This window comes from Mycobacterium sp. HM-7, assembly GCF_053852335.1.
The window spans coordinates 3904239-4134924 of the sequence record NZ_CM132657.1; the positions used below are offsets into that span (position 1 = coordinate 3904239).

At 65.0% G+C, this 230686-nt stretch carries 215 protein-coding genes and 1 pseudogene (2 of these 216 only partly in view); 112 read left to right on the forward strand and 104 right to left on the reverse strand.

Annotated elements, in window-relative coordinates; genetic code table 11:
- The 6 genes in view from ACWW1C_RS18860 to ACWW1C_RS18885 are tightly spaced (at most 18 nt apart) and all read left to right on the forward strand, a layout consistent with a single transcriptional unit that may run on beyond the window.
- Positions 1-894: the 3' portion of a CaiB/BaiF CoA transferase family protein gene (locus ACWW1C_RS18860; RefSeq protein WP_455979807.1), read on the forward strand. Its footprint begins 309 nt before the window's first position; 894 of the gene's 1203 nt are visible here — the last part of the coding sequence; its start codon lies off the left edge, out of view; the stop codon is at positions 892-894.
- The gene (locus ACWW1C_RS18865) at positions 891-1796 is read left to right on the forward strand and encodes a hydroxymethylglutaryl-CoA lyase (RefSeq protein WP_455979808.1); all 906 of its coding nucleotides are present in this window, start codon (positions 891-893) and stop codon (positions 1794-1796) included. The genes ACWW1C_RS18860 and ACWW1C_RS18865 overlap by 4 nt, the downstream gene beginning before the upstream one ends.
- A gap of 2 nt (positions 1797-1798) precedes the next feature.
- Positions 1799-2410 carry a TetR/AcrR family transcriptional regulator gene (locus ACWW1C_RS18870; RefSeq protein ID WP_455979809.1) on the forward strand — a complete coding sequence of 204 codons (612 nt, stop codon included), beginning with the start codon at positions 1799-1801 and terminating at the stop codon, positions 2408-2410.
- An 18-nt stretch (positions 2411-2428) separates the two neighbouring features.
- Complete coding sequence (locus tag ACWW1C_RS18875; protein ID WP_455979810.1) at positions 2429-3667, forward strand: acyl-CoA dehydrogenase family protein; 1239 nt, start codon at positions 2429-2431, stop codon at positions 3665-3667.
- Positions 3668-3681: 14 nt separating this feature from the next.
- On the forward strand, positions 3682-4635 hold the full coding sequence (locus tag ACWW1C_RS18880) for a phosphotransferase family protein (protein WP_455984352.1): 954 nt from the start codon (positions 3682-3684) through the stop codon (positions 4633-4635).
- Positions 4632-4949, forward strand: a complete 318-nt coding sequence (locus tag ACWW1C_RS18885; RefSeq protein WP_455979811.1) for a DUF6285 domain-containing protein — start codon at positions 4632-4634, stop codon at positions 4947-4949. The genes ACWW1C_RS18880 and ACWW1C_RS18885 overlap by 4 nt, the downstream gene beginning before the upstream one ends.
- Here ACWW1C_RS18885 and ACWW1C_RS18890 read toward each other — a convergent pair whose 3' ends face one another.
- Positions 4950-5618 carry a TetR/AcrR family transcriptional regulator gene (locus tag ACWW1C_RS18890; RefSeq protein WP_455979812.1) on the reverse strand — a complete coding sequence of 223 codons (669 nt, stop codon included), beginning with the start codon at positions 5616-5618 and terminating at the stop codon, positions 4950-4952.
- A 45-nt stretch (positions 5619-5663) separates the two neighbouring features.
- Between ACWW1C_RS18890 and ACWW1C_RS18895 the strand changes: the two genes are divergently transcribed.
- The 16 genes from ACWW1C_RS18895 to nuoN all read left to right on the forward strand — a co-directional run bounded on the left by ACWW1C_RS18895 (position 5664) and on the right by nuoN (position 22729).
- On the forward strand, positions 5664-7019 hold the full coding sequence (locus ACWW1C_RS18895) for a glycosyltransferase (RefSeq protein WP_455979814.1): 1356 nt from the start codon (positions 5664-5666) through the stop codon (positions 7017-7019).
- A 9-nt stretch (positions 7020-7028) separates the two neighbouring features.
- The gene (locus ACWW1C_RS18900) at positions 7029-7421 is read left to right on the forward strand and encodes an Rv3143 family two-component system response regulator (RefSeq protein ID WP_073695961.1); all 393 of its coding nucleotides are present in this window, start codon (positions 7029-7031) and stop codon (positions 7419-7421) included.
- A gap of 193 nt (positions 7422-7614) precedes the next feature.
- Positions 7615-7989 (forward strand): NADH-quinone oxidoreductase subunit A, encoded by a 375-nt coding sequence (locus tag ACWW1C_RS18905; RefSeq protein ID WP_043400785.1) that lies wholly within the window; start codon positions 7615-7617, stop codon positions 7987-7989.
- Positions 7990-8000: 11 nt separating this feature from the next.
- On the forward strand, positions 8001-8558 hold the full coding sequence (locus tag ACWW1C_RS18910; RefSeq protein WP_029119553.1) for a NuoB/complex I 20 kDa subunit family protein: 558 nt from the start codon (positions 8001-8003) through the stop codon (positions 8556-8558).
- A complete protein-coding gene (locus tag ACWW1C_RS18915; RefSeq protein ID WP_455979815.1) occupies positions 8555-9229 on the forward strand; it encodes an NADH-quinone oxidoreductase subunit C in 675 nt (224 codons plus the stop codon). Before ACWW1C_RS18910 ends, ACWW1C_RS18915 begins: the two co-directional genes overlap by 4 nt.
- Positions 9229-10557 (forward strand): NADH dehydrogenase (quinone) subunit D, encoded by a 1329-nt coding sequence (gene nuoD / locus ACWW1C_RS18920; protein WP_455979816.1) that lies wholly within the window; start codon positions 9229-9231, stop codon positions 10555-10557. The genes ACWW1C_RS18915 and nuoD overlap by 1 nt, the downstream gene beginning before the upstream one ends.
- Entirely contained in the window at positions 10554-11276 is a 723-nt protein-coding gene (nuoE, locus tag ACWW1C_RS18925; RefSeq protein ID WP_455979817.1) for an NADH-quinone oxidoreductase subunit NuoE, read from the forward strand. Before nuoD ends, nuoE begins: the two co-directional genes overlap by 4 nt.
- A complete protein-coding gene (nuoF, locus tag ACWW1C_RS18930) occupies positions 11273-12574 on the forward strand; it encodes an NADH-quinone oxidoreductase subunit NuoF (protein WP_455979818.1) in 1302 nt (433 codons plus the stop codon). The genes nuoE and nuoF overlap by 4 nt, the downstream gene beginning before the upstream one ends.
- Entirely contained in the window at positions 12571-14955 is a 2385-nt protein-coding gene (locus tag ACWW1C_RS18935) for an NADH-quinone oxidoreductase subunit G (RefSeq protein ID WP_455979819.1), read from the forward strand. The genes nuoF and ACWW1C_RS18935 overlap by 4 nt, the downstream gene beginning before the upstream one ends.
- Positions 14952-16181, forward strand: coding sequence for an NADH-quinone oxidoreductase subunit NuoH (gene nuoH, locus ACWW1C_RS18940; protein WP_455979820.1), 1230 nt, complete (start codon positions 14952-14954; stop codon positions 16179-16181). The genes ACWW1C_RS18935 and nuoH overlap by 4 nt, the downstream gene beginning before the upstream one ends.
- Positions 16171-16773 carry an NADH-quinone oxidoreductase subunit NuoI gene (nuoI, locus tag ACWW1C_RS18945; RefSeq protein ID WP_455979821.1) on the forward strand — a complete coding sequence of 201 codons (603 nt, stop codon included), beginning with the start codon at positions 16171-16173 and terminating at the stop codon, positions 16771-16773. The genes nuoH and nuoI overlap by 11 nt, the downstream gene beginning before the upstream one ends.
- Positions 16770-17480: an NADH-quinone oxidoreductase subunit J gene (locus tag ACWW1C_RS18950; RefSeq protein WP_455979822.1), complete on the forward strand. Its 711-nt coding sequence runs from the start codon at positions 16770-16772 to the stop codon at positions 17478-17480. Before nuoI ends, ACWW1C_RS18950 begins: the two co-directional genes overlap by 4 nt.
- Positions 17477-17776, forward strand: a complete 300-nt coding sequence (nuoK, locus tag ACWW1C_RS18955) for an NADH-quinone oxidoreductase subunit NuoK (RefSeq protein ID WP_455979823.1) — start codon at positions 17477-17479, stop codon at positions 17774-17776. Before ACWW1C_RS18950 ends, nuoK begins: the two co-directional genes overlap by 4 nt.
- A gap of 2 nt (positions 17777-17778) precedes the next feature.
- A complete protein-coding gene (nuoL, locus tag ACWW1C_RS18960) occupies positions 17779-19662 on the forward strand; it encodes an NADH-quinone oxidoreductase subunit L (RefSeq protein ID WP_455979824.1) in 1884 nt (627 codons plus the stop codon).
- Entirely contained in the window at positions 19656-21191 is a 1536-nt protein-coding gene (locus tag ACWW1C_RS18965; protein WP_455979825.1) for an NADH-quinone oxidoreductase subunit M, read from the forward strand. The genes nuoL and ACWW1C_RS18965 overlap by 7 nt, the downstream gene beginning before the upstream one ends.
- A gap of 44 nt (positions 21192-21235) precedes the next feature.
- Positions 21236-22729: an NADH-quinone oxidoreductase subunit NuoN gene (gene nuoN / locus ACWW1C_RS18970; protein WP_455984353.1), complete on the forward strand. Its 1494-nt coding sequence runs from the start codon at positions 21236-21238 to the stop codon at positions 22727-22729.
- A gap of 106 nt (positions 22730-22835) precedes the next feature.
- Here nuoN and ACWW1C_RS18975 read toward each other — a convergent pair whose 3' ends face one another.
- Positions 22836-24074 (reverse strand): DUF222 domain-containing protein, encoded by a 1239-nt coding sequence (locus ACWW1C_RS18975; RefSeq protein ID WP_455979826.1) that lies wholly within the window; start codon positions 24072-24074, stop codon positions 22836-22838.
- 221 nt (positions 24075-24295) lie between these two features.
- Between ACWW1C_RS18975 and ACWW1C_RS18980 the strand changes: the two genes are divergently transcribed.
- The 4 genes from ACWW1C_RS18980 to ACWW1C_RS18995 all read left to right on the forward strand — a co-directional run bounded on the left by ACWW1C_RS18980 (position 24296) and on the right by ACWW1C_RS18995 (position 27663).
- Positions 24296-24778, forward strand: a complete 483-nt coding sequence (locus tag ACWW1C_RS18980) for a hypothetical protein (RefSeq protein WP_455979827.1) — start codon at positions 24296-24298, stop codon at positions 24776-24778.
- Positions 24775-25269: a polyketide cyclase gene (locus ACWW1C_RS18985; protein ID WP_455979828.1), complete on the forward strand. Its 495-nt coding sequence runs from the start codon at positions 24775-24777 to the stop codon at positions 25267-25269. Before ACWW1C_RS18980 ends, ACWW1C_RS18985 begins: the two co-directional genes overlap by 4 nt.
- Before the next feature lie 101 nt (positions 25270-25370).
- The gene (gene qcrB, locus ACWW1C_RS18990; protein WP_455979829.1) at positions 25371-27038 is read left to right on the forward strand and encodes a cytochrome bc1 complex cytochrome b subunit; all 1668 of its coding nucleotides are present in this window, start codon (positions 25371-25373) and stop codon (positions 27036-27038) included.
- Between the two features lie 55 nt (positions 27039-27093).
- Complete coding sequence (locus ACWW1C_RS18995) at positions 27094-27663, forward strand: nitroreductase family protein (RefSeq protein ID WP_455979830.1); 570 nt, start codon at positions 27094-27096, stop codon at positions 27661-27663.
- 66 nt (positions 27664-27729) lie between these two features.
- Here the strand turns inward: ACWW1C_RS18995 and ACWW1C_RS19000 are convergent, their stop codons facing one another.
- A complete protein-coding gene (locus ACWW1C_RS19000; protein WP_455979831.1) occupies positions 27730-28299 on the reverse strand; it encodes a carboxymuconolactone decarboxylase family protein in 570 nt (189 codons plus the stop codon).
- Between the two features lie 174 nt (positions 28300-28473).
- Here ACWW1C_RS19000 and pdxR point away from each other — a divergent pair, with 174 nt between their 5' ends.
- From pdxR to ACWW1C_RS19050, 10 genes are all read left to right on the forward strand, one after another.
- Positions 28474-29844 (forward strand): MocR-like pyridoxine biosynthesis transcription factor PdxR, encoded by a 1371-nt coding sequence (gene pdxR, locus ACWW1C_RS19005; protein WP_455984354.1) that lies wholly within the window; start codon positions 28474-28476, stop codon positions 29842-29844.
- Between the two features lie 9 nt (positions 29845-29853).
- On the forward strand, positions 29854-30234 hold the full coding sequence (locus ACWW1C_RS19010; RefSeq protein ID WP_455979832.1) for a hypothetical protein: 381 nt from the start codon (positions 29854-29856) through the stop codon (positions 30232-30234).
- A gap of 336 nt (positions 30235-30570) precedes the next feature.
- On the forward strand, positions 30571-31341 hold the full coding sequence (locus ACWW1C_RS19015) for an MlaE family ABC transporter permease (protein WP_455979833.1): 771 nt from the start codon (positions 30571-30573) through the stop codon (positions 31339-31341).
- Positions 31338-32198: an ABC transporter permease gene (locus ACWW1C_RS19020; protein ID WP_455979834.1), complete on the forward strand. Its 861-nt coding sequence runs from the start codon at positions 31338-31340 to the stop codon at positions 32196-32198. The genes ACWW1C_RS19015 and ACWW1C_RS19020 overlap by 4 nt, the downstream gene beginning before the upstream one ends.
- A gap of 11 nt (positions 32199-32209) precedes the next feature.
- Positions 32210-33397, forward strand: a complete 1188-nt coding sequence (locus ACWW1C_RS19025; protein ID WP_455979835.1) for an MCE family protein — start codon at positions 32210-32212, stop codon at positions 33395-33397.
- Entirely contained in the window at positions 33394-34425 is a 1032-nt protein-coding gene (locus ACWW1C_RS19030; RefSeq protein ID WP_455979836.1) for an MCE family protein, read from the forward strand. The genes ACWW1C_RS19025 and ACWW1C_RS19030 overlap by 4 nt, the downstream gene beginning before the upstream one ends.
- Positions 34425-35504: an MCE family protein gene (locus ACWW1C_RS19035; protein ID WP_455979837.1), complete on the forward strand. Its 1080-nt coding sequence runs from the start codon at positions 34425-34427 to the stop codon at positions 35502-35504. Before ACWW1C_RS19030 ends, ACWW1C_RS19035 begins: the two co-directional genes overlap by 1 nt.
- The gene (locus ACWW1C_RS19040) at positions 35504-36970 is read left to right on the forward strand and encodes an MCE family protein (RefSeq protein ID WP_455979838.1); all 1467 of its coding nucleotides are present in this window, start codon (positions 35504-35506) and stop codon (positions 36968-36970) included. The genes ACWW1C_RS19035 and ACWW1C_RS19040 overlap by 1 nt, the downstream gene beginning before the upstream one ends.
- Entirely contained in the window at positions 36970-38151 is a 1182-nt protein-coding gene (locus tag ACWW1C_RS19045) for an MCE family protein (protein WP_455979839.1), read from the forward strand. Before ACWW1C_RS19040 ends, ACWW1C_RS19045 begins: the two co-directional genes overlap by 1 nt.
- Positions 38151-39701, forward strand: a complete 1551-nt coding sequence (locus tag ACWW1C_RS19050) for an MCE family protein (protein ID WP_455979840.1) — start codon at positions 38151-38153, stop codon at positions 39699-39701. The genes ACWW1C_RS19045 and ACWW1C_RS19050 overlap by 1 nt, the downstream gene beginning before the upstream one ends.
- Positions 39702-39766: 65 nt before the next feature.
- Here ACWW1C_RS19050 and ACWW1C_RS19055 read toward each other — a convergent pair whose 3' ends face one another.
- The gene (locus ACWW1C_RS19055) at positions 39767-40279 is read right to left on the reverse strand and encodes an Rv2253/PknI dimerization domain-containing protein (RefSeq protein ID WP_455979841.1); all 513 of its coding nucleotides are present in this window, start codon (positions 40277-40279) and stop codon (positions 39767-39769) included.
- 249 nt (positions 40280-40528) lie between these two features.
- Here ACWW1C_RS19055 and ACWW1C_RS19060 point away from each other — a divergent pair, with 249 nt between their 5' ends.
- The 3 genes from ACWW1C_RS19060 (at position 40529) to ACWW1C_RS19070 (ending at position 42487) form a co-directional block, all read left to right on the forward strand.
- Positions 40529-40957, forward strand: coding sequence for a hypothetical protein (locus ACWW1C_RS19060; protein ID WP_455979842.1), 429 nt, complete (start codon positions 40529-40531; stop codon positions 40955-40957).
- A 409-nt stretch (positions 40958-41366) separates the two neighbouring features.
- Positions 41367-41846 carry a hypothetical protein gene (locus ACWW1C_RS19065; protein ID WP_455979843.1) on the forward strand — a complete coding sequence of 160 codons (480 nt, stop codon included), beginning with the start codon at positions 41367-41369 and terminating at the stop codon, positions 41844-41846.
- Positions 41843-42487 carry a twin-arginine translocation pathway signal gene (locus ACWW1C_RS19070; protein ID WP_455979844.1) on the forward strand — a complete coding sequence of 215 codons (645 nt, stop codon included), beginning with the start codon at positions 41843-41845 and terminating at the stop codon, positions 42485-42487. Before ACWW1C_RS19065 ends, ACWW1C_RS19070 begins: the two co-directional genes overlap by 4 nt.
- 88 nt (positions 42488-42575) lie before the next feature.
- Here ACWW1C_RS19070 and ACWW1C_RS19075 read toward each other — a convergent pair whose 3' ends face one another.
- Positions 42576-43499, reverse strand: a complete 924-nt coding sequence (locus ACWW1C_RS19075) for an alpha/beta hydrolase (RefSeq protein ID WP_455979845.1) — start codon at positions 43497-43499, stop codon at positions 42576-42578.
- A complete protein-coding gene (locus tag ACWW1C_RS19080; RefSeq protein WP_455979846.1) occupies positions 43496-44335 on the reverse strand; it encodes an IclR family transcriptional regulator in 840 nt (279 codons plus the stop codon). The genes ACWW1C_RS19075 and ACWW1C_RS19080 overlap by 4 nt, the downstream gene beginning before the upstream one ends.
- Before the next feature lie 205 nt (positions 44336-44540).
- Between ACWW1C_RS19080 and ACWW1C_RS19085 the strand changes: the two genes are divergently transcribed.
- The gene (locus ACWW1C_RS19085; RefSeq protein ID WP_455979847.1) at positions 44541-44921 is read left to right on the forward strand and encodes a hypothetical protein; all 381 of its coding nucleotides are present in this window, start codon (positions 44541-44543) and stop codon (positions 44919-44921) included.
- 7 nt (positions 44922-44928) lie between these two features.
- Here the strand turns inward: ACWW1C_RS19085 and ACWW1C_RS19090 are convergent, their stop codons facing one another.
- The gene (locus tag ACWW1C_RS19090) at positions 44929-45363 is read right to left on the reverse strand and encodes a hypothetical protein (protein WP_455984355.1); all 435 of its coding nucleotides are present in this window, start codon (positions 45361-45363) and stop codon (positions 44929-44931) included.
- A gap of 320 nt (positions 45364-45683) precedes the next feature.
- On the opposite strand from ACWW1C_RS19090, the gene ACWW1C_RS19095 reads away from it, so the two are divergent.
- Positions 45684-46511 carry an IclR family transcriptional regulator gene (locus tag ACWW1C_RS19095; protein WP_455984356.1) on the forward strand — a complete coding sequence of 276 codons (828 nt, stop codon included), beginning with the start codon at positions 45684-45686 and terminating at the stop codon, positions 46509-46511.
- A gap of 19 nt (positions 46512-46530) precedes the next feature.
- On the opposite strand, the gene ACWW1C_RS19100 is transcribed toward ACWW1C_RS19095, so the two are convergent.
- On the reverse strand, positions 46531-47754 hold the full coding sequence (locus ACWW1C_RS19100) for an NADH:flavin oxidoreductase (RefSeq protein WP_455979848.1): 1224 nt from the start codon (positions 47752-47754) through the stop codon (positions 46531-46533).
- Positions 47755-48237: 483 nt separating this feature from the next.
- On the opposite strand from ACWW1C_RS19100, the gene ACWW1C_RS19105 reads away from it, so the two are divergent.
- The gene (locus tag ACWW1C_RS19105) at positions 48238-48843 is read left to right on the forward strand and encodes a Dabb family protein (RefSeq protein WP_455984357.1); all 606 of its coding nucleotides are present in this window, start codon (positions 48238-48240) and stop codon (positions 48841-48843) included.
- A gap of 6 nt (positions 48844-48849) precedes the next feature.
- Here ACWW1C_RS19105 and ACWW1C_RS19110 read toward each other — a convergent pair whose 3' ends face one another.
- Together ACWW1C_RS19110 and ACWW1C_RS19115 are read right to left on the reverse strand one after the other, a co-directional pair.
- Positions 48850-49737, reverse strand: coding sequence for an SDR family NAD(P)-dependent oxidoreductase (locus tag ACWW1C_RS19110; RefSeq protein ID WP_455979849.1), 888 nt, complete (start codon positions 49735-49737; stop codon positions 48850-48852).
- Complete coding sequence (locus ACWW1C_RS19115; protein ID WP_455979850.1) at positions 49734-51656, reverse strand: flavin-containing monooxygenase; 1923 nt, start codon at positions 51654-51656, stop codon at positions 49734-49736. Before ACWW1C_RS19115 ends, ACWW1C_RS19110 begins: the two co-directional genes overlap by 4 nt.
- A gap of 103 nt (positions 51657-51759) precedes the next feature.
- Between ACWW1C_RS19115 and ACWW1C_RS19120 the strand changes: the two genes are divergently transcribed.
- From ACWW1C_RS19120 to ACWW1C_RS19170, 11 genes are all read left to right on the forward strand, one after another.
- Positions 51760-53346 carry a fatty acyl-CoA synthetase gene (locus ACWW1C_RS19120; RefSeq protein WP_455979851.1) on the forward strand — a complete coding sequence of 529 codons (1587 nt, stop codon included), beginning with the start codon at positions 51760-51762 and terminating at the stop codon, positions 53344-53346.
- Between the two features lie 13 nt (positions 53347-53359).
- Positions 53360-54466, forward strand: a complete 1107-nt coding sequence (locus tag ACWW1C_RS19125) for a zinc-binding dehydrogenase (RefSeq protein ID WP_455979852.1) — start codon at positions 53360-53362, stop codon at positions 54464-54466.
- 16 nt (positions 54467-54482) lie between these two features.
- Positions 54483-55907 carry an aldehyde dehydrogenase family protein gene (locus ACWW1C_RS19130; protein WP_455979853.1) on the forward strand — a complete coding sequence of 475 codons (1425 nt, stop codon included), beginning with the start codon at positions 54483-54485 and terminating at the stop codon, positions 55905-55907.
- Complete coding sequence (locus ACWW1C_RS19135) at positions 55904-56680, forward strand: crotonase/enoyl-CoA hydratase family protein (RefSeq protein ID WP_455979854.1); 777 nt, start codon at positions 55904-55906, stop codon at positions 56678-56680. The genes ACWW1C_RS19130 and ACWW1C_RS19135 overlap by 4 nt, the downstream gene beginning before the upstream one ends.
- Positions 56677-57834, forward strand: coding sequence for an acyl-CoA dehydrogenase family protein (locus ACWW1C_RS19140; protein ID WP_455979855.1), 1158 nt, complete (start codon positions 56677-56679; stop codon positions 57832-57834). The genes ACWW1C_RS19135 and ACWW1C_RS19140 overlap by 4 nt, the downstream gene beginning before the upstream one ends.
- 14 nt (positions 57835-57848) lie before the next feature.
- The gene (locus tag ACWW1C_RS19145) at positions 57849-58892 is read left to right on the forward strand and encodes an acyl-CoA dehydrogenase family protein (RefSeq protein WP_455984358.1); all 1044 of its coding nucleotides are present in this window, start codon (positions 57849-57851) and stop codon (positions 58890-58892) included.
- 149 nt (positions 58893-59041) lie between these two features.
- The gene (locus tag ACWW1C_RS19150) at positions 59042-59533 is read left to right on the forward strand and encodes a polyketide cyclase (RefSeq protein WP_455979856.1); all 492 of its coding nucleotides are present in this window, start codon (positions 59042-59044) and stop codon (positions 59531-59533) included.
- Entirely contained in the window at positions 59530-60393 is an 864-nt protein-coding gene (locus ACWW1C_RS19155; protein ID WP_455979857.1) for an SDR family NAD(P)-dependent oxidoreductase, read from the forward strand. The genes ACWW1C_RS19150 and ACWW1C_RS19155 overlap by 4 nt, the downstream gene beginning before the upstream one ends.
- 1 nt (position 60394) lies before the next feature.
- Positions 60395-61432, forward strand: a complete 1038-nt coding sequence (locus tag ACWW1C_RS19160) for an alpha/beta hydrolase (RefSeq protein ID WP_455979858.1) — start codon at positions 60395-60397, stop codon at positions 61430-61432.
- Positions 61419-62495, forward strand: coding sequence for a hypothetical protein (locus ACWW1C_RS19165; RefSeq protein WP_455979859.1), 1077 nt, complete (start codon positions 61419-61421; stop codon positions 62493-62495). Before ACWW1C_RS19160 ends, ACWW1C_RS19165 begins: the two co-directional genes overlap by 14 nt.
- A gap of 20 nt (positions 62496-62515) precedes the next feature.
- Positions 62516-63298 carry an SDR family NAD(P)-dependent oxidoreductase gene (locus ACWW1C_RS19170; RefSeq protein WP_455979860.1) on the forward strand — a complete coding sequence of 261 codons (783 nt, stop codon included), beginning with the start codon at positions 62516-62518 and terminating at the stop codon, positions 63296-63298.
- A gap of 88 nt (positions 63299-63386) precedes the next feature.
- Here ACWW1C_RS19170 and ACWW1C_RS19175 read toward each other — a convergent pair whose 3' ends face one another.
- Entirely contained in the window at positions 63387-64001 is a 615-nt protein-coding gene (locus ACWW1C_RS19175; protein ID WP_455979861.1) for a TetR/AcrR family transcriptional regulator, read from the reverse strand.
- A gap of 261 nt (positions 64002-64262) precedes the next feature.
- On the opposite strand from ACWW1C_RS19175, the gene ACWW1C_RS19180 reads away from it, so the two are divergent.
- Positions 64263-65195, forward strand: coding sequence for a hypothetical protein (locus ACWW1C_RS19180; RefSeq protein ID WP_455979862.1), 933 nt, complete (start codon positions 64263-64265; stop codon positions 65193-65195).
- Between the two features lie 108 nt (positions 65196-65303).
- Here the strand turns inward: ACWW1C_RS19180 and ACWW1C_RS19185 are convergent, their stop codons facing one another.
- Positions 65304-66452: a Rieske 2Fe-2S domain-containing protein gene (locus tag ACWW1C_RS19185; protein WP_455979863.1), complete on the reverse strand. Its 1149-nt coding sequence runs from the start codon at positions 66450-66452 to the stop codon at positions 65304-65306.
- A gap of 132 nt (positions 66453-66584) precedes the next feature.
- Between ACWW1C_RS19185 and ACWW1C_RS19190 the strand changes: the two genes are divergently transcribed.
- A complete protein-coding gene (locus ACWW1C_RS19190; protein WP_455979864.1) occupies positions 66585-68324 on the forward strand; it encodes a 3-ketosteroid-delta-1-dehydrogenase in 1740 nt (579 codons plus the stop codon).
- 12 nt (positions 68325-68336) lie between these two features.
- Here ACWW1C_RS19190 and ACWW1C_RS19195 read toward each other — a convergent pair whose 3' ends face one another.
- Positions 68337-69005: a helix-turn-helix transcriptional regulator gene (locus ACWW1C_RS19195; RefSeq protein ID WP_455979865.1), complete on the reverse strand. Its 669-nt coding sequence runs from the start codon at positions 69003-69005 to the stop codon at positions 68337-68339.
- A gap of 204 nt (positions 69006-69209) precedes the next feature.
- Here ACWW1C_RS19195 and ACWW1C_RS19200 point away from each other — a divergent pair, with 204 nt between their 5' ends.
- Entirely contained in the window at positions 69210-69812 is a 603-nt protein-coding gene (locus tag ACWW1C_RS19200; protein ID WP_455979866.1) for a PaaI family thioesterase, read from the forward strand.
- Between the two features lie 30 nt (positions 69813-69842).
- Here ACWW1C_RS19200 and ACWW1C_RS19205 read toward each other — a convergent pair whose 3' ends face one another.
- The 4 genes from ACWW1C_RS19205 to ACWW1C_RS19220 form a co-directional block, all read right to left on the reverse strand.
- Positions 69843-70331 (reverse strand): MBOE_33420 family protein, encoded by a 489-nt coding sequence (locus ACWW1C_RS19205; protein ID WP_455979867.1) that lies wholly within the window; start codon positions 70329-70331, stop codon positions 69843-69845.
- 60 nt (positions 70332-70391) lie between these two features.
- Positions 70392-70934 (reverse strand): hypothetical protein, encoded by a 543-nt coding sequence (locus ACWW1C_RS19210; RefSeq protein ID WP_455979868.1) that lies wholly within the window; start codon positions 70932-70934, stop codon positions 70392-70394.
- Positions 70935-71302: 368 nt separating this feature from the next.
- Positions 71303-71818, reverse strand: coding sequence for a hypothetical protein (locus ACWW1C_RS19215; protein ID WP_455979869.1), 516 nt, complete (start codon positions 71816-71818; stop codon positions 71303-71305).
- Positions 71811-72389 carry a hypothetical protein gene (locus ACWW1C_RS19220; protein WP_455979870.1) on the reverse strand — a complete coding sequence of 193 codons (579 nt, stop codon included), beginning with the start codon at positions 72387-72389 and terminating at the stop codon, positions 71811-71813. The genes ACWW1C_RS19215 and ACWW1C_RS19220 overlap by 8 nt, the downstream gene beginning before the upstream one ends.
- An 881-nt stretch (positions 72390-73270) precedes the next feature.
- Here ACWW1C_RS19220 and ACWW1C_RS19225 point away from each other — a divergent pair.
- Positions 73271-73705, forward strand: coding sequence for an XRE family transcriptional regulator (locus tag ACWW1C_RS19225; protein WP_455979871.1), 435 nt, complete (start codon positions 73271-73273; stop codon positions 73703-73705).
- Positions 73706-73808: 103 nt separating this feature from the next.
- Here ACWW1C_RS19225 and ACWW1C_RS19230 read toward each other — a convergent pair whose 3' ends face one another.
- Complete coding sequence (locus ACWW1C_RS19230) at positions 73809-74420, reverse strand: TetR/AcrR family transcriptional regulator (protein ID WP_455979872.1); 612 nt, start codon at positions 74418-74420, stop codon at positions 73809-73811.
- Between the two features lie 86 nt (positions 74421-74506).
- On the opposite strand from ACWW1C_RS19230, the gene ACWW1C_RS19235 reads away from it, so the two are divergent.
- Both ACWW1C_RS19235 and ACWW1C_RS19240 read left to right on the forward strand, forming a co-directional pair.
- Positions 74507-75613: a DmpA family aminopeptidase gene (locus tag ACWW1C_RS19235; RefSeq protein WP_455979873.1), complete on the forward strand. Its 1107-nt coding sequence runs from the start codon at positions 74507-74509 to the stop codon at positions 75611-75613.
- Positions 75610-77031, forward strand: coding sequence for an APC family permease (locus ACWW1C_RS19240; RefSeq protein ID WP_455979874.1), 1422 nt, complete (start codon positions 75610-75612; stop codon positions 77029-77031). Before ACWW1C_RS19235 ends, ACWW1C_RS19240 begins: the two co-directional genes overlap by 4 nt.
- Here ACWW1C_RS19240 and ACWW1C_RS19245 read toward each other — a convergent pair.
- Positions 77028-78113 carry an IS630 family transposase gene (locus ACWW1C_RS19245; protein ID WP_455979207.1) on the reverse strand — a complete coding sequence of 362 codons (1086 nt, stop codon included), beginning with the start codon at positions 78111-78113 and terminating at the stop codon, positions 77028-77030. The two genes, ACWW1C_RS19240 and ACWW1C_RS19245, sit on opposite strands and share 4 nt — an antisense overlap.
- Positions 78114-78189: 76 nt before the next feature.
- On the reverse strand, positions 78190-78861 hold the full coding sequence (locus ACWW1C_RS19250) for a Crp/Fnr family transcriptional regulator (RefSeq protein WP_455979875.1): 672 nt from the start codon (positions 78859-78861) through the stop codon (positions 78190-78192).
- Between the two features lie 284 nt (positions 78862-79145).
- Here ACWW1C_RS19250 and ACWW1C_RS19255 point away from each other — a divergent pair, with 284 nt between their 5' ends.
- The 4 genes from ACWW1C_RS19255 to ACWW1C_RS19270 all read left to right on the forward strand — a co-directional run bounded on the left by ACWW1C_RS19255 (position 79146) and on the right by ACWW1C_RS19270 (position 82669).
- Entirely contained in the window at positions 79146-79838 is a 693-nt protein-coding gene (locus ACWW1C_RS19255; RefSeq protein ID WP_455979876.1) for an MspA family porin, read from the forward strand.
- 83 nt (positions 79839-79921) lie between these two features.
- Complete coding sequence (locus ACWW1C_RS19260; RefSeq protein WP_455979877.1) at positions 79922-81076, forward strand: hypothetical protein; 1155 nt, start codon at positions 79922-79924, stop codon at positions 81074-81076.
- A 55-nt stretch (positions 81077-81131) separates the two neighbouring features.
- Positions 81132-82193 carry a hypothetical protein gene (locus tag ACWW1C_RS19265; RefSeq protein WP_455979878.1) on the forward strand — a complete coding sequence of 354 codons (1062 nt, stop codon included), beginning with the start codon at positions 81132-81134 and terminating at the stop codon, positions 82191-82193.
- Positions 82190-82669 (forward strand): hypothetical protein, encoded by a 480-nt coding sequence (locus tag ACWW1C_RS19270; RefSeq protein WP_455979879.1) that lies wholly within the window; start codon positions 82190-82192, stop codon positions 82667-82669. Before ACWW1C_RS19265 ends, ACWW1C_RS19270 begins: the two co-directional genes overlap by 4 nt.
- Positions 82670-82751: 82 nt before the next feature.
- Here the strand turns inward: ACWW1C_RS19270 and ACWW1C_RS19275 are convergent, their stop codons facing one another.
- Positions 82752-83360, reverse strand: coding sequence for a TetR/AcrR family transcriptional regulator (locus ACWW1C_RS19275; protein WP_455979880.1), 609 nt, complete (start codon positions 83358-83360; stop codon positions 82752-82754).
- 44 nt (positions 83361-83404) lie between these two features.
- On the opposite strand from ACWW1C_RS19275, the gene ACWW1C_RS19280 reads away from it, so the two are divergent.
- Together ACWW1C_RS19280 and ACWW1C_RS19285 are read left to right on the forward strand one after the other, a co-directional pair.
- A complete protein-coding gene (locus tag ACWW1C_RS19280; protein ID WP_455979882.1) occupies positions 83405-84562 on the forward strand; it encodes a phosphotransferase family protein in 1158 nt (385 codons plus the stop codon).
- The gene (locus ACWW1C_RS19285) at positions 84563-85678 is read left to right on the forward strand and encodes a hypothetical protein (RefSeq protein ID WP_455979883.1); all 1116 of its coding nucleotides are present in this window, start codon (positions 84563-84565) and stop codon (positions 85676-85678) included.
- 71 nt (positions 85679-85749) lie between these two features.
- On the opposite strand, the gene ACWW1C_RS19290 is transcribed toward ACWW1C_RS19285, so the two are convergent.
- From ACWW1C_RS19290 to ACWW1C_RS19300, 3 genes are all read right to left on the reverse strand, one after another.
- Positions 85750-86070, reverse strand: coding sequence for a DUF4345 family protein (locus ACWW1C_RS19290; RefSeq protein WP_455984359.1), 321 nt, complete (start codon positions 86068-86070; stop codon positions 85750-85752).
- Between the two features lie 126 nt (positions 86071-86196).
- Positions 86197-86379 (reverse strand): hypothetical protein, encoded by a 183-nt coding sequence (locus ACWW1C_RS19295; protein WP_455979884.1) that lies wholly within the window; start codon positions 86377-86379, stop codon positions 86197-86199.
- Positions 86380-86519: 140 nt separating this feature from the next.
- Complete coding sequence (locus ACWW1C_RS19300; protein WP_455979885.1) at positions 86520-87992, reverse strand: acetyl-CoA acetyltransferase; 1473 nt, start codon at positions 87990-87992, stop codon at positions 86520-86522.
- Positions 87993-88203: 211 nt separating this feature from the next.
- Here ACWW1C_RS19300 and ACWW1C_RS19305 point away from each other — a divergent pair, with 211 nt between their 5' ends.
- The 5 genes from ACWW1C_RS19305 (at position 88204) to ACWW1C_RS19325 (ending at position 94267) form a co-directional block, all read left to right on the forward strand.
- Positions 88204-89322, forward strand: a complete 1119-nt coding sequence (locus ACWW1C_RS19305) for an acyl-CoA dehydrogenase family protein (protein WP_455979886.1) — start codon at positions 88204-88206, stop codon at positions 89320-89322.
- Positions 89319-90512 carry an acyl-CoA dehydrogenase family protein gene (locus tag ACWW1C_RS19310; protein WP_455979887.1) on the forward strand — a complete coding sequence of 398 codons (1194 nt, stop codon included), beginning with the start codon at positions 89319-89321 and terminating at the stop codon, positions 90510-90512. The genes ACWW1C_RS19305 and ACWW1C_RS19310 overlap by 4 nt, the downstream gene beginning before the upstream one ends.
- The gene (locus tag ACWW1C_RS19315; protein WP_455979888.1) at positions 90512-92917 is read left to right on the forward strand and encodes a CoA transferase; all 2406 of its coding nucleotides are present in this window, start codon (positions 90512-90514) and stop codon (positions 92915-92917) included. Before ACWW1C_RS19310 ends, ACWW1C_RS19315 begins: the two co-directional genes overlap by 1 nt.
- 13 nt (positions 92918-92930) lie before the next feature.
- Positions 92931-93842, forward strand: coding sequence for a LysR family transcriptional regulator (locus ACWW1C_RS19320; protein WP_455979889.1), 912 nt, complete (start codon positions 92931-92933; stop codon positions 93840-93842).
- A gap of 86 nt (positions 93843-93928) precedes the next feature.
- A complete protein-coding gene (locus ACWW1C_RS19325) occupies positions 93929-94267 on the forward strand; it encodes an MmcQ/YjbR family DNA-binding protein (protein WP_455979890.1) in 339 nt (112 codons plus the stop codon).
- A gap of 11 nt (positions 94268-94278) precedes the next feature.
- Here ACWW1C_RS19325 and ACWW1C_RS19330 read toward each other — a convergent pair whose 3' ends face one another.
- The 3 genes from ACWW1C_RS19330 to ACWW1C_RS19340 are packed head-to-tail and all read right to left on the reverse strand — an operon-like array spanning position 94279 to position 97908.
- On the reverse strand, positions 94279-95745 hold the full coding sequence (locus ACWW1C_RS19330; RefSeq protein ID WP_455979891.1) for a flavin-containing monooxygenase: 1467 nt from the start codon (positions 95743-95745) through the stop codon (positions 94279-94281).
- A gap of 55 nt (positions 95746-95800) precedes the next feature.
- Complete coding sequence (locus ACWW1C_RS19335) at positions 95801-96757, reverse strand: alpha/beta fold hydrolase (protein ID WP_455979892.1); 957 nt, start codon at positions 96755-96757, stop codon at positions 95801-95803.
- 59 nt (positions 96758-96816) lie between these two features.
- Complete coding sequence (locus ACWW1C_RS19340) at positions 96817-97908, reverse strand: NAD(P)-dependent alcohol dehydrogenase (RefSeq protein WP_455979893.1); 1092 nt, start codon at positions 97906-97908, stop codon at positions 96817-96819.
- A gap of 69 nt (positions 97909-97977) precedes the next feature.
- Here ACWW1C_RS19340 and ACWW1C_RS19345 point away from each other — a divergent pair, with 69 nt between their 5' ends.
- Complete coding sequence (locus ACWW1C_RS19345; protein ID WP_455979894.1) at positions 97978-98832, forward strand: EamA family transporter; 855 nt, start codon at positions 97978-97980, stop codon at positions 98830-98832.
- Positions 98833-98887: 55 nt separating this feature from the next.
- On the forward strand, positions 98888-99859 hold the full coding sequence (locus ACWW1C_RS19350) for an NADPH:quinone oxidoreductase family protein (protein ID WP_455979895.1): 972 nt from the start codon (positions 98888-98890) through the stop codon (positions 99857-99859).
- Here the strand turns inward: ACWW1C_RS19350 and ACWW1C_RS19355 are convergent.
- From ACWW1C_RS19355 to ACWW1C_RS19370, 4 genes and pseudogenes are all read right to left on the reverse strand, one after another.
- Positions 99846-101459 carry a CocE/NonD family hydrolase gene (locus ACWW1C_RS19355; protein ID WP_455979896.1) on the reverse strand — a complete coding sequence of 538 codons (1614 nt, stop codon included), beginning with the start codon at positions 101457-101459 and terminating at the stop codon, positions 99846-99848. The genes ACWW1C_RS19350 and ACWW1C_RS19355 overlap by 14 nt on opposite strands.
- Positions 101460-101595: 136 nt before the next feature.
- Positions 101596-102792: an integrase core domain-containing protein gene (locus ACWW1C_RS19360; protein ID WP_455984156.1), complete on the reverse strand. Its 1197-nt coding sequence runs from the start codon at positions 102790-102792 to the stop codon at positions 101596-101598.
- A gap of 115 nt (positions 102793-102907) precedes the next feature.
- Positions 102908-104736: pseudogene (locus tag ACWW1C_RS19365) on the reverse strand (acyl-CoA dehydrogenase).
- A 121-nt stretch (positions 104737-104857) separates the two neighbouring features.
- Positions 104858-106312 carry an aldehyde dehydrogenase family protein gene (locus ACWW1C_RS19370; RefSeq protein WP_455979897.1) on the reverse strand — a complete coding sequence of 485 codons (1455 nt, stop codon included), beginning with the start codon at positions 106310-106312 and terminating at the stop codon, positions 104858-104860.
- 133 nt (positions 106313-106445) lie between these two features.
- Between ACWW1C_RS19370 and ACWW1C_RS19375 the strand changes: the two genes are divergently transcribed.
- Positions 106446-107105 carry a cysteine hydrolase family protein gene (locus ACWW1C_RS19375; protein ID WP_455979898.1) on the forward strand — a complete coding sequence of 220 codons (660 nt, stop codon included), beginning with the start codon at positions 106446-106448 and terminating at the stop codon, positions 107103-107105.
- Between the two features lie 172 nt (positions 107106-107277).
- A complete protein-coding gene (locus ACWW1C_RS19380; protein ID WP_455979899.1) occupies positions 107278-107901 on the forward strand; it encodes a sulfite exporter TauE/SafE family protein in 624 nt (207 codons plus the stop codon).
- Positions 107902-107904: 3 nt separating this feature from the next.
- On the opposite strand, the gene ACWW1C_RS19385 is transcribed toward ACWW1C_RS19380, so the two are convergent.
- On the reverse strand, positions 107905-108195 hold the full coding sequence (locus ACWW1C_RS19385) for a DoxX family protein (protein ID WP_455984360.1): 291 nt from the start codon (positions 108193-108195) through the stop codon (positions 107905-107907).
- Positions 108196-108260: 65 nt separating this feature from the next.
- Positions 108261-108878 (reverse strand): TetR/AcrR family transcriptional regulator, encoded by a 618-nt coding sequence (locus ACWW1C_RS19390; RefSeq protein WP_455979900.1) that lies wholly within the window; start codon positions 108876-108878, stop codon positions 108261-108263.
- A 218-nt stretch (positions 108879-109096) separates the two neighbouring features.
- On the opposite strand from ACWW1C_RS19390, the gene ACWW1C_RS19395 reads away from it, so the two are divergent.
- Positions 109097-109987, forward strand: a complete 891-nt coding sequence (locus tag ACWW1C_RS19395; RefSeq protein WP_455979901.1) for a cutinase family protein — start codon at positions 109097-109099, stop codon at positions 109985-109987.
- Positions 109988-109990: 3 nt separating this feature from the next.
- Here ACWW1C_RS19395 and ACWW1C_RS19400 read toward each other — a convergent pair whose 3' ends face one another.
- Complete coding sequence (locus ACWW1C_RS19400) at positions 109991-110740, reverse strand: hypothetical protein (RefSeq protein WP_455979902.1); 750 nt, start codon at positions 110738-110740, stop codon at positions 109991-109993.
- A 116-nt stretch (positions 110741-110856) separates the two neighbouring features.
- Between ACWW1C_RS19400 and ACWW1C_RS19405 the strand changes: the two genes are divergently transcribed.
- The 3 genes from ACWW1C_RS19405 to ACWW1C_RS19415 all read left to right on the forward strand — a co-directional run bounded on the left by ACWW1C_RS19405 (position 110857) and on the right by ACWW1C_RS19415 (position 114995).
- On the forward strand, positions 110857-112089 hold the full coding sequence (locus ACWW1C_RS19405) for a PucR family transcriptional regulator (RefSeq protein WP_455979903.1): 1233 nt from the start codon (positions 110857-110859) through the stop codon (positions 112087-112089).
- Positions 112090-112290: 201 nt separating this feature from the next.
- Positions 112291-114117, forward strand: a complete 1827-nt coding sequence (locus ACWW1C_RS19410) for an amino acid permease (protein ID WP_455979904.1) — start codon at positions 112291-112293, stop codon at positions 114115-114117.
- Entirely contained in the window at positions 114114-114995 is an 882-nt protein-coding gene (locus ACWW1C_RS19415; RefSeq protein ID WP_455979905.1) for a universal stress protein, read from the forward strand. The genes ACWW1C_RS19410 and ACWW1C_RS19415 overlap by 4 nt, the downstream gene beginning before the upstream one ends.
- A 77-nt stretch (positions 114996-115072) precedes the next feature.
- Here the strand turns inward: ACWW1C_RS19415 and ACWW1C_RS19420 are convergent, their stop codons facing one another.
- Positions 115073-115303: a hypothetical protein gene (locus ACWW1C_RS19420; protein WP_455979906.1), complete on the reverse strand. Its 231-nt coding sequence runs from the start codon at positions 115301-115303 to the stop codon at positions 115073-115075.
- A 341-nt stretch (positions 115304-115644) separates the two neighbouring features.
- Here ACWW1C_RS19420 and ACWW1C_RS19425 point away from each other — a divergent pair, with 341 nt between their 5' ends.
- Positions 115645-116652: a DNA topoisomerase IB gene (locus tag ACWW1C_RS19425; RefSeq protein ID WP_455979907.1), complete on the forward strand. Its 1008-nt coding sequence runs from the start codon at positions 115645-115647 to the stop codon at positions 116650-116652.
- Position 116653: 1 nt separating this feature from the next.
- Here the strand turns inward: ACWW1C_RS19425 and ACWW1C_RS19430 are convergent, their stop codons facing one another.
- On the reverse strand, positions 116654-118078 hold the full coding sequence (locus tag ACWW1C_RS19430) for a CYTH and CHAD domain-containing protein (protein ID WP_455979908.1): 1425 nt from the start codon (positions 118076-118078) through the stop codon (positions 116654-116656).
- Between the two features lie 87 nt (positions 118079-118165).
- Entirely contained in the window at positions 118166-118834 is a 669-nt protein-coding gene (locus ACWW1C_RS19435; protein ID WP_455979909.1) for a hypothetical protein, read from the reverse strand.
- Positions 118835-118849: 15 nt separating this feature from the next.
- Here ACWW1C_RS19435 and ACWW1C_RS19440 point away from each other — a divergent pair, with 15 nt between their 5' ends.
- Positions 118850-119161, forward strand: a complete 312-nt coding sequence (locus ACWW1C_RS19440) for a hypothetical protein (RefSeq protein WP_455979910.1) — start codon at positions 118850-118852, stop codon at positions 119159-119161.
- A gap of 101 nt (positions 119162-119262) precedes the next feature.
- Here ACWW1C_RS19440 and ACWW1C_RS19445 read toward each other — a convergent pair whose 3' ends face one another.
- The 4 genes from ACWW1C_RS19445 to ACWW1C_RS19460 all read right to left on the reverse strand — a co-directional run bounded on the left by ACWW1C_RS19445 (position 119263) and on the right by ACWW1C_RS19460 (position 124311).
- The gene (locus ACWW1C_RS19445) at positions 119263-120090 is read right to left on the reverse strand and encodes an ABC transporter permease (protein WP_455979911.1); all 828 of its coding nucleotides are present in this window, start codon (positions 120088-120090) and stop codon (positions 119263-119265) included.
- Between the two features lie 4 nt (positions 120091-120094).
- On the reverse strand, positions 120095-120832 hold the full coding sequence (locus ACWW1C_RS19450) for an ABC transporter ATP-binding protein (RefSeq protein WP_455984361.1): 738 nt from the start codon (positions 120830-120832) through the stop codon (positions 120095-120097).
- A gap of 68 nt (positions 120833-120900) precedes the next feature.
- Positions 120901-121929, reverse strand: coding sequence for an ABC transporter substrate-binding protein (locus ACWW1C_RS19455; RefSeq protein WP_455979912.1), 1029 nt, complete (start codon positions 121927-121929; stop codon positions 120901-120903).
- Between the two features lie 45 nt (positions 121930-121974).
- On the reverse strand, positions 121975-124311 hold the full coding sequence (locus ACWW1C_RS19460; RefSeq protein WP_455979913.1) for a hypothetical protein: 2337 nt from the start codon (positions 124309-124311) through the stop codon (positions 121975-121977).
- A 77-nt stretch (positions 124312-124388) separates the two neighbouring features.
- On the opposite strand from ACWW1C_RS19460, the gene ACWW1C_RS19465 reads away from it, so the two are divergent.
- Positions 124389-125285: a LysR family transcriptional regulator gene (locus ACWW1C_RS19465; protein ID WP_455979914.1), complete on the forward strand. Its 897-nt coding sequence runs from the start codon at positions 124389-124391 to the stop codon at positions 125283-125285.
- On the opposite strand, the gene ACWW1C_RS19470 is transcribed toward ACWW1C_RS19465, so the two are convergent.
- The 6 genes from ACWW1C_RS19470 to ACWW1C_RS19495 form a co-directional block, all read right to left on the reverse strand.
- Positions 125282-126511 (reverse strand): M20 family metallopeptidase, encoded by a 1230-nt coding sequence (locus ACWW1C_RS19470; RefSeq protein WP_455979915.1) that lies wholly within the window; start codon positions 126509-126511, stop codon positions 125282-125284. The two genes, ACWW1C_RS19465 and ACWW1C_RS19470, sit on opposite strands and share 4 nt — an antisense overlap.
- Complete coding sequence (locus ACWW1C_RS19475; RefSeq protein ID WP_455979916.1) at positions 126508-127464, reverse strand: asparaginase; 957 nt, start codon at positions 127462-127464, stop codon at positions 126508-126510. Before ACWW1C_RS19475 ends, ACWW1C_RS19470 begins: the two co-directional genes overlap by 4 nt.
- Positions 127461-128393, reverse strand: a complete 933-nt coding sequence (locus tag ACWW1C_RS19480; RefSeq protein ID WP_455979917.1) for an ABC transporter substrate-binding protein — start codon at positions 128391-128393, stop codon at positions 127461-127463. The genes ACWW1C_RS19475 and ACWW1C_RS19480 overlap by 4 nt, the downstream gene beginning before the upstream one ends.
- 35 nt (positions 128394-128428) lie before the next feature.
- Positions 128429-129217, reverse strand: coding sequence for an ABC transporter ATP-binding protein (locus ACWW1C_RS19485; protein WP_455979918.1), 789 nt, complete (start codon positions 129215-129217; stop codon positions 128429-128431).
- Positions 129214-130038, reverse strand: coding sequence for an ABC transporter permease (locus tag ACWW1C_RS19490; RefSeq protein WP_455979919.1), 825 nt, complete (start codon positions 130036-130038; stop codon positions 129214-129216). The genes ACWW1C_RS19485 and ACWW1C_RS19490 overlap by 4 nt, the downstream gene beginning before the upstream one ends.
- 245 nt (positions 130039-130283) lie before the next feature.
- Positions 130284-130886 carry a TetR/AcrR family transcriptional regulator gene (locus ACWW1C_RS19495; RefSeq protein ID WP_455979920.1) on the reverse strand — a complete coding sequence of 201 codons (603 nt, stop codon included), beginning with the start codon at positions 130884-130886 and terminating at the stop codon, positions 130284-130286.
- Between the two features lie 100 nt (positions 130887-130986).
- Here ACWW1C_RS19495 and ACWW1C_RS19500 point away from each other — a divergent pair, with 100 nt between their 5' ends.
- From ACWW1C_RS19500 to ACWW1C_RS19520, 5 genes are all read left to right on the forward strand, one after another.
- On the forward strand, positions 130987-131883 hold the full coding sequence (locus ACWW1C_RS19500) for a metal-dependent hydrolase (RefSeq protein ID WP_455979921.1): 897 nt from the start codon (positions 130987-130989) through the stop codon (positions 131881-131883).
- The gene (locus ACWW1C_RS19505; protein WP_455979922.1) at positions 131880-132965 is read left to right on the forward strand and encodes a PDR/VanB family oxidoreductase; all 1086 of its coding nucleotides are present in this window, start codon (positions 131880-131882) and stop codon (positions 132963-132965) included. The genes ACWW1C_RS19500 and ACWW1C_RS19505 overlap by 4 nt, the downstream gene beginning before the upstream one ends.
- A 30-nt stretch (positions 132966-132995) precedes the next feature.
- Positions 132996-134513 carry a flavin-containing monooxygenase gene (locus tag ACWW1C_RS19510; protein ID WP_455979923.1) on the forward strand — a complete coding sequence of 506 codons (1518 nt, stop codon included), beginning with the start codon at positions 132996-132998 and terminating at the stop codon, positions 134511-134513.
- Positions 134510-135349, forward strand: a complete 840-nt coding sequence (locus ACWW1C_RS19515; RefSeq protein WP_455979924.1) for a short-chain dehydrogenase/reductase — start codon at positions 134510-134512, stop codon at positions 135347-135349. The genes ACWW1C_RS19510 and ACWW1C_RS19515 overlap by 4 nt, the downstream gene beginning before the upstream one ends.
- A gap of 78 nt (positions 135350-135427) precedes the next feature.
- Positions 135428-135895: an Abi-alpha family protein gene (locus tag ACWW1C_RS19520; protein WP_455984362.1), complete on the forward strand. Its 468-nt coding sequence runs from the start codon at positions 135428-135430 to the stop codon at positions 135893-135895.
- A gap of 13 nt (positions 135896-135908) precedes the next feature.
- Here ACWW1C_RS19520 and ACWW1C_RS19525 read toward each other — a convergent pair whose 3' ends face one another.
- The gene (locus ACWW1C_RS19525) at positions 135909-136526 is read right to left on the reverse strand and encodes a TetR/AcrR family transcriptional regulator (protein ID WP_455979925.1); all 618 of its coding nucleotides are present in this window, start codon (positions 136524-136526) and stop codon (positions 135909-135911) included.
- 76 nt (positions 136527-136602) lie between these two features.
- Between ACWW1C_RS19525 and ACWW1C_RS19530 the strand changes: the two genes are divergently transcribed.
- From ACWW1C_RS19530 to ACWW1C_RS19540, 3 genes are all read left to right on the forward strand, one after another.
- Positions 136603-138558 (forward strand): AMP-dependent synthetase/ligase, encoded by a 1956-nt coding sequence (locus ACWW1C_RS19530; RefSeq protein WP_455979926.1) that lies wholly within the window; start codon positions 136603-136605, stop codon positions 138556-138558.
- Positions 138559-138575: 17 nt separating this feature from the next.
- Positions 138576-139715: an acyl-CoA dehydrogenase family protein gene (locus tag ACWW1C_RS19535; RefSeq protein ID WP_455979927.1), complete on the forward strand. Its 1140-nt coding sequence runs from the start codon at positions 138576-138578 to the stop codon at positions 139713-139715.
- Positions 139716-139803: 88 nt separating this feature from the next.
- Complete coding sequence (locus ACWW1C_RS19540) at positions 139804-141006, forward strand: BTAD domain-containing putative transcriptional regulator (protein ID WP_455979928.1); 1203 nt, start codon at positions 139804-139806, stop codon at positions 141004-141006.
- Positions 141007-141013: 7 nt separating this feature from the next.
- Here the strand turns inward: ACWW1C_RS19540 and ACWW1C_RS19545 are convergent, their stop codons facing one another.
- The 12 genes from ACWW1C_RS19545 to ACWW1C_RS19600 are packed head-to-tail and all read right to left on the reverse strand — an operon-like array spanning position 141014 to position 152642.
- The gene (locus ACWW1C_RS19545) at positions 141014-141811 is read right to left on the reverse strand and encodes a hypothetical protein (RefSeq protein ID WP_455979929.1); all 798 of its coding nucleotides are present in this window, start codon (positions 141809-141811) and stop codon (positions 141014-141016) included.
- The gene (locus tag ACWW1C_RS19550) at positions 141801-142424 is read right to left on the reverse strand and encodes an Mce protein (protein WP_455979930.1); all 624 of its coding nucleotides are present in this window, start codon (positions 142422-142424) and stop codon (positions 141801-141803) included. The genes ACWW1C_RS19545 and ACWW1C_RS19550 overlap by 11 nt, the downstream gene beginning before the upstream one ends.
- Positions 142421-143062, reverse strand: a complete 642-nt coding sequence (locus tag ACWW1C_RS19555) for an Mce protein (protein ID WP_455979931.1) — start codon at positions 143060-143062, stop codon at positions 142421-142423. The genes ACWW1C_RS19550 and ACWW1C_RS19555 overlap by 4 nt, the downstream gene beginning before the upstream one ends.
- A 25-nt stretch (positions 143063-143087) precedes the next feature.
- The gene (locus tag ACWW1C_RS19560) at positions 143088-144350 is read right to left on the reverse strand and encodes an MlaD family protein (RefSeq protein ID WP_455979932.1); all 1263 of its coding nucleotides are present in this window, start codon (positions 144348-144350) and stop codon (positions 143088-143090) included.
- On the reverse strand, positions 144347-145462 hold the full coding sequence (locus tag ACWW1C_RS19565; RefSeq protein ID WP_455979933.1) for an MlaD family protein: 1116 nt from the start codon (positions 145460-145462) through the stop codon (positions 144347-144349). The genes ACWW1C_RS19560 and ACWW1C_RS19565 overlap by 4 nt, the downstream gene beginning before the upstream one ends.
- Positions 145459-146655, reverse strand: coding sequence for an MCE family protein (locus tag ACWW1C_RS19570; protein WP_455979934.1), 1197 nt, complete (start codon positions 146653-146655; stop codon positions 145459-145461). Before ACWW1C_RS19570 ends, ACWW1C_RS19565 begins: the two co-directional genes overlap by 4 nt.
- A complete protein-coding gene (locus tag ACWW1C_RS19575) occupies positions 146652-147716 on the reverse strand; it encodes an MCE family protein (RefSeq protein WP_455979935.1) in 1065 nt (354 codons plus the stop codon). The genes ACWW1C_RS19570 and ACWW1C_RS19575 overlap by 4 nt, the downstream gene beginning before the upstream one ends.
- Positions 147713-148762 (reverse strand): MlaD family protein, encoded by a 1050-nt coding sequence (locus tag ACWW1C_RS19580; RefSeq protein ID WP_455979936.1) that lies wholly within the window; start codon positions 148760-148762, stop codon positions 147713-147715. The genes ACWW1C_RS19575 and ACWW1C_RS19580 overlap by 4 nt, the downstream gene beginning before the upstream one ends.
- Positions 148759-150276 (reverse strand): MlaD family protein, encoded by a 1518-nt coding sequence (locus ACWW1C_RS19585; RefSeq protein WP_455979937.1) that lies wholly within the window; start codon positions 150274-150276, stop codon positions 148759-148761. The genes ACWW1C_RS19580 and ACWW1C_RS19585 overlap by 4 nt, the downstream gene beginning before the upstream one ends.
- Positions 150276-151133 (reverse strand): MlaE family ABC transporter permease, encoded by an 858-nt coding sequence (locus tag ACWW1C_RS19590; RefSeq protein ID WP_455979938.1) that lies wholly within the window; start codon positions 151131-151133, stop codon positions 150276-150278. The genes ACWW1C_RS19585 and ACWW1C_RS19590 overlap by 1 nt, the downstream gene beginning before the upstream one ends.
- A 1-nt stretch (position 151134) precedes the next feature.
- Positions 151135-151998, reverse strand: coding sequence for an MlaE family ABC transporter permease (locus tag ACWW1C_RS19595; RefSeq protein WP_455979939.1), 864 nt, complete (start codon positions 151996-151998; stop codon positions 151135-151137).
- Positions 151995-152642 carry a TetR/AcrR family transcriptional regulator gene (locus ACWW1C_RS19600; protein WP_455984363.1) on the reverse strand — a complete coding sequence of 216 codons (648 nt, stop codon included), beginning with the start codon at positions 152640-152642 and terminating at the stop codon, positions 151995-151997. The genes ACWW1C_RS19595 and ACWW1C_RS19600 overlap by 4 nt, the downstream gene beginning before the upstream one ends.
- 264 nt (positions 152643-152906) lie before the next feature.
- Here ACWW1C_RS19600 and ACWW1C_RS19605 point away from each other — a divergent pair, with 264 nt between their 5' ends.
- Positions 152907-153701, forward strand: coding sequence for a crotonase/enoyl-CoA hydratase family protein (locus ACWW1C_RS19605; protein WP_455984364.1), 795 nt, complete (start codon positions 152907-152909; stop codon positions 153699-153701).
- On the opposite strand, the gene ACWW1C_RS19610 is transcribed toward ACWW1C_RS19605, so the two are convergent.
- From ACWW1C_RS19610 to ACWW1C_RS19630, 5 genes are read right to left on the reverse strand one after another with little or no spacing between them, the layout of a single operon-like run.
- Positions 153635-154762, reverse strand: a complete 1128-nt coding sequence (locus ACWW1C_RS19610) for a hypothetical protein (protein ID WP_455979940.1) — start codon at positions 154760-154762, stop codon at positions 153635-153637. The two genes, ACWW1C_RS19605 and ACWW1C_RS19610, sit on opposite strands and share 67 nt — an antisense overlap.
- Positions 154763-154817: 55 nt before the next feature.
- Entirely contained in the window at positions 154818-155282 is a 465-nt protein-coding gene (locus ACWW1C_RS19615) for an RrF2 family transcriptional regulator (RefSeq protein ID WP_455979941.1), read from the reverse strand.
- Between the two features lie 59 nt (positions 155283-155341).
- A complete protein-coding gene (locus ACWW1C_RS19620) occupies positions 155342-156562 on the reverse strand; it encodes an acyl-CoA dehydrogenase family protein (RefSeq protein WP_455979942.1) in 1221 nt (406 codons plus the stop codon).
- Between the two features lies 1 nt (position 156563).
- Entirely contained in the window at positions 156564-157592 is a 1029-nt protein-coding gene (locus ACWW1C_RS19625) for a phosphotransferase family protein (RefSeq protein ID WP_455979943.1), read from the reverse strand.
- The gene (locus ACWW1C_RS19630; protein ID WP_455979944.1) at positions 157592-158347 is read right to left on the reverse strand and encodes an SDR family oxidoreductase; all 756 of its coding nucleotides are present in this window, start codon (positions 158345-158347) and stop codon (positions 157592-157594) included. The genes ACWW1C_RS19625 and ACWW1C_RS19630 overlap by 1 nt, the downstream gene beginning before the upstream one ends.
- Before the next feature lie 105 nt (positions 158348-158452).
- Between ACWW1C_RS19630 and ACWW1C_RS19635 the strand changes: the two genes are divergently transcribed.
- Positions 158453-159085, forward strand: a complete 633-nt coding sequence (locus ACWW1C_RS19635; RefSeq protein ID WP_455979945.1) for a QsdR family transcriptional regulator — start codon at positions 158453-158455, stop codon at positions 159083-159085.
- 15 nt (positions 159086-159100) lie between these two features.
- On the opposite strand, the gene ACWW1C_RS19640 is transcribed toward ACWW1C_RS19635, so the two are convergent.
- Both ACWW1C_RS19640 and ACWW1C_RS19645 read right to left on the reverse strand, forming a co-directional pair.
- Entirely contained in the window at positions 159101-160240 is a 1140-nt protein-coding gene (locus ACWW1C_RS19640; protein WP_455979946.1) for a Rieske 2Fe-2S domain-containing protein, read from the reverse strand.
- A 20-nt stretch (positions 160241-160260) separates the two neighbouring features.
- On the reverse strand, positions 160261-160905 hold the full coding sequence (locus ACWW1C_RS19645; protein WP_455979947.1) for a TetR family transcriptional regulator: 645 nt from the start codon (positions 160903-160905) through the stop codon (positions 160261-160263).
- 121 nt (positions 160906-161026) lie between these two features.
- Between ACWW1C_RS19645 and ACWW1C_RS19650 the strand changes: the two genes are divergently transcribed.
- The 5 genes from ACWW1C_RS19650 (at position 161027) to ygiD (ending at position 165814) form a co-directional block, all read left to right on the forward strand.
- The gene (locus ACWW1C_RS19650; RefSeq protein WP_455979948.1) at positions 161027-161527 is read left to right on the forward strand and encodes a VOC family protein; all 501 of its coding nucleotides are present in this window, start codon (positions 161027-161029) and stop codon (positions 161525-161527) included.
- Positions 161527-162993 (forward strand): FAD-binding protein, encoded by a 1467-nt coding sequence (locus ACWW1C_RS19655; protein WP_455979949.1) that lies wholly within the window; start codon positions 161527-161529, stop codon positions 162991-162993. Before ACWW1C_RS19650 ends, ACWW1C_RS19655 begins: the two co-directional genes overlap by 1 nt.
- Positions 162986-164116: a Rieske 2Fe-2S domain-containing protein gene (locus ACWW1C_RS19660; RefSeq protein WP_455979950.1), complete on the forward strand. Its 1131-nt coding sequence runs from the start codon at positions 162986-162988 to the stop codon at positions 164114-164116. The genes ACWW1C_RS19655 and ACWW1C_RS19660 overlap by 8 nt, the downstream gene beginning before the upstream one ends.
- A 64-nt stretch (positions 164117-164180) precedes the next feature.
- Positions 164181-164978, forward strand: a complete 798-nt coding sequence (locus ACWW1C_RS19665; RefSeq protein WP_455979951.1) for an SDR family NAD(P)-dependent oxidoreductase — start codon at positions 164181-164183, stop codon at positions 164976-164978.
- A 71-nt stretch (positions 164979-165049) separates the two neighbouring features.
- Positions 165050-165814, forward strand: a complete 765-nt coding sequence (ygiD, locus tag ACWW1C_RS19670; protein ID WP_455984365.1) for a 4,5-DOPA-extradiol-dioxygenase — start codon at positions 165050-165052, stop codon at positions 165812-165814.
- Positions 165815-165821: 7 nt separating this feature from the next.
- Here the strand turns inward: ygiD and ACWW1C_RS19675 are convergent, their stop codons facing one another.
- Both ACWW1C_RS19675 and ACWW1C_RS19680 read right to left on the reverse strand, forming a co-directional pair.
- Complete coding sequence (locus ACWW1C_RS19675) at positions 165822-167204, reverse strand: NAD(P)/FAD-dependent oxidoreductase (protein WP_455979952.1); 1383 nt, start codon at positions 167202-167204, stop codon at positions 165822-165824.
- Positions 167205-167373: 169 nt separating this feature from the next.
- A complete protein-coding gene (locus ACWW1C_RS19680) occupies positions 167374-168930 on the reverse strand; it encodes a flavin-containing monooxygenase (RefSeq protein WP_455979953.1) in 1557 nt (518 codons plus the stop codon).
- Between the two features lie 100 nt (positions 168931-169030).
- Between ACWW1C_RS19680 and ACWW1C_RS19685 the strand changes: the two genes are divergently transcribed.
- Together ACWW1C_RS19685 and ACWW1C_RS19690 are read left to right on the forward strand one after the other, a co-directional pair.
- Positions 169031-169639: a TetR/AcrR family transcriptional regulator gene (locus ACWW1C_RS19685; protein WP_455979954.1), complete on the forward strand. Its 609-nt coding sequence runs from the start codon at positions 169031-169033 to the stop codon at positions 169637-169639.
- A 120-nt stretch (positions 169640-169759) separates the two neighbouring features.
- The gene (locus ACWW1C_RS19690; RefSeq protein WP_455979955.1) at positions 169760-170377 is read left to right on the forward strand and encodes a hypothetical protein; all 618 of its coding nucleotides are present in this window, start codon (positions 169760-169762) and stop codon (positions 170375-170377) included.
- 14 nt (positions 170378-170391) lie between these two features.
- On the opposite strand, the gene ACWW1C_RS19695 is transcribed toward ACWW1C_RS19690, so the two are convergent.
- The 5 genes from ACWW1C_RS19695 to ACWW1C_RS19715 all read right to left on the reverse strand — a co-directional run bounded on the left by ACWW1C_RS19695 (position 170392) and on the right by ACWW1C_RS19715 (position 177221).
- Positions 170392-171129 carry a hypothetical protein gene (locus ACWW1C_RS19695; protein ID WP_455979956.1) on the reverse strand — a complete coding sequence of 246 codons (738 nt, stop codon included), beginning with the start codon at positions 171127-171129 and terminating at the stop codon, positions 170392-170394.
- Positions 171130-171180: 51 nt separating this feature from the next.
- Positions 171181-173466: a transglycosylase family protein gene (locus ACWW1C_RS19700; RefSeq protein ID WP_455979957.1), complete on the reverse strand. Its 2286-nt coding sequence runs from the start codon at positions 173464-173466 to the stop codon at positions 171181-171183.
- A gap of 76 nt (positions 173467-173542) precedes the next feature.
- Entirely contained in the window at positions 173543-175231 is a 1689-nt protein-coding gene (locus tag ACWW1C_RS19705) for a dynamin family protein (protein WP_455979958.1), read from the reverse strand.
- A 121-nt stretch (positions 175232-175352) separates the two neighbouring features.
- Complete coding sequence (locus ACWW1C_RS19710) at positions 175353-176864, reverse strand: GTPase (protein ID WP_455979959.1); 1512 nt, start codon at positions 176862-176864, stop codon at positions 175353-175355.
- Between the two features lie 33 nt (positions 176865-176897).
- Positions 176898-177221 carry a lipoprotein LpqH gene (locus tag ACWW1C_RS19715; protein WP_455979960.1) on the reverse strand — a complete coding sequence of 108 codons (324 nt, stop codon included), beginning with the start codon at positions 177219-177221 and terminating at the stop codon, positions 176898-176900.
- Between the two features lie 37 nt (positions 177222-177258).
- Here ACWW1C_RS19715 and ACWW1C_RS19720 point away from each other — a divergent pair, with 37 nt between their 5' ends.
- On the forward strand, positions 177259-177756 hold the full coding sequence (locus ACWW1C_RS19720) for a hypothetical protein (protein WP_455979961.1): 498 nt from the start codon (positions 177259-177261) through the stop codon (positions 177754-177756).
- Between the two features lie 536 nt (positions 177757-178292).
- Entirely contained in the window at positions 178293-181013 is a 2721-nt protein-coding gene (locus ACWW1C_RS19725) for a BTAD domain-containing putative transcriptional regulator (RefSeq protein WP_455979962.1), read from the forward strand.
- Positions 181014-181028: 15 nt separating this feature from the next.
- Here ACWW1C_RS19725 and ACWW1C_RS19730 read toward each other — a convergent pair whose 3' ends face one another.
- The 8 genes from ACWW1C_RS19730 to ACWW1C_RS19765 are packed head-to-tail and all read right to left on the reverse strand — an operon-like array spanning position 181029 to position 188408.
- Entirely contained in the window at positions 181029-181589 is a 561-nt protein-coding gene (locus ACWW1C_RS19730) for a phage tail protein (RefSeq protein WP_455979963.1), read from the reverse strand.
- Complete coding sequence (locus ACWW1C_RS19735; RefSeq protein WP_455979964.1) at positions 181586-183544, reverse strand: putative baseplate assembly protein; 1959 nt, start codon at positions 183542-183544, stop codon at positions 181586-181588. Before ACWW1C_RS19735 ends, ACWW1C_RS19730 begins: the two co-directional genes overlap by 4 nt.
- A 1-nt stretch (position 183545) precedes the next feature.
- Positions 183546-183992 carry a GPW/gp25 family protein gene (locus tag ACWW1C_RS19740; RefSeq protein ID WP_455979965.1) on the reverse strand — a complete coding sequence of 149 codons (447 nt, stop codon included), beginning with the start codon at positions 183990-183992 and terminating at the stop codon, positions 183546-183548.
- A gap of 4 nt (positions 183993-183996) precedes the next feature.
- Positions 183997-184281, reverse strand: a complete 285-nt coding sequence (locus ACWW1C_RS19745) for a PAAR domain-containing protein (protein WP_455979966.1) — start codon at positions 184279-184281, stop codon at positions 183997-183999.
- 13 nt (positions 184282-184294) lie between these two features.
- Positions 184295-186109: a VgrG-related protein gene (locus tag ACWW1C_RS19750; protein ID WP_455979967.1), complete on the reverse strand. Its 1815-nt coding sequence runs from the start codon at positions 186107-186109 to the stop codon at positions 184295-184297.
- A gap of 14 nt (positions 186110-186123) precedes the next feature.
- A complete protein-coding gene (locus tag ACWW1C_RS19755; RefSeq protein WP_455979968.1) occupies positions 186124-186885 on the reverse strand; it encodes a CIS tube protein in 762 nt (253 codons plus the stop codon).
- A gap of 2 nt (positions 186886-186887) precedes the next feature.
- Positions 186888-187298 carry a phage tail protein gene (locus ACWW1C_RS19760; RefSeq protein WP_455979969.1) on the reverse strand — a complete coding sequence of 137 codons (411 nt, stop codon included), beginning with the start codon at positions 187296-187298 and terminating at the stop codon, positions 186888-186890.
- 33 nt (positions 187299-187331) lie between these two features.
- Entirely contained in the window at positions 187332-188408 is a 1077-nt protein-coding gene (locus ACWW1C_RS19765) for a hypothetical protein (protein ID WP_455979970.1), read from the reverse strand.
- 685 nt (positions 188409-189093) lie between these two features.
- On the opposite strand from ACWW1C_RS19765, the gene ACWW1C_RS19770 reads away from it, so the two are divergent.
- Entirely contained in the window at positions 189094-189660 is a 567-nt protein-coding gene (locus ACWW1C_RS19770; RefSeq protein ID WP_455979971.1) for a hypothetical protein, read from the forward strand.
- 46 nt (positions 189661-189706) lie between these two features.
- On the opposite strand, the gene ACWW1C_RS19775 is transcribed toward ACWW1C_RS19770, so the two are convergent.
- From ACWW1C_RS19775 to ACWW1C_RS19785, 3 genes are read right to left on the reverse strand one after another with little or no spacing between them, the layout of a single operon-like run.
- The gene (locus ACWW1C_RS19775) at positions 189707-190150 is read right to left on the reverse strand and encodes a phage tail assembly protein (RefSeq protein ID WP_455979972.1); all 444 of its coding nucleotides are present in this window, start codon (positions 190148-190150) and stop codon (positions 189707-189709) included.
- On the reverse strand, positions 190143-190592 hold the full coding sequence (locus ACWW1C_RS19780) for a phage tail protein (RefSeq protein ID WP_455979973.1): 450 nt from the start codon (positions 190590-190592) through the stop codon (positions 190143-190145). Before ACWW1C_RS19780 ends, ACWW1C_RS19775 begins: the two co-directional genes overlap by 8 nt.
- Before the next feature lie 31 nt (positions 190593-190623).
- The gene (locus tag ACWW1C_RS19785; RefSeq protein ID WP_455979974.1) at positions 190624-192165 is read right to left on the reverse strand and encodes a phage tail sheath family protein; all 1542 of its coding nucleotides are present in this window, start codon (positions 192163-192165) and stop codon (positions 190624-190626) included.
- A 534-nt stretch (positions 192166-192699) separates the two neighbouring features.
- On the opposite strand from ACWW1C_RS19785, the gene ACWW1C_RS19790 reads away from it, so the two are divergent.
- Complete coding sequence (locus ACWW1C_RS19790; protein WP_455979975.1) at positions 192700-193692, forward strand: hypothetical protein; 993 nt, start codon at positions 192700-192702, stop codon at positions 193690-193692.
- 31 nt (positions 193693-193723) lie between these two features.
- Here ACWW1C_RS19790 and ACWW1C_RS19795 read toward each other — a convergent pair whose 3' ends face one another.
- The 3 genes from ACWW1C_RS19795 to ACWW1C_RS19805 all read right to left on the reverse strand — a co-directional run bounded on the left by ACWW1C_RS19795 (position 193724) and on the right by ACWW1C_RS19805 (position 198621).
- A complete protein-coding gene (locus ACWW1C_RS19795) occupies positions 193724-195460 on the reverse strand; it encodes a hypothetical protein (protein ID WP_455979976.1) in 1737 nt (578 codons plus the stop codon).
- Between the two features lie 205 nt (positions 195461-195665).
- Entirely contained in the window at positions 195666-196277 is a 612-nt protein-coding gene (locus tag ACWW1C_RS19800) for a hypothetical protein (RefSeq protein WP_455979977.1), read from the reverse strand.
- 106 nt (positions 196278-196383) lie between these two features.
- Entirely contained in the window at positions 196384-198621 is a 2238-nt protein-coding gene (locus tag ACWW1C_RS19805) for an LpqN/LpqT family lipoprotein (protein ID WP_455979978.1), read from the reverse strand.
- A 443-nt stretch (positions 198622-199064) separates the two neighbouring features.
- Here ACWW1C_RS19805 and ACWW1C_RS19810 point away from each other — a divergent pair, with 443 nt between their 5' ends.
- Both ACWW1C_RS19810 and ACWW1C_RS19815 read left to right on the forward strand, forming a co-directional pair.
- Positions 199065-199790, forward strand: a complete 726-nt coding sequence (locus tag ACWW1C_RS19810) for an eCIS core domain-containing protein (RefSeq protein ID WP_455979979.1) — start codon at positions 199065-199067, stop codon at positions 199788-199790.
- A gap of 104 nt (positions 199791-199894) precedes the next feature.
- Positions 199895-201889, forward strand: coding sequence for a hypothetical protein (locus tag ACWW1C_RS19815; protein ID WP_455979980.1), 1995 nt, complete (start codon positions 199895-199897; stop codon positions 201887-201889).
- A gap of 4 nt (positions 201890-201893) precedes the next feature.
- On the opposite strand, the gene ACWW1C_RS19820 is transcribed toward ACWW1C_RS19815, so the two are convergent.
- The 7 genes from ACWW1C_RS19820 to ACWW1C_RS19850 all read right to left on the reverse strand — a co-directional run bounded on the left by ACWW1C_RS19820 (position 201894) and on the right by ACWW1C_RS19850 (position 212045).
- Positions 201894-202370 (reverse strand): hypothetical protein, encoded by a 477-nt coding sequence (locus ACWW1C_RS19820; RefSeq protein ID WP_455979981.1) that lies wholly within the window; start codon positions 202368-202370, stop codon positions 201894-201896.
- A gap of 279 nt (positions 202371-202649) precedes the next feature.
- Positions 202650-206675 (reverse strand): phage tail protein, encoded by a 4026-nt coding sequence (locus tag ACWW1C_RS19825; protein ID WP_455979982.1) that lies wholly within the window; start codon positions 206673-206675, stop codon positions 202650-202652.
- On the reverse strand, positions 206672-208708 hold the full coding sequence (locus ACWW1C_RS19830) for an ATP-binding protein (RefSeq protein WP_455979983.1): 2037 nt from the start codon (positions 208706-208708) through the stop codon (positions 206672-206674). The genes ACWW1C_RS19825 and ACWW1C_RS19830 overlap by 4 nt, the downstream gene beginning before the upstream one ends.
- Positions 208705-209445 carry a DUF4255 domain-containing protein gene (locus ACWW1C_RS19835; protein WP_455979984.1) on the reverse strand — a complete coding sequence of 247 codons (741 nt, stop codon included), beginning with the start codon at positions 209443-209445 and terminating at the stop codon, positions 208705-208707. Before ACWW1C_RS19835 ends, ACWW1C_RS19830 begins: the two co-directional genes overlap by 4 nt.
- Positions 209446-209538: 93 nt before the next feature.
- Complete coding sequence (locus tag ACWW1C_RS19840; protein ID WP_455979985.1) at positions 209539-210165, reverse strand: LuxR C-terminal-related transcriptional regulator; 627 nt, start codon at positions 210163-210165, stop codon at positions 209539-209541.
- 125 nt (positions 210166-210290) lie between these two features.
- Positions 210291-210779: a LuxR C-terminal-related transcriptional regulator gene (locus ACWW1C_RS19845; protein WP_455979986.1), complete on the reverse strand. Its 489-nt coding sequence runs from the start codon at positions 210777-210779 to the stop codon at positions 210291-210293.
- A 354-nt stretch (positions 210780-211133) separates the two neighbouring features.
- Complete coding sequence (locus ACWW1C_RS19850; protein ID WP_455979987.1) at positions 211134-212045, reverse strand: cutinase family protein; 912 nt, start codon at positions 212043-212045, stop codon at positions 211134-211136.
- A gap of 346 nt (positions 212046-212391) precedes the next feature.
- Here ACWW1C_RS19850 and ACWW1C_RS19855 point away from each other — a divergent pair, with 346 nt between their 5' ends.
- From ACWW1C_RS19855 to ACWW1C_RS19865, 3 genes are read left to right on the forward strand one after another with little or no spacing between them, the layout of a single operon-like run.
- Complete coding sequence (locus ACWW1C_RS19855) at positions 212392-213723, forward strand: MFS transporter (RefSeq protein WP_455979988.1); 1332 nt, start codon at positions 212392-212394, stop codon at positions 213721-213723.
- Positions 213720-215027 (forward strand): ABC transporter substrate-binding protein, encoded by a 1308-nt coding sequence (locus ACWW1C_RS19860; protein WP_455979989.1) that lies wholly within the window; start codon positions 213720-213722, stop codon positions 215025-215027. The genes ACWW1C_RS19855 and ACWW1C_RS19860 overlap by 4 nt, the downstream gene beginning before the upstream one ends.
- Positions 215028-215040: 13 nt before the next feature.
- A complete protein-coding gene (locus ACWW1C_RS19865) occupies positions 215041-216192 on the forward strand; it encodes an FAD-dependent oxidoreductase (protein ID WP_455979990.1) in 1152 nt (383 codons plus the stop codon).
- 12 nt (positions 216193-216204) lie between these two features.
- On the opposite strand, the gene ACWW1C_RS19870 is transcribed toward ACWW1C_RS19865, so the two are convergent.
- The 5 genes from ACWW1C_RS19870 to ACWW1C_RS19890 are packed head-to-tail and all read right to left on the reverse strand — an operon-like array spanning position 216205 to position 220336.
- Positions 216205-216672: a hypothetical protein gene (locus ACWW1C_RS19870; RefSeq protein WP_455979991.1), complete on the reverse strand. Its 468-nt coding sequence runs from the start codon at positions 216670-216672 to the stop codon at positions 216205-216207.
- 4 nt (positions 216673-216676) lie between these two features.
- A complete protein-coding gene (locus ACWW1C_RS19875; RefSeq protein WP_455979992.1) occupies positions 216677-217900 on the reverse strand; it encodes a DUF58 domain-containing protein in 1224 nt (407 codons plus the stop codon).
- Positions 217901-217929: 29 nt separating this feature from the next.
- Positions 217930-218898 carry an AAA family ATPase gene (locus ACWW1C_RS19880; RefSeq protein ID WP_455979993.1) on the reverse strand — a complete coding sequence of 323 codons (969 nt, stop codon included), beginning with the start codon at positions 218896-218898 and terminating at the stop codon, positions 217930-217932.
- The gene (locus ACWW1C_RS19885) at positions 218895-219377 is read right to left on the reverse strand and encodes a hypothetical protein (protein ID WP_455979994.1); all 483 of its coding nucleotides are present in this window, start codon (positions 219375-219377) and stop codon (positions 218895-218897) included. The genes ACWW1C_RS19880 and ACWW1C_RS19885 overlap by 4 nt, the downstream gene beginning before the upstream one ends.
- The gene (locus tag ACWW1C_RS19890) at positions 219374-220336 is read right to left on the reverse strand and encodes a DUF4129 domain-containing protein (protein WP_455979995.1); all 963 of its coding nucleotides are present in this window, start codon (positions 220334-220336) and stop codon (positions 219374-219376) included. The genes ACWW1C_RS19885 and ACWW1C_RS19890 overlap by 4 nt, the downstream gene beginning before the upstream one ends.
- Positions 220337-220520: 184 nt before the next feature.
- On the opposite strand from ACWW1C_RS19890, the gene ACWW1C_RS19895 reads away from it, so the two are divergent.
- From ACWW1C_RS19895 to ACWW1C_RS19910, 4 genes are read left to right on the forward strand one after another with little or no spacing between them, the layout of a single operon-like run.
- Positions 220521-222140, forward strand: coding sequence for a peptide ABC transporter substrate-binding protein (locus tag ACWW1C_RS19895; RefSeq protein WP_455979996.1), 1620 nt, complete (start codon positions 220521-220523; stop codon positions 222138-222140).
- Between the two features lie 3 nt (positions 222141-222143).
- Positions 222144-223070 (forward strand): ABC transporter permease, encoded by a 927-nt coding sequence (locus tag ACWW1C_RS19900; RefSeq protein ID WP_455979997.1) that lies wholly within the window; start codon positions 222144-222146, stop codon positions 223068-223070.
- Positions 223063-224022, forward strand: a complete 960-nt coding sequence (locus tag ACWW1C_RS19905) for an ABC transporter permease (protein WP_455979998.1) — start codon at positions 223063-223065, stop codon at positions 224020-224022. Before ACWW1C_RS19900 ends, ACWW1C_RS19905 begins: the two co-directional genes overlap by 8 nt.
- On the forward strand, positions 224022-225719 hold the full coding sequence (locus tag ACWW1C_RS19910) for a dipeptide ABC transporter ATP-binding protein (protein ID WP_455979999.1): 1698 nt from the start codon (positions 224022-224024) through the stop codon (positions 225717-225719). Before ACWW1C_RS19905 ends, ACWW1C_RS19910 begins: the two co-directional genes overlap by 1 nt.
- Positions 225720-225988: 269 nt before the next feature.
- On the opposite strand, the gene ACWW1C_RS19915 is transcribed toward ACWW1C_RS19910, so the two are convergent.
- From ACWW1C_RS19915 to ACWW1C_RS19925, 3 genes are all read right to left on the reverse strand, one after another.
- Positions 225989-226645, reverse strand: a complete 657-nt coding sequence (locus tag ACWW1C_RS19915; RefSeq protein ID WP_455980000.1) for a nuclear transport factor 2 family protein — start codon at positions 226643-226645, stop codon at positions 225989-225991.
- Positions 226646-226984: 339 nt separating this feature from the next.
- Positions 226985-227962 carry an NAD-dependent epimerase/dehydratase family protein gene (locus ACWW1C_RS19920; RefSeq protein ID WP_455984366.1) on the reverse strand — a complete coding sequence of 326 codons (978 nt, stop codon included), beginning with the start codon at positions 227960-227962 and terminating at the stop codon, positions 226985-226987.
- 163 nt (positions 227963-228125) lie between these two features.
- Positions 228126-228629 carry a nuclear transport factor 2 family protein gene (locus tag ACWW1C_RS19925; RefSeq protein WP_455984367.1) on the reverse strand — a complete coding sequence of 168 codons (504 nt, stop codon included), beginning with the start codon at positions 228627-228629 and terminating at the stop codon, positions 228126-228128.
- A 490-nt stretch (positions 228630-229119) separates the two neighbouring features.
- Here ACWW1C_RS19925 and ACWW1C_RS19930 point away from each other — a divergent pair, with 490 nt between their 5' ends.
- The gene (locus tag ACWW1C_RS19930; protein ID WP_455980001.1) at positions 229120-230403 is read left to right on the forward strand and encodes a nuclear transport factor 2 family protein; all 1284 of its coding nucleotides are present in this window, start codon (positions 229120-229122) and stop codon (positions 230401-230403) included.
- A 68-nt stretch (positions 230404-230471) separates the two neighbouring features.
- Here ACWW1C_RS19930 and ACWW1C_RS19935 read toward each other — a convergent pair whose 3' ends face one another.
- Positions 230472-230686, reverse strand: partial view of an IclR family transcriptional regulator gene (locus ACWW1C_RS19935; protein WP_455980002.1) — the 3' end only. The gene runs 622 nt beyond the window's last position; only the last 215 of its 837 coding nucleotides appear in the window; its start codon lies off the right edge, out of view; its stop codon occupies positions 230472-230474.

Consider the following 230686-nt stretch of genomic DNA (forward strand, 5'->3'; position numbering starts at 1 on the left):
GAGAAGTGGAACCTGGGTTATGACGTTCTGAGCGAACACAATCGGGGCATCATCCTGGTGCGGGTGTCCGGTTACGGGCAGACCGGCCCGGACGCCGGGAAGGCCGGCTACGCCTCGGTCGCCGAGGCGGCCAGCGGCCTACGGCACATGAACGGATTCCCCGGCGGCCCTCCCCCGCGGCTGGCGCTGTCGTTGGGCGACAGCCTCGCCGGGATGTTCGCCGCCCAAGGCGCGCTCGCCGCGCTGTACCGGCGCAGCGTCACCGGCGTTGGCCAGGTGGTCGACACCGCGCTGACCGAATCGTGTCTGGCCGTCCAGGAATCGACCATTCCCGACTACGACATCGGCGGCGTGGTGCGCGGCCCGTCGGGCACTCGGCTGGAAGGTATTGCGCCGTCGAACATCTACCAGAGCGCAAACGGCAGTTGGGTGGTGATCGCGGCCAACCAGGACACCGTGTTCCGGCGGCTGTGTCAGGCCATGGGCCGTCCCGAATTGGCAACGGACGAACGGTTCGTCGACCATCTGGCGCGGGGCCGCAACCAGGATGAGCTGGACAAACTGATCGGCGACTGGGCCGCCGAGCGCGAACCCGACGACATCATCGCCACGTTGTCGGAGGCGGGGGTGATCAGCGGACCCATCAACACCGTCGCCGAGGTGGTGCAGGACCCACAACTGCAAGCGCGCAACATGATTGCCGACCACTGGGACGAGCGCGTGCAGCGCAACGTGAAGGGGCCGGGTGTGGTCCCGGTGCTGTCCGAATCCCCGGGCACCATTCGCAACGGCGGGTCGGCGCGGCCGGGGCAGGACAACGACGAGGTGTACGGCCGCCTGCTCGGTCTCGACGCCGGACAATTGGCGGCACTGCGCGAGGAGGGCGTGTTGTGACCGATCTACCGACCCACGTCACCGTCCGTGAAGTCTGTCTGCGCGACGGCCTGCAACTCGAAGATCCGATCCCCTTGTCCGCCAAGATCGAACTGCTCGAGGCGATCGTCGCCACCGGGGTGCGGGAGGTCGAGGCGACCGCATTCGTGTCGCCGTCGAAGGTGCCCGCCCTCGCCGACGCCGCCGAGGTGGCCGCGGCGCTGGGCGCGTTTTCCGACGTGGAGTTCTCTGCACTCGTCGCTGGACCCGGCGGCGCGGGCCGCGCACTGGCGGCGGGCATGCGGTCGCTGGAATATGTGGTCTCGGCCGCTGACAGCCACAGCCAGGCGAATGTCGGGCGGTCGACGGCCGAGTCGACCGCGCTGATCGCCGACATCGTCGGACTGGCTCATGCTGCGGGTGCCAGCGCAGAAGTCATCATCGCCACCGCCTGGGACTGCCCCTTCGACGGACCGACCGACCCGAGCCGAGTGGTGGAGGTCGCCTCGGCAGCAAGGGAATTCGGGGCAGATCGAGTGGCCGTCGCCGACACCATCGGCACCGCCAGCCCGCGGCGCGTCACCGACCTGATCACCCGCGTCCGCCCGGCCATCGGGGACCTGCCGCTCGGCGCGCATTTCCACAACACCCGGGGCTCCGGCCTGGCCAGCGCCTACGCGGCAGCGCAGGCCGGTGTGACCCGGCTCGACGCCTCGGTCGGCGGATTGGGCGGCTGCCCGTTCGCGCCCGGCGCGACGGGCAACATCGCCACCGAAGATCTGGTCTACCTGTTGCGCGACAGCGGCATCGACACCGGCATCAACCTGGACCTGGTAATCGACGCGGCCATGGTGGCGCAGCGCGTCGTCGGCCACGAACTGCCCAGCGCGCTGCTGCGCGCCGGTGACCGGCTGCTGGGCTGAGCATGCCGGCCGACACGTTGACCGCCAAGGGCCGCCAAACCCGCGAGGCGATCGAACTCGCGGCACGGAAGCTGTTCGCCGAGAGGGGCTTTCATGGCACCACGCTGGCCGACATCACATCTGCCGCGGGCAAGTCGTCGGCGGCCTTCTACCGCTATTTCGACGACAAGGAAGACCTGCTGGCCGAGCTGGCCGAGTCTTTCCTGCACGACATCGTCACCCCCTCGGGGATGAGCGTGCCGCTGCCGGAATCCCCCGAAGACACCGACTACTTCACCACCGTCGTCACGGGGTACTGGAACCTCTTCAAGCAGAACATCGGCATCATGATCGCGGTCGCCCAGCTGGGCGCCACGCAGCCCCGATTCGCCAAGGTGCAAAACGAATTCCGCAGATTCGGGATGGACATGGTCGCCGACTCGGTGCGCCATGCCCAGGAACAAGGCCATGCGCAGGGGCTCAATCCCGAACACATCGCCGCCGCGATCTCGCTGCTGTTCGAGAACTTCACTGTCGTGGTGGTCGGCAACCCGGGATCCGGGCTGCAGATCAGCGATGAAGACGCCATCACCACCCTGTCGACCATCTGGAAGAAAACCCTGTACGGCTTCTGACCGAAAGAAGAGATCACTGTGGATTTCGCTCTACCGGAACACCTTCCGGGCCTGCTGGCCGAAATGGACGCGTTCATCGAGGAGAAGATCAAACCGCTGGAACGCGAGAACCTCCAGTACTTCGACCGGCGCCGCGAGTTCGCCCGCACCGATCTGGAGAACGGTGGCGTTCCCACCCGGGAATGGGAGGACCTGCTCGACGAGATGCGCCGCCGGGCCGATGCGGCCGGCTGGTTGCGGTACGGGCTGCCCAGCGAGTTCGGTGGTCGCGACGGCACCAACCTGGACATGGCCGTCATCCGGGAACACCTGGCGCACAAGGGACTCGGCCTGCACAACGACCTGCAGGACGAATCGTCGATCGTCGGAAACTTCCCGCAGGTCATCATGATGAGCCGGTTCGGCACCGCGGCGCAGCAAGCGGAATGGGTCGAAGCCATGATCACCGGCGAGCGGTCGATGGCGTTCGGGCTCACCGAACCAGACCACGGCAGCGACGCCACCTGGCTGGAGACCACCGCGGTCCGGGACGGCGACGGGTGGATCATCAACGGCCGCAAGCGCTGGAACACCGGCGTACACCGGGCCACCCACGACCTGATCTTCGCCCGTACGTCAGGTGAGCCCGGTCAGGCCGTGGGCATCACCGCGTTCCTGGTCCCGACCGACACCCCGGGTTTCACCGTCCCGTACTACTGGTGGACATTCAACATGCCGAGCGATCACGGCGAGGTCGAGCTGAAAGATGTTCGCGTGCCTGATGACGCCGTGCTCGGCGACGTGGACCACGGCTTGGAGGTCGGTCAGACATTCCTGCACGAGAACCGGATTCGTCAGGCCGCCAGCAGTCTGGGCGCCGCGCAGTACTGCATCGACCGGGCCGCGCAGTACGCCGGCGACCGCGTCGTGTTCGGCAAGCCGCTGTCGGTGAACCAGGCCGTGCAGTGGCCACTGGCCGAGTTGCAGACCGAGGCCCAGATGGTGCGGCTGCTGGTGTATTACGCCGCCTGGCACCTCGACCGGGATCACCATATGGAGGTCTCCGACAAGGTCTCGATGGCCAACTACCGCGCCAACAGATTGGTGTGTGAGGCTGCCGACCGCGCCATGCAGATTCACGGCGGCGTCGGATACAGCAGGCACGAACCGTTCGAACACATCTACCGGCACCACCGGCGCTACCGGATCACCGAAGGCGCCGAAGAGATTCAGATTCGTCGGGTGGCCCAGCGGATGCTGAAGTTCGGACGCAAGTGATCGACGCCGGTGACATGAGCCGGGCGCTGGTCCAGGTACTGGCACCTCGCCTCGGCGACGTCGAAGTCCAGAATCTGCGCGAACTGACCGGCGGCGCCAGCCGCACGACCTGGACGTTCACCGCGACCAGCGCAACCGATGTCCACCAATTGATCCTGCGCGTCGGGCCACCTGACGAGATCCACGCCGGCATGGAACTGGAGGCGGCCGCGCTGTCCCGGGCCGCGGCCACGGGTGCTCCGGTACCGCGAGTGCTGGCCGCCAGCAATTCGACTGAGGCCCTGGGCAATCCTTTCCTGGTATGCGATTTCGTGCCCGGCGAGACCATCGTGCGCAAGATCCAGCGGGCGCTCGACGACGGCGGCCGAGCCGGCCTTCTCGAACAGTGCGCTGACGCTCTCGCAGCCATCCACCGCGCCGATGCCACCGGCATCGGATTATCGAGTGACGATCAACTGGGTTCGTGGCGGCATGAGCTCGATGAGATCGGAGACACCACAGCCACTTTCGAATGGGCGTTCCGATGGTTGGAGCGGAATCAGCCGGCGGACTTCGGCGACCCGGTACTGGTGCACGGCGATTTCCGGATGGGCAACCTGATCGTCGAGGGAAGCCGGCTTGCCGCGGTGCTGGATTGGGAGCTCACGCATCTGGGCTCGCGCGCCGAGGACTTGGCCTGGTTCTGCATCCGGGCGTGGCGCTTCGGTGCGCCGCGCACGCTCGACGCCGGCGGCCTGGGTAGTATCGAGGACTTCTTGACCGCCTACGAGCGCTCCAGTGGAATCACGCTGGACCGCATAACCTTTCACTGGTGGCTGGTGTCCGCGACCCTGCGCTGGGGCATCATCTGCCGGTACCAGGCGCAGCGCCACCTCTCCGGCCAGACCAGGTCGGTGGAGTTGGCCACCATCGGCCGCCGGGTGTGCGAAACCGAGTGGGACCTGCTGAATCTGTTGGAGGTGCCATGAGCCACTACCGGCCCACAGCGGCCGAACTGGTCGCGGCGGTGGCCGAGTTCCTGGAGACCGAGGTGCGCGCGGCCACCGATGGCGCGGTGAATTTTCATGCCCGCGTCGCCGCGAACGCGCTGCGGATCGTCGAACGCGAGTTGCAGCAGGACAGTTCGGACCCCAGTCTGTTGGGATTCACCGACGAGCAGGGGCTCGCGGCAGCCATTCGCCTCGGCGACTTCGACGACCGCGGCCCCGAACTCGAATCCGCGCTGCGGAGCCTGGTACGCCACCGGCTCGATGTGGACCACCCGCGATACGAGCAGGAATAGCTAATTCACCTGCGGCACATTGAAAACCGTGCTCGCAAGCATCCGGCGCAGCCAACGCCGGTAGTGGTCCACACTCCGGCTGTCGCGATCGGTGACATGGAGATAGGTCTCGATACTGCACAGCACGGTACTGGTCTCAACCAGTTCGTCGAAGGGGACGTCATCGCGGAGCCACCCGCGTTCGCGGTAGATGTCGCTTATCCGGCGCGCTTGCGCGGTGATGCTGGCAAGCAGCTCCCCGAGGTACTCACGCAGCTTCGGCTCAGAGTTGGCCCCGCTGGTCAGGGCGAGGTACAGCGGCGCCGTCCGGCCATTGATGTCAGCGACCGCATCGACCAGATGATCCAGCATCGACGCCACGTCGTCTTGCGCGACGAGCAGGCGACCGTACTCGAGGTTGAAGACGTCCTCTTCGCCCACCACCCCGAAGGCGGTGTAGTCCAGCGCCGCGATCAGTAAGGCGGTCTTGGGTCCTTGTCCCTGAACGGTTTCGGCGGAGACCCCGGCCGCCGCCGCGATGCCCGCGAGTGTGGTGCGCGCGTAGCCGTCCGCGGCGAACAACTCGCCCGCTGCCTGGAGGATGCGATTCCTGGTCGCCTCGGCCTGCTCCCGTCGCAGCGCGGATTGATAGGTCCGCGCGGACTTCTTCGACATTGACTTGGGTGTCACAGTAATGAATACTACATGCACCAACCGGAAGCAGCAGGAGGCGTCATGTCCTCAATCCTCATCGCCGGATTACCCGCCGAAGGACACGTCGGACCGCTGCTGGCCATCGCCGAGCACCTCGTCGCCCGCGGCGATGCCGTGCGGTTCCTCACCGGAGCTCGATTCGCCGACAAAGTCCAGGCCACAGGCGCGACGTTCCTGAAGTTGCCGGCCGATGTAGAGGTGGACGAGGACATCACGCAGCTCACCGAGCGGCACCCTGAACGTGCCCGGCTCAAGGGCGCGAAAGCGGTGGCATTCGACATCGAACACGTCTTCGCAGGCCCCGCCAGGGCCGAGTACGACGCACTCAAGGCGGCCATCGCCATGCAGCCCGCCGATGTGGTGTTCGCGGACACCGGCTTCCTCGGTGCCTCACTGCTGCTCGGACATCCGCGCGTGGCACGCCCCGCGGTCGTGATGTGCAGTATCACTCCCCTGCCCCTCGAAAGCCCCGACGTCGCTCCTTTCGGCTTGGGCCTCCCACCGGCGCGAGTGCTGAACCGCCCGCGCAATAGGGCGCTGACCGCGCTCACCCGACGGGCCATGAGCGGCGCCCAGCAGATACTTGACCAACAACACCGCCTGCTGCACGGCAAACCGATACCGTTCACGCTCTTCAACTGGGGGCGCCAGGCCGACGCTCTCATTCACCTGACGGTGCCGTCGTTCGAATACCCGATGGCCGACGCGCCGGCGAACCTGCACTTCGTCGGCCCGCTGTGCGCCCACAGCTCGCCGCCGCCGCTGCCGGATTGGTGGTCCGAACTGGACGGGAGCCGCCCCGTCGTGCACGTCACACAGGGCACCGTCGCCAACGTCGACTACTCGCAAACCATCGGACCCACACTGCAGGCCCTGGCCGATGACGACGTCCTGATGGTGGTCGCCACCGGCGGACGGCCGCTCGATACATTGCCACCCTTGCCTGCCAACGCGCGTGCGGCGACCTTCCTGCCCTATGACGAATTACTGCCTCGCACATCGGTTTACGTAACCAACGGTGGCTACGGCGGCGTCCACTACGCGCTGCGACACGGCGTGCCGATCGTCGCCACCGGCGGCAAAGAAGACAAACCCGAGGTCGGCGCCCGAGTGGCCTGGTCGGGCGCCGGACGGCGGATCCGCAGCGAACATCCCAGCCCGCGCGACCTGCGTCGCGCCATCCACGCGGTTCTGAATGAGCCGCGCTACCGGGCAACGTCTGTGCGCATTGCCGCCGAGATCGCCGCCGCTCCCGGGTTCGCCGGTGTGGCCGCAATTGTCGATGCCGTCACGCAAACCCGTTGTACGCCAACCACTCCGACTCAGGCCCGCAAGCGGTCCCCGAAAATCGCCGCTCCCGGCGCAAATCGGCCGTAGCCTGGGCAGGTGGCCGACCCCGCGCTCAAGATCCTGGTGTACAGCGACAATCCGAACACCCGTGACCAGGTGCGCACCGCCCTGGGCCGGCGCATCCATCCGGACCTACCCGACCTGACGTACCTCGACGTGGCGACCGCCCCCGTCGTGGTGAGTTCTGTCGACGCCGGCGGGATCGACCTGGCGATCCTCGACGGCGAAGCCACACCCGCCGGCGGGATGGGGCTGGCCAAACAACTCAAGGACGAGGTCGCGAACTGCCCGCCGATCGTGGTGCTCACCGGCCGCCCGGACGACGCCTGGCTGGCATCCTGGTCGCGCGCGGAGGCGGCGGTGCCCCACCCGATCGATCCGATCCGGCTGGGCGAGGCGGTGGTGGCAGTGCTGTCTCCACAGCGGTGAAACCGTGCGTTAACCAGCACGAAATGGCCTGTGGCCGTTCACTCTTCGCGTCGACGCCGATGTGACGCGGGAACGTCAGGAACTGATCATGATCCTAGCCAAAATGCGGCGGCCGTTCCGTTAACCGAGCTAAGCTGTGGGCCAGCTCACATCGACAGCTCGACGAGGGAGCCGCACAGGGCATGACGAACGCATGAACGTCTACATCCCCATCCTGGTACTCGGCGCGATCGCGGCTGCGTTCGCGGTGGGTTCGGTCGGAATCGCGCTGGTCATCGGCCCGCGCCGCTACAACCGGGCCAAGCTGGAGGCCTACGAATGCGGTATCGAACCGATGGCGCCGGGTTCTCCGGGACATGAGACGACCGGCCAGCGGTTCCCGGTGAAGTACTACCTGACGGCCATGCTGTTCATCGTCTTCGACATCGAGATCGTCTTTCTGTACCCCTGGGCCGTCTCCTTCGAATCGCTGGGGGTGTTCGCGGTGGTGGAGATGCTGCTGTTCATGCTGACGGTGTTCGTCGCCTACGCATACATCTGGCGGCGCGGCGGACTGAGCTGGGACTGAGGACAGGACCCATGGGACTCGAAGAACGCCTGCCCGGCGGCATCCTGCTGTCCACTGTCGAGAAGGTCGCGGGGTACGTGCGCAAGGGGTCGCTGTGGCCCGCCACCTTCGGCCTGGCCTGCTGCGCCATCGAGATGATGGCCACCGCGGGTCCACGCTTCGACATCGCGCGCTTCGGCATGGAGCGGTTCTCCGCGACGCCGCGCCAGGCTGATCTGATGATCGTCGCGGGCCGCGTCAGCCAGAAGATGGCACCAGTACTGCGCCAGGTGTACGACCAGATGGCCGAGCCCAAATGGGTGCTGGCCATGGGCGTGTGCGCGTCCTCCGGCGGGATGTTCAACAACTACGCGGTGGTGCAGGGCGTCGACCACATCGTGCCCGTCGACATCTACCTGCCGGGTTGCCCACCCAGGCCCGAGATGCTGCTCAACGCAATTCTCAAGCTGCACGCCAAGATTCAGGAGATGCCGCTGGGGGTCAATCGGGCCGAGGCGATCGCCGCGGCCGAGGAAGCGGCCCTGCAGGCACGTCCCACCATCGAACTGAAGGGACTGCTGCGGTCATGACGGACGCGCCCGACCAGACGGGTCCCGAGGTGATCGGGACCCGGCGCGGCATGTTCGGTGTGCGCGGCAGCGGTGACACCTCGGGCTACGGCCGGTTGATCCGGGACGTGGTCCTGCCCGCCAGCTCACCCAGACCGTACGGCGGCTACTTCGACGACGTCGTCGACACGTTGGCAACGAGCCTGGGCCCCGACCGGTTCGGCGACGCGATCGAGCGCGTCGTGGTGTTCCGCGACGAACTGACTCTCGAAGTACGCCGTGACCATCTCGTGGCAGTGGCCCAGGCGCTGCGCGACGACCTGCGGTTCGAGTTGTGTCTGGGAGTGTCCGGGGTGCACTACCCCGACGACACGGATCGCGAGCTGCACGCCGTCTATCCGCTGATGTCCATCACCCACAACCGCCGGATTCGGGTCGAGGCGTGTGCCCCGGACTCCGATCCGCATGTGCCGTCGCTGTATTCGGTGTATCCGACGACCGACTGGCACGAGCGGGAGACCTACGACTTCTTCGGCATCGTCTTCGACGGCCATCCCGCACTGACCCGGATCGAGATGCCCGACGACTGGGTGGGACATCCGCAGCGCAAGGACTACCCGCTCGGCGGCATTCCCGTCGAGTACCACGGCGCGAAAATCCCGCCCCCGGACGAACGGCGGGCCTACAACTGATGACTCAGGACAACGAACCCGATGGCCGCGAACGTGTGGTCACCGTCGGCGGTCAGGACTGGGCCGACGTCGTGGCCGCGGCACGCGAGAGCGCTGTCGCCGGCGAGCGCATCGTGGTCAACATGGGGCCCCAGCATCCGTCCACCCACGGGGTGTTGCGGTTGATCCTGGAGATCGATGGCGAAACCATCACCGAGGCCCGGTGCGGAATCGGCTACCTGCACACCGGAATCGAGAAGAACCTCGAATACCGGACGTGGACGCAGGGGGTCACCTTCGTGACGCGCATGGACTACCTCTCGCCCTTCTTCAACGAGACGGCGTACTGCCTGGGCGTCGAGAAACTGCTGGGCGTCACCGACGATATTCCCGAGCGCGCCAACGTCATCCGGGTCATGCTCATGGAGCTCAACCGGATCTCGTCGCACCTGGTCGCGCTGGCGACCGGCGGCATGGAGCTCGGATCCATGTCGGCCATGTTCTTCGGCTTCCGCGAACGCGAACTGGTGCTGTCGATCTTCGAGACCATCACCGGGCTCCGGATGAACCACGCCTACATCCGCCCCGGCGGGCTGGCCGCCGACCTGCCCGACGACGCGTTGCCGCAGCTGCGGGAACTGCTGCAGCTGCTGCCGAAACGGTTGCGCGACATGGAGAACCTGCTCAACGAGAACTACATCTGGAAGGCGCGGACTCAGGGCGTCGGATACCTGGATCTGACCGGGTGCATGGCGCTGGGCATCACGGGCCCGATACTGCGGTCGACGGGACTGCCGCACGACCTGCGCAAGTCTCAGCCGTATTGCGGGTACGAGACCTATGAGTTCGACGTCATCACCGACGACCAGTGTGACGCCTACGGCCGCTACATCATTCGGGTTCGGGAGATGCGGGAGTCCATCAAGATCGTCGAGCAGTGCGTAGATCGACTGAGCAAGACCGGCCCAGGACCGGTGATGATCACCGACAAGAAGCTGGCCTGGCCGGCCGACCTGAAGGTCGGCCCCGACGGCCTGGGCAACTCGAAGGAACACATCGCCAAGATCATGGGCTCGTCGATGGAGGCGCTGATCCACCACTTCAAGCTGGTCACCGAAGGCATCCGGGTGCCGGCCGGGCAGGTGTACGTCGCGGTCGAGTCGCCGCGCGGCGAACTGGGCGTGCACATGGTGTCGGACGGCGGCACCCGGCCGTACCGGGTGCACTACCGCGATCCGTCGTTCACGAATCTGCAGGCGGTATCGGTCATGTGCGAGGGATCCATGGTCGCCGACGCCATCGCGGCGGTGGCGTCGATCGATCCGGTGATGGGAGGCGTGGACAGGTGACGGCCATCGAACTCCGCCTCGGACCGCGTCCCGACGAGCCGGGGCCGCCCATCGGCCGGGGGCCGCAATCCTATTCGGCAGACGTGCGCGAGCGGCTCGCGACCGACGCAGCGGCGATCGTCGCCCGCTACCCCAGTGCGCGGTCCGCGCTGTTGCCGCTGCTCCACCTTGTCCAGTCCGAGGACGGCTATCTCACACCGGCCGGAATCTCTTTCTGCGCTGGGCAATTGGACCTCAGCACGGCCGAGGTCACCGCGGTCGCGACCTTCTACTCGATGTACCGGCGCACGCCGACCGGCGAGTATCTCGTCGGGGTGTGCACCAACACGCTGTGCGCCATCATGGGCGGGGACGCCATCTTGGAGTCCCTGGAAGAACACCTGGGTCTCCATGCCGGTGGGACCACCGCGGACGGCCGAGTCACGCTGGAACACATCGAATGCAACGCCGCCTGCGACTACGCCCCGGTGGTGATGGTCAACTGGGAGTTCTTCGACAATCAGACCCCGAGTTCGGCACGTGATGTCGTCGACTCGCTACGGGCCGGTGAGCCGGCAACCCCGACGCGGGGCGCGCCCCTGTGCACCTTCAAACAGACCGCGCGCATCCTCGCCGGATTCCCCGACGAACGCCCCGGCTGCAACGACAGCGAACCCGGCGCGGCCACGCTGGCCGGGTTGCGTGCGGCCGGGGAGCGCGGGATGGAGGCGCCGCAATGACCCTGGCACCGGTGCTGAGTAGACATTGGGATCAGCCGCAATCATGGACGCTGCAGAGTTACGTCCGGCAGGGCGGCTACCAGGCGCTGCGCGCGGTGCTGCGGATGAAACCCGCTGATGTCATTGCCCTGGTGAAGGATTCGGGACTGCGTGGCCGCGGAGGCGCGGGTTTCCCCACCGGCACGAAATGGTCGTTCATCTCCCCCGACGACGGGCGTCCCCATTATCTCGTGGTGAACGCGGACGAATCCGAACCCGGCACGTGCAAGGACATTCCGCTGATGCTGGCGTCACCGCACACTCTGGTGGAAGGCGCGATCATCGCGTCGTACGCCATCGGTGCCCGGCACGCATTCATCTACGTGCGCGGCGAGGTGGTGCCGGTCCTGCGCCGACTGCAGGGCGCGGTGGCCGAGGCCTATGCCAACGGCTATCTCGGCACCAACATCGCCGGCAGCGGGTTCGATCTGGATCTGATCGTCCACGCCGGGGCGGGCGCCTACATCTGCGGTGAGGAGACCGCGCTGCTCGACTCGTTGGAGGGCAGACGTGGCCAGCCTCGGCTGCGTCCACCGTTTCCGGCGGTCGCCGGTTTGTACGCCTGCCCGACCGTGGTCAACAACGTCGAGTCGATCGCCAGCGTCCCGTCGGTGATCCGCGGCGGCGTCGACTGGTTCCGGTCCATGGGTTCGGAGAAGTCGCCTGGTTTCACGCTGTACTCCTTGTCCGGTCACGTCACCCGCCCCGGGCAATACGAGGCACCACTGGGCATCTCGCTACGTGAACTCCTCGAGTACGCCGGCGGGGTACGCGCCGGGCACGAGCTCAAGTTCTGGACGCCGGGCGGTTCGTCGACGCCGATGCTCACGCCCGAGCACCTGGATGTCCCGCTGGACTATGAAGGCATGGCCGGGGTCGGCTCGATGCTCGGCACGAAGGCACTGCAGATTTTCGACGAGACCACCTGCGTAGTGCGCGCGGTGCGGCGGTGGACCCAGTTCTACGCGCACGAATCCTGCGGCAAGTGCACACCGTGCCGCGAAGGCACGTACTGGCTGGCACAGATCTACGCCCGCTTGGAGAACGGGCAAGCCCACGCGGCCGATCTGGACAAGCTGCTCGACATCTCCGACGCCATCCTCGGGAAGTCGTTCTGCGCGCTCGGCGACGGTGCGGCCAGCCCGATCATGTCCTCGCTCAAGTATTTCCGCGACGAGTACGTCGCCCACCTGAACGGCGGTTGCCCCTTCGATCCGCACGCCGCCACGCTCTTCGCCACGGAAGGAGCGGGAGCATGACGGTCACCGAGCCGGCGAAGGACGCGACTGCGGTCGAGATGGTCTCGCTGACCATCGACGATCAGCAGATCAGTGTGCCCAAGGGCACCTTGGTGATTCGCGCGGCCGAGCTCATCGGGGTTCAGATTCCCCGGTTCTGCGACCACCCGCTGCTGGACCCGGTCGGTGCTTGTCGGCAGTGCCTCGTCGAGGTCGAAGGCCAGCGGAAACCGTTGGCGTCGTGCACCACCACCGTCAGTCCCGACATGGTTGTGCGGACGCAGGTGACGTCGGAGGCCGCCGACAAGGCGCAGCACGGCGTGATGGAACTGCTGCTGATCAATCACCCGTTGGACTGCCCCGTCTGCGACAAGGGCGGCGAATGCCCGCTGCAGAACCAGGCGATGTCCAACGGCCGCAGCGATTCTCGCTTCGAGGACGTCAAACGCACCTACCCCAAGCCCATCAATCTGTCGGCACAGGTCCTGCTCGACCGGGAGCGCTGCGTATTGTGTGCACGCTGCACCCGGTTCTCGGATCAGGTCGCGGGTGACCCGTTCATCGAACTCCTGGAACGTGGTGCGCTGCAGCAGGTCGGGATCGGCGCGGGACCCGACGGCGGCAAACCATTCGACTCGTACTTCTCCGGCAACACCGTGCAGATCTGTCCCGTCGGTGCGTTGACCGGAACCGCGTACCGGTTCCGGGCCCGGCCATTCGACCTGGTCTCCTCGCCCAGCGTGTGCGAACACTGCGCCTCGGGCTGCGCGCAGCGCACCGACCATCGACGCGGAACGGTGTTGCGCCGCTTGGCCGGTGATGATCCCGACGTCAACGAAGAGTGGAACTGCGACAAGGGCCGCTGGGCCTTCACCTACGCCACCCAGGGTGACCGGATCACCACTCCGCTGATCCGCGAGGCCGACGGCACCCAGCGCCCGGCGTCCTGGCCGGAGGCGGTCGCGGTGGCGGTGCGCGGCCTGTCAGCGGCCGGTGCCCGCACCGGGGTCCTCGTCGGCGGACGGCTCACCACCGAAGACGCCTACGCCTACGCCAAGTACGCACGGATTGTGCTGGGCACCAACGATATCGACTTCCGCAACCGGGTGCACAGCCACGAGGAAGCCCAATTCCTCGCGGCGACCATCGCGGGTCAACCGATGCGGGTGACTTACGCCGACCTGGAAAAGGCGCCCGTCGTGCTGCTCGTCGCGTTCGAGCCCGAAGACGAGTCGCCGATCGTCTACCTGCGGCTGCGCAAGGCATTCCGCAAGCGCGGCCTGAAAGTCGTTGCGGTGGCGCCGTTCGCGAGCCGGGGCCTGGAGAAGATGGGTGGCACCCTGATCGCCGCCGCACCGGGTCGCGAGCCCCGTGCTCTCGATGCCATCGAGGTGTTGCCACCCGGCTCGGTCATCCTCACCGGTGAACGGCTGGCCGGCGTGCCGGGCGGATTCTCCGCAGTGGCGCGGCTGGCCGAGCGGACGGGCGCCGACGTCGGCTGGGTCCCGCGGCGGGCCGGCGAACGCGGTGCGCTGGAAGCCGGCGCAGCCCCGAATCTGTTGCCCGGTGGGCGCTTGGTGACCGATCTGCCGTCGCGCACCGAGGTTGCCGTCGCCTGGCACGTCGACGAACTGCCCGACGTACCAGGCCGCGATACCACCGCTATCCTCACCGCCGCAGCCGCCGGCGACCTCGATGCCGTCCTGGTCGCCGGTGTCGAGCTGGCCGACCTGCCGGACCCGGAGCTGGCCCGGCAATCGCTCAGTGCGGCAAAGTTCGTCGTGAGTATGGAGGTACGCCGCAGCGCCGTCACCGATCTCGCACACGTGGTGTTCCCCGTGTCACCGGTGGTCGAGAAAACCGGCAGCTTCGTGAACTGGGAAGGACGCCAACGCACTTTCGGCGCGGCGCTGGCGCCTGCAACGCGAGCGGACATGGGTGTGCTCGCGGCCCTGGCCGACGAGCACTGCATCGATCTGGGTCTTCGCGATGTCGCGACGGTGCGCAATGAGATGAGCCGGTTGGGATGCTGGACCGGACCGCGGCCGGCCGCACCGGAGTTCACTGCTCCGCCGAACCCGGTGCCCGGGCCTGGACAGGCGATTCTCGCCGGCTGGCGGATGCTGCTGGATGCCGGCCGGCTGCAGGACGGCGAACCGAATCTGGCGGCGACCGCGCGTCCGGCGGTGGCCCGTTTGTCGCCTGAGACGGCCGCGGGTATCGGTGCGTCCGAGTCCCTCACGGTGAGCACCGATCTCGGCAGCATCACCCTGCCGCTCGAGATCACCGACATGCCGGCCGGTGTGGTGTGGCTGCCGCTGAACTCTCCGGGTTCGACCGTTCATGCCACGCTCGGCGTCGCCCCGGGCGCGGTTGTCTCGATCAGCGGGGCGGGCTCATGAACTATCCCGACCTCTCGTCGTTCGGCCTCGACCCGTGGTGGCTGGTCCTCGCCAAAGCGCTTGGCGTTTTTGTGTTCCTGGTCCTGACGGTCCTCGTCGCCATCCTGCTCGAGCGCCGGGTACTGAGTTGGATGCAGATGCGCATCGGACCGAACCGGGTGGGGCCGTTCGGGTTACTGCAGAGCCTGGCCGACGGTATCAAGCTCGCGCTGAAGGAGGGACTCGTCCCGGCCGGGGTGGACAAGCCGATCTACCTTCTGGCACCGATCATCTCGGTGATCCCGGCGATCATGGCGTTCGCCGTCATCCCGATGGGACCGCTCGTCCATGTCTTCGGGCACGAGACGCCGCTGCAGTTGACCGACCTGCCGGTCGCCGTGTTGTACGTCCTCGCGGTCACCTCGATCGGGGTGTACGGAATCGTGCTCGCCGGTTGGGCCTCCGGCTCCACCTATCCCCTGCTCGGCGGTCTGCGGTCCAGCGCACAGGTCATCTCCTACGAGATCGCGATGGCACTTTCGTTCGCCGCGGTGTTCCTGTACGCGGGCACCATGTCGACGTCCCAGATCGTCTCCGCTCAGCAAGGCCGCTGGTATGTCTTCCTGCTGCTGCCGTCGTTCCTGGTCTATGTGGTCGCCATGGTCGGCGAAACCAACCGGGCGCCGTTCGATCTGCCCGAAGCCGAGGGCGAACTCGTCGGCGGATTCCACACCGAGTACTCGTCGCTGAAGTTCGCGATGTTCATGCTCGCGGAGTACGTCAACATGACGACGGTCTCGGCGCTGGCGACAACCCTGTTCCTCGGTGGTTGGCAGGCCCCGTGGCCGCTGAGCCTCATCCCCGGCGCCAACACCGGGTGGTGGCCGCTGCTGTGGTTCGTCGGCAAGGTGTGGGCCTTCCTGTTCCTGTTCATGTGGCTGCGCGCCACGCTCCCCCGCCTGCGGTACGACCAGTTCATGGCGCTGGGCTGGAAGGTGCTCATTCCGATCTCGCTGGCCTGGATCATGATCGTCAGCATCGTGCGCACGTTACGACTGCAGGGTTACGACAGCTGGCCGGTCGTCCTGGCCTTCGCCGCCGCCATCGCCGTGGTCGCGATCGCCGGTGCGCTGTGGAATGCCATGCGGCGCAAGTCGGCTCGCATCCCATCGCCGGTCGCCGAACCGCAGCCCGGCGCGTTCCCGGTACCGCCCATCCCGGCCAAGGAGGTACACCATGCCCGGTAGGCCCAGGTTCATCGACGCGATCGCCGGCTTCGGCGTCACCTTCGGGACCATGTTCAAGAAGCCGGTCACCGAGCAGTATCCGGAGGAGCCCGGTCCGGTGGCGCCCCGCTATCACGGGCGACATCAGCTCAACCGGTACGACGACGGTCTCGAGAAGTGCATCGGCTGTGAACTGTGTGCGTGGGCGTGTCCCGCGGATGCCATCTTTGTCGAGGGCGCGGACAACACGGACGGGACGAGCGACGCGACGGGCGAAATAACACAGTCACAACGGTTCTCACCCGGTGAGCGGTACGGCCGCGTCTACCAGATCAACTATCTGCGGTGCATCGGGTGCGGGCTCTGCATCGAGGCCTGCCCGACCCGAGCCCTGACGATGACCAACGACTACGAGATGGCCGACGACAATCGGTCTGACCTGATCTACGGCAAAGACAAGCTCCTGGCGCCGCTGAAGCCCGACATGACCGCACCGCCCCACGCCATGGCCGAAGGCAGCACCGACGAGGACTACTACCGCGGCAACATCACGGCCTCAGGCCTGGCGCGGCCCGCCGCGGCCGGACTTCCCGGGCGCGAGGCGACCAAGTGACCGGAGAAACCGTCGCGTTCTGGGTGTTCGGTACCGTATCGGTGCTCGGCGCCGTCGCCATGGTGGCCGCACCCAAAGCGGTGTACTCGGCCATGTTCTTGGCCAGCACCATGATCAGCCTGGCGGTCCTCTACATCGCCCAGGACGCGGTGTTCCTCGGCGTGGTGCAGGTGGTGGTCTATACCGGCGCGGTGATGATGCTGTTCCTGTTCGTCCTCATGCTCATCGGCGTCGATTCGGCAGACTCGCTGATCGAAACAATTCGAGGACAACGCATTGCCGCTGTCGTGGCCGGCATCGGCTTCGGCATCGCGGTGATCGCCGGGATCGGCAGCTTCGGCACGTCGTTCGTCGGTTTGGAGTACGCGAACCGGGCCGGCAACGTCCAGGGCCTGGCGGCGCTGATCTTCACCCGCTACCTGTGGGCCTTCGAGACCACCAGCGCGCTGCTGATCACTGCCGCGCTGGGCGCGATGGTGCTCACGCACCGTGAACGGTTCGAGCGCCGAAAGACCCAGCGTGAGCTCGCAATCGAGCGGTTTGCCGCCGGCGGGCACCCCACGCCACGGCCCAATCCCGGGGTGTACGCACGGCACAACGCCGTCGACATCCCGGCGAAGCTGCCCGACGGCTCGGACGCCGACATGTCCGTCAGTGCCATCCTGCCCCGGCGCAGTGTGTCGATGAACGACGGGAACGCCTCATGAATCCCACGAACTACCTGTATCTCTCGGCGTTGCTGTTCACCATCGGCGCGGCCGGTGTTCTGTTGCGACGCAACGCCATCGTCATGTTCATGTGCGTCGAGTTGATGCTCAACGCCGCGAATCTCGCGTTCGTCACGTTTTCCCGGATGTACGGCGAGCTCGACGGCCAGGTGGTGGCGTTCTTCACCATGGTGGTGGCTGCGTGTGAGGTGGTGGTGGGGCTGGCGATCATCATGACCATATTCCGGACCCGGCGGTCGGCGTCGGTCGACGCCGCGAGCCTGCTGAAGCAGTGACCATGACGACATCACTGTGGCTTCTGATCGCGCTGCCGTTGGCCGGCGCGGCGGTTCTGCTGCTCGGCGGCAAGGCCACCGACGCGTGGGGACATCTCCTCGGCTGTGCCACGGTCGTCGGCTCGTTCCTGGTCGGCGCAACCCAGTTCGTGGCAATGGCCGGGCGCGACAACGACTCCCGGATGGTGCACCAGACGCTGTTCTCCTGGGTGCCGGTGGCGCAACTCCAGGTCGACTTCGGGTTGCGCCTGGACCAGTTGTCCGTGTGCTTCGTCCTGCTCATCACCGGTGTCGGCGCGCTGATCCACATCTATTCCATCGGATACATGGCGCACGACCCGGCCCGACGACGATTTTTCGCCTACCTCAACCTGTTCGTCGCGGCCATGCTGCTGCTGGTCCTGGCCGACAACTACCTGGGCCTGTACGTCGGATGGGAAGGCGTCGGTCTGGCGTCGTACCTGCTGATCGGGTTCTGGTCGCACAAACCGTCGGCGGCGACGGCCGCCAAGAAGGCGTTCGTCGTCAACCGCGTGGGTGACATCGGGCTGGCGCTGGCCCTGGCAGCCATGTTCGCGCACACCGGAACCCTCTCGTACACGGGTGTTTTCGCGCAGGCGCCCCACCTTGCCGCGGCGACCACCACCCTCATCGGTCTGTTGTTGCTGCTGGCGGCGTGCGGCAAGTCGGCCCAGGTACCGCTGCAGTCCTGGCTCGGGGACGCCATGGAGGGCCCGACGCCGGTGTCGGCGCTGATCCACGCGGCCACCATGGTCACCGCGGGCGTGTACCTCGTGGTGCGCTCGGCGCCGATCTTCAACCAATCCGCCGATGCCCGGCTGGCGGTCGCCGTCGTCGGAGCGGTCACGTTGTTGTTCGGCGCGGTGATCGGCTGCGCCAAGGACGACATCAAAAAAGCCCTCGCAGCATCGACCATGAGCCAGATCGGCTACATGATGCTGGCCGCGGGGCTGGGCCCCGCCGGCTACGCGCTCGCGATCCTGCATCTGCTGGCCCACGGCTTCTTCAAGGCCGGACTGTTCCTCGGCGCCGGTTCGGTGATGCATGCCATGGACGACGAGACCGACATGCGCCGCTACGGCGGACTGCGCACCGCCATGCCGGTCACGTTCGCCACGTTCGGCATGGGATATCTCGCGATCATCGGGGTACCGCCGCTTTCCGGGTTCTTCTCGAAAGACCCGATCATCGAGACCGCCTTCGCCGCCGGTGGGGTCAAAGGCCTGCTGTTCGGCGGCGCGGCCCTCCTGGGTGCGGGCATCACCGCGTTCTATATGACCCGCGTCATGCTCATGACGTTCTTCGGCGAGAAGCGTTGGCGTGCCGAAGCACATCCGCACGAATCACCGTCGGTCATGGGCTGGCCGATGGTGTTGCTGGCAGCCGGGTCCATCGGCGCCGGAGCTCTGTTCGCCGTCGGCGGGAAGTTGGAGCATTGGCTCGAGCCGATCGTCGGTCACCAGGAGCCCGAGCACGCCGCGCCGGCCTGGCTGCTCACCGTCGCCACGCTTGCGGTGGTCGGTGTCGGCGTCGCCGTCGCGTACCGGATGTATGCGCTGCACCCCATCCCGATCAGCGCACCGATCAACGTTTCCGGGTTGACCGTCGCCGCACGCAACGATCTGTACGGCGACGCGTTCAACGAACGGGCGCTGATGGCTCCCGGTCGGCGGCTCACCAAAGACCTGGTCGACTTCGACGACGTCGCGGTCGAAGGTGTCACCCGCGAGCTGGCGGCGCTGGTACGCAGTGGGTCGCAGGACCTTCGGCGCTGGCAGAACGGGTTCGCCCGGTCGTACGCACTGTCCATGTTGGCCGGAGCGGCATTGATTGCGGCCGCCATTCTCACGGTGAGGGTGTGGTGACCGGAATGTGGTGGCTGACGGCATTGTGGGCCGTCCCGATGGCCGGCGGCGCGGCGGTGATCTTGTTGCCTTCCACCGCACGCGCATTCGCGCGCTGGACCGCGCTCGCGGTGTCGCTGATGGTGCTCGTCATCGCACTGGTACTGGCACTACGGTTCGACCCGGCGGGGGCGCGCTACCAGTTCGTGGAGAACCATCCGTGGATACCGTCGTTCGGGACCGGATACATCCTCGGGGTGGACGGCGTGGCTCTGGTGTTGGTCGTGCTGACGACTGTCCTCGTGCCGTTGCTGATCGTCGCCGGCTGGAATGACGCGGGCGCGCAGGCCAAGTCGACGCATGCCTACTTCGCGTTGATCCTCGCCGTCGAGTCGATGGTGCTGATTTCTCTGGTGTCGCTGGACATCCTGCTGTTCTACGTGTTCTTCGAGGCCATGCTGATCCCGATGTACTTCCTCATCGGCGGCTTTGGCGCGGATCGTCCCGCGGCCTCGAAGGCAGCGGTGAAGTTCTTGTTGTACAACCTGTTCGGCGGGTTGATCATGCTGGCTGCGGTCATCGGGCTGTATGTGGTCACTGCCAACAGCCCGGTATTCGCCCACGGCACCTTCGATTTCCGCGCCGTGGCGGACGCGGCACGGTACGGCACGCTGAACATCAGCCCGGGGCTGGCCAATGCGCTGTTCGGCGGGTTCATGTTCGCCTTCGCGGTCAAGGCACCGCTGTGGCCGCTGCACCGTTGGCTGCCCGACGCGGCCGTGCACGCCACTCCGGCCACCGCCGTCCTGATGATGGCCGTCGTCGACAAGGTGGGCACGTTCGGCATGCTGCGGTACTGCCTGCAGCTGTTCCCCCAGTCGGCTGCGACGTTCCGGCCGTTGATCATCGCCCTGGCGGTCATCGGCATCGTCTACGGGGCCATCGTCGCCATCGGCCAGGCGGACATCATGCGGCTGATTTCGTATACCTCGATTTCGCACTTCGGCTTCATCATCCTCGGCATCTTCGCGATGACCGAGCAGGCGCAGTCCGGTGCCGCGCTGTACATGGTCAACCACGGCATCTCGACTGCCGCCCTGTTCCTGATCGCCGGGTTCCTGGTGTCCCGCCGCGGATCGCGAGCCATCGCTGATTACGGTGGCGTGCAAACCGTCGCTCCGATCCTCGCCGGCACCTTCCTGGTCGCGGGACTCGCCACGCTGTCGCTACCCGGCCTGGCGCCCTTCATCAGCGAATTCCTGGTCCTGGTCGGCACATTCATCCACTACCCGGCGGTCACTGCCGTTGCGGCCACCGCACTGGTGCTCTCCGCGCTCTACATCCTCTGGATGTACCAGCGGATGATGACCGGCCCCGTCGCCGACGGCAACGACAAGTTGCGAGACCTGGTGCCACGCGAACTGGCGGTGGTGGTGCCGTTGGTCGCCCTACTCTTCTTGCTCGGCATTTACCCCAAGCCCGCCCTGGACATCATCAATCCCGCTGTCGGACATACCTCGTCGGGCACCGCCCAGGGGGTCGCCCGGTGACGCCCATCCCCGCGCCATCCGTCGAGTACGGCCTGCTGTCGCCCATGCTGATCGTGTTCGGCATCGCGCTGGCCGGCGTGCTCGTGGAGGCCTTCGCGCCGCGCGCGGCGCGTTACCACGCCCAGGTCGCCCTGAGCATCGGCGGCCAGGCGGTGGCGCTGATCGCCGTGGTTACCCAAGCGCTGCACCTGGGTTCGGCGATCGGCCGGCCCGCGGTACTCGGGGCCATCGCCATCGACCGGCCGGCGCTGTTCCTGCAGGGCACGCTACTCGGAGTCAGCCTCTTGGCGACCTTGCTGATGGCTCAACGAGTTTCGGACGGTAGCGGCTTGGCTGCGTTCACGCCACAGGCAGCGACGGTGCCCGACAGTGCCGCCGAGCAGGTGGCGCTCAAAGCCGGTGTGGCCCAGACCGAGGTCTTCCCGCTGGCGATGTTCGCGCTCGGCGGCATGATGCTGTTCGGTGCGTCCGATGATCTCCTGACGATGTTCGTCGCACTCGAGGTGCTGTCGCTGCCGCTGTACCTGATGTGCGGGCTGGCCCGGCGAAATCGGCTGCTGTCCCAGGAAGCATCGCTGAAGTACTTTCTGCTGGGCGCCTTTTCGTCGGCGTTCTTCCTCTTCGGCGTTGCGATGCTCTACGGCTATTCGGGCAGCCTGAGCCTGTCGGGGGTGGCCGCCGGCCGCGGACCGGCCTCCCTCGGGCTCATCGGTATCGCGCTCCTCAGCGTGGGTCTCCTGTTCAAAGTCGGTGCGGTGCCGTTCCACTCGTGGGTGCCCGACGTGTATCAAGGGGCACCTACGCCGGTGACGGCGTTCATGGCCTCGGCCACCAAAATCGCCGCTTTCGGCGCCTTGCTGCGGGTCTGCTACGTGGCGCTACCGGCGCTCGCCAATGACTGGCGACCGGTGCTGTCGATCATCGCGGTGCTGTCCATGGCAGTGGGCACGGTGATAGCCATCGCGCAGAACGACGTCAAGCGCATGCTGGCGTACTCCTCGGTGGCACATACCGGTTTCATCCTCACCGGCGTGATCGCGCTCAACGACAACGGGCTGTCGGCGTCGTTGTTCTACCTGTTCGCCTACGGGTTCAGCACGCTCGGTGCGTTCGCGGTGGTGAGTGTGGTGCGCCGCGCCGACGGTGACGAGGAAGACGACCTACGCCGGTGGGCCGGGCTCGGGCGCCGGCATCCGTTCTTCGGTGTGGTCTTCGCGTTGTTCCTGTTGGCGTTCGCCGGCATTCCGCTGACGAGTGGATTCGTCAGCAAGTTTGCCGTCTTCAAGGCCGCGGCCGAAGGTGGCGCCGCATCCCTGGTTGTGATCGGCGTGATCGTCAGCGCCGTCGCCGCGTACTTCTACGTCCGGGTGATCGTGCTGATGTTCTTCACCGATCCTGTCGAGGATGGCCCAGAAGTGCAGTCGGGCACCCTCAGTACCGCGATGATCGGACTCACCGCCTTCGTGACGCTGGCGCTGGGTGCCGTCCCGCAACCGGTACTGGACCTGGCCAACCACGCGGGCCAGTTCCTGCGGTGAGCAGCTGACCAACCGCCGATCTGCGCAACCTGCAGACCGACACCCAGCTCCGTACACTGTTGAATTATCAAGGTGCACAGCAGGTTTGAGGACGCACCTGCGGTGGTTATGCAGCGTGGTCGAGTCGCATGGTGCGGCGGTTATAGGCGGGTATCGGTTGTCGGTGTGGATCGACGGTCGCGGGTGGGATGAGCCAGGGGTGTTTGTCCAGGCCCATGACGACGTCCCAGCCGTCGTGGTGGACGTTGGCGTGGCAGGCCGGGCACAGCAGGCATCCGTTGCCCAGTGATGTTTCGCCGTGGTGGGTCCAGTGCACGATGTGGTGGGCGTGGGTACGCCCGGGTGGGGCGCCGCATTTGATGCAGCACTGATCCCTCAGATACAGGGCTTTACGCAGAGGCGCCGGGAACAGGCGCTTGTCCCGGCCCATATCGAGGGGTACCTGTTCGCCGTCCACGATCACCGCCGTCACCGCGGTGTCGCAGGTGAGCCTCTCCAGGGTCATGGTGCTGATCGACCCCATGAACTCCAACTGAGCGAGGTCCGGGGTGTCGGCAGGCACCGTCACCAACAACTGGGTCCGCGGAGCGGAGGCGATGTCCCCGCCGCGGGCGGCGATATCCAACACGGTTTCGAGGGCATCGGCCCGCCGCCGGGAAGCCGACCTGGTGTCGGGGGTGCCGTCGGGTTCGGGGCGCGGCGCCGACAGCTCTTCGACCGCGGCCACCAACTTGGCGCCCACTTCGGCATCCAGATCCGCCCGCACCTGCAGGCGTCCATCGCTGGTGACGCGGTGATCGAGGGTGTTGATCGAGCGGTCCTCCGCCGCCGGCAACCCACCCTCGGCGGCCGCATGACGGTTCCCCAACCGCCGAGCCCGGTCACCGATCGCGGCCGGAGTAGCCCCCGAAAAGAACTGCCCCAACAAATCCGTCACCTGCGCGAACCGGGCCTCCTCATCCACCCGACCGGGTGCACGCGCCTGAATGTGGTTGATGCCCTTGACGATCGCATCGACATGCTCACCGGAGACCACCCCATCGCCGGCATGCGCCGCCAGTGTCGGCAACAACGGCAGCGCGCCACCGACCCGAACCAGCCTCTCGGCCACCGACGGCGCGCAGCCCAGCGACATCAACAGCTCCCGCAGCGTCCGCCCCTGTGAGGCGGCCACCCCACACCGGTCCAGCACCCCGGTAAGAATCACCGCCAGATGATCGACCACATTCCGCAGCCTGAACAGACACCGCGCTACCTCTAGTGCGTCGTCCCCGGCCATCTCGTCGGGAAGGACCACGTCACGTAGGTGGTCGAGGATAGGGCTGAGATTCGGTGCGATTCCCATAACACACTGTATCGAACATATGTTCGAACCGCAACCAGTTTCCGGCTCCCTGGGCGATCCGAGTCAGACACACACCGCATCATGAGCGACGACCGCGACCGTCGCGCCGTCCCAACGCTCGCTCAACTCACTTTCGGAGCGCGGTGCCCACCCGAGTGGTACCCGGTTCCGCCACGAAACTGGCCCTGACAAGCGGCCAATGAGTACCTAGCCTCGTAGTCATGGCGACGGAGTCGGCGGTTGGGCATGCCCGCCAGGTGAGCCTGGCAGATGTCCCTCTGCCTCCACACCTCCAACAGGCCGACTACCTCGACGTCTTCGAAGTCACGGTCGCCGAGTCCGACGTTCGCACACCTGAGATGTTGGCGCGGGAGGCGCTCGAACGGTCCGCACCACCTATCCGCGAGGGGATCCGGTTCGCACACAAGGCGTTCCTGCTGTTCCGGCTCGGGCCGGTGGATTCACCACAGCATGTCCTCGGGTGGCGCATCGCAGAGTCGACACCCGATGCAGTTCGCCTGGAGGCTAATTCGCCGGTGATGAACGGAACCTTGATCCTGCGGCGAGCGAATGCCTCGACAGGCCAACTCATCACCGCACTGCACTACAAACACCGGCGGGCTGCGGCGGTGGTCTGGCGGGCCATCGGCCCCATCCATCGTGCGGCCGCCCCGTACCTGATGGACAACGTGGTCATCCGATGATCGGTGACCGCTGGGGCGTCACCGACGCCGAGACCATGGCGCGCTACGGCTGCGACAACTACGTCGCCAGCCCCGCACTCGAGGCGTGGCGCGGAGTGTCCGTGAACACCACGCGAGATCGGTTGTGGCCGTGGGTTGTTCAAGTTCGCCTGGCGCCGTACTCGTACGACTGGATCGACAACCTCGGCCGGGAATCTCCGCGCGAGCTGTACAACCTGGACGATCCCCGACCCGGTGATCCGTTCACCGCGAGCGCCGGCCGACCACTGGGCAAGGTGCTCTCGGTGGAACATCAGGTTCAGTTGACGGCGCAGATCATCGGCGCTCACATGTCCTATCAACTCACCCCGATCGACGAACACAGCACTCGGCTGGTATTGAAAGTGACTGCGCCGCAATCCTGGCGGCTCGCCGCTCCCCTGCTCAGCGTGGGCGATCTCGTGATGGCGCGGCGGCAGCTGCTCAACTTGAAGCAGCTCGCCGAAAAGTAGCGGACGCCCGATTTGTGATACAGGTCACAGCGCGGACCTGTCACAAAATGCGCTCCAGATGCATCTCAAGGGTAGGGCGTTCATCGCAATAGGAGGCAGACATGGAAGCCGGCTCGGTCCTGCGAACTCAACGACAGACACCGGCGTCGAATCGCCTTGCCGCCCAGGGGAATGCGATCGACTCGCGGCACCACCCGTCGGGCGCGGTACGTCGGCAGCTGAACAAGGTCTTCCCGACGCACTGGTCGTTCCTGCTCGGTGAGATCGCGATGTACAGCTTCCTGGTGCTGCTGCTCACCGGTGTGTACCTGACGCTGTTCTTCGATCCGTCGATGACCGAGGTCATCTACAACGGCGTCTACCAGCCGCTGCGCGGCGTGCAGATGTCGCGGGCCTACGAGTCGGCCCTGGACATTTCGTTCGAGGTCCGCGGTGGCCTGTTCGTCCGCCAGATTCACCACTGGGCCGCGCTGATGTTCGCCGCGTCGATCATGGTGCACCTGGCGCGCATCTTCTTCACCGGCGCGTTCCGCCGCCCGCGTGAGGCCAACTGGGTGACGGGGGCGCTGCTGCTGATCCTGGCCATGTTCGAGGGCTACTTCGGCTACTCGCTGCCCGACGACCTGCTCTCGGGTATCGGTCTGCGTGCGGCGCTGTCGTCAATCACGCTGGGCATCCCGGTCGTGGGCACCTGGCTGCACTGGGCCCTGTTCGGCGGGGACTTTCCCGGCCAAACGATCATCCCACGGATGTACGCGCTGCACGTATTGATCATTCCCGCAGTCATTTTGGGCCTCATCGCGGTCCACCTGGTGTTGTTGTGGTTCGGCAAGCACACGCAATTCCCGGGTGCGGGCCGCACCGAGAGGAACGTCGTGGGTGTCCGTGTGTTGCCGGTATTCGCCGTCAAGTCCGGGGGATTTTTCGCCATGGTCACCGGCATCCTGGGCATCATGGGTGGTCTGCTGCAGATCAACCCGATCTGGGAGCTGGGCCCCTACAAGCCCTCGCAGGTGTCCGCCGGTAGCCAGCCAGACTTCTACATGATGTGGACCGAAGGCCTCGCCCGTATCTGGCCGGCGTGGGAGTTCTACCCCTTCGGCCACACCATCCCCGCCGTCATGGGCGTCGCCTTGCTCATGGGTGTGGTGTTCGGTCTGCTGATCGCGTGGCCGTTCCTGGAGAAGAAGTTCACCGGCGACGACGCTCACCACAACCTGCTGCAGCGTCCGCGTGACGTACCGGTCCGCACCGCCATCGGTGCCATGGCCATCGCGTTCTACATGGTGCTCACCCTCGCCGCGATGAACGACATCATCGCGCTGAAGTTCGACATCTCCCTCAACGCCACCACCTGGATCGGTCGTATCGGCATGGTGGTCCTGCCCGCCATCGTCTACTACCTCACCTACCGCTGGTGTGTGGGCCTGCAACGCAGCGACCGCGCCGTCCTCGAACACGGCATCGAGACCGGCATCATCAAGCGGCTACCGCACGGCGCCTACGTCGAACTGCACCAGCCGCTCGGCCCGGTCGACGACCACGGCCACCCCCTGCCGCTGGAATACCAGGGCGCCGCACTGCCCAAGCGCATGAACAAGCTCGGCTCCGCTGGCTCCCCCGGCACCGGCAGCTTCCTGTTCGCCGACTCCGCCGTCGAACAAGCCGCCCTCGCCGACGCCGAACACGCCGCCGAGCACAAGGCACTCACCGCCATCAAGGAATACCAGGACGAAATCTCGCCCAACGGCTCCAACGGGCACCACTAGTTTCCGGTGCGCCACATTGGTTGTGAAACAGGGTGTTTCCACTCATGATGCTGGTGTGACCGAGTGTGAGAATCCCACTGCCGATGGAGTCCACCCGCTCTTGGTGGAGCGGTTCAGTCCGGTGTCGTTCGATCGGGCCGCGTCCCTGAGTGATGCTCAGATCAACGTACTGCTCGAGGCCGCCCGGCTGACGCCATCGGCCGGGAACTCCCAGCCGTGGATGTTCATCGTGGGTCGCCGTGACGATCCGATCCACTCGCGGATCGCGAATCACCTGGCACTCAGCTCAGCACGATGGGCTCTCCACGCCGCGCTGCTGGTCGTGAATATGGCTCACGTACTCGTCGAGGACACGGACTGGGAGTTCTCCGAGTTCGCGCGATACGACCTCGGACAAGCCGTCGCCCACATGACGATTCAGGGCCTGGTCATGGGACTCGGTGCGCATCAATTCCGCGCGTTCGATCGCGATGCCGTCGCCCGCGAGTTCGACGTCCCGGCCGCGTGGGAGGTGACGTCGATGACGGCTTTCGGGCCGGCGGGCCGTCCGTCGGACGAGGAGACCGGACCTGCCCCGAGCCGGGCTCGATTGTCACGACGCGAAATCACCTGGGCCAGAGCGTGATCACATCAGCTGCGAACGGCAGTGGCTGCTCAACTTTCTGCTGGCGACGCCCACGAAACCACGGCATCATTCGACGGAATCACTTGCGCCACTTGGGGCCTCGAGCTGCGGGATCAGGCACACCGTTCCGCCCGCGGTGTCCATTGGCCGAATGCCCAGCCCTTGGTTCAGCCGGCCACGCTGATTCTCCCAGGCGATTTCAGCAGCGATCTCCGTCAACTGCGCCTTGCTGAGGTGTGTGAGCAGCTCCTCCCGCAGGCCTTCGGAGATGATCGCCGGCGTACGGGACATCTCTTCAGCGAATTGAATGCACAGCTTCTCGAGGTGCGTGAACTCATCGCTGTCGCGGTAGTTCACCAGGGCGATGAGCTTCTCCTCCGAGAACCCCTCACTGCGGCCGAGCGTGTCAGAGATGTCGATGCAGAATTCACAATGGGTCAACCTCGCCGCCTTGATTCCCGCGAGCAGCTTCAGTTCGGTGGGTGCCCGGCCGCTGAACAGCAACGCCATTTCGTAGAGCCCGTTCGCCACCGCGATGAGCGGGCGCCGGATCAGCCAACCCGGTAGGTCCCAACGATTTTGGCGGGACTTCGCCAGGACCACAAGGTGTACCCAGATGCGCTTCAGGATTCTCACGACGTGTTCTCCTCGATTCCGTTGCCAACGGACGGCGGCGGTATAGCCTCATGCTAGGTCGCCATTGGACACAGGTTAGGAACCAATATTTCGACTGAAACGGGTACCACTTCGGGTCCGGAGCTGCTCATCGAGCTGGACCGGACCAGTGGTGCCGACGCGCTGCATCGCCAGCTGGCCGACGGTCTGCGGGACGCGATCCGAACCGGCCGCCTCGCGCCGAAGACCCGACTGCCCTCCAGCCGCGTGCTCGCCGCTGACCTCCAGGTGTCGCGACGCCTCGTCGTCGACGCATACAGCCAACTCGTCGCCGAGGGTTTCCTGCAGAGCCAACAAGGTTCTGGCACCACGGTTACCGCCGTCGACACGACTGCCGGGAAGTCGCAACCATCGCGTCCAGACCGTCGAACATTCGACGTGGACTTCGCGCCCGGGGTGCCCGACCTTTCGAGTTTCCCCCGACACAGTTGGTTACGCGCGCTGCGCCAGGGGCTGTCCTCCATCGAATCCCAGTCTCTGGGATACGCCTCCCCCAAGGGCCTGCCCGACGCCCGCGCCGCGGTGTCGGACTACCTGCGACGCACCCGAGGTGTGCTGGCCGATCCACAGCGCGTCGTGTTGTGTTCCGGGGCGACGCAGGCCATCGCACTACTCGCTCACGTGCTGCGAAATCGCTCCGTTGCGATGGAGGATCCCGGATTCTGGTTGCACCGCATGGTTTTCCGTCACCACGGCATCGAGCCGCTCCCCATTCCGGTCGATGACGACGGGCTCGACGTGACGGCGCTCGCCAACACCACGACATCGACGGTGCTGACGACCCCCGCCCACCAATCCCCGACCGGCATCGTCCTGTCCCCTGCCCGTCGCACCGCGCTGCTCGAGTGGGCGCGGGCGGGCAACCTCGTCATCGAGGATGACTACGATGCCGAATATCGTTACGACCGGGCGCCTGTCGGCGCACTGCATGCCCTGGCGCCGGACCGTGTCATCTACCTCGGCTCTGTGAGCAAGACACTGGCCCCCGGCTTGCGGCTCGGTTGGATGGTTCTGCCCCCGGACCTTGTCAGGCCCGTGGTGTCGGCGAAAAGTCTCGCCGACACCGGCAGTTCGGTCATGGATCAGCTCGCCTTCGCGACCCTGCTCCGTTCCGGTGACTACGATCGACATCTGCGGCTCATGCGCCGCCGCTATCTGGCCCGGCGCAACTGCCTGCTGCAGGCACTGCGCGAGTACCTGCCAGAAGCCACGGTGCTCGGTGCCGCCGCCGGCGTCCATCTCACGGTGCGACTGCCCGACGACTGCGACATCGAAGACATCGTGCGCCGAGCCGCAAGCCGGCGTGTGCGGATCGATCCGCTGTCGTGGTGCTACGCCGAACCCGACTGTGCCCCGCCGGGATTGATACTCGGTTACGCCAATCTGACTGAGTCACAGATCGATACCGGCGTACGGGCAATCGCCGCCGCAGTCGGCCGCCCGGAGCAACTGGTACCCGATACCAGCTGCAAAGTGGCCCCTGACGCTGGGCCATTGCGCGCCTAGCCTCGGAGCATGACGACGCAGACCTCGTTGCGGATCGTGTTGGTCACCTGCGCGGCCCTCGGGCTGATAACACTGGTCCTGGGCGTCTGGGCCTTTGTCGCGCCGATGTCCTTCTTCCAGGTGCTCGCGCCCTTCGAGCCGTACAACCGACATTTTCTGCATGACGCGGGCGTCCTGCAGATCGGTGTCGGGGTGGCGATGTTGCTGGCCGCGGCTCGGCGTTCGCCCGTGGAAGTGGCACTCGGCGGCTTTATCGCGTTCGAAGCACTCCACGTCGTGTCACACGTGATCGACCGGGATCTCGGCGGCAGGCCGGCCTTCGACATCACGGCCCTGACAGTGCTGACCCTTGCCGGGGTGACCGCGTTGGTCGTGAGCCGGCGGAAATAGCTGCGCGCGCTCAGACAGCCGTGTCCTCTCCTCCCCCGCTTCGGCGCAAGAATACGTAAGTCACTGCGCAGCGGGTATTTTGGCGTTCCGTCGGCTCCAGCGCCCACGAGGTCTCGACCGGTTCGCACCGCGGTACGGCGCAGGGAAATGGCGAGTCTTCCGCAGGGATGGGTCAACCGTCTTTCCCACTCACCGAACGAAGCGGCGGGCCATCCCCGAAATCCCGGTAGGAGGGAATCGTGATGGCGGGCGACGAAGCGCGGCTGCCAGTCTTCCTCGGTGGGACGTGGCCCGGGTCACATCGACTCGCAGGTCCCGTAGAGAACGGAGTACGTCATGCCGCAGCGATCGTTCGCCGGTCCGTTGGAAGCGGTCGGAGGGTTGTTCGCCATGACGGCCGACGCGGCCAAATTCGCGTTCCGGCGGCCCGTGCAATGGCGCGAATTCCTTGACCAGTCATGGTTTGTCGCGCGCGTGTCTCTGGCACCCACGCTTCTTGTCGCGATCCCGTTCACCGTCTTGGTGTCCTTCACGCTCAACATCTTGCTCCGCGAGCTGGGCGCCGCCGATCTCTCCGGAGCGGGCGCCGCGTTCGGCGCTGTCACACAAGTCGGCCCCATGGTGACGGTGCTGATCGTGGCCGGTGCCGGCGCCACCGCGATGTGCGCGGACCTTGGATCGCGCACCATCCGGGAAGAGATCGACGCCATGGAGGTGCTCGGCATCAATCCGGTGCAGCGGTTGGTAACCCCCCGCATGCTGGCCTCCGGACTCGTGGCATTGCTTCTCAACAGCCTGGTGGTCATCATCGGCATCCTCGGCGGATACCTGTTTTCGGTGTTCGTCCAGGATGTCAACCCCGGCGCTTTCGCCGCGGGCATCACTCTGCTCACCGGTGTTCCCGAGGTCGTCATCTCGTGCGTCAAGGCGACGCTCTTCGGCCTCATCGCGGGCGTGGTGGCCTGTTACCGCGGACTCACCATCTCCGGGGGCGGCGCCAAAGCTGTCGGTAACGCCGTCAACGAGACCGTCGTGTACGCGTTCATGTCCCTGTTCGTGGTCAATGTGGTGGTCACCGCCATCGGTATCCAGATGACCACGCGATGACCCGCACCACAGCGCCGCTTCGGTCCGCGTACCCGCGGCTGACCCGCGCCGTCCACGCGCCCGCGAGGATCAGCGCCGGCGTCGGCGACCACATCCTGTTCTACGGTCGGGCAATTGCCGCCGTGCCCTACGCCGCCGCACACTACCGACGCGAAGTGATCCGGCTCATGGCTGAAATCAGTATGGGCGCAGGGACGTTGGCGATGATCGGCGGCACCGTCGTCATCGTCGGATTTCTCACCCTCGCCACGGGCGGCGTCCTGGCGATCCAGGGGTACAGCTCTCTGGGCAACATCGGCATCGAAGCCCTGACCGGATTCCTGGCCGCATTCATCAACGTCCGGATCTCGGCACCCATTGTCGCCGGGATCGGCCTGGCGGCCACCTTCGGTGCCGGCGTCACCGCCCAGTTGGGCGCGATGCGGATCAACGAAGAGATCGATGCACTCGAGTCGATGGGAATCCGATCTGTCGAATACCTCGTCAGCACACGTATCGCGGCAGGAATGCTCGCGATCACGCCGCTGTACGCCATCGCGGTGATCTTGTCCTTCGTGGCAAGCCAATTCACCACCGTGGTGCTACTGGGACAGTCCGGTGGTCTCTACAACCACTACTTCGACACCTTCCTCAATCCCATCGACCTGCTCTGGTCATTCCTGGAAGCGGTGTTGATGGCGCTGGCAATCCTGCTGTTGCACACGTACTACGGCTTCTTCGCCAGCGGAGGTCCAGCCGGGGTAGGCGTGGCAGTCGGTAACGCCGTCCGCACGTCGCTGATCGTTGTCGTATCCATCACGTTGCTCATCTCACTCGCCATCTACGGCTCCAACGGCAACTTCAATCTCTCCGGTTAAGCAGGCATCGAATGTCACGTGACTCAGTACGTTTGCTCACCGGCTTTGCTGCGATGGGCCTGGCCACCGCCCTCGTCGTCGGCGCCGTTGTGTTGTTCCGCGGTGGTGCGACAAGCACTGCATCCGTGACGGTGCTGTCGCCACGCGTGGGCCTGATCATGAATCCCGACGCCAAGGTGAAACTGCATGGCGCCCAAGTGGGCAAGGTAGCCGCCATCGACGATCTGCCAGACGGAAGCGCCGCCATCCATCTGGCGATGAATCCTGACTATTTGCAGCTGATTCCGGCGAATACCGGGGTGCAGATCGTGTCGAGCACGGTGTTCGGCGCAAAGTACGTCGACCTCGTCCCGCCGGAGGAACCAGCTGCCCAGCCGCTGCACGCGGGACAGGTGCTCGATGCCGGCCACGTCACCGTCGAGATCAACACCGTGTTCGAGCATCTGGTGGACGTGCTGTCCCAGGTCCAGCCAGAAAAGCTGAACGAAACACTCGGCGCCATGGCGCAGTCGCTGGGCGGCCGCGGCGACGAACTGGGCCAGACCATGGTCGATCTCGACGCCATGCTCACCAAGATCGATCCCAGCCTCCGGAACATGAGCCGGGAAATCGCCACGGCCCCAAAGGTACTCAACGCATACGCGGACGCCGGCCCCGATCTGATGAGCGCGGCGGGCAATGCATCCCAGCTCAGTGACACCATCGTCGAACGCCAACACGACCTCGACACAGTACTGCTGAGCGCTATCGGATTGGCAGACATCGGCAATGACGTCGTCAGCACCAACAGCAACGCGATCGTCGATGCCATGCACGTACTGGTGCCCACCACCAATCTGACAAATCAATACAACCAAGCGCTCACCTGCGCACTGAAGGGCATGGAGCCACTTGCCATGGGACCGCCCCAACCGTTGCCCGGAATCATGCTGCTGGACTCGTTCCTGCTCGGCACAGAGCGCTACCGCTACCCCGGCAATCTGCCGAAAGTCGCCGCGTCGGGCGGTCCCCAATGCATGGGCCTGCCCAACGTGGGTTTCGGGGAGCGGCCGCCGTTCGTGGTCACCGACATCAACGCCAACCCGGCACAGTACGGAAATCAAGGGATCCTGTTGAACTCCGACGCCCTCAAACAAGCCCTGTTCGGCCCGCTCGACGGACCGCCTCGCAACACTGCTCAGACAGGGCAACCCGGATGACGCGCCACAACTCGACCGCTCTGAAGTTCGGCGCCTTCGGCATCACGATGCTCCTGGTGACCGCAGCGCTGTTCGCGATCCTCGGCCAGTATCGAACAGGCTCGACAAACAGCTACTCAGCCGTGTTCACCGACGCCTCCAGCCTCAAAGTCGGTGACTCCGTACGAGTCGCGGGAATCCGGGTCGGAACGGTCGACGACATCGCGCTGCGGCCCGACAACACGGTGGTCGTAGGCTTCGACGCCGATCGCGACGTCGTACTGACCACCGGCACCAAAGTCGTTGTGCGCTACCTCGATCTGGTGGGCAATCGCTACCTGGAACTCGTGGGCAACCCTGGGTCGACGAAAATCCAGCAGGGTGGCACGCAGATTCCGGCCGACCGCACGGAACCCGCCTTGGACCTCGACCTGCTACTGGGCGGGCTGAAACCGGTCATCCAGGGACTCAACGCCCAGAACGTCAACGCGCTGACCAACTCCCTGATCCAGATTCTGCAGGGCCAGGGCGGAACCATGGAATCGCTCATGGCTCAAACGACTTCATTCACGACCGCACTGGCCGACAACGGGCAGACGGTTCAGCAGTTGGTCGACAATCTGAACTCCGTCGTAGCGACGGTCGCCAAGGACGGCGACAAATTCTCTGGCGCCGTCACGCGCCTGCAACAGCTGATCACCGGGCTGTCTCAGGAGCGTGATCCGATCGGGGAGGCAATCACCGCCCTGGACAACGGAACGGGTTCGCTGTCGCAACTCATGACCCAGGTCCGCCCACCTCTCGCCGGAACGGTGAACCAGCTCAACCGAATGGCGACATTGCTGGACAACGACAAAGACAAGGCCCGCATGGATCTCGCGCTGCAGAAAGCGCCCGCCAACTACCGGAAGCTTGTCCGTCTCGGTGCGTACGGCAGCTTCATCAACCAGTATCTGTGCGGCATGAACGTCCGTGTGACGGATCTGCAGGGCCGCACCGCGTACTTCCCGTGGATCATGCAGAACACCGGACGCTGCGGGGAGCCCTGATGCTGAAATATCGCGGATCACCACTGATGCGCACCGGGCTCATCGGTTTGGTGCTGATCATCCTCGTCATCGCCGTCGGCCTTCAGCCGCAGAAACTCTGGTCGTGGGCCACGTCCATCAGATACCACGCGGTGTTCGCCGACGCCGGCGGACTCTCCCCGGGGAACGACGTCAAGGTCTCTGGCGTGACCAAGGGCACCGTGAGCGCGGTCACCCTCAGCCACGGCAAAGCTCTCGTGACGTTCACTCTCGATGGCACAGTTGCTCTGGGCACACAGACCACCGCCCACATCAGGACCGGCACCGTCCTCGGTGCCCGGATGATGACGCTGGAACCCGCAGGGACCGGCAGCTTGCGCCCCGCGGACACCATCCCGCTCAACCGCACCGGGTCTCCGTACTCATTGACCGACGCCGTCAGCGACTTCACCAACAACACCGCCGGCACCGACACCGCGGCACTCACCCATTCGCTCGACACGCTTTCGGAAACCATCGACCGCATGGCCCCGCAGCTGGGACCGACATTCGATGGACTCACTCGCCTGTCGCGAACGCTCAACAGCCGCAACGAGTCCCTGGCCTCGCTGCTCAAGAACGCGGCCGACGTGACGGGCATTCTGGCGCAACGCAGCAACCAGGTGAACACGCTGCTGCTCGACGCCAACGCCCTGACCGGCGTGCTCGACCAACGACGCCACGCGATCGTCGATCTGCTGGCCAACACTTCTGCGCTTTCCCGGCAACTCTCTGGGCTCGTCCACGACAACGAAAAGGACCTCGCCCCGACCCTGCAGAAGGTCAACTCCGTCACCGCGATTCTGGAAAAGAACCGCGACAACATCGCCAAGGCCCTCGCCGGGCTGGCCAAATATCAAGTTACACAGGGCGAATCGGTGAACAACGGCTGGTACTACAACGCCTTCGTCGGCAACCTCATCCCCTCACAGACCATCCAACCGTTCCTCGACTACGCCTTCGGATTCCGTCGCGGCACCAACGCCGGCCAGCCCGCTGACAACGCCGGCCCGCGCGCCGAGTTCCCCTGGCCCCACAACGGTATTCCCGGAGGCCACTGATGATCACTCGCCATCGCGAACCCTTGACCCGCATCGCAGCGGCCGTACTGGTGGTCCTGGCGCTCGCCGCCGGAGTGCTTCTCGTGCGGCAGAACGTCTTCCGTCCCACCACCATCACCGCGTACTTCACGTCCGCAACAGCGATTTATCCCGGCGACGAAGTCCGCGTCGCCGGCGTCAAAGTGGGAACGATCACCAGCATCGAACCTGCCGGCAGCCAAGCCCGGCTGACGCTTGCGATCGATCACGGGGTGCCGATCCGAGCAGATGCGAAGGCCATCATCATGGCGCAGAACTTGGTGGCCGCCCGATATGTGCAGTTGGCGCCCGCGTACGAGGATGCCGGTCCGACAATGGCCGACGGTGGACAGCTGGGCGTTGACCGGACCGCGGTGCCCGTGGAATGGGACCAGGTCAAAGACCAACTCATGCGGTTGGCCACCGATTTGGGGCCGGTCAGTGGTTCCTCTGCCACGTCGCTGAGCCGTTTCATCGACAGCGCCGCAATCGCGATGGATGGCAATGGCGAGAAGCTCCACCAAGCGATCAGCCAACTTTCGGGGATCGGACGCATACTCGCGCACGGCAGCGGCAATGTCGTCGAGATCATCAAGAATCTGCAGACTTTCGTCACCGCACTGCGCGACAGCAACACCCAGATCGTCGAGTTCCAGAACCGCCTCGCGAGTGTCACGAGCGTCGTCGACGGCGCGCGGTCCGATCTCGACGCCGCGCTGACCAACCTGGCTTCGGCTGTCGGCGAGGTTCGGCGCTTCGTCGCGGGTACCCGCGATCAGACCGTCGAACAGCTGCAGCGGTTGGCGAACGTGACGCAGAACCTCGTCGACAACAAGCTCAAGCTGGAGAATGTGCTGCACGTGGCGCCCAACGCCATCGCCAACGGCTACAACATCTACAACCCTGATAGTGGTACGGCCGTCGGCGCTTTCGCAATGTCGAACTTCGCCGATCCGGTGTCGGTCGTGTGCTCGGCGATCGCGGCGGTCAAGAATGCCACCGCGGCAGAATCGTCGAAGTTGTGCGCGCAGTATCTCGGCCCGGCACTGTCTCTGATCAACTTCAATTATCTGCCGCTGCCGACGAATGTCTATCTGCGCAAGGCGCCGAGCCCGGAGAATCTGGTGTACACCGACCCCAAACTCGCTCCCGGAGGCGGCGGTCCAGGCACCGCGCCTCAACCTGAGCCCCCGGCGGTGTCGGCCTACACCGGTACCAACGACGTCACCCCTCCCGCCGGGTGGGGCGCACCGCCGGGCCCCCCGGGGGCCTACGTGCCCAACGGATTACCGGCAGATCCCGCACCCGCGTTGTTCCCCGGGGCGCCGATCCCCCAACCCTCGGCCGGCACTGTGTCCTCGCCACAGACACCCACTGTGCGGGACCTGCTCCTTCCGGCAGAAGCCGCACCGGCGGGCGCGGCACCGAACTCGGGAGGCACGCCGTGATGACCCGACGGGCCCTGACCCGCCTGGCCGCGATAGCAGCCTGTTCCCTGGTATCGGTCACCGGCTGTGCGTTCCACGGACTGAACTCGTTGCCGCTGCCCGGCACGGTGGGACGTGGCGCCGACGTCACGACTTATCATGTGGAGCTCGCCAATGTCGGCACGCTGGAGGCGAATTCGCCGGTCATGATCAGCGACGTCATCGTGGGCAGCGTGTCCAAGATGGCGGTGCGCAACATGCATGCCGACGTCGAGGTGTCGGTCAAACCTGGCACCGTCGTCCCCGCGAACGCGGTTGCCACGGTTGGGCAAACCAGCCTGCTCGGCTCCATGCACCTGGCGCTGGATCCACCACCGGGACAGGCGCCATCGGGACGACTCTCCCCAGGCACCACCCTGGAGCTGAACCGGACGTCGACATACCCATCAACGGAGCAGACGTTGTCCTCGCTATCGGTCCTCGTCAACGGCGGCGGGCTCGGCCGGATCGGCGAACTGGTCACCGAGACCAACAACGCGCTGAACGGTAGGCAAGGCCAGATCCGCGACCTGCTCACCCGACTCAACAACGTGGTCGGCATCTTCGCCGATCAGCGAGACGACATCAATGCCTCCATCACCGCGCTCACTCGGCTGGCCGGGACCATGGCAGGCCAGAGCGACGTAATCACCCAAGCCCTGCAACGAATCCCGCCCGCGCTGGATGTCCTGATCAAAGAACAGCCCCGCATCACAACAGCCATGGAGAAGTTCGGTGTGTTCAGCACTACCGCCACCAAGCTGATCAACGCCACTCAAGACGACTTGGTCACCAACCTGCGCAACCTGGAACCGACCCTCCGCGCCCTGGCCGACGTCGGGCCCAATCTGGGTACCGTCCTGGCGTTCGCGCCGACGTACCCCTACCCGCAGAACTTCATCGACCGCGGCATCCGCGGCGACTACCTCAACGAATTCATCACCTTCGATTTCACGATCCCCCGGCTCAAGCGAGGACTTCTACTGGGCACCCGCTGGGGACAGGAAGGAGCCCCGTTGGTTCCCGCTCCCGGCGACCCCTGGTACGCCAACTACACCAAGGATCCACTGGGCACGATGCTGACCGCGCCGCCGAAAGCCGTTGCAACGCTGCCGGCTCCGGCTCCCGCCGGGCCATCGAATCCGAACGGAGGCACCAACTGATGCTCACCCGTTTCGTACGCATCCAGCTCGCCCTCTTCGCGGCCGCCTCGATCATCGGCATGACAGTGATGGTCGTCGTCTACCTACAGGCGCCCACACTCCTGGGACTCGGGCGCATGACGGTCAGCCTGCAGCTGCCGGCCACCGGTGGGCTGTACCGGTTCTCCAATGTCACCTACCGCGGTGTGCAGATCGGCAAGGTGACCGACGTCCGACCCACGCGTGACGGTGCCGTCGCCACCCTGTCATTGGACCAAGCCTCCAAGATCCCCACAGACCTGCACGCTGCGGTCCTGAGCGTGTCCGCCGTCGGCGAGCAGTATGTCGACCTGCAACCCCATAGCGAAGTCGGACCGTACCTGCACGACGGCGCGGTCATCCCGGCGTCGAAAACGTCGATCCCCCAGGCCGTCGGACCAATGCTCGATCAAGCCAGCGCGCTCATCAACAGCATCCCGAAAGACAAGATCAGTCCGCTCCTCGACGAAACATTCAAGGCGTTCAACGGCTCTGGTTACGATGCCGGGTCCCTGTTGGATTCCTCATCGAAATTGATCGCCGACGCCAACAGCGTCAGCGATCAGTCTCGAGCACTCATCGACGACAGCAGGCCCTTGCTCGACGGCCAATCCCAATCCGTCGATGCCATCCGGACGTGGGCCCACAGCGTCGCGGGAATCACCCGGCAACTCGTACAGAACGACCCCCAAGTCAGGACGCTCCTCAAAGACGGGCCGGGCGCCGCGGACGAGGGCTCCCGCCTGTTCAACCAAGTAAAGCCCACTCTGCCGATGCTCTTGGCCAACCTGGCAAGCCTCGGCCAGGTGGCGGTGACCTACCACCCGTCGCTCGAACAACTGTTGGTGCTGCTGCCACCGACAGTGGCATCCACCCAGTCCTACGGCGCACCCAAGAACAACCCGACGGGCATGGCGATGGGTGATTTCACCCTGAACATCAGCGATCCGCCGGCCTGCACCGTCGGCTTCCTGCCACCGTCGTCGTGGCGCTCACCGGAAGACACCAGTGATATCGACACGCCCGACGGTTTGTACTGCAAGCTGCCGCAGGATTCGCCGATCGGTGTGCGTGGGGCACGAAACTATCCATGTATGGGGAACCCCGGAAAACGTGCTCCCACTGTTGAAATCTGCGACAGCGAGCAGCCTTTCGAGCCGCTGGCGATGCGTCAGCACGCCCTGGGTCCCTACCCGATCGACCCGAACCTGCTCGCCCAGGGGATCCCGCCGGATTCTCGGGTCGACCACGACAGCACCATCTACGGACCACTCAACGGAACGCCGAGGCCGGCAACCGGTCAGCCGCCGGCCGGCGAGCCCTCACCGGACACTCCCCCGGGTGATGCCACGCCCACGCCGGTGGCTCCGAGCGCCTTCGTCCCCGATACTTCGAAGGGACCGTCGGTCGCCATAGCCACGTATGACCCCGCCACCGGCCGCTACGCGGGTCCCGATGGAAAGGTCTACCGCCAGAAGGATCTGGCTCCGCAGAGCGGAGAGCGAACGTGGCGGGACCTGTTCACGGCTTGACGTGAATGACGTTGGGGCCGGCACATTCGCAGAATGTGCCGGCCCCCAAACAGTAGGCACCCGGGTCAGACGGCCTTGACCAGCTTGAAGGGCATGGTGATGAAGACGACCCTGCTGCTTCCGCATGAGCCACTGACGCCGGTGGTCGAGTCCTCACCCATCAGTGTCGACGACGCCGGATCTGCGGCGGCTCCATCAGCGGTGGCCGGGTAGAACCTGAACACCTGAAGTCCCGGACCCGCGCTGCCATCTGCGCACGGTTGCCAGTTGTCCACTGTCTTCTTGACGTACCACACACCGCTTTTCATGTAGATGGGCGCGGTCCATCCCCAATCGGTCGCCACGGTGCCGGTGCATTCGGTCGGGTAGCTGCACCTGGTCGTGATGGTCCACGTGCTGCGGATGCTCGCCTCGTCGTGATAGATGTCGTTGGTTTTCGCCCACTCACCGTTGGACGTCGCGACATAGGTGCCATTGAGACCCCAGCCGTTCGATGCGACGGCGACACCGCAATCCCACCCGGTCAGCAGCCCGACGGTCGCCGCCGTTGCAGCGATCGACGTTGTTGATATCTGCATGACCCGCTCCTTTTACATGAGCCCGTTTTGACGCGCGCTGGTGGACACCGGCGGCGCGAGTCCGACCACTTCGGTTTATCGAAAGATGCTGCCGCACAATCGGAACAGCTACCACTGTCCAACTTTCCCCGTTCGACGACAGGCAAAATCCCGCCAGGCGGTCATCGACCCCTGGGCGGGTCGGCGGTGTGTCACCGTTGAGTTCGGATCTTCGATCGATGATCGGCCACCGCGAGGAGGACATCTGCGATGCATCGAGCACCATGCCGGGCAGCGGCAGGCGCCGTATTGGCGATCTCCTTCGGTACAGCTACCGCTCCGTCCGCATCCGCAGACAACGACTCGGCGCCGCATCACGTGACGTACACCGTCACCGCCGATCTATCCACCGATGCAGGCATCTACTTCCGCGACGCCCAACCGCCCACTTGGGCCGAATACAGCCACAACCCTTATGAATTCAGCCCGAGAGACGACATCCATCTCGAACCGGGAAGACCGTGGGTTCACGAAGCCACCCTTGACGACCCCGACCGGTGGGCGATGGTCACCGTCACCACGGCGGGCCGGCCGTCACAACTCGGCCAGACGCTGCGCTGCACACTCACCGTCGATGGCCGGGTCGTCAGCCGCTCTGCGGGCCCCAGCGGTGCTCTGTGCTCACTGCGAAATTGGTGACTCATCGAGCAGCCACAGCCGTCAACCGCTGGGCGGGAATCCTGCACCATTCGAATCTCGGCGAGATTAGCGTCGAAAAAGATCATCGTCCGAACGGGAATGGCGCCAATGAGCAGCAGCACGCAAGACCAGCAGAAACCGGAGGTGGATCATGCGGTTACTCAGCCGCTCTGATGCCGCGACACAGGTGAACGCACCAGACACGGCTGAGGATGCCGACCGGGCGCGGGCTTTCGACCCGGCGCTGATCAACGAGGCGGAGGCCGAAGCGCTCGCCGCTGAGGAACTGGCCGCAGCAGCGCGCGCCCGAGTCGACGGGCTTCGCGCGCAGACAGCCGATCTAGCTGTCGCCGAAACCGGCGTCGCCCAAGAGCCTTCGTCGAAGCGAGGGCGGCTCCGTCGCCCAAAGTTGACCACGACGCTGGCCGCCGCCACCGCTGTCCTCGCAAGCGCCGCACTGCTTGCGGCGATCGGCTACATGCTCCACTATCACCGCCAGTTCGACAGCGAGCTGCAACGGAAAGCAGAGTACGCGGCCTCCGCATCGCAGGCTGTCGTCACACTGATGTCGATCGACGGCACCAAAGCAGAGGACAACGTCAAGCAGATCATCGCCAACTCCGCCGGACAATTCCGTGACGATTTCCAAGCCGATGCAAAGGATTTCGCCCAGGTCGCGCGCGAGTCCAAAGCGGCAACAAAGGCCACGGTCCGCAGCGCGGCCGTGGAATCGATGACGCCGGATTCTGCTGTGGTGCTGGTAACCGCCGCGACGACGGTGAGCAATACCGCGGGGACCAACCAACAGCCACGCAACTGGCGCTTGAGCGTCACCATGATCAGAGACGGAGCGCAGCTCAAGATGTCGAAAGTCGAGTTCGTGCCATGACCGCAGACACCGCAGCGCCCCCCAATCACGACGCCATCTCCGGGGACGTCGACAGTGATCAGCCCGGCGACGCGTGCTCGGTCGCTGACGAGGAACAGGCCGACGCATCGGAGCAAACCACGTCAAACCCCGTCCGCTCGACGCGACTGACCCGGCGGCTTACGGGCCGGTGGCGGCCCATCGCCGCCACGAGCCTCGTGCTGGCGTGCGCCGGCACCGCAGGCGCGATGTACTTCACCACATATCGCAGCGACCGCGCCAGCGCCGAGGCCGCAACCCAGGTTGCCAAAGCCGCGTCCGAAGGCGCCGTGGCGTTACTGTCCTATGCGCCTGCAACTTTGGATCACGACCTGGCTGCCGCGCGCTCGCATCTCACCGGCGGCTTCCTGACGTACTACAGCCAGTTCGCCGACCAGTTCGTCGCGCCTGCTGCCAAACAGAAAGACATTCACGCCGTCGCATCGGTCATCCGTGCCGCCACAATCGAGGCACATGCAGACAACGCACACGTGCTGATCTTCCTGAACCAAACCACCACCAGTCGCGAGAGCCCTGAGCCGACGCAGTCGGCCAGCAGCGTGAACGTCGGGCTCACCAAAATCGCTGGGGCGTGGCGGATTTCGTCATTTGACCCGCTCTAGTCGGCATCAGCAAGCGGAATAGCCGTTCAGAACGCACAGGCCCGGGCGCACCCATCAGGAGTGCGCCCGGTTCTGTGCGCTGACGTCGCTACTGATGAAGCAACTCGGCCAGCGCGCGGCTTGCCTGCCGGCGGGCGGCATGCGCGATATCGAACATGGGCATCGTCATGAAGCCATGTATGCCGCCGGCGAAGAACAATTGCTGAACGGTCGCACCCGCATCCCGCAACGCATCGGCATACGCCAGGCCCTCGTCTTTGAGTGGGTCACAACCGGCGACCACCATGACCGCCGGAGGCAAACCTTCGAGACGACCTGACAACGGCGACGCATACGGATTGCTGCGATCACTCGGCCCCGGAACGTATTGATCCCAATACCATTGCAGCGCTTCGCGCGGGTTGTAGTAGCCCGCCCCGAATCGATGGTAGGACTCGGTGTCGAATTTGGCGGCGATCACCGGGTACAGCAGCATCTGCGCGGCAATGGGCAGCTCGCCACGATCACGCGCCATCAATGCGGCCACGGCAGCCAGATTCCCACCCGCGCTGTCGCCCCCGATCGCAACTCGTTGCGCATCGGCACCGAAGTCACCCGCGTGTTCGGACACCCAGCGGGTCACCGCATACACATCCTCCGCAGCCGTGGGCCACCGGTGCTCCGGAGCCAGTCGGTATGCGACCGAAACAACGACCGCTGGAATGAGATTCGCCAGATTGCGGCACAGTCCGTCGTGGCTGTCCAGATCGCAGAAGACGAATCCCCCACCGTGCGCATACACCAGAACCGGCAGCAGTCCCGGCGCTTCCGGCCGGTATATCCGGATGTCCACGAGGCCGCCTTCGACGGACACCCGAGCGTCTCGGACGATGGCTACCGGCTCGGGATCCGGATTCGGCACGAATCGTGCTCGAATCGCGGCCCTGGCCTGCGCACCGGTCATCGTGGACACTTTGGGAAATCCGGTGTCGAGCGCCTCGATCAGGCTGGCCACTTGCGGGTCGAGGCTCATGCGGGCCGTATCGCCGAAGTGCGGAGCTGCACATTTTGCGCCGCAATACCGCCGCGCAGGGGGCGCAGGAGCGTAGGCCTCGCATGTTCCCGGACGCTTTCGGCATTGCGCCAGATGGCCGTCGCAGTCATCCGCACCGGCGTGACCAACCTCCGGTCGAACGTCATCCGCGTCATCGGACCGCACACCGATACCGCGGCGACGGCTTCGCCGACGGGCCCGATCGGTGCCGCGACGCAACCGAATCCACGAAGCGACTCTTCCCGCTCGGTGGCTACACCGTGGGCCCGGACTCGGTCCAGTTCACCGGCGAGCTGAGCACGCGTGGCCACTGAGTACCGCGTTCGCCGATTCGCAAGGTCAACGAGAGCAGAGTTGTGATAGGCCAGGATCGCCTTGCCGACGGCAGTACATTGCGCCGGTTGACGCCCGCCTACGCGCGTCGGGATCGCGGCCCCCACCTCGTCGCCGATCTTCTCCAGGTATACGACATCAGCGCCGTCGAGGATCGCGAGGTGCACCACAAGTCCGGTGACCCGGTGGAGGTCGCGCAAGAGCGGGATGGCAGCTTGGTGGATTCGATCCTGTTGAAGCGCAAGGTTTCCCAACTCGACCAGGCGCACGCCAAGCTCGTAATCGAACCCGTCGCGGCTCAGCCAGCGCAAGTTCACCAGGCGCTCGAGCATACGGTGCGCAGACGAACGCGGCAGCCCCGTACGACGAACGATCTGTGCCAAGGTGAGACTGCCCGACCCATCGAACGCTTCCAGTACCAGGGAAACCCGATCGATTACGTTACTCGGCGTCTCGGCGGCCACATCGGCGGTCAGCGTCATCGAAACCCTCCAGGCTCGTCACAGACGATAGTCATAATAGGAATAGTGCTTTTTTTACCATATGCTGTGGTCGCTGTCACATACGCTCTGCGGTCCGCTACCTCGCCGCCGCGGCAGGTTCCGCTCACCGGTCGGCCACGTATCGCCGGGTTCCCTGCACTCGGTAGAGCTGAATCCGACAATCATCAACGACCTCGGGAGCCCAATGCGCAAGCAACTGCTGCTGGCCATCGCCGTCGGCGCACTCACCTTTGACCCGGCGCCCGTGGCGGCCGCTGACGCTCCCGCCTCGTGCGAGGATGCCTACTGCACACCCGGTATCTCCGCCGGAGTCGTGCTGGGGGCCCCGTGCGACGACACCTCTCACTTCGTCTTCGGCACCACCTCATGGGGACGGCTCGTATTCTGCGGTTCTCCGCGGCGATATGAACCGCGCTATTTTCGTTCGCCGCCGATGCGGGGCATCAAGATCGAGGGCTCACGCTGCCCTCAATTCGTGAACGACGTAGCCCAAAGTCCCGACGGGGTGTTTCTGAGCTGCGTGGCCGTCGACGGCACCACCAGCTGGGTATCCGGTGACCAGTGACGGTCAACTACAGCTGAATGAGGTCGAACGGGTAGATCGAAGTCCCGGCGGGCGAGCCGTCGCAGCCGGTGGCGAACGATGACGACAGCGTCCCGGACATCGTGTTCACATCCCACGAGTAGGTGTCCCGGGTCGGAATCACCGGGCCGTAATAGATGTCCCCACAACGTAATCCATCCGGAACATCAACGGTGAGCGTGAAACGTCCGCCGTACATCTGCGCGTCGCCCTGGTAGGCAAATGCCTTTGCCACCGGTTGCGGAATCGCCTGGACATGGACACAATCGCCCCGGCAACTCGACAGTGCCCACAGCCAGGTGTGAAAGTCCGGCCGGCCAGACATTCTCAGTTCGAAGTTCCCGTGGCGGATATCCGCTTGCGCCAGCGGCATCGACACCAATGTGGTGGCGAGCAACGCAATGGCCGAGACGATTGATTTCATACCCACCCTCGCCGCCGTACCTGCCGGTTCGCCTGCCACCGCGAGCGCGACAACACCGCCCGAAGTAGCTGTGATCCGTTCACCAGCAAGAAGTTACGAGGCGCCGGCCCAAGGATGTGACGAATATCCGCTGAGCGGGCATTCCCGGCACCCATCCCTCGAGGCCGTGCAGACAGCGCTCGAGCCGGCCGGACGCTCACCGGCCCGGACACCCGCTCCGAAGCGACTACCGACCGCAAAACCATGGTGTGACAGCGCACACATCGTATGGTAACAATAGTCATAGTCCTTTTTTGACTATTGACCTTTGGGAGCGTCTCATGACAACGACAGTCGTGAACCACGGCGACACGCCGATCGCCGCCATTGATCGGATGTCGCTGGTGCTGGATGCCTTTGACGGCAAGACACCGCTGACGATGGTGCAGATCGTGCACCGCACCGGTCTTCCGCGCTCATCTGTGCACCGCATGCTCGAGCGACTCGTGCACCTGCGCTGGCTTCGGCGGGAAGGTTTCGACTACGAGCTGGGGACCCGCTTGGTCGAGCTGGGGTCGCTGGCCCTGCATCAGGGCCGCATTCATCAGGCCGCACTTCCTCTGCTGCGCAGTCTGCAGCGGGCCACAGGGTTGGTGGTACATCTGGCTGTCATCGACGGCTCCGACGTCATCTGTCTCGAGAGAATGGGCGATCAAATGTCCGACCTCGTCCATACCTCGGTCGGCAATCGGGTACCTGCGCACTGTACCGCGCTGGGGAAGGCGATTCTTGCCGAAAGCGACTGCACAGAAATCGATTTCAGTGCACGCCAAACTCGCTTTTCGATCACCGGCGCCCAGCAGTTGGCCGCCGAACTGACCAAGACCCGCGAACGTGGTGTGGCATTCGACCGGGAGGAATCACTGCTGGGGATCGGCTGTGTGGCGGCGGCCATCGGACTGCCGGGTCAGCCGCTCGCGGCCGTATCTGTGTGCGGCCCGATCGACCGGATCACGCTCGATCAGCGACTCGCCGCGCCGGTGCGGATCACCGCGTCTCGCATCTGGCGGAACATCGAATTCGGGCCGCATCAGGCCAGCTCGAAAGCGGTGGTCACCCACCGCACACTGCGCCGAGTTGGACCGCCGAGCTCCTGGCCGCGAGGGTAGGTGCGGTCCACGCGGCCCGTCAATTCGCGGCTGGTCGCCGGTCGTCAGCGAGCTTGAGGGCACTTCCGTAGCGTTGCTCCGGATCCAGGACGCAGTGGGTCCGCCCGAACACCGTCACCATGCACTTGTTGTTGTGGGTGCACCGGCTGTGTGAATCCGGCTCCGCGATCATGGTGTTCACGCGGTCCGGTTCCCGAAGCAGCGCTCGCCCCATGGCGAAGAAGTCAAACCCTTCTCGCATACCCGTCTCGATGTGTTCGCGGCTCGTAATGCCGCCCAACAGAACGAGTTTGGTGTTCTTCATGAGCGGGACGAATTGGCGGGCGGCGTCCAGCATGTACAAGTCCCGGTAGGGGTACATTCCCATCGCCTGCTTGCCGAACAGCCGGATCGCGGGACGCAGGGCCGCCGGCATCACTTTCGAAAATTCCTTGGCCGGCACATCGCCGCGGAACAGATACATCGGCTTGTACACCGAGGAACCCTGGGTCAGCTCGATGGCGTCGAGGGTGGCGTCGGCATCGAGGAGTTGTGCCGTGCGCAGCGCCTCGTCGATCCAGATGCTGCCGGGCAGACCGTCATCCATGTCGAGCTTGGCAATGACCGCGACCTGCCCGCCGACAACCTGCCGTACGTGTTGAGCGATCTCGCGAACCAGGCGAGACCGATTATCGATCGACCCACCGTAGCCATCTCTGCGGCGGTTGATGAGCGGACTCAGAAATGAGCTGGGCAGGTACAGGTGCCCGAAGTGAAGTTCGACCGCGTCGAATCCGGCCTCCACCGCGATTCGCGCGGCCATCCCGAATTGCTTGATGACTGCGCCGATTTCCTCGACACTGATGGCACGGCAGTAGGCGAAAGACGTCGGGTTGACGAATCTGCTCGGCGCCACCGCGGTGACACCGGTGAGCTTCTTGGGTGCCACCACTCCAGCGTGACCGAGCTGCGCTGAAATGGCCGCTCCGGCAGCATGCACGGCATCGGTCAACCGGCGCAGGCCCGGCAACGTGGCCGCGCTCATGACGATCTGTCCGGGTGCGCTGGCAGCTTCCGGAGCGACGCAACAGTAGGCGACGGTCGTCATACCCACGCCTCCGTCGGCGAAGGCACGGTGAAAGTCGATCAGGTCCTCGGTGACCGCGCCGTCGGGTGAGCGCCCCTCTGAGGTCGCCGCTTTGATGATTCGGTTCCGGAGTACCACCGGCCCCAGCTGCGCAGGTTCAAAAAGATTGTCGCCCATGGGATCACCATTGCCGACCACCACCGGTGAGCAAAGATCCGTTCCCGGTAACCGGGAACGGACCAACCGTGGACCGCCACCGGCGCATAGCCTCGACTCATGGACGAAGTGTTCGTCATCGACCGGGTCGTCACCGCGCCCGGATGTGCCCAGAAGTTCATCGACGCCTACCTCGCCGGCTACGCACCCGGCGCCATCGAACGCGGTATGACCATGTGGGACATCCTGGTCAGTCCACCGATCTGGTTCGACGACCGAACCAACGTCGTCACCATCACCTGGTCCCTGCCCAGCCCACAGGCGTGGTGGCAGATGACGTGGCAGGGCCGCGGGGATCCAGCACTGGCGCAGTGGTGGGACAGCATCGGCGGCCTCATCGTCGAACGCAACCGGAGTGTCGCCGCATCTCCTGAGAACGTCTCCCCCGCAGGTGATGTCGTGGAGCTCGAACCACAGCGACCCGAGGAGCGCACGACTGTTGGTGTGACCCGGTTGATCGACGTCGACGAATCCGACCGCGCACGCATCCTGGAGAACCTGCGCGCGGCAGCCCGCGACAGCGGCGCGTCTGCGTACGTGGTGGAACCGACGCTGCCGGGGTCACGCAATGGTGGCGACATCCTGGTCCATCTGCGTTTCGCAGACCAGACCTCGTGGCAACAAGCCAATTTCGACAGCACCCTGGCCGATCCCGCGATCACCCACGTCAACGGCGCGACCTACCGCGGCGCACCGACACGCACCGGCCGTGGCACCGTCTACCGCGCGCTACTGCTGCGCGTCGATCCCGACGTCGACGACAACACCGTTGCCGACTTCGAACGCGAATTGGCTTCGATGCCCCGGTATGTGTCGACCATCGCCGCGTGGCAGCTCAGTCGCGTCGACACCGCCATCGGTACCAGCCCGTGGACGCACGTGTTCGAGCAGGAATTCACCGACGTCGACGGTCTGATGGGGCCCTACTTGATGCACCCTATCCATTGGGCGGTCGTCGATCGCTGGTTCGACCCGGAAACCACCGACGTGATCATCCGAGATCGCTTGTGCCACAGCTTCTGTGAGCTGACCACGCCGGTGCTGCGCTGACAGAACCTAGACCCCGGCGGGCAGGACATTCGGATTCGCCGTTGCCGGCGGTTGCAGCGGCGGCAGAACCGTGCCGCCGTCCAGCGTGTGCACCGGCAACTGTTGAGACCACGGGTAGTGCAAACTGAACGCCACCAGACCCGTCCGCTCTGCGGCCGGGGCGTGGCACATCGCCAGCACCGTCTCCGCCAGATACTCGACCGGCTCGGTGGGGAACGATTCGGGGATGAGCGCAGCCGCGCCCGGGGTACGCACCGCTGTCGACGGACCCACACAGTTGACCGCGATGTTTGCATCGACCAACTCGGCTGCCACCCCTTGGGTGAACCGGTGCAGCGCCGCCTTGCACGATGCGTAGACAACGTCGCCGGCGGTCTTGTTGTAGTCACGGTACGGCCGCGCCGGCGCCACCCCGGTAACCGAGCCGATATTGACGATCCAGCCCGCACCCTGACTTCTCATGTGCGGCACAACAGCTTTCGTCAAGGCGAACGGGATGCGCAGGTAGTGATCGATTGTCCGGTCGAAGGTTGCCATCGGCATCTCCTCGACCACGGCATAGTCGGCGAAACCGGCATTGTTGACCAAGATGTCGACGCGACCCGTGCGTTGCAGAACCGCCCGGACGAGACCGTCACGAGCGTCGGGGTCTTCCAGGTCCGCCGGCACCCCGAAGGCCGAACCGCCGGCATCTTCGATGAGCCGCACGGTTTCCTGAATGCTGCCCGGGATCACCTCACTCACGCCGGCGCGCACCGATGCCGAGGGTCCATGTCCGCGCGCGGTGACCGCGACCGTGGCGCCTTCGGCGGCCAGCCTCTGCGCGATTGCCTGCCCTATCCCACGACTACTGCCCGTCACAAGTGCGGTCTTGCCGGCCAAGAGACCTGTCATTGCAGAATGAAGTCTTCCTCGATGGGAGCCCGGTGCTGACGCCACAAGTCCACGAGGCGATAAGGCGTGGCCACGACAACGCGACCTGAACCTGAGCGGTAGTAGGTGTGGGCGTTGGGCGTATGGCACCACACGGTGCCGCGCATCGCCTCATCAATGCCCTCGACGTAGTTGTCGTAAGCACTGCGCGTGACCTCCATGGACTGCACGCCACGCAGCGCCATCAGCTGTAGGCACTCGATGATGTAGTGCGCCATGACCTCCATCGAGAAGTTGGCCCCCGCGCCGTGCCCTGGGCTGTAGTTGGGTGCCGAATTGATGAACAGGTTGGGGAAACCCGGAACCGTACCGCCCCGGTAAGCGCGTGGGCTGTCGCCCCATTCAGCCGACAGTGCCTGGCCGTCGCGACCACGGATGTCGATCGTCGACAAGAAGTCGAGGTGGTAGCCCGTCGCGTAGATGATGACGTCGAGATCGATTTGTCGACCGTCGCCGGTGACAATGCCGTTGAGGTTCACAGCCGCCGGCTCGCTGGCTTCGACGTCGACGTGCGCACGCGTCAGCGCCGCGTAGTAGCCGCCGGGGTCACGGATGATCCGCTTACCGTAAGGGGCGAAATCGGGTGTGACTTTGCGTGCCAATTCTGTTCCGGCGCCGAACATCTGGTTGATGTAGTCCGTGCACATCTGCAACAGCACGTCGTTGGCAGGCGAGATCGACAGATGATTCTTCGACCACTCTGGGTCCTGCAGGATGACCGGGTAGTTGTTGTCGGCAGTAGCCCAATACGACTTGACCCGATGCCACTTTGCGTAGAACGGCAGCACGCGCCCCAGGTAGCGACGATGCTCGGGTACCTCGTCGGACACCCGCCTCCGTGGGGCGACCCAATGTGGCTGCCGCTGGAACACGGTGAGGTGCTCGACCTGGTCGACGCAGGCATCGACAATCTGCACCGCCGTGCAGCCGGCTCCGATGATCGCCACCTTCTTGCCGGTCAGGTCCAGCGACGGATCCCATCGGGCCGAGTGAATACTGATGCCGCCAAAACTGTCCCGCCCCTCGATGTCGGGAAAACGCGGACGATTCAGGTAGCCGGCCGCGGTCACGACGACGCCGGCGTGGTCGATCGTCGTGCTGCCGTCGCCACTGCGCGAATGAATCTGCCACTGTTGACGCTCTTCATCCCACCGCAACGACTCGACCTCGGTGCCGAACCGGATATGAGTGCGCAGTTCGTGTTTGTCCGCGAGCGCTACGAGATACTCCTGGTACTCGGCGCCCTGGGGGTAGTAGCTGGACCACTCCGGGTTCACTTCGCGAGACAGCGAGTAGTAGGCCGACGGCGTATCTACGCCGATGCCGGGATAAGTGGTGGTCAGCCAGGTACCCCCTACTTCCGTATTGCGTTCGAAAATCTGAAACTGCACGCCCTCTTCGGCGGCCGCCAATGCCACTGCGATGCCGGCCAAGCCGGCTCCGATGATGGCCATGGTGGTGGTCTGGGGAATGGGCACCGTACGCGGCAGGGTCGGTTGAGACGGGCGGAAACCACCCTGTTCGATCAGGAGGTCTACGTATTCGTCAGCTACTTGACCGCCCACCGCCAGCGGTAGCACCCGGGTGAACAAGACGCGGTCCACAACGGGCTCATCGCTCGGCCGGAAATGGTCGAGAGCGACGACGACCTCATCGATCAGCGTGCGCATCGTGTCGGGATCGGTTGTCCCCGCCCGCTCCGGCGGATCCGGAACGTGATCGATCTTGGGAGCGTACCGATCGACGACCGATGGATCGCCGGTCATCTGCGCGAGCACAGCGACCAGAACACCGGGATCTGCCTGCATCAGATGCGCACGCAGGGCATCGGGATCCGGGGCACTGTCTACGGGCGAGGACGATTCGGTCGCGGCGGTCATACAGTCGAGTATCGAAGGGATCGTCCTCGCGCCGCCGCTGCTTTGACCTCTGAGCGGGATACGATCCTGCGGGCAACCCTGTGCGCTACATACGTTTCAGCGCATGGATTCTGATGACCTGGACACCGTCATCGCCCGGGCCCGTAGCCACAGCCTCGCCGATATTCCACGACGGCCGGCACGCAGACAGCCGCACAAGACAGCAATCGTCGATGGCGAGGTGACGCTGAGTTTCGCCGAATTCGACCACCTGGTTGACCGCGCCGCTGCAGCATTGTGCGACAACGGCCTTCGGCCGGGAGACCGGCTGGCGTTGTTGTCGCGGAACTGCTGGCAGTACGCGGTACTGGCGTTCGCCACTGCCCGCGCCGGCGTGGTTCTGGTCCCGATCAATTTCATGCTCACCGCAGAAGAGATCGCCTACATCCTCAAGCACGGCAAAGCTGCCGCGCTCATCGTCGAAGCAGACCTGGCGCCGGTTGCCGAGGATGCGCTGCGCCACGGCACCGCTGTGCGCTCCACCGCGGCGCTGGTTCCGCCCGGGCAGCAATGCCCCTCTGGTTGGCCGGATTTCGCCGATTGGCTCGCCACCGCGAGCACTGCTCCGGACCATCTTCTCGGCGACGACGAGATCGTTCGGGTGATGTACACCAGTGGCACCGAGTCACGGCCGAAGGGGGTGATGCACAGCAGCCGCGGCCTGATGTGGCAGTACATCAGCACCATCGTCGCCGGCTCGATGTCCGGCGACGACGTCGTCATCCATTCCCTGCCGCTGTACCACTGTGCGCAGCTGGACAACTTCCTGGCCACCGCCATCTATCTCGGCGCGACAAGCATCATCGTGCCCCGTCCCGAGCCCGAACTGGTGCTGCGCGCCATCGAGCGCCACCGCGCCACCAGTTACTTTGCGCCGCCCACTGTTTGGATCAGTCTGCTGCGCAGCTCCGGATTCGACGACGTCGATCTGTCCAGCCTGTGCAAGGGGTACTACGGCGCATCACCGATGCCCACCGAGATCCTGCATGAGTTGCGCCGCCGGTTGCCGGGTCTGCGCCTGTGGAACTTCTACGGCCAAACCGAGATGGCACCTCTGGCCTCGGCCCTCGGACCGGCGGAACAGGACACCCACGCCGGATCAGCGGGCCGACCGGTGATCAATGTCGAAACCACCATCCTTGATGAGACCAACACCCCCGTATCACCGGGAACCGTCGGCGAGATCGCCCACCGCAGTTCACATTTGATGCTGGGTTACCTCGACGACGCGGACAAGACCGCGGAGGCGTTTGCCGGCGGCTGGTTCCATTCCGGCGATCTCGGCTTCTACGACGAGCACGGATTCTTGCACGTCGTCGACCGCAAGAAAGACATGATCAAGTCCGGTGGGGAGAACGTCGCCAGCCGCGAAGTCGAAGAAATCCTCTACCTGCACAACGGTATCGAGGAAGCCGCCGTGTTCGGGCTGGCGCACCCGCTGTGGGTGGAGGCTGTGGTCGCCGCCGTAGTCCCCCGCTCCGGTGTCACGCTGACCGAAGACGACGTCCTCGCGCACTGCCGTGATCATCTCGCCGGCTTCAAGACCCCCAAACGGGTGTTCTTCCTCGATTCCCTTCCGAAGAACCCCAGCGGCAAATTGCTCAAACGCCGACTGCGTGATGAATTCAGCCCCGAATTCGCGCAAAACTGAAGGAACACAACACATGTACAAAGGTCGCATCGCGCGGTTCGACGAGCCCGGTAAGCCATTTCAGCTCGAAACCGTCACTCTGCCAGAAGTAGGACCGGGCGAAATCCTGGTCCGCGTGACCCGCACCAACATCTGCGGGTCAGACGTGCACGCCTGGCACGGCACGTTCGCAACCCGCGGTCTCGGTGGGCACCTGCCGACGGTGCTCGGCCACGAGATGGTCGGGGCGGTCGAAGCTCTGGGTGACGGTATCGCCACCGACTCCAACGGCAAGCCGTTGCAGACCGGCACTCGAGTGGTGTTCCCCTACTTCTACAGCTGCCACAGCTGCCGTAATTGCCTGGCCGGGCGGCGAAACGCCTGCCTCAAGCTGAAGATGGCCATGCTGGGCCGTGCCGACGAGCCACCATATTTCGTCGGCGGCTACGGCGACTACTACCTGCTGCCGGCGGGCGCCGTCGTCTACACCGTTCCGGACAGCGTCGGCGACGACATCGCGGCAGGCGCCAACTGTGCCCTGTCCCAAGTGATGTACGGCCTCGAACGCGTCGACCTTCAACTCGGTGAACACGTCGTGGTGCAGGGGGCCGGAGCCCTGGGACTCTATGCGATCGCGGTCGCCAAAGCCCGCGGCGCCGCGAACGTGATCGCCATCGACGGCATCACCGAACGGCTGGAGTTGGCCGCCGCCTTCGGCGCCGACACCGTGCTCGATCTCAACCAGGTCGCGACCCCCAAGGACCGAGCCAAAGCCGTGCGCGCCCTGACCGACGGCCACGGCGCCGACGTCGTCGTCGAAGTCGTCGGGCACCCCTCGGCGATCGAAGAGGGCCTGCAGATGCTGGGGCAGTTCGGCCGCTACGTCGAGATCGGCAACATCAACGCGGGCCAGACATTCGCCTTCAACCCATCGCGATTCGTCTTCAGCAACAAGACCATGGTCGGCGTATCGCTGTACGACCCCGCCGTGCTCTCACGCGCTCTGACCTTCCTGGATCGTCACCAACACGCGCTGCCCTTCGACCGGCTCGCGGCGACGACCTACTCGCTCGACGACATCAATGGCGCCTTCGCCGCGGCGGACGGCAAGCGCGACATCCGTGCCAGCATCACCCCGTAGTTCGCAAAGGACGAATATGCACACTCATCAACGTTCCGAGCTGTTCATCGACGGCCGCTGGGTAGCGCCCTCCGGCAGCGGTGTCATCGACGTCGTCGACCCGGCCACCGAAGCGGTGATCGGCCATGTCCCGGCCGGCGATGAAGCCGATGTCGACGCGGCGGTCGCCGCAGCACGCCGCGCTTTCGACCCGGCGATCACCGCCCAAGACCGGCGACAACGGCTGCGCCGGGTGATCGACGCAATGGAAAAGCGCCTGCCGGAGATCGCCAACCTCATCACCGCCGAGATGGGTGCCCCGGTGCGGATCTCGCAGACGGTACAAACCCAGGTACCGCTCGCCGTTGCCAACGGTTTCGCCGATGTCCTGGACACCTTCGAATTCCAAGAGCGCGTGGGTAATTCGCTGGTGTTGCGCGAGCCGTACGGCGTCGTCGGCGCCATCACCCCGTGGAACTACCCGCTCTATCAGGTGGTCGCCAAGGTGCTTCCGGCCATCGCCGCGGGCTGCACCGTCGTGCTCAAACCGAGCAACGAGGCACCACTGTCGGTGTTCGCGTTCATCGAAGCCTGCGACGAAGCGGGCCTGCCTCCCGGGGTGATCAACCTCGTCTCCGGCCCTGGACGGGTGATCGGTGAGCGCCTCGCCAGTCACCCGGATGTCGACTTCGTGTCCTTCACCGGGTCCACCGGGGTGGGGTCCCGTGTCGGCGAGTTGGCGGGCCGGTCAGTCAAGAAGGTGGCCCTCGAGCTCGGCGGAAAATCGGCCAACGTCATCCTCGACGGCGCCGACCTGGCCACCGCGGTCAAAGTCGGCGTCGGCAACGCGTTCCTCAACGGCGGCCAGACCTGCATGGCGTGGACGAGAATGCTTGTGCCGCAGGCCCGCTACGGCGAAGCGCTCGAACTGATCGAATCGGCGGTGAGTCGCTATACCGTCGGCGATCCCTGGGACCCGGCCACCCGGATCGGCCCGTCCGCCTCGCGATCCCAGTTCGAGACCGTGCGTGGATTCATCGACCGCGCGCGACGTGATGGAGCGCGCCTGCTGACCGGCGGCTCCGAGCGGGTGCGTGACGTCGGGTTCTTCCTCGCCCCAACGGTATTCGCCGACGTCGACCCGGAATCTGAACTCGCACAGGAAGAGGTTTTCGGACCCGTGCTCGCCGTCATCCCCTACACCGACACCGACGACGCGCTGCGCATCGCCAACGGCACCCCCTACGGCCTGTCGGGCGCGGTATGGGCCGCTGACGACGACACCGCGATCGCATTCGCCCGTTCGATTCAGACCGGGCAGGTCGACATCAACGGCGGCCCCTACAACCCGATCGCGCCGTTCGGCGGCTACAAGAAGTCGGGAATCGGCCGTGAACTCGGGCGATTCGGGTTCGAGGAGTATCTGCAAACGAAGTCGCTTCAGCTCAGGGGCCTGTCGTGAAAGCGCCCGTCGACGTCAGCACCAGCGGCTCGATCCAGCTCTGGACGATCGATCTCCCGGAGGTAGGCAACGCCATATCCTCCCCGGATGTGATCGCGGCGATCGAGGCCAACATCGATGCGGCCAACCGCGACAGCGCAGTTCGGGCGATCGTCCTCACAGGTAGCGGCAAGATCTTCTCGGCCGGCGGCAACGTCAAGGAGATGGCCGACCGTCACGGCATGTTCGGCCTCGATCCCATCGACCAGCGTCGTGCCTACATCGATGGCATCCAACGCATCCCACGTGCGATGAGCCGGCTCGAAGTCCCCATCGTCGCCGCGGTCAACGGTGCCGCGATCGGCGCCGGCTGCGATCTGGCCATGATGTGTGACATCCGTATCGCCTCGGAGCGCGCATCGTTCGCGGAAAGCTTCGTGCAGCTCGGCTTGATCCCCGGCGACGGCGGGACCTGGTTTCTGCCGCGGGCCATCGGGTACTCCCGCGCCGCCGAGCTCACCTTCACCGGAGATCGCATCGATGCCGCAACCGCGCTGGAGTGGGGCCTGGTCAGCCGCGTCGTAGCCCATGACGATCTGCTCGCCGACGCGCACGGGCTGGCCGAACGCATCGCCGTCAATCCCCCGCATGCGCTCCGTATGGCCAAACGGCTGCTTCAGGAATCCAGCACCGGCACATTGGAATCGACCCTCAGTATGGCCGCAGCCATGCAGCCGCTGGCCCACCATGACCCGGCACACCACGAGCGCATTGCGAAGTGGAAGACGTCATGACGCCAACCCTGAAACGACTGGTGCCGCCGGCAAGCAGTTCGAACCCGGCCGCCGACGCATTGCGCGGCCAGGTCCGGGCGTTCCTGGCCGAGCAATTGGCCGCCGGCACCTTCACGCCGTCGGTCGACGCCTGGTTGTGCGGCTGGGACGAAACCTTCACCCGTTCACTGGCACGACAAGGCTGGTTGGGCATGACGGTTCCCGAACGCTATGGCGGGCACGGCCGTTCGTTTCACGACCGCTTCGTCGTCACCGAGGAATTGCTGGCCGCCGGCGCGCCGGTGGCTGCCCATTGGATCGCCGACCGCCAGATTGTGCCGTCGCTTCTCAAGTACGGCACCGAAGAGCAGAAGCACGAGTTCCTGCCACGCATCGTCCGCGGTGAGTGCTTCTTCGGCATCGGGATGAGTGAGCCAGACTCGGGATCGGATCTGGCGAGCGTGCGCACCCGCGCAGTTCGCGTCGACGGGGGCTGGGCGGTAACCGGGACCAAGGTATGGACCTCGGGCGCGCACCACGCGCACGCGTTCATCGTCCTGGCCCGCACCACGCCCGTGGACGCGGCGCACCGGCACGCGGGGCTCAGTCAGTTCATCGTCGATTTGGCCGCCGAGGGTGTGGACGTTCGGCCCATCATCTCGATGAACGGTGGGCATCACTTCAATGAGGTGATTCTCGACGAGGTGTTCGTGCCCGACTCGATGGTCTTCGGCGAACTCGGGCAGGGTTGGAGCCAGGTGACCTCCGAATTGAGTTTCGAGAGAAGTGGTCCTGAACGGTTCCTCTCGACCTTTCCGCTCCTGACCACCGCCCTCGAACTGGCAGCTCCGCAAGATGTTTCGTGCGATGTCGAGATGGGCCGATTGGTGGCACGTATCGCCGGGCTGCATCACACATCAACGGCGGTGGCAGACGCCTTACAACGCGACGAGGCCGCCGATGTCTCCGCGGCCGTGGTCAAGGTCCTCGGTACGACGGTCGAGGGCGATATCGCCGACTACGCCGATCTGCGCACCGGCGATGAGACCTCATGTGGCGCCGTGTGGACCGACCTGGTCTCCCGCGCTATCGATCAGCGCCCGGGATTCACCCTGCGCGGCGGAACCAACGAGGTGCTGCGCGGCGTCATCGCGCGGGGATTGGGCCTGCGATGAACGCGACCGGAGCGATGACAAGCACGCCGGCAGTCGACCGCGATCTGGTCGCCATGATGGACGCCGTCTTCGCCGATTACCGGCTGTCCCACGATCATGGGCCGGCGGAGGCACGAGTCGACTGTGACCGCGTCTTGTGGCAACGACTCGATGAGCTCGGGCTGGTGCGGCTGACCGGATCGGAACAATCCGGCGGCAGCGGCGCGAGCTGGCGCGAATCGACTGAATTACTCACCGCCGCCGTACGTCACGGGGTGCGGCTGCCGTTGGCCGAACATGATCTCTTGGCGTGCTGGCTGCTGGAGGCCGTCGGGCAGGAAGTCGATGACGCTGTCCGTACGATCCACCTGATGCCAGGCCCCGGCCGGCCCCCGACGCTGACGCCCTGGGCCGACTCGGCCGACCGGATCGTCACCGTCTGGCGCGGCGACGACGGCTACCGGGTCGCCGACGTCGACGCCTCGGAGATCACCATCGCCCTGGGCCGCAACCTGATCGGCGAACCGCGTGACACCGTCAGCGTCGAGGTGTCCGGCCGGTCCGGACACATGGTAGCGCCAGAGTTGATTGCCGAACTGCAGCGCAAGGCCGCGCTGGTGAGGGCAATTCAGGTGTGTGCCGCACTGGATTGCGCGATCGCGGCATCAGTTGACCACGTGATGTCGCGCATCCAGTTCGGCCGTCCCCTGGCCAAGTTCCAAGCGATCCAGAATCTGATCGCAGATGCCGCCGCCGAGGCAGCCGTCGCCCGCTCGGCGACCGAAGCGGCACTGCACACCGCACTCCAAACAGGCTGGCTGACAGACCATCTCGACTTCCAGATCGCAGTCGCGCGATCCTGCGCCGGCCATGCAGCATCGGTCGTGACCCGCAACGCTCACCAGGTGCACGGTGCGATCGGCACGACACGCGAACATCGTCTGCACGAGTGGACCCGCGCGGCCCTGGCGTGGCGCTCAGAATACGGTTCTGTGCACTTCTGGGACCGGAAGGTCGCCGCCGCGGCAGCGGAGGCGGGTGGCGCAGGCCTGTGGCCGTTGATCACCGGTACCGACTAGCCGCCCAACCGCTTCAAATCGCCTCAACGACAACGGAGAACGGTCTGCATGTCGCCTGTCGACACTTACCGCATTCGACCAGGTCGATTATTCCGGTGACCGGTCACGGGCAGTGTGACGAACAACTCCGACGAGTTGACTTGACCGGTATGAGCAACTCGATCAGCCTGTCTGAGGCCCAAGAATTCATTGCCGAGTTTTGGTTCAACTACGACCAGGGAAACTTCGCCGAAGTCGCCGCGCGTTTCGGCGACGAGATGGAGTACCTGAGTCGTTCGGATTCGGGTAGCTGCCCGTTCGAGCATCTGTTGGCAGCCGAATTGCACGGTGGCGCAGAGACTATGGCTTGGATGACCGCGCATCGTAATGAGAATCCCTACCCGTGCCGGCACCACGCGACCAACATCTTCCGTACCGGCACCGAGGGTGAGGCCACCATGGTGCGGTTCTACCTGTACGTCAACCAGATCACCAACAACGTCCCGTTCGCGGTGTCCAGCGGTGTCGTCGATGCCGGCATCCGCCGTGAAGGCGCCGGCCTGGTGTTCACCTCCATGAAGGTGGTGCTCGACGCCGAGGACTCGATCCCATTCGCCGAGCACACCGCGAAGACCGCGGCCGCGAACGGGCAGTCCGCGTGAACGCTGGCACGATCTTCGGCGGTGGCGTTGCCGTCATCACCGGCGCCGGTGCCGGCATCGGCGCCGGCCTGGCGCGTCATGCCAGTCTGCTGGGTATGACGGTGGTGTTGGCCGACATCGACGCTTCCGCCATTGCTGTCTTGCGTGACGAGATCTGCGCCGCGGGGGGAACCGCGGTCGATGCCGTCTGCGACGTTCGGGATGCCGCCGAGGTACAGCGACTGGCCGACAGGGTCTTTGACGAATTCGGTGCCGTGCGACTGCTGGTCAACAACGCCGGAGTCGAACAGTTCGGCTACCTGTGGGATACGCCGCTCGCCAACTGGCAGCGGCTCGTCGACGTCAACATCAACGGCGTATTCCACGGCATCCGCGCGTTTCTCCCGCGAATGATGTCCACCGACGCGCCCGCGTGGGTGTGGAATCTGTCGTCGATCGGCGGAGTCGCCGTGGTTCCCCTGCAGGCGCCGTACATCATGAGCAAGCATGCCGTCCTGGCACTGACCGAATGCCTGAATCTCGAGGTGCAGTCGGCAGGACACGCTCATCACATCCACGTCCAGGCCGTGCTGCCGGGAGCCGTCGTCTCCAACATCTTCGAATCCGCGGGCGGAGTCGACACCGGGAACACCGACGCCGCCGAGGGGCAACGCGCGGCCATGCTCGATATCAAAGCCGCCGCAATGGACCCGCTCGCCGCGGCACAGGTGGTCTTCGACCAAGCCGCCGAAGGCCGCTTCTACCTCATCACCCAGCCGGACTACGTGGGCGCGGCGATGACCGAACGCGCCCGAGTACTGACCAGCCAGCAGGCTCCTCAACTGCGCGAACATCGCCGGTTCGACCCCAGTCACAACTGAGATGCCCACACCACAACTCGATCACGATGCCGCCGCCCGGGTCGCATCGTTTGGAGACATCCCGCCGATGCGCGCCCGCGGCCTGCCGACCATCCGCGCCGGTATCGAATCCGCACCGCTGCCGGATATGCCGTCCATGGCGAGCACCGCGAGTCTCACCGCACTCGGCCCTGCCGGCCCTCTGCCAGTCCGGCTGTACCGGCCCAGCACCACGGAACGTCTCCCTGTCCTGGTCTACTTCCACGGCGGCGGACTCGTCATGGGCTCCAACCACTCGTTCGAGCCGCTGGCGCGAGAACTCGCTCGCGCCAGCGGAGCCGCCGTCGCAGCCGTCGAGTACCGCTTGGCTCCGGAGTCACCGCCACCCGCCCAGTTCGACGACGCCTATGCGGCAACCGAATGGATCGCGGCCAACGCCAATGATCTCGATCTCGACGCTGGACGGTTGGGGGTGGCCGGCGACAGCGCGGGCGGATCACTGGCCGCCGCAGTCGCTTTGGCGGCCCGGGACCACGCGGGGCCGCAGATATCCGTGCAGATCCTGCTCTACCCCGGCCTGGATCGCGACATGGGCGCGCCATCGATCACCTCTATGCCCGACGCACCGATGCTGCGCCACGACGACATCGTCTACATGCACGAACTGGTGGACCGCAGTGGCGACCGGCCCCATTCGCACTATCAGGTGCCGGCCTATGCGACCGATCTGAGCGGCCTGCCGCAGGCAATCGTGGTCACCGGCGAATGCGACCCCATCCGGGACTGGGGCGAGCGTTACGCCAATCGATTACGTGAGGCCGGCGTGCAGACCACCCTCACCCGTTATCCCGGGATGTACCACGGGTTCTTGATGCGATCGGATGTGACCGCACGCGGCCGGCTGGCCATGGCAGAGGTCGGTGCGCTGGTCCGCGCAAAGTTCGCCCATCCCTGCGCTGCCGACCCGTCCACCAACGGATCCACCGTCCAGAGCGCTTCTGTCCCAACGTCGACAGTCGACACACTCACCACCGAAGGAGAACACCATGCTGACCGATGAGCGTCGCCGCGAGCTGTCCGACGTCCTCCGTCCCGTCGCCCCACCGCGCGAGATCACCGACGTCTACACCCCCGATCAACGGCGGCGACTACTCGACGTCGTGCATGACCACGGTCCGTGGAAGCTGATCATCGCGCAGCACTTCGCCTCGGCGGACGAACTTTTGGCGACGATGAGCGGTTCGTTCCCAGAGGGTTTCACCCCGTCACTGGACCTCTTTCTCACTCCGACGTTCCGCGGCTATCTCGCCAACTACGGCGCCGTCCTGTATCCGGAACTGCACGACTGCTTCTACAGCAGCGCCTTCATCGAGCAGGCCAAGAGCTACTGGAACGCGCAATACGCCAAACCGCAGATGATGCTGTTCAACATCAACGGTCCGTGCGCCAACCGCGACCCCGGTCATCTCGACTCCCCGAGTTTCCGCGGCGTGCGCTACGAGAACGCGCCCACCTGGCTGTGCAGTGTGATGGGCAAATCGGGCTTGTTCACCGATTACCTGATCAAAATGGCGCAGGTCATCACCTGGTTCTCCCTCGACGCGCAATCGGGATTCACCTACTGGCCCGACGGGCCGCTCAAGGCGCCCGGACGGGTACTGCCACCGATCAACAACAGGGGGGTGGTCGTGCAGAACGAGATGATGATGCACCGCGGAGAAGCCAACGGCCCACTGGCGCAACAGGTTCCCGCCGGGCTGTCCTTCGACACCGTGTTCACCGGAGACCCCGACGACCGGGATCAATGGCTGCTGAAGAACGGTGAGGACGTCATCGGTCGTCATCACACCGACGAGCTGAGGTTCCTGGTGCACTGGTCCGCCGAGGTCTTCTCGGACTACGACGAACTCAAGAAGAACATGGACGGCTCCGACGACATCACCATCGAACGCGCGATCGGCATGATGGTCGACGACCTCAAGGGCAAGGGCATCAAACTCGATGTGCCCAGCGAGCCCCTCCACGACGCAGCGTTCATCGGTGCACTCAACGCGGCCTACGACTTGGGTGCCCCGACGACCTACCCGGACGACGCGTCTGTCAGCGCGTTCCAACTCGCATAGACCGCGAAAGGCACTGAAAAATGGATCGTTTCACCGACCGTAGTGTCATCGTGACAGGAGCCGGCTCGGGCATCGGCGCGGCCACCACCGCACGGCTGCTCGATGAGGGAGCCACCGTGGTGGCCTACGACATCTCAGCTGACGGACTGGCGACCACGGCTGCCGCCGCCGAAATCGCCGGCACGGCCAAGCGACTGACCACCGCAACACTCGACATCTCGAACGAGGACGCCGTCATCGCCGCTGTCGACAGCGCAGTAGCTGAGTTGGGGGGCCTCGACGTACTCGTCAACGTCGCGGCGATACAGACCTGTTCACATACCCACGAGACCACCCTGGCGGACTGGAACCGCACGCTCGCAGTCAATCTCACCGGCACCTTTCTGATGACGCGCCAGGCGTTACCGGCACTACTGGAGTCGGGCAGAGGCGTGGTGGTGAACTTCACCTCCACAGCGGCGACATTCGCGCACTCCTACATGGCTGCCTACGCCGCCAGTAAGGGCGCGGTCCTCAGCTTCACGCACTCGCTGGCTCTGGAGTACTCCAAACAGGGTCTGCGCGCGGTGAATATCCAGCCTGGCGGCGTCTCCACCGCTTTGGCCAACAGCACGCTCGAGAAGATGCCTGAAGGCTACGACTTGGGGTTGTGGAGCAAACAGACGCCGCTGCTGCACGGTCGCGACAACCCGATCCTCGGCGATCCGAGCGCTGTCGCCGCGGTGATCGCCATGGTCGCCTCCGATGACGGCGCATTCATCACCGGCACCGAAATCCGCGTCGACGGAGGCGCGCACGCGTAGTCGCTCTGAGCAACCCTCAGGCGCACCGGTTCTGTACAGCCTCCTGAGCAGAACCGGTGTGCCCGTCCGTGCCAACCGAACGAGTCCGTCACGATCCCGAGTCGGCACCCGGCAGGGCGCCCACAACCATCCCCACCCCGATCCGTAGCACCGAACGCAGGCGACCGAAGTCGCCGTGCTCGACCCACTGCACATACGCATGCCGGCACGCCTGAATGATCAACTGCGCCGGTAACTCCCGCGTCATCGGATCATCGTCCAAGCCGATCCGGGCATTGAGAAACTCGGTGATGGGCCCGACGAGTTCCTGACCCCAATCCAGCCAGCGCAACCGATACTGGGGTGCACCGACCACCAGCGACATGAATGTGCGGTCGAACTCGACCTGTCCACGTTTGGGCACCTCGGTGCTGAATGCCTCCACGAGGATGTCCACGACATCGCCGTCTGGCGGAGCGGTAGCCAAGACCTCGACGCTGAGCGTGCCGAACTGACGGAACAGCGGCATGACGACGTCTTCTTTGACCGGAAAATGCCGATGAAAAGTCCGCGGCGCGATACCGACGGCCTGACAGATGCGCTCCACCGTCGCCGACGTCGATCCCTCCGCGAGGAAGATGTCGCGCGCGGCAATGGCGATATCCAATCGGAGCTCTTCGGCTCGTCGCTCCGTCAGCGTCGCCGGCCTGCCCTCAGCCCGCATGCATCCTCCTGGTTTCGGCGTTGCGGTTCATCGTATTTCGTGTTCCGGACGATGCGTCGCGAGCACAGGAATCGGTATCCCGATGACAGGGAATCCGGTAGTGACGTACATCTCCCGAACACTACCGTTAAACGTGTCAGACTCTGCCATCCATGCTGAATCTGACAGCGGGATGCCGCCGCGCCGCCGGCTGCGAAACAGTTGGTCGCCACTCGTCCCGCGCCCACCGATGCTCACGCAGCAGCCCACCGAGGAGGAACCATGGCCACCGAATCCGGAGAAACCACCACGGAGACCGAGGAATTGAACTACGACGACTATACCCACGACTTCATGGGCAAGGTCGGCAACATCCAGGACTTCTCCCGCGACTTCCTGCTCGGTCTGGCACGCGTGTTCGAGGACGTTCTCAACTTCATGCCGTATGCGCACGTGACGATCTATTCGGAGAAGGTTGGTATCAACGCCGCGATGGACGTGACCGCCCAGGTCTCGCGGGCTGGGATGCGCCAGGTCATGCCCATGGGACGTTTCATCGCTCCGCCCGGTTGGGATTGGAAAGACGCCCAATACCAAGCGATTCCGTTCGACGTACAGACCGAGGACCTCACGAAGCCGGCTTTGATCCGCCTGATCAAGACCTACTGGGACCAGTACCTCAAGGGGCACAACTACCTCATCGACCAATGGACGAAGATCATTCCCGAAGAAGAGGTATGGCTCGGGCTACCCGATATGTACCAGCTCATCATCGACTACCAGTACCCGAAACTGGCGAAGGTCCTCAAGATCGAGCCGGTGCATGTGGTGGACTTCCTGAAACTGGCGGTGTTGAGCATCGATGGCACCCTCGGCTACGGCGGCGAATACATCGTCTACAACCCGGATCACGTCGTGCTCAACATGCGCCGCTGTGAGGTGCTGCAGAAATACACCGACGAGGGCCTCTATCCCCCGGCGCGCGCCTGGATGAACTGCACCTTCGAACAACGTATCTCGGCACCGTTCTTTCCCGGCTGCAAGCTGGCTATCAACTTGCCGCCCAAGGACTTCAAATTCGCCCAAGGTGAACCGTTCTGCGTGTGGACCTACACCCGAGGCGACGAGAACCACGAGGCCGCCGCGGCTGCGCCAGATCCGCGGGCTACCGCGATGGAACGGCTTCCGCTCATGGACGTGACGGTGTCCAAGTAGGAACCGACGGGCTGCGCCGTGACCGACGGCGCAGCCCATTTCATCCACAGTCCGAGCAGGTGCCGTCGACGGGCATGTCATCGAGGCGGTTGTCGTGCAGTGGTGTCATCACCCGACAGGGCCGGACGCCGCGGCGCGGGCGGCAAGATTCGCCTCGACCTCTCGCATCCAGGCCTCCCACGGTCGGGTCGTATCCAGCTCGTATTCGAACCGGTCAACCATGTCCGGCGTGACGTCGGCGGCGTCTACATAGAACTGCTCGTACCAACGGCGCAACTGGTACACCGGCCCGTCTTCTTCGACGAGAAGCGGATTGTCGATGCGGGTCTTGCTGCGCCAGATCTCCACGTCCTGCTCGAAGCCCATCTTGACGAAATCGCCCAGAGCGACGGCAGTTTCGACGGCGAGCTCGTCGGGCATCGACGGGTTCTTCTCCACGACGATGCCGTACTGCAGTGCGAAGGAGTTCTCGTCGATCGGATAGTGGCAGTTGATCAACACAGTGTGCTGATCGAAACCCTCGTAGTGGTACGTCAGCTCGTCGATCATGAACGACGGTCCGTGATAGGCAGCCAGGGACGTCGTCCCGAGGATCGTCACGCCCTCCTCGGGGTCGCCAAGATCGGGACGTCCAGCGCTCTTCATGTATTGGGTCGCGACGTGACCTTCGAAGATGTTCTTGAAGTGCGTGGGCAGCGAGCCGTGGATGTAGAAGAAATGCGCCATGTCGACCACGTTGTCGATGATCTCGCGGCAGTTGGTGTGCACGACCGTGGTGTACCAGTGCCAGTCGGTCCAGCTGTCGCTGGTGGCGCCCTCGATGCGAGGGATGGTCACATCCTGTGGTGGCTCTTTGTGCTCCGGGTCATTCCAGACGAACAGCATGCCGTCCTGCTGCAATGTCGGCCATGCTGCGGTTCGGGCCAGCCGCGGTGTGCGCTTGGCATAGGGAACCAGCTTGCACCGGCCATCCCCGCCCCAGCGCCAATCATGAAAGGGGCACGCGATCTCATTTCCTTTCACGGTGCCCTGCGATAGGTCGCCACCCATGTGACGGCAGTATCCGTCCAAGACGCTGATGGCGCCGTCCTCGCCGCTGAACACGACCAGCTTCTGCCCAAAAGCGTTGATCTGATGCGGTTTTCCGTCGGCGAAATCACGGACGAGCCCCAGGCAGTGCCAACCTCTGGCAAACCTGGTCGGCACCGAGCCAGCTTCGATCAACCGGACGTCGTCGGTTTCAGGTTGGGCTGTCATCTGTCGGTCCGTCCTTCAATTGGTGAAATCGCCATCGTGACAACATCATTGAACTGTGCGAACCACTCGCCGCGAGATCGGCGTTCCCGCTGACAGGAATTTCCCGGCGAGAGATGTGTCCCTGCAGCTTTAATGTCGTTGATCGTGACCGACTCGACGCACACGACAATCCCCGCTGGTCTGACCATCGCTGACACCGAAGTCGACCTTCTCGTCGTGGGGTCCGGCACCGGTCTGGGCGCCGCACTGGCCGCGCATGAGCAGGGCTTGTCGGTGCTCGTGATCGAAAAGTCGTCCTACGTGGGCGGTTCAACGGCCCGCTCCGGCGGCGCCCTGTGGCTGCCCGCGAGCCCAGTCATCGAAGAGTGCGGCGGCCTCGATACGGCGCAGCGGGCGAGCACCTACCTCGATGCGGTGGTTGGCGACTCTGCTCCGCGGGATCGTTCGACCGCTTATCTGCGCCACCTGCCGGCGGCGGTCGACATGCTGCGCCGGACCACTCCGATGAAGCTGTTCTGGGCCAAGGACTATTCCGACTACCACCCGGAGGCACCTGGCGGTTCAGCCGCCGGCCGTACGTGCGAATGCCGCCCCCTGAACACCGCGATTCTCGGTGAGTATCTGGCGGACCTGCGCCCCGGGGTGCTGGAAGTCGGCATTCCGATGCCGACGACCGGCGCGGACTACCGCTGGCTGAACCTGATGAGCAGAATTCCACGCAAAGGGCTACCCACTGTCATCAAGCGGCTCGCTCAAGGACTCGGCGGACTCGCACTGGGTCGCCGCTACGCCGCCGGCGGGCAGGCCTTGGCCGCCGGCCTGTTCGCCGGAGCAATTCGCGCAGGCATTCCCATCTGGTTGGACACCGCACTGACCGGCCTCATCACCGACGACGGCGGCCAGGTGACCGGCGCGACTGTCGTACGGGCAGATGCCGCTTTCACGATCACCGCGCGGCACGGCGTCGTACTCGCTGCGGGCGGATTCGACCACGACATGGGCATGCGACGGAAGTTCCAGTCCGAATCCCTCGGACGCAATCTCAGTTTGGGCGCGCGATCCAACACCGGCGACGCCATTCGAATAGGTCAGGAGGTCGGCGCCGGCATCGCCTTGATGGATCAATCGTGGTGGTTCCCCGCGGTGGCCCCACTGCCGGGAGCGGCCCCCGCGGTCATGCTGGCCGAACGCTCTCTGCCCGGATCATTCATCGTCGATCAGACCGGCCGCCGGTTCGCCAATGAATCGGCGGACTACATGAGCTTCGGTCAGCGGGTGCTGGAGCTGGAGGCTGCGGGCACCCCGGTCGAGTCCATGTGGATCGTGTTCGATCAGCAGTACCGCAACAATTACGTCTTCGCCGCGGAACTGTTTCCCCGGATGCCCATTCCCCAGCACTGGTATGACGCGGGAATCGCTTTCCGTGCAGACAATCTCACCGACCTCGCGACGCAAATACACGTTCCGGCCGGCAACTTCCGGACGACGGTGGACCGATTCAACGAGAACGCGTTCGCGGGCCAGGACCCCGATTTCGGGCGGGGACGGAGCGCCTATGACCGCAACTACGGTGACCCGACGATCACGCCGAACCCGAATCTTCGTCCACTGATCCAGGGTCCGTTCTATGGCGTGAAAATGGTGCTCAGCGATCTCGGCACCTGCGGCGGGCTGCTCGCCGACAGTCACGCGCGCGTCCTACGCGAGGACGGCACCGTTATCGGTGGCCTGTACGCGATCGGCAACACCGCCGCCAATGCCTTCGGCCGCACATATCCGGGTGCAGGCGCGACGATCGCACAAGGCCTGGTTTTCGGCCATATTGCCGCTCAGCACGCTGCGCAGAGCAGATTGGTGGCACAGGCGCGATGAGACGCCGGTAAGTCAGCCACCTACGTCTTCGGCAGCGGCCCTGCGTTCGATCTCGTACCAGTAGCTGAGATCGGGCCAAGCGATGGCAGCGCCCTTGCTCGTGTTCGGCAGGGTCGCCTCCGCTTCCTCCAGATCCTTGATCAAGTTCAGCGCAAGCTCCCGCTCCGACGTGTAGTAACGATCCGCCCAAATCAGCGCAAGTTTGGCGTACCCCCACGAAGGATCAGCGCCGGCCCACTTCGCTTCCGCGGCGGCTTCGCGCTGCAGCTGGTCGATCTGCGTAACGTGTTCGTGCAGAAGCTGTTTGAGCGCGACCGGATCACTCAGATGTCCCAACATCACGCGCAGGATCGCGGGATGCTTCAACGTTGGCAGCTCAATCGGCGCTTCCTTGGCCCACCGGGAAACCGCGTCCAACCCCTGGTCGGTGATTTTGTAGAGTCGCCGGTAACGAGCGCCTTTACCCTCGACGCGCGAACTCAGCAGCCCGAGCTTTTCGAGCTTCTTCAGCTCTGCGTAGATTTGGCTGTAGGCGGGGCTTCCGAAGAAGAAGCGCATGCTCCAGTGAATCCACTTGCGGATGTCGTAGCCCGACAGTTCCCGGTCGTACGACAGCATCCCCAGCAGGGCCCAATTGAGCGCGGGCAGCGATGGTATGTCTGACGTCTCGGGTTCTCCCACACCCTCAGGTTAACAATCGGGCCTGCCAAGACGCCGCACCTCGACCGCCAACCGGGATTTTGCCTTGCCCGACGATGACCGACCGCGTGACAGTGGTTCCGATGCCCGAAGTGGACGAAGGAGAAGCATGGGACTCGGTATCCAACGCCCGCAGGCGCGCTACGCCACCGGTGGTGCGCGTCTGAGCCACACGAGCGGGCCCGAATGATCGAGACCCATGCACCCCACGTCCCCGAAACGCTCTACAAATCCCTCACAGACTCAGTACGTCGACTGGTCGATTTCACCATTCGCAGCCAATGCGATGCCACGATCATCGAATCGGTCCGCGCCAAAGTCGACGCGGCCGCAGATGAACTCGGCCGCGCGCTGATTCCGGGGTCGTTTGGCGTCCAGCAGGAGATCAACGGATCGTTACTCGCTTGGGGCAACGCGGTTATCGGCTTACGGAACGCCCTCGCTCCCCCGTTGGACATTCATCATGATGACGACGGAACGGTGTGGGCCGAAACCACATTGGGTGCGGCGTACGAAGGGCCCGGTGGTCAGGTCCATGGGGGCGTGTGCGCCTTGCTGCTCGACCATGTCCTGGGCGCCACCGCGCACAAGCCCGGCCGGCCCGCAGTCACCGGAACGCTGACGATCCGCTATGAGAAGGGCACCGCACTGGGACCCATCAGGATCACAGCCCATATCGATCGTGTCGAGGGTGTGAAGACCTTTGCCGTGGGGCATATCGCGACGCCGGAAGGTATGACGGTCCGCGCGGAAGGTGTCTTCATCCACCCCCGCAGGCCCACCAGCTAAGGGGCCCTACCAGGGCGTCCACCCAGTCGACTACGTAGGCGTCAAGGTGAACGGCAGCCAGTAGGTACCGGCTCCGTCACCGGGGCAACCCGGCGCAGCCACGGTGAACGTGCGCTCGCCCGTGAAACTGCCGTCGCCGTTGGGCTTCAAGAAGTCGGAGCGGAACGCCGTCACCGCAGCGCCATCCGGACCGCAATGGAACGGGTAGTCCCCGGAGGACTCCCAGCGGTTGCCCGCCCACCGGTAGTCGAACAGTGCCGGCGCGTTCGGATTCTCTTTCAGCTCAGTCACTCTCAGCCAGTGCGCGATACAGCCGCCGGCGTCGCACACTGTCCGGAACAGGGCGGCCTGCGTCGACGGGTCCGAGGTGTCCGGACGGCCGTTGAAGGTCTGGCGCGAGTGATCGAGAAACGTGTCGTAATTTCCGTAGAGCGGCACGGGTTCGGCACGATCGGCGTGCGCCAAAGGAGCCGTCACCGTCAGCGCCAATGCCGGCAGCACACAAATTTTCGGCAACATGACTTTGAATAGCACACCGCCTGACGCCCTGGGGGTCGATCGGACTCAGATCGTCGCGGCCTACGGCACCATCGGCGCGCTCGCGGGCAGTCGCCACCGGGCCATCGTGTTGCGCAGTGTGAAGGTATGCCAGGAGTCTCCGTGCAGCAGCACGGTGACCTCGCTAGGACCTGACGTCGGATAGCTGACGCCGGAGTCGTCGAAACTGATGGCCTCGATGTCGTTACCCACGAAGACACTGACGGCGATCACGCCTGATGGGCCGACCAGCAATTGCCGGTCGGGGTTGCGGCGGGCGCCGATGCCCAACAGTCCGCTGGCGATGTTGAGGTGGCCATCGAATGCTCGATCACCGAGTCCGCCGGTGTCCGCACCAGAGAGCACGCGGACCCGAATCTGCCGGCCGACGACGTCGCACTCGTCGGCGCTCATGGTCTGCACCCACAGTGCGCGCTGTACCGTCGCGGGCTCGGGGTCGATGTCGGGGTGTACGTAGGTACCCGTAATTCCTTTCGTCCCAGCATCTTCAACGACTACGAAGCCGCCGTCGGGTGCGATCATGATGTCGCACAGCAGCTTGTTTGGTGCCGTTCGCACGGCCATGTCCCCTCTTTCCGCAGCCAAATATGGCGATTGCCCTGTGGACACACCGGCTCGGCAGCCCGCGACTGTCGACCCCCACTGGCGCGCACCTCATGCCGGGCGGTGGTCGACGCCGTTCAATCCGCCCATGGATCGTCGGCGAAGTACAGTCCAGAATCCTGTGGACTTCTCTCGTCAGCCGCCTTTCCTCCCGACTTACGAGCGGCAGCCGTGATCGTCCCCCAGAACAGCATTGGCATTGATGCGAGACACCGCAGAATCTGCGGCACACCACGAAACATTTTGTCCTCCTTGTTCATAGGTCCGGAAGCCACCGCAAGCTGCTCCGGACGAACGCGCCAGCGACTGCTTTCGTGAGTGAAGGCCGGTCACGCACTACTCGAAATCGACAGTGCGGCAGCAAATTCGAGAAGTCGTCTCATTTCGTCCTGACCATCGTCTGTGTTCTTGTCGAAGAGGTAGCACTCGACGTAGTGCTGACTGTCCTCGGGAGTGGTTCGGGTGGTGCTGTTGACTGTCGGCGTGTACAGCCGCAGGCGCACCGACACCAGCTCATGAGAACCGTCGGGCAGGACGTCGTAGTCCGTGTGGAGAGCCTGATCACTGAGCCGGGAGAGCAGAATTGTCCGGACCGAGGACTGGAACATCGGGTGCGGCAATCGAGTATCGTGACCAGCACATTCAGTCTCAGAGCCGTGCCACAAGACCAAACGCCGGCCGTCGGTGACCGCAACTTCTTGCCACGTCGGACGCTGCGTCAGCACGAACGAGTAGGCAGTGTCGAAGTTGATGAAAGCGCGCAAATTGTTCAGCGCCGCTTCGGGATTGCGTAGGCCGAGCATTACCGCCTGCTGAAGATGCCTGTGTGATGCCCAGTCAGCCATGTGCGGCGAGTGCCCTTCCGAATTGAATCAGCCGTTCCATCTGTGCTCGTCCGCCGTCGGTGACAGACTTCGTGAATAGCAGTTCTTCACTGAAGGACTCGGTCCTCGATGGGGTCTTGGCGAGGGTGTAGTCGGCCGTCGTGGTTACCAGCCGCAGCTCCACGCTGTGCAGTGATCGTCCGCCACTGTGGTCGATGCGATACCCGACCTTCAGATTGCGGTCGGTCAACGCGGACAACGGAATCGATCGCAGGGTGGATGTCAGCAAGGGTGCGCCGGGCTCAGGATCGGCGTCGTCGGTCAGTTCGTCGTCACCCATCCACAACAACAGTGTGCGGCCGTCGGTCACCGCGATCTCCTGGTACAACGAATCGCGCGAATCCTTCTCTTCGAGCTTGCGTTCCATGACGAATGCCTTGATCGCATTCGGATCCAAAACTCGGTACAGCGCCTCCAACGCGATGGCGGGATCACGCAGGTAGGCTTCCGCAGCTTGCGCCAAATCGGAGTAGGGTGCCCAATCGTGGTGCTCGTCCGGCCCTGCGGGTCGGCTAGGTGATGCTTCGGTCATCGACGTCAGCTCCTGGATGGTTCCATGTCCCGCGGAGCGGGCATCACCCTCGTCGGCGAGAAATCACCCATGACCACATCCCCCTGCCCAACAGACCGACCCGTTTACCCGTCAACGCTGACGAGCTTGTGCAAGGTGTAGTCGGGAATCAGCGGCAGATCCGAACGGTGATCTAGCCCACACCAAGGGACACCTGCGGGAATGCTCGACAGCTGCTGGTCCAAGCGCCTCAGGGTCTCGACCGCCGACGAAACCTCCTCAGCGACATCAGGTGTACGGTGCGCGACGGGTGACGCCGCGGTCGCATGGTGAGGTGGGGCCGAGACGGCTGCCTTGCAGCATTTCACGGAGTGCGTCTTATGTCGCCGACAAGTTCTTGATGCCGGCTCTCAGCGAACTAATGGCCACGGTCCCGAGCCGTTCGCCGGCCAGCAACCATTGACCCTGGCGCACGAACGGTAGCCAGAATCGGGCGCAGCGAACCGCACCGGCATTGACACAAGAGACCGCACACCGCACGGCGTGCTACGAAACATTGCCTCCCCCTTGCGAAAGCCCGCCCCAAGCCCCCCGGCTCGCTTGGCTCTCAAACTGATAGCCACGACAATTCCACGAACTGACCGACTCGTCAACTCATAGCGATGGGTAGCTGTCAACACCTTCGTTCGACTTTGAGTTAATGTTCATGCCTCGGACTTGCATGCCAAAGCAATATCGGTCTGCGATCAGCCATGTGAAGCCGCACCCCCCGGGCGGTCGTCACCGGGCGCTTGCGCGCCACACACCAGACCCTCCCGCCGAGCGGACGGGACGAAAGTTTCTGCACCACAATCGTATTCAGGGGGAAAGGCATGGTCGTCAGGAAACGCCGCAGAGTATCGGTGGATGCTGACGCGTTCACCGAACGATTGAATCGATTGTTCGCCGTTGTCTATCCGCCCGGGCGCGGCCCCTATCGCAATATCGAGGTGACGGAGGCACTGGCCGGCCGCGGTTACCAGCTGTCTGCGCCGTACCTGTCGCAACTGCGCAGCGGAGTTCGCAGTGGCCCGTCCACTCGGACCGTGGAGATGTTGGCCGAATTCTTCGGCGTTCGAGTCGAGTACTTCGACACCGACAGCAGCTATGCCCGCGCCGTCGATGCGGACCTCGACTGGCTGGACGTCGTCCACGACCAGAGCGTGCGCGAACTCACCAACGCACTCATGACATTGGCGCCCACAGTGCGCGACCAACTCATCGACTCGGCACTGCACGCCATGAGCCGCGACTCGACAGCGACCGACGGTCCCGCCGACACACGCGCCGGGCGTTGAGCAGGTGAAAATACCAGAACCGTTCAGCAGCAACCCCGATGATGACGATCACGACCGCAGACCACCGATGCTGCTGCCGGCCAAACACTAATCAGGCTGCAGCTCAGTCGATCTCGGGCAGCGGCACCCCGACAACCAGCTCCGCATACTGGCGCATCAGCCGCAGCGCGGTCTCCCGGCTCAGGTCCGGGTCGCGTGCGGCGATCCGGTAGCCGAAGTAGTCCTCCATCGACATCAACGTCATGGCGATGTCACGCGCCGTGTGCCGTAGCCGGAACACCCCGCTCCCCTCGCCGCCCGCCAGCAGATCGGCGTACAGACCGACCTGCCGGTGATAAATACCCTGCACGTCGCCGCGCTGGTCCAGTTCGAAGCCGGCCGACAGCACCGCCCGCCAGATCGCGCGCCACTCCGCGTCCTCGGGCCCGGTGGGCAGGCCGGCAGCCATCGTCATCACCAGCTGCTCGCGCACATCGGCCGATGAGCTCTGCAACTCAAGCCGCGCATCGTAGAACCGCACATCGGAACGCAGCGCCAACTCGGAGAGCAACTGCGTCATGTCTTTGAAGTAGTACCGCACCGCGTTGGTGGTCAGTCCCAGTTCCTCGGCGACATCGGCCAGCTTGAGAGTGGCGAGATCGTGTCGCTCGATCAGGGCGATCGCGGCGTCCATGATGTCGCGACGCCGCTCCTCCTGCTTGTTGGGCCGGGCCATGGCACCAATCTTGCCCGTTCTATTGCGAGAAGTAACGCGCGGGCGCATAGTTCTTTTCCAATTAGGAAAAGAACTATGGAGAAGCAATGCGTGCCAGAGATCTCGGCGTGGTCATCGGGGAACACCCCACCGGCCCGGCCAACGCCATCACCGACGTCGCGGGCGTGCGGGTCGGGCACACCACCCTGCAGGACGGCGGCATCAACACCGGCGTCACCGTCGTCGTTCCCCATGACCGCATCTGGACCGAGCCGGTGTTCGCCGGTTCGCACCGCCTCAACGGCAGCGGTGAACTCACCGGCCTGGAGTGGATCCGCGAATCCGGCGAGCTCACCAGCGCGATCGGGCTGACCAACACCCACAGCGTCGGCGTCGTGCGCGACGAACTGGTGGCCGCCCAGGTCCGCGCCCGCGGCGCTGGCCTCTACTGGTCGCTGCCGGTCGTCGGCGAAACCTACGATGGCCTGCTCAACGACATCAACGGCTTTCACGTCCGTCCCGAGCACGCCCGCCAAGCGCTAGAGGAAGCGTCCACGGCACCGCCCGCCGAGGGCAACGTGGGCGGCGGCACCGGGATGATCTGCCACGGCTTCAAAGGTGGCATCGGTACCGCATCGCGCAGCACCGAGACAGCCGTCGGGCAGTACACGGTCGGGGTGCTCGTCCAGGCCAATCACGGCCGGCGGGAACGACTCCGGATCAACGGCGTGCCGGTCGGCGAACTCATCGGAGCCAGCCAGGTGCCGCTGCCGGACCTGCCCAAGCAGTACGAGCCCGGATCAGGCTCCATCATCGTCATCATCGCCACCGATGCCCCGTTACTCCCCCATCAGTGCACCCGGTTGGCGCAGCGCTCGGCACTGGCGGTGGGCCGCCTCGGCGGCACCGGCGAGCAGTACAGCGGTGACCTGATGCTCGCGTTCTCGACAGGTAACCGCGGCATCCCGCCGTATGCGTGGGACGAGGACTCCTCCACCGCACACCCGGAAGTGCCCCTTCGGATGGTCGCACCGCAGCTGATGACCCGGCTGTTCGATCTCACGATCGAGGCCACCGAGGAAGCGATCGTCAACGCGATGGTCGCCGCCACCACCATGACGGGGCACAACGGTTTCACCGCCCACGCCATCGACCACGATCTGCTGCGTCACGCCGTGCACGCCAATACCTCTGCAACCGAGGAGATCTCATGACCACTGCACCGGCCGAGACGCAGGGGCGGCGCCTCTCCGGGCGCCTGGGCCCCGTCGGTATCGTCTTCATGGTGGTCGCGGCTGCCGCCCCGCTGACCGTGATCGGCGGCAACATGCCGTTGGCGATGGGCCTGGGCAACGGCGCCGGCGCCCCCGTGGGATTCGTGATCGCCGCCCTGGTACTGCTGGTCTTCAGCATCGGCTTCGTGACCATGACGCCACACGTCCCCGAAGCTGGGGCGTTTTTCTCGTATGTGACCGTCGGCCTGGGCGAACGCACGGGCAAGGGCATCGCGGTCGTCGCGCTGATCGCCTACACCGCCATCCAGATCGGCATCTACGGCTACATCGGATGGGCCATCTCCGACACTGTCGCCCACTACCACGGCCCGGTAATCCCGTGGCCTGTCTATTCATTCAGCGTGCTGGCGATTGTTGCCGTGCTCGGCTACCGGCACATCGAGCTGAGTGCCAAGGTCCTGGGCGTGGCGTTGGCCCTTGAGATCGGCATCGTGGTCGTGCTGGACGCGGTGATGGTCGCCAACCCCAGCCCGGCCGGTGTTACTTTCACCTCCTTCGCACCCACCACCTTCACTCAGGGCACCATCGGCATCGCCATCCTGTTCGCCCTCACCGGGTTCATCGGATTCGAGGCCACCGCCGTGTTCCGTGATGAAGCCCGCGATCCCGAGCAGACCATCCCCCGCGCCACCTACGCCGCGGTGATCATTATCGGCGCGTTCTACGCCATCACGGTGTGGGCATTCGTGGTGGCCGTCGGGCCGGATCAGGTGACCGCCGTAGCGAAGAAAACCCTTGCCGGAGAGGGCAATATGCTGCTGGACACCACTGGCGACATGCTGGGCACCGTCGGCCGCGACATCGTCAACGTCCTCCTGCTGAGCAGCCTGTTCGCCTGCGTGCTGTCCTTCCACAACGTCATCGCGCGCTATCAATTCGTGTTGGCCGGCAAGGGCCTGCTGCCCGCACGGCTGGCCAATGTGCACGACCAGCACGAATCGCCGTCGTTCTCCTCGCTGGTGCAAACCGCCACCGCCGCAAGCATTGTCGCCGTGCTGGCGATCCTGGGCATCGATCCGCTGGTCGGGGTGTTCGGCTCGATGGCCGGCGTCGCAACGGTCGGCATGGTCCTACTGATGCTGACCACTTCGGTGGCAGTGCTGGTGTTCTTCCTGCGTAACCGAGAGCTTGCGACGGGCCAGTCGTGGACGACGCGCATCGCTCCGGCGTTGGCGGTGCTCGGTCTGCTGGGCAGCCTGTGGCTGGTGCTTTCGAACTTCACCCTGGTCACCGGCGGCAGCGCGACGCTCAGCACGGTCCTGGCCGCGATCCCGTTCCTCGGACTCGTCATCGGATTTGCGGCCTGGCGACCGTCGCGGGCGCTGGCTGCCGACTAGTGTCCTGAGTCGTTAATTCGTCTGCAGTAGTTGGCGATGGATTCGATGATTTGGTCGGCGGTCTTGGTCCACACGTAGGGGCGGGGGTTGTCGTTCCAGGTGTCGATCCAGGCACGGATGTCGGTGTTGAGCTGACGTACTGAGGTGTGGGTGCCGCGGCGCAGTTTCTTGGTGGTCAGTTCGGCGAACCAGCGCTCGACGAGGTTGAGCCATGAGGAGCTGGTCGGGGTGAAGTGCAGCGTGAAACGTGGATGGGCCAGCAGCCAGCGTTTGACGGCCGGGGTTTTGTGGGTCGAGGCGTTGTCGAGCACGACGTGACAATCGAGGTCTGCCGGGACATTGGCATCGATCTTTTTCAGGAACGCCAGAAACTCCTGGGACCGGTGCCGGGCATGTAAGGACCCAATGACCTTGCCCGAGGCCAGATCTAGTGCCGCATACAGGCTTGAGGTGCCGTGGCGGACGTAATCGTGGCTGGCTCGCGCTGGGGTTCCCGGCAGCATCGGGAACACCGGCTGGGTGCGGTTGAGGGCTTGGATCTGGGTTTTCTCATCCACGCACAGCACCACCGCCCGTTCGGGCGGATCCAGGTACAGGCCCACCACGTCACGGACCTTTTCCACGAACAGCGGGTCCTTGGACAGCTTCCACGAGTCCTGCTTGTGCGGCGCCAGCCCGAATGCCCGCCACACCCGCGAGACCATCGATTGCGACAGTCCGAGATGCTCGGCCATCGACCGGGTCGACCAGTGCGTGGCCTGCGGCGGAGTGGTCTCCAGGGTCGTGGTGATCAACTCCTTGATCTGCTCGTCACCGACCACCCGTGGCCGACCTGGCCGGGGCTCATCGAGCAGCCCGTCCAAGCGCAGCTCGACAAACCTGTTGCGCCACTTACGGATCGTGCCCCGATCGAGCTCTAGGCGATCAGCCAACTCCACATTGGTGCCGCCGTCGGCAGCGGCCAGCACAATCCTGGCCCGAAGCGCCAGACCCGCGGCACTGGTGCGCCGACGCGTCCAGCCCACCAACTCCGCACGCTCGTCATCGGTCAACACAATCTCGACAGCGTGGGGCGAGGGCATGACCCACCCTAACAAGAGAAGGTGAATTAACGACTCAGGACACTAGATGGCAGAACGCGCTGCCGCTCACCCTGGATCATCTCGCGCGCTTGGCCAGGGCCGCCGGATCAACGATGCTGATCACCTTGCCCCGCACATGGATCCAGCCTCGATCGACAAACGAGGCCAGAGCCTTGTTGGCTGATTCGCGGGTAGAGCCGGCGAGCTGAGCAAGTTCATTCTGGTTGAGCTGATGGTCGATGCGCAGTGTCCCGTTGTGCGATTCGCCGAATCGGTTCGCCAGGTCCAGTAGCAGGGTGGCCAGGCGCCCGGGGACGTCGTTGAACGTCTGATCGCACAGCTTGTTGTTGGTTCGGCGCAGCCGCCGCGCCAACACACGAAGCATCTGTTCGGCGGCGTGGGGTTCCTGGCGTATCCAGGACAGCAGTGCTGGACGGGTCATTGTCGCCGCGCGCACCGCCGTGATTGTGGTGACGGTGGATGTGCGCGGACCCGGATCAAGAAGGGCGAGTTCACCGAAAACATCGGAGGGCCCGAGGACGGCGATCAGGCTGTCAGAGTGTCGCGTTGTGCAGGCGACTTTCACTCGACCGGCCGTGATGATGTACAGCCGGTCGCCGGCATCCCCTTCGCGAAACACGTTGTGCCGCTGCGGAAACGACACCCAGTCAAGTTGCGTAAGCGCGGCGGCGAAAGCACCCGGGCCGACGTCTTGGAAGATGCTGGCGCGCGCCAACTCTGCGTTCATCGCGGGCCCATCCGGACCGTTGACATCGCTCTGCCGCAGTACCTATCCATCATCTCCCCCATTTGCTGCCGATAGCACCGTTCGCAATTCCCTAGGTGGACTATCAGATTTGCTGACAATTGCTGACCAGCCTACGGGTTGACGAGCCAGCGCGTCTATGCGATTGTTCGCCATATTGAGTGAAAGACCTAGCGAGCCGGGGGGCTTGGTGCTGGTCTTCGCAGGGGGATTCATACATGGTCGAGTTTGGCTTGGTGTCCCTGCGCCTCAGCGCAGGGGCAATGATGTTCGCTGTATCCGCCGCATCGGGTATATCCGGCGCGAGTGCAGCTGCTGCTGATCCGCAGCCGATGCCCGATCGGTGGACGCAGTTCGTCACCGACGACGGCTGGGTGGTGGATGTGAACACCACCAACGAGGTGATCAACCACATCGACAACCTGGCCGGGGCGTCCAACTCCTGGCAGGCGCGGGTAACGCTGCGCTCCGAAGCCCGCATCACCGGCACCGGTGGCGCGGTGATTCAGGACGCCCAACTCGAATCCGGCTACTTCGTGGGATGCCGCACCGACTCCTCCCCCGGTGTCGAAGTCGGCGCCGATATCGGCATCACGCCCTACCAGCAGATCAACGGCCAGGTCTATGGCGGCGGCTACGGCCAGGGCCAGGGCGGCGCCGGCGGTGGAGGCGGCGGCGGAGGCGGATTCGGCGGGGCCTCGGCCGGGGCCACCCTCGGGGTGCAGGAACACCTCGGTGGCTACCTCCGAGTGCTCCTCAAACCCGGTGGGCTGGCGCAAGTTCCGATGGACCGCATCAGCCTGCGCAGCATGCACGCGGTGTCGAACCTGCGGGAGCAGAACATCGAAGCCGACGGGTGCGGTGGTCAGGTGAAAATCCAGTCCTACACCACGATCCGGGTGCGTACCGACAACGGCAACGACACCCAAACCCTCTACGGCGAACCGAAGGACCTGTGAGCGTGGCACCCGCATTGCGTACAGGAAGCCAGCGACCATCAGTTGCCCGACGGGCGGCGGTCACCGCGGCGGTGCTGCTCACCATGACCAGCGTCGGTGGTGTCGCCAACGTCGCCGGCACCGCCGGCGCGGACCCCGCGGCACCGGCACCGCCCCCCGTACCGGTGCCGGTGTCACGGCCCATGCCCGAAGATCCCGCACGGGTCAATCCGATTGGCGGAGCACGGGTTTCCTCCACCACCCCGCAAGGCGAAACCGCCGGCATGGAACGGCCGCTGGCCGCTCAGGTCGAACGCGGCGCGGCGACGGTGCCGATGTGGGCCAAGGACGGCATTTTCGCCCCGACCGCGCACCCCAACCGGCAGATCGCCATCCATCTACCGGGCGAAGTCACATTGGGTCCGGCAGCCTGGCTGCCCGGCGGCGGCGCCGTCTACGGCTCGAACGATGTTGACTACCAAGTTGTCCCATACGCCGGGGGCGGGGTCGACATCACCGTGACCCGCAGAACGGTGTTCTCTGCATCGACGGTCCCCTTCGGTGTGAAGATTCCGGCAGCGACGCATCTGAGGCAAGGCAACAACGTAGTGCTGGTGGAAACCGATGCCGCACCGGGCAATCCGGCACGGGTGATCGGCACTTTCAGCATCCCGACCGCCACCGACGCCAACCAAACCCTCGTCGGCGTCACCCCCACCCTGGGCCCGGGGTTCCCGCCAGGACAGTCCAACCTCACCGTTGACCTCGGCCCGACAAGCATTTTCGCGTTCCCCGTCACCATCACCCTGTCCTACCGGGCCTCCGACGCGGCAACCACGGGCGCACCAGCCACCAACTGGGCCGGCCTGCCGCCCGGAACACCTGCTGGTGCGGTGACCCCACCGAACCCCGCCGGATATGTAACCGACCCGACCGGCGCGCACCGCCCAGACGGTGTTGACACCACCACCTACGCCCAGCGCCACTCCGGGCACTGCCAAGGCGGCCCCGACACCTACGCCAGTAGCGACGGAAGGGCGGCGAACTTCGTGGCCGCGTGCCAAACCCAACAACTTTGTCTAGCAAGCACTCCCACGCGGACATCGGTGGACTCCTGCAACGACCGGCTGCTGGCCCACATGTCGATCCAATGCGTGACCGTGTTCGGCCAAACCGGCGACGACTACGACGCCTGCGTTCGCACCGCCTCCGACGAGGTCGCCTGGGTCAAGGCCAACATGACCGGCGGACCGGGCTGACCCTGCGCCGCAATCATTCGCGCACAGATCGATCGAGCTGGAGGGGAATTCGGCAATGACGCCAATGAAGCCGCGACCGCGGTTCCACAACACCCGCTATCGGCGCGTACTGGCCATCTTCTCGATCGTTGCGCTGATGTTGTCAGCCCTCATCGCGACCACCCGCGATGAGCACGGATCAACTATCGCAGCATTACCCGGGGCGACCGCCCAGCCCAGCGTCCCCGGCGGGGGATCAGGCGGTTCGGGTGGCAACGGAAGCGGACCACCGTTCCCGATACAGCCGCCGGCGATGCCCGATGCCCCGGGGTCGTACAACGGCGGGTCCTATCCGGCCCCGTACCAGGGCAACGGAATCGACATCAACAACCCGGCCGAGCAACCCGGCCAGGCTCCCCAACAACAAGCCAACTCCCAGCAGAACAACTCCCAACAGCTGCAACCCGCCAACGGCCAACAACCGCCCGACTACGACGCGCCACCGCAACAACCGCAACAACCGCAACAACCGCAACCCAACCGCCAAGCGCCGCAGTCAGGTTCCCCGCCGACACCACAAACTCAACCCAATCAGAACCAGCCTCGAGAGCAACCTCAGCAGCAGAACCGGCGGAGCGAGCGCATTCAGAAGGCCAGCTGTTTTGAGTCCGGTGATCTGAATCCTTTCGATTCGTGCGACGACGCCAACAAGAAAACCGATCTGTACCAAAAGATGACTTCGTGTTTGGGCGACCGCCCTGGCGATGTCGTGGCGGCTGCTAATGCAGTTGACTACGGTGGCGAGATCGAGCGTTGGACGTTGACTAATACGCGGACGCTCGAAAAAACGCAAATTGCATACAAGGTGCTCTGCACCCAGGCGAGCTTCATCCACCTTGCCGAGGATCACGATCCACGGAGTGACCCAACAAACTGGTTTGTGTGTGTATCTGCCGTGTTGAATGCAAATATTGAAGAGGCGGCGAGCAATCCTGCATTGGGTTCATTCCAGTATGATTATGGCCGAGGTACCGCCGTCGTTGTGTTCGATCCGGTCACGAAGATCATTGTGACCACATATACCAAAGGACCTCGAAACGACTGGGGTGGATGCGCACGAGGAGCTCTGGCAACATGATCGGCGTGTTTCCCCATAGAGCGTTGGGACGCGCGGCCACCCTCGCTGTCGCGGTCATGTGCTTAGGTGCCGCGTGTAACGCTCCACAGCAGACGGCCGAACAATCCGCGACTCGGCCAACTACTACACAATCGGTGGCAGGTGTGAACCAGCAAGATATAGAAACCGTCATAAAGAACTACTTTTCTGCATACAACAATGCAGATATCGACGGTATGTCGAGGGTGTCTTTTGGATATGTTTTGGCGGGGATTCAAGACAAAGGCGAGGCTTACCGGAACGACATTGTGGAGAACCTAGCCAAGAAAGGTAAGGTCACAATTCTAGGGTACAGCGAATTTTCGTCGCAAAAAGATATACGTGCCAGCATTGTGGTCTCCGCGCGTCGCGATAAGGTTCTCGCCAACTTTGAGTTGCGATTCAATATGGTCAGACTCAAAAACGATTGGCGTGTCAATCAGATTGAAGAGCTTTAACCCGAGCTCCCTCAAATTTGTGTTCTCTCGCGGCAACCCGCGAACCACGAAGCGGGGCAGTGCGATCGTGACTGCTCGCATGTCAAACCCCGCTGATCACACCGTGCGTCACGATGGCAGCCGTCTCGTCGACCCACAGCTCGTCGAGTTCACTCTCCGGATGCAGGAGCATCCGTAACATCGTTGCGCCACCGATGATTTCGATGAGCCGTTCGGGTTTGACATCGGCTTGGACTTCGCCGCGCTCGATGCCGTGCTCGAGTCGGACCCGCACCACGTCGAACAGCCCATGGAAACGCGCGACGACCCGGGCGTTGAGTTCTTCGTCCGCGCTCATGTCCGCCATCAACCCGGGTAGCGCCGCTCGCACCGCGGGGCTGGTGAACACGTCGCGAGCCGCGGCGATCATGGCGCGGATGTCGCCGACGATGTCCCCCTCTGGGGTGTCCAGTGCGGTCGGGGCCGTCGGGAACGCCGCTTCGTGCACCAACTCGGCCTTGCTCGACCAGCGGCGGTACAGCGCCGTCTTCGTGGTTCCCGCCCGTTCGGCGATCGCCGCCATCGTGAGATTGGCGTAGCCGACCTCGGGCAACAGTTCGGCGGCAGCGGTCAGCACTGCCGCGTCGATCCGCGGGTCACGAGGTCGTCCAGCGCCCGAGGGCTTGTCAACCGGTTGCAGGTCTGATTTCATAACGCTACGCATCGTATCGTAATTACCTCGGGAAGGAAGGTTCAGTGCCGAACCAACCGGCGGAAGGCTCCGTCACGGTCGAAACGAACGTCGACCATATTCAGCGCTCCAGCCGCGACGTGACAACAGTTCCGGACATCCTGTCACAGTGGCTGTCCACAGTGATGGAAGACGGCATAAAGCCCGAGATCACCGTCGAGAGCGGCGTTGACTCCAACGGAATGTCCTCCGAGACAATCATTCTCACGGGCCGCTGGACCGAGGGCGGCACGCCGGTGGAGCAGAAATGGGTCGCCCGGGTCGCGCCGACCACCGAGGACGTCCCCGTCTTCTCCTCCTACCGCCTGGACCACCAGTTCGATGTCATGCGCCTCGCCGGTGAACTCACCGACGTCCCGGTCCCCCGCGTCCGCTGGCTGGAGAACACCGGAGAGGTCCTCGGCTCGCCGTTCTTCCTGATGGACTGCGTCGACGGCGTGGTTCCACCGGACGTGATGCCGTACACCTTCGGCGGCAACTGGTTCGCCGACGCCACCTCTGAACAGCAGCGCACCCTGCAGGACAGCACCGTCGAGGCCATCGCCAAGCTGCACTCGATCCCCGATGCCGAGAAGACCTTCGGTTTTCTGCAAGAGATCGACCCGCCCGGCGATACCGCATTGCGCCGCCACTTCGGCTGGCTCAAGGACTGGTACCAGTTCGCGGCGTCGGGCCTGGGCCGCTCACCGCTCGTCGAGCGCGCCCTCGGCTGGCTGGAGGAGAACTTCCCCGAAGACGCCGCGGCATCCGAATCGGTTCTGGTGTGGGGTGATTCGCGCATCGGCAACGTGATGTACACGGACTTCCGGCCGTCCGCGGTCCTGGACTGGGAGATGGCCACCGTCGGCCCGCGTGAGTTCGATGTCTCGTGGATCATCTTCGCGCACAAAGTTTTCCAGGAGCTCTGCGGCCTGGCGGGGCTCCCCGGCCTGCCGGACGTGCTGCGCGAAGACGACGTGCGCGCCACCTACAAGAGGTTCACCGGCGTCGAGGTCGGTGACCTGCACTGGTTCTACATCTACTCCGCCGTCGTCTGGTGTTGCGTGTTCATGCGCACCGGCGCCCGCCGGGTGCACTTCGGCGAGATGGAACAGCCCGAGGACCTCGAGTCGCTCTTCTACCACAAGTCTCTGCTGGAGAAGCTCCTGGAAGGAACCGCGTAAATGCTCGGCCCCATGGACGAATACCCGATCCACCAGGTCCCGCAGCCCATCGCGTGGCCCGGGTCCAGCGACCGGAACTTCTACGACCGCTGCTACTTCAACGCCCACGACCGCACCGGCGACATCTTCGTCATCACCGGAATGGGCTATTACCCCAATCTCGGGGTCAAGGACGCCTACTTCCTGGTACGCCGCGGTGACACGCAGACCGCGGTCCACCTGTCCGATGCAATCGACCAGGACCGGCTGAACCAGCACGTCGGTGGCTACCGCATCGAGGTCACTGAACCGCTGCGCAAGGTGCGCATCGTGCTCGAGGAGACCGAGGGTATCGCCGCCGACCTGACGTGGAACGGTTTGTTCGACGTCGTGCAGGAGCAGCCGCACCTCATGCGGCAGGGCAACCGGGTCACCCTCAATGCCCAGCGCTTCGCCCAATTGGGTTCCTGGAGCGGCTCTCTCGCCATCGACGGCGAGGAAATCAAGGTCAGCCCCGACACCTGGATCGGCTCGCGCGACCGCTCCTGGGGCATCCGTCCAGTCGGCGAGGCCGAGCCCGCGGGCCGCCCGGCCGACCCGCCGTTCGAGGGCATGTGGTGGCTGTACGTGCCGCTCGCGTTCGAGGAGTTCTCGCTCGTGATGATCATCCAGGAGGCCCCCGACGGCTTCCGCTCGCTCAACGACTGCACCCGCGTCTGGAAGGACGGCCGGGTCGAACAGCTGGGCTGGCCGCGAGTGAAGATTCACTACGTCTCCGGTACCCGCATCCCCACCGGGGCCACCATCGAGGCGACCGCACTGGACGGCACACCGGTCCGCTTCGACGTGGAATCCAAACTGCCCGTGCCGATTCATGTGGGCGGCGGTTACGGCGGCGACGCCGACTGGCTGCACGGCACGTGGAAGGGCGAGAAATTCACCGAACGGCTCACCTACGACATGACGGACCCCGGCATCATCGCCCGCTCCGGTTTCGGCGTCATCGACCACGTTGGCCGTGCGGTGTGCCATGAAGGCGACAAGGCGCCGGCCGAAGGCTGGGGCCTGTTCGAGCACGGCGCACTCGGCCGGCACGATCCGTCGGGCTTTCCGGACTGGCTGACCATGGCCCCCTAGTTTTGCTCGTCACGAGCAATAGCGATGTCCCCGATACAACGGCGTATCGGGGACATTCGTCTTTGGTGACGCTAGCGGGCCCACCATAAGGATGCGGCGAGGATCACCTCGACCAGGCCGTAGAACCAGTTGGGGTAGAACGACGTTCGGTCGCCGGCAACCGCCGAACACACACGTCCGAAGGCCATGCCGACCAGCGCGGCGCTCACCGCGAATACGATGCCGGTACGCACCTGCTCCGGCGCGGCGATCGCGTATCCGAGGATCGCTGCCACAGCCATCCCGAAACCGCCGTAGACCGCACGCACCTCGGCCCGAGATGCTGCTTCGCCCAGGGTGATTCCGAATGGACGCAACATCTGCGCCGGAGCCGTCAGAGCTCGCACTCCCATGCCGGCAAAGAACACCGCATTGAAGCCGACGACCACGTTGGAAGCCACTGACACCGCTTACCCCCTGACGACGACAGACCGGCAATCAGCATGACTGACGCAAGTGATGCCGTCAGGCGAACACGCTCAGAGTCGCCACATTTCGCGCTCGGTGGCGGCCTGCTCGAATGCCTTGTGCCGAAAAGTCTCCGGTTGGCGCACTTTCGCGGCCAGGTGCATCCGGGTCACGAACGCGGTGGTCAGGTCCGACCACCAGTGCATCGCGGCCGCGGCGGGTTGGTAACCAACTGAAGCAGAGTTGGTAGCCATCGCGGTATCCCTTCACGAACTCCGACAATGCTTTTGAGATCGCACATCCTCGGTGACGGGCAACGTCGGCACTAGTGCTCACGTTCAGCGACCGAGGTGGCCGATCTATTCCCCGCAGTACGTCAGTGTTCGCTATGGGCTTATTCCAGCCCGGCGGTACCGTCCGGTTTGACGGTCACGGTCGCGCCGGCGAGATCCTCGCGGGTGCTGGCCGCGGCCTGCGAAGCATCGGTGATCACCGCCAACGCCCGGCTGCCGCTGGGCGTGCGGACGGCGACGAACACCTTCTCGGGCACGCCCTCACGCGTCACCGGCGTCGTCCACGTCTCGACGGTCCCGGTGCCCGACCAATCGGCCTCGGCCACCACCGTCGGCTCGGCGTCGACCTCCGATTGCACGTCTTCCCAACGGAATTCGTGCGCGGGCGGCTGCGTGCTGTAGACGCCGAAGCTGTGTTTGGTCAGGTACCCGCCGTTGGCGGTGATGAGGCCGACCTGGCCGGGTTGGGCCGTCAGCCGCTCGGCCATGGTGGCGATCGAATGCGAGACGTAGTTGTTCCACGGCCCGCCCGCGAACGTCAGACCACCCGTGACGGTCAGCGGCCGCGCCGGATCATCGAGACCCAGACCGAGCTCTCGCGCGGCCACCTGCACCGCCGACGGGAAGCACGAGTACACATCCACCGCATGAATGTCGTCGATGCCGAACCCGGTGAGTTCGAGTACCCGGCGACCGGCAATCCGGATGGCCGGCGAACCGGAGAAGCTCGCCCGCTCCCCGATCAGATAGGTGTCGTGAGCGTCGGTGCCGGCGTGCGGGAAAACCCAACGGTCCCTGGGAATCTGCAGCGCTTCGGCCTTGGCTACCGAGGTGAGAATCAGGGCGGCCCCCTGGTCGACCATGTTGTTGGAGTTCATCAGCTTGGTGTACGGCCAGCTGATCATCCGGTTGTCCGGTCCGGGTTGCCAGATCTGTTCGGCGGGCACTGCCTCGTGGCTCCAGGCGTGCGGATTGCTTGCGGCCACTTGACTGAATCGCGCCCACAGCTCGCCGATCCGGCGCCGGTGCTCATCGGGGGCCTCCCCTGCAGCGATCCGCAGCGCCTGCTCGAACATCGGATACACGTGCGACGGCGCCACCAGACCGATCCGGAGCTCGGCGGGCCCGGCCATGGTGAATTCGGGGTCGCTGGGAGCGAGCGGCACCGACTCGTCCTGCTCGGTTCCCGCCAGCCGCTCACCGCGCGCCTTCAACCGCGTCCGGGTCCGCCACGTTTCGCCACCGGCAATCAACACGACGTCATTGCGGCCCTGCTGAATGTCCAGGCACGCCTGGTTCACCAGCGACTGCGGCACATTGCCGCCGACCGGGGTGTACCGCGTGACGGCATCGGGCGCGCCGATGCGTTGAGCCAACAACAGACCCGGGTCCCGGTAACGCACCGACAGGAGGTTGACGATCCGGACAGCGTCCACCGCCTCCAGGACGCGCGCATCAGCGGCGGCACGTGCCGCCGCCTCCATCAGGTCGACCGGCTCGCCACCGGGATTCTCGTCATGCTGGCTGACCTGGCCGTAGCCGACGAGCACCGGGGTCCTGGGATCAAGAGGCATGCGTCTACCTTCGCGGCACCGGGCCTGCGCTGTAAACGTCCAGCACGGAAACCCATGCATGAGCGTTTGGGACATCCAATCGCCCTCGGAAGCCGCAGATGTCCCCGATGGAAACGTGTAGGTGTCGCACAATGCGATTTACAGGGCGGCGGCGACGACATTGCATGGACCTGGCACGGCGCACAGACCTGCCATGCAGAAGGGTGAACACATGACGATGAGCGTGGCCGATCGCGCCGAACTCGCCGCAGCCGTCAAAGACCTACTCCACGAGCATTGCACCGAAGCCGACGTGCGCCGGGTCATGGACTCGGATGACGGATTCGACCGCGACCTCTGGAACAAGCTGGCCGCCCAGGGCGTCGCTGGTCTGATCGTCGACCCCGACTACGGCGGCGTCGGGTTGGGCGCGCAGGAGTTGGAGGCGGTCGCCGAGGTCACCGGTGCGGCTCTGCTTCCCGCCCCGTTCCTCTCGAGCGCGGTCTTCACCACAGCACTGATTCAGGCTGCCGGTACCGATGAGGACAAGGCGCGGTTACTCCCGGCATTGGCTTCGGGAACCTCGATCGGAACCGTCGCGGTGACCGGTCCCCGTGGCACGTGGGCACCGGACGGTGTTGCGGTTCAGGCCGCGCAGCACGACGGCGAGTACCGCCTGACCGGCAGCGCGAACTATGTACTCGATGGGCAGATCGCCGACGTCATCATCGTCGTGGCGACGGCCGACGACGGCATCGCGATCTTCGAGGTCGCTCCGGATGCGCCCGGCTTCAACCGCACCGCCGCAGCGGTTTTCGATCCCACCGTCCGGCTGTCGACATACACCTTCAGTCAGTCCCCGGCCCGTCGCATCGGTACCGGCGGCTGGGCCGCCGTCGAACACGCGTTGTCTCTCACGGTCATTGCCCTCGCCGGGGAGCAGGTCGGCGGTGCCCGTCACCTTTTCGACATCACCGTCGAATACCTCAAGACCCGCATCCAATTCGGACGGCCCATCGGCAGCTTCCAGTCCATCAAGCACATGGCAGCCGATCTGCTGCTGGAAGTCGAATCCGCCACCTCGGCCGCACAGCATGCCGCCGCGCAGTTCGATGCCGATCCGATAGGTGCCGACGGTCCCATCGCGCTGGCCGGATTCGCTTGTGCGGAGGCCTATCACACGACAGCTATGCAATCGATCCAGATGCACGGCGGTATCGGCTTCACCTGGGAGCACCCCGCCCATCTGTTCCTGCGCCGGGCTCGCACCGGGCGCCAACTGTTCGGCAGTTCACGTGATCACCGTGAGCGCTACCTGGCAACAAAAAGCGCAGGAGGGCGCACACGATGAATCCCACCGCAACCAATGCCGACGAACTGCGCACCGAGGTGCGCGCCTGGCTGGCGCAGAACTGGACCGCATTGCCACCATCGGATGATCCGTGGGTCAGCTCGCCCGAGGAAATCGCCTGGCGCGAGAAGGTTCTCGACGCCCGCTATGCGGTTCCCACGTATCCGGCCGAATGGTTCGGCCGTGGCTATCCGAGCAAGCTCGCCGCCGTCATCCACCAAGAGTTCCGCGCAGTCAAAGCCTCGGGTGCCTGCCAGGACAAGCACAACATCCCCGCCAACACCCTGTTCGCATTCGGCTCCGACGAGCTGAAACATGAACTGCTGCGTGACTTTCTGACCGGAGCGGCCCGCACCTGCCTGCTCTACAGTGAACCCGGCGCCGGATCCGATCTGGCCGGGGTGAGCACCACCGCGGTGCGCGACGGCGACCGCTGGGTGGTCAACGGCCAGAAAGTCTGGACCTCCGGCGCGGCGACCTCCGAGTATGGCCTGCTGATCGCGCGCACCGACTGGGACGTGCCCAAGCACAAGGGCATGAGCTACTTCATCATCCCGATGCGGCAGCCCGGCATCGAGGTACGGCCGCTGGTCCAGATCACCGGCGAGGCGCACTTCAACGAGGTGTTCATCTCCGATGCCACCGTGCCGCACGCGAATCTCATTGGCGGAGAGGGCAATGGCTGGCGAGTGCTGCAGACCGCGCTCGCCTACGAACGCTCCATCATGGGTGATGGCGGACGCGGGTCACGCAACAAGTCCAAGGCCGACAGCTTGGTCGAACTCGCCCGCGAGCACGGGCGCCTCGACGACGCCGCGGTGCGGGAGAGGCTGGCGAATGTGCTGGCGCTGCGGGAACTCAACCGGCTCAACAACCTTCGCGCCAAGGCGTCCACCAGCCAGGGCACATCGAGTTCGATCATGTCACTGGGCAAGCTGGCGATGTCGCGAATCCTGCACTCGGAAGCCGCACTCAAGACCGACATCATCGGCACGGCATCACTGTTGGCGGGCCCCGGCAATCCCGAGGCCGACGACGTGAACTTCCTGTCCCTCAACGCATTCTTCACCTCGATCGGCGGGGGTACCGACCAGATTCAGCGCACCATCATCGGCGAGCGCGTACTCGGGCTCGCGAAGGAACCCGAGACAGACCGCGACATCCCGTTTCGCCAGGCGCGACGCAGCTGATGGACATGACCTTCGACCCACCCCTCGCCGGCATCAAGATTCTCGATCTCACCGCCGGACCGATCACGGCCGTCGGCCGGCTCCTGGCCGATCTCGGCGCGAACATCACATCGGTCCACCTGGCCGGCGTGACGGCAGCCGACACTGTCGGACCGACCATCAACGAGGTGCCGATCGGTACAGCCATCAACCGTCACGGCATCCCCGCCATCGCGATCAACCCGTCGACCACGACCGGACAGCGGACGTGGGCAGGGTTGTTGGCGACCGCCGACATCCTCATCGAGAACACACGGCCGGGATCGGCAGCCGAAGAGTTGTTGGCGGTCAAGCAGATTCACGCCGACCAGCCGTCGTTGGTCATCCTGTCCATCAGCGACTTCGGTCGCGATACCCGTTATCGCGACTGGCAGGCCACCACTCCCGTGCTGCACGCGCTGACCAGCGAACTGTCACGCTCCGGCGTCCCAGGCCAGGCACCGCTGGTGCCACCGAGCGTGGACCTGCCGTATCACGTTGCCGCGGCCCAGGCTGCCTTCTTCACCCTCTGCGTGTTCCTGGATCGGTTACGCACGGGCACAGGTGATCTCATCGATTTCTCGGTACTCGAGGGAGCGATGCAGACCCTCGACCCACCGTTCGGTACGGCGGGCAGTGCGGCGGCAGGCGTGCCCATCAGCGAACAGAAGCGGCATTGGGTTGCCGAGCAGCAGCGCTATCCGATCTTCAAATGCAAGGACGGCCACGTCCGTATGTGCGTACTGGCAAAACGCCAGTGGCAGGGCATGTTCGAGTGGATGGGGCGGCCGGAAGAATTCGCCGACCCGAAGTTCAACAGCATCCGCGAGCGTTTCGCGTCGGCAACGTTGTTCGGAGCCATCGAGGAGTTCTGTGCCGACAAGACCCGCGCGGAGCTGGAACTCGCGGGGCAACGCCACGGGGTACCGACGGCGGCGGTCCTCAGCCTGGCGGAGGCGTTGTCCACGGAACAGGTTGCCGCGCGCGGATTCTTCCGCGAGACGGAGCTCGCCCCCGGGATGACGGCACCGGTACCGGTCGGCGTCGTCGAGATCGACGGGTACCGAGCCAGCAGTCTGAACGCCCGCAGCTTGAACAGCGACGCACCGTCGTACCGCCCTCTCCGCGACGCTCCCACTCTCACCGCGCGTGACCGTGGTGGCCTCGGACTGCCCCTGGAGGGGCTGCGCGTACTGGACCTCGGCGTCATCGTCGTCGGCAGCGACACCGGCCGCCTGTTCGCCGACCTCGGTGCCGACGTGGTCAAGATCGAGAATTCCGCCTTCCCCGACGGCCTGCGCATCAGCCTCACCCGGATGACGCAGGCCTACGCCGCCGGTCACCGGAACAAGCGATCGATCGGAATCGACCTGCGGTCCGACGAAGGCCGGGCACTGGCGCACCAACTGGTCGCGCAGTCCGACGTCGTCCTGAGCAACTTCAAACCCGGTGTGGCAGCTGCGCTCGGCATGGATTTCGCAGCGCTTCAGCAGGTCAATCCAGGCATCGTCGTCATCGACAGCTCGGCCTACGGACCCACCGGACCGTGGGCGAAACGGCTCGGCTACGGACCGTTGGTTCGCGCGGCGGCGGGCTTCACCAAGCTGTGGACCTATCCCGATGATCCCGAAGCCTTCTGCGACACCGTCACGGTGTACCCCGATCACGTGGCTGCGCGGATCGGGGCGTTGAGTGCCGTCGCGCTGCTGCTGCGCCGTGAGCGTAGTGGTGGCGGCGGCTCGGCGAGCATCGCGCAATCCGAGGTGATGCTCAGCCACCTGGCCGACGACATCGCCGGCGAGGTACTCACTCGTCGCGGTCGTACGCACAGCGGTCAGCCGGCTCACGACGCGCCCTGGGGCCTGTTTCCCGGCGCGGGTGATGACGCGTGGGTCGCGGTGACCGTCCGCGATGACGCCGACTGGTCGGCGCTGTGCCAGGTGATCGACCGACCCGATCTCCTCACCGACGCAGGCCTGGGTTCCCGGGCCGGACGGGACCGCCAGCGGGCGCGGCTCGACGAAGCACTCAGCGCGTGGACGTCGCAGCACACACCCGCGGACGCGATGGCGCTGTTGCAGGCCGCAGGCGTCCCGGCGGGGGCCGTGCTGCACGCCGTCGAGGTGCCCACTTGGGATTACTACGTGGAACGGCGGGCATTCCGGGAGGAACTGCATCCACACGGGGCGGCACCGTTCATGATGGAGAACGTGCAAATCCATGCTGACCTCATCCCCGATCCCCCGCTGGGGCAGGCACCGCTGCTCGGCGAGCAGACCCGCGAGGTCGCGGCCGAATTACTCGCCTTGGATGACGCCGCGATCGACGACCTGATTGCCCGCGCCGTTCTCGAAGTGCCTGCGGCAGCAGAATATTCGGGACGGTAACCGACGCCACCCCATGGAGATCGATTTCACTCGGCTTCGCTACTTCGTCGCTGTCGCGGAAGAGCTGCACTTCAAGCGCGCCGCCGACCGGTTGATGATCACGCCGCCGCCGCTGAGCAAGCAGATCAAACTGTTGGAGCGTGAGTTGGGTGGGGACCTCTTCGAGCGGACGTACCACGAGGTGCGCCTGACGCCGCTGGGCATGCAACTGCTGGAGCCGGCACGCGACATCCTGCGGCGCGTCGAGGAACTGAAGGCCAACGCGTCACGAATCACGCAGGAGACCAACCCTATTCGCATCGGCGCGACCGCCTATGCACCATCGGATTTCCTGGCCAGATTCGAGCAGGCGGTCAACGGCCTCGCGACACCCACTGAGTTCAGCGTTCCCGGGTCAGCAGCGGAGGTCATCGCCAAACTCGTTTCCGGGCACATGGATCTCGGCCTGATCCACCTGCCCGCAGCCGACAAACGCATCCGTCACCGGGTGGTGGCCACCTATCCGGGCGCAGCAGCGGTGCGGTACGACGATCCGCTGGCAGCCAACGACATCATCGCCATCGAAGACCTGCGGGACCGCGATGTCGTGATCGACTTCGCGCGCCCCAATCCCGTGGTGCTGGCGCAGATGGCGCGCGGCCTCAACGAACGGGGCGTCACGCGCATCGTGCGGACCGTCGGTCAGCTGGGTGGCGAGCTCGAGATGGCCAGCCACGTGTTCAACCGATATCTCGTCGCGCTCGTCAGCTACGCGCCGGCATCGACGATGGGCCGCATCTTCTCGCCGCCCGAGTTCAAGCTGATCCCCATCGACGAAAGCACCTGGGCGCCGGCGAAAATCGCGCTGGCGTGGGCACCCGACCGGCTGCGTACTCCGGCGGAGATCGAGGCCGTGGTGGACCAGTTGGCCACCGCCCTCGCCTAACCCGCGCAAGCACAATTGGTGTCGGCGCACGACGGTAGGCTGCCTCGACGAACAAGGTCCCATCAACAACGTCCGGAAGGATTGCCGTGCTCGACGCCGATGATGTGCGCCGCATTGCGCTGTCCCTCCCCGAGACCACGGAAAAGGAGCGTTGGGGTCATCCGACGTTCGACGTGGCGCGCAAGATGTTCGTCACCGTGCCGGACGATGAGACCTCTTTTGCGGTGCGCTGCCCCAGGTTCGACCGCGAAGAACTGATCGCCGCCGAACCGCACAAGTTCTGGGTGCCGCGACACGAGGCGGCGTCGTCGTGGGTGCGGGTTCGGCTGGAAGCCCTCGATGACGAGCAGGAACTTACCGACATCCTCGTCGACTCCTGGCGGCTGGCAGCGCCGGCCAGGCTCACCGAGCAACCGGAATCCTGAGCCAGGACGGCTCAGACCCGCTGCCGCACCCGGCCGAAGACCATGGACTCTTCGATGCGGTCGAAACGGTGATCGATGACGTCGAGCACGTAGTTGTGCCGCACGTGCCACGGACGGTGGGTACCGGATTTGGGCAACGCGTGGGGATTGCGATTGATGTAGCCGGCGTCGAGGTCGAACGTCTTCTTCTCGTCCATCGGAACGTCACCCAAGTGCGGATAGGCGTGGGTGTAGCCGTGAGTGTCCATGTACTCCACCAGCTTCGCGAAGGCGCGCGCCGTCATGTCGGCACGCAGGGTCCACGATGCGTTCGTGTAGCCCAGGCACCACGCCATGTTCGGTACGTCCTCGAGCAGGAACTCCTTGTAGACGTATCGGTCGGACGGGGTGATCGCTTCTCCGTCGACCGACAACGAGATGCCGCCGAGGGCCTGCAACTCCAGTCCCGTCGCGGTCACGATGACGTCGGCATCAACGCGGGCACCGGATTTCAGCACGATGCCGTCCGCATCGACGTGGTCGATGTGGTCGGTGACGACCTCCGCGCGGCCGTCACCGATCGCGGTGAAGATGTCCCGGTCGAGCACGGCGCACAGGCGTTGATCCCACGGGTCGTACTTGGGGTTGAAGTGCACGTCCACGGGATAGCCGGGTGGCAGTGCCGCCACGGCCCGACTGCGGATGAGCCGACGGCCACCCTTGGGGAACTTGCGGAGCAGGTTGTAGCTGAGCACGCTGATGAGCACATTGCGGAACCACACGATGCGGTGAGCGATATTGCGCGGCAACAACTTCCGGATCAGGCTGACCATGGGGTCGATCTGCCATTGCGACATCAGGTAGGTCGGTGACCGCTGCAGCATCGTCACCTTCGCGGCAGTCTTCGCCATGGCGGGCACCAGGCTGACGGCCGTCGCGCCACTGCCGATCACCACGACCCTCTTGCCGGCGTAATCCAGTGACTCCGGCCAGAACTGCGGATGGACGACGTCACCGGCGAAGGTGTCGATGCCGGGGAAATCCGGGGTGTAACCCTGGTCGTAGTTGTAGTAGCCGGTGCCGCAGAACAGGAATCGGGCCCGGTAGGACTTGGCTTCACCGTCCTGCACGGTTTGCACGTTCCAGGTGTCGGTCGCCGAATCCCAGTCGGCCGACAGCACATGGGTGTTGAAGGTGATGTGACGGTCGACGCCGTGGGTATGCGCAGCCGTGGTCAGGTACTCACGGATGTGATCGCCGTCGGCGATGTTCTCCGGCCGCGTCCACGCCTGGTAGGGGAAGCTCAGCGTGAAGATATCGCTGTCCGATCGAATCCCCGGATAGCGGAACAGATCCCAGGTACCACCGATGCGCGTCCGCCGTTCCAGGACCCGATACGTCAACTGCGGGTTCCGCTGGTGCAGCCGGTACGCAGCGCCGATGCCCGAGATGCCGGCACCGATGATCAGCACATCGAAGAACTCGCCGTCGCCCGTCATGAATCTCCCTTGATCAAATCCGGTACCGCCGGTATCACCTTAGGGCATCACGATCCTAGCCAGTCGAGCTGTGGGCCGACCCGACGAGCAGCGCCCGCAAATGCTGATTCACCTGGTCGGGACGCTCCAGGTTCGCGCAGTGCCCGCCGCCCAATTCGACGAACGACCACAGATTCGGCACGTTCCTGGCGATCCGACGGGACGCCGCGATCGGGAGCAGCCGGTCCTTGGTGCTGCCGATGACCAGTGTCGGCACCGTCAGGTTGTCGAGGCTGATGTGATGAGCATCGAGGTTGTCCACCAGGGCATTGACCCACCCGCTTCGGCCGGCGGCGGAGGTGCCCATGAACAGCTCGTAGACGTAGTCGGCGACGGCGGGGTCGGCGTCACGACCGACCGCGATCATGGCGACGAACTGGCGAGCCGCTTTACGTGAACCCGGCACCAGCGGGGCCCCGCCGAAGGTCTTCAGGATGCGGCCGGCGGCATAGGCCCGGGACTTCGCCAAGGAGTTCGGGACCTGCGCCAGCTGGACCAACTTCAGCAGGTCGCCGGTCGTGGTGTTGATGAGGGCGACGGCGTGAGCGCACTCGGCGACACGCTGGGGATAGCGCTGCGCCCACGACGTGATGGCGATGCCGCCCATCGAGTGCCCGGCGATGAGGGCCCGCTCCCCTGGCCTCAGCGTCGCGCTCAGCACCGAGTCGAGGTCGGCCGCCAGGAAGTCCAGGTTGTACTTGTGGCGGCCTTTGGGTGCTGCGCTCTGTCCGTGTCCGCGGTGGTCGTAGGCGATGACCCGGTAGTCGGTCGCCAGGTCGGCGATCTGGTTGCCCCATACCCCGATGGCGCAGGTGATGCCGTGCGCGAACACGATGGGCTGTCCGTGCTCGGGGCCGAACACCTCGGCATGCAGTCGGGTGCCGTCGACCGCTGAGATCTCCAGGGCACGACCTGGTGGCAGGGCCGCGGGACGTCCGGGTTTGACCAGTTGGGACTGATTGAAGACGGTCATACTGCTCCGTTCGGGTTCGGCGACGTTGCCGGCGGGACATCCCGTACCAGCGAGCCTACCTAAATAACCAGCACGGGCTTGACGGCAAAACCGGCCGTGGCGTCCGACCAGGCCTCGGCGAAGCGGTCGAACGGGTACGTGCGTACCAGTTTGTCGACGGGCAACTCACCGCGGAGGACGTGTCCGGCCAGCCGCGGGATGAAGGTGTGCGGCTCACTGTCGCCTTCGATGACGCCTTGTACCCGCAGCCCGTTCGCCAGGATCAGTCCGACGGGCAGCTCCGCGGTGAGGGCGCCCAGCCCCACGAGCGCGAGCGTGCCGCACTTGCGCAGCAGGCTCAGCGCGGTGCTGATGACGTCGCCGCGCGCGGTGGTATCGACAGCCAGCGTCGCACCACCTCCGGTGAGATCCATGATCTCGGCCGGCAAGGTCTCCGATGCCGAGTCCACGGCTCCGGTCGCGCCCAATTCGATTGCCAGTGCACGTCGTTCGGCGATCGGATCGACGGCGATGATGGCGCGGCAGCCGGCGATGCGCGCACCCATGACGGCCGAGAGGCCCACTGCACCAGCGCCCCAGACCACCAGCGCGTCGTCGGGTCCCGCCGTCAAGGTGTTCAGCACCGCGCCGACTCCGGTCTGCACGCTGCAGGCCAGTGGCGCCGCCAGCTCGGCGTCGATGCCGTCGGGCAGGACCACGACATTGGACGCGTTGGCCAGCGCGTGGGTGGCGAAGCTGGACTGCCCGAAGAACCCACCGCGAACCGGCCGGCCGTCGAGCCGCAGGGCGCTGGTCTCGTCACCACGGTCGCCCGCCATGTTCAGGCGCGTGGCGTTGTCGCAGTACGCGGGCGTGTCGGACGAGCATGCGGCGCACTGCGCGCAGCTGGCGAACGTCAGAACTACCTGCCGGCCGACGTCGATCCGGGCGTCTGGACCGGCAGCCAGGACGGTGCCCGCGCCTTCGTGGCCGAAGACCATGGGCAGTCGTTTCTCCGGCCAGCGGGCTGCCGTGCTGATGTCGGTGTGGCAGATGCCGACCGCGCTGACGCCGACGAGCACCTCGTCGCGCTGCGGCTCGCGGATCTGGACGTCGGTCAGTTCCGGGGCCGAACCCGGGCGAAGCAATACCGCGGCACGTGCGTCGATCATCCACGGATGGTAGGTCGACGGTAATCTGCGCCGGGTGACCGGTGTCGACAACTGTCGGGCGTCGCGCGGATGACGCACCGTCAATTGCCGCGATGGTCGGTCCCCTTCGTCTTTGTCACCGGCGCCGCGTCGCAGTACCTCGGTGCCGCGATCGGTGTGTTCCTCTTCTCGACCACCCAGCCGGCCACGGTGGCGTGGCTGCGGGCCGCTGCCGGCGCGCTGGTGCTGGCGGCCTGGCGCCGGCCGTGGCGGATGCCATTGACGCGCCGTCGGCTCGCGATCGCGACCTTGTTCGGCCTGATCACCGTCGGCATGAACATCGCGTTCTACGAGGCGTTGGCGCGCATACCGCTGGGCACCGCAGTCGCAGTGGAGTTCATCGGGCCGACCCTGGTGGCGACGCTCGGATCACGCCGGCCACGCGACCTCCTCGCGGCGACTCTCGCCGCGGGCGGGGTGGCGCTGCTGGCCGGCATCGAATTCACCTCTGAGCTCGCCGGTGTGGTGTGGGCGCTCGCCGCGGCAGCTCTGTGGGCCGGGTACATCCTGGTGGGCAAACGGGTGGCTGACACCCACGGCGGCCTGGACACCCTCGCCCTCGGAATGTCCACCGCTGCAGTCATTTTGGGACCCGTCGTCATCGGCCTGCAGGCCCACACCAACGCTGCGGTGTTCCGCGACCCCCGCACCTGGCTGCTCGGTCTGGGCGTCGGATTGCTGTCGACGGCCATCCCGTACGCCCTGGATCAGATCGTCCTCCGCCAGGTCGGCCAGGCGAGGTTCGCGATCCTGTTGGCGTTGTTACCGGCTACCGCCGCCCTCATCGGTCTCACGGTGCTGGATCAGGTTCCGACGGTCGGCGAGGTCGTGGGCATCGGATTGGTGGTGGCCGGCCTTTTACTCGGTGCCCGGGGCGGCCCGTGACGATGACATGCGAAAGTGACAGTGACCACCGGCATGCCCAGAGGAGAAGAGCACCATGCGCGCCATTCAGATCGCCCGGTTGGACGGCCCCGAGGCTGCCGAGCTGAACGAGATTCCCGAACCTGACGGCACCGGTGCCGTGGTGATCGAGGTGCATGCCGCCGGGGTCGCGTTCCCCGACGCACTGCAGTCGCGGGGCCTCTATCAGCACAAGCCCGAGCTGCCGTACGTCCCCGGCGCCGAACTCGCGGGTGTCGTCCGGAGTGCACCCGAGGGCGCGCACGTGGCGGCCGGCGACCGGGTGGCGGCGCTGACCATGCTGTCCGGCGCGATGGCCGAAGTCGTTGCGCTGCCGGCCGACAGGGTCTTCAAACTGCCCGACACGGTGTCGTTCGAGGCCGGCGCCGGACTGCTGTTCAACGATTTGACGGTGCACTGCGCGCTGCGTACCCGTGGCCGGCTGACGCCCGGGGAGACGGTGCTGGTGCACGGCGCTGCCGGCGGCATCGGCACCTCCACGCTGCGGCTGGCAACCGCGTTCGGGGCCGCCCGCACCATCGCGGTGGTGAGCTCGGAGGACAAGGCCGAGATCGCCCGTGCTGCCGGCGCTTCCGATGTCGTGCTGGCCGACGGGTTCAAGGATTCGGTGCGTGAGCTGACCGGCGGCCGGGGCGTCGATCTGATCCTCGACCCGGTGGGCGGCGACCGATTCACCGATTCCCTGCGGTCGCTGGCACCCGGCGGCCGGCTCCTGGTGGTGGGATTCACCGGCGGCGATATCCCCACGGTCAAGGTGAACCGGCTACTGCTCAACAACGTCGACGCGGTGGGCGTCGGCTGGGGCGCGTGGGCGATGACCCACCCCGGCTATCTCGCCGAGCAATGGGAAGAGCTGGAGCCGCTGCTGGCGTCCGGCGCGGTGATCCCACCAGTGCCCGAGGTGTATCCGATGGAGCGGGCCGCCGACGCCATCGCGTCGTTGGAGAACCGTTCCGCCAAGGGCAAAGTCGTCGTCAGCGTGCGCTGACGGGCAATACCAGCCGCGACTGCCCGCCCTCGCCGTGCGCGATGGTGTGCACCGACGGCACCATCCGCGTCGCGGTCGCCAGCGGATCGCCGGTACCCAGATTGCGCGCGAACCGCGGAAAACAGCCACCGGCGATCAGCAGCCGGATGCGGTGGCCGGCCGCGAATCGGTATGCGGTCGCATCGAGTTCCAGACGCAAGTGCGCCTCGGGCGCGTCGGCTCCGGTGAGTCGCAGGTACCCGTCGGTGACGTTCGTCGAATGTCCATCGGGCGCAACGTCACTGATCCGCACGAACAGGTCGGCGTGCGGGTTGTCGGTGCGGTGGTCCAGTTCGACGTAGGGCGTTCCGATGACGTCGAGATCAGCGGGCAGCACGGGGCTGGTGAAGGACAGGACATCCGAGCGCTCGGCCAGCTCCGTGTCGTCGATGTAGCCGGACTTGCCGGAAACCAGAAGGCGCCCACCGACACTCGGCGTCGGGTCCGCCGGGTCGTAGATGAATGTCGACGGCGCCCCACTGTCCGGCGCGGTCTCGGCAAGCGCCGCGCCGGGGTGCAGGTGCCACACCTGTCCGGCGGTCGGTGGCGGCCACTCCTGCATGTCGAGCCAGTCACCGCCGGCGACGCAGATACGCACCGGAGCCGCGGCGCGGCGGGATCCGTCCAGCCACAGCACGGATTCCTTGATTGCCTCGGTGCCGCCGGACCCGTGCGTCCACGGGCCCACCGTCAAAGCCACCTCGACGCCGCGGGCCCGCAGCCGTCGGTACTGCTCGAGGGTCTGGTCCACGAACACGTCCTGCCAGCCGGTGATCAGCAACACCGGACCACGCAGGTTGTCCAGTGCCGCCGCCACACCGTTCTCCGCCCAGTACGGCGACGACGGGTCCGGTTGTTCGAGCCACGCGTTGAACCACGGGGTGCGGCCGCCCAGCAGTTCGGCTGCCGCCGGGTCGAGCGGCAGTGTCTCGAGCACCGGCTTCAGGGTTCGCGGTGTCGTCATACCGCGGAGCATCTGACGGATCCAGCCACCACGGTGCTGCCAAGCCACCTGATAGCTCCAGCCGAGGAAGTCCCCGAGCGCGAATGATCCTGTGCTCCAAACGGAATGGCCGAAATCGTGCGGCGCCATGGTGATCACCGAAGTGGTCAGATCGGCGGGCTGGTCAACCAGCAGCGCCAGCTGGGTGAAGCCGAGGTAGGAAGCCCCGACGGTGGCGAATTCCCCTGCATACCAAGGCTGTTCACGCAGCCATTCGACGGTGTCGGCACCGTCGTCGACCTCATGCCGACCGGGCTCGAACGCGCCGTCAGACCCGAAGGTGCCGCGCGTGCTCTGCAGCACGACATGGAAGCCCTGCCCCGCATACAGCCCGGCGAACACCCGGTTGGGCAGGCCGTCGCGGCCGTAGGGGCCCCGCATCAACAACGTGCCGACCGGCTTGCGGGTCCGCGGCGCGTAGTGATCGGCCAGCAGTACCGCGCCGTCGCGCATCGGCACCGGAAGCGACCGTTCCACCCGGAAGCTCTTGGCTCGCGGCAGACCCAGGCGGCGGGTCAGCGCGCGGGCACCGAGCCACGCCAGGGTGTCGCGTCGCACGTCGCAGTCTCCTCATCGGTCGTGGGGTCTGGGACCATTTTCCACGACTGGTGATTTGTGCACGATTTTCCGCGGCAGACGCGGTGTGGTGTCTCGGGACATCGCTGACACTTATGTCTCGGGACATCGCTGACAGTCAGTGTGCGGGTTTGGGTGCGCGGGTGCGGTATGTTCGCGTGGTTTTGTCGCCGGGCTGATAGCGGCGGGTTGGGTCGGCGGTGAGTTCGCGGATCAAGGTGGTGCCGCTGAAGATGGCGATGTGGTCGCCGTCGCGGATGCAGTCGCATTGGTGCCCAGCCCAATACCGGCCGACGTTGATGACGTAGGGCGGCACGAACACCCGACCGGTCGTGTCGTTAACGGTGCCGGTGGTGACAAACACCGGGGCCGGCAAGGGCCGGTCTGCGGGGCGGGCGCGTTCGGTGGCCGCGAAAACCTCTGCCGGAGTGGCTCCGCCGAGCGCTCGATGTGGTCGTTGGTGGTTGTAGCAGTGTCGGAACACCGCGAGCAGATCGTCGAGGTCAGCGACAGTGTCCGGGGTGGGGTGCGCGTGGAGCCACTTTTTGAGGGTCTGCCAGAACCGCTCGATCTTGCCGCACGTCTGCGGGTGATAGGGGGTCGAGTTGATCGTTTTCACTCCCAGGGCCCGCAGGTTCGCCTCGAACGTCGTTTCAAACCCGAGCCGCCGCCCGGTGTACATCAGGCCGTTGTCCGACAACGATATTGACGGAATCCCGCACTCGCTGATACCGGCCAGCATCACCGACCACACCAACTCGCCGGTGCCCGGCCCGGCTGCGGCGGCCAACCCGACCAGGTAGCGGGAATGATCATCCAGACAGCCCGCAATGGCCACCGCCGTGCCGTCCGCCAGTGCCCATTCGGTCCAGTCTGATTGCCAGCAACCGTTCGGGCGATCGAAGACAAACCGTTTGGTCGCTGACTTGGGCCGTTTACGCGGCTGCGGGGTGATCGCACCGTGGCGCGTCAAGATCCGCCAGATCGTGGCCGGTGCGGGCACACCAACATGGCCCTCACGCCGTAGCGCCCAGTGGATCGAGTGTGCGCCGTGGTCGCGGCCGGCTTCCAATAGCTCCTTGCGGCGGCGCAGCACCAGCTCCTCGACCGCGGCCGCGGTCTGCCCGGGACACGACACCGGCCGTCGTGATAGCTCTTCGAGTCCGGTCAGCCCTAGCTGCCCGAACCGCTTGCGCCACTTATAGAACGTCTGTCGACTGATCTGCTGATCCCGGCAGAACGCCGCCACATTCTCGACCTGCCCGGCCAACGCCGTCGCAGCACGAATATCCATCGCCGTCACCTTCTGGGCCATGAACCACGATGGGTCCACACCTCACTCAGGTGTCAGCGATGTCCCGAGACATACATGTGTCAGCGATGTCCCGAAACAAGACACCGCGGCAGACGCGGAAAATCGTGCACAAATCCTAGAAGGCGGAGTTCTCCAGCTCCATGACGTCGGTGTCGAGAGTCTCGATCACCTCGCGCACCGACGACAGCAGCGGCAGCATGTTCTTGGCGAAGAACTTCGCGACCGCGACCTTGCCGGTGTAGAACGCATGATCGCGCTCGGTGGCACCATCGAGCGCCGCCTGCGCGGTCTGGGCACCGAGGATCAATCGCCAACCGATCACCAGGTCACCCACCGCGAGCAGGAACCGCACCGAACCCAGGCCCACCTTGTACAGCTGCTCGGAGTCGCCTTGGGCGGCCATGAGATAACCGGTCAGCGCGGCGGCCATCGCCTGCACATCCGCCAGAGCTGTTGCCAGCCGGTCGGTTTCGGGCTTGAGGTCCGGGCCCGCAGCGTCGATGGTGGCCGTGATCTGGCCCGACACGTGCGCGAGCGCCGCGCCCTGGTCCCGGATGATCTTGCGGAAGAAGAAGTCCAACGACTGGATGGCAGTGGTGCCCTCGTAGAGCGCGTCGATCCGGGCGTCGCGGATGTACTGCTCGATCGGGTAGTCCTGAAGGAACCCCGAGCCGCCGAGCGTCTGCAGCGATTCGGAGAGCATCTCGTAGGCGCGCTCGGAGCCAACGCCCTTGACGATCGGCAGCAGCAGGTCGTTGACCCGATGCGCGAGGTCTGCATCGGCACCCGAAACCAGTTGCGCTACATCGTCATTCTGGTACGCCGCGGTGTACAGATAGACCGATCGCAGTCCCTCGGCATACGCCTTCTGCGTCATCAAGCTGCGTCGCACGTCGGGGTGTTCGATGATCGCCACCCGCGGCGCGGTCTTGTCCGCCATGTGCGTCAGATCCGCGCCCTGGATACGTTCCTTGGCGTAGGCCAGTGCATTGAGGTAGCCCGTGGACAACGTTCCGGCAGCCTTGACACCGACCGTCATTCGCGCGTTCTCGATGACTTTGAACATCTGGGCGATGCCGTTGTGCACGCCGCCGACCAGATAACCGATGGCGGGCTTGCCGTGGGCGCCGAACGTCAGCTCACAGGTGGGTGAGGACTTGATGCCCATCTTGTGTTCCAGGCCGGTGACGTACACGCCGTTGCGCTCACCCAGTTCGAGGGTTTCCGGGTCGAACAGGAAGTTGGGTACGAAGAACAGGCTGAGCCCCTTGGTGCCCGGACCCGCCCCTTCAGGCCGAGCCAGCACCAGGTGGAAGACGTTCTCTGCGGTGTCACCGACGTCGCCGCCGGAGATGAAGCGCTTCACGCCCTCGATGTGCCAGGTGCCGTCCTCCTGCGCGATGGCCTTCGCCCGGCCGGCGCCGACGTCGGAGCCGGCGTCGGGCTCGGTCAGCACCATGGTCCCCGCCCAGCCCTTGTCCATCGCCTTCTGCGCCCAGCGCTGCTGCTCCTCGGTGCCGACCTCGGCCAGCGTGTGCGCCATCGCGGGCCCGAGGCCGTAGAGGAAGGTCGCCGACGGGTTCGCGCTGATGAGCATCTCCTGGATCGCCCACACCAGCGCCGCCGGGGCCGGCGTCCCACCGGCCCGCTCGTCCAGGCCCAGACGCCACCACTCGGCTTCCTTGACCACCCGCACGGTCTTGGCCAGGTCCTCGGACACCGTGATCCGGTGCTCGTCGGGTAGGAACACCGGCGGGTTGCGGTCGGCTTCGACAAACGTCTCCGCGACAACACCTTCGGCAAGCTTCGAGACTTCGTCGAGCATCGAACGCGCCGTATCGCTATCGAGGTCGCCGTAGCCCCCGTGTCCAGGGCTGCGCCCACTGGCAGCACTTCGAACAGATTGAATTCGATATCGCGCAGGTTGGCGATGTAGTGGCTCACACACAAAGGATTGGCGCCGGTGAAAACGTACGCAACCGTAGGTTCTGCCAACCTACGGTTGCGTAGCCGAAGGGTCCGAGGTCACGGCATTACGTGACCTGCATCACAACGCGCGTGCGGGTCAGAGCTGGACGATGACGCTCTTGTTCTTCAGGTAGGCCTCGAGGCCTTCGCGGCCGAATTCCTGACCCCAGCCGGACTGCTTGTAGCCGCCGAAGGGCAGGTCATGGTCAAAGACCAACTGGCAGTTGACCTGAACACTGCCTGCCTGGAGGCGCTTGACGATGCGGTGCGCCCGGCTGACGTTGGTGGTCCATGCCGTGGCGGCCAGACCGTAGCTGGTGTCGTTGGCCATGGCGACGGCCTCGTCCTCGGTGTCGAACGGCAGGATGCTCACCACCGGCCCGAAGATCTCCTGCTGGTAGAGGCGCATGCCGGGGTCGACGTTGGTCAGCACGGTCGGGTGCACGAAGTAGCCCTTGCGATCCAGCCGGTAGCCACCGGCGACGATCTCGACGCCGTCGTTCCTGCCTTCATCGATGAAGCCCAGGACCCGGTTCAGCTGTTTGGCACTGATCAGCGGGCCGCTCATGACGCCCTCTTCCTCCGGCCCGCCGTACTTCATGAAGTTGGCGACGTTCGCGATGCCCTCGACCACCTGGTCGTAGACGCCGCGCTGCACGAAAATCCTTGAGCCGCAGACGCATCCCTGGCCGGAATGGATGAAGATGCCCATCGCCGCACCGAAGATGGCCTTGTCCAGGTCGGCGTCGTCGAAGATCAGCACCGGCGACTTGCCGCCGAGTTCCAGCATGACCTTCTTCAGGTTGCCCGCCGAGGCTTTGACGATCTCCTTGCCGACTTCGGTCGAACCCGTGAAGGCGACCTTCTCGACGTCGGGATGCGCGCTGATGGCGGCGCCCGCCGTGTGGCCGTACCCGGTGATCAGGTTGATGACGCCTTCGGGCACGCCGGCCTCGTGGATCAGCCGGTCCAGCAGCAGCGCCGAAAGGGGCGTCTCCTCAGCCGGTTTCACCAGGCTGCTGCAACCCGCGGCCAGTGCAGGGGCGATCTTGGCGCAGGCGTTGAAGATCGGTCCGTTCCACGGGAAGATCAGGCCGACGACGCCGTCGGGCTCACGCAGCGTGTAGCCGTGCTGATCGACATACGCGTCCGAGGCGATGCCGCTGGTGCGGATGTCATAGGCGGTCCCGTTGATCTTCGAACACCAGCCGGCGTAGTAGCGGAAGAACTCGGCACAGGTCGGAACCACCAGTTCGGACTGCATCTTCATCATTCCGGTGTTGGCCGAGTCGATCGCCGCGAACTCAGCCGCATGCTCGTCGATGAGGTCGGCGATGCGCCACAGGATCTTGGCACGCTCGCGCCCCGGCAGGCCGGACCAGACGCCGGACTCGAAGGATGACTTGGCCCGGGCGACGGCCTCGTCGACGAACTCAGGGCCGCAATCGGTGAACTCGCCGATCTGCTCCTCACTGACCGGATCGATGATCGGGATGAGCTCACCCGTGCCGGGGCGCTTCTGGATGTCCTCCAAAACGGACTGCAGCGTCATCGCGTGCCTCTCAAGGTTCATCAGCGCGCCCCGGGGTGGGCGTGCAACAAATGCTGTGCAGTTGCTTAGCATTGCTTTTGGCAGGTCGTCAAGAGTCGCTCGCGTCGGCGGTTTGTCTGGAAAGATCGGGATCGTGTCTGCCTACCACGACTACACCTCCCCTGACCTGGCACGCAGCGCCCTGGTGCTGATCGACGTGCAGAACGATTTCGTCGCGGGCCCGTCGACTGTCGACGGCACCGCCGAACGGCTGCCCGCGATGGCGCGATTACTCGACGCGTTCCGCACCGCGCACCGGCCGATCGTGCACATCGTGCGGCTGTATGTCCCCGGCGGCAGCGACGTCGACCCACCGCGCCGGGCCGCCATCGAGTCCGGCCGGCAGATCGCCGCACCCCACACCGACGGTGCCGCGGTGCCCACCGAGCTGCTGGCACATCCCCTGGACTACGACTCACTGCTCGCCGGCGGCGTCCAGCACGTCGCGGCCAACGAGGTCGTCATGTTCAAGCCACGGTGGTCGGCGTTCTACCGCACCTCGCTCGACGAGCACCTGCGCGACCTGGCGGCGAATACCGTCGTGGTGGCGGGCTGCAATCTGCCGAACTGTCCCCGCGCCACCCTGTTCGACGCCTCCGAGCGCGACTACCGCGCCGCGCTGGTCACCGACGCCACCTCCCAGGTGACTCCCGAGCGGCTCGCCGACCTGGCGCTCATCGGCGTCAAGACACTGACGACAGCCGAGGTCGAACAGTTCTTCCAGGCCACTGCAAGCCCACAGGAACCCCAGTGAAGAATTCACGGGGTGAGACCGCACAGTAAGACGCGCCCCTGACCGCCCTCGCGATCACCGCGGTGCTGCTGGCCGGCATGGCCGCGGGTGTGATCAATGCCGTGGTCGGCTCCGGCAGCCTGATCACCTTTCCCGTCCTGATGGCCGTCGGGTACCCCCGCTGGTCGCCAACATGTCCAACTCCGTCGGGCTGGTCCCGGGCAACTTCACCGGCGCCTACGGCTACCGGCACGAGCTCGGCGGCCAGGGTCCCCGCATCCTCCGCCTCGGCGTGGTCTCGCTGGCCGGAGCGATAGTCGGTGCGGTGCTGCTGCTCAAACTTCCGCCCGGCGCATTCACCGCGGTGGTGCCCTGGCTGATCCTGCTCGCCGGCGTGCTGGTGTTGGTACAGCCGTTGTTGCGCCGCGCACTGGATGCGCGGCGCGGCGCGCCGCGGTCCACCGACCACGCCGCGCCGCTGTACGCGGGAGTGTTCGGATGCGCGGTGTACGGCGGCTATTTCGGTGCGGCCCAAGGCATCATCATGATGGCCCTGTTCGGGTTGTTCGTGTCCGAAGATCTGCAACGCCTCAACGGCGTCAAGAACATCTCTGTGGGACTGGTCAATTCGGTTGCGGCCATCATCTTCATCGTTGTCGGCCAGGTGGCGTGGTTACCGGCGCTGCTACTGGCCGTCGGCTCGACGATCGGCGGCTACATCGGGGCGAAGATCGGACGTCGCCTGCCACCCAACGCCTTACGTGCCTGCATCGTCGTGGTCAGCGTCGTCGCGTTCACCGTCATGATGCTCCGGTAGCCGTCACACCACGTAGGACAGCACGAAGACGCCAACCGAGAGACCCAGCATACCAAGGCAATTGAGCCAGAATTCCTGCTTGAGAAAGTTCGCACGGTAATGCGCGTAGGCCGCGCACAGGAAGTAGACGATCACCCCGACATTGGCCGCCACCCCGATGCCGGGATACTTCAGCCCGGCCAGCAGGCCCGCCACAGCCAGCAGTTTGACGACGATCAGCACCCACCACCAATCCTCCGGAAGGCGCACGCCCCCAAGGCATCCGCGGATGAATTGCGGCGGACGGATCGACATCAAGGCATCGCCGAAAAGTACCGCCGCCAAGATCGCGGTGGGCCACCAGTAGTGCGGAATTCCGGTCACTGCTCTTCTCCTTGTGTTGAATCGTGGATGACGCAACGGACGACGTCGCGTAGTTGGTCGGGCACCGAAGCACCGCCCGCGGCGTGATTGCCACCGGTCATGACGATGCCGAGGTAGGCGAAGTAGACAACCCGGGCCGCACGCTCCGCGGCAACATCGGGCAGGCCGGCGCGCGCCAGCACATCCTGCAGTTCGGTGACGAGTGCGACGGCGAGGTCACGGAAGATCGCCGACTCATGGCTACCGCGGACGATGATCGACGAGTACTGCCGCGACAACGCAGGATCCTCGGCGAAGTACCGGAGAAACGGTGCGAGTAACCCGATCACGGCATCGACCGCGCCCCCGGGGGTCAACGAATCCCGTGATTCCCCGCCGGTTTGACGATCACGGTGCACGGCGGCGATCCACTCGTCGAACACCTCGATCAGCAGACCGTCCTTGTCCCCGACGCCCATCACCGTGCCGGTGCTGACACCGGCATCGGTGGCGATCTGACGGACGGTCGTCGCGGCGAAACCCTGTTGACGGAAAAGCCGTTCGGCCGACGACAACACTTTCGCTCGAGTCTCGTCTCGCGCCGCAGCCCGTGACTGAACGTGTTCAGTGAACATGTTCAAATGATGCGGTACGGCCACCTGGACGTCAAGTCGAGTCACGCAACGGCCGCGTGATCCGACGTGCGAATGGCGCCGAGACGCAACCAACACGGAACGCCATCGCCGAATTCGTTGCCGCAAACACGAAATAACCGACTTTTGGTATGTCACGATTTCAACGCGCCGAGCGCAGCTAACGGGCGGACGAGATGCCGGTGTGTCAGCATGGACCGGTGAGGCCAAGCACAAGCAGAAGCCGAATCAGAAGTCTGGCCGCAATCCTGGTGGTACCACCAGGATTGCTCTCCGCGGCCCTACTGCCGACAGCACACGCAGCCGATTGCCCCGACGCCCAAGTCATCTTCGCTCGAGGCACCGATGAGGCACCGGGACCCGGCGGGGTCGGGACGGCGTTCATCAATTCTCTACGCACCGCCATCAGCCCGAAAACCCTTGACGTGTATGCCGTCGACTACCCCGCGACCACCGATTTCCCCACTGCCGTCGACGGCATTCGTGACGCCCGCCGGCAGGTCGTGACGACCGCCGCGGCCTGTCCCCGGACCAAGATCGTGCTCGGCGGATTCTCGCAGGGCGCCGCGGTTGCGGGCTTCGTCACCGCGGGCACCATTCCCGACGGAATCTCCGCCGCCGAAGTGCCGGCTCCCATGCCACCGGACGTCGCGGATCACGTTGCGGCCGTTGCCTTGTTCGGCAAGCCCTCCCCACGGTTCATGCGCGCCATCGGCTCCCCCGCCGTCACGGTCGGCCCGGTGTACCAACCCAAAACCAACGACATCTGCGCCCCCAACGACCTGGTGTGCGACGCGCACGGCTCGAGCTTCGACGCCCACAACAGTTACGTGGACGGCGGATTGGTCACCCAGGGCGTCAACTTCGCGGTGAGCCAACTGCAGGCAGGGTGGGCGGCCGATGCACTGGCCGGCCCCGCACCGTGGTCATCGACGACGGTGCAGGCCGCCGATCAGGCCGGGCGCGGTCCGTCCGTGCCCGCGGGGACCCCGCCGAGCACCGCGGCGCCGGCCCACATGCCGGCAAGCGCGCCGTGGCTCCCGGGACCGGAGCAGCCGGCCACGGCACCGGAAGCAGCACCAGCTCCGTAGCCGTTACCGGAACTGCAGGCCCCGGCGCCGCACCCACCAATCGGCAAACACCGTCCCGGCTATCCACACGACGACCGCGATGCCAAGGTGCACAGCACTTTTGGTGTCACGCCCAAGGACGGGACCGAAGACGTGGGCCACGGCGGTCGGTAGCGCCCGCCACAGTTCACGGTGTTCGATGCCGCCGACCGGGTCGGCGACGAAATACAGGGCGTAAGGCAGCGCCAGCGACGACAGCCAGAGCGCGATACGGCGTCGGTCGTGGCGCTGGCCCCACCGCTGCACCAGTGGTACTTCAGCAACCGGCAGCAAGACCGACACCGCGTTGCCCACGCCCAGCCAGGATACGATCGGCACCGCGACATTCGGGATCGTCACACCGAGCCGGGCCGCACCCTCCAACCAGACGGTGAGCACGGCAGCGGCCGCAAGCGTCGGAAGTCCGACGAGAATCAGCAGCGCCAGGTTCTTGTGCAGCAATATCCGCCATGGCGCCACCGAATCGCCCAGCCTCTGCTGGACCCGATCATGGTCGGCGCCAAGCATATTGGTCGTCGTGGTATCCGCGAGCACGAACGAGGAGAAGTAGGTGCCGACGAGGATCACCCAATCGTGGTGATGCCGTCCCCCGGTGGTCAACGGCTGTACGGCGAGCCACAGCAGCGCGAGCACGACGTTGGCCGCCGCGCCCAGCAGCCAGCTGCGCGGCGGGGTGAACGCCCACCGCACTTCCGACCACACTGCCGGCAACATCGTCCATCTCCACCGTCAACGCCCCGTCCGCCGCGGAGTGCGTGCGACGATACCGGCACCACACGTTGCGGTTCCTGTGAGCGCAGTGCCGCCGACACAGATCCGAATGGGAGCGCATGGCGGAACCGCACGGCACCGATCCCAGTGCCCACATTCAGCTGATCGTCGACCTGCTGGCCCGATCACTGAATCGCGCGGTGCTGCTGGACGACACGGCGATGACGCCGATGACGTTCAGCCGCCAGCTGGGGACCGTCGACGACGTGCGGATGCACAGCCTCCTCGAGCGCGCGACGAAACCCGAAGTCATAGCCGAACTTCAGGCCCTCGGCATCGACGACGCCGACCCGGGCGTCGCGATCCCGCCGCTGCCCCGGTACGGCATGGTGGCGCGGTACTGCGTGCCGGTGCGGTCAGCCGCCGCGCACTTCGGCTACTTGTGGGTGATCGACCCGGAGCAGTCACTGAGCACAGCCGAGCGTGCCCTGGCGGACCAGGCCGGGGCCGATCTGGTGGCGATCCTGGACCGGCGCCACACCACCGAGCGTGCCGTCGAGTCCGCGCGTCAGGCCCTCCTGACCCGCCTGTTGTCGGCCGGTGTCGACGAGCCCCTCGACGCGGTGCTGCGCGAGTTCGGTGCCCACGACATGGCGCAGCCGGACAGCCTGCTCACCGTCTTCGCGTTCGTCCCGTCCGGGGACGCCGCGGAGACCGAGCAGCGCCTCATCGCACTGCGACTGCGGCTGTCCGCTGTCGAACGGACGCACACCTGGTTCGTCCTACCGGGCCATCCCGTGAGTGTCTTCGCCTTCTGCCCCGCACATGTACGGGTCCCGCCTCAGCGACTCGCCGAGACCGTGACCTCGTCGATCCAGGCCATCTTCGACGACGCGCCGGCCATCGGATGGTCCGGTACCCGGCTGCCCCTGGCCCAGGCCGCCCGAGCATTTCGGGACGCCCGGCTGGCCCGCGCCCTGGCCGCCGCGGGCGCTGGTCCGGCCGGGGCGGCGCTGGACTGGACCGCGGCCGGGTCGTGGCGTGCGGTCGCTCTGCTCGCCGACAGCCTCGCCGACGCTCCCCACCAACTCGACGCCCTGATTCATCCCGGCATCGCCGCACTCTTGGCCGAGGGTCGCGAAGACCTGATCCAGACGCTCGAGGCCTATTTGTCCTCGGGCGGCGATGCCCGGCGCGCGGCCGACACCATGCACCTGCATCGCTCGACGCTGTACTACCGGCTGGAGAAGATAACCCAGGCGCTCGGTGGCGACGTCGCCGACCTCACCGACGGTGAGGCCCGATTCGATCTCATGCTCAGCATTCGGCTGGCCCGGCTGCGTCGCCGCTGACATCGGGCGCCGACGGCCTTGCGACAGCTGTCGGAAGAACGGCCGGATGTTGCGACAAGCTCGCGCCCGTTCAGCCCACGCGTGCCCTGTCGCGCGGCTTAGTATTCGCACACGCCAAAACGTGGTGCAGCTCACATTCTTCGTGGGGCGTGGGCTGAAGACGCCCTGACACTGCCGTCAGGACAGCGCGAAGGAGACGACGTGAGTGGGACACCCACCCTCAACAAGGCGCTGAGTCAGCGCCAGCTGTCAATGATCGCGATCGGCGGCGTGATCGGTGCCGGACTGTTCGTCGGCTCAGGTGTGGTCATCAAGGACACCGGGCCGGGCACGTTCATCACCTATGCGCTGGCCGGCGTGCTGATCATCATGGTCATGCGCATGCTCGCCGAAATGGCGGTGGCCAACCCGTCAACCGGCTCGTTCGCCGACTATGCCCGCAACGCCTTGGGCAACTGGGCCGGCTTCTCAATCGGCTGGTTGTACTGGTACTTCTGGGTGATCGTGGTCGGCTTCGAGGCAATTGCCGGAGCCAAGATCATCAAATACTGGCTGCCCTCGGCGCCGATATGGCTGACCGCCCTTCTGCTGCTGCTCGCCATGACGGCGACGAATCTGTTCTCGGTGTCCTCGTTCGGCGAGTTCGAGTTCTGGTTCGCCAGCATCAAAGTCGCGGCGATCATCGTGTTCATCGGATTGGGCTCGTGCTTCGTGCTCGGTCTATGGCCGCACAAGTCCATGGATTTCTCCAACCTCACCGCCCACGGCGGGTTCTTCCCACTGGGCTCATCCGCGGTCACCGTCGGTGTCGTCACCGTGATCTTCTCCATGGTGGGTGCCGAGATCGCGACCATCGCCGCCGCCGAATCCACCGACCCCGAGCGCGCCGTCGCCAAGGCCGCCAACTCGGTCATCATGCGCATCGCGGTCTTCTTCGTCGGCTCGGCGTTCCTGCTGGTGACCATCCTGCCGTGGAACGGCAAGCAGCTCGCCGCGTCGCCGTTCGTGTCGGCCTTCACCGCGATGGGCATTCCCTACGCCGACCACATCATGAACGCGGTCGTCCTGACCGCCGTGCTGAGCTGCCTGAATTCGGGCATGTACACCGCTTCGCGCATGCTGTTCGTGCTGGCCGCCCGCCGTGAGGCGCCCGCCCAGCTCGTCTCCGTAACCCGCCGCGGCGTTCCGGCCGCCGCCATTCTCACGTCATCGGTCATCGGGTTCCTGGGCGTCATCGCCTCGGCCTTCTCGCCCGATTTCATCTTCAAGTTTTTGCTCGATTCCAGCGGTGCGGTCATTCTCTTCGTCTACCTGCTGATCGCGATTTCCCAGATCGTGCTGCGGTACCGCAATGGTGGCGACAAACTCAAAGTGAAAATGTGGCTGTTCCCCGTGTTGTCGATCATCACGGCCATCGCAATGACCGCGATCCTGGTACAGATGTTCGTCCAGGGCGGAGACAACAGAAGGGCCCTGACGCTGAGCCTGCTGTCCTGGGCAGTGGTGATCGGCCTGTTCCTGGCCAACCGCTGGTTCAACTCCCGCCGGCCCGTGCCGGAAGCCGTCACCGCGACCGAACGGCCGCACCGGGTATTGGTGCTGGCCAACGAAACCGTCGGTTCTCAGGAGCTGCTCGACGAACTGCGCTCGATCGGCGCCGACAATGCCACCATCTATCACGTCGTCGTACCCGCCAGCCCGATCGAGACCGGCGCTGCCGCGTCGCACAGCCCGCTGGATGTGTGGGAAGCCACGAAAGTCCTTGCCCAGCAACGCCTTGACCAGACGCTGGCCGCGTTGCACTCGGCGAATCTGGAGGCTGACGGCAAGCTGGGCGACTATCGACCGCTGCGTGCCTTGGCAAGCGCCGTCGCCGAATTCGAACCGGACCAGATCGTCATCGCTACGGAGCCGCCGGAGCAGTCGATCTGGCACCGCTTCGACGTGGTCGACCGCGCCCGGTCCGAATACCACGTCCCGGTGACCAATGTGATCGCGATGGCGCCCGCCGAGGAGCCCGTCGCGTGACGATCATCGCCGGGTTCAGTGCATCCCGGCACGGCAGCGCCCCGATCAACCTCGCCGTGCAGATCGCGAAGACCACGGGCGAGAAGGTCATCGCGGCAGCAGTTCTCGAGCGCTCGTGGCCGCCACGCAACGATCCCGTCGAGGATGAGTACCTACGACATGTGAAGGCGCAGACATCTCAGTCCTTGCAGGCCGTCGTCGACGGCTTGCCCGGACGCCCGGACGTCCCGACACTGGTCCACGAATCCGGCTCCATCCCAACGGGTTTGCTCGAGCTGGCGCAAGAGTTTCAGGCCCGCGCCGTGGTGCTCGGGTCGTCGTCGTCCGGCCTGCTGGGACGGGTGGCGCTCGGCAGCGTGACAGAGCGGCTGGTACACACCGCGCAGGTGCCGGTAGCGATCGCGCCGCGCGGATATGCCTTCAGCCACGAGCCGATCCGTCGGCTCACCGCGGCCTACGGCGGTGAGGCCGACACCAACGGTTTGATCCGGGCGGCCGCGGAGCTGTCCCAGGACTGGAATGCCCGGCTGCGGATCGTGGCGTTCACCGTGCGGCCCGCGTGGGCGTTCGGTGGGCCCTCACTCGAGGTGGGTGCCGAGGACATGGTGGTCGCGCAGTGGTCGAAGCGCACGGCCGACGAAGTCACCAAGCAGCTCAACAAGGTTCGTGAATGCCTGGCGGTACCCGACGTCGACATGGTCGTCAGCAGCGGGCGGGATTGGCAGCAGGCCGTGGAGAACACGGGCTGGGCATCCGGTGATGTGCTGCTGCTCGGATCGGGCGCGGCCGGACAGTCGGCGCGGGTGTTCCTCGGATCGGCAGCGGCGAAGATTCTGCGTCACTCACCGGTTCCGGTGATGATCATGCCCCGCGCCTGAGTTCGCCGGCCGAGCGACCAACTACTGCACTCGCTTCTCGAAAGCGACTGCAATAGTTGGCCTTTCAGCGTCGGCGCCTAACTCTTGCCGTAGGGAGCCGCCTTGACCACCGGGCTGGCCGAGGGCGTCATCGGCACGGTCGGCGGGGCCGTGGACGTCGTGGTGGCGCCCCCATCGATCCGCGGAGCCAGTGGCTGTTGTTCAGCGGCAGCAACGGCGGCGGCACCCATGGCGACCACGGCAGTGGCGCCGATCACGGCTGCTATGCGACGGACCTTGGCGGCGTTGTTCAGACGTGCAGGCGACATCAATTTCCTCAATGTGTTTGTTGCTGTGCTGGATTGGCGCCCGCGGCCACCAGCCACTGCACCGCCGATCGCCTTGTCCGCAGTCTGGGGCGACGCGGAGCGTGAGTGGCTCTGGCCAACAACAAGCAATCGGTTGACGGGAAATCTGCCGTGAAGCACCCGCGACGTCAACAGCCGGCCGAAATGTTGAGCAGACTGCTCAAAGTGTGATGCGGGTCACTGTGATCCACGCATCATTTTGACCGGTTACGCACCAGTACAGGATTGGAGTCGAGAGGTGTCGCCGATGCCGATCCGGGGTAAGGACCGACGGTGCGACACAGATACCGGGCAGGTTTGCCATGAGGTTGCGGCATAGCGACATCACGTCGCCCGGGATCACCCGGAAACGGCGCGGCACGGGATTCTCGTACTACGACCCCGCTGGCGTACGGGTCACCGACGCGGCCGCCCTGGAACGGATCCAACAACTGGTGATCCCCCCGGCATGGCGAAAAGTCTGGATCAGCCCGCACCGGAACGGGCATATCCAGGCGGTGGGCACGGATGCCGCCGGACGCCGGCAGTATCTCTATCACGCTGTGTGGCAACAGGAGCGTACCGAGGAGAAGTTCGACCGCGTCCTGCAGCTGTCGTCGCTGCTGCCCGAGTGGCGCCGCCAGATTGCCGCCGAGCTCTCCGGCCGCGGCCTCCACCGCGACCGCGTGCTCGCACTGGCCCTGCACCTGATCGACCGCGGGTTCTTTCGTGCCGGCGGCGAGGAGTACGCCCAGGACAACGCTTCCTGCGGACTGGCCACGCTGCGCTGCGAGCACATCGAGGTGCGGACCGGGACGGTGATATTCGACTATCCGGCCAAAAGTGGCGTGCGGCGCCATCTGGAACTGGCAGACCCACAGGTGGTCCGCGCGGTCCGCGCACTGCGCCGGGGTCAGGGGCCGAGCGAACGATTCTTGTGGTGCCGCACCGAGTCCGGTCGCGCAGAGCTGCATGCCGAAGACCTGAACGCCAGATTCAAGGAGCTCGTCGGTGCCGACTACAGCGTCAAGGATCTACGGACCTGGCACGGTACGGTGCTGGCCGCCATCGGATTCGCCGGCGCCGCAGCGCCGGACACGAAAACCGCCATCCGGCGGGCGCGGAGTTCGGTGTTCCGCGAAGTGGCCGACCAGCTCGGCAATACCCCGGCAGTGGCCCGTGGTTCGTATGTCGATCCTCGCGTGGTGACGGCGTACGAGAAGGGTTCCACCATCGCCGCGGCCGTCAGCCGGGCGGAGAAACAGCGCAACGACACTGCGGCTCAGGCGATCCTGGAAAAGGCCACTCGCGCACTCATCCGTCGCGCCTGATTCACAACAAGTTTCGCGCCTTCGCTCGACATTCGTCAGCTGTCCGTTGCTCGCGGTCGAACAGCAGACCGAACGTGAAGCCGTTCTCACCGGCGGTCGATGCGCTCGCCAAGGCCATGCGGTACAGCAAATCCGACGCGACCACGGTGTCCTGATGATCACCCAGGATCGATTGGAACCGCTTGTATTGCTTGGCTGTTCGTTTCGTCTGCTTCGATCCGCCGAGGTCCGTACAGAGCTCGGCGGCATATCGTGCCCGCTTCGCCGCCTTTCGCGCACGATGCAGCATCGTGTCGTCACGGCCGTCAGTGACAAGCGCCGCGGTCAGGCGCCGGTCGGCTTTCCGCTGCGCCTTGCGCGCCCGCTTGACCAGTTTGGTGGCGCTGGCCTCGGGCGCCACGGGAGGTGCAGTGCGCCAGGCCCGCAGCGCTGACATGATCGCCAGGTAGCGCGGCGAGTCCATGGCCTCGGTGACGCGGACTCGTGCGGGAAGCTCGATGGCTTGCAGGTCGTTGCGCACACGAGCCCGCACCGGACCCAGGACCAATTTCTCGGGCAACTGGTCGAGCGCCGTCGTCAACCTGCGCTGCTGGACCTGGCAATCGCGGACCTCACCGAGCAGCCCCGCGAACCAGCGCAGATCCTCGTCGAGCTGGCCAACGGCACGCTGGTCCAGCAGCTTTCCGAACACCCGCAGCGTGCTGCGTAGCCGCCTGATCGCCACGCGCGTGTCGTGGATGGGATCCCGTTCCCGCCGTAGCCCGATGTCCCCCAGGACGATCTGGTCGATCTGGGTGCTCAGATACCGATGCAACGCGCGCGTCGCAGGCGACACGGGCTCGGCCGTGGGCAGCAAGGGCAGGACGTGAGCGAGCTTCGACTGATGGCGAGAGGGCCGGGCACCTGCGGCCGTGAGCCGCTTGGCCAGACGCCGGGGCACAGCCGAGGTGTGGGGCCCCAGTTCGACCTCCACCTCGCGCCACGCCAGCAGTCGCTCGTTGGACCAGGCTCGCACCGAGTCATCGGCGATCTCCGCATAGAGTTCGCCGGCTCCGGTCGTCCGGATCCGGTAGCGGTTCCTGACGGTGTGGATCGTCGCGACACTCGACAGGCCCTTTCCCAGGCTCAACCCCGTGAGGAGCGCTCGCGCCGAGTCAGGCAGGTCATCCGTCGGCGGCCAGTGCAGTTCGATGCGGCCGTCGGCCGCCGGGACCTTCACCTGCCACCCCGTGTCATCGTCGCCGACACGGCGACGAAGCACCACACCGTGCGCTTGCAAGTCACGGTCCGCGGTGTCGTAGTAGTCGCTGGTCAGATCGACGGTGTCATGCTCAACCTCGGCGCCCGAGACGATGCCCTGGAGATCCGGCAGTTGAAACCGATCATCGACGTCCCACTTGCCTTCACGTTCGAGTACGTCGTGCATATGGGAGGCATTGCCCCACCGTCACGCGATCAAACCACCTGCATATCTGTCCCGTGCGGCTGAACCGGATGGCGGTAGCAGCGGACTTCAGTCCGTGCTGGGACCGGCCCACCGAAACGGCGTCTTGAGCGCAATCACTCGCTCTGCCTTGTCATACCAACCTTGCGGCGCGTGCTGGCCGGTGTGCAGATAGCACTGAACGCGGACTTCCGGGCTACCCGGGGTGAATGTCAGCAGTCGGCTCAGCGGCAGCGTCGTGATCGGCATGTGATGCCGGCTCAGTGAGGCCACATTGAGAAACCATGTCCCCCAGCGTTGTTCGATATGGCTCTTGCCGCCGAAATTGTCGTCGGGGTGAGTGTGCGTGTGCCCCGCGATCCACAGTTGTACCCGGCCGGGATGCTCAGCCAAAAACTGCTCGAATGCGCCGGAATCCGGCTGACTGTCCACCCAGTACAGATACGATGCACCTTGCGGCGTGCCCTCGGAAAACGGCCGGTGGTAGTGCTCGAGCAGGCGACCGTCCGCGTCGCGGCGGACGCCCTCCCACTCTCCAGAGGCCACCGTGGTGTCCTTGAGCACGTAGTGATGCACCGTGATGATGACCGAATCCGGATTGGCCAGCACCATGCGCTTCCACCATTCGAATGTCGCGCCGCTGACGACTCCCCCCGGGTTACCGCCCAACGTTCCGCGGCCCACGCTCTGCGTCGGTTCATTGCGGTCACTCAGCATGAGGAACAGCAGGTTGCCCACCCGGAACGAGTAGTGGTGCCAAGTCCCGTCTACCGGAAACGGTCGAAGCGCGGAATCAACACCGGAAAACTCGGTGTGCCGGCCGAGCGGGTCGATCCACTTCTGCCACCACCAGGCCTCGGGTTCATCCAGGCCGCTGCGGTCGTGGTTGCCGCACACGCTGTAGATGTCTTCGCGCCGGTGGCGACGCAGGCTTCCGAACTGCCGCCGCAGCTCGAGGCCCTCCGCGTCGTCCGGCAGGTGGTGATGGGCACCGGACATGTCTCCGACGTCGACCGCGATGTCCCAGTCGAATGCCGCTCCACCGTCGGACCCGCCGTACTCTGATTGCGAAATCGCCTCTGCCAGACTGGCTCTACCGAACCGCCGATCGGTACCCACATGCGCGTCGCCGAACGCCCAGAGGCGGAACGGGTGCACCCGATCGGTCACGCGAGGTCACCGTCGACCAGGCCCCAATACCGACGGATTTGGCGGTCCGCCGCACCGAACACCGAGTCGACGACGATGCCGATCACCAGAACGACAATCATCACCGAGATCGCCAGCGGCATGTCGCTCATGTTCTGCGCGTTCTCCAGTAGGACCCCGATCGATGCGGTCCCGGCGACCATCACCACCAGTTCCCCCGCCATGAGGCTGCGCCATGCGAACGCCCAGCCCTGCCGCAATCCACTGACGAAGGTCGGCAGCGACGCCGGCAGAATGACGTGCCGGTATAACGCAAACCGCCGCAATCCCATGGTCTTTGCCGCCCGCAACTGCAGTGGCGGAATGTGATCGGTTCCGGCGATGACCCCGAGGGCGACCGATGGCGCCGCGCCGATGACAATGACGAACAGGATGGCAGAGGTGTTCAAGCCGAAGAAGATGATCGCAAAGGGAAACCACGCGATCGCCGGCATGGTCTGCAGACCAGCGATCAGCGAACCGAAAGTACTGCGCAGCAGTTTGTTTCGAGACAGGATGCCACCGAGGAGGGTACCGATGAGCAGGGACAGCCCGAAACCGATGATCGCCCTCCCCATCGTCGTCGAAACCGCCTCCCACAACACCGCATCGTGCAGCTGACGCCACAGGGCGGCACCGACTTCCGCGGGGCCGGGAAAGACCACGGACGATTTCCAGCCGCTCAGATGAACCAGCTGCCACGCCCCCAAAACCACCAGCACTGCCAGTACTTTCGCCCACACCGACGCCAGCACCGGCCGCAGCCGAATTGCGTTCTCACGTGACGACCTGGATGGCGCGGTCACTCCGCTACTGACCACGATGACCGTTGCCTTCCTCGTGCAGCCGTGCGGTGACGTGTGCTGCCAACTCCGCGACGTCTGTGGTGTTGATCTGACGCGGCCGGGACACGGGCACGTAGAACTCTTCGGCGACGCGGCCCGGCCGAGCTCCCAAGAGAATCACCCGGTCAGCCAGCCGCACTGCCTCCCGTACGTTGTGGGTCACGAAAACAACTGTCAGTCCCCGTGATTCGACGATGCGCTCGAGTTCCTCGTGCAGCAGGTCACGGGTCAGCGCATCCAGCGCACCGAAGGGCTCGTCCATCAGCAGCACGTCGGCGTCCTGAGCGAGCGCGCGGGCCAGGGCAACCCGCTGTCGCATTCCGCCGGACAACTGATGCGGACGCTTGTCGGCGAACTCACTCAGTCCGACCGTCGCCAACAGCCGCGCCACGCGCTCGCGACGCACGCCACGCGGTACCGCGCGCGCCTTCAGCGCCAGCTCGACATTGGCTGCCGCGGTCAGCCAAGGGAACAGTGCCGGTTCCTGGAACATGAGTGCGACGCGGCGCCCGAAGCTGTCGATCGATCCCGTTGACGGTGCGTCCAGTCCGGCGATGATCGACAGCAACGTGCTCTTGCCGCAGCCGGAACTGCCCACCAGACAGACGAATTCACCTTCTGCGACGGTCACGTCGATGGGGTCCAGGGCGGCTACCGCGGCAGGGCCTTTTCCGTAGCGCTTGGTCACGCCGACCAGTTTCAATGCCGGCTGCGGTACCGGAGGTGACGTTGGCACGGTCACGACGAACTCTCCGGGCTGGGCGCAGCGGGTCACGCGGCGACCGCCGGCTTCCCCGAAGCGGAGAGCACCGCGTTGAGCGGGGCCGGATCGAACAGCCCGTTGATGTCGAGCGGTTTCAACAAGCCGATCGCCACGGCCTTGCTCACCTGGTCACGCAATGACGCGATCCCGGGATCGTTGGTGAACGTGGTCTCCTTGAACGACTCTGCCAGAACCTCCGGATCCAGCCCCTTGCCAAGGGCTTTCGCAAGAGCGGCGTTGGCGGACTGCGCGGCGGCCTTCGGGTCGGCGGAAATCTTGTCGTTGGCCTGAACCTGACCACGCAGTAGCCCCGATACCGCGTCGGGATGTGCGGCGAGGAAGTCCTGGCGCATGACCAGCACGGTGATGGTGTTCGGATCCGACCACAGCCGCACACCACCCGCCCTGATCATCTGCACATCGAATGGCGCGGAATCCAGGGCACCGGCGATCTGCTTGCTGACGAACTGTTGCACAATCGCCGATTCGGGGTTGGTCGGCTTGACCGAAACGTCGCCCCCACCTTGGGTATCGGTCTTCAATCCGTTCTTCGACAGCCAGTCTCGGAGACTGACGTCCTGCGTGCCGCCAAGCGCCGGGTCAGCCACCGTCTTGCCCCGGAGATCCTGCGCTGAGGTGATGTCCGGTTGCACCACAAACGACGTCCCGCCGCTGGCGGCGCCCGAAATGATCTTGATGGCGGTACCGTTCGATTTCTGCCAGGCGTTGAACGCGGGATTGGGTCCGACGTATGCGGCGTCGAGATGACCCGACAGCAGCGCTGTGATCTCCTCGGTTCCGGTGCTGAAGGGTTGCGCGGTGAGCGTGACCCCGGGCCCGAGTTGCTGGGCGAACAACCCGTCATTGACGCCGACGAGCGCCGGGGCGTGCGTGACGCGAGTCAGATAGCCGAGCCGCAACGGCACAGGTGAAGACGACGCGGGCGTGGTCGATGGCGCGCACCCGACCACCCCGGCGATGGCTGCGATCGCGGCGCCGGACGCGATCAGCTTGGTGAAATATCGATGAGAGAGCACGGTCTTGTTCCTTGGTGTCGGTCGAGCAGGGCGAGATGCGCAGAGTCAGGCCGGCTCGGGACATCGCGTCTGACTGCTCGAACGAGTCACGAACAAGGGACTGGTCCACACTTGGTGGCCATCCGACTGGGTGGCGCGCACGTACGCCGCGCTGGCGCCGTGCGGCAGATCGAGGACGAGGTCGCCGGTCACCGTCGTGGGCAGCGCGGAGAACTCCGCCACGCGTTCGGCACGCACTCGTAGGTTCAGGCCCCCCATGGTGGTTTCCAGAACGCCATCGTCGATCAGTTCGGAGCCCGAGAATTCCCGGTCGGCGCTGAGACCGTCCTCGTGCACCGCGACTTGGAGATGGAATCGGGCGGCCGCGAGATCGGCCAACCTGACGATGACGCCGATATCCGAGCCGTAGGTCGTGGTGCGCCAGCGCACCGTGTCGTGCTCCACATCGAAGTGCTGTTCCGGATGCGTTGCGGCCCAGGGTGTTACGTTCGATACTTCGGCACCGGTGACGCGCAACCGACCCGACCAGGTCGCCCACCGGTAGCGGTCGCGATGCCGTGCCCCACCCCACCGGATGCGGACGAGTTGGTCGGACAGCCCGCTCTCGACATGCAGATTGCGCTGCCAAACCTGCCCCGCACTGTCATAGACGGCAACCTCCTCCCAGCCGGTCGTGCCATAGAGCGCATAGTTGACGCTCAATTCAGCTGCTTCCGTGTCGATTTCGTCGCCCATCCAGGCGTCACCGCTGCGCAACAGCGCCACCGCGCGTGCCCCGGTGGTCGCCCAGGTACGTCTGGCGCGCAGACCGCGGCCCACCTCCGCTTTGGTGAGTGCCGGCGCGAGAACGCCGGTGAGGCCGCCGAATCCACCGAAGATGTTCGCTCCCGGCGCGCCGCCACCCGGGCGCCCACGGTGCTCATCACTGGCGGCGCTGGCGCCCAGGCGCAGCCCCCGGGCCAGCGCATCTGCCAAGAACCACGGGCTACTGCCCCAGCTCGAGTGCACCTCGATCAGCCGTTCCAGCTCGGGGTGGTGCCAGTCCAGGATCGCGCGCCGGCCACCCACGTGTGGAATCAGCAGGTATGAGTCCGGATCCTTTTCGTAGGCGGCGTAAAGCTCGGTGATGGGCCAGGTTTGGGGCGTCGGCACAGTGCTGGCCATACCCTGATGCCACTCCAGAGAACGTGCGAGCGTGGTGTCCTCTCCGAGAAAGACGACGTTGTGATCGCCGCCGACGCCCGCAGTGCCGCACCATTCGACGCCCGGAAAGCAGACGAGGGTGCCATCGTTCGAGATGTCCCGGCAGGCGGCGACCACGTCCAGCCACGCATCGTCAGTGATCTGAAAGTCGTTGCCGGTGTAGCCCACAACATCGAGTGCGCCGATATCGCGGGCATACCGCAGATTCCAGTCGGTGTCTTGCGTGCCGACGGTGTCGTTGGAATGTACGTGCAGGTCGGTGAAGAAGGCGCGTGGGGCGGGATAGTCGTCGACGACGTCGAGGATGGTCGCGCCGGGCCGCACCTCCGCTTGAGATTCGGCAACGACCTCGATCCGCGCGGCGCGCGCCGGCACCACCAGCGACACGCTTGCCCAACCGGCGGGCGGCGTGTGTGCCTCGGCCACAGCGGCGCCGTCGACGTGCGCACGCATCGTTGCGGCGATATCGGCGCAGGCATTGCCCCACCGGTCCTCCAGGTGAGCGCGGACTGTGACGGTGCCGGCGTCGCTGCGCACCAGCCGTGGGCCCTGGACGACCACCCGCTCCGGCGCGCCGGGGATCACGGCCAGCCGAGTGACGCCGGCGCGGGCCATGCGGGACGTCCCCAACGGGTCGACGAACAGATGCACCTCGAACTGGTCCTCGACGAAGGTCTGCACGCGGGTACCGGGACCACCGAATCGCCTGTCCCCCAGCCGAATCTCGATCACATCACCGGGCCGGAGGTAGCCGTCCACGGCGTGGATGAGCAGCGATTTCTGGAACGGCCGCTCCCCGCCCTTGACGTCATAACGGACGGCCAGCTGCTGCACGGTGGCCGCGCCGGCCGCGGAGGCGCGGCCCACCAGCGATCGGCTGACCAACTGCGCGCTGGCGTAGTCGCGTCCGGCGGGATCAGTGGTCTGCAGGTCCCAGTCGGAGTAGTAGCGGAAACACAATTTGAGCCAGCCGCTGTCGGCGATACCGGAGCGGCCGACCGTATAGGTGAAAACGATCTCTTCCACCGCTCCAGCGACCACCGACGTGTGTGAGCACGTCAGTTCGCCAAGGAATGGCACTGCGTCGAATTCCGCTGTGATGGCGTCCCGCGTGGCAGCCACCGAGCAGTCGTTGCTGCTCAACGGGCGCTGCGGACGGAGTGGAATGGCGCGGGACATCAATCCATCCTTTCCGCATCGCACCTAGGAGTCCAGTTAATAGATATGATGCGATTCATCATCGAAAGTGAAGAGTAATGAATCTGCAGCAGCTCCATTACGTGGTCGCCCTGGCCGAAGCCAAGAGCTTCACCAAAGCGGCCGAGACTTCCTTCGTCGTGCAGTCGGCGCTCAGCCAGCAGGTGCGGAAATTCGAGGAAGAGCTCGGCGTCACCCTCTTTGAGCGCACCACCCGGGCCGTCTCGCTCACTCCGGCCGGTGAGGCGCTCCTGCCGCTGTTGCACCAGGTGGTCGCCGGCATCGACCAGATCAAAGTCGACGCCCAGGCACTCAGCGGCACCGTCACCGGCCGTCTCACCGTCGGAATGATGGAGGTCCCGTCCGAAAGTCTCGACGTCGCAACGCTGATGGCGACCTTCCACTCCCGTTACCCCGACGTCAGCGTGACCCTGCGAAGCGGCGGAAGCGACGTGCTGCTGACCGCCACCCGCGACCGCAAGCTGGACGCGGCCATCGTCGGCTCCAACGTCTCCAGGGCCGCTGATCAGTTGAGCTTCACGCATTTGTTCACCGAGTCGCTGATCGCGATGATCCCCCACGCCCATCCGCTGGCCGGCCGCCGGTCGGTATCGGTCACCGAGCTCGCGGCATTGCCGTTCATCGACTTTCCGCCCGGATACGGCCTTCGCCACGAAACCGACCGTGGCTTCGCCGAGGTACCGCGCCGGGTCGCGTTCGAGGTCACCCGCGTCGACGAGGTCGTCCAGTTCGTTCGTCAGAACCTCGGGGTGGCACTGCTTCCCGAATCGGTGGCCCGCACGCGCGCCGACACCGACCCGACGCTCGCGCTGCGCCCCGTCACCGGCGTCGAGATGCAGCGCCAGGTCCATCTCGTGGCACCCCGAGCGCACCTGCGCTCGGCGGCATGCCAGGCGTTCATCGCCTGCGTCCATGACCATCTGGCATCGCACTAAGTGACGTTGGTGTCCGAAAGATATTCCCGCACCGCGGCTTCGAGAACCTCCACCGCCGTGACCATGGTGTCGATGCTGATGCTCTCGTCGTAGACCGCCCAGCCGTCGTCGCCGGGACCGAAGGTCACCGCCGGAATCCCGACGTGGCGAAAGCGGATGGTGTCGTTGAATGCCGGCTTGGTGTAGGTACGGACGTCGTCCCCGGTGACGCTGCGGTACGCGCCGGTGATCGCGGCGACGAGCCGGTCGTCACTCGCCAGCGGCACGGTGCCGGCGACGAACGTCGGGCCGGGCGCGAAATCAACGTCGACCTCGATGCCGGCCGGCGCGGCCGCCGTCAGCCGCCGGTGAAATTCTTCGAGCAGCCGGCCTGCGACGACGTCCGGACCGATGTTGACCGCTGCGAGGCGCGCGGTCGCCCGCAATGGCGTGAACTGCGCCATGCCGGCCTCCCCCGCGTTCAGCCCCACCACCGAAACAGGCCAGTCCCCAACCGGATTCGCCGTGATGCCGGCCAGGAACTCGGCCAGAAACAGCGCCGGGTTGACACCCGTGTCGGGGCGCCAGATGTGGCTGGACCGCCCGCGAGCGGTGATATCGAGGAGCGCGTGGCCGGTCTGGGCGACAGCCAGGGCGATGCCGCCCCGCCCGTCCCGCGTCCACGCGGTGGGTTCGACCGTGATGGACGCATCCGGCCGCAACCCATGCTCGTCGACCAGGTACTTGGAACCTTCGATGCCGTTGCGTTCCTCGTCGACGGTCAGGACCACCAGCAGTGTCCCGCGCTGTGGCGGGTCGTCGACGATGCGCTTGGCCGCAGTCAGGAGCGCCGCCAGGTTTGCGCGGGTGTCGGAGGTGCCGCGCGCGTAGATCCGGCCATCCAATTCGACTGCGGTATAAGGCTTCCCGCCGCAAACCCGCCAGCGACTCGGCGGACCGGACGGATACGTGTCCAGATGGTCGTTGAGCATGAGAGTGGGCCCGGCACCAAAGCGCTTGGTCGCCACCACGTTCGGCCGCTGCGGGGTACGCCCCACCAGCTCGACGGTGAAACCCCACTCGCGCAGCAGCTCGCCCACCGGGCGTGCGATCCGCTCCTCTTCCGGCGGCCGGCTCGGGCCGTCGAGGCTGTTCTCACACCACGGCTGTCCTACCGCCACCAGACGGGTGGTGAGTTCGACGAGTTCGCGACGGTCCACGGCGGAACCGACGACAGAGCCTGTCACGGTCGAATCTCGCTGTCGATCAGCGACCGCAGCCCCTCGTTGTCACGGCCCTGCGCCAGCCCGAGCGTCACCAGCAGCCGCGCGCGATGTGGCGAGATCCCGGCGGCCAGTTGCGCGCCGTACTCGACGAGACCGGCCACGCCGCCGGGATAGCCATAAACCGGAGCGGCGCGGCCGTCCGCTGCCCGCGTGGTGAGTACGACGAGCCGGCCGCCATCGATGAGTTCCTCCACTGCCGCAGCCTGTTTCGGCGGCAGATTGCCGGCGCCGTTCGCCGCGACCACCAGCGCCCGCTGCCCGTCCCCGGCGGCACGCACCAGTGAGCCATCATCGCCCAGCGCGGCCAGCACCACGGGCACGGGCCGGATCTGACCGGTCGGGTCGCCGTGGCTCTTGCGCCGCGCCAGGGACCGGTGCCAACGGACCTGACCGCCGACGACGTAGCCGATCGGCCCACGCCCCGGCGCGTCGAACGCGTCACGGACCACACCCGAAACCTTCACGGCCTCACGGCCATCGAAAATCTTGCCGGCGAAGACGACCACCGGGTCGACGTCCGCGCCGGACGACGCCACCGCCAGCGCGTCGGCCAGGTTGGCGCGCCCGTCACTGTCGGGTCGGGTTCCCAGGATCATCGAGCCGGTGACCACCACTGGCACCGACCAGTTTTCGCGATACGAGAGCCAGGCCGCGACCTCCTCGATGGAATCGGTGCCCGTGGTCACGACAATGCCGTCAGCTCCGTCGGCGACGAGCTCCCGTGCCCTGCCGACCAGGCGTTCCAGCAGGTCGAAGTCGACCTCGGATCCACCCACCAAGGCGAGGCTCTCGGCACCGGCAAAACCGGCAACCGTCTCCGAGAGCTCGACCGCGCCGGTGACCGGCACCGCGCCATGAGCAGTGTGGTGCATCGAAATGGTGCCGCCCAAGCCGAGAAGATATGCGCCGCTCATGAATTACTCTCCGTCACGAAAGATCCCGCGATGACGCTCTGGTAGTCCGGGATGCGCTGATCGGCGGGGATGCGACCGATGCTCTGCGCCCATCGGGCCCGGTCGGCGAGATCGCCTGCAAGCTCGGGGCCGAGGTGCGTTTGGTACACGAACTCCGAGGAGACCTGGTTGATCAGGTTGTTGTCCAGTCCGGTGGCTTTCGCGACCGCGGCGAGCGCCGCCGGATCCTTAACGGACAGCGGCGCATCCGCGTTTCGGATCGCTGCGACGAATTTGCCGATTGCCTGCTTCTTCGACGCGAGCACGTCGTCGTTGGCGAGATAGAGGCTGTGCTGGTTGTATTTCTGCTTGCCCTGCAACTCGATTGCGTCGGCACCCAGAGCCTGAACCGCTTTGGCCAGCGCCGGCTGGAAGACCGCGATGGCGTCGACGTTGTGATTGGTGATCGCGGTGACGATCTCCGCCGGCCCGGTCTGTACGAGGTCGGCCTTGACATCCGCTTCGGTGAGGAACCTGCTCGCGAAGTAGTGCGCGCTGCTGCCCAACGGGACGGCGATCTTGCGGCCGGCCAGGTCAGCGATCGTGTTGATGCCCGCCGACCGGCGCGCGACGAACCGGCCTTCCGGCCAAATCGCCCCGTCCGCGAACACGCGCAGGTGCGGATTCTTCAGTGCCGCAGCCGATGTGGGCACGTCGCCACCAGTGGCCACGTCCACGGCGCCGCCGGCCAGGGCCTCCAGCGCTGCTGCGCCGGTCGGGAACGGGACGATCTTGACGTTGACCCCATGCTGTTTGAAGTATCCGAGATCGTTGGCCACCGGTACCTGCGCCCACGACGGATCGACCACCCATGCCAGGGTGAGGGCGTCCGGACCGGCGTCCTTGCTACGCGAATTGCTGCAGCTGACCACCGCCAGAACTGCAAGCACGGCAACGACTATCGTCGCAATCTTCCGAGGTGTGTTCATCCGTGTTCTCCCGAGATAATGGCCGACTGCTGCCCGTGCAGCAGGTCGTGTAACCGACGGCGCAGTGCCGCGTATTCGTCGAACTCACCGAGACGGCTCGCGGGCCGAGGTCGCGGCAGAGGGTTGCTGAGGTGGTCGGCGATGGCGCCGGTCTGATCCATCACGACAATGGCGGATGCGATGCGGATCGCCTCGTCGACATCGTGGGTGACGAAGACGACCGTCGGCCGGGTGCGCTCCCACAGTTCGACCACCAGGTCCTGCATCTGCTGCCGGGTCAGGGCGTCGAGCGCGCCAAAAGGCTCGTCCATCAACAGCACTCGTGGACTGTTCGCCAGGGCACGGGCTATTCCGATGCGCTGCCGCATCCCTCCCGACAGTTCATACGGGCGCTTGGCGATGACTTCCGGCGCCAGCCCGACCGCGCTGACCAACTCGGCGATCCGGTCCCGCCGCGCTAGCCGCGGCACCTTGGCCGCGCGTAGTGCGAAGCCGATGTTGCTGCCGACCGAGGCCCAGGGAAACAGGACATCGCGCTGGAACACCACGCCACGCTCACGCCCCGGGCCCGTGACTCGTTCACCGCCGAAGGTCACGGAACCCGTTGTGGGCCGGACGAATCCGGCGATGACGTTGAGCAGGGTCGACTTGCCACAGCCCGACGGTCCGAGGACCGCCAGGAACGCCCCGGAGTCGATGGTGAGGTCAAGGCCGTCCACGACAGCGCGGTCCGAGCCGGGGTACCGCACGGTCAACGAACTGACCGCGATGTCGCCGGCCGTCACGACTGTTCCTTGGCCCAGCGGACGGCGCGGCGCGTCGCCTGGTGGAACAGCTGATCAGCGAGGGCACCGACGAGGCCCAAGGCGGCCAGGCACACGAACAGACGGTCGGGCTGACTGAACAGCCGCGCCTGGTCGAGCCGGAACCCGAGACCCTCTGTGACACCGGATTGCTCGGCCGCAACGATCAGTATCAGGGACGTCGCGATGCCCTGTCGCAGACCCGTCAGCACGGACGGCAACGCACCTGGCAGTACCACGGTGGTGAACGTCAACAACTTTGATGCACCCAAAGATGCCGCGACCCGTAAGTAGTCGTCGCGGGTGGCGGCGATGCCGGCGTGCGTGTTCACCCATACCGGGAAGAAGACGCCGAGGCTCGTGAGAAAGAGCTTGGATTCCTCGCCGATACCGAACCACAGAATCGCCAACGGCACCAACGCAATCGCGGGAATGGGCCGCACGATCTGGATCACCGGTTCCAGGATGCCCCGAGCGATACGCGATCTGCCCGTGAGGGTGCCCAGCACGACGGCGATCACCGATCCGACGACAAAACCCTGCAGCGCTCGCCGAAAGCTCGCGGCAGCATCAGCGAACAACGTTCCGTCGCTGTACATCTCAGCCGCCGCGTGCACCACCGCCGCGGGCGCGGGTAGCAGCCGGTCGGAATAGAGTTCCAGCCGCACCGCGGCGTCCCACCCGACCACCACGGCTGTCAGGCTCAGGACCGGCAATGCCGCCAATAGTGCGGTGCGGGAAATGTCGCGGCGGGGTCGTGCGGCGACCACCGAAGCCGGCAGCCGAGCTGCTGCTGTGGGCACGCCGCTCGAACGGAGCGCGCCAGAACCACGTGCGGGTGCCGATACCATCCATCTTCCCTTGCAGGCCTGCGTAACGGCCCGCAACGTAACACCGGCGTCGACGGGATCCGGTGCCCCGAAGGTGTGAAAGGGGCGTCGTCGCCACCGACGGATCGCCGGCCAAATCGGCTCCCAACTGCGGTAATTCGGCAGCTGTCACGCCGTCGGGGCGCGTTTCGATCCTTCTGATCCGATGGTTCGCGGCACTACGGTGTCGGCGTTGACGCAATCGGCAGGAGGTTCTGCCGGGCGAATTGTTCGATCTGCTCGTAGGTCTCCAGTGGTGCCAACACGGTCGGCGTGAGCAGGATCGAATGGGTGATGCGGACAAGGATTTCGGCTCGTGCCAGGAGTGCGGGTTCCGGGACCGCCGCAACATCCGGGCCGCGGAGCACTTCGGCGGTCGCCGCGACCGCCCCGGCCAGCAGCGGAGTGCCTTCGAGGGTCAGCCGAGGCAGCACCGTGTCGGGCTCGATGTCGAGCAGCCTGTTCCACACGGCATTCGTGCGCACGGTCTCGATCGTCGTGGCGAAACTGTGGACCACTCGATCGGGAAAATTGTCTGTGCGTGCCGCGGCTGCGCGCACCGCTTCGAACAGTTTCTGGGACTCGCGGATGAGTACGGCGGTGACAATCTCGCTCTTGCCGCCGACTCGTCGGTAGATCGTGACCCGGCCCAGACCCGCGCGTTGGGCGATTTCATCGACGGTCGCCCGCCGGATTCCGATCTTGGAGAAGACGTCCAACGCGGCGTCGAGGATCTCTTCGACGCCCTCGTCGCGCGAGGTGTCGAGAGCGAAGAGATCCATGTGCACGCACCTGACCATAGTCGACACTGCAACATTGAAACAATTGTATGTATTGTGTTTCACTGTAGCACGAAGGACTCAGAGTCGAGGAAGGCGTGTGATGGCGAGCAAAAAACCGGGACGAGTGGTGCGCGAGTACAACGACGAGGCACTGGCGATCAACGCCCGCCACGTCCACTTCGATTGGTCCGGCGTCCCGTTGGAGTACATCCCGGGCGAGGCGTACGCCACTCATTTCTGGAACGTGATGCACCTGGTCTTGCCGGAAGGCGAGCGGGCCATGGCCGATGTCTTCGGTCAGGCCCTGCCATACATCGATGACGAGCGCCTCAAAGAGGAAGTCATCGGATTCGTCGGACAGGAGGCGACGCATGCAGCTTCGCATGAGGGCTTTCGAAACTATCTGCGCGCACACGGTGTCGAGGTCGGCGTGGTGCTGCGTCGCATCGAGTTCGCGGTAGAGAAGATCTTCGGTGACCACGGGATCACCGGCCCCGCGCGCAAGGCGTGGTTGAGCGAGCGCCTCGGGGTTTACGCAGCGGCAGAGCATTTCACCGCTGTCATCGGTGAGTGGCTGTTGGACAACGAGGCCTTCGATCGGGCGGGCATCGACCCGACGATGCTCGACTTGCTGCGATGGCACGGCGCTGAGGAACTCGAACATCGCAATGTCGCGTTCGACGCCTACCAGTACGTCGACGGTGGCTACGCCCGCCGCGCACGCACGGCCATCATCGCGTGTTCGGGCCTTGCGCTCCTTTGGTTTTCGACGGCATCGTATCTCTACGGCAACGACTCAACGGTGCAACGTCGACGGCCGTGGCCCTTCGAGTACATCCGGGCCGCCCGCCATGGATTGGTGCCCGGAGTCTCCTTCTTGTTCTCGCAGATGTACTTCTATCTGCGCCCCGGGTTTCACCCGTCGGCGATGGGCGACATCAGCAAGGCGGTGCGTTACCTGGCGACATCGCCCGCGGCGCAGGCGGCGCACGCATGACCGAGCTCCTCGACGAGACCACAGCTGTCGACGACCCGACCCCCGCGCTCAAGGCCATGGCGCAGTTGGCCCGTGGCTATTCGCGGCTGTTCACCGAGAGCCGGATCGCAGACCGCTTGTCACCTGTCCGCCCGGTACGCCGGGCAGGATACGACGCGCGGCTCGAAGTTGTTGCTGTGGAACGCGTAGCTGACGACGTCGTCAGTCTGACCTTGAGCCGGCCCGACCGCACACCGCTCCCCCGATGGACGCCGGGCGCGCACATTGATGTGTTCACCCCGACCGGCCGGCAACGGCATTACTCACTGATGGGTGACCGATTCGATCCCGTCCACTATCGGATCGCCGTGCGGCAGATTCCCGAGGGCTCGGGTTCGGCCGAACTGCATCGCGTCCGGGTCGGCGAGACGCTTCGCGTGCGGGGTCCTCGCAACGCGTTCAGCCTTGCCCCCGCTGACGAGTACGTGTTCATCGCCGGTGGGATCGGCATCACACCGATCCTGCCGATGGTGCGTGAGGCAGCATCCGGCCCGTCCCCCTGGCGCCTCGTGTACACGGGACGTTCGCACTCGTCGATGCCGTTCATCGACGAGCTCACCGAACTCGGGCACGACCGGGTTCTGATCCGGCCCGACGACCAGTACGGCACACCAGATCTGGCTGAATTGTGCGCGGCCGCTTCGTCCCGTACGGCGTTCTATGTGTGTGGCCCTCCCGCCATGATCGAAAAGGCGCGAGGTGTCGCCACCGCCGCGGCCGAGGCCGGCGGCACCGCGGAATTCCACAGCGAACGCTTCAGTGCCGCACCGATCGTCGATGGCAGAGCATTCACAGTGCAGCTCACCGAATCGGGCGTCGCAGTCGACGTCGCCGCCGACGAGTCTGCGCTCGCTGCGATCCGTCGTGTCAAACCGGATGTGCAGTACTCGTGCCAGCAGGGTTTCTGCGGAGCATGCCGCGTGCGACTGGTGGACGGCGTTGTCGAGCACCGGGACCGGGTGCTGACTCCCGATCAGCACCGCGACTCGATGATGATCTGCGTCTCCCGCGCCCAGGGTGACTCGATCGCCGTCGCGCTCTAGTCATCCACCGGCACCCGACAAGGACACACCATGACCAACCCCACCCACACCCACGTCCACACGGTGATCATCGGCGCCGGATTCGGCGGGATCGGCGCAGCAATGCGACTGAAAGATTCCGGCGACAGCGACTTTCTCGTGTTCGAGCGGGCCACCGATATCGGCGGCACCTGGCAGGCAAACACCTACCCCGGTGCGCAATGCGATATCCCGTCGGTGCTGTATTCGTACTCCTTTGCGCCGAACCCTGACTGGACCCGCCTCTACCCGCTTCAGCGAGAACTGAAGTCGTACATCGAAAGATGCGTCGATGAGAGCGGCATCCGACCGCACATCCGGCTCGGGCACGAGGTGACCGACGCCTCGTGGGACGACCTGGCCCAGGTGTGGCAGATAGCCGCGGGCGGTCACCATTTCACCGCCACCGTTCTGGTCGTCGCCACCGGACCGTTCAGCGAGCCGTCGATACCCAACCTCCCAGGGCTGGAGAACTTCTCGGGCCCGGCATTCCACTCAGCGCAGTGGCGCCACGACGTCGACCTACGTGGAAAGGCCATCGGTGTCATCGGGACGGGCGCTTCGGCCGTGCAATTCATCCCACAGATTCAGCCTGACGCCGCCAAACTGGTTGTGTTCCAACGAACCCCCACCTGGATCCTCCCCCACCCAGATCGGCCGGTCGGGTCCGCTCTGCGGTCCGTGTTCCGGACGGCCCCACTCGTCCAGCGCGTAGCGCGCTCGGCAGTCAGCCTGGTCCAGGAAGCGATGGTGCCCGGTCTGGTCCACCTCCCCGCGCTGCTGCAGCCCATGGCGACCGTCGGGATGTGGCATCTCCGCCGACAGGTTCGCGACGAGATCCTCCGGAACAAACTGACACCGCAGTACGCGTTCGGATGCAAACGACCGACGTTCTCCAACACCTACTACCCCGCGCTCGCGGCGGACAACACCGTCGTGGAAACCTCGGCGATCTGGCGCGTCACCGCGGACGGGATCGAAACCGCCGAAGGGAACCACCATCGTCTCGACGCCATCGTTTTCGGAACCGGGTTCAAACTTGCCCACAACGAAGGCTTCACCCGGATCCGTGGCCGAGATGGTCGCAGCCTCGCCGAGGTGTGGGCCGGCGGAGAGATGAAGGCGCACTTGGGCACCGTCATTCCGGGCTTTCCGAATTTGTTCATGATTCTCGGCCCGAACTCGGTCGTCTACACGTCGCAGATCGTGACGATCGAAGCACAGCTCGACTTCGTGCTCGACGCGATCGCGCAGATGCGACGCCGCCAGATCCGCAGCATCGACGTGTCGGACCAAGCCCTCGACCACTTTGTCGAGCACGTCGACCGGCGTCTCGCCGACTCGGTGTGGAACTCCGGTGGTTGCCAGAGTTACTACTTGAGCCCGTCGGGCCGCAACTACACCTTCTGGCCCGGCTTCGTCTTCACATTCCGGAAACGAATGCGCCGAATCCGCCTCGCGGAGTTCGATATCCGGTATGCGACCGCACCAACCGAGTGCGCCGACGCCGAGTTGGTGGTCGGACGATGACCGCACGTCCAGCGATGAATCTATCTGGCGCAGTGGTTTTCATCACCGGCGCCGCCCAAGGCATCGGCTTTGAAGCAGCCTCGCGTTTCGTTGCCGCAGGATCGCGGGTTGCGCTCGTCGATATCGACAGAGAGCAACTCGCCGAGGCCCAGGCGCTTCTGGGAAACGACACCGTGGGGATCGTCGCCGACGTGCGCGATGCCGAAGCCTTGACCGCCGCGGCCGCCCAGGTCGTGCGCACCTGGGGACGCATTGACGTGGTGGTCGCCAACGCCGGCGTCACGCCGCCGCCGGCGACCATACGCACGATCGAACCCGATGCATTCCAACGGGTTATCGACATCAACCTGCTCGGTGCGGTGCACACGGTGCGCGCCACAACAGAACACGTCATCGCGAGCCGCGGACACATTCAGCTCATCGGGTCATGCGCCGCGTTCGCCCCGGGCATGGGCGGTGCGGCGTACATGATCAGCAAGGCCGGCGTCGAGCAGCTCGGGCGAGCGTTGCGGATCGAGCTCGCCACCCACCACGTCACGGTCGGAATCTCGTACTTCGGCATCGTCGACACCGCGCTGGCGCGGACCACACTCGATGACGACCCGGTGGGCCAACGAATCGGCGAACTGTTGCCCTGGCCGCTGAACAAACGTATCGACGCCGGGGACGCCGCCGCAGCCATTGTCGACGCCGTCAGCCGGCGCACAGCCAGTAGCACGGTGCCACGAGCATGGATTCCCTACGCCTGGCTTCGCGGTGTCATCAACGTGATTCTCGACCAGCAACTCGCGGCCAACCCGACGGTGGCCGGCATCATTCGACAACTGGAGCAATGACACAGAAACCCAACCGATAGAACCGCTTTCGAGAAGAAGGATGAAACGATGCAGTTGAATGCTGCCCTTCACACCAAGATGACCGGGCTGCTGGACCGCTCGCTTGAACAGAGCACGTGCCAGACCCGATTGGAGCTCTACAGTCGTATCGTGGACCAGCTTGTTGCCGACGAGGCACGGATTCTCCGTGCACTGTCAGACGGCACCCCGTCGCCGCTGATCAACGTCTATTCGCAGTCTCGGTGGTGGTCGTTGCCGCGAGCAGTTCTCACCAACACGTGTCTCGTCGGCCACACCGCGGGCGTGACGTTGCCGACCATGGTGCCAACCTATGTCGCAAACCTGTTGCAGCTCGGTTTGGTCGAAATCGGACCCCGCGCAGTCGAATCCGAACCCGGCTACGAGGTGCTCATGGCGGAACCGAACGTCCAGCGCGCCATTGCCGATGCACAGGAGGCGCGGCATTCAGCTCGGGTGGAACGGCTCAGCCTGCGCCTGTCCGTCCTGGGGCGCGAGCTGTGGGCGACAACGATGGGCGAGAGGTAAGGCACTCCTCCCGCTACGCGGGCCACAACGCGTTCCGCCAGAGGGCTGACACCGCGTCCGTAGCGCGCTCGAGTTGGTCAGATTGTCCGGCGCCGCGCCCGGGCGCACACCCGGTGACCGTCGCGGCGGTCAAGACCCGCACCAGCGCAGGCACATCGGCCGAGATCGGTTGGGCGCCTCGACGTACTTCGTCCGACACAATCGCCGTGATACGGCGGGCGATCGCCTCCTCGACGTCAGCGACGATGTCGGCGATCTCGGGTTCACACCCTGCAGATGCGCGAGACGACGCCCATACCGGATCGTCAGCCGCCAGGGCAGCACGGATACCTGCGATGACGCGTGCGATCAATGCCGGCGTGGATTCCCCGGCTATCCGCAACGCGAACAACTTATCGAGCATCGCGGCAGTGGTTCGTCCATGCAGTAGTTCCGCCAGGGCGGAGTACTTGGATTCGAAATAGAAATAGAACGCGGTTCGAGTGACGCCGGCCTGCCGAGTGATCGCCTGCACCGAAACCTCAGAAATCGGGTTCTGATCCAGCAGTACGCGCAACGCCGTCAAGATCGCCGTACGGGCATGATCACCCCGGTTGGTGGGGCGAGTGCCATCGGCAGCAGGCGCGCCCACCGGACAATATGCGCCGCTCGATTGACGTCGAGTCGTCAACATCACGGCTCTCTTTCTGTCGAGGAAGGCATTTCACGTGACACGGCGTGCGTCGAACGATGTTTTCGCGCGCGACCACGCCATCGATGCGATTGAAACAATCATACGCAATATGTTCTACTGTTTCAGTCTAGCCGTAGCGGCAGCACCGTCCATGCGCGGCGCACCGCAACGCAACGCCCGGCCCGCAAGCGGTCCGGACCCCATGGGCAGTGCTGCGAGAAGGGTTGTGATGAGCGAAAGTCTGTGCGCACATTTCCAACGGCGCGTTACCGAGCTCGGAGACGCCGCGGCGATTTGCCGCGCCGACGGTACGGTGGCTTTGACGTGGTCGCAGTACGGCGAACAGGTTCGGCTGGTGGCCGCGGGGCTGGCGGCGCGGGGTGTGCGGCGCGGTGATGTGGTTGCGATGATGCTCACCAACCGCACCGAGTTCCACGTCGTCGACGCGGCCGTGATGCACCTTGGCGCGGTTGGCTTTTCGGTGTACAACACCAGCGCCACGGCGCAGATCACGTACTTGTTCGAAAATGCCAGGCCGGCAGTCGTCATCACCGAAGCGCAATATCTGGAGAAGGTGCTCGCTGCCGCGTCAGGCACGGGTGTGCGCCTGGTCGTCTCGGTCGATGAATCACGCGACGGTGTGCCCACGCTCGACGCGGTAAGTGATGGTGGTGCTGATGATTTCGACTTCGACGCCACCTGGAAGGCGGTTCAGCGCGACGACATCGTCACCCTCATCTACACCAGCGGGACCACGGGACACCCCAAAGGCGTAGAACTGACACACGGCAACCTGCTGTACCAGCTCGAGGTGATTCCAAGTGTGGTCGGCAATCTGACCAGAGGTCGCGTGCTGTCCTATCTGCCGGATGCACACCTGATAAATCGATGGATCGGCCAGTACGCGCCGATGTACTTCGGCATCACGGTCACCGATGTCGATGACCCGAAGCAACTGATCGACGTGTTGGGCCGAGTGCACCCGACGTTCTTCGTCGCGGTACCGATGCTCTGGTACAAGATTCGGGCTCGAATCGAGGCACTCATCGCGGAGCAGACCGGACCTGCGGGCGCGCTCGCGCGGTGGGCTCTGGCCGCCGGCAAGAAGAAGGCGGCAGTCACGCTGGCCGGCGGTCGATTGGGGCTGTTGGACGAGGCGGCGGCCGTCGCGGCAGATGCGTTGGTGCTGTCGAAGATTCGCTCGCGCCTCGGGATGGATCAATTGACCGCCGCGGTGTCGGGCGCAGCGCCCATCGACGTCACCGTACTCGAGTTCATGCTGGCGATCGGCGTGCCGGTGCTGGAAGCGTGGGGCATGTCGGAGACGTCGGCGGTCACGACCGTGAACCCGAGGGACCGGCTCAAACTGGGCACGGTGGGTAAACCCATCCCGGGCACGCAGATCAGACTGGCTGCCGACGGCGAGATTCTGGTCCGCGGGTGCGGAGTGATGCGCGGATACCACCGCGATCCCACCCGCACTGCGGAGATTCTTGACGCCGATGGCTGGATCCACACGGGTGACATCGGCTCGATTGACGGCGAGGGATATCTGCGCGTCGTCGACCGGAAGAAGGAGTTGATCATCAACTCCGGTGGAAAGAACATGTCTCCCAGTAACATCGAGGGAGCATTGAAAGCGGCCAACCCCCTGATCGGCGCGGTGGCCGCGATCGGCGACAACCGTCCGCACATCGCAGCGCTGATCACACTCGACCCCGATGCGGCTGCGGAATTCGCTTCCCGACACGGATTCGGCGTCACCACTGTCGAGGAACTGGTCGATCACGAGGCGACACAGCAAGCCGTCTCTGATGCGGTGGCGTTGGCGAACACCCGCCTGTCCCGGGTGGAACAGATTCGCAGCTGGAAAGTACTGCCGCACTACTGGATTCCCGGCGGGGATGAGTTGACGCCGACGCTCAAGCTGCGCCGCGCACCCATCGCCGAAAAGTACGCAGCGCAGATCGACGCGCTGTACACGCGTTGAACGAGAGGAACAAGACGGTGACCCAAGCATCGACGACCGAACTGGCGGACCTGTCCGGTTTGGCCCGCGACTTCTTCACCAAAGAAGTCGCACCACGCCACGAGGAGTTCGCCGCCGCCGGAGAGCCTGACCGTGCGTTGTATCGACGTGCCGGCGACCTGGGGCTGCTACTGATGTCGATATCGGAGGAATTCGGCGGTGGTGGAGCAACTTTCGCGCACGAGGCAGTGCTCTTTCGGGAACAGGCCTACGCCGGTGATCTGTCCATGCAGTTGGGCGTGCACGCGGGCATCGTCCCGCATTACTTGAACGCCTACGCCAGCCCCGAACAGAAGCTGCGGTGGCTACCCAAACTCGCTGCCGGTGAATGGATCGGTGCGATCGCCATGACCGAGCCCGGTACCGGTTCGGATCTGCAGGCCATTTCGACACGGGCGGTCCGAGTGGGAGACGAATACGTGATCTCCGGCGCGAAGACGTTCATCTCGAACGGTGCGACATGCGACCTCATCATCATCGCAGCCAAGACCGATCCGCAGCAGGGTGCGGCCGGGTTGTCGCTGTTCGCCGCCGAGGTCGACGACGACACTCCAGGGTTCCAACGCGGGCGCAAGTTGAAGAAGATCGGCCAGAAAGGCCAGGACACCACAGAACTGTTCTTCGACGAACCGCGCATACCCGCCGAAAACCTGCTCGGTGGCGTCGAGGGCCGCGGCTTTGTCCAGCTCATGCAACAGTTGCCACAGGAACGGCTGATCGTCGGTGTCGCCGCGTTGGGAGCTGTCGAAGCCGCGTACGACCACACTCTGGCCTACGTCAAAGAGCGCCACGTCTTCGGTAAACCTCTTTTCGCTCTGCAGAACACGCGTTTCGAGCTGGCCGAGATCGTCACCGTGATCGACGTCATGCGTACGTTCGTCGACGACGCGATTCAACGTCATGTTCGCGGCGAGCTCGACGTCAAGCGCGCCGCGCAAGTCAAACTCTGGTGCTCCGACCAACAGACACAGATCGTCGACCGTTGCCTGCAACTACATGGCGGCTACGGATACATGGAGGAGTACCCCATCTCCCGCCTGTTCGTCGACAGCCGGATCTCACGGATCTACGCCGGCGCCAACGAAGTCATGAAAGACCTCATCGCCCGTCACCTCTAGCCCGGCTGATTCGGCCGCCCTGGACCAGCAGGGTATGGAACGCTCTACCCGTGCGATTGGGTAGCTTCGGCCAAGTGACGAGCAACTGATGGGTGGCAACGCACCGTCGCCGCCTGCGTCCCGGCGCGGCGGAGCCGAACCCGAAATCCAGTTCGGCGTGCTGGGTCCACTGCAGGTGACCATCGGGTCCACACCGATTCAGGTGGGTACGCCGAAACAGCGGGCGGTACTCGCCATGTTGATCACAAACGCCAACCGCGCGGTCAGTGCCGCTGACATGATCACGGCCATTTGGGAGGACGAACCGCCGGCCGCCGCGCGCATCTCGGTGAGTGCGTACGTATCGAATTTGCGACGCATCATCACCGAGGCGGGCGTCGACGCCCGCGCCCTCGTGTCGACCGCACCCCACGGCTACCGGCTCGAAATCACTCCCGTACAAAGTGATCTGGCCCGATTCGCCACCGAGCAGCAGGCCGGGATCAGCGCCGTGGCCGCCGGACGCTTCGAATCGGCCAGCACGCATCTCACCGCTGCACTGGGTCACTGGCGCGGCCCCGTCCTCGACGACCTTCGCGAGTTCGCTTTCGCCGATACGTTGCGCAACGAGTTGACCGAGGACAAAATTCTGGCGCACACGGCGCGTGCCCAGGCCGAAATCGCCTGTGGCCGGGCTCATACCGTCGTTCGGGAGCTCGAAACTCTGGTCGGTGAACATCCCTACCGCGAGCCGCTGTGGGCTCAACTGATCACGGCGTATTACCTCACCGACCGGCAATCCGATGCACTGGCTACCTATCACCGGCTCAAAACAGCGTTGTCAGACGACCTCGGCATCGACCCCGCGCCGGCACTGCGCACCTTGTATGAACAGGTCCTGCGCCAGGAACCGCTCGACATACAAAGAAATGCCCAGGCCGCCGCCCAAACGATCATCGCCTTCGAACCCGACGTGACCACCCTGTCAAGCGATGTCACCGCGGTGCTGCGGGACGGGCACGATCACGTTCATCGACTCAAGGGATCAGCCACCCGCATCGGGCGGCACCCCGACAACGACCTCGTCGTATCCGACGACAAGGTGAGCCGGCACCACGCCGTGATCAACAACGCCGACACCACGCACATCATCACCGACCTCGGTTCCGCCAACGGAGTTCACGTCAATGGCGAACGGGTCCGCGCCACAGCTGAGCTCCACGACGGCGACACCATTCGAATCGGCAGCCAGGTATTCATCTTCCAGACGTACCCGCCCGCGAAGGCCCCGGGCGACAGCCGGGGGAACTGACCTGGCCTCAGCCGCCGTACTGCGGCTTCAACTGACCCGCCAGCGCCGCCAGCGGAATGTTGGCGACGACAGTGCCGCCGTCCATGGACCAGACGCGCTGTCCCGGCGGCGTCGGGTCTTCGCGCATCATCGGCTGATCCGGCATGTACAGCCGCAGCGAGTCGCCGGTCAGCGCGAAGGCCCGGTAATTACCCGAGTAGCCCGGGCCCGCGCTGTCGGGCTGGAACTCCGGCACGGTGAACGGGTAGGTGCCCGGCGTGTGCGGCGGGGGCACCGCGTCGAGAATGGGCGGCAAGACCGTCGCCGCAGCGGCCGAAACTGCTTGATTGGCATTGACTCCCGGCCGGAACAGGTCGGGTAGGTAGAGCCTGCGTCCGGCGTTCATGTCGAACACGAACGATCGGTAGGCGTTGTTGGCCTGGATGCCGAACGGCTCGAAGATCTCATGCACCACCACCGACTGCACGCCGCCGGGGCCACCGATGATCTCGTAATCAGATCTGGCGCTGCTGTCCCGTGGCGTGGTGTTGCCGGTGCTCCGCCACCCGTTGAACAACCGGGTGTAGTAGTCACGCAGGACCGGCCCGGCCGTCGGGTTGTCGATCAGCTCAACCGGCACCCGCAGGGACAGCAGCATTTCCGCTTCGCGCTGGGACTTGACCACCGCGGTGCAGGCGCCACCGTCCCAGACCGCGCCGAGCTGGGCGCAGAAGCTGTCGACCGCTGCGTGGGCAGCCGGGATGCCGGTGAGGCAGCCCACCGTGGCGGCTGCGGCGGCGAGCGCCGCACGGACCTTAGTTGCCACGCTTACCGCCCGCTCCGGCGAGCATCACGTCGGCAGCGAGCCATCGATCCCCCACCTTTCGCATTGTCATGGACACGCTCACATAGTCGGTTTTCTTGTCTTTCACCGCAGCGCTGGTGACGTCCTGCTTCACCGTCAGCAGCACGTCCACGTCGTCGCCGCGGACCGCTTTGACCGCGGCATCGTCGACGGTGCCGGTGGTGGTGACCTTGTTGTCGATCAACATCTTTCGCATCGTCGCCGCGGCTTTGGCGTAGGTGTCCTTGAACGTGCCCGTGGCACCGCCGAGGACATCGGCGAAGTTCTTGTCGATGGTGGTCAAGTCGGTTGTGGTCAGGATGACGGCATAGCTGCGTGCCGCAGTCAGCGCCTCCGCGGCCTCGGCGTCGCGCTGATGCTGGCTGTACACCAGCGCCCACGCCGTGCCGGCCGCGGCCGACAGCGCAATGATCACGACGGCCACCGCCCAGCACAGGCTGCGCCGGACGGTATACGTCTTGGGTGCCTTGGGAACTGCCGGCACGGACGGCTCGACGTCGGCCGTCTCCGTTTCGTCGATGTCGACCTCGGTGACGTCGGTGACCTCGGCGATCTCAGTTTCCTTGTCGCTCACAGGATGTCGACCTTGCTCGCGAGCCAGCGGTCGCCGCTGCGCTCCATGGTCATGTCGATGCGATTGCGGTCGATGCGCGGGCTCGGGTTGTTCGCGTTGGTGATCGACTGGTCCACGAACAACAGCACCTCTACCTTGTCGGGCGTCGCCGACTTCACCGCCGCCGCCACGACGATGCCCGTCCCGGACGCCTTGTTGTCGATCAGCACCTGCCGCAACTGGTTCGCGCCCTGACTGTAGGCATCCTTGAACTCACCGGTGGCGCCGTCGAGCGACTTGCGGTAGTTCTCGTCGATGTTCTTGGCATCCAGCGTGGTCAGCACCACGGCATAGTCTTTGGCGGCCTGTAGCGCGGCGTCACTGGCCGCGTTGATGCGGTACTGCTCGTACTGCCGCCAGCCCAGAAACCCCAGCGCCGCAACCAACACCGCGAACAGCAACGCGCACACCGACGCAGCCAGGCCGACCCGCCGTTTCGATGTCGCGGCCGATTCCGTGGCCTCGGCGGCCGCGTCTGCCTCCGTCACCTCGGCGCCCTCGGCATCAGCCTCGACCGCCGAATCGGTCGCCTCGGCGGCATCAGTCTCCGTGTCCTGCACCTGCTCGAAGACGTCGGCATTGGCAGTTCGTTTACTCATCACTTCTCGCGTATCTCGTGGCCCGTCAGTTCGGCAGAGGCACCGGCATGACTGGACCGCCGTAGGGGGTGTCAATGGTGTAGCCCGGGTAGTGCGGGGTCTTGTCGGTCACCGCATGCGGGTCGTATCCCGGCGGCGGACCGGCCGTGTCGTCGCCCGGCGGCCGTGGCGCGTTGCGCGCACCACGAACCAACAGCGACGGATCCTGATCAGCACAGTACGTGTACTTGTACGGCTCGGGGAAACTTGCATCCGATGGCGGGTGCCGTGGCAGGTCGTAGTCGCAGCGGTACTTGGGGTAGATGTCACCGAGGGCCCAGATTCCACCGTCATGGACCATGGCGGAGAACCGGTCGATGAACGAGTCGCGGTCCGGCCGCCAGATGTATTGCAGCGCCGGAATGCGCTGATAGATGATCTGCGACACCGTGGTCAGGTTCCCGAGGATCTGCACCACGTTCTGCCGGTTGTCGGCGATCAGGTTGTCCAGCGTGGCCAACTGCGGCTCGCCGCGGTCGACCAGCGTGCGGAAGCCACCGTCCATCCTGTTCACGCCGCCGAGCACCGCTTCCAGGCTGTTGGTCGTCGCTTGCAGACCCGGTCGGACGTCGGCGACAGTGCCGAACACCACCCGCGTGCTGCGGATCATGCTGGTGGTCTCCGGCAGCACCGAGTCGACCGTGTTCGCGAGCAAGCTGGCACCGTCGAGAATCGCGGCGAGCTTGCGCGGGCCGTCCTTGGTCACGTGCAGCTCGTTGAACATCTTGCCGAGCTTGTCGGCATCCAGTTGCGCCAACGCACCGCGGCTGTGGTCGATGATGTGCGGCAAAGTCACCGGGATACTGGCCTGCTTGCCCGAAATGATCGCGCCGTCAGACAGATACGGTCCACCACCCTGGTCCGGCCGGAAGTCCAGGTACTGCTCGCCAGCCGCCGACAGGCCCGATACCCGCACCGGCGAGTCTTTCGGGATCCGGGCCGATTTGTCGATGGTGGCGACCGCCTCCACACCGTTGCCCGTGAGGTTGACGGCCGAGACGCGGCCGATCGGAATGCCGCGCAAGGTGACGTCCTGATTGGCCAGCAGCCCACCGGATTCCGGCAGCATGATCCGGATGGCCATGGTGCGGTGGAAGGGGTTGAACCGCAGGCCGTCGATGGCGATATAGGCAAAGGCCACCACCGCGGTGAGCGCCAGCCCAACCAGGGCGAGCAGCACCTTGCGGCTGGCCACCGCTTTGATGACGCGAATCACCAGCGCGAGAACGGAATTCAACATGCCGATCATGGGCGGTCAGCCCCGTTGACTCGACCGACAATCATGTTCCACTCGTACCGCAGGCTGCCGATCATCAGATGCCAGTCAGTGCCATCAGGTCCGTGGATGCCGGGGTCTCCCGCGTAGTTCTTGTCCGGCAGGGCTCCGATCGCGATCTTCTCGACGGATGCACGTCCATGCAGCGCAGCCGAATTCGTGGACTTGACCACAACGCCGATCAGTCGGTTGAACGCGGTCAACGTGATGTTCGGGTCCAACGCGATGTCATTGGAGACCTGCGACAACTTATTGATGTCGGCGATGAAGCTGCGAGTATCGGTGCCCTGCATCGACGGGAACTTCGCCAGCTGCCGGGTGATCCTGGCCACGTTGTCGACCACATCCATGATCTGCGTGGTGTTGTCGGAGATCACCGACAGCGCCGGCGCTCCGGCCGACAATGCCGAGTCGATGGTCTGCTGATGGACCGCCACTTCCGCGGCCATGTTCGAGGTGCTGCGCAATGTCGCGTCCAACTGCGCCGAGCGCGCCGACATCTTGCCCAGGAACTGGTTGGTCTCCGAGATCAACCCGGCCAGCTTCTCACCGCGTCCACCGACCACCCTGCCGGCACCGTTGACATCGGTGGTCAGCGCCCGAACGGCACCACCGTTGACCAACATCGCCAGTGAATTGAGGAGTTCTTCGACCGTCGGCGCCGACGCCGTGTCCGCCAGCGGGATCGTGTCACCGTTGTGCAGCACCGCCCCACCGTCCGCCTTGTCGCTGGGCGGCCGAATCTGCAGGAACACATCCCCCAACGGCGTGGCGGAACGCAGTTCAGCGGTACTTCCCACCGGCAGCGGCACATCCTTGCGGATCCGCATACCCACCTTCGCGGTGAAGTCATCGGCCTCGATCGACGTGACTTCACCGATATCCGCGCCGTACAAACGTACTTTCGCCTTCGACGGCAGATTCAGCGCATCGGTGAATACGGCATTCAACGAGTACGTCGGCCCACCCGATCCCGGGGAAGGCAACGGCACACTGTCGAGGCCCGCGGCGCAACCGGTCATCAGCAGAACACCGCTGAGGACACCGGCACACCGCATACCGCGCGGCACAAAAGTCAGGCTCATCGGGTCGGCCCTCCCTGCGCAGGCACTGCGGGCACCGGCTTGGGCGTCGCAGCTCCAGGTTTGGGCGGTTCGCCCTGACCAGACGGACCGATGCCGTTGCCCATCAGGTCCAACATCGCCCCCAAGCCATAATCGGGCCCATAGTCCTGCAATGTGCCTGTCGCACAACCCAGTTGCTTGAGGCCCATGAGATTGCAAATTTCCTTGTTCAGGTTGTTGTTCGCAATCACCTTGTCGGTCAAGAGATGGACGCGGATGCTACCGCCGACCGGGTCCAGCACGTTGTACAAGTTATCGAGCGTCAGTGGCAGCACATCAATGGTTTCCGTCAGCTCACGCTTGTTTTCGGCCAGCGATTTGGTCATCGTGTCCAGGTCACCGAATGCGCCCTTGAGCTGATCACGGTGCCGATTCAGCAGATCGCTCACCTGCTGCAGGATCTCGTTCGCCTTTGCGCCGGTGCGACCAGATCCCAAGTTCTGGTCCGCGAGGATGTCGCTGAGTTGGTGCACGTTCGCGCCGAATGTGCGAATGGCCGCATCGTTGTCGGCGGCCGACTGTGTCAAATCCGAGACACTGCGAATGATCTGCTGAAGGTTCTTCTGTGTCTGCGCACCACCGTCAGGGCCGACCTTGAGCGCCTCGGACAATTTGGTCAGCGTGGACTTGATCTGGGCGCTGTTGCCCGCCGAGATTTGGGAGCCCAGATTGACGAGATCACCCAGCGGGCCGCCACCATTCGCGTCACCGCGCAGGGCGGTCCCGAGCTTGTCGATCATGGCCAAGGTTCGGTCGAATTCGACGGGGGTCCTGGTGTTCCCCAACCCGATCAGGTCACCGTCGCGGAGCTTGGGCCCACCACGGTACGGCGGGGTCAACTCGACGTGACGGTCGGTGAGGATCGAGGCGGAAACGGTCGCTGCGACGACGTCGCTCGGTACGGGGACCTTCCGATCGATGTCCATGGTGACCTCGACATAGCCACCCTTGTTCTCCACCGTGTCGACCTTGCCGACCTGCATTCCCAGCACCGACACCGCGTTGCCGGGATACAGCCCAACGGCGTCCTCGAAGTGTGCCGTCACCCTGATGTCGCGGTGCCAGAATCGCGGCACCATGACAGCCGCCGTCGTCACCAACGCCACCACCGCGACAACGGCAACCGCGGCAATTATCAAGGTGCGCTTACTCATTTGCAGTCCTTGAAGTATTCGACGATGTTGAACTGCCGGGCCCGGCCGCTGATCGCGCACATCCAGGAATCCACCATGAGACCGCCGGACAGCTGGACGTCCGCGGCATTCCCGCTACCCAGGATGTTGGCGAAATCGCGCGCCGCCACAGGCGCGTTCTGCAGGATGTTGCGCACCAGCGCGTCGTGATCGGCCAGCATCTTGGCGAAGTCGTGCAGGCTGTTGATCAACGCGTCGAGTTGCGGCTCATCGGCCAGAATCGTGTGCGCCCGATCAGCCAGCAAGGTCACTCCGTCGAGCAGGCGCTGGACTGCCGCCCGCCGCGTCGTGATCTCGCCGAGAACCTGGTTGCCCTGCAGCACCAAGGCACCCAGGTCGGCCTTCTGCCGGTGCAACAGCGCCGTGATGGTGTCGGCGTTGGTGATCAGCGTGCCCAGCTGATCGCGACGCGACTGGATCACGCCGGCCAGCGAATTCAGGTTGGTCAGCGCCTGCGGCAGCGCGTCGGGCAGGCCCTGCAGGCTGGCGCTCATGACTCGCACCGACTCGGCGATCCGGTCGGCGTCGAGCGGAGCCAGGGTGCTGGTCGCGCCCTCCAGCGTCTTCTGCAGGTCATACGGCACTTCAGTGTGACTCAACTTTATTGTGTTGCTTCGCAATTCACCGGGGCCGGCGGGGGCGAGTTCCAGATATCGAGAACCGAGAATGGTGGTCAGCTTGATCGCCGCATGCGTCTCGGTACCCAGCCGCACGTTCTTGTCGGCCTTGAAGGTGACCACCACGTGGTCGCCGGCCAAGGCGACGTCCTGTACCTCGCCGACGTTGATACCCGCGATCGTCACCGCATTTCCCGACTTGATGGCTGCGGCCTGGGCGAACTCGGCGGTGTACTGCTTCCTGCCGAAGTCGAGCACGCTGATCAGCACAACCGTCAGAACCATCGCGACGATCACTGTCAGACCGATGACGCCGAGCCAGAACTTGTTGTAGTCCTCCAGAACTCGCTGCCGGCCGCCCGGGATGTTCGCCGGGCGGAGCGGGCCGCCGAACATGCCGCTCATCGGCACACCGCCGTGTGCCACACTTCGTTGCCATTACCCGGGGTGGCGGCGATGACGAAATTCTGGAACCACTGCTTCAGGCCGCGCCACAGCGCGAAGTCGACATCGCACGGGTACGCGTTCAGGTAGGTGCCGTCCTGTGTCATTCGGCTCAGCCCCTTCAAGAGCAAGGGCACGTTGGCCATCATGTAGCCGAACCGGGCCTTGCCATCCGTGGTGCTGTACTTCAAGAATCCGGGGTCGCGGGCGATGAACTCCTGCATGTTCGGAGTGATCGCATTGACGATGGTCGACAGCCGATTCACATTCGCGGTAATCGACCCCACCGAAGCGAGCAGCTCCTGGCGCCGGGCGTTGAACGACGCGATCGACGCCGACGTCTGGCTCAGCATGGTCTCCAGATTCGCGCTCTGGTGCGCCAGCGTTGTCATGAGCTTGTCGAGGTTGGCGATCAAATCTCCCAGTGCCGCATCCGGACCCGCGAGGGTCTGCGTCAACACCGAGGCCTGCGTGGTCAACGTCAGGAGCGATCCCTGGTTGCCCTGGAAAGCCTGGATGATGGCGCCCGTCAGGTTGTCCACCTGCTTCGGGTCCAACTCGGTGAACAGCGGCTCGAAACCGTTGAGCATGTAAGAGATATCGAAGGACGGATTGGTCCGATTCTCCGGAATCTGTGCGCCTGCCGGCAGTTTCCGCTTTTCTCCCTCGCCCTGGCTGAGGCCGACGTAGCGCTGCCCGATGATGTTCTGGTAGGTCACCGAGGCCAACGTGTTGGTGTAGAGGGTCTGGTTGCTGTGCACCTGGAAGGTGACCTTCGCCCGGTAGTCGGATGTCAGGTCGATCTTGTCGACGCGGCCCACCCGAACGCCTGCGACCCGGACGTCATCGCCCTCGGCCAGCCCCGAAACATCCTTGAACATGGCCGAGTAGGTCGTGGTCGGCCCGGCGATGTTGCGCTGCAAGGTGGCGAACACCATCCAGGTCACGGCGACCGAGAACACCAGGAACAAGGTGAGAAAGACGACGGTGCTGCGTTTCAGTTTCATCGCTGCCCCTCCGGAATCGGAGTGACCTGTATGTCTTGCCCGCGCGCAACCGGGCCCAGCAACAGCTGGGTGGCGGATGTGGCTGGGCCACCGACGATCTTGCTCAACTGATCCTTCTCGACATCGCTGCCAACCGGACCGACTGTTCCGCCGAACAGCGGCGCAGATTGCTGCTGAATCTGTGCTTGCGCACCGACTTCCGCGGGCAACGGTGGCCCCGCGGGTGCGGGCACGGCTTGCGGCCCGGGCGCGGGCGCGCCCTGGGGCGCCGGCGGCGCATCGGGGTCCGGCGGCCCGGGAAAGTCGGGCACGATCGGCACCGAGAACCGCGGCGGAGCGGTGTTGGGGTAGTTCTCGGGAACCCAGGCGGGCGGGGCCATACCCATGGACGCCAGCCCTGGTTTGAGGTCAGGTGCCGTCGGCGTTTCCGGCGCAGTTCGGCAGCTCGGCCCCTCCAGCGCGCCGTACCGCGGGCAGTCTGCCCGGGTGTACTGCCGGGACGGATTCATCGAGATGACCGCCTTCACGGTCAACATGTTGGTCTCCGGGTTCCACGCCTCGTCGTAAGCCTTGTTGGCCAGCGCCTGCAAGCGTGTCGAAATACCGTGGAACTCGCCGGCATGATCTGCGATGACACCCAGCCCTGGTGTCAGGCCGGTGCTGACCTGGATCATCCGGTCGGTCTGATGGTCGAACGCATCACCAAGGGTCCCAGTGGTATTCAATCCGCCGTTGAGGAAATTGGTCAGCTGCGAACGCTTTTCGGCAAAGGTCCGCATCGGCCGGACGGAGCTGTCCAGCGCGGCGAACAGATCCGGTGACACGGTCCGCAGGCTCTCGGAGGCGGCTTTGAGCGCCGACAACGTCGTCGGGCCGGTGTCGTCGGACTTCACCACCGAATTCAGTTGCCGCATGATCTCATTCACGTCGTGCCCGGCGTCGGTGAGCTTCTGCCCACGCCCGTGCGTGGCCTCCGAGATGGCGGCGAAGACACCGACGTTGTTGGCATCGGGTGACTGACCGACGGCCTTGAGCAGCTGCCGCAGCTTGGCCAATACGTTCTGGAACAGCACCGTGGGCAGGGTCTGGTCTTCCATGACGACGTCGCCGCTCCGGATGGGCCGCGCGCCGTTGCCGTTCTGCACGAGCTGCACGGCCGACACGGCAAAGAGGTTTGCCGGCACCACCCGGGCTGTCACGTTGTCGGGGATTTGTGGCGCGAACTGCGGCTGGATGTTGACGTGCACCACGTTCGGCGAACCATGCTGCGAGGGCGTCACGCCCGACACCATGCCAACAATCACGCCGCGGAACTTGACGTCGGAGCGCTCCGGCAAGCCGTCGCCGATGTTGACGAGCTTGAGGTCCACGCGGATGAAATCATCGAGCTTGCCTTGGGATTTGACCACCATCAGCACCGCGGCGATCGCGGCGATCACGCCGAAGCACAGACCGATGACGCCCAGCTTGCGGTTGCTCGAACCCCGCGGGTCATGATCGAACGAGTTGGCCATCAGCCACCGAACCTTGCGCCGCTGATGACGCCCCACAGCGCCATGGTGAGGAGCATGTTGACGATCATCACGACGGTGACGCTGCCGCGCATCGCCCGGCCCGCCGCGACGCCGACACCGGCCGGACCACCAGAAGCGAAGTAGCCGTAGTAGCACTGCATCGTCGAGGAGATGAACACGAACACCACCGCTTTGATGGTCGCGAACAACACGTCCCGGCCTTCGAGGAACAGGCCGAAGTAGTGCAGGTAGGTGCCCGTGGACTGACCGGCCACCACACTGACCAGCTGGCACGACAGATAAGCCAGTGCCAGCGACGCCAGGAAGAGCGGCACCACAGCGATGATCGAGGCCACCACCCGCGTTGCCACGAGATAGGCCACCGAGTTGATACCGAGGGTGTCCAGGGCGTCGATCTCATCGTTGATTCGCATGGCACCCAGCTGCGCGGTGAACCGGCAGCCGGCCTGGGCGATGAAGGCCATCGCGATCATCGCCGGCGCCAGTTCTCGGGTGGTGGCGAACGACGAGACCAGACCGGTGGCCGGCCCCAAACCCAACAGGTTCAACGCGTTGTAGCCCTCGATCGCGACTAGCGCGCCGGCGGTAACGCCCAGCACCCCAGCCACATTCAGGGTGCCGCCGCCGACCACGATCGAGCCGTTGCCCCACGTGATGTCGGACAGCAACCGCAGTAGTTCCTTGCGGTACCGCACCCACATCGTGGGCATGGCCAGCACGACCTTGCCGAAGAACTCGATCATGTGGCCGGTACGCCCGGCCGCCTTCAGCAGCCCGTTGCCGACCGCGGTGACCGGCCGCAGCAGCTGCGGGGTGAATGTTGAGGGAGCGGCCATGTCAGATCGACGTTTTCGGGAAGATGATCACGTACAGCTGGCTCATGACGACGTTGACGATCATCATCAGCAGCACCGACTCCACCACCGCGGCGTTGACCGAGTTGGCCACACCCGCCGGGCCACCGCGGGTGTCGAGCCCTTTGTGGCAGCTGATCACCGCCACGATGACACCGAAGACGACGGCCTTGACCATCGCCAATGCCAGGTCACCGACCGTCGAGAACGACGAGAACGTCGCGATGAACGAACCCGGGGTGCCGTTCTGCAGGTAGACGTTGAACATGTAGCTCGCCAGGTACCCCACGAAACTCGTGACGCCCGTGAGCAGCACACCGATGAGCACCAGTGCGACCAACCGTGGCACCACCATCCGCTGGATCGGGGACACGCCCATGACTTCCATCGCGGCGATCTCCTCGCGCATGGTGCGCGATCCGAGGTCCGCGCACACGGCCGACCCCACCGCCGTCGCCAGCAACAGCGAGGCGACCAGCGGGGCACCCTGCCGAATCACCACCAGGCCGGTGGCCGCACCCGACAGAGACGAGGCACCAACCTGGCCGGCGAGCAACGCGAACTGGATCGACAGCGTCACGCTGATCGGGATGGTCACCAGAACCGTTGGGGTGAAAGCGGTTCCGGCCATGAACGCCGCCTGGTCCAGGAACTCGCGCACCTGGAAGCGGCCCTTGACGATGTCGAAGAACAAGTACTCCAGCGTGCGTAACCCGAGCACGATCTGACCGCCGGCAGTGCTCAGCGACGCGATCGGATGGTTCTGCAGGTATCGGCGGACCCACCCGATGGCCTCGGCGATGGCGCCCCACTTCGCCACTCCCCTGGGTTGTGCCTGGTCGGTCATCGGGCCGCCGCTTCCTGGCCGGATACCGGCCACTCGGTGGCGATGCCACGGCACACCAGTTCGTTGCTTGCGAGGGTCTGTGCGATCAGCTCTTCCCGGCTCGGCTTCTGGCCATAGCGCAGCGCGATGCCGAACGGGATGGCGCAGATCGTCTGGGCAGTGGCACGAACGTCGATCTCGGGACGGATGTATCCCTGCTTGATGCCGTCGCGCAGCATCGTCGCGAGGACGCGGGCACCGTCATCGAAAAGTCGCTGAAATTCCTCGGTCATCTGCTGATCGACACCGGCCGCCTGTACCACGATCAACTGCATCAGCCGCGGTTCGTCGGCCAGGAGTTCGCTATAGGCCATGCCGATCCCCAGCAGGTGATCACGGAATTCGATGATGGACGTCAGCCGTCCGGGCGTCGAGTCACCGATGGCCGCGAGCACCCGACCGTTTACCTGACGCACTGCGTGGTCGACGATGTCGCGCTTGTTCTCGAAGTACCGGTAGAACATCGAATGCCCGGACCCGAGTCGCTTGGCGATGTGACTGATCGAGGTCTGGTGATAGCCGCGCTCAGCGAACTCCGCCAACGCCGCTTCGATGACTTCCTCGCGGACCAGCTCAGCGCGTTTTGCACGCTGGCGTTCCGCCATGGTCGCGCGCGCCTCGCCTGTCACGCGGATCACAGTAGCGCATCGATTCCGGTTTCGGACACACTCTTCGCGAAACGGAATGAATTGTCTCGCGTGTAAGCGTCACGCGCCGGAGGTTTGCTGAATATCGCACCAAGGGGATGCCGCAGCACAGTAGGGCGGCTCCCCCGGCCATGCGGCCGTTTGGATATTTTCCTCAAATACCCGCAGCTTCGGCCATCGCCGTGGTAAGTGGTCGGGCCGCACTATCCTGCCCCAATGGCAATGGATCGGATCACCGTCGAAGTTCGAGATGGCGTCGCCTACGCGACGCTCAACCGGGCAGACAAGATGAACAGCCTGGACCTGCCGATGCTGGAGGCGCTCGCCGCGATCCCCGGCCGGTTGGCTCGCGACCGTGCGGTGCGGGTCGTCATTCTGCGTGGCGACGGGCGCGCGTTCTGCACCGGGCTGGACTTCGCCGGAGCGAAACTGCAGGGGTTGAGCGCCGTGCGCAACTTCGGCAAGTTTCCGGGGCAGAAGACCAACCTGTTCCAGGAGGCATGCTGGGCTTGGCGCGAGCTGCCGGTACCGGTGATCGCCGCGTTGCACGGTCACTGCTATGGCGGCGGACTGCAGGTCGCCCTGGCCGCCGACTTCCGGATCGCCACGCCGGACTGCAAGCTCTCGGTCATGGAGGCCCGGTGGGGTCTGATCCCGGACATGACCGGGTCGGTGACGCTGCGCGAACTCCTGCCGATGGATGTGGCCAAGCGGCTGACCATGACTGCCGAGGTGTTTTCCGGGACCGAAGCCCTGGGGTACGGACTGGTGACGGAAGTCGCCGCCGATCCGGTGGCGGCGGCTGAAGCGTTGGCCGCACAGCTCATCGAGCGCTCCCCCGACGCATTGGCGGCGACCAAAAAACTGTTCGACTCGACGTGGACGTCGTCGCCGCGGTCGGCGTTCTGGACCGAATCGCTGCTGCAGCTCCGGCTCCTTCGCGGCCGCAATCACCGGTTGGCGCGCAAGGCCGGGCGCGAGGGCACTCCGGTCTGGGCGCCGCGATCGGTGGACTGAAGGCCGGACCTCCCGCCTGGCTTTGACTTGGGCGGCAGGACCTTCGTCAGGCCTTTCGTCAGCCCGGACAGTGGGTTGGCGAACGACGCGGGCGTCTGAGGCGGCGTCGTCAGCCCCGCCTTCTTCGGCTTCTTCGGTGGGGTCTGCGCGGCGTCGACCGCCGGTGTGTTGTTGGCAGATTTGGTCACCGCAGGCGTGGTGGCGGGCTTCGTCGCAGCCAACGGCGCAAAGGCGCCCGGCTGCATGGCCGCGGCGCGCACCTTGTTGACCTCGGTGACGATGGTGTTCGCGATGACAGTGCCTGCCGCGGTCACCACGCCGACAGCGGTTTGGACGCCCGCCATGGCCGCGGTCACCGGATTACCGCTCTTCGCCAGTTCCTGGGCGACGGCGTCGGGCACATGAAACGCGCCGGCGAGGACGTCGTTGAAGGCCGGGAAGATAACGGCGGCAACGACATTGATGACGCCGATCACCGCCACCTGCAACACACCGTGCGGCATGACGGTCGGCGCGGGGTTCGGGACGACGGGTGCGTTGAGGGCATCGAAGGTCTGCTGACGGAATTGCTGGAACGCCTGAAGGACCGCAGCCGGGCCGCCCAGAATGGCGGGCGGGATGTTCATGAGGCCGACGACGCCGACCTCGAAGGCGTTCAACGCGCGCTGCGCGGGAATGGCCGCGTCCGCCTCGATCGCCTTGTCCATGGCCGCAGCGGTCGGTCCCGTCATCGATGCGGCGGCCATGCCGAGCGCCTTGAGCGGACCATTCGCCGGCAGTGCCGCGAGGAAAACCCCGGGCTCCTGCAGCGTGGTCGTGATGCCCGTCGTGACGGTCTGCGCCAGCAGCGGACAGATGATCGAGCAGTAGATGCCCTGGTTCTTGATGAAACTCGCGATCAGCCCGCCCGGCGGAACCGTTGCAGCCAAACTGATTTCGCGCATCACGACCGGCGGCGATGGATGTTCCGCGGTCGGCGCGATCGGCGCCAGCGGTGCGACGACGGCCGCGGCAACGGCAGTCGCGGCGAGGGCGGTGGGCAGGCGTGCGGACAGTTGCATCGTGATCCCCTTGCGCAGCGGTGTACGGGTACCACGAACTGTCGAGCCATCTGGTTCAGTCGGCGCGGGAATCAATCTGCGCGGCCAGCGCACCGAGGCTGATGAGCAGGTTCCGGGTGGGCTGCTGCGCGAGATCGGCGACCGTGGTGGTGTTCAGCGACGCATAGAACGCCGCTTTGGCCTGCGCCAACGCCGAGCGCAGCCGGCATGCCGATTGCAGCGGACAATCCAGCCCGCTGCAATCGACCAGTTCGGTATCTCCGTCGTCCTCCAGCGACCGCACGACGTCGCCGAGGCGGGCGGTGCGGCCGGCCTCGGTGAGTGCCAGTCCGCCACCCCGACCACGGTCCGCGTCGAGCCATCCGGCCGCAGCCAGGTGCGCGCACGCCTTGGTCGCGTGCGTGTACGAGATCTGCATGTCCTCGGCGATCTGGCGCGTAGAAATCCGCTCCTGGCCGTCTTCAGCGGCGAGCCGGATCAAGATCCGCAGCCCGACGTCACTGAAACCGGTTAGCCGCACACCGACACGCTATTTGAATCCGCATTTCCGGTGCAAATAAACCGGACGCAGCCGGGCGGTCAACTTGCCATGTGCTTCTTCAGCTCCGTGCGCGCGAGGGCGTTCTTGTGCACCTCGTCGGGCCCATCGGCGAATCGCAACGTGCGGATGCCCGCGTACATGGCGGCGAGCGGGAAGTCCTGGGAGATGCCGCCGGCGCCGTGCACCTGGATGGCCTTGTCAAGAATCCACTGCACGGTGAGCGGCGTGGCGATCTTGATGGACTGAATCTCGGTGTGCGCGCCGCGGTTTCCTACGGTGTCCATCAACCAGGCGGTCTTGAGCACCAGCAGCCGCAGTTGTTCGACGCGAACACGAGACTCGGCGATCCAGTCGCGGATCACACCCTGCTCGGCCAGCGACTTACCGAACGCGACCCGGCTGGCGGCCCGCTGGCACATCATCTCGATGGCGCGCTCCGCGACGCCGATCGCGCGCATGCAGTGGTGGATACGGCCCGGCCCGAGGCGGGCCTGGGCGATCGCGAATCCGCCACCTTCTTCACCGATCAGGTTCGACACCGGAACCCGCACATCGGTGAAGCTCAGCTCGGCGTGCCCGCCGTGGTCGTTGTCGTCATACCCGAACACCTCCATGCCGCGCAGCACCTCGAGCCCAGGAGTGTCCCGGGGAACCAGGATCTGCGACTGCTGGCGATGACGTTCCGAACCCGGGTCGGTCTTGCCCATGACGATGAACACCTTGCAGTTCGGGTTCATCGCGCCGGTGATCCACCACTTACGACCGTTGATCACATACTCATCACCGTCACGCACGATGGACAGCTCGATGTTGGTGGCGTCGGAGCTCGCGACGTCGGGCTCGGTCATGGCGAACGCCGATCGGATCTCGCCGTCCAGCAGGGGTTCCAGCCACTTGCGCTGCTGTTCCTCAGTGCCGAACTCGTTGAGCACCTCCATGTTGCCGGTATCCGGGGCAGCGCAGTTGAACACCGCGGGCGCCAATTGAATACTGCGGCCGGTGATTTCGGCCAGCGGTGCGTACTGCAGGTTGGTCAGACCCGCGCCTTTCTGCCCGGGCAGGAACAGATTCCACAAGCCGCGCCGGCGCGCTTCGGAGCGCAGCTCGACCAGCACGGGCACGCTGTCCCAGGCCCATCGGTTGTCCAGAGCAGCAAGCTGCTCGTGGAACGTCTTCTCTGCGGGGTAGACGTGACTGTCCATGAATGCCGTCAGCTCGGCAATCATTTCCTTGGTCTTGGCGTCGTAGGCGAATTCCATGTCAGTGCTCCTTCAGTGCATTGAGTCCGAAGTCCAGCAGGGAGTGCACCGCGTCCCCGGCGAACGAGAAGCCGTCGCCAACGGTCTGGCCGTTGACATAGCGGTAGTGGATACCTTCGAAGATGCCAGCCATCTTGAAGAAGGCCAGGCCCAGGTAGAAGCCGAAATCGCCCAGACTGCGGCCAATCCCAGCGCGGTACCGGTCGATGATCTCCTGCTCGGAGAGGAAGCCCGGTGCTTCGCTGACGTCAGAGACCTCCGGGTTACCCGATGCGGCGAGCCGCCCGTACGCGACCATCAGCGAAAGATCGGTCAGCGAGTCGCCGATGGTGGCCAGCTCCCAATCGAGCACCGCCGCCGGCTGGTCGCGCGAGTCCATCAGTACGTTGTCCAGGCGGTAGTCGCCATGCACGATGCCGGGCGCCGAGTCAGCCGGAACCCGCGCCGCCAGCGCCTGATAGAGCTCTTCCATGGCGGGCAGATCCCGGGTGCGGGCCGCCGCGAACTGCTTGCGCCAACGCTCGACCTGACGCCCCAGAAAGGCTTGGGGCCGACCGAAATCGGCCAGACCCACCGAGGCCGGATCCACTGAATGCACGGTGATCAGCGTGTCGACAAGCCGCTCCGAGATCGCCCGGGTGCGCTCAACGCCGAGCGGCTCCAGTTCGGTCGCCCGGCGGTACGGGGACCCGTCGACCTCTGCCATGACATAGAACGGCGCACCGAGCACCGCGACGTCGTCGCAGAAGGCGTACATTGCGGGCACCGGGACCGCCGTGGGCGCCAGCGCCGACATCATCCGGTATTCGCGGCTCATGTCGTGCGCGGTAGCCAACAGCTTCCCGACGGGGGGCCGGCGGACGATCCACGATGAATTCCCGTCCGTGACACGGTAAGTCAGATTCGACTTGCCGCCGGCGATCAACTTCGCAGTCAGCTGGGCGCCGGCACCGGGCACAGCGGAGGACAGCCAGGCACCGAGCCGGGCCAAGTCCAGCCCGGGTAGATCGACGTGGGTGTCGAGGGCCATCAGACGCCGCCACCCAGAAGGACGCCACCGTCGATCGTCAACGTCTGCCCGGTCATCCACCCGGCGTCGGCCGACAGCAGGAACGCGACCACCGAACCGATATCTTCGGGCACGCCAAGGCGTTTCAGCGCGTAGTTCTTGCTGACCTCTTCCTCTCGCCCTTCGTACAGCGCGGTCGCGAACCGCGTCTTGACGACGGCCGGGGCCACGGCATTGACGCGGATGTTCGGACCGAGTTCGTAGGCCAGCTCCTCGGTCAGGTGGATCACCGCGGCCTTGGACACCCCATAGAGCGCAATTCCCGGGGCGGGCCGCAGGCCGGCGATCGACGCGACGTTGACGATCGCGCCGCCATGCTCGGCCTGCCAGGCCCGGTTGACCTTCTGCACCCACGACAGCGCCGACAGCACGTTGACTTCCAGAATCTTGCGCGCGGCATCCATGTCGATGTCCATGAGTGGCCCGTACACCGGGTTGATGCCGGTGTTGTTGACGAACAGGTCTGCGCCGCCGAAGGTTTCGATCGCCTTGGCCACCACGGCGTCCTGGTGCTCGGTGTCATCGGCCCGGCCGGCCACGGCTAGCGCGACGTCCGGGCCGCCGAGGGTCTCGACGGCGGCGTCGAGCGCCTCCTGCTTCCGGGCGGTGATCACCACCTTGGCGCCGTCGTCGACCAACCGCTGGGCGATGGCGAAGCCGATGCCACGACTGGCACCCGTGACGATCGCGGTCTTTCCTTGGAATCGCGTGCTCATGTCAACTTCCTTGTGGGGTTGGCGGTACACGGCCCCAACACGTGGGACACATAGCCAAAGTGTGCCACACTGGCACATAGCGGCGCAATGTTCCATAATGGGCAGATGTCCGGAGCAGAACCGACGACGCCCTCCCCGCGGCTGGGGACGGCGTTGAGCCGCCAGGCCGCGGTCGACGCGGCGACCCGGCTCTATCTGACGGGCGAACCGGTCGACATGTCAGCGCTGGCCACCGAACTCGGGATCGGCCGCTCAACCCTCTATCGACTCGTCGGCAATCGGGAAGACCTGCTCGCGACCGTGCTCGCCGACGCCACCGAGCGCACCTTCCGGCGTACCGTCGCGGACATGGCGGCCGAGGCCGGACCCGACGCCGAACCGCCCGGGGGCGCCGACTACATCCTGAAGGTCATGGACCGTTTTCTGAATGCGGTCGTCGACGCGAAACCGCTGCAGGCAGTGTCGCATCGCGAGCCATTGCTCATCGTGCGACTCATGCTGCTGCCCGGACTCGTGGAGCAGACCGCAGGACGGCTGGTCGGCGAACTCCTCGATGCCGAGGTGGCCGCCGGCAGGATGGAATTGCCGCTACCCACCGCCACTTTCGGCCTCGCGCTCATTCGCATGTGCGACGCACATCTCTATGCCCCACTCCTCGGGGGCGGAGCACCCGAGATCGGTACCGCGCTCGACCTGGTGGCCGCGCTCCTCGGCCACAGCCGGCCCGATGAAGGCTGAATCCTGTTGCGCCAGTTAGCTCGGAGCTGAGGCAGCCAGGTTGCCTGCCACTTCGGCTTCCCAGCTCTCGATGGAGTGCGTGGTGTCGATCTCGAACTCGAAGCGGTCCGTCATATCCGGCGTCACATCCTCGACGTCGACGTAGAACTGCTCGTACCAACGGCGCTGCTGGTACACCGGGCCGTCCTCCTCGGTGAGCAGTGGATTGTCGATCCGGGCCTTGTGCTTCCAGATTTCGACATCCTGCTCGAAGCCGGTCTGGACTCCATCGATGAAAGTCCTTGCCAGCTCAGCATTTTCCTCTTCGGTCAGGCTCGGGATTTTCTTGACGATGGCGCCGTACTGCAGCACGAAAGAGTTCGGGCTCACCGGATAGTGCGAGTTGATCAGGATGGTCTCGACGGTCATACCGTTGGACACGCTGCGGAGCCGGTCGATCATGTACGACGGCCCGAAATACGAAGCCTCCGAATAGAGAATGGACGTCGGATCGTGGAATGTACTGACGACCATGTCATCGCGGGGAGTCGAGTCCATCACCTGGGTCGCCACGTGACCCTCGAAGATGTTCTTGAAGTTCCGGGGAAATGCGTAGTGCACGTAGAAGAAATGCGCCATGTCCACGTTGTTGTCGACGATCTCGCGGCAGTGCGAACCTTCGATCAGCTGGATGTTCCAGGTCCAGTCGGTCCAAGCGTCCGTGCCGCACCCTTCGATCTCGGGGATGTCGACCTCCGGCGGCGGGGCGTTGCCTTGCGGGTCATTCCAGACGAACAGTTGTCCGTTGCGTTCGAGCGTCAGCCACGAGCGGGTGCGCGCCAGCCGCGGCGTCCGCTTGGCGTAAGGCACCAACGTGCACTTGCCGTCGCCACCCCAGCGCCAGTCGTGGAACGGGCACGCGATCGAGTCACCCTTGACGCTGCCGTATGCGAGGTTGCCGCCCATGTGGCGGCAGTACGCGTCGAGCACGTTGAGCCGGCCCTGACTGTCGGCGAAGACCACCAGTGACGTCCCGAACGCGTCGATCTGATGGGGCGCACCGTCGTTGAAGTCGCGGATCAGGCCGAGGCAGTGCCAGCCGCGGGCGAACCTGGTCGGATTCTCCCCCGACTCGATCTGCCGGATTGCCGCCAACTCCTGATCAGTGGCCGACATGCACTCCTCCATCGTTGTTTTCATCGGGACCGAACCAGTGCGGGCATCGGCGCGGTGAGCAGGCCGACGACCATCGCGACGATGTTGTCCCTCGCTTCAGCCTCACTCAAGGCACCGCGGGTTGCGTCGCGATGCTCATCGACATGACGTTCATGGTCGGCGAGCAAGGTGTACATGACCGACGCCATCGCCGCCATGCGTTGGCGGCGAAGCGCTTCCGGTAGGTAATCGAGTGCCCGCAGTAGCCGCGTGGTGAGGATTCGGGTGGCCGGCCACTGCTCCGATGTGAGCGTGAGCTCAGCCATGACGGGATGATTGCGGACGCGTTCGAGAAAACGGGCGTAGTGGCTCGACCCGTCGGAGTACGGAGTGTCGAACAGCGGCTCGATCAGGATCGTCACCAGAGTTGTGATGCTGCCGTCGGGCTCCCCGGCGCTTTCATGCTCGGCCAGCAGCGCCAGTCGCGCTTGCTCCAGCGGGGCTTGTCGATGACCAATGATGGCCTTGATCAAGCCATCTCGCGATCCGAAGTGATAGTGGACAGCCGAGTTGTTCCGCTGTCCGGCCGCCACCGCGACGTCGCGCAGCGAGACTTCCGGGCCGGATTCCGCGATCAGGCGTTCGCCGGCCAGGAGTAGCTGCGTACGCGCATCGGGCCGACTCACAGGCCTGAGTTTATCCCTCACACTGCAGAATGCAATCACCAACGCTTGACGTTTTAAGCGCGTGCGCTTATTTTTGACCGGTGCTCACTCCCGGCGCAACTCGCCTTCCGGAAGGAACCCTATGACCGTCTCGTACGGACCGATCTGCCAAATCGCCTGGGTCACCGATGACATCGAGGCAACCGAACAGCTGCTGAGCAAGCAGTTCGGCGTCGGTACGTGGTTCCGGTTGCCCGATATCGAGTTCGGGCCGGAGACCTGCCGCCTTCACGGTGAACCCGCGGATTTCACCGCTCACATCTCGATGTCCTATTCGGGCGACATGCAGCTCGAGCTCATCCAGCCAGTGCGCGGCGTCAGCATCTACACCGAATTCCTGGATCGCTGTGGACCGGGTCTGCACCATGTGTGCTTCGGGCCAGGTGATTTCGACGCGGCCGTGGCATCGGCGCGGGAGCAGGGGCTGGCCATCGTGCAGCAGGGCGAGATGTCCGGCGGATTGATGCGTTTCGCCTATATCGACGGAGCGTCGGCCGGAGTGCCGTACATCGAACTCGGCGAGTTCAGCCCTGAGATTCGCGCGATGTTCGAGCACATCAAGACCGCGACCACGGGCGCCTGATGATCCCGGAAACAGTCTCTGCACAAAGTGTTTCGTCGTTCTCCGATGAGGTCGACGTCCTGGTTGTCGGGCTCGGAATGGCGGGTGGATGCGCGGCGGTCGAAGCAGCCGCGTCGGGTGCGCGTGTGCTCGTACTCGAACGTGCCGCGGTGGCCGGCGGCACCACGGCGATGGCGGGTGGCCACTTCTATCTGGGCGGTGGCACCGAGGTGCAGAAGGCGACCGGTCAGGCTGACTCGCCGGCGGAGATGGCTGCCTATCTGACCGCGGTCTCGAAAGAGCCTGTGCCGGAGCTGATCAGCGCCTACAGCGAAGGCAGTGTCGAACATTTCCGGTGGCTGGAAGCGCTGGGGTTCGAGTTCGAGCGCAGCTATTACCCACACAAGGCCGTCATTCAGCCGGAGACCCAAGGCCTCATGTACACCGGTAACGAGCAGGTGTGGCCGTTCCGTGATCGCGCAGTGCCGGCGCCCCGCGGCCACAAGGTTCCGGTGCCGGGCGACACCGGCGGCGCGGGCATGGTCGTCAAACTTCTGGTCGAGCGCCTGGCGGAGTTGGGTGCGGAAATCCGTTATGAGACAGGCGTCTTTGCGCTCGTTGTCGAGGACGATCGGGTCGTCGGCGCAACCTGGAAGCACTTCGGTGAGGCCGGAGCCGTGCGGGCGAAGTCCGTCGTCCTGGGCACCGGCGGATTCGTGATGAACCCGGACATGCTGGCCGAGTACGTGCCACAACTCGGTGATGAGCGCGTCTTTGCCCTGGGTAGCAGCTATGACGACGGCATCGGGATCCGCATGGGCCAATCCGTTGGTGCCGCAACCAAATACCTGGATCAGGCGTTCATGACCGCCCCGGTGTATCCGCCCGCCAAACTTCTCACCGGCATCATCGTGAACCGTGCCGGAGACCGGTTCGTCGCAGAAGACTCGTATCACGCACGAACGTCCGCATTCGCCCTCGAACAACCCGGCAGCGTCGCCTATCTGGTCGTCGACTCCCGGCACGTCGAGATGCCGGCGATGCCGTTGGTTCAGTTGATCGACGGCTGGGAAGATGTCGCCGAGATGGAAACGGCCCTCGGCATCCCGGCCGGCCGCCTGCAGGCCTCGCTCGACAGGTACAACGCGAATGCGGCGCGCGGCGAGGACCCCGACTTCCACAAGGCCACCAAGTATCTCGAACCGCAAGATACGGGTCCATGGGCGGCATTCGATCTGAGCCTGGGCAAGGCGTTCTACAGCGGCTTCACCCTTGGCGGCCTGGCGATTTCGGCTGACGGTGAAGTGCTTCGCGACGACGGCCGCGCCATCGCCGGGCTGTACGCTGCCGGCGCCTGCGCCTCGACCATCGCCCAAGACGCCAAGGGGTACTCCAGCGGCACCCAGCTGGGTGCCGGTTCATTCTTCGGGCGACGAGCAGGACGCGCCGCCGCCAAGTCGAGCACTCAAGGGGCGCAACATGACTGATGCTGAGGTCCGGCATATCGATGCGGGTGTGGAGATGACGCGGTTTGCGCGTGGTTGGCACTGTATCGGGTTGGCCGAGTCGTTCCGTGACGGTGAGCCGCATGCGATCGAGGCGTTCGGCACCAAGTTGGTGGTGTTCGCCGACTCGCACGGGGCGCTGAAGGTGTTGGACGGCTACTGCCGGCACATGGGGGGTGACCTGTCGCAGGGCAGCGTCAAGGGGGATGCGGTGGCGTGCCCGTTCCATGACTGGCGCTGGGGTGGGGACGGCAAGTGCCAGCTGGTGCCCTATGCCAAGCGCACCCCGCGGCTGGCCCGCACCCGCGCGTGGCAGAGCACTGAGGTCAACGGGCAGCTGCTGATCTGGCACGATCCCGAAGGCTCCACTCCGGCACCGGAGCTGACCCCGCCGACCATCGACGGCTACGACGAGGGCCGGTGGTCGCCGTGGCAGTGGAACTCGCTGCTGATCGAAGGGTCGCACTGCCGCGAGATCGTCGACAACAACGTGGACATGGCGCATTTCTTCTACATCCACCATGCGTATCCGACGTATTTCAAGAACGTCATCGAGGGCCACACCGCGAGCCAGTTCATGGAGTCCAAACCGCGCCCGGATTACGCGACCCGGGAGCTGTGGGACGGCACCTATCTGCGGTCGGAGGCCACCTATTTCGGGCCGGCGTACATGATCAACTGGCTGCACAATGATCTGGCGCCGGGGTTCACGGTGGAGATCGCGTTGATCAACTGTCATTACCCGGTGACCCATGATTCGTTCGTGCTGCAGTGGGGGGTGGCGGTGCAGAACAACCCGGCGCTGCCGGCGGACAAGACCGCCAAGCTGGCGGCGTCGTTGAGCCGCAGTTTCGGGGACGGCTTCATGCAGGATGTGGAGATCTGGAAGAACAAGACCCGCATCGAGAACCCGCTGCTGACCGAGGAGGACGGCCCGGTGTATCAGCATCGCCGCTGGTACGAGCAGTTCTACGTCGACGTCGCCGACGTCAAACCGGACATGGTCGCCCGCTTCGAGCAGGAAGTGGACACCACCCACGCCAACGACCTCTGGCACGAAGAGGTCGCCAAGAACCTGGCCAACCGCACCCCGCTCGGCACCTAGACCAAACTGCCTGTGGCGCAGACCGACGCACAGTGAACCGCCGCAGCCCACGAGGGATGGACGGATGAACCGAAACAACTACCAGAACGCCACGGCAATCGTCACCGGAGCCGCATCAGGCATCGGGCGTGCACTGACGCTGAGGTTGGCCGAACGTGGTGCGACCGTGTACGCCGCTGACCGCGATACCGAACGCCTCAGCGGTTTGGCAGATTGCGGCGCTGGCGGCCAAATCCAGCTGGTGCCAATGGACGTCACCGATCGAGATGCGGTAACCGCTGCGGTGAATCGCGTCGTCACCGAATGCGGAAGTCTCGACTTGATATTCAACAACGCCGGCATTGTCGTCGGTGGCGACTTCGCTGACATGACGCCCAATGCCTGGCAACGCATCGTCGACATCAACTTCTGGGGGGTCGTTCACGGCACAGAGGCCGCGTATGCGCAGATGCGCATACAGGGCCACGGCCACATCGTCAACACCGCCAGCAGTGCCGGGGTAATGCCGGTGGTTCGATCGGCCGCCTACGCGGCGACCAAACACGCAGTCGTAGGGCTGAGCACTTCACTGCGGGCCGAGGCAGCCGATCACGGCGTCCATGTCAGTGTCGTCATACCCGGGCTGGTGGACACCAATATCTTCAGTGCTGCAACGAATCTCGCCGCATATGACTACGGCGCGGCAGTCGAGCGGGTACCGATGAAGAAGGTGACGCCGCAGCAAGCCGCCGACGCGATACTGCGCGGCGTCGCCCGCAATGACGAGTTCATCGTTTTCCCGCTGCTGAATCGGTTGGTGACTCAGCTCTACCGTACGTTGCCCACACTCATGGGTCCGATCGTCACCCGCGCCGGCATGTAGTCACCGCATCGGTGGGATCCACGGTAGCGTTGACGACCAAGATGACCGGACCAGCAGGTCTGCCCACCATCATGCCGGCAGCGTTCATCGGGCACGGCAGTCCGATGAATGCCGTAGAACGCAACCGTTATACGACGGCGTGGACGGAGTTCGGCCAGTCGGTACCGCGGCCCCGCGCGATCCTGGTGATCAGTGCCCACTGGTACATCAACGCCACCGCGGTCACCGCCATGGCGCACCCCCGCACCATCCACGACTTCTACGGTTTCCCACAAGAACTGTTCGACGTGCAGTACCCCGCGCCCGGACTACCCGAGCTGGCCGACGAGATCGCCGAGACCGTCAAACCCACGTGGGTCGGGTCGGATCGAGACAGCTGGGGTATCGACCACGGCGCCTGGTCCGTATTGGTGCACGCCTTTCCCGACGCCTCGATCCCGGTGGTGCAGTTGTCGATCAATGCCGAGAAGCCCCTGGAAGAACACGTTGCCCTCGGCGCGCAACTGGCCGAGCTACGCAGCCGGGGTGTACTGGTCGTCGGCAGCGGCAACATCGTGCACAACCTGCGGGCCATGAACGCGCGGCTTGCCGACAGCGGATTCGATTGGGCCACAAGGTTCGACGACGCGGCAGCCGGCCTGCTGACCGCGGCGCCGGCCGACATCCTGCGGCTGCGGGAGCATCCTGACTTCGCCGCCGCCGTGCCGACCCCTGATCACTTCATCCCCATGCTCTATATCGCCGGGCTGTGCGCTGCCGCCGACACCCCTGCGCACGTGCTCGTCGACGGCTATACCTACGGGTCGCTGTCGATGACGTCGTACACCGTGACGTGAAATCCGTTCAGCACGTGCTGCTGGCGTCAACCTCTGTCGCGCCGGCCGGTTTCAGCGCGTCTCGGGCCGGGATGTAGGCATGCCGGTGATTGAGGAACTGACGGTGCACGCTCTCGCCGACCAAGGACCGCACCTCATTCAGGACCGCGCGCCGGCCTTGGCGTTCGTGCCGCAGCAGCCGCCCCGCGGAGCCGAACAGTCGCGCCGGACTCAACACCTGAGACGGCTTCTCGCGATGCGTGAAGAGGCCGAGGAACCGTCCGATCTGCCCTTTTTCGTGTAGGTCCGCGACCATCTGCGGAAATACCGCCGGGACTCGACCCGCTTTGCCCAGATCGTTGGCGAACCAGTAGTGATCGGCGAACTCATGATCGCGCCAGCGGCCCCAGTGACCCAGCGCCGAGTCTTGCTCGTCCGGCGAACCATTGACCCCCCGAACGACTGCTGGAACCAGCGCGTCTACTTGGGCGAACGCGTCGCTGATCCCCCGCCCTGCCGACGGATCCTTGAAGTGGCCGGCATCGCCGACGAGCGCCCAACCCGGCCCGGACGGTTCCCGGAAGAAGCCGGTCCAATGCAACATGCCGAAGTACTTGCTCACCCGCTGGGCGCCGGCCAACGCCTCCGCGACGGGCTCGCAGCTCAGCGCGTCAGCCATGAAACAACCATCGAGGTCGTCGCGGAATCGCTGAAGTCGACTCAGCTCGGGGACGACGATCACCTGGTACAGACCATCATCGCAAGGTGCAGAGATCACGAATTTGTCGTCCCACCGGTGAAACACGTTGGACGGCTCGGCCGACATGTGCGCTCCGGTGAAAAACGCCCAGTACGCGAATCGCTGGCCGGCGACGACGTTGTACTTGCGGGCCGCAACGAAATTCCCGACCGTCGAATTGCGCCCGTCGGCGCCGATGACCAATCGGGCACGGAGCTCGTCCTCACGGCCGTGGGTCCTGACCCGCACACCCGTTACCCGGCTGCCGTCCTTCACCAATCCGGTGACCTCGGTCGCCATGCGTACCTGCGCCCCGGCATCCTCGGCGGCTTCGGCCAGAATCGGGTCGAGTACCGTCCGCCGGACGGACGCGCCACCGCCGACGTCACCGTCGCGCAGGGGCCACGGGGCATTGAACTGGAAGCCGTCGGCACGGGAATTGGACCGCCTGGTGAACGGCGCGCCAGTCGACCGTAGTTTGTCCGTCACGCCCAGGCGGTCGAGAAACGATAGGCCGTCGGTCTCGAAGATGTGTGTCGACAGAGTGTCTCGGGGAAATGTCGCCCGCTCTACGACCGCGACGTCGAGCCCCTTCCTGGCCAGCATCGCGGCCAGCGGTGATCCGGCACAGCGTGCGCCGACGACGATGACGTCAAATCCCTGGGCCAACATGGTTGCTCCCGACGTTCGCACTGCGCCGAGGCGGGCCGCACCCGGCGCAGCTGGAAAAAAGCGTACGCCGCGCATTGCGCGACGTACAGCAATTCTTCAGGACTTTGCCATGATTACCGCTAGCAGGCTCACGGCGGTTTTATCACCGGGGCGTCAATGCCAGGGTGCGCTAGACCCCTTGCTCCGCAGCAACTCTGGCGTGACCCCGGTTGCGCTCGGCGGGAGTGTACTCATAACTGTCGAGATCAAATGTCTTGCTGGCCAACCACATGGACAACCCCGACACCGGCCGCACGAACGGTGCGTCGCCGTGCCGGTCGAAGTAATAACTGTTCGCCTGCGCGCAGCTGGGTTGCACGAAAACCGTATGAGCGGCCTTCTTTCGCACAGAGCGCATGTACTTGTCGTGGGGTTCCTGCTTGATCGCCATCCGCATGGCTCCGCGGCGCCGCGCCTCGTCCAGGCATCGCACGATGTGGCGGCACCCCGCTTCGATGATCGAGAACCACGAGGCACCCGTAACCGACCACGGCCCGTTCATCAACCAGAAGTTCGGTGCGATCGGCGTCGAAATTCCCTCGTAGTTCTGATATCGATTCTCATCCCAGAACGCACCCAACTCCACTCCACCGAGCCCGACGACCGGGAACGCCGGCATGGCGCCGAGCTGAAGAATGTTGAAACCCGTTGCCAGCACCAGGGTATCGACGGCGTGCTCGGTCTCGCGCCGTTCGCCGGTCTGCACATCTCGCGCCTCGGTGACGATTCCGTGCTCGGTGATCCGAGTGATCGGGTCGGTGACCAGATCGACGTCGTCCCGGTTGAACGTGCTCAGGTAGTTGTTGGAGAACGACGGTCGCTTGCAGCCGAATGCATATGCCGGCGTGAGCTTTTCACGGAGTTCACGATCCTTCACCTGATTCGCGAGGTGGCGGCGGCAGACCTGCTCGATGCCGCGGACCAGGAACGGCAGCCGCGTGTGGTACACCACGCCTGCGGTGAAGATGAAGTCGGAAAGCACCGTCGTGACCATGCTGACCGCGTCCTGCGTGACCGGCACCACTCCGAACATCCCCTGCACCCATCCCGGAATGGCGCCGTCGAACTTCGGCACCACCCAGATGGGTGTGCGCTGGTAGACGTCCAGGTGCGCGGCACGCTCGGCAAGCTGCGGCACGAGTTGTAGGGCGGTGGCGCCGGTTCCGATGACCGCAACCCGCTTGCGGTCGATCCCGATGGTGTCGTCCCAACGGGCGGTGTGCACCAATTCGCCACGGAAATCGTCGATGCCCTTGATGTCCGGATTCTTCGGTTGATCGAGGGGCCCGACCGCACCGATCAGGAACCGCGCGACGATCAGTCCACGGTCGGTGTGGATGCGCCAGACGTTCTCGCCCTCGTCGAACACCGCGCGCTCGACCTTGGTGCGCAGCTGAATGTGCGGCTTCAACCCGTATTTGTCCACGCAGTGCTCGGCGTACCGCCGTAGCTCGGCTCCGGGCGCAAACAGGCGTGACCACGAAGGGTTGCTCTCGAACGAATACGAGTACGTGGTCGACGGAATGTCAACGGCAACACCGGGATATCGGTTGTGGTGCCAGACTCCCCCGATACCGTCGGCCGCATCCAGAATCCGGAAGTCCGCAAAACCGGCCTTCTTGAGCTGAATTCCCAGTCCGATGCCCGAGAACCCGGCGCCGACGACGACTATCTCGTGATCCACCATGACGGTCCTTCTCCCCTTGCGGCGACGGCGTAGTGGTACGTTTTCGTACCAGGTGGTGCGGTACACGAACGTACCACGGTCATGGGGAAAGGTGTCAAGAGTGCAAGATCGTCCCTCGCCGACCGCAGAGCCCGATGCCAAAGGACATCGTCAGCGCCTGCTCGACGCGATGGCCGACTGCATCGTGGAGACCGGTTTCGCCCGCGCCACCGTCGCCGACGTGGTCCGGGTCGCCGCCACCTCACGCCGGACCTTCTATCAGCACTTCACAGATATCGAAGACTGCCTGAAGGCGCTGTACTCGGAGAGCGTGCGGATCATCATCGACGCCATTCGTCACGCCGTCGACCCGGAAGCGTCGAGCCGGGACCAGGTCCGCGCCGCCGTCCATGCCTGGATCGGCGTGTGCGAGCAGCGACCGGCGCTGACGAGTGCGTTGACCCGGGAGTTCGCCGCGCTGGGCCCCAAGAGCTGGGCACTGCATTTTCAGTATGCCGAGGACTACCGCGTACTCATCCAGAACCTCACGGAGAGCGAGCAGCTACGCGAAACCGGTGCTGCCCAGATGTCGTTGCTCCGGGTCGTCATGCTGCTCGGCGCGCTGAACGAGCTACTGACCTTCGCGGTCCATCGGGCGATCCCGTTGCAGGAGATCGCCGACGAAGCCGTGAAAGTGGCACTGATGATGCTGGGCGACACCTCCCCCTGATTCTCTTCTGTAACAACGGCAATCGTGACAACCCGATTGTGGGAGGATTATTGGCAATCCGTCTGATGCGACGAGGGAGGGTTCGGAATGCGCCCCAAACGAACATTGAACTCACTCTGCTTGGCTACGGCGGCGGTATCGGTTGCCGCGACCGCCGGCTCAGCGCACGCCGACCCGCTCGGCGACGTCGACGACTACATCGGTCGGTCGGCGCAGACGGTGTGCAATCGCCTGTCGGCCGCAGCGGACAAGGACGGTGTGGCCGCCGAACTGACCGCAATCGTCGACGACAGCCGCACCAATGCCGCCCGACCGTTCAGTTACCACGAAGCCCAGTACGTCATGGCGAGCGCCGTCAGGAACAACTGCCCCGGTCTCGAACCATTGGTGCAATCCAACGGCGTCTACCAAGCGGCGGACGACTACGCGCGGGCTCAGCAGGCCGCGCGTCACGCCGGGGTGTCGACACCAGCCGACCTACCCGGCCTCGGCCACGCGACACGGGGCCAGTCCTGTACGAACACAATCACTTTCGTGTTTGCCCTGGCCCCTGACGGCCAGACACTGGCGTGCTTACCAAGCTCTGCCCCGTCGTACGGATTGAGCGCACCGGTGATCGGCGTGCGGACGCTCGGCTCGCCCTGTCCCGACACCGGCCAGCTCGCCCAGTCAACCGACGGTGAACCGATGATGTGTCTGGGCGCCCCCGCCGCCTGGGCTGTATATCGCGACCTGTGATCAGCGCGGCCGACTCAGTAGATATAGACGCGGGCGTTCTTGCCGCCGACGCACGTTATCCAGTCCTCATCGTTCTGGGCGGCGCATTTCATCACGAAGTCGTTGCCGGCGCATTCCGCGCCGGTCGATCGGCACGACACCGATCCCGCGGCAGTGATGCGCTTGGGATCCTTGGTCGGCATCCCGACCTGTTCCCAATAGGCTTCGAGAACCTTGCTCGCGAAGGCGCACGACGTCTCCCTTGATCCCCGGAACGAATGAGTACCGAATCCCTTGCGGCCCTTCACATGAAACCCTTCTGAGCACCGCTGCCCGGCGCCGTCGGGATCGGCCACGGCGGCCGGCGCTCCCGTTCTACCCGGGGAGGCCGACGTCGATGCCGATCCCGACGACGTCGACGAGGGTTGCGCGGACTTCGACGACGAAGCAAACGGGTCGCCGCCACTGTTGAGACCGGACGATGAGTCCTGCCGCATGAACGTCGCCCACACGATGGCGATGACCAGGACGATGCCGCCGGCGACCGCCAATCCGATCAGCAGCGTGGCATTCGGCGGTCGGCGGGACCGTTTCGGTGCCTCCTCCCACGGGATCGCCCCGCCGGCCGGATCGTGCTGGGGTTCACGCTCGTGGTGTGGCGGGACCTGGGTCGCCGACGCCGCGTACGTGGCCTCTGACCATGCCGCGCCCTCACTCGCACGCCCGATGAGTGGATCGGTCTCGTCGTGCATTGGCTCATCGCGAAACGTCATCGTCGGTGTCCTGTCGTGTCCGTGGGAAGGCGGTGGCCGAGCCGAGCACTATCAGCCACCCGGTGGGGGCTCGCCACCGGGGTCAGGAGGCACGTCCGGGCCGGGCGGCGGAGGTGGCGGCGGTGGCTCCATGCCGGGCGGCGGCGCCGGAGGTTCGCCTGCTGCTCCGATCGCACTCGATGGGAAGTAGGCCCACTGCGTGAATTGTTTGTGATTCCAGGGCGTTGCGCCCGGCCCGACCTTGATCGGGACACCTTCGGTCTGTGCTTCGAAGCTGGTTCCGTCCGGCAGCGTGCCCGAGGTGTGGTGGTCGTTCCAGCCCACCGCCAGGGTGCCCGGCGGCACTTCGGACGGGCTGTTCACCAGGATCGCGCCCCGTGCCTGCAACCAGCTCCCTTCGTTGGGAGTTGCCATCCGATCCTGAGTCGGAGGCGCCCCGGTGAACGCGTTGACAATCATCGAGACCAGTCCTGAACAGTCGGCACCACCGTCACCGTGGCCGCCCCAGATGTAGGGCTTGCCCGCCATGGCATGCGCCATATCGGTCGCCGCCGCCACCGCAGCCGAATTCTGCTGTCCACCAAAGGGCTCCGGGGTCACCGCCGCCGCCTTGACCACGTTCGCGACGCCGTCCACGACCGCGTTGGTCACGTCCTTCGCCGCGTTCGCGAGCTGATCGATCACGGCGTTCGCGCCGGCACTCGGGGGCACGAAGGTATTCGGCCATGCCCCCGGCCCTTGTTGCTTGAGCGTCTCCTCCGCCACCATCATCTGCTGTTGTGGCGTCGCCAGATCCGCCCGCGGCGCGAACTTCAGACCGCCACTGGCCTCCCACGTCGACTGAGTGAACTGCAGGCCGCCGTAGAATCCGTTACCGGTATTGATCGACCAGTTGCCACTGGATTCCTTCTGCGCCATGGACGCCCAGTCCGCATGCCACTGCTGCGGCGCCGCCGACGGTGGGTTCGTGGTCACCGCGGCAGCCGGAGCGACCGCGGCGGCAGGCGCCGGATTACGCGTGGCGACCGACGGTTGGCTGTGCCGGCTGATCGCATCGGACACCGACGATCCGGACCTCGGCACCACACCGTGATCAGCGGTTGCGGCGGTGGTCTCACCCCCAACGGGCTCGACGACCACCGGACCGTGCGACCCCGCAGCAGCGGGCTGCGGCGGTGCGGCGGGAGACGCAACTGACTTCGTCGGTCCCTCGTGCCCGACCGGTTCCACCACCACATCCGAAGTCGCCCCGGGCCCTGCGGCAGGAGTCGCGCCCCATGCGGCGCTACCGGCGGCCCCGGCGAACTGGGGGTGACCGCGGACCGCGTCACCGGCGGACGGCGATCCCGGCGCGTGCTGGGCCGGGGCCGGAGCGTCCGGAATGATGAGTCGCTGACCGTCGACGATCAAGTTCGGATTGGTAAGACCGTTGGCCGCCGCGATTCTGGTGTACGCCGTCGGGTCTCCGTAGACACTTTGGGCGATGCTCCACATGGTTTCGCCGCGTTGCACCACATGTGTGCCGCCCGCGCCCCCGCTGTCGAATTCTGCGGCGAGATACGTCTCCGCGGTGGGCGCGTGCGCGTTCAGCGCGACGGGCACCACCACCGGGCCGGGAGTCGTGACACCGTGCCGCGTGATCGGTTGATCTGTCACCAGCAATTGGTTCTCGCCTGCCGCCCACGCCTGCTTGAAGTCTTCGAGCGGGACGACTTCCTTGTTGCCGTTGGGATTTCCGGGGTCGGACAGTATGACGCGACCGTGGGCCTCATCGATTCCGGTGATCAGCAGGGCGTGGTTGGCGCGGCCGCTGGGATTGGCCGCCGTGTTGTGGCCGTGCCAGATTTCGTCCGCGTTGACGCCGACGACGATCGCTCGGCCGTCGTCCAGAAAACGCTCGAGATCACCCATGTTCGCGTTGGACGCGACGTGCGACTGCACGCCGAACGACTCCAGCACCTTCACCGCATCGCTGAGCGTTTCTCCTTGTGCTGTAACGGGTTTGCCAAAATCGGCGAACCGCTGGGCAACGACGGACTCATCACCGAACCGATGCCCGGTGATTTGAGAAAGCACTTCGGTCAGCGCGGCGGGAACACAGTAGCCGCTGTTGCGCTGCAGGAACCAGTCGTCGCTGAGCGTTGACGGGTCGCCGTGGGAAAGTCCCGACTGGGGGTCGGTGCCGACCTGCGGCAACGGCAGGTCCGCCAGCGGTCCCTGCCCCCCGGCGTTCCAGTCATCGGAGTGGTGCAGGTCTGCGTAATGAACGTCGGGGGTCGTCGACGCATCGTGCATGTCCGCGTTCTGAATGTCGTGCGAATCCATGAATTCGGTCATTGACGCACCTCTTCGTCATACTCTGAGTTCGCGAAGGTGAAAAAGCAATACCGTTGCGGAACAATCGATCAGGCCATCAACCGGCCCCCGGCACGGGACCGGCCAGCAGCGCCTGGCGCCGGATTCGTGACGCCTCCCGGAGCGGATCGAGTTGAGTCCTCACCTTGTTGAGGCGGAGCAGATCTGCGGCCGCGCGGTCACGTGCCCGGCCCAAATCCTTCCGGGCATCGGTTGCGGTCTGAAGTGCATCCGCCATGGCAGTCGCGATGGTTTCCTGAAGGGTATAAGACGCCTGCCGGAAAATTCGGTCCAGATCAAGAGATATTTCGCCGTTCGCACTGTTGAGGCATTCATTGATCCACCCCCGCAAGCTGATGACATCGCTTGCTCTTTCACGAAACTTCTTTTGTAGTCGCCACCACACCACGCCGACCGGCAATGCCGCGACCGCCCCAACCCCCACCGCGAGAATTCCACCTGCCGATACGGAAAGGGCGGCCGCCAGACTGGGGGTGATCAACATGCGAGCCGTATTCGTGCCCATCATCGCCGTCGTCAGCCCCATCATCGTGGCCGACGGATCCTGTGGAGGCCCAGTGCGTTCCCGCAGGAACTCCGCGGCAGTCTCGCCGCGGGCGGGCAATCGGTCGACCACGGTGGCGGCGGTATCGTCGCCACCGGTGATACCGGCGAGGAGATGGCGCGTGATCTCCTCGATGTAACCCCGCACGGCGCCATCGATCTCGTCCTGCAAGTCACACAAGTCGGAGACGATCGTCGCTTCGATCTCCGGGATCATGGCCGGCTTGATCTTCTCCTGCATCTTGGCGTCGTAGCGGTCGCGCAGTTGATTCAGACGCCGACGCAGTCGAGTGCGGGCTTCGTCCCGCGCGGTGTCGATCGCCCTCGCCAACTCCATCCGCCAGGCCGAGTTGGCCTCGGTGAGCAGGGTGATCTGACGAGTGATGGCGGCCAGTTGTTCATCGTCCTCCGGTACTGATTCGAGTGTCTGTTTACGGTCGGCCAGAATGACTTCCGCGTCGTCGATGGCACTCGCAATCGCCCGCAGTGTGTTGAGCTCATCGAGCTCACGGTGCATCGCCGAGATGCGGAGCAGCTGTGACCAGAGCTCGTCGATCCCGCTGAGCCGGGCAAGCGTGAGGTTGCCGCGCGCTGTTGCCATATGCGCCAGCCGGGCACTGATGGGGACGAACGTCACGTCGTCGAAGCGTCCCGACGGGAACCGGCGGAAATCGCCACGGATCGTGTCGACGTTCTCGGCGAGAACCTGCTCCCAGTCGGCGTACTTGTCAGTTTTGGACAGCACGAACACGATCTGATCGATGCGGCTCGCTGCTTCGGCAAGGAATTTGCGTTCTGCGATAGAGATTTTCGCAGCAGCAGAGCAGACGAACACCAAAGCCGTCGCCTGCTGCACCGCCGTGAGCGCCAACTGGGCCAGTGCCGAGTCCGTTCCGCCGACGCCGGGCGTATCGAACAGCGTCAGCCCGGCCAGCCGCGGATCGGTCACCGTCAGTTCAACCCGCTCGGGCCGCTCGTCGGCGCTCTCCCCGAGGAATGCCGCCAGATGTGTCACGTCACCGCTGATCATCCGGCCGTCGCCGTAATGCGCTCGTACCGAAGCGGTTCGGTCGCCGCCCACCGCGATGTACGACACCGTCGGACGTACCGGCAGCAGGTCGGAACGGCCGAGCAGCGCGTTGAGCATCGACGTCTTGCCGGTGCTCGGCTCACCGACCACCACGACGTTGGCCCGGCTTTCCGCCAATGTCCCGGCACCGGCCGTCAACCGCTGAAGCGCCGCACCGGCGCCGACGTCGGGCAGTAGCGACTGCAGCGATTGACGCAGCGCCGCCAGATCCAGGTCAGCCGGTGCGGTCATGATCGCCCCGAAGTTCAGTGCCCAACAGGTACGTCGACCAGTGCGCGGTGTCAGCCACTTGGCGCACAAGGGCACTCGAGGCGGTGTTGGCATACGCCCGCCACCACCTGCTGGCTTCCAGCGCCATCCGCGCCAGCTCCTCACGCGGCGTCACAGCCGGCGCGCCGAGTCTGGCAGCCGGTTCCGTTTCCTCCCAGAGGTTCAGCGCCGTCCGGCTGATGTGGATGTCGGGCAGCACGCACCGACCCGAGTACAGCGCGGCCAGACACCGAAGCTCGGTCAGGGCGTGCATGGCCGGATGGTCGCGCAGAGACCGGATCCGCTGCCGCACTTGCTGTCGCTGTGGCTTGGCCAAATCCGCTGTGGCAATGAGGCGTTCGAGCTCGGCCAACACCAATGTCGCCTTGAGGACGGCGGCCGGCCGCACATACAGCACCTCGATCCGGCGCCACAACGCCGCGATACCGGAAACCGACCGCAGCCGGTCATACATGGTGGCCGCCGACGTTGCCGGGCCGGTGGATTCCGTCAGGACCCGGACACCGAAGAGATCGAGGCGGTCGAGCAGGACCCGCGCGGCCCCCGGCGGCAGGGAGTCGATGGCTTCGAAGGCGCCCACCCACAACAGGGCCATGGCCAGATCGGCTTCGTCGAGTGCGGCCAGCGCACGAATCGAGCCCGCCTGCGTTTCGTCGAAGGCACCAGTTTCCGTGGTCTCGGCGATCTTCCCCATGACGGGCAGGACGCCGGCCAGTCCGTCGGCCAGATCACCGGCATGCCGGGTGGCCGTCGTGACGGCGATCGGCCAGGGATCATCACCGTCGCCGTACTGATCTGCACGGCTCAAGATGCCCATGGCGTTCGGGAAGTCAAATGCGAAACGGTATTTCGCGCGAAAGTCGTTGACGATCTTGGCTTCGTCGGCGTGCACGACCTCGCCGAAGACGAACAGCATCACGTCGATCTCACCCGAAGCGAGCAGGCGTTCGGTCTGGTCGGCCAGTCCGTCGTCCCCCGACAGGCCAGGGGTATCGATCATGATCACCTGTCGCAGGGGTGCGTGCGACAGGGAAACCTCGAGACGGTCGATCTCCTCGGGGGGCACGCCGAGTTCGTCGGGCAACTCGCCTTGCGGACCGGTGTAGACGGGCACGGACGTGCCGTCTCGACGAATCACCCTGGCCTGCTTGGCGCCATACCGGTACCACGTGATCACTCGCGTGCACTCGGTCGAACGCGTCGGAGCCACCTGGGCGCCGATCAAGGCGTTCACCAGAGTCGATTTACCCGCGTTGGTACGGCCGACGACCGCGATCCGCAGTGGCTGCAGTGACCGCCGCCCGAGTGCATGGATCCGGTCTTTCGCGTCGCCGCCCAGCTGTACGGCGACGTCGGCCAGCAAGCCACCGAGCTGCGCGAGCAGATCCGCGTGGATGCTGTCGCCACCGGCGACAACGCCCATCTCCTGCGTCGCGGCACCGCTAACGCCGGACACGACACTCGCCGCCCGCGATCCGACGATCCACGTTCATGGGCATGTCGCCTCGAACTTGAAATCCTTCTTCACCACAAGTCTGGTGGACGGGTCCGTCCCCTGCGCGGTCCCCATGATGCTGTACGAACTACCGGATTTGTGCCCTTGTGCCGGCACCGACCCACCACTGGTACGGACCTGCATCGGCACTCCGTCGACGACGCCGAAATCCATTTTCACGACGCTGAAGTTCTCGTCCGAGGTCACCTCTGCGGTGTATTCGCTGTCCGGGCCGACTTTGATGGTGCGAATGCCGCTGGCGTCGTCGGTGCACTGCACCGGACCTTTCGCGGTCAGCACGCTGTCCCCGACGATCACCTTGGGTGCTGACGCAGCGGCGGTGGTACTCGTCGTCGTGGTCGACGTGCTGCTGGATGTCGACGATGTGCTGGCGGACGAACTCGTATCGGCGGTGGTTGTCGTGGTCGTGGTGGTGGTCGTCGTAGTGGTGGTCGTGGTCTCGGCCGACGTTGTCGTGGTCGTGGTCGTGCTGCTCGAAGTCGGGGCGGCGGTTCCCGAAGACACCGGCGTCAGCGAAGGCATCGGCGGTGGGGGCATCGACTGCGTGCATGAGGTCGTCATGGCGGCAGCCGTGATCACAACGACAGCCAGCTTCGACGGGTTGCGCGCACGCCTTGGGTATGGCATCCGCTCACCTCCTGTTGCTCTCCGAAACCCACCGGCGTCAGCGCGAATATCGCTGACGGCTTCCGGGCAGGACACCGAAACGTTCGATCTCCGCCCGAACGCGCATTCAATTGCTGCCATTTCAATAGCTAAAAGAATAGGTCTTACCGCCACGATTCCGCAGACGACTGATGCCAAGAAATGCGATTCAGAACAGAAGAGATAGGGCGACAGCGTCGGCCGGGCCCTGGAGGTCGGCTCGCCGACGCTGCAGCGCCGGCTTCGCAGGTCCCGCACGTCGCAAGCTGCACCAAAAGATAGGCAATTTGTCCCCATGCTTTCGCGTGGACCGGCGGTTGATAATTACGCGCTGGGACACCTCGACGGTCCCGCAGCCGCTGGCACCTGCGCACGGAAGGATGTGCACGTCGGCACTGCCCCGAACAGTCGACGCCCCGCATATTGTGGTGCCACGAAAATGGCGATTGGTAAGCAATGCGTTATTCGCCATGACGAGGTTAGTACACACGAACAACCGGACGTCGGGGGCACGCATGGCGTTGAGGAATTCGCGACAGAATCCCACGGGCCGGCACGCTCGAAGCGCTGAGATAACAATCAGTGACGATGCGTCGGGGCAGCCGTGACCGTCCGAATACCGTGGGCCCGCCACTCGAAATGGTTCTAGGCACAGTCCTCCAGGAAAAGCTGCGCGCACCGGAGGCGCGCGGTTTGGCACGAGAGCGACTTGAACAGCCGCTCATGTCCAGAACGCCTGGCGGCCTGAGTGTTGTTGTCGCCCCTGCGGGTTCAGGAAAGACCACACTGTTGGCCCGAGTCGCTGCCCAGATAGCAGTGCCGGTCGGTTGGTACCGGGTCACCGCCGACGACGCCTCCGAGGAACGGCTCGTCGCCCACCTGTGGCAGGCGATCGCCCCGATCACCGAGTTGGCGGACGCCGCGTCCATGACGGAAATCCTGACTGGCCTGGACCAGTGGAATGGGCCGGCGGGTGCTCTGATTCTCGATGATCTGCACGAGATCGCCGACACCCCGGCAGAGCGCGCGCTCGAACGCCTCGTGTCATTGCGCCCACCGCGATTGCAACTCATTCTCGGCTCCCGCCGAATGCCGGGCGTGAACATCTCCCGGATCAGAGTCTCGGGCTCGGTACAAGAAATCGGAAGTGACGATCTCCGATTCCGGTCGTGGGAAGTCGAAGAGTTGTTCGCTTCCATCTACAACCAACCGCTACGACCCGAAGCCGCGGCTGCCCTGACTCGGCGGACCGGTGGATGGGCCGCCGGTTTGCAGCTGTTCCATCTGTCGACGGCCGGCCGCACCGTCGCCGAGCGGCACCAGGCGGTACTCGACCTTGCCGGTCGCTCCAAGCTCGTGCGTTCCTACTTGACCCGCAACGTGCTGGCCGAGCTCGCCGAGGACCGCCGCGAGTTTCTGGTGAAAACCTGTACCCTGGGCCGGCTTTCGGGCGCGACCTGCGACGAGCTGTTGAACACTACCGGCAGTCACCGGATTCTCGAACAGCTCGAGGACTCGCAGCTGTTCACCTCTACCGACGACGGTGGTTCGTTCTACCGCTACCACGAGATCCTGCAAACCCATCTCGAACTCGCGCTGGTGGAGGATTTCGGCATCGATGAGGCCCGCGCGCTGTATCACCGCAGCGGCCAGGTGCTCGAGGCGGCCGGAGACTTGCGAGCGGCGGCCCGCGCCTATGCAAAGGCGGGAGACTGGGCAGCGCTGAGCGAATTGGTCGGCAGCGGTATCGATGCGTCACACATGGACGACGATCACCTATTGCCCGCGAGTACCTGGCACCACGATCCGTGGCTGGCACTGGCGAACGCACGGCGACTCGTCAGGGAAGGCGCCCTCGAGTCTGCCGCCGGCGCCTACAAACACGCGCAAAGCCTCTACGAGGAACCGAATTTCCATCAACTCTGCCGCAGCGAGCATCGAGTCGTGACCATGTGGCTGCCGGGTGACGGCGCTCCCGGCGGAGTTGATCGGATGTCAGCGTATACGCACTGGAGCGGGTCGTTGCGAGACGCCATCAGGCACCTGCCGGCTTTCGCGACGATCGCCGAACCCACGCGCGGTCAGGAACCGGGCGCTCGTTTGTGCTACGCGCTCGTCGCAATTCTGTCCGGCGAATTCGATTGCGCCCGAACCATTCTGCTGATGCTCCGTGAGGACGCTCCCGGGGACGCGCTGCCGACCATCAGCGCGGAGCTGGCGCTCACTGTGGTCGGATTGCTCGTCAATGAACCGGAACTGTCGGCATACGACTTCAGTGAGATCGCTACCAAGGCCGAGCAGCAGGGACTCCCCTGGATCGCGCGGTTGGCCAACGGGTTTCACCGCGCGGCGTCGATCTCTCCGGAGAATGTGGCGTGGTGGTCCAGGAGCTGTCGCGGCACCATCGCCCACTGCGAAGAAATCGGGGACGTGTGGGGCGCGGCACTGCTGAGGGTGGCCGTGGCGATCAGCGGTCAGCATTGCGGACATACCGACGCGAACAACGAGTTCGACACGGCAGCAGCGCGATTCCGCGAACTGGGCGCACCACTTCTCCAGCTGTGGTGCGAACTGCTGTCGCGGCGCGACACCCACAACGAATACGACCTCCACCAGATCATCCAGAACAGCAATTCAGTGGACGTGGGGGGCGCGCGTGGGCTGGCGTCGGCGATGGCGGCGCGCCGGCCGGCGCCGGGCACCACAGCACAGGTGCAGATGCAGGCCCCCACCGATCACCCGGTAGCCGCAGAGGTCAGCATCACCTGCTTCGGCAGTTTCCAGGTGCACGTCGACGGCCAGCCGCTCGACCTGGCCGCGCTGCGTCCCCAAGCGCGAAATGTCCTGCAACTGCTGTCCCTGGCACCCAATCACGATCACCGATGCGAATTCCTGGAAGACGTGCTGTGGCCCGGCGTCGCGCATTCCGTGGCCACACATCGCCTTCAAGTGGCGATATCCAGTGTGCGAACCGCTATCGACGGCCACGGAATCAGCATCGAACGCACCGGTGACAGATACCGAATGTCCTTGCCCGCCAACTCGGAAGTGGACGTCACCGAGTTCGACAACTTGCTGTCGAAGGCTTCCGTCAGTGCCGCACAAGGCGACATCGAGGGTCGGATCGCCGCGCGGGAGCAAGTGCTCGGCCTCTACAAGGACGATCTGCTGGCCGACTTCCCGTCCACCGACCACGTCGACGCCGAGCGGCGCCGATACCGGCGCAGCGCCGCGGCCGCCGCAGCGGCCTTGGCGTCGGACTATCAGGGGTTGGGTGAGAGCGACCTCGCCATGAAAATCGCCCGCCGGTCCGTCGATCTCAATCCCGAGAATGAGACGTCCTGGCTCATCATCGCCGACCTGCACGACGCGGCCGGCGATCACGTTGGTGCCGAACATGTTCGGCACGAGCGCGCGCAGATACAGGCTGAGTTGGGGGCTTGAGGACGGGCATCACTCCTAGCGCTCTGGACCGTCGCTGCCCGGCGCGACCAACTCGACCCGGTGCGGAACATGTGCGGGTTTCGCGGAGCGGATCACGTCATCGAGACGCCGACGATCAATGCTGTCGGGCTCATCGGTGACGATCACCACCAGCAGATCCGGAACCTCCTCGCCGGCGGGCTCGGAGTCGGGACTGGTGGACCAGGAGGTCGCACCCGACTCCACGACGTCGGTCTCGACATTGAATGCCGCTCTGACCGCCTCCCGAACGCTACGCGCCGTACCCCGCTCCGCCAGCACCGCAGCGCCGATGGTGATGGAGGCGCGCTTGCGGGCGGCACCGCCTTCGTTGTCCAGCGTCAACCCGATCCAACCGGCCAGCCAGTCGAGCATGTCCGCAGGGGCGGTGCCCGCGTCCAAATAGGCCGGAAAACAATCCAGAATGGCGAAAATCGGCGCCAGCACATCGTCGAACGCAGCGCACAACTGTTGGGCGAAATCGTCACCGAGGTAGAGCGCCGGCAGGGTGTCGCCGAGCGGATGAGGAGTCGCCAGACCGGCGGGTGAGTTACTCATACGACGCGCAATGACGGTTTGAGCGCGAACACCAGGCCGTTTCGGGGCAGCATCAACCGTGGCACCGGTTGGCTTGCCGTCGCGCCGGCAACGTCGGCTTCGAAAAGTTTGATATCGACTTCCTCGCCGAGATCGACTCCGCCGACCCAGGCCAGCGCTGCGGATACCTCGTGCGGTTGAACCGCCCGGCCGAGCGGCCAGCCCTTGCCGTCTTGGCCGCCCTTCAGCGGATGAAACAGCAAACTGAGCGAGCGGATAACCTTGTCACGCAGCTGTTCCCGATCGAATCCCGGTAGGGCGCTCAATCTGACGGCGATCTTGAGGCCGCGATATGCCGGCGGCTCGACGGCGACACGGGTGGCAACGATCCGGCGCGCATCGAGGTATTCGGCAATCCGCCGGACGGTATCGGGCGACGGGGTGAGGTCCTCGCGACGTACCTGCTCGTATTCGTCGCTGGCCACGTTCGGGACGACCAGCACGCGAACCAGCCCGGCGTGGCTTTCGTGGCTCGCAGTCAGGCACTCGGCACGCCCGATCTCAGGAGCCACCTGCAGCGCAAGCTGCTGAAAATCCTCTGCTGTCACCGCCTTTCCCCGGGTTCGCAACAGTAGCGGACCGCGTGCTTTGACCTCATCGAGTGTCTCGGCATCGGCGCCGCCGACCGCGGTCCGCCGATTCTGCACCCGCGACACGTAGGGCACACTGGTCTTGAGCACCCGGATCTGACCGACAGTGACATTGCCCTTGCGTCCACCACCGGTCCGGTACGCGGACATGCGCACGATCGCCCCTTTTCGTGGGATGGCGCCGTATTGCCTTACCGTGCCATCACTTTCCCGTACCGCGGGGCCGAGCTGCACCTCCCCCGACACCGAGTTGATGGTGAAGCACGGTGTCGATTCGTCGGCTACCGCAAAGCTCTCCACCTGGTGCCATTCGGTGGCAGAGTCCCCGTCGATCACGGTCAGCGCATTGCCCGGCCAGGGCAGAGCGGGCCGCTGCTGCAGGGAGAAGCGTTGCCCCGGAGTGGCATCCGAGCTGCCCAGCACCTCGTCACGAACGACCCGCGCATGGACGATCCGCGCGGTGCCACCGACCGTGCACGCGGTGATGGACGTGATGATCGGAGACTCCCGATACGGCTCGCGGCCGGCTGAAGGGTCCAACAGACGGCAGCGCAGCCATCCCTTGGGCTGACCACCGACGCCGGAGGGCGAGCCATGACTGTGGCCGCGGGGCACGTGCAGGACCACATCGCCCGGGCGGTTGAACGCACGGGTTTCGTCGCGCTCGACCTCGCAGGCCGCCCAGTTCGCCCCTCCGGTCCACGCTTCCCACACGTACGGCGGGTTGTTCGGATCGACACCGATACCCGACACCCGGCAATCGACCCGCAGCAGCACAGCGCATGAAGGCACCGCGGCGGTCAGACCGACCAACATCGCGTCACCTGGTGTCGGCAGCGCCGAGAAGCTGGAGAACGGCTTGCCGGTGCCATCGTTGCGGCGCTCTTCGGGTTCGCCGCCTTGCGCAACGGTCACCACCCGTCCCGCCTCGAGTGAACATGGCACGATATCCAGTTGTTCGGTCGTGGAAAACACAATGGGCTCTTCGATATCCGTGCGGTCGGTGCTCACCTCGGTCTCGGCACGAACGATCACGGGTTGCGGCTGCGGCGCGGACAGCCAGAACGTCACCTCGGCCTGCGCGGCCCCCGGCGGCCGCAATTGCAGACCCAACAAGTCGAGAAACTTGATGTAGTGGCGGTCAGGCACGCGGTTCAGCCGATAGATCAACTGGTCGACCATCATGGCGAATGTCTCGATCAACGTGATGCCGGGATCAGAGATGTTGTGGTCGGACCATTCGGGGCAGCGCTGCCGCACCAACCTGCGCGCATCATCGACGAGCCCCTGGAACGTGCGGTCATCCAGATTCGGCGCCTCCAACATGTCAGCTCCCTTCCCCGCTCAGCGCCGAAACCTGTTCGGCAACAATCTGCTTCGGCTCATCAGGAATGACGTAGAACGGGAAGACCAGATTGCGTTCGTCGTTGTCTCCGCGGATGACATAGACCACGTCGATGTAGAACGTGCCGAGCTCGGCTTGATCAAAGCCGACGCGTACGTCCTCCACGTCGATGCGGGGTTCCCATTGGTCCAGCGCGGCCCGGACGTCGCCGGCGATCGCCGCCGCGGTCGCGCCGTTCGTGGGCGAGAACAGGTGATCCTGTATCCGGCAACCGAATTCGGGACGCATGGGACGTTCACCCGGCGACGTGCGCAGGATGATCTCGATGGCCTGTTCGATGTCTCGCGCCTGAGTCGCCAGTGCCACCCGACTGGTCGCGTCCACACTCAGCGGAAAATTCCACCCAGCGCCGATGAAATCTGCGGGCATGCCGTCAACCCCCGATCAGAACTGTGAGCGCCCCAGGGGGCAGGATGATGGCGCCGCAGCCGGCGAGGTCGCCGACCCTCGCCGCCGGCAATCCACCGATGAATACGGTCGGGCAGCCCGGCGGCAGGATCGCTGACGGAGGATGCACGGCCGGCGGCGGGAAAGAACAGATATGCGGCGTACCCACGGTCGCCGCCGGTTGGCCGCAGATGAACACCGTCGGAACTCCCGGCGGTCCGATGACCCCGGGGTGGTTGGTCGGGTCTCCGACCCTTGCCGCTGGTGGCATCGTCTGGCGCCCTTCAGTTGATCTTCACCGGTGCGCCGGTGATGACGTTGGGACCGGTGGCCTGGAATTGGGCCGAGGCCGTGGCAGCGACCTTGACGGTGGTGCCGTCCACCGTCACCGGCCCGGTGGTCTTGAGCTCGAGGAGTCCGGTGCCACCGGTCACCGAAACACCCTGCTGCGCAGTCATCTTGATCTGCCGTCCCTTGAGCTCCAAGTTGCCCGACGACGACTCGATGACCACGCCGTTCTTGCCGTCGATCTGCACGGTGCCGTCACTGTGTACCGTGATCTTCGTGGCCACCGCGTCCAGCGCGATCCGCAGCTTGCCGTCTCCGGTCTGTACGTCGATGCCCTCCGTCTTTCCGGTTTCATCGAGAACATCGACCCGGTGCCCATTACGGGAGATGAACGACCGACGGTTGATGGCGCCCGACCCGGAATCGACGACCGGAATCCCGGCGCTCTTGGGCTTGTCGATGCCGTTGAACAGACCACCCAGGACGTAGGGCCGCAAGGGATCCTGTTGCTCGAACGCCACCAGCACCTCGTCGCCGACCTCGGGTACCACCATGGCGCCGCGGTCCTTGCCCGCGCCGGACTGGACGGTGCGGGCCCAATCACTGACATAGTCGTCGGACAGCCACGGGAAGGTCAGCTTCACCCGCCCTTGGTGTTCAGGATCGTTGACATCGCTGACCTGGGCGATGACCACCCCGCCGCCCGCGCGCCCCTTGGCGCCCGCGCCGGTCAAGCCGTAGAGGCTGCGCTCTTGCCGGCCGGTCACGGCGAAGGCGGTCGTGTAGCCGGTCGTCGGCTCGTAACGATGTCGCACCGTCGTGAGCGTGTACTTGCCGTCAAAGGGCTTCCCCGCATGCTCGATGCTGATCGCGACATCGGGGCGGAGCTTCGGATTCCCCCGCGCCACCGCGTCGATCTCGGCAAATGAGCTCCCGATTTCTTCGACGAGGGCCTTGGCTGCGGTGTCGGCCTCGGACTGCGTGCGGTACGCCACTTCCGAGGCCACGTACTTCGGGTTGCCGAACGGCTTGGCCATCGCGGCCGGATCGGCCGAGGCCAATTGCACGGTCTTGGTGCCTGCCGGCACGTTACTGACGATCTTCCGCTTCTGTGCGATGTCCCAGCCTCGGACCTCGACATCACCGACCTGCTCGGCAGCGGTGATCACCGACCGAAACCGGAGAATGTCCGAACCCAGCTTCAGGACAAGAGGATTGACGCCGGGCCCACCGGACGGCGACGGTGCCGTATCGGCCGTCTGGCGGGGGCCGAAGTCGAGCTTGTTGTCACGGACCGCCACCTCGTATCCGATCCGTTTGGCCATGCCGTCGAGGAATTCCCAATCGGTCTGCCCGCACTGCCCGATATGGTCGTACACCGTCGCGCTGGACTTCACGTCGCCCGCGGACAGCCCCACTCGCTGCGCCACCTTCTTGACGGCGTCCGAAGCCGTTGCCTGGGTGTAGGACGCTGTGTGCCGACCGCGAAACAGTCTGTGCGCGGGGTCGTACCCCCTGATGATGGTGAACGATCCGGTCCCATCGACCTCCGCCTCCAGGGATGTCACTTCCGCCTGAATGAGTTTCTCCGGCGTCGGGGATGCGTCGGTCGTCACCGAAATCTCGAGTTTCGCGCCGATGGCCACCCCGGACTTCTCCACCACGATGCGGCCAGGATCGCGGAATCGCAGCATGAAGGCGTCGGGTAGCCGCAGGCTGCAGTCGACGTAGGCCGACACCAACAAAGCGGCCGCCTCACCGGACAGATCACTGCCGTTCAACTTGACCAGAAATCGTGAGCTGCTTGGCATTGGCGTTACCGGCCCTACCCCACCAGTACTTCAGCGTTGGGTAACAGAATCTGGGAGCCGTTGTCGATGCGCATCGGATCGTCGATGTTGTTGTAGATGGCCAGCGGCCGCCAGAGCGCGGGATCGCCGTACTCGCGGTAGGCGACCAGCGCCAGGGTGTCGCCGGCGATCATGGTGTGCGCCCGATCCACCGCGAGCACGCCGGACGTCGGATTCTGCTTGGCGGCTTCCGACGGCATTTCTTCAAGGTTGACGGTGCACACCGCGCGAATCGGGATGCCGTTGGAAGCGAACCGGGTGTACTTGGCATTCACTTGAGTGATCACAGCCGGAAAGCTGCTGACGCCACCCCATTTGAACACCACCATGGGCGGCATTGGGCTCTTCGGGAGCGTCTTCTCCAGTGGCACAAGACAACTGAACAGCTTCTCGACCGCATCCACGACGCTCAAGTCCGATTTGAGGGCCGCGTCGAAGAACATCTCCACTGTCATCTTGCAGGGATCGGCGCCCTTGTATTGCGGCGGTCCTGACTTCTTGGCACTGCTGGCGTTCTTACGCTCCCACTTCGCGGACTTGCTGATCGTGACTTCTTTGGGGTTGAACTGAAAACTGATCTTCCCCATGGATGATCCGGTTTTGCTGCCGCCCTGGGCCGATTGGGGCTCATACATTTCCAGGCAGGCATGGTCATGCGATGACCCAGAGTTCAGGATGGTCGTAGCCGTCTGCTCGGCGGGACTGCCGGAGCTGGTCAGCGCGATGGCCGTGCCCATGGTCAGGCTCCGCCCTCGAGAAATCCGTGGTGGGCTATTTCCAGCGTCTCGGTGAACACCTTGGGTGAGTCCAGGTTCAGCGACGGACCCGTCCAACGCACCGGCACCACGCCGTTGAGCGACCACTTCGCGACCGGCTTACCGTCCGCGGTCAGCGCCGAGATGACGGCGGTGATCGGCTGCACGCTGTGCAACGCCTTGGTGATCCAGGAGGTCAGCTTGTGGCTGTCAGGACCGACCGGCCGGGTGAGCTTGATGTTGCTGTACTTCATCCGGGTCGGCAGCTGCCAGACCATCATGTTGTTGCCGCCCTCTTCGCGCTGCTCGAGCACCACTTCGAGGCCAAGGCCCTCGCAGCTGTTGAACATCCCGATCGATGTCTTGTCGAGCTCGACCGCGAATGCAACACCCACCGGCGCATCGTCATCGGCCATTGCTTTCCCCAATCATCGGTGCAGACCCATCAACGCGCCGGCCCGCTCGCGGTCCAGCCAGAGTTCGGTCCGCAGCCGGGCCGCCAACGGCTCGTACAGTCGGCCGACCAATTCATCCACATCGGCAGGCGCTTGTGCCGGACCGTGGGGCGCGGCGGGTGCTGCCCCGGCCGGTGCCTGCTCGGGTGCTGCCTGCTCAGAAACGGCCTGCGCGAAGGGGATTGAATCCGGCTCGGAGGTGACTTCCCGCTGTACGGTCGGCCCATCAAATGTCACAGCCTGCACAGCCGCGGGCTCGTTCGTTGCCCGAAGTGGGGTGAGGTCCGGCTCCGTAGCCGGTCGGGCGAAGTCACCGAACATGCGTTGCAACGACATTGGCCGGCTGCTGTCGGCGAGAACCTCCCGGGGGTGGCCGGCGGGCTCGCTCAACTCGGTACGGACGGGCGGCAGCAGCACAATGCGCCCCGGCGATGACGGGCTGTCGGCGGCCCGCGGCGAGACGGTCGTCGCAGTGCCGAATGGTGCCGGCATGGAATTGAATTCCGTGTCCGAATCACGCTGGACGGCAGGGGCGGCCATGCCCGCTTCGGGCAGGGCGGCCCGCTGCAGGGCGGATGTCGCGGCACTGAGCGGCAAACCGTGCGGCGCCGCCGTCAAGGCCGAACTCGCTGGAGCGCCGCTCTGCGGCATCCGTTGGGCGGTCGGAATCTCGGGGCGACCGATCGGCGATTCGAATACTGTCGGCGCCCACCGTGGCCCACCGCTGTCGGGACCGTTCGGCGGGTACTCGGGTGACGGCACGCTGAGAGTCGAGTGGTGCGCGTCAGCCGATGATCGCTGGACCTCGATCGACGCATTGAATGCAGCCGGCGACGACGTCCCGGGCCGCTCGTCTGCTGTCGCAAACGGAGTCACGCTGGTCTGCGTGTCGCCGGTGGCCACGGGTACGGCGGGCCGGATGCGGGCTGCAGGCGCACCGGTACCACCGTCAACGGCGCGTTGCAGTGCGGCGACCACGGGCCCGCCGGGCGGCGGTTCAAATCCCCGCAGGACTGAGCCGCCGACGTGCGGCGCCCATGGTTCGGCCATGACCACCGGGCGCGCATCCGTGGCTCTTGCCGTATCCGCACCGGCGGCGGTGCGCTGCACCGGTGTGCGAGTGACTGCCGTCAGCCCAGGCTGCCCTTCCCCAATCCCCGATCGGGCAACGTTGTGTTGCAGTGCGTTCGAGGCACGCGTGTTCGTGGTCGACGCTGCGGTGCTTGGGACTTCCGCCGCGGTGGGCAGGGACGGCGACGGCGCAGCCGGGGCGGTATCGTCCGCAACACGTTGCACGATGTTCGCATCTGATTGCACACCAACGACTCTCGGAGCAGCGGGCGCCGAAGACGTGCCGAGGGCAGCTTCGGTGACGACAGGCAGCGGTTTGCCCTCGGGCGGACTGAATTCGACAACCGGGACGGTCCGCAGTGCGTCAGACGTAGCGGATGCGGAGACCGAAGTAGCGGCGTCATCGACGACTGACCGCTGAACCGAGCTCACCACCGAGGCGTCGCCCGCCGACCCGACCAGCGGCCGGACAGCCGCCTCCGGACGGCCCTGCGACGCGGATCTCGTTGGTGCGCTTGCTTCAACCGCTCGCTGAACCGCGGGCCGACTGGGTCCACCAGCCACCGCCGGTGACGGCAGACTGGGCTCAACGTGCTCGACCACGGGAACCGTTCGTGGTTCGCCGGGGTCGGCAGCATCGACGAATGAGTGTGACGGCGTTGCGATGTACGGCTCGATCGCGTCGCTCGACATGACCGCAGGAGCGATCGACGATGCCGATTCCGCGGCAGCCAGTCCGGCGCGCTGGACATTCAAGGGCGGCGTCCACCGGCGCGACGAATGCGGGCCAGGCGCCGAGGTGGGCTGCGCGACAACGGGATTTGGTTGCGTCTCTGCCATCCTCAGGACCGAAACCGGCGCGCCCGTGGTGAGCAACTTCGGCGGATCGGCCGAGAGCAATGAGGGGTCCTGGGCCGTGGTCAGCGACGACGTGAAACTGCGTGGTGGTGCGGTCAGTTCGATCGCGCCGAGGGTTCGCTGGACGGGCGGCAGCGCGCGCCAACCGGCATCCGCGGGCGCCGGCGGAGCCAAGGATGCCGCCGGCGGGGAAAGGGACTCGTCCGCGGCTGAGCTGGATCGGCGCCCGAGCCAACTGATTGACGGCCATTTGATTGCCATCGCTCAGCCGGTCCTTCCGCTTGCCAACGCAAATTCCTTGACAAGGCGCAGGTACCGCTGTCGATCGGTGTGCTCGAGGTCGAGCAGATCGTTCAGCGACCAGTGCAGGTGAAATGCCAGGTACGAGACCTCTTCATGCAGCCGGTCGGCCCCGTACGTCATGATTCCCCCAGGCGACTCCCGGCGAAATCCACGGCGAATTCGCTGCCGCAATTCGGGCACGCAACCCGTGCGTGGGTATGCCCGTCAAGGTTGATGCGACGGTAAAGGTCTTGCAGGAATGCCAGATCCGAGGCGAACAGATTCTCGATGACGCCGGCATGGATGTCGTCGAGGCCACCCAGTTCCGTCACCACCCGGCTGATGAGGACGACCGACAGGTAGTCGGCGTCTTCCCGCACCCGGTCGTCGCGTTGCGACACGAGCTCGTCACGCGCTGTCGCCAGGCGCATGACCCCGTCGCGATGCACGGTTCCTGCCGCGTCGACATAGCCGCGCGGCAGGACGAACCGGAACGCCGTCTCCAGCCGCGGCGCCGGTGATGAGTCGTCATCCTGCGGCTCGGCGAGGGCCGCCGAGCCGCGGACGTGACCTCTACGCACCCTCGGGTTCGATTCGCTCGTAGGTGAGTGTCAGCTTCTCGGTCAGGACGCTGGTGTCGCCGGCTTTGAGGCTGCTCAGCTCAAGGCTTTTCGGCCACGCGGCGGTGATCTTGTATCGCTTGACGGGCTTGCCTTCGTAGTCGAAGACGATGATCGCACCGCCCTTGCGTACTTCGCCCATCTTGCCGAACTGCGAGTCCTTGACCCATTTGTCGAAGCTGTGATCTTCGGTCAACGGCCGAGTGAGTGTGCACTCCCCCGCCTTCCAGCGTCCCGGCAGCTTCTTGATGGTGTACTTGCCGTCGGGCCCGTTGGACTTGTACTCGATGACGTCCTGCTCCATCTTCAGGCCGCTGACTTCGGTGATGCTCTTGATCTGAAGTCCGTCGAACTCCAAACCGAACGAGTGGCCGACCGAGCTGTCATTTTCGGGAAGTGCCATGACCTACCTGCTTTCCTGTGTTCGATTGTGGCTATTCGGCGACCAAGCTGGTGCCGCCGGAGAACTGCGACAGGCGGAAGATGACGAACTCTGCGGGCTTCACCGGCGCCACACCGATGACGCAGCACACTTCACCTGCATCGATGCCCTCGGCCGGGTTCGTCTCGTCATCGCATTTGACGAAGAACGCATCATCGGGGGTCAGTCCGAAGAGCGCACCCTTTCGCCACTCGTTCACCAGGAACGCGCTGATGGTGCGACGAAGCTTGGCCCACAACGCCTGATCGTTCGGCTCGAACACCACCCAGTCGGTGTTCTGCAGGATGGACTCCTCCAGATAGTTGAACAGCCGGCGGATGTTCACGTAGCGCCAGGCCGGATCCGACGACAGCGTGCGGGCACCCCAAACTCTGATGCCACGGCCGGGGAACGCCCGAATGCAGTTGATCCCAACCGGATTCAGCAGGTCGTGTTCCTTGCGGGTGATCTGCGTCTCCAATGCGATTGCGCCACGCACGATCTCATTGGCCGGCGCCTTGTGGACGCCGCGGGTGTCATCATTGCGACCCCAGATGCCGGCCACGAAGCCTGAGGGCGGCAGGTAGTTGTCGCCGCCCTTGGTGCTGACCCACGGCCAGTAGAGCGTGGCGTACTTGGAGTCGTACCGGGCCTTGTCGACGCGCCATTCCTTGATCTGCTGGGCGTTCATGCCGGGCGGCGGATCGAGGATGGCCATGCGGTCGCCCATGAGTTCGCAGTGGGCGATCATCGCCGTCTGCACCGACTGCACCGTGTCCAGGTCGATGGCTTGACGCTGGTAGGCCGTCATCAGGTCCGGCATACAGACCATGGTGATCTCGTCGATGGCTTCGAGGCCCGAGATGCCGGTCCGGTCGGCGGCATCGCCGATGTAGTCATCGCTGGTCATCCGCGCGGGCGGTGGTGTAGCGACGTCGGCGGGGGCCGCCAGCACGATCTCCGTACCGGGCTGCAGATCTTGGACCGCGCGACCTGGGATCTGCTCGAGCTTGATCACCCGCGACTCGGCATTGACGACGTTGACGACGTTGGTCTTGCCTCGTGACGTCGTGACGTCGAGGTGTTCCTCGACGACCTGCCCGTCCCGCGACACCACGAGCTTGATTGCCTTGGTGGACTCTTGCCCCTCGCCACCGTCCTTGTCGTACTCGACGACATCGACCTTGATGCTGTCGGCCGGCGCGGCCGCGTCGAGCGCCAACACACGGAGGTTCGCGAGGACGCCCTGCGGTGCCGCGATTGCCTTCGGCGGCGCGCCATTGTTGGTGGCCGTGTCTCCGATCCGGACGATGTAGGAGTTCCCGCCACCGTTCTGGAAGTACGCGAACACTGATTCCGCGAGACAGGCGCCGTCGACGAATCCGCCGAACCTCGTGGTGAATTGCGTCCAGTTGCTGATCAACGTGGGACGGTTGAACGGGCCCTTTTCCGCGAGACCGACGAAGGCAGCCACAGCCGTTCCGACACCTTCGATCGGCCGCGAACCGGAATCGATCTCCTCGACATAGACACCCGGTGACAGATACGTCGGCATGTGGCCTCCTCGGTAGGCACGATGAGCTTCGTGGGCTGCTTCGATGCTCCGCCTTCGGGCCATTGCGCGGGAGGGACGACCGGACTGCCGGTCGGGCACCGATTCGTGCCCGTTGGGGCAATGGCAGAGGATGGCGGTCGAAACTTGTTGAGCTGCAGTGAAAATCTGCCCGATCGAACCTAACCGCATGTGGACGCGTGGGGCATGATCGTTCAAATGAGTATCCCGCGTGCTTCACAGCGTGAGGAAGCCACTCAGGCCGTGCGCAATCCAGCAGGACGGGCGCCGTCCACCACCACGCACCGGCCAGGGGACATCACTGCTCCAGCGTCTCTCGAAAGCGCTTCGACGTGGGATCAGGGCGCAGGCTCGAGACTCGCCGTCCAACTACAGCGAACGGTCGGCAACCGGGAAACCCAGCGGCTGCTACACGCGCCCCGCCAAGAAGGGTCTGCCCCTATACAGCGATCGACCGTCCAGCGCACTCCGGCAAAGCCGCTGATCCCGACTCTCAACGACACCGAGATCCTCGGCATGAAGCTGAAGACGCGCCAGATGAACCTGTCGGCCTTCACGAAGAACGCCACGCAGGACATCAATTCGCTGCGTGAGTACTACAAGTGGCTCAATAGCGTGTACCGGCGCTGCTATGACCACTACGAGTTGGTGGTCAAACAGGCCGCGGCCGAAGCGCAGACCGAGCAGGCCTGGTTGGATTACGCGTCTGGCGCCGCGATCGGAATCAGCGTCGGGCTGGGCGCCGAAATTCTCATCGCACGAGCCGCGAAAGCCGGCCTCGCTGCGGAAAAGTCGTTGGAGGCCGTTGGCGAAGTGGCCGGCGAGTTCGTCGAAGGTGGGATCTCTGCCAATCTGAAATTCGACGTACCTGTACCCAAGATCGCCGCCGAGCTCTCCCCTGCCCTGCGGCAAGTTCAATCGCTGCAGATGTTGGACGATCTCAGCGCCGCCGTACTTCCGATGGCGACGGGTTCGCAGGTGTACACCGACGCGATCGTCGACACTGAACGCATCTCGGCTGACATCCGAGTCGCCGAAGCCGGCGGTAAGCGACGGATGACCGATGCGGAAATTCAGCAGAAGCACCTGAAACTGATGCGCTTTGAACTCGCGAGTTTCCGCAGCGATCAGGAAGTGGACGCGGTCACGGCACAATTCGATGCCCTGCGAAAGGCCTACGTCGGCAAGCAACCGCCGTCCGACCTGAGAACGGAACAGGACATCTGGATTCCATGGATCACTCAGCAGTCCGGCGAGCCGATACGGAATGTCTTCGTCACGCCGGTGCTGAGCAGGGCGGTGCTGGCGAACCATCTTGTGGACATCGGCCTGGCTACCCGCGACGGCGCGGGCGGACGACTGAACGCGGATGTCTCCAAGTCCCGCGCGATGAAACCGGACGACATCACGTCGACACTGCAACCACACCAGCAGCTGATCGTCGGAGCCCGGGCAGCAATTGTCGGCTTGCCGGAATTCTGGCGGGGCGTTTTCTTTCTCGATCGGTAGGGGTCCGAGGGCTCAGTTGACCCGATTCGAACTACATTGCGGCAGCGCCGAGTACCGGTTCCGTCGCGACGTATTCCGCTGCCAGTTCCAGACCGGCTTCGGCCGCGGTGGCGGCCTCCCCCATCAACACTCCGCCCGCGGCCTCCATCCCCGCCGCGGTGGCGACGCCGGCGCCGGCGCCGGCGGTTTCGGCGCCTGCCGCCGCCACTGTCGCGACGCCGAGCTCTGGTTGCAAAATGAGCAGTGTCAACAGAACGACTGCGGCAATCGCCGCAACTTTGACGGGGTCGATTCCGCCCTCGGCGGGCGGAGCAGTCGTTGAAGCCGGCGTGTGGCCGGCAGCCGACTTCGCCGGCACAGGTGGCGCGGCCGGCGACGGCGCAGATGCGCCGGCGGCAGTAGCCGGCGTGTCGGCCGCCACTGCTTTGTCGCCCCGGTAGGTCAGGTAGGTGTATCGCGCCTCGGCGAACGCCTTGTCCAGCGCGTCCAGTCCCTGCACCAGTGGCGTCAGTTCCTTTGCGCCTTCGCACATTTTGGCCGCTGCTTGGGCGGCGGTCCAGATATCGAGACTCGGCATTGTGGCAAGGTCGTATGCGGCCGCGGCTGTGGCGAACGGTCCCCACTTGGAGCCCAGCAGAACCTGCTGCGCCGCCATGTTCCGGCGCTGATGATGCTCACCGCTCAAGAGCTGTAGTTGCTGGTTCACATGGAAGAATCGAGACTGCAACAGCGATATTGCCATTGATACCTTGACCAAACGCCGGGCTCCTGCGCGGTCAAGGATCCTGACCCGCTCCTCCTCAACAGGCTGTCGCTTGGTCTTCTTTTTGATGCAGTCGCTGTTGAAGAAGTCGCGCTTGGCCTTGAGCACCTCGCGTGGGACCTTCTTGTCGTGGGGGCTGAGCTGGCCGGCGGCGGTGAAATAGAGCCAGTTCGGCGGCAGGCATTTGTAGCCGAATACGCCATTGACATTTCGGGTTTCGAGCATCTGCTGCTCCGGCAGCGCGACGCCGGGGTTGTCGAACACCATCGGAGCGGGTCCGGCATCCTGCAACATGCGGACTTCTTTGTCTTTGAACTTGGGATCCTTCGACTTCTCGAGCGCGCCCTTGTAGTACGTGAGGTCCGCAACGCCGTTGGCAAGCCCGGTGGCATGATCGGGCTTGATCTCGCCGATCTCGATCACCTTGTCATTCCAGCGCGCCAAGTCGAGTCGTCCACGACCGCCGCGGCCCACCCCAGCCGCTGTCGCAACCTCACTATCGATGCCAAGTTTGCCCATCCGTGCCTGAATTTGGTTGTGGGCTTGGGTCCCTGCCGGGCCAGGGTCGATACAGAATCCGCATCCTGCTGGTTCCTCGGCATCGTCATCGCGCTGGACGATGATTGTGTCCGGCCGCTTTGGCGGCGATAACAAATCGGATGACGACGGGTGATTGGCTGCCTGCCGCTGGAGTACGAGCACGGGGGCCACCGAGTTGACATCGAGTGCTTGCACTGGAATCGGCTGGGGTGGTGCCTCTTCCGAGTTCTCGCACTGGTTTCCATCGGCACAACTCTCGCAACACGCCCGTTGGATGACAGCGCCGTTCAGATCAGACGTGTCCTGCCGGCTCGTCGGGTTTTTGTTCAGTTGAGCGCTGAGCGCACGATTTCCGATGCTCTTCTGCAAAGCCAACAATTGCACTTCGACAGGACGGCAGGAAGCACTCCTTCCGACCTTCGCGAAATCGGTGCCGCACTCGGATTGGTGCGCGAATCGACGCATCGTCTTCCTCCCGAACGGTCGCGCGAACCAGATCTGGTGGGTAGAACGCTAGTACCAACCGAGACAGTCAACGAGTCGACGCAAACCACCACTGCCCAAAAGGGCATCGTTGTGTGCCCCAACGCGCAGGCGCTCGCACGGATGGATTCGCCCACGAATCAATCTGCACCACAAGACATCCCGAATCAAAATGCGAAACCGTCGGTCAGTAGACCGCGTCCATGCTGGTCGATGTCCCGTTGTCGCAATTGACGGTGATGTGGAAGCTCGAACCAGTCGCAGGTCCGTTGCTGCTGCCGGCCGGAACTCGCGCTTCCTGCCCGCCAGTCAGCGAGAAGTCGTTATCAGCCGCCCAGCCGACTGCGGCGGCGGTACCGGAAGTCGCCACAGTGTTCATGTGGCACCCCACCGTGGACCCGGGAGGATTATTCGCCATCGACACGAACGCAGCCGTAATCGGATTGTCGAGTCTGATGTTCAGTTGGGGCGGTGGTGGCGGAGGCGGCGCCGGCGGCGGGACGTACTGCGGCGCGTACTGCCGCGCCGGTGCCTCGTAGGCCGGGGCTGCGGGCGCCGGCGGGGCTGCGGGCGGTGGCGGAGGCGGCGGCGCAGCGGTTTGCGGGTCCGGAGCCCAAGGATCGGCAGTGACGAGGATGTACCCCATCGACCACGTGGCATGGGGCGCCGACGCATCGAAGTTCACGGAATCACGATCACTGGGCCCGATTACCGCGATGCTCACGCCGGCGGCCATCGCAGCGGTCGCAGCGATTACCCCGGGGCGCCGATACCAGAATGATGTTGTCTTCGCATCCATCTGCTCATCCTTCGATCGCGGTAGCCGAGACACTCAAGAGTGTGACCTGAAGATGCAAATGCGGGCATGAGTAGTCGACTACTCAAGTTCCGGACGCTAGCACACTTCACACGGTGATTTTGGTCTTCTGCGAGAACACTTTGGCTGCCGCCATCACCGCCCCGGCATCGACGTCTGGACTGTCGGTACTGATCCGCATCAGGTACGTTCCGTCGGTTCCAGGGATCACGACAACGTACTCCGCGATCATCCGCGCCTGGTCGTTCTTGACGTAATGACCGACGAATCGAGCTCCGGGAAAGTCACTCAGCGCGGCTCGCACCGGAGGGTCGCCGTTATACCGCTGCAGCTGCTGAGCCGCACCAGATGCGAGCGCGAGAATCTTCTCCGTGTCGACGTTGCCCACCAGTTTGTCGACCGTCACGACGAAGCGCGGGGCGTCGTCAGGCTTGGCCGGTGTATCGAGGACGACCGCAAAGTAATTGCCGCCCGCGCCTTCTGGCATGCGAGTCCACCCCGGCGGCACCGGGAGTTCGATGTGCGGCGCGCCCGGCGTCGTCGGCGAAACCGCCACCGACTGGATGCCGTTCGCCTTGAGATAATCGTCAATGGTGTTGATCGGGCGAGGCGCCTCGGAAGACGCCCCCAGCGACGGCAACGACGACCCGGCGTCCGCGGAATTCGCGTCCGGACCATTCGTGGACGGCGAATCCTGCCCGGAGAAGATCGCAATCACCACTCCCACAACGACAACCGCTGCCGCCGCGGCGCCGACCACGACGGCCGGGCGTTTGAGCCCGCGCGAGTCTGCAGTGACGTGTGATTCCGTAGTGGCGCGAGGTGCCGTCACGTGGCGGGGCGCTTCGGCGGACGGTGACGGTGACGGTTGGACAGCAGGTTGAGCGGCCGGCGGCACGGTCGAAACCCGTTCGCTTCCCGTTGTCTCATCCAGCTTTTGGGCCGCATTGATCAGCGCGGAGGTATCGCGGTAGCCGGGTTCTTCGTCCTCGATCGCGACAAACGTCCGGATTGCTTCCCTCCACTGCGCCTTGTGGAGCAGGTCGACCCCGCGGGCATAGCGATCGGCGAGGTCGGCCTGACGCAACTTCTCGCGTGCATCGGCGACCATCCCGCCCGGATCAGGATCCCTCGGACTCAGGCGCGCCAGCTCATCGGCTTTCGCCACGACCTCATGCCATTTCCCGGACCGATGCAGCAGGGTCACGGCGTTCACGAGTACTTCCTTGGGTGTGAGCATGGGCTGCGCATCCACAACCTTGGGCTCGACCGCCTCGACCGTTGCGGCCGAACCAGCCGAATCAGCCGATTCGATAGCCGCACCGAGAGCAACGACGGTCTTCGGGTGATCGACGACGTGCACCGGACGCTGAAACTGATCAAGGAGATTGCCGACCAACGGAATCCGCGACGATCCACCGATCCGGTAGATCCCGGCCAACTGGTCCGGCGTGAGGCCCGCGCGGGACAGCGTCGCCTCGAGCTCCGTGATCGTCGCCTGAAGGTCACTTCTGATGAGGTTTTCAAACTCGGCGCGCGTGACCAGAACCGGTTCCGCGAGCCCGGGCAGACGAACCGTCCGCTGCGTGTGCCCGGACAGGTCCTCCTTTACCTGACGGACGGTGGCATCAAGAAAACGCCGGCGCATACCGCTGTCGGGATCATCGGGATCGGGATGGGCAAGCGCCTGCCACATGCTCGGGCCGATCTTCTTGTAGTGCGTCTGCCCCAGATAGTTGAACAGCCGATTGTCGAACTCGAATCCACCGAGCGGATCGATCCCTCCAGTCGACAGAATCTCGAACCCACCCGATGAGCGAGACAACACCGTGGCATCGAACGTGCCCCCGCCGAGGTCGTATACCGCGAAATACTCCTCGTCGGCTTCGTCGCCTGCGTCCGCCGATTTCGTGGCTGCGCCAATTCTCGCCGTCCGCTCGTCGTCAGACGCTTCCAGGCGTGCGTAATAGGTCGCGGCAGCAACCGGTTCTGGTACAAAAAGCGGTGTGGGAAGGGATATCTCGAGCTGGGTGCCCGCCAGCATGACCGCTTCGCGAAGAACGTCGAGGCGCCGGTCCGTCCAATCAACCGGATGCGTCAATACCAACTGCGAAGGCGGCACGTGGTTGTGCTGACGCACCGCTTCCCCGATGATCGCGGCGTACACCGCGGCGACCAACGTCGGCGGACGGAATTCCGAGTCGCCCAGCAATACCGTGGCCCTGCCGACGGCCCGCTTAGGGGTCGGCTCGTACCGGTCGAGGCTGTATCCCGCTGCGCTGTCTGCCTTGGTACCGACGAGCAGACCGTTGGGGTCGGCGAGCACGGATGACGGCGTCGTCACCGTTCCGTCAGACAGCACGAGCCCGCTGACTCTGCCGTCTGCTTCGCGAACGGCGGCCGCCGTTGCAGTCGTGCCGAAATCGACTGCCAACGTCCAACCGGAACCCAGGACCGCCCGACCGCTCATCACCGCACCCCGCCATCCCGAGTTATATGCAGTAGTTATATGCAGTAGCAACCTTCGCGCACCGACAACCCGAGGCTCATCCGGGAAGCCACATCCGTTGACCTTAGCAATTTCTGCGACCCGAAAACGTAAACACGGATGCCGATATTCGGTCCCCTCATCATCGGCACCGACCGCTCGCCCTCACTGCCCGAATGGGCAGCGTGATGTGCCCCAACGCGTAGACGCTCGTCTCTTCCGTCGCCCGCCGCATCCGGGGATGCTGGAAACCGGACGGACACCGGCAAGCGAGGGACAACATGCATACCCATGACGGCTTCGACCAAGAATCCAGCCTGCGCCCCAAGGCATCCCGGATCGAGGATGCGGAATCGGCAGTCGCCCTCAAGGCCGCGATGTCGGGGCGCCTCGACGCCGCCGGCGCCCCCGGGATGATGGGGCTGCAACGCGCCATCGGCAACGCCGGCACCACCGAATTGATCGAACAGGAGCGCTCCCCCGTTCACGACGTGATCGGGTCGGGTGGCTCACCGATGGAGCCCGCGCTGCGGGCCGACATGGAAGGCCGGCTCGGCCACGATTTCGGCGACGTCAGGATCCACACCGACGCGGCGGCACACAACTCGGCCAAGTCCGTGAACGCTCAGGCCTACACCGTCGGCTCCGACATCGTCTTCCAACAGGGCAAGTACGAACCCGATTCACAGGCCGGCCAGCACATGCTGGCCCATGAACTGACTCACGTTGTGCAACAACGCAATGGGCCGGTCGACGGGACCGACGCCGGTGGTGGTGTGAAAGTCAGTAACCCCTCCGATCGGTTCGAACGCGAAGCGGTCGCCAACGCCGATCGCGTGATGTCCGCGGCGCCTCCCGCCACACACGATGTTCAGCGGTCGACCGAGAGCTCGGCGGTGCCCATGGTGCAGCGCGAAGAGGGCGAGGAAGAAGAGGAAGACTCCGGCAAGGCCTCTGCGCAAACGTACGTCCAACGTCACGAGGACTGTGCCGACCACGATTCCTAAACAAGACGGGCAATGAATGGTGATGTCGGAAGCGCGTCGAGGCCCCCGAAAACCGGGATATAGTCCGCTCACAACGGTGACGTTTCGACCTTCGCGGACGGCTGATGACCGAACACGTATGTAGCAACTGCGGCACACCGAACGCCGCAGATGCTCGCTTTTGCGTCGAGTGCGACGAGTACCTCGGCTGGGACGTGCCAAGCAACAGGCCCGATCCTGACGCCCCACCGACGATGCCGGCCCGGCCGACGAATCCGGACACCTCGGTCGACATGCCACACGTGACAGCTCCCAGCACCACAAGCCCGGCCCAGGCACCCGAAGTGGAAATCCCCAACGCCGAGGCGGTGCTGGAGCCGGAAGCCACCATCGAGGTCCAGGTCCGCAATCCGTCGACCATCGTCGATGCGTATCCCCTGAAGCTGATCGGGGCACCGCCCTGGCTGACATTGAGCCAGACAGAGAGCAATCTGATGCCGGGAGCGACGGAAGTCATCACTGCCACCTTCGGCATGACACCCGGGACGCTGATTCCCGCGCAGACCATCACCGTCGGGCTGCGAGCCTGTTCACAACGCGATGAGGCTCGGTTCACCGAACGTCCCGTCACTCTCACCGTCCCGCAGTCCGGGCCGGCGGTCAAGATGACCACCCGGCCGACCGCAGTGCGCCTCGTGGACGAGACCGCCGGCACCGTCGAAGTCGTGCTCGACAACAGCAGTAACCACTCACGTCAGGTGGCGCTGTCCGGAGCCGACCCCGAGGGAAAGGTCAGATTCACCTTCTCGCCGCCGTGGCTGGTCCTCGAACCCGGCCTATCGTCAACGGCGCTCGCAGAATTCACCGTGCCAGAGATCCGGGCCGGGGAAACTGCGGTTCGGCAGCTCACAATCACCGCAACCGAAGGCAGCACCGCCATCGAAGCACCCGTGATCGTCAACCAAGAGCGCACTGTCGCGGCAGCGCTTCGCCTGCGAATCGATCCCAGCTCGCCACACGTGCGGGATTCCGAATTCGCTGATGTCGCACTGATTGTCGACAATCGCGGTTCGACGATGACACGCACCGTGCGATTCGAGGGACGCGATCCCGAAGGGGCGGTGCGCTTCTCGTTCGGTCACCCACGCCTGTCGGTGCCGGCCGACCGGGCCGTGACCACATCGGTGCGGATCAGCACACCACCGCCCCCGCCGGGCAAGGAGTCATCCAAGCCGTTCTCCGTGGTGGCCACCTACGGCGACGGTGAAGTCGAGGCAACCGGCTCGCTCGTCCAGTCGACATCGGTGACCGCCTACTCGGTTTCACGCCTGACGGTGACGCCCGAGACGCTTCGGGCCGATGATCCGCGCGGCGAGCTGCAGTTCTGCATCGAGAACCGACATCAGTCGCAGTGGCTACAAGCCGGCATGTCGGGGACCGATGCCGAAGGCGTGGTGCAGTTCGAATTCTCGCCACCCGGCTTCGATGTCCCGCCCGGCGGGGTGGCCTGGGGCACGATCACGGTGACCGCGCCCAACCCGGCCAAGCGTGGCGAGGAAGCAACGCGTCAGCTGGAGGTCACCGCCTCGGATAACCACGAAACCCTCACCGCCAAGGCCACATTCATTCATTCCGGCTGGGACTGGATCCCCATCGCACAAATGGCACTCATCGTCTTCGGCGGCCTGTTCGTGATGTGGGGCGCCGCCGAACCCTGGGCATCGGAAGTGCGGCTGTTCAACGCCAGATGGCTTTTCGAATCGAACTGGTGGTCAAACTCCGCCAAGACCGGACTGCTCGACGGCATCAGCCAGTATGGCGTGATGTTCCTGTGGCATCAATCGCCTGACCAGTTCGTCGTGTTTTCCCAACCGCCCGAACGGCTTTCCATCTTCATACTGGCCATCGCATTGATTGTGACCGCCTTCGTCAGCCGCGGAAAGTGGACCATCCGGGTGGCAGCTCTGATCGCCCTCGTGGCTGTCGGGTTCTGGCTGCTCCTGCTCGTTTCGCTGGCATGGCAGCATGTTTCGGCCGGCCTCCCGAGCTACGGGATGATTCTGATCCTGCTCGGGGCCGCGCTGGCGGCCGCCGGCGGGCTGTGGTCCCGCGTGCACTAGTAGTTCAGCTGTCACAGTCGAGGTCGATCGGCCGGTTGAACGGATCGATGGCCGCCGAGAGCGCATCGGCATCGCTATGGCGTTGCGCCTCTTCGGTGTCGTGAATCCCCTGCAGATGCTCCTGCAGTGCGCCGGTGCCGCATCCGGTGAAATCGATGGGATGCGTCGTCGTGCCGTTGTAGGTGCGGAACCGCCGCGCATGTTCGTTCTCGTGTGGACGGAGCACGTCGCGCAAGAATGCGCGCACGCGGTGCTGCTGACATTCGGTCAGGCCGTCCGGCACATCCGGCATCCGGATGGTCACCTTCGCGTTATAGGTGACCTTGAAGGCGCCGACCGCGTGCAGGCACGGGTTGTCCTCGGGACAGTCGGTGCAACTCTTCGCGCGCTTCATCGACCTGGGCGCCCAATTCGAGATCCCGCCGTCGTATTCGGCGGAGGTGTCACCGTGAAGGGAGACGCTGGGGCCGCCGCCGTGCACGGTCGGTGTGGACTGCGGAGGCTGGGTCACGAGCTCAGACGTGGCGGAGTTGCCGATAGTGCGTTGGAGTTCGAGCATCATTCGGGCCCGTGTGGTGGGGTTGGTCTGCCGCAACAGCGACGGAAGGTCCGGCTGCCAGGTGACAATCCACGGCTGACGGGACCGACGTGGCACTGACGGGTGCGCCAGCGTTCCGGCTGGCAGAGACCTCCGTCGTGTATTCACGGTTCAAGTGGACTCTCACCACGCGTCATTGTCCAGCCCGCGCCGCGCCTCGAGCTATTTCGTGGAATCTAAATACTGTTGCCGCTTACCGAGAGCTGCGCCGCGCAGCGAATTCGGACCCGACGGCTCGATCTCGTAGTTGTTGGGATCGGTCATAAACTGCTCAACCTCGGCTGATTGCGGGCCGGTGAACCGTCCATTGGTGTTCCACCAAGTCACCGCGTCGACGATGTGACCCATCGCGCATGCGCTGATCGGCCATAGCGTGAACTTGCCTGGCGTCGCGACCCCATTTTCGTCGCGTTCATACCGAACCTGGTCTCCGACGATCTTGCCTTCTGACCGCATGCGGCTCTCCACCGCGCGCCCGACATCACTCTTGATACGGGGATTGGGTCCCATGTAGTACATCCGCTTTGTTCCGTCGTCGGGATACATTTCCCAATTGCGATTGACCTCTCCTGCAGTGACACGCTCGGCAGACCCGACAACCGCTCCTTTCAATGGATTATGGAACGTCTCATCAGGTTTGCTTCGCGGCCGGAGGATCTGGAATTGAACCATCTGCTGCTGGACATTGACTCGCGGCGCGCTTTTCGGGCCGGAACCGCTCACAGACATTTCTTCCGTCTGGAGCGATAGAACTCGCGCCACCACCGCCCGGTCTTTGAGTTTCACTAATTTGAACGGCTGTACCCAGCCCGGCAGCGTCCCAGCCGAGACAGGTCCCGCGGTCGCCGGGAACACTATTGGCACAAGCGGTTTCAAGAGTGGCACTAACATCTCCATCGCGTCGTTGAGTGCATCGACATCGGTTGCCTGGCGCCCAACGGACCCTGTCTGTTCGACGATCTTCTTCAGCTTCGCGATGGTGTCCTGCTGGGATTGCGCCGCCTGAAGGTCTCCATACTGTGGATGGGCTACACCAATCAACCGTTTGGCATTGTTGAGCATCACTTCTACCGGCGTTGGATTGGATGCGACGGACAGCTTCGCTCCTGCACCACGCCCGTCCCAGTACAGGGTGTGAGACGCGCCATCGCGCGCGGTGAAGACCTTACGCAATGTGAACCAGTCTCTGACCTTCCGCACAGCACCAGCGGCCTTATCTTTCACCCAGGCCTTTCCAGCTGTTGCCTTCCCCTTCACCCACTGCTTTCCCGCTTCAACCTTCCCCTTCACCCACGCCTTGCCCGCCGCCACCTTGGCCTTGACCTTGCTGCCAATCCCCTTGAGACCGCGAATGATCGGTCCGGCGAGCTTGAGACCGGTCTTGATCACGAAGTCGATGGCCTTGGTGACCGGCTTCTGCAGCTTCTCGATGATCTCGCGGACCTTCTGCCCGATGCCGCCGATACCGATCACGCTGGCGAGGAAGCCGATGAGGATGGGCACCAACTGGCCGAGGACGTCCTCGATCTTCGTCACGACGCCGCCGATGTTGCCGCGGACGATATCGGCTGCCGAGTCGATCACAGTGTTGACGAACTTCAGAATCCGCTCGGCGTTGTTGACGAAGAACATGATGATGTCGTAAATCAGCTTGCAGGCCTTGATGAAGGCCGCGGCCGGGTTGAGCAGGCCGATCAGCCAGGTGATGCCCGCGGTGATGATCTTGGTGATCACGAAATCCTTGACCTGCTCAAGGATCATCTCCTTGATGTCTCCGAGCTTGTCCATCAGCATCTGCCACAGCGCGCCGACACCGCCGGAGGCGAGGAGCTTGAAGACCTCGACGCCCTTTTCGATGGCGGCCATCGCCGGCTCGCCGATCTGTTTCACCAAGCGGTTGCGGATGTTTCGCCAGGTGAGTCCGAAGATCGACGCCAGCAGTTTGATGATGCCCTGCAGGTCGAACTTGTCGGGCAGCTCGATGCCGCCTTCGGCCAAGGCGCCGAACAGCCACGTCATCAGGCCCTTGCGCAGGTGCGTCAGGATGTTGTCCTTGAACCTGATGATGCCGCCCTTGATGCCCTCGACCAGGTTGCTGAGGAATCGCACCGGGTGCTTGATGATGTCGCCGACGACGTGCGCCACCCGGGCGAGCGTGTCCATCAGCATTGCGGCCAGTTTGCGAATCGTGTTGATGACGGCCTTGATTGCGCCGATCGCCTTGTCGACCAGCCCCTTGTTCTCCGCCTGCAACTCTTCGATCCGCTCGTCGAGGCCCTTGCGGGCTTCGACGTACTTGGTGGCCAGCGTGTCGACGACGGCGTCCTGCTTGGACTTGACGTCCTCCTCGAGCTGCTCGAACTTGTCGTTGATCTCCTTCGACGCCTCGGCACCCAACTTCTGCAGGCCGGCGGGCAGGCTCTTCACGTACGACGCGATCTCCGTCTTTCCCGCCGCGATCCTCTTCTTCGCAGCGGTCAGGTCATTGCCGACAATGTCGGCGACCCGCGAGATGACCAGGTCCATCTGTTTGAGGTACAGCTCACGCCCGGCCTCGTAGAATTCGTTGACCTTCGACGGCATACCGAGCAATTTGTCCTTGGCCCAACGGAATCCGCCGAGCCAGCCGCCGTAGCGGTCCTTCTTGTAGGCGGCCATCTTCGCCGAGACGTAGGCCTCGAACGCCTTCCGCGCGACGGCCTCGCCCTGATCGAACTCCTTCTCCACCTTCGGGTCGATGCCGTCGAGGATCTTCTTCACGTCGGCTTCGGTCGCGGCGAAGATCGATTGAATCTTGGCGGTGACCTCGGCCCGCTTCTGTTCGTCCTTCGACTTCGTCTTCCCTTTGTCCGCGACGAGTTTGGCCAGTGCAGTCGCCTTGGAACCCTGCATTCCGGCGACGCCCGCCTTGGTCTCCGCGGCGGCCTCGGTGTGGGCTTGCGAAATCGTGTCCTGTTCCTGCTTGCGGTACTCGGCGGGCGCCGTGTCGGCGTGCGCCGCAGCCTCTTTCTTGTCCGCGAGAGCCTGGTTGAACTCGGGCTCGTTGGATTCGGAGAGTTGCTTCTCATCGACGTTGGCGTCGGCCATCTCCTGATTGGCTTGCTGCTTGCCGGCTTCGAGATTGAGTTGCTGCGGCGGCGCCGGTTTGGGTACCGCGCCACCGGCAGGTATCGCCGGCGCGGGGCCCTGTTGTTCGGGCCCCATCGGGGTCACCGGCTTGGGCACCGTTTTGGACGTGTCAGGCGCGGCCTCGGTGGCGGTCTTGAGGTCGTGGGTCTCGCCGTCCTTGTCCTTGGACACCAGGCCTTTGACCTCGCCTTTGACCTCGCCGGCCTTGCCGGATTTCGCGTAGTTGTCCGCTTCCTTCAACGTCTTCGGGGACTTCGCCTCAATGGCGGCCTTGACCGCGGCAATGAATGCCTTCTTGTCGAACGAACCGGCCTGCTGGGCATCCATGGTGTCGACCTTGGCTGCCTTCGCTTGCCCGGCAACATCATCGGTCGGCGCGAGCGCCGCATCTTGAGCTTCCTTGGCCTTCGACGCCGCCGGTGGATGTGCGCGCTTGTCCTTGGCGAAGGTCCCGACATTGTGAGTGACGGCGGTGAATGCCGGATCTTCATGTGGTGCAACGGACTGTGGCGCCACTGGCGGCTGCAGCAACTGATCGGCCGACAACGGTGCCGCAGCGCCGCCCGACGCGGCGGTCGGAGGCGCCACTGTCGGCTGCGGACCGGCGCCCCCGCCCCCACCCGTTCGCTTGGCCGGCTTGGCCGCGGCGGCGCCCAGCCGACTTTTCGCCGGCACCGGTTTCGGCGGCGGGACCGGCTTCTTGGGTGCAACGACGTTGGGCCCGAACCCGGTGATGTTCACCGCGAGCGCCGCCGCCGGCGGTTTCGGCCCTTCCAACTCCACGGGCACACCGACGGATTTGGCTGCCTTCAAACCTTTTTCGACGATGTCGACCGCGGGCTCATCGTGTCGCATTTCGCGCAGCGCCGATTCGATCTCCCCTTTGCCCGGCGCCCTGAGTTTCCCCAACAGGAGCGCATTGACCGCGGCATTGCCTGCGGCACGCTGAAGGCCCATCAGGGCCGCCGGTGTTTCCGTCTGCCGCGCACGCTCGGTCTTCCGACGGCCCTCGACCAACGCATCGTTGACAGGTCGCGCCGAGTGCGCCGGTTCGGTCATGATCCGGACGTCGGCAGTAGCCGGCCCTGCTTGCGGTACTCACGATGGATCGCGGCCGTCAGATGCTCCACATCGATCGCACGGCCGGACCCCGCGGCCATGTACGCGGCGGTGATCGCCGCCGACCGAATGTTGCCCCCGGCCAATGGGAATGCGTCGGCGAAGGCGTCGAGCTGCAGCTCCGTGGATGCCGGCACCGGCCCGTCCAGGCAGCGCTGCCACAGCGCCAACCGGGCCTGCTCGTCCGGCATCGGGAAGTCCACGACCATGTCCAACCGCCGGGTGAACGCATCGTCCAGATTGGCCCGCAGGTTGGTCGCCAAAATGGCCACTCCGTCAAACGACTCCATCCGCTGCAGCAGATACGCGCTCTCGATATTGGCGTAGCGATCGTGCGCGTCGCGGACCTCACTGCGCTTGCCGAAAATCGCGTCCGCCTCATCGAACAGCAGGACCGCCGAGACGTTCGAGGCTTCCGTGAAGATCCGCTCGAGGTTCTTTTCGGTTTCGCCGATGTATTTGTCGACAACGGTCGCGAGGTCCACCGCGTACAGATCGAGGCCGAGATCACCGGCAATCACCTCGGCAGCCATCGTCTTGCCGGTGCCTGAATCCCCTGCGAAAAGTGCTGTGACACCGCTACCCCGGCCCCCGCCGGGTCGCATCTGCCAGTCGCGCAGGACCTTTTCCCGGTGCCGTGCTCGAACCGTCAACTCCCGAAGTTGGTCCAGGGTGCCATCGGGCAGTACCAAGTCACTCCACGAAACACCCGGCACCACGCGCCGCGACAGCCGCTCGAGTCCGGCCGCGTTCTGCAGCCGGGCACCTCGGCGCAACTCGGCACTGGTCGGTCTGCCGCCATCGAGGAGCGCTGACGCGTGCGCCGAATCGATTGCCGCCGCAACCTCTTTCGGTCCAAAGGCGAATTGCGAGGCCAGATCGTCGACATCGACGGTGTCGGCGAGCGATCCGAGTTGACGCTTCCACAGGTCGGTACGTTCCGATGTGGTCAGTCGGGCGGTCTCGACGACGAGCGGAACTTCGTCCGACCAGGCGGGATCCCATGCCTGGGTACCGACGAGCACCACCGGAACCGGCAACCGTGCCAGCAACGGCATGACACGAGCAGCGTGCTCGGCCAGCGGCTCGACCGGCGAAATCACCAGACCGGCATCCCGCAGGACCGCCTCCCTCCCCAAGACCGCGACGGCCGACGCAGGCTCCCCGACCGCGACCAGACGTCGCGCATCGCACATCACGACCGGCCGGGCTGCCTTGTCCAAACCGTCGACGGCGATCGCGGCTCCGGAACATCCGCCGTTCTCCCGGAGATAGCAGAAACGTTGCCCCGCAACGAGGGCCTTCGCCAGCGCGGTCGATTGCTCGGTGACATTACGATGCGGTTCGGTGAGCAACCCGGTCAAGGCCGGATCGGGTTTGTCGTCACCGAGCAGGTGGGCGGTGACCCGATCGGGCACCCGCAGTCCGCGGGTGAGGAACGGCCGATCCGTTTCCTCGATCAGCACCAGCGCGAGGTCGACCAGCGGTGCCCCCGGCGACAAGCGCGCACGCGCTGTGGCATCCAGCGGCGAGAGATCACCGAGATCGAGTGCCAACGCGACGGTCGCACGCCGACGCGTGACGTCGTCGTTGAGATAGCCGTAGAAGCGCTCGAATCGGGAGTCGAGGTCGGGAAGCAGCGCGATGACCAGCAGATCGACATCGTCGGCTGTCAGTCCCGCGGTGCGCGCCAGTGCGCGCAGCCGCAGGACGATCCCCCCGCTTTCGGCGGCATCGGCATTGTTTTCCAACATGTTTCGGCGCGTCGAGTCGAACAGTGGGGGTTCCTGCGGCCCGCCCAACAGGGCGTCGACCGTCGCATCGCTGATGTATAGACCGCGGAACTGATCGTCGGGCGCCGGGTCGACGCTTCTTCGGTGCGCGACGAGTGTCCGGACCCGCTCTTCGATGACGGCTGCCCGGCCGAGCAGGTATCCTCGACTGTCGAGCGCCGGGGTCGCCGGCGACGTCACTGCGTCGTCCCACCGGGTTTCGGACGACGCTTGCGGATCCGGATCGACGTGTCTGATCCACCAGCGGCCGACGATTTGGCCGCGCCGCCTGCCGCCGGCTCCGCGCCGGAAGCCTCGAACGCAAGCTCGGTCAGACCACGCGGCCGAGTCTCCGGAGGCGCGGTCCCGTCGATGCGCTGCAAGGTGAGGGTGGGCGCCCACTTGACCGGCGGACCCGCCTCGAACGATTGACCGGAGTCAATCGGTGCGGTGACCACCACATCCAGTGAGGGTTTCAATTCACCGCCCAGGGCCGTCCACACGTCAGCGAATGATCGATCCTCAGGCGGTGGCAGCGCGACGGTCAACGGCACCGGCAAGCCGAGTTGCTGGAGCGATCCTCCCAATACGTCCTCCGGCAGTGCCTCATAACGCAGGAAGCAACGCAGCAGTGCGGCCAGCAGGCGGTGCTCATCCTCCGGACGCTGCGTCCACGCGGCGACCAGGTAGGACAACTTGAAATGTCTTGGGGGCAAATGCCGTGACACGACAATGTTGTCGCGGTACTCGTTGATCATGCCCCGCTGCCGACGGCGCATGTCTTCGCGGATGTCATACAAATAGACGTCGATGGTGGGCCCGCTGCGCCGCGCGGCCCAATCTTTGGTCGGCGCGTCGAAGGCCACTTCGACATCCCCCTGGTCGACCGCCTCGCGGGTGATCAGCTTCTTCAGCGCCTCATCGACGTCAGAAATCACAACCATCACCGTCGCGCGAAGGAGGGATACGCGGAACGAGCACTCGTCCCGCTATAAGGGCAGGAATCGTTGCCCGAAAGGGAAATTCGACGCTCAGATCAATCCAGCTCTGACGGCGTAGGCGACGGCGTGCGACCGGTTGCGCAGCTGGAGCCGTGTTGTCACGTCGTGCAGGACATTCTTCACCGTGCGCTGGCTGTAGCACAGCTCCTGGGCGATCTCGTTGGTGTCGTGGCCGTCTGCGATGAGGCGCAGCACCGCAGTCTCACGATCCGTCAGCCCCGAGAACGTCAAACCCTGCGGCGACAGCAGCTGACGCTGCAACCGCCCGACCTGACCCAGCAGTGTCCCGAGCAGGTCCGAAGGCAGCACCCCATCGCCGTTGGCCACCTGCTGGATGGCGCGCACCAGCACTTCGGGCGTCGCATCCGAGCGTCGCAGCAGGCCACTCACACCGACCTCGGCCGCACTGACCACAGTGGTGTCGTCGACGGCACTGGTCACCAGCACGGTGTGCTCAATGTCGGCTCGCTGCAAGGCCTGTAGAACACGGAGCGTTTGCGCGTCGAGCGAGTCCGCCACCACGACGGCGACTTCTGCTCGGCTCAACTCGGCAGCCGCGACGATGTCGATCTCCGGTCTCAACCGAAGCTGGCTGACCACACCGGCCTGCAGGATCGGATCGTCGGCGTATACGTAGGTAGATACTCGCTGCTGCATCGATCACCCTTCGACTAGAGCGGTCTGCGTCGATACCAACTATCCGCAACGGGCTCAACGGTGGCTCAACGCCGGCTCGCCTCCGCTCAACAAACGCTCAACAAGATGGCCGTTGTGTCAGCCGCCTATCGTTGAGCCGCGGCATCCGTTCCCCGATCCGGCCGGACGATGCGTCTGACGGCACTGCGGTTGGTGACACCAAGCTTGGTGAGTACGGATGCGACGTGATGGCTCACCGTCTTTGGACTGATCACCAGGATGTCGGCAATCTGTTTGTCGGTGAGCCGGTCGGCCAGTAGTTCGGCGATCTCCAGCTGACGACTGGTGAGGCCAAAAGGATTGCTCTGAGTCGAGCAGCGTTGGGGACGGCGAAGGCAACGAGCGCTCAACTGAATGGCGTACTCACCGTCGAGCACGGATTGACCCCGGGCCTCCAGCAACCTCTGACGCGCCGCCACACGCGTGGGCACCCCGAGCTTGGTCAGAATCGCCGACACATGGTGGCCGGCAGTCTTTGGGGTGATCAATAGCGCGTCGGCGATTTCACGGTCGGTGAACTGCGCGACGAGCAGCTCGGCAACCTGCCACTGCCGGCGGCTTAGTCCAAACGACACCGACGGTGAGACACCTGATTTCAGGGCTGCCGGGCGCCTCAGAACGGTCACGAGATGCGGTCAATGCTCAGGTTCAGGGCTCGGCGTCGGGCCCGTGTGGCGATGATCGTGATTCAGCGCATTCATCCGTTCACACGACCTTCCCACCACGCAGCGACGACGTTCGCGGGCACAGAGCCCGCCGGGCACAGGGAACGCAAAGCGACTTCACATTATCCCCCATGACGAACGGCGCCGCAGGATTCACAAAACCGCGCATTCGGCGAACCACGAGTGACTCATCCGTCGCATCAGTTGCAGCAGTTTCGTCAAGATCGGCGTCTGAGGCGGTTTCCAGCCCCGTTGCGGAACGCGCTATGACAACTCAGGGGCGGGAGCCGGCGACGTCGGCGTAGCGGCCGAGGGAACCGCACTGGGCGGCTGCAAACCGTAACCCGCCTGCGGACCGGGTTGCGTGCCGTACGTCTGCGGAGGTCCGGGCTGCGGGCCGTACGACGGCTGCGGTCCCGGCAGAGCGCCGTAGCCCATCTGGGGGCTGGGTCCAGACTGCGGGGCATACGCGGGGAACTGCGAACCGTAGCCGGGCATGGTCCGAGCGGACCCGGCAAGAAGCTTGGACGCGACAAAGGCAGCGGCCTGATCGGTGTACGCCGGGACGTAGCCCTGCGTGTGCCCACTCCAGGAATTGCCCGCACCGGCGTGACAGATCGGGTCGGCGGGATTACACAGGTCGATCGCTTTGGGACTCAGCGGGGAGTTCTGAGTTGGCGGCGCTCCATCGGTACGGTCGGCCTGATTGCCGAAAGTCGCAACCGCCGCAACGTTTTTCACATACTCGGCCGGCAGCGGGCTACCCCAGTTGATACCGGAGAAGCCGGCCACGATGTTGACCACACTCGCGCCTTGCGAGTAGCCGCCCAAAACGATCTTGGTGTCTGGACAGGCGGCCGCGGTGGATTTGATGTGGTCGATAGCGTCCTTGGCGCCCTCACCACTGTGCCGCTGCGTGATGGTGGCCTTGTAGTCCACCGCGTACGACCGGATGGTCAAGCCACTGGCCTGCTTGCGCAGCGAGTCAACGAGGGCATCACCGACCCGGCCCATTCCCGCCGGCTCATCGGTGCCGCGCGCGAAGATGACTTCGGCGTCGGGGCAGTCATCGGCGACCGCCACCGGAGCCGCGCTCGTGATGATGAGCGGGGCCGTGACGGTCAGCAGCATCACAGCGCCAGCAACGCCTGAGCTACGGAGGCGGCGAATCAGCATCTACGCATCCTACCTGTATACAGGAAAGTAAGACAAACCTCTGACCAGCAAATACGTCGAATTCAGCAATCGCAGCCACGACGACACACCAGGCTGCGGTGCGTTTCCGGCAAATATTGCCACCGGGATTCTGACTTCACGCGATGGCGGCCCAGCCGGCACTGACCGGTATAGTCGCCGGCGTGGGTGCTCGTTCGGACAAGGCTCCCGCACCCATGGTGCGGGCACACTCGTCGTGCACCCCGACATTTCTTTCCTCGATCTGGAACCGCGCCCGCCTGGCGCCCCTGAACAAATTCGCGCGCTGACTCTCGCTGCCCGAACGTTCCCTTTCCTGTAATGAGAAATGAAGCCATCTCTCTACGCCGTTGCGGCGTCGCTGTACCTCGCTGAGTACACCCTCTATTCGAATTCCTCGGCGACCGTTCTCCTGAACGCGTCGATCTCGGACTTCTTTCACCTGCCCTACGGCCTGGCCGCCAACGTCGGTGTGGCGTTCCTGGCCGGGTTCTGTGCAACCCTGCTGCCGGCCGGCCTGCTGTTGCACCGCTTTCCGCCGATCACCACGTTCTACGTCAGTTCCGCCGCGCTCGCGGTACTCGGCGTCGCTGCGAGCCTCAGCCCTTCGTTCTGGGCGCTCATCATCGTCCGGTTCCTGCAGGGCGCGACGTCGGCGGTACTGGCACCGCAGCTGTTCCGGATCGCACGACAGCAGTTCTATCCCGATCACCACACGGCGTTCCTCGGCACCTGGGGGCTGGTGGTGTCGGCTTCAGCGCTGTGCTCGCCGTTGATCACCGCAGTGCTCAACGACACGTGGGGCTGGCGAGCTTTCCCGTACGAGACGGTGCTCACCACGCTCGCGTCGATTCCGCTACTGGCGTGGGGTGCACGAGCAGAAGCACGAGAACCCGAAGCTGCGCCCGACAGCTCCCGCCGGGGCGCGGCGTTGATCGTCGGCTTTGGGCTCGCGCAGGTCGTCATCTTCCTCGCCGCCGGGACAACGACCGAGGTGACGACCAAGGTGCTGTTGAGCGCGCTGGCCACGGTGCTGGGGGTCTTGGTCATCGGCGCCTGCCGGTCGTCGGCCGGTGACGGAGCGCGCAGTCCGATTCTGTATCGCAGCTTCCTGATCGTCTTCGTGGCGGGCATCGCGACCAACGTCTTCACCCTGGTGGTGATCTACGTCCTCCAACGGGTGCAGTCGTTCAGTTCCTACCGGGCGGCGCTCGTTCTCCTACCTATGGCGCTGGTCGCGGGCCTGTTGCCGATCTCGAGGTTCGGCCGCCCTGGTGACGACGCGAAGAACACCCGGTTGGTGGCCTACGGAGCCGGTTGCCTGGCGCTGGCCGGCTGCTGGGTCGCGGTGACCACCGACCACATGAGTTCGTTGCTGATCAGTGCCACGGTGATGGGCGGCGCCATGGGCCTCCTGTGGAGTTCGCTCGCCACGAACGTGCTGACGAACTCCGGCCGGGTCACGTTCGATTCCGCGGTGTACCACTACCTGCGGGCGCTGGGCGCGGCCATCGGAGTGTCCGTCGGCGCGACGGCAATCGGCGGCTTCGACAGCGCGCACCACCTGTTCATCTTTTCCGGGGTGCTCATCGCCGTGGTCGGTGTCATCGCGTCCGTCGCGGCACGGCCGGCGGCCAGCCGAGTAGAGGTCCGACCATGACGCACGACGTCGTCTTCGCCTGGCCGCCCGGTCAGCTCACCGTCGATCCGCGCCTGGCCTACAACGGCATCTCGAAAACCTATGTGCGACAGGTGTTCGAGAGTCTCGTCGATATCGACCCGGCAACCGCGCAGCTGCGGCCGTGGCTGGCCTCGGCGTGGCATCGTCCCGATCCGCTCACGGTGGAACTGACGATCTCGCCCGGCCGGCAATTCTCCGATGGCGTACCGCTCACTGCTGATTCGGTCCGAAACAGCTTCTGCGACATCATGACCGACCTTGCCGGCCTCGCTCCCCCGCCGTCGGCCGTTGCCGCAGTGACGGGGCTGTCCGGTGTGGAAACTCGCGGCGAGACAGTCGTATTCCGGTTCGACCGACACAACGCCGCGTTTCTGCACAGCCTGGCCAGCGTGAACCTGGCGGTCAGCAAGCCGTCGGCCGGGACCCTGCGGCTGGGCACTGGAGCGTGGGTGCAGGCGGACCCGGGGTGCCTCACCAGCGGCAAGAACCGTCTGCTCTTTGTGACGGACGACGCCGGACTCGCCGACGTGCGCACCGATTCTCCAGACGGCTTCCTCGCCGCCGAAATCCACAATCCGGGAATCAGTTACGGACTGTGTCCCAACGTATCCCGTGGACCGCTCGCCGATCCCCGAATCCGGTGTGCGCTCTCGCTCCTGGTCGACCGCGAACGACTGCGCCCGATCCTGGCGTCGTGCGGCTACACCGCTGCCGGCTCGGTGCTCACGCCGGCCGCGCTGCACCACCTGGATTGTTCAGCCCGGCTTCGGCACGATCCATCGACGGCACGGCGGCTGCTCGATGCCGCCGAGGCCGACGGGTTGCGGTTCGAGGTGGTGTTCAACAGCTCGTTCTCCCCGGTCGACGCCGAACTATTGGCTGCAATTGCCGAGCAGTGGGCCGGCCATGGAGTCGAGCTGGTTCTCCACGACGTCGACTTCGGCGAACTCCGGTCACGGCAGCAGACGGGCGCCTACGATTTCCGGTTCTTCTATTACACCGCAACAGATCCCGACGCGCTGCGGTTTCAGTTCGCCGTCGATCAACGCAACGCGATGTGTCGCGTCGAACGCGACCAGCTCGACGACCTGCTCGACGCGCAACTGGGCTGCCCCAACCCCACCGAGCGCCGAAAGCTGGTGCACGACATACAACAGCACATCATCAGCGCCGGGCTGTGGCTGCCGATCTGCAACGTACGCACCGTCGTCAGCCACCGACCGGACATCGTGCCCCCGCTCACCCTCGATGCCGAGGGCCTGGCGCGCTTCACCCATCTGTAGAAAGGCACGCACTGTGTCAGACCACACCACCACCGCACCTACCGTCGTCGTCGGGGCCGGACTCGGCGGCCTCGCTGCGGCAATTGCCTTGCAGCACAATGGCCACCACGCCATCGTGGTGGACCAGACCCGTGAGCTCGGCGAGGTCGGCGGTCCGCTCGGAATCTCGCCACCGACGCTGCGACTGTTCGACGAGTGGGGCATGCTCGAGAAGTTCAACCAGATATCCTCGGCGACACGTTTTTTCGGGACTCACGATCAAGATGGCCACGTCGAGTCAGTGGCCGACTATGCGGCGACTCCTGAGGTGGGCTCCGAACACGGGCAATTCGGTTATGCCGACGCCGAGCTGTCGCCGCGCACCGTCCACCGGGCCGATCTGCATGCTCTGATGGTCGCGCATCTCGGCAGCGACCCGGTGCGCCTGCGGCACCGACTGACCGGCCTCTCCGAGCACGACGATGACGTCGCGCTCACGTTCGCCGACGGCACCGTCATCCGGACTTCGCTGGTGATCGGTGCCGACGGACTGCGCTCCACCGTGCGCACGCTGTTCAGCGCCGACGAAATCAACTACTGCGGTTCGGTGATCTTCCGGGCCGTCAGCCCTCTCGAGTGCCTCGGCAGCCGCCCCAATGACCGTCTGCGGTCGTGGCATTCGGCCGACTACGCCAAACACGTCATCGCGATGCCGGTGCGCGCGGGCCGGCAGGTAGCGGTCGACGCGACCCTAGGCGTCGACGAACCACCACTGCATCTGTGGTCGGCGCGCGCGGATTTGAAAGCCCTGGCAAGGCAATTCGACGATTTCGAGCCCGTGGTGGGCCAGTTGATCCGAGGCGCTACCGGTCCGGTGTACATGCACCCGGTCTACGACCGTGACCCGATCGAGCACTGGACCACCGCGCGCGTCGCACTGCTCGGCGATGCCGCGCACCCGATGACGCCGTTCGGTGGGCAGGGCGCCAATCAGGCCATCCAGGACGGCGCCGAGCTCGCGCGCCAACTGGCCGATGTGCAACGCGGTGACGTCGCCGCGGCGCTCCGGCGGTATCAGGCGGTCCGGACCGAGCAGACCGCCGAGATCCAGCGCTCGGCGCGGCAGCTGGCCTCTCGGCGGGCCAAGGTCGCGCTCCGGCTGACCGACGTGCTGTCGGCCTTCTGATCGCCGATGTCGTTACGGCGCACCCGAACTGTGCGGGGTCAACGCCAGCCAGTAGAGGACGACCACCGCCGGCGGCGCCAGCAGAGGCAGCCACGGGAGGTCTAGTCGCACCGCGGTGGCGGCCAACCCTGCGACCGTAAACCCAAGCATCGCAACCAATGTCGTCCTGGTCATGGTGACCACGCCAGTTCCCGCGGCATGACGCAGCAACAGGTACGCGGTCGCCGACAGCCCAGACAGTGCCGCGACCAGCGGAGGCGAATCGGATACGGCCAGAGCCACCACCGTGAGCAACACCGCACCCGTAGCCGCCACTCGAAACAGCAGTCCGGCACCGACCGCCACCAGCGCCAGCACCACCGCGACGACGGCCGGGCCGTGGGCGTCGACGGCGGCCACCGCGACCATGACGACACCGAATCCGGTCGAAAGTATCCGCGCACCAGGCTGATCCGAGCGGGTTGCCACATCGGCCGTCATGGCGTCACCGCCTCGCGGCCCGCCGGCGCGCCGGCATCAACCGGAGTGCCTGGTCCAGGGTGACCGTCGAGGACCACGGCACCACATCCACGCCGACGATCCCCATGTCGCGATACATCGCATGCCGCTGCAGCGCCCACATGCGTGCCAGCGTCGGATCCTGTTCGCCGTCGAACGGAGGCCCTTCCAGCACGTCGACGGCCACCACGGTGTGCCTACGGCCACGCAACTCGGTCAACGCCAACGTGAACGGCGTATCCAGCAAGGTCGAGAAGGCGAACACGATCGCGCCCGAAGGTACGGCCGCGCGCGGCGCCAATGTGCCTGTGGTCGTTTCGTATTCATTCCCCACGCACATCGCGGCATCGAGCACGCGGTAGAACTGGCGCTGGCCGATGTCGGCGCCGATCCACCGCGGGCGCATGCTGCCGAGCGCGACGATGCCCGCACGGTCACCATTTCGCAGCGCGCTCTGCACAACCTGGGCGGCGCCCAGCACGACCCGCTCCATCGCGGCAGCGGCCGGACCGGGAGGCTGCATGCTCGTGTCGATCAGCACGACCACATCGGCGGCACGGTGGGTCAGCCGTTCGGTGACGTGCAGCCGGCCCCGACGGGCGCTGACCGGCCAGTTGATGGTGCGCAGCTGATCGCCGGGCAGGTAGGCGCGGACATCGGCGTATTCGACGCCCGGACCGACGTGGCGCGTGAGGTGTGTGCCGAGACGGTCGGGCAATTCGATGCGCGGTATCGGCGTCGATTGCGGCGGGGCGATGGGAAAGACAAAGACTTCGGCGACGTCCACGCCGCCGGTCCCGGCCAACAGTCCGCCGCCGGCCACGACGTCGACCGTGGCCCGCACCGGGTACCGGCCCCATCGCTCGGCGGACACCGAGACCGTCTTCAGCTGCGCGGGACTGCCTTCGAGAACCTCGACACCCATTCCGGCCGTGACCGACACCGTGACTTCGGCCGCGATGGTCGGCGTTTCCGTCGTGACCCACACCGACACCTGGGTGTCGTCGTTCTCGAAACACCGCACCAGGGCGGGCCGCCCGTGCACGTACACCGTGGCGGACGGGCGCTGCCAACTGATCGAACACAGCACGCCCAGCAGCGGGGCGGCGAAGGCGATGAGCTGCCACCGCGGACCGAGCACCGCCGCGGCGAGGGCCACCCCGGCGCAGGTCGCAATTGCCAATGCCAGTGGCGATGCACGCCAATGCAATTCGACTCCGTGTGGCTCGGGCGTGTTCGTCACACCGACCCGCCCCGCGTGCGCGGCACAGGCAAACGCTGTAGCAACTGCGCCACGATGTCACTACCGTGCACACTGCGCACCCACATCTCCGGCTTGAGGCTGATGCGGTGCGAAATCACGGGAACGGCAAGTGATTTGACGTCCTCGGGGATCACATAGTCCCGGCCGAACAGCAGGGCACGGGCACGTGCGAGTTGAACGAGGTCAAGTTCTGCTCGCGGGCTGGCGCCGACCACCACCTGAGGGTGGTTGCGGCTTGCCGCCGCCAGCGACACGACGTAGTGCAAGACGTCGTCGTGCACCGTCACCTGCTCGACCGACTCCCGCATGGCAAGCAGATCGTGGGCGTCGACAACCTGCGTCACCATCGGTTCGGCAGACCCGCGTTCCAGGCGGCGGCGCAGCATCACCGTTTCGTCCGCGCCCGACAGGTACTTCAATTCGACCCTGACCGCGAACCTGTCCAACTGCGCCTCCGGGAGCGGGTACGTGCCTTCGTATTCGATGGGGTTATCAGTGGCCAGAACGATGAACGGTGCAGGCAGCCTGTGGGTTTCGCCATCGATGCTCACCTGGCTTTCCGCCATGGCCTCCAGCAGTGCCGCCTGGGTCTTCGGCGGTGTCCGGTTGATCTCGTCGCCCAGCAGCAGATTCGTGAAGATGGGCCCGCGACGGAACTCGAACCGGCCCGACTGCATGTCGTAGATGGTCGATCCGAGCAGGTCGGCAGGCAGCAGGTCCGGCGTGAATTGCACACGGGTGAAAGACAAACCGAGGGCCCGGGCGAACGACTTGGCGATCAGCGTCTTCCCCAGCCCCGGCAGGTCCTCGATCAGCACGTGCCCGCCCGCAAGCACGGCAGTCAGGATGAGGGTGAGCGCGGCGCGCTTCCCCACCACCACACGTTCGATCTCGTCCAGCACTGCCTCGGAGTGGGCGGTGGTCAACTCGGCGGGCATCGTCATAGCCGCTCCAATCGATGCAGAATTTCATCGAGCGTGGCTCGGCCGGGTCCCGGCTCCCCGCGCGAAGCACGGAGCACGTTATGCGGATCCACCCACTGCCACAGTTGATCGCCGAAGACCATCCGGCCGGTCGCTTGCATCGCGGCCGGATCCTTCGCCTGCTGCGCGCCGGTGGCCATGAAGAATTCGCGCGCCAGCGTTGGCCGCAGGTGGTGGTCCCAGTCCCCGCGAGTGGATTCCGACCACTGGATCAGCGCTTGGGTGCGAACCATCCAGTCCTGCAACGACTCCTCCGCGTCATTCGCGACAGGCTCAGCCGGTGCGGGTGTGCGGGCAGCCAGCCTGCGACGGACCGCCAGCAGTGCCAGTACCGCGACAACCGCGGAGGCCCATCCGACCGCTGCGCGATCGCCGAGCAGCAGCGGAATCAACTCCGCTGCCACCACCAGCGAAATCCCTACGACCACAAGCCTCTTCATGCGAGGCTCCGCAGTTCGGCGAGCACCCGCCGCAGGGCTTGCGCGGCGATCTCACGGTGGCGTTCGGTCATGACGTGCGGACTGAACCGAGCCTCCGCGAACAGATCCACGAGTTCGGTTGCGCTACCGGCATGCAGCGCGTGGTGTTCGACAGCTCGAGCCAGCACTTCAGAAGGGGTGTCGGAATCCTGCGGTTCGGCACCGGGAGCGTCCGCGAGAGCACGCTCCATCGCCGCGTAGCAGGCGATGATCGACTCCCGTGGCCCCCGGCTGCGGTCATCGATCTCTGCGAGGCCGAATTCCGCCGCGCGCGTCAGAGATTCCGGCGTCGACTCGATGACAGGAGTTTCGGCCCCGTCGCCGGCAGGGAGGTACGGCGCATTGGTCCGCCGGCTTCGTCGAACCATGGCGGCGACGCCCCAGAGCAACAGCATCACCACCACGGTGGCGAGCAGGTAGCCGAACACACGGTGCTCCGGCGGCGGAGGCGGCACCGGTGATGGAGGCGGCGGAGGTGGCACCGTCGTGGTCGGCGCGCTGCCCGGTGCCCTGTTCCGCGGAGCTTGTGGGATCGGCAGCTCCGGTAGTTGCAGCAGCTGCAGATGGGCCAGCAGGAGGACGAGCGCCAACCAGACCAGGAATGCGCTCACCCCGATCAGCACCAGGCGGCGCACCGGCCTCCATCCGAGCTTGCCTTCGATCGAGCCTGGTAGCGCGAAGGGCGCCGACGCCGTTGCCGTCCGTGGACGCCGGAGCGACGAGATGACGCCGATCGCGACGATGAGCACCGAGACGACGAGCAGCGTGTTGACGCCGACCACGCTGGCCGCGGCGTGCGCCGGCTCCTCGTCGGCCGGACGAGCGACACCCGGCAGGTATCCGCGCAGCGCGACGGCGACGACGAACAGCAACGCGATCAGCGCGACGATGCGCCACAACGCCTTGTCGATACCGTTCATCGGTACACCGCTCGATCGTTTTGTCTTGTCTCCATCGTGGCACGTCACCGCCACCGCGGGTGCCGAACCGACCGGGAACGCCGGCTCTCACCTGGCGTTCCTGCATGGCCGACGGGATCGAGCTGTGGGATTGTGAAGGCTCGATCGGAGGTCCAAGGTGAAATGGGCAGCGAGGTCCCTGTGGGTGGCGACGACGGCCGTGGTGCTCGCCGCGTCGGCATGCAGCCTGGAAGGCGCGCGCGGCAACTATGGCACCGGCCCGGACGCGATCATCACCGTCAACGGCGGTGAGCCACAGAACGGCCTGGTGCCCACCAACACCAACGAGAACATGGGCGGTCGCGTCGTCGATTCGTTGTTCACAGGGCTCTACAGCTACACCGCCGACGGCACGCCGGTGCTGGCGAACGCAGAGTCCGTCGACACCACCGACAACCAGCACTACACCGTTCACCTCAAGCGGGACTGGACCTTCACCGACGGCACCTCGGTGCGGGCCGAAAACTACGTCCGTGCATGGAATTTCGGTGCGGCCACTGTCAATGGTCAACTGCAGCAGAGCTTCTTCTCGCCCATCGAGGGATACGACGCCGTCGCCGCCGAGGGTTCCCCGCTGACCGAGATGTCGGGCTTGAAGGTGGTGGACGACTACACCTTCACGGTGCGCCTCACCAGCCCCAACATCGACTTCAAGCTGGGGCTCGGGTTCACGCCGTTCAAGCCGTTGCCCGACGTGTTCTTCACCGAGGGCGCGGCCAAGTTCGGCGAGCATCCCATCGGGAACGGCCCATACATGCTGAAGGGCCCGGACGCCTGGCTGCACAACGTCAAGCTCGACGTGGTGCGCAACCCGAACTACAAGGGTCCGGACAAGCCGAAGAACGGTGGCCTGAGCTTCATCTTCTACAGCAGCTTCGACACCGCGTACACCGACCTCGAGTCCGGCAACCTCGACGTGCTCGACACGGTGCCGGTGAGTGCGTTGGGGACGTATCGGAAGGTGCTCGGCAGCCGGGCCCTGACGAAACCGACCGCCCAGAACCTGCAGCTCGGAATCCCTTATTACCTGCCGCATTTCAGCGGCGAGGAGGGTCGCCTGCGACGCGCGGCGATTTCCATGGCGATCAACCGGCCCGAGATCATCAAGGCGATCTTCCGCGGCGCCCGCGGCGCGGCGCAGGACTTCACCGCCCGGTCACTCCCGGGCTGGGACGCGAACATCCCGGGCAACGAGGTGCTGAAGTTCGATCCCGTCAAAGCCAAACAGCTGTGGGCGCAGGCCAACACGATCGCGCCCTGGGCGGGATCGTTCGAGGTCGCCTACAACTCCGACGGCGATCACCAGGTGTGGGTGGACGCGTTATCGAATCAGTTGAAGAACACGCTCGGCATCGACGCGCACGGCGCTCCGCAGCCGACGTTCAAACAGGTCCGGGACGAAATCACCAAGCGGACCATTCGGACCGCATTCCGAAGCGGGTGGCAGGGCGACTACCCGTCGATGATCGAGTTCCTGCAGCCCCAGTTCGTCACCGGCGCGGGTTCCAACGATCCCGTCTACAGTTCGCCGGCCTTCGACGCGAAACTGATCGAGGCTGAACGGGCGCTCGATCCGAACCAGTCGTATGCGTTGGTGAATCAGGCCCAAGCGATCCTGATGCGCGACCTCCCGGTGATCCCGCTCTGGGACTACACCGCGGCCGGCGGCGTCGGGCCGGGTGTGACGGCCCAGCTGACCTGGAACGGTCTGGCTGATTTCACCCAGATCACCAAGGGCGACGTCGCCGAGAACCCCAAGGGATAACCGATGCTGAGATACGGATTGAGCCGGGTCGGACAGCTGGTGATCGTCTTCTTCGGCGCCACTTTCCTGATCTATGCGCTCGTCTTCCTGCTGCCCGCCGACCCGATCTCCGCGCTGGGCGGCGGCAAGCCCATGTCGCCCGCGCTGATCGCCACACTGCGCGCGCAGTATCACCTGGATCAGCCGTTCTACCTGCAGTACTGGCACTACATCAGCGGAGTGTTCCGGTTGGACTTCGGCATGTCCTTCTCGGGCCAGCCGGTGTTCGACGTGATGAAACGCGCCTTCCCCGTCACCGTCGACCTCGCGCTCATCGCGCTCGCCGTCGAGGCAGTGTTCGGCGTGACGTTCGGCGTGCTCGCGGGTCTGAACAAGGGACGTTGGTTCGACACCACGATCCTGATCGTGACACTGCTCATCGTCGCCGTCCCCATCTTCGTGATCGGATTTGCGGCTCAGTACCTGCTCGGTGTGCGCTGGCAGATCTTCCCCGTCACCGTCGGCGGGCACCTGGACCTCTATCACCTGTTGCTGCCCGGATTCGTGCTCGGTGCCGTGTCGTTCGCATATGTTGTCCGGCTGACGCGCTCATCGATCGCGGAGAACCTCTCGGCGGACTACGTGCGGACCGCCACGGCGAAGGGGCTGTCCCGCCCGCGGGTGGTCCTGGTCCACGTGCTCCGCAACTCGCTGATTCCGGTGGTGACGTTTCTCGGCGCCGACCTCGGTGTGCTGATGGGCGGCGCGATCGTCACGGAGGGCATCTTCAACATCCCCGGAGTCGGCGGAACCATCTATCAGGCGGTGATCCGGGGCGAGTCGTCGACCGTCGTGTCATTCGTGACCGTGCTCGTGCTCATCTACCTGGCGTCCAACGTGGTGGTCGACTTGCTCTACGCCGCCCTCGACCCGAGGATCCGCTATGTCTGAGACCCCGGCCCAACCCACCGTGTACCCGGGCCAGGAGCGTTTCGTCGCCGGCCCCGAGGCGGTCAGCGTCGCCGCTGTCGACGCCGTCGCCGCCGATGTGGATCCCGCCGGCTTCTGGAAGTCGGCGTGGCTGGAGCTGCGCACCAAGCCGCAGTTCATCGTGTCGATGGCGCTGCTGGCGGTGATCGTCGTCGTGGTGCTCTTCCCAGGGCTGTTCACCAGCCAGGACCCGCATTACGGTTCGCTCGAGCAGTCGCTGCTGCCGCCCAGCTCCGAGCACTGGCTCGGGACCGACCGGCAGGGCTACGACATCTACACCCGAACGATCTACGGCGCCCGCGCTTCGGTGGCGGTCGGCGTGCTGACCACCCTCGTCGTGGTCGTGATCGGCGGTCTGCTCGGCGCCGTGGCCGGGTTCTTCGGCGGCTGGATCGACTCGGTTATCGCGCGGCTGGCGGACATCTTCTTCGGTATCCCGCTGATCCTGGCGGCGGTGGTCACGATGCAGATGATCAGTTCCCGCACCGTATTCACCGTGGTGATCGTGCTCGCGGTCTTCAGCTGGCCGCAGATCGCGCGCATCGCCCGATCGGCGGCGATCGCGGTCCGAGGCGAGGAGTTCATCGCGGCGGCGCGCTCGCTGGGGGCGTCCCGGGTTCGCACCCTGTTCACCCACGTCATCCCCAACGCGCTGGGTCCCGTGATCGTGGTCGGCACCATCTCACTGGGCATCTTCATCGTCACCGAAGCGACGCTGTCGTATCTCGGCATCGGGCTACCGTCCACCGCCGTGTCGTGGGGCATCGACATCGCGGCCGGGCAGCAACTGCTCCGCGAGGGCACGCCGATCCTGTTCTACCCTGCCGCGGCGCTGGCGATCACCGTGCTCACCTTCATGATGCTCGGTGACGTGCTGCGCGACGCGCTGGACCCGAAAGCGAGGACCCGCTGATGTCTCAGACGTCGAAGGGCGGATCCGCGCCGCTGCTCGACATCCGCGACCTGCAGGTGGCTTTCCGGGTGCAGGGTAAGTCGGTGCCCGCGGTGCGAGACGCGAGTCTCACCGTCTACCCGGGGCAAACGGTGGCCATCGTCGGAGAGTCCGGGTCAGGCAAATCGACCACGGCCGCCGCGATACTCGGCCTGTTGCCGGGGACCGGCAAGGTGACCGGCGGTCAGATCCTCTTCGACGGCCAGGACCTGGCCGCCGCGTCCCGCCGCGACTTCGAGAAGATCCGGGGCAGCGGCGTCGGGCTGGTCCCGCAGGACCCCAACACCAACCTCAACCCGGTGTGGCGCGTCGGATTTCAGATCCGCGAAACCCTGCTGGCGAATGGCGCGGCGAAGCGGGGCGACGCGCGTAAACGCGCTATCGCGCTCCTCGGCGAGGCAGGCATGCGCGACCCCGACAAGCGGGTCAATCAGTTCCCGCACGAGTACTCGGGCGGCATGCGCCAGCGGGCGCTGATCGCGATCGGACTCGCGTGTCGGCCGAAGCTGCTGATCGCCGACGAACCGACCTCGGCCCTGGACGTGACCGTGCAGCGGCAGATCCTCGACCATCTCGAGGAGATGACCACCGAGCTCGGCACGGCGGTCCTACTCATCACGCACGACCTCGGCCTGGCCGCGGAACGCGCCAGCCACCTCGTCGTCATGTACAAGGGGCGGGTGGTCGAGTCGGGACCTGCCCGGCAGATCCTGCAGGACCCGCACCACGAGTACACCAAGCGATTGGTGCGCGCGGCGCCCTCTTTGGCCTCCCGGCGTACCGGCGGTGAGCTCATCGGCGACCAGGCGTTGCAGCTGAAGGTCACCGAACCCGCCCGGCAGGCGTCGTCCGGCCCTCAGGACGTCGTGGTCGCGGCGAACCTGGTCAAGGACTTCCCCATCCGCGGTGCCGTTCCGTTCCGCGGCGGCTCGACCTTCCGCGCCGTGAACGATGTCAGTTTCACCCTGCGGCGCGGGACGACCACCGCGGTGGTCGGCGAGTCCGGCTCGGGAAAGTCGACGGTGGCGCGCATGGTGCTGGGGCTGTTGGAGGCGACCTCGGGCACGGTGCACTTCGACGGCAAGGACGTCACGTCGCTGCGCGGCGCCGCGGCGAAGGAGTTCCGCCGCCGGGTGCAGCCGGTGTTCCAAAACCCTTACGGGTCACTGGATCCCATGTACTCCATCTACCGGGCGATCGCCGAGCCGCTGAACATCCACGGCATCGGAGACAAGTCCTCCCGCACCGCCCGGGTGAAGGAGCTGCTGGACCTGGTCGCGCTGCCGCAGTCGGTCATGCAGCGCTTCCCCAACGAGCTGTCCGGCGGTCAGCGGCAGCGCGTCGCGATCGCCCGCGCGCTCGCCCTCAACCCTGAGGTGGTGGTATGCGACGAAGCAGTGTCGGCACTGGACGTCCTGGTGCAGGCGCAGATCCTCACGCTACTGCGCGACCTGCAGAACGAGCTCGGCCTGAGCTATCTGTTCATCACCCACGACCTGGCGGTGGTGAAGGAGATCGCCCACAACGTGATCGTGATGTCCCGCGGCGGGGTGGTGGATTCCGGGCCTACCGACCAGGTGTACCAGAACCCGACGTCTGACTACACCCGAATGTTGATCGACGCGATCCCGGGCGGAACGATCGAGCTCGCGGGCTGATCCAGGAGCGCAGCCAGTCTTTCTCGGCTAGCCCTTGCGGCACAGCCACTCTCAGACCCTGAACCCATACGCACGCTTTTTCAGTTGCTCCATCATCCCGGTTCGTATCGTCTTGGGCGTCGTCACAAACCAGCTTCATCGTGTCCTCCGCCATCGCTCGCTCTCGCGAGGTGCCGGACATGCTGACTCAAGAGGTAACGCGGCGGGCAGCCGCCTGACACATGACTCGGAGTTGAAAGTCCAGCGCTCTGCCCGCCGTGCCGCCATCGTTATTGGCCGAGAAGGGCTTTGATCTTGAGGGCGACCTGATCAAGCGGGGCATTCGCCTGGATCACGGTGCCGTCAGGGTTGATCAAGTCGATCCGAGTGCGGGTCAGTTTCGAGTATTTCTCCACCCACTGACCGTTCACCTTCACGTACTGGTCGTTGTAGTGGCCGTAGCCGTGGACCCCCAGCGTGTTGTTGAAGACGAGTACATCTTCCAAGGTCCATAGTCCTTCAGCCGTTGTTGCCGAGGTGAGGTGGATATGGGGATCTGAACCCTGGTGATGCGTATTGGCGCCGCCGAGCGTCAGTTTCAAGAAGGCAATGAATGAGTCTCGATCGCCAAAGGTGGGGCCTGCGCTACATGTGGTGTCGACGACAACGTTGGGCGCGAGCAGGTTGCGCAGAGCATCCCAGTTCTTTGCGTCGATGTTCACAAAGTAGCTGGTCTTGAGTTGTTTGATCGCATCGACCTCCGCGCCGGTATCCGACTGGGGCGTCGTATAGGTACAAAGGCTGGGCAGAGGCAATGGGTCAGCATTGGTGATGGGGGCGGAAATCCCTGCCGCCAGTATTGCGGCCGCACCCAATGTCGCACCAGCACAAGACATGTGACCGTTGATGGATTTTGATCGGCGCCGACGATTACCGGTTTGGAACATCATTCTCCTTGTGGGGTGAAAGCAGCCGGCGGGATGCGCGCGGCTGCAGACCGGCCCGACAGTGCGAGCCGGTGGATCGGTGAGTGCCGAGATGCCCTTATGTAACGCAACGACAGTCAACCTTGACCGCCTTCAAGGAAGAATGCCCTTGAGATGCAACGTCTTACGAGAACCGCGACGGAAGACGAGTTTCCCTGAAGACGAATAATCAATATCAAGTAGTTGATTATTCGAAATCTAGCCGAAGGTTCATCGAGAGTCAACGGTTCGCGTACAGGCCGCGTGCTGTGTACGCGTTGCGCTTCATTCGATTCCGGCGACCGGCGCCGAAGCGCGCACCTAGTTGCGGGCGTGGCGTTGTTCGTGGAAGAAGCGGGCCGCAGCTTCGATCGCAGCCTCGGTTGGTCTTGGTGCCCAACCTAATTCACGTTCGGCCTTGCCATGGTCCAGCGGTGACATCAGTTCGGCCATGCGCAGTCCGACGACCGCGAACGGCAGATCGCGGCGCAATAGCCGTGCAGTGAGATCATTGAGGTGCGCGCCGAAATAGAGCAGTACAAGGGGCAGTTTGATACGTGGGACAGACGCTCCCACCGACCGGGCGGCCAGACTGTGCACTTCCCTGGTGTGCATGTACCGATCGGAGATGATGTAACGCTGTCCAGGTCGGCCACGTTGGGCAGCCAGCAGCATCGCGCGAGCAGCGTCTTCGATGCCGACGACTTCGGACGAAAAGTCAAAGTAGAACGGAAATCTGCCGGCAGCTACCCGCGCGATCACCGAGCCATGCGGTGTCGGTTGCCAGTCACGTGGCCCATAGGTTGTCGAGATACACAGTGCTACCGCGGGCAGACCACGAGTGCGGGCGTAATCCAACACAAGGTCTTCCGCAGCCACCCTCGACTCGATGTAGGACCCACCGCCAGACCAATTCCGAGGGTCGTCCTCGGTCACCGCGCCGGATGCGCTGATAGCCAATGTTCCTGTCGTGCTGGTGAATACAAATTTGTGGAGTCCAGCGGCGGCGGCCACCTCAAGCACATTGCGCAGCCCATCGACGTTGGTGCGAAACAGTGGCGCTGGATCGCGCAACCACATGCGGGCATCGACTGCACAGTAATAGACGACATCGCAGCCGGCCATCGCCGTGCGCAGAGTGTCATCCTCGAAAAGGTCGCCGTAGTGCCGGTCAACATCGAGGTCATCGATACCCCGGGTGGAGCTGGTACGCCGCAGCAGTACCCGCACGTTCGCGCTGCTCTGAACCAGCTGGCGAGTGACGTGAGAGCCGAGAAAACCGCTGGCGCCGATCACCAACACTGTCGTTGTGCCCGTCGCCGCAGTCAATGCCGTACTCGCCGATCTTCACTGTTGCAGTGGCGTCCCACTTGTCCGAACCCTCCTGCGACCAGGATCGTCCGCACCGCGGGTTTACGTTGCAGACGAGATGTCGATGTTCCCTGCCGCACAATCGACATGGTCATCGAATACCGCTAAGCCAGGCCGCGGCGTCGCGCCAGCGTGGTGAGACGCGGATCGAGATCGGTCCGATTGCCAAGTCTTCGCGCAAGCGCGTCAGGGTCGATGCCGCGATCTGCCACTGGTCGCCGACCTTGAAGTACGTTTCGTGATAGTGGCCGTATCCGGTGAGGGTGATTCCGGGCAGGAGTGCCACGACGTCGCTGAGTGCCCATATGCCAAGCGCCGTACTCGATGATGTCATCTCAATTTCGGGCGCGTGCACCTGGTGCACTGTCTGCCGGGATGGGCGGCCGAGGTTCTTGCGTACGAACGCCACAAACGCATCGGCTCCGATGATTGCGCGTCCGCCTGATTGTGAAGTGTCACTGAAGAAGTCGTCGCTGAACAACGCACGCCACGGTCCCCATTGTTTGGCGTCCAGCAGTCGGCAGTACCGAGCTTTGAGCTCTTTGATCGCAGCAATTTCCACCAGCTCGGCCGCCACATCCACCGCCACTCCCATCTGGTTCGGTGGCCCCATCCGGACCGAGGTCCTAGCCACACGGTCACGAATCCGACGCTGAGTTGAATATACGAATCTCGATGGTCATATATTTGACACATGCTAGGAGTGGCGTCGGCCTCGGTCAAGGGCTTCCGCCGAGTCTGCTCCGACGTCGACGGGGGGTCCGTCCCTGTTGACTCCCCGGCCATACGCGGATAGCATCCAAATATTCGATACGTAGCAGTTGATTATTCAACAGTTGGCTCGGTCGCAGTGTGGCCGAGTTGCGACATAAGACGTCATCGGCGCGAACCGTGGCCCGCCCCACAGCAGGTGTCGGTTCGAGCTGCGTTGTTGCACTTGCCGTCCCGCTTGAAGGCAGCAGAGGGGTGCGAGCCAAGTCCCCTGGGACAGGACCGCTGTCGATCTGGGCTTCCTACCAGTCGGCCGGTCCGTTCCGTCAAAGGAACCAACGACCTCACTGAGTCCCTCTCAACAAGGAGAACAAATGACGCGCGACGCACCACATAATCGTCACCGGCTGACTGCGACCGCAGAACGACGCGTGTTGCACGCTGCGATCGCGCTGGGCGCGGTGGCCGCCATCAGCGTGGGAACCGCACCGATAACCCGCGCCGCGACGATTCAGACGGCCTCGGCTGTTTCGGCAGCCTCTGCAAACGTGACCGATCCTGCCGGCGAGACGGCCGCCGTGGAGATGCTCAAAGCGACGTACTTCAATGACGTTGATACCAAGAACTGGCAGGCCCTGCGCCAGCTCTTTGCCCCCGGCGCCCAAGTAGACACCACAGGCTCCTTCGGGCCCTACTTCCCCAACCGCGACTCGTTCATCGCCTTTACGGCATTGACACTCAGCGCAATCAACACCCGCCACCAAGGCTACGACCCGCAGATCGACCTGACCTCCGATACAACCGCCAGCGCTGTATGGACCATGCAGGACAGGCTGTCTGTCGCCGGCCTCATCACGATCCACGGCTACGGCCACTACACCGACAACTACGAGCAGGTCAACGGCCAATGGCTAGTGACCTACTCCAAGCTCACCCGCACCGGCTTCACCGTCGAATTTCCCGCTTTCCAGAGCTTTGCAAACGGACTCGCTGATGCGTACAACGCCGGAGGCCCCGTCGCGGCGCTTCTGTATGTCGTTCCCGGCATCCTCGCCATCCCCGTCAGCGCCGTCAAGGCACTCGTCGGTGCCATTGCGAGCAACTTCGGCGGGCCCCCCGCAAAAGCTGATCCCATCACCGTGCCGCCGGGTTCCACAGGCGTAACCACCGAGCCCCCGGGCATCACTTCCACCGCCGCCACAGCAGCAGCCGCGGCGAAGGTTCTCGCGTTATCTGCATCGACGACGACGAGCAAGTCACCCAGCTCCAGCGCAAAACTCACGGCAGCGGAAGCGTCTGGCTACAGAACGCAGCCCGCTCAATCGGCCGAGCCAACCGCGGCTCAACATGCTGTCGCGGACAAGCCAGAAGCAACGACTGAGGGCAACGCATCGAAGTCCAGCGCAACGGACAGCGCCAAGTCATCCACATCCAGCCGCGGCAAGGAAGGCACGCAACCGACATCCACCCACACCGCAGATGCCACCCAATCGACAACCCCTAGCGACGACGCGGCCAGCACCAAGCCGAAGACGGCAACTCGCACCGGAGACACCACCAAACCGAAGGCAGCCAGCGAAAAACACTCCAAGGCAACAACATCTAGCAGCGGCATGGACAGCACCCACCCAAAGACACCCGCCCACACCAAAAGCTAAGCGCTGAGAATCCCGGCCCGGATGATGGTATGGCTTTACTGGTGTCGTCGGCCTGACGTGCCGAACATCTACGTGAGCGAATCGACGTTCTCCGACGTGACCGTCGCGATCACACCGGTAAGGCTTCGCCCGATACGTTGGATCGCCCTTATCCCCAGGTCTTCGAACGGATGCACGCACAGGCTGGCCACCACAGGTCCCCCCGGTCGAAACACGGGCGCTCCGATCGCTCCGACCAGGGAAGCCGGACCGGTCGAGCGTTTCGATGCTGCCGAGGTCGTAA

Coding starts and splice junctions, on each gene's coding strand:
- ACWW1C_RS18870 (WP_455979809.1), top strand. CDS start 1,799: ATGCCGGCCGACACGTTGACCGCCAAGGGCCGCCAAACCCGCGAGGCG.
- ACWW1C_RS18880 (WP_455984352.1), top strand. CDS start 3,682: ATGAGCCGGGCGCTGGTCCAGGTACTGGCACCTCGCCTCGGCGACGTC.
- ACWW1C_RS18885 (WP_455979811.1), top strand. CDS start 4,632: ATGAGCCACTACCGGCCCACAGCGGCCGAACTGGTCGCGGCGGTGGCC.
- ACWW1C_RS18895 (WP_455979814.1), top strand. CDS start 5,664: ATGTCCTCAATCCTCATCGCCGGATTACCCGCCGAAGGACACGTCGGA.
- ACWW1C_RS18905 (WP_043400785.1), top strand. CDS start 7,615: ATGAACGTCTACATCCCCATCCTGGTACTCGGCGCGATCGCGGCTGCG.
- ACWW1C_RS18910 (WP_029119553.1), top strand. CDS start 8,001: ATGGGACTCGAAGAACGCCTGCCCGGCGGCATCCTGCTGTCCACTGTC.
- ACWW1C_RS18915 (WP_455979815.1), top strand. CDS start 8,555: ATGACGGACGCGCCCGACCAGACGGGTCCCGAGGTGATCGGGACCCGG.
- nuoD (WP_455979816.1), top strand. CDS start 9,229: ATGACTCAGGACAACGAACCCGATGGCCGCGAACGTGTGGTCACCGTC.
- nuoF (WP_455979818.1), top strand. CDS start 11,273: ATGACCCTGGCACCGGTGCTGAGTAGACATTGGGATCAGCCGCAATCA.
- ACWW1C_RS18935 (WP_455979819.1), top strand. CDS start 12,571: ATGACGGTCACCGAGCCGGCGAAGGACGCGACTGCGGTCGAGATGGTC.
- nuoH (WP_455979820.1), top strand. CDS start 14,952: ATGAACTATCCCGACCTCTCGTCGTTCGGCCTCGACCCGTGGTGGCTG.
- nuoI (WP_455979821.1), top strand. CDS start 16,171: ATGCCCGGTAGGCCCAGGTTCATCGACGCGATCGCCGGCTTCGGCGTC.
- nuoK (WP_455979823.1), top strand. CDS start 17,477: ATGAATCCCACGAACTACCTGTATCTCTCGGCGTTGCTGTTCACCATC.
- nuoL (WP_455979824.1), top strand. CDS start 17,779: ATGACGACATCACTGTGGCTTCTGATCGCGCTGCCGTTGGCCGGCGCG.
- nuoN (WP_455984353.1), top strand. CDS start 21,236: ATGCTGATCGTGTTCGGCATCGCGCTGGCCGGCGTGCTCGTGGAGGCC.
- ACWW1C_RS18975 (WP_455979826.1), bottom strand. CDS start 24,074: ATGGGAATCGCACCGAATCTCAGCCCTATCCTCGACCACCTACGTGAC.
- ACWW1C_RS18980 (WP_455979827.1), top strand. CDS start 24,296: ATGGCGACGGAGTCGGCGGTTGGGCATGCCCGCCAGGTGAGCCTGGCA.
- ACWW1C_RS18985 (WP_455979828.1), top strand. CDS start 24,775: ATGATCGGTGACCGCTGGGGCGTCACCGACGCCGAGACCATGGCGCGC.
- qcrB (WP_455979829.1), top strand. CDS start 25,371: ATGGAAGCCGGCTCGGTCCTGCGAACTCAACGACAGACACCGGCGTCG.
- ACWW1C_RS19010 (WP_455979832.1), top strand. CDS start 29,854: ATGACGACGCAGACCTCGTTGCGGATCGTGTTGGTCACCTGCGCGGCC.
- ACWW1C_RS19015 (WP_455979833.1), top strand. CDS start 30,571: ATGCCGCAGCGATCGTTCGCCGGTCCGTTGGAAGCGGTCGGAGGGTTG.
- ACWW1C_RS19020 (WP_455979834.1), top strand. CDS start 31,338: ATGACCCGCACCACAGCGCCGCTTCGGTCCGCGTACCCGCGGCTGACC.
- ACWW1C_RS19025 (WP_455979835.1), top strand. CDS start 32,210: ATGTCACGTGACTCAGTACGTTTGCTCACCGGCTTTGCTGCGATGGGC.
- ACWW1C_RS19030 (WP_455979836.1), top strand. CDS start 33,394: ATGACGCGCCACAACTCGACCGCTCTGAAGTTCGGCGCCTTCGGCATC.
- ACWW1C_RS19035 (WP_455979837.1), top strand. CDS start 34,425: ATGCTGAAATATCGCGGATCACCACTGATGCGCACCGGGCTCATCGGT.
- ACWW1C_RS19040 (WP_455979838.1), top strand. CDS start 35,504: ATGATCACTCGCCATCGCGAACCCTTGACCCGCATCGCAGCGGCCGTA.
- ACWW1C_RS19045 (WP_455979839.1), top strand. CDS start 36,970: ATGACCCGACGGGCCCTGACCCGCCTGGCCGCGATAGCAGCCTGTTCC.
- ACWW1C_RS19050 (WP_455979840.1), top strand. CDS start 38,151: ATGCTCACCCGTTTCGTACGCATCCAGCTCGCCCTCTTCGCGGCCGCC.
- ACWW1C_RS19055 (WP_455979841.1), bottom strand. CDS start 40,279: ATGCAGATATCAACAACGTCGATCGCTGCAACGGCGGCGACCGTCGGG.
- ACWW1C_RS19060 (WP_455979842.1), top strand. CDS start 40,529: ATGCATCGAGCACCATGCCGGGCAGCGGCAGGCGCCGTATTGGCGATC.
- ACWW1C_RS19070 (WP_455979844.1), top strand. CDS start 41,843: ATGACCGCAGACACCGCAGCGCCCCCCAATCACGACGCCATCTCCGGG.
- ACWW1C_RS19075 (WP_455979845.1), bottom strand. CDS start 43,499: ATGAGCCTCGACCCGCAAGTGGCCAGCCTGATCGAGGCGCTCGACACC.
- ACWW1C_RS19080 (WP_455979846.1), bottom strand. CDS start 44,335: ATGACGCTGACCGCCGATGTGGCCGCCGAGACGCCGAGTAACGTAATC.
- ACWW1C_RS19085 (WP_455979847.1), top strand. CDS start 44,541: ATGCGCAAGCAACTGCTGCTGGCCATCGCCGTCGGCGCACTCACCTTT.
- ACWW1C_RS19090 (WP_455984355.1), bottom strand. CDS start 45,363: ATGAAATCAATCGTCTCGGCCATTGCGTTGCTCGCCACCACATTGGTG.
- ACWW1C_RS19095 (WP_455984356.1), top strand. CDS start 45,684: ATGACAACGACAGTCGTGAACCACGGCGACACGCCGATCGCCGCCATT.
- ACWW1C_RS19100 (WP_455979848.1), bottom strand. CDS start 47,754: ATGGGCGACAATCTTTTTGAACCTGCGCAGCTGGGGCCGGTGGTACTC.
- ACWW1C_RS19110 (WP_455979849.1), bottom strand. CDS start 49,737: ATGACAGGTCTCTTGGCCGGCAAGACCGCACTTGTGACGGGCAGTAGT.
- ACWW1C_RS19115 (WP_455979850.1), bottom strand. CDS start 51,656: ATGACCGCCGCGACCGAATCGTCCTCGCCCGTAGACAGTGCCCCGGAT.
- ACWW1C_RS19120 (WP_455979851.1), top strand. CDS start 51,760: ATGGATTCTGATGACCTGGACACCGTCATCGCCCGGGCCCGTAGCCAC.
- ACWW1C_RS19125 (WP_455979852.1), top strand. CDS start 53,360: ATGTACAAAGGTCGCATCGCGCGGTTCGACGAGCCCGGTAAGCCATTT.
- ACWW1C_RS19130 (WP_455979853.1), top strand. CDS start 54,483: ATGCACACTCATCAACGTTCCGAGCTGTTCATCGACGGCCGCTGGGTA.
- ACWW1C_RS19140 (WP_455979855.1), top strand. CDS start 56,677: ATGACGCCAACCCTGAAACGACTGGTGCCGCCGGCAAGCAGTTCGAAC.
- ACWW1C_RS19145 (WP_455984358.1), top strand. CDS start 57,849: ATGACAAGCACGCCGGCAGTCGACCGCGATCTGGTCGCCATGATGGAC.
- ACWW1C_RS19150 (WP_455979856.1), top strand. CDS start 59,042: ATGAGCAACTCGATCAGCCTGTCTGAGGCCCAAGAATTCATTGCCGAG.
- ACWW1C_RS19160 (WP_455979858.1), top strand. CDS start 60,395: ATGCCCACACCACAACTCGATCACGATGCCGCCGCCCGGGTCGCATCG.
- ACWW1C_RS19165 (WP_455979859.1), top strand. CDS start 61,419: ATGCTGACCGATGAGCGTCGCCGCGAGCTGTCCGACGTCCTCCGTCCC.
- ACWW1C_RS19170 (WP_455979860.1), top strand. CDS start 62,516: ATGGATCGTTTCACCGACCGTAGTGTCATCGTGACAGGAGCCGGCTCG.
- ACWW1C_RS19175 (WP_455979861.1), bottom strand. CDS start 64,001: ATGCGGGCTGAGGGCAGGCCGGCGACGCTGACGGAGCGACGAGCCGAA.
- ACWW1C_RS19180 (WP_455979862.1), top strand. CDS start 64,263: ATGGCCACCGAATCCGGAGAAACCACCACGGAGACCGAGGAATTGAAC.
- ACWW1C_RS19185 (WP_455979863.1), bottom strand. CDS start 66,452: ATGACAGCCCAACCTGAAACCGACGACGTCCGGTTGATCGAAGCTGGC.
- ACWW1C_RS19190 (WP_455979864.1), top strand. CDS start 66,585: ATGTCGTTGATCGTGACCGACTCGACGCACACGACAATCCCCGCTGGT.
- ACWW1C_RS19200 (WP_455979866.1), top strand. CDS start 69,210: ATGATCGAGACCCATGCACCCCACGTCCCCGAAACGCTCTACAAATCC.
- ACWW1C_RS19205 (WP_455979867.1), bottom strand. CDS start 70,331: ATGTTGCCGAAAATTTGTGTGCTGCCGGCATTGGCGCTGACGGTGACG.
- ACWW1C_RS19210 (WP_455979868.1), bottom strand. CDS start 70,934: ATGGCCGTGCGAACGGCACCAAACAAGCTGCTGTGCGACATCATGATC.
- ACWW1C_RS19215 (WP_455979869.1), bottom strand. CDS start 71,818: ATGGCTGACTGGGCATCACACAGGCATCTTCAGCAGGCGGTAATGCTC.
- ACWW1C_RS19220 (WP_455979870.1), bottom strand. CDS start 72,389: ATGACCGAAGCATCACCTAGCCGACCCGCAGGGCCGGACGAGCACCAC.
- ACWW1C_RS19230 (WP_455979872.1), bottom strand. CDS start 74,420: ATGGCCCGGCCCAACAAGCAGGAGGAGCGGCGTCGCGACATCATGGAC.
- ACWW1C_RS19235 (WP_455979873.1), top strand. CDS start 74,507: ATGCGTGCCAGAGATCTCGGCGTGGTCATCGGGGAACACCCCACCGGC.
- ACWW1C_RS19240 (WP_455979874.1), top strand. CDS start 75,610: ATGACCACTGCACCGGCCGAGACGCAGGGGCGGCGCCTCTCCGGGCGC.
- ACWW1C_RS19245 (WP_455979207.1), bottom strand. CDS start 78,113: ATGCCCTCGCCCCACGCTGTCGAGATTGTGTTGACCGATGACGAGCGT.
- ACWW1C_RS19250 (WP_455979875.1), bottom strand. CDS start 78,861: ATGAACGCAGAGTTGGCGCGCGCCAGCATCTTCCAAGACGTCGGCCCG.
- ACWW1C_RS19255 (WP_455979876.1), top strand. CDS start 79,146: ATGTTCGCTGTATCCGCCGCATCGGGTATATCCGGCGCGAGTGCAGCT.
- ACWW1C_RS19260 (WP_455979877.1), top strand. CDS start 79,922: ATGACCAGCGTCGGTGGTGTCGCCAACGTCGCCGGCACCGCCGGCGCG.
- ACWW1C_RS19265 (WP_455979878.1), top strand. CDS start 81,132: ATGACGCCAATGAAGCCGCGACCGCGGTTCCACAACACCCGCTATCGG.
- ACWW1C_RS19270 (WP_455979879.1), top strand. CDS start 82,190: ATGATCGGCGTGTTTCCCCATAGAGCGTTGGGACGCGCGGCCACCCTC.
- ACWW1C_RS19275 (WP_455979880.1), bottom strand. CDS start 83,360: ATGAAATCAGACCTGCAACCGGTTGACAAGCCCTCGGGCGCTGGACGA.
- ACWW1C_RS19285 (WP_455979883.1), top strand. CDS start 84,563: ATGCTCGGCCCCATGGACGAATACCCGATCCACCAGGTCCCGCAGCCC.
- ACWW1C_RS19290 (WP_455984359.1), bottom strand. CDS start 86,070: ATGGGAGTGCGAGCTCTGACGGCTCCGGCGCAGATGTTGCGTCCATTC.
- ACWW1C_RS19295 (WP_455979884.1), bottom strand. CDS start 86,379: ATGGCTACCAACTCTGCTTCAGTTGGTTACCAACCCGCCGCGGCCGCG.
- ACWW1C_RS19300 (WP_455979885.1), bottom strand. CDS start 87,992: ATGCCTCTTGATCCCAGGACCCCGGTGCTCGTCGGCTACGGCCAGGTC.
- ACWW1C_RS19305 (WP_455979886.1), top strand. CDS start 88,204: ATGACGATGAGCGTGGCCGATCGCGCCGAACTCGCCGCAGCCGTCAAA.
- ACWW1C_RS19310 (WP_455979887.1), top strand. CDS start 89,319: ATGAATCCCACCGCAACCAATGCCGACGAACTGCGCACCGAGGTGCGC.
- ACWW1C_RS19315 (WP_455979888.1), top strand. CDS start 90,512: ATGGACATGACCTTCGACCCACCCCTCGCCGGCATCAAGATTCTCGAT.
- ACWW1C_RS19320 (WP_455979889.1), top strand. CDS start 92,931: ATGGAGATCGATTTCACTCGGCTTCGCTACTTCGTCGCTGTCGCGGAA.
- ACWW1C_RS19330 (WP_455979891.1), bottom strand. CDS start 95,745: ATGACGGGCGACGGCGAGTTCTTCGATGTGCTGATCATCGGTGCCGGC.
- ACWW1C_RS19335 (WP_455979892.1), bottom strand. CDS start 96,757: ATGACCGTCTTCAATCAGTCCCAACTGGTCAAACCCGGACGTCCCGCG.
- ACWW1C_RS19340 (WP_455979893.1), bottom strand. CDS start 97,908: ATGATCGACGCACGTGCCGCGGTATTGCTTCGCCCGGGTTCGGCCCCG.
- ACWW1C_RS19345 (WP_455979894.1), top strand. CDS start 97,978: ATGACGCACCGTCAATTGCCGCGATGGTCGGTCCCCTTCGTCTTTGTC.
- ACWW1C_RS19350 (WP_455979895.1), top strand. CDS start 98,888: ATGCGCGCCATTCAGATCGCCCGGTTGGACGGCCCCGAGGCTGCCGAG.
- ACWW1C_RS19360 (WP_455984156.1), bottom strand. CDS start 102,792: ATGGCCCAGAAGGTGACGGCGATGGATATTCGTGCTGCGACGGCGTTG.
- ACWW1C_RS19370 (WP_455979897.1), bottom strand. CDS start 106,312: ATGACGCTGCAGTCCGTTTTGGAGGACATCCAGAAGCGCCCCGGCACG.
- ACWW1C_RS19380 (WP_455979899.1), top strand. CDS start 107,278: ATGTCCAACTCCGTCGGGCTGGTCCCGGGCAACTTCACCGGCGCCTAC.
- ACWW1C_RS19385 (WP_455984360.1), bottom strand. CDS start 108,195: ATGTCGATCCGTCCGCCGCAATTCATCCGCGGATGCCTTGGGGGCGTG.
- ACWW1C_RS19390 (WP_455979900.1), bottom strand. CDS start 108,878: ATGTTCACTGAACACGTTCAGTCACGGGCTGCGGCGCGAGACGAGACT.
- ACWW1C_RS19400 (WP_455979902.1), bottom strand. CDS start 110,740: ATGTTGCCGGCAGTGTGGTCGGAAGTGCGGTGGGCGTTCACCCCGCCG.
- ACWW1C_RS19405 (WP_455979903.1), top strand. CDS start 110,857: ATGGCGGAACCGCACGGCACCGATCCCAGTGCCCACATTCAGCTGATC.
- ACWW1C_RS19420 (WP_455979906.1), bottom strand. CDS start 115,303: ATGTCGCCTGCACGTCTGAACAACGCCGCCAAGGTCCGTCGCATAGCA.
- ACWW1C_RS19425 (WP_455979907.1), top strand. CDS start 115,645: ATGAGGTTGCGGCATAGCGACATCACGTCGCCCGGGATCACCCGGAAA.
- ACWW1C_RS19430 (WP_455979908.1), bottom strand. CDS start 118,078: ATGCACGACGTACTCGAACGTGAAGGCAAGTGGGACGTCGATGATCGG.
- ACWW1C_RS19460 (WP_455979913.1), bottom strand. CDS start 124,311: ATGTCCCGCGCCATTCCACTCCGTCCGCAGCGCCCGTTGAGCAGCAAC.
- ACWW1C_RS19465 (WP_455979914.1), top strand. CDS start 124,389: ATGAATCTGCAGCAGCTCCATTACGTGGTCGCCCTGGCCGAAGCCAAG.
- ACWW1C_RS19475 (WP_455979916.1), bottom strand. CDS start 127,464: ATGAGCGGCGCATATCTTCTCGGCTTGGGCGGCACCATTTCGATGCAC.
- ACWW1C_RS19495 (WP_455979920.1), bottom strand. CDS start 130,886: ATGGATCTCTTCGCTCTCGACACCTCGCGCGACGAGGGCGTCGAAGAG.
- ACWW1C_RS19500 (WP_455979921.1), top strand. CDS start 130,987: ATGGCGAGCAAAAAACCGGGACGAGTGGTGCGCGAGTACAACGACGAG.
- ACWW1C_RS19505 (WP_455979922.1), top strand. CDS start 131,880: ATGACCGAGCTCCTCGACGAGACCACAGCTGTCGACGACCCGACCCCC.
- ACWW1C_RS19510 (WP_455979923.1), top strand. CDS start 132,996: ATGACCAACCCCACCCACACCCACGTCCACACGGTGATCATCGGCGCC.
- ACWW1C_RS19515 (WP_455979924.1), top strand. CDS start 134,510: ATGACCGCACGTCCAGCGATGAATCTATCTGGCGCAGTGGTTTTCATC.
- ACWW1C_RS19520 (WP_455984362.1), top strand. CDS start 135,428: ATGACCGGGCTGCTGGACCGCTCGCTTGAACAGAGCACGTGCCAGACC.
- ACWW1C_RS19540 (WP_455979928.1), top strand. CDS start 139,804: ATGGGTGGCAACGCACCGTCGCCGCCTGCGTCCCGGCGCGGCGGAGCC.
- ACWW1C_RS19555 (WP_455979931.1), bottom strand. CDS start 143,062: ATGAGTAAACGAACTGCCAATGCCGACGTCTTCGAGCAGGTGCAGGAC.
- ACWW1C_RS19560 (WP_455979932.1), bottom strand. CDS start 144,350: ATGATCGGCATGTTGAATTCCGTTCTCGCGCTGGTGATTCGCGTCATC.
- ACWW1C_RS19565 (WP_455979933.1), bottom strand. CDS start 145,462: ATGAGCCTGACTTTTGTGCCGCGCGGTATGCGGTGTGCCGGTGTCCTC.
- ACWW1C_RS19570 (WP_455979934.1), bottom strand. CDS start 146,655: ATGAGTAAGCGCACCTTGATAATTGCCGCGGTTGCCGTTGTCGCGGTG.
- ACWW1C_RS19575 (WP_455979935.1), bottom strand. CDS start 147,716: ATGAGCGGCATGTTCGGCGGCCCGCTCCGCCCGGCGAACATCCCGGGC.
- ACWW1C_RS19580 (WP_455979936.1), bottom strand. CDS start 148,762: ATGAAACTGAAACGCAGCACCGTCGTCTTTCTCACCTTGTTCCTGGTG.
- ACWW1C_RS19585 (WP_455979937.1), bottom strand. CDS start 150,276: ATGGCCAACTCGTTCGATCATGACCCGCGGGGTTCGAGCAACCGCAAG.
- ACWW1C_RS19590 (WP_455979938.1), bottom strand. CDS start 151,133: ATGGCCGCTCCCTCAACATTCACCCCGCAGCTGCTGCGGCCGGTCACC.
- ACWW1C_RS19595 (WP_455979939.1), bottom strand. CDS start 151,998: ATGACCGACCAGGCACAACCCAGGGGAGTGGCGAAGTGGGGCGCCATC.
- ACWW1C_RS19600 (WP_455984363.1), bottom strand. CDS start 152,642: ATGGCGGAACGCCAGCGTGCAAAACGCGCTGAGCTGGTCCGCGAGGAA.
- ACWW1C_RS19605 (WP_455984364.1), top strand. CDS start 152,907: ATGGATCGGATCACCGTCGAAGTTCGAGATGGCGTCGCCTACGCGACG.
- ACWW1C_RS19610 (WP_455979940.1), bottom strand. CDS start 154,762: ATGCAACTGTCCGCACGCCTGCCCACCGCCCTCGCCGCGACTGCCGTT.
- ACWW1C_RS19620 (WP_455979942.1), bottom strand. CDS start 156,562: ATGGAATTCGCCTACGACGCCAAGACCAAGGAAATGATTGCCGAGCTG.
- ACWW1C_RS19625 (WP_455979943.1), bottom strand. CDS start 157,592: ATGGCCCTCGACACCCACGTCGATCTACCCGGGCTGGACTTGGCCCGG.
- ACWW1C_RS19630 (WP_455979944.1), bottom strand. CDS start 158,347: ATGAGCACGCGATTCCAAGGAAAGACCGCGATCGTCACGGGTGCCAGT.
- ACWW1C_RS19635 (WP_455979945.1), top strand. CDS start 158,453: ATGTCCGGAGCAGAACCGACGACGCCCTCCCCGCGGCTGGGGACGGCG.
- ACWW1C_RS19640 (WP_455979946.1), bottom strand. CDS start 160,240: ATGTCGGCCACTGATCAGGAGTTGGCGGCAATCCGGCAGATCGAGTCG.
- ACWW1C_RS19650 (WP_455979948.1), top strand. CDS start 161,027: ATGACCGTCTCGTACGGACCGATCTGCCAAATCGCCTGGGTCACCGAT.
- ACWW1C_RS19655 (WP_455979949.1), top strand. CDS start 161,527: ATGATCCCGGAAACAGTCTCTGCACAAAGTGTTTCGTCGTTCTCCGAT.
- ACWW1C_RS19660 (WP_455979950.1), top strand. CDS start 162,986: ATGACTGATGCTGAGGTCCGGCATATCGATGCGGGTGTGGAGATGACG.
- ACWW1C_RS19665 (WP_455979951.1), top strand. CDS start 164,181: ATGAACCGAAACAACTACCAGAACGCCACGGCAATCGTCACCGGAGCC.
- ygiD (WP_455984365.1), top strand. CDS start 165,050: ATGCCGGCAGCGTTCATCGGGCACGGCAGTCCGATGAATGCCGTAGAA.
- ACWW1C_RS19675 (WP_455979952.1), bottom strand. CDS start 167,204: ATGTTGGCCCAGGGATTTGACGTCATCGTCGTCGGCGCACGCTGTGCC.
- ACWW1C_RS19680 (WP_455979953.1), bottom strand. CDS start 168,930: ATGGTGGATCACGAGATAGTCGTCGTCGGCGCCGGGTTCTCGGGCATC.
- ACWW1C_RS19695 (WP_455979956.1), bottom strand. CDS start 171,129: ATGACGTTTCGCGATGAGCCAATGCACGACGAGACCGATCCACTCATC.
- ACWW1C_RS19700 (WP_455979957.1), bottom strand. CDS start 173,466: ATGACCGAATTCATGGATTCGCACGACATTCAGAACGCGGACATGCAC.
- ACWW1C_RS19725 (WP_455979962.1), top strand. CDS start 178,293: ATGTCCAGAACGCCTGGCGGCCTGAGTGTTGTTGTCGCCCCTGCGGGT.
- ACWW1C_RS19730 (WP_455979963.1), bottom strand. CDS start 181,589: ATGAGTAACTCACCCGCCGGTCTGGCGACTCCTCATCCGCTCGGCGAC.
- ACWW1C_RS19735 (WP_455979964.1), bottom strand. CDS start 183,544: ATGTTGGAGGCGCCGAATCTGGATGACCGCACGTTCCAGGGGCTCGTC.
- ACWW1C_RS19740 (WP_455979965.1), bottom strand. CDS start 183,992: ATGCCCGCAGATTTCATCGGCGCTGGGTGGAATTTTCCGCTGAGTGTG.
- ACWW1C_RS19745 (WP_455979966.1), bottom strand. CDS start 184,281: ATGCCACCAGCGGCAAGGGTCGGAGACCCGACCAACCACCCCGGGGTC.
- ACWW1C_RS19750 (WP_455979967.1), bottom strand. CDS start 186,109: ATGCCAAGCAGCTCACGATTTCTGGTCAAGTTGAACGGCAGTGATCTG.
- ACWW1C_RS19755 (WP_455979968.1), bottom strand. CDS start 186,885: ATGGGCACGGCCATCGCGCTGACCAGCTCCGGCAGTCCCGCCGAGCAG.
- ACWW1C_RS19765 (WP_455979970.1), bottom strand. CDS start 188,408: ATGGCCGAACCATGGGCGCCGCACGTCGGCGGCTCAGTCCTGCGGGGA.
- ACWW1C_RS19770 (WP_455979971.1), top strand. CDS start 189,094: ATGTACGGCTCGATCGCGTCGCTCGACATGACCGCAGGAGCGATCGAC.
- ACWW1C_RS19780 (WP_455979973.1), bottom strand. CDS start 190,592: ATGGCACTTCCCGAAAATGACAGCTCGGTCGGCCACTCGTTCGGTTTG.
- ACWW1C_RS19785 (WP_455979974.1), bottom strand. CDS start 192,165: ATGCCGACGTATCTGTCACCGGGTGTCTATGTCGAGGAGATCGATTCC.
- ACWW1C_RS19790 (WP_455979975.1), top strand. CDS start 192,700: ATGAAGCTGAAGACGCGCCAGATGAACCTGTCGGCCTTCACGAAGAAC.
- ACWW1C_RS19795 (WP_455979976.1), bottom strand. CDS start 195,460: ATGCGTCGATTCGCGCACCAATCCGAGTGCGGCACCGATTTCGCGAAG.
- ACWW1C_RS19800 (WP_455979977.1), bottom strand. CDS start 196,277: ATGGATGCGAAGACAACATCATTCTGGTATCGGCGCCCCGGGGTAATC.
- ACWW1C_RS19810 (WP_455979979.1), top strand. CDS start 199,065: ATGCATACCCATGACGGCTTCGACCAAGAATCCAGCCTGCGCCCCAAG.
- ACWW1C_RS19815 (WP_455979980.1), top strand. CDS start 199,895: ATGACCGAACACGTATGTAGCAACTGCGGCACACCGAACGCCGCAGAT.
- ACWW1C_RS19825 (WP_455979982.1), bottom strand. CDS start 206,675: ATGACCGAACCGGCGCACTCGGCGCGACCTGTCAACGATGCGTTGGTC.
- ACWW1C_RS19840 (WP_455979985.1), bottom strand. CDS start 210,165: ATGCAGCAGCGAGTATCTACCTACGTATACGCCGACGATCCGATCCTG.
- ACWW1C_RS19850 (WP_455979987.1), bottom strand. CDS start 212,045: ATGCTGATTCGCCGCCTCCGTAGCTCAGGCGTTGCTGGCGCTGTGATG.
- ACWW1C_RS19855 (WP_455979988.1), top strand. CDS start 212,392: ATGAAGCCATCTCTCTACGCCGTTGCGGCGTCGCTGTACCTCGCTGAG.
- ACWW1C_RS19860 (WP_455979989.1), top strand. CDS start 213,720: ATGACGCACGACGTCGTCTTCGCCTGGCCGCCCGGTCAGCTCACCGTC.
- ACWW1C_RS19870 (WP_455979991.1), bottom strand. CDS start 216,672: ATGACGGCCGATGTGGCAACCCGCTCGGATCAGCCTGGTGCGCGGATA.
- ACWW1C_RS19880 (WP_455979993.1), bottom strand. CDS start 218,898: ATGACGATGCCCGCCGAGTTGACCACCGCCCACTCCGAGGCAGTGCTG.
- ACWW1C_RS19885 (WP_455979994.1), bottom strand. CDS start 219,377: ATGAAGAGGCTTGTGGTCGTAGGGATTTCGCTGGTGGTGGCAGCGGAG.
- ACWW1C_RS19890 (WP_455979995.1), bottom strand. CDS start 220,336: ATGAACGGTATCGACAAGGCGTTGTGGCGCATCGTCGCGCTGATCGCG.
- ACWW1C_RS19900 (WP_455979997.1), top strand. CDS start 222,144: ATGCTGAGATACGGATTGAGCCGGGTCGGACAGCTGGTGATCGTCTTC.
- ACWW1C_RS19905 (WP_455979998.1), top strand. CDS start 223,063: ATGTCTGAGACCCCGGCCCAACCCACCGTGTACCCGGGCCAGGAGCGT.
- ACWW1C_RS19910 (WP_455979999.1), top strand. CDS start 224,022: ATGTCTCAGACGTCGAAGGGCGGATCCGCGCCGCTGCTCGACATCCGC.
- ACWW1C_RS19915 (WP_455980000.1), bottom strand. CDS start 226,645: ATGTTCCAAACCGGTAATCGTCGGCGCCGATCAAAATCCATCAACGGT.
- ACWW1C_RS19925 (WP_455984367.1), bottom strand. CDS start 228,629: ATGGGAGTGGCGGTGGATGTGGCGGCCGAGCTGGTGGAAATTGCTGCG.
- ACWW1C_RS19930 (WP_455980001.1), top strand. CDS start 229,120: ATGACGCGCGACGCACCACATAATCGTCACCGGCTGACTGCGACCGCA.